We start from the raw sequence: 228,026 nt of genomic DNA on the forward strand, positions 1-228,026 counted from the left end.
ATCGCTGCCGTCAGCGACGTCTTGCCATGGTCGACGTGACCGATCGTTCCGATGTTCACGTGCGGCTTGTTGCGTTCAAACTTGCTCTTTGCCATGGGTATGTTTTCCTGTGATCAATGAGATACGGCCCGGCAGGCCAGTATGCCGCCGGCCGGTTTGGGGAGGCGTTTAAGGGTTTCGAAAGAATTGCGCAAGGCCTATTTGCGCCTATGGAAATGGCCGGAAGATCCCCCATCGGGAACCGCCAACCGTCAGTCCCGCATGTGGGATGTGCACCGGTCGAATACAATGGAGGGGAGCCGCGCGGGAGGGCGCGATATAGCGCGCACGCGCAAGGAAAAATAATGGACTTATTGGAGCGGGTAGCGGGAATCGAACCCGCGTATTCAGCTTGGAAGGCTGCTGCTCTACCATTGAGCTATACCCGCGGGGGTCTTGATCCGTGCGACAGAATGGTGGAGGGAGTTGGATTTGAACCAACGTAGGCTGAGCCAACGGATTTACAGTCCGTCCCCTTTAACCACTCGGGCATCCCTCCAGTATTCTGTCGGGATCAAGCGACCAGTGCGATCTTCGGAAGCGGCTGTTTGTGCCGCCCCTTGATCTGCGCCGGGTATATGACCGCCTCGTTTCCTCCTGTCAACACGACGTCACCAGTTTTTTCAAAAGTTGGAAATCTTCCACAGCCGATACCCGAAGCGTGCTGCCGATAGGTCGGGTGAGCTGCGGGAAAATGGTTTCCCTGCCAGCCCTTGCCCGATATACATTCGGCATGAGCAAAGATCCTTCCGGCGACAAGAGCGCCAAAGACACCCATTATGCAACGCTGCGCCGGGCGCATCGCGATCAGAAGCGCGAGCGCGGAGAAATTCCGACGCCGCCCGAAGATCGCCGGGGAAAAGGCGGCAAGGGAGAGTGGCAGGCGCCACCGCTTGCGCCGGATCAGGTCCAGCTTTATGGTATCCATACCGTCAGGGCAGCGCTGGCCAATCCCGAACGCAAGATCGTCAGCCTCTCGGCGACCCTGAACGCGCTCGTGCGCCTGGAGATCAAGAATACCGAGTCCCTGCCCTTCCCGGTGGAAATCGTCTCGCCGCAGGATCTCGACAAGATCCTCGGCCCCGACGCCATCCACCAGGGCGTCATGCTGGAAACGAAGCCCCTGCCCGTGCGCCGGCTTTCCGCACTGAAGGACAGCCCGCTGATCCTCGTCCTCGATCAGATCACCGATCCGCACAATGTCGGCGCCGTGCTGCGGTCGGCCGTGGCGTTCGATGCAGGTGCCGTCATCACCACCATGCGCCACAGCCCAACCGAATCGGGCGTCATGGCAAAATCCGCCTCCGGCGCCATGGAGCTGATCCCCTACATCCAGATCACCAATCTTGCGGAGGCGCTCGAAGAGCTGCACGGCCTTGGCTTCCACTCGATCGGTCTTGATTCGGAAGGTCCGGCACCGCTGGAAAGCACCTTCGTCGGCGACCGCGTCGCGCTCGTTCTCGGCGCCGAAGGAAAAGGGTTGCGCCAGAAGACGCGCGACACCGTCTCGGCCCTCGCCCGCCTCGACATGCCCGGCGCCATCAAATCCCTCAACGTCTCCAACGCCGCCGCCATCGCCCTCTACGCCGCGCGCGCCCACCTGAAACGGTAGGCAAGCACGGCACCGGCAAACATTTCCCACTTTACACGCCGGAGGAATCTGCTAATTCCTCCGCAGCTGCCCTTATAGCTCAGTTGGTAGAGCACCTGATTTGTAATCAGGGGGTCCCGGGTTCGAGTCCTGGTGGGGGCACCATCAATCTATTATTTTCTTTTAAGAAAAAGATGCCTGGCGCTCGTGCGCTAACCTGGGCCGTCTGCGCGCCCTTGCATTCCAATGGCCGTCATCGGAACGGAGATTCCGATTGAAACAGCTCCCATTGAACGGGGCTTATCCGCCACACGAAATAGCGCTTGGTCTATAGCGTATGTCGCAAAGTATTTTCGACCGGCAGACGGCTCACGATCCCGAAATATCCGGCCGCTGATCCCGTTCATGATAGCGCATCTTCCAGTGGATGATGTCGCTGTTTTGATGCAGGACGACGAGAAACCATGAGATGGAGACAGCACCGACGGTGACGGAAACCACTGTGGCGGCGATGTCATTGAACTCCTTTACCAGGCACTTGGCGTCGGCCTCGTAGTCCACTCCGCCATCCACCTCATATGCGAAGAACGTATCGTCCGGCGTTGCAACACCGAGCAAGGCGCGGCTGAGCTGATCCGCCACGACGAGCCGGGTCGATCTTGTCTCGGACTGGCCGTAAGCCTGAACCTGCTGGAAGCTCCAGCCATAGGTGTCGATCGCGCCGCTGGCCTTCGGGTCCTTTCGCGAATAAGTGCGAAGCGTGACGGATGCCGTTCCTTTCGCGATATCACCGACCATGGCAACGGCTTTCGGCCAATCCACTGTGCGCAGGAACATGCCTTCTCCATCTTTCAGCGTGTGCCGCAGGAAACTTCGCGGCATGGATGTTCAAGGTAACGCACTCCCTGCAAAATCATAGATGCTCTCACTCGACCCGCCGTCATACCCACGTGCCTGCGCCTACACACAAGCTTCGCTTCAGCATGGACAGGTAAGGCTCTGCCGACAATGGGAGAGACCTGTGGCTTCAGACGATATCTGGCGGATGGCGTGGACCATCGTTGCCGAGCACATGACGCGGGGCGAGACGGACCCGACGAAGATGGTCGCCGATGGCATTCAGCGGGAACGCGACAGCTGGCATCGCGCCAGACAAAATACGGTCTCAATTTGCGGCGAGGAAGCACGGCATGAAGAATGCCTCGTTGATCGCCACCGCCTTAGTGGCAACCGCAGCAATTAGTTATGTCGTCTTTCGGTTCGCGTTGGCGCTGGCATAGTCTCGCTTTGAGGGACAGCAGCGTAGCGCTTGCCCGACGTGTTGTGCCTCACGTTGGCAGGTCACATTGCCTGGAACGTTGTGGGGATGTTCTCGTTAGCGTCGGAACGCTTAAAGGAGACACCCATGTCCGACGCCAGAAGACCGACGCCGCCCCATCCCGAACAGCAGCAGGCCCCTCCCGGGCTGACGCGACTGATGGATCCTTTGCCGGATCACGGGGAGAAGACCTACAAAGGCAATAATCTCCTCGAAGGCAAAGTGGCCCTGATCACCGGTGGCGATTCGGGCATCGGGCGGGCCGTGGCCATCGCCTATGCTCGGGAAGGTGCCGATATCGTCATTTCGTATCTGAACGAGGATGAGGATGCGGAGGAAACAGCGAAGTGGGTTCGTGAAGCTGGCCGCAAATGCATCGTGATGCGCGGCGACATCCAGTCGGAAGATCACTGCATCTCGCTGGTCGAGAAAACCGTTGGCGACCTCGGCCGCATTGATATCCTCGTGAACAATGCCGCCTTTCAGCGGACCTATGCGGACATTTCCGACATCACCGCGGAGGAATGGGACACCACCTTCCGGACCAATATCTACGCGTCGTTCTTCCTTTCGAAGGCTGCCGCACCGCACATGAAGCCGGGCAGCGCGATCGTCAATACAACGTCGATCCAGTCGAGGCAGCCCTCGCCGCAGCTTCTGGCCTATGCGTCCACCAAGGGCGCGATCTCCAATTTCACGGCGGGCCTCGCCGAGATGCTGGCAGAGAAAGGCATTCGCGTGAACGCCGTTGCGCCCGGGCCGATCTGGACGCCCCTCATTCCCTCGACCATGCCGGCGGAGAAGGCGGCAGAGTTCGGCAAGCAGACGCTGCTCGGCCGCGCGGGACAGCCGGCAGAACTCGCGGGAGCCTATGTGTTGCTCGCATCGGATCTCGGCAGCTACATGACCGGTGCCGTGATCCCGGTCACCGGCGGCGAGATCATGATATAGGCAGCCCCGTCACGCCGGCTTTCCCTGACGATGCGACCGGGTTCGTCGCATTGTCTTCGGACCCTCGCGTCAACACCGTACGCTCAGAAAGCGTACGGTGTTTCTGTTTTTGCGCATAGGTGGAGACTGAAGCCGTCCGTGAGATCCTTCCGAATCCCTTCCCATATGACGTCCTTTCTTTTCGCTATCCCTTTCATACTGTGGGATTTTATGCATGATGGCCCTCGGCCGGCGTCGGCCCCGGTCGCCCTTGGCGGCTTGTCCAGGCAATGGCAAGGCACATCATGCTCCGCACCTTCGAGACGATCGCCTTTGCTCCATCCCAGACGGAAGAAGCGCAGAAAGCGGCTGCGGAACTAACGGCCATCTACGGCAATGCCGATCCGGAAGCGGCCGACGTCATCGTCGCCCTTGGTGGTGACGGGTTCATGCTGCAGACGCTTCACAAGACGATGAACTCCGGCAAGCTGGTCTACGGTATGAACCGCGGCTCGGTGGGTTTCCTGATGAATCGCTACAGTACCGAGAACCTGCGCGAACGGCTGGAAAATGCCGTGGAGAACGCCTTCCGGCCGCTGGAGATGCAGACGCGCGACAGCGAGGGGCAGACCTTCAGTGCGCTCGCGATCAACGAGGTCTACCTCTTCCGGCAGTCCTATCAGGCTGCCAAGCTGAAGATCACGGTCGATGGGCGCGTGCGGCTGGAAGAGCTGATCTGCGATGGCATTCTCCTCTCCACTCCCGCCGGATCGACCGCCTACAATCTCTCCGCCCACGGCCCCATCCTGCCGCTCGAAGCGCCGCTTCTCGCGCTGACACCGGTCAGTCCCTTCCGGCCGCGCCGCTGGCGTGGCGCCCTGTTGCCCAACAAGGTCACGGTGGAAATCGAGATTCTCGAGACGGACAAGCGGCCGGTCAATGCGGTGGCCGACCATGTCGAAGTGAAATCCGTCGTTTCCGTGCGCATTGCCGAATCCGAGGAGATGACGGCGCGGATTCTGTCTGACCCGGATTATTCGTGGTCCGATCGTATCCTCGCGGAGCAATTTTCCAACTGATTCGATTCGAGATGAATTTTATGGCAGGCTTACGCAACCGAGTGGAATCGCCTGCGGGACGAGGTCGTCTGATGATGCGTATAGTTTGGATTGCCATGCTCGCCGGGACGGCGGCTTTCTGTCCGGTGGCCGTTCGGGCGGACGACGTGCTGCCGGCGAACGTCACCTTCGTGACGAGCTCCGGGTTCTGGGAGGACAGCGGTGATCCGTCTGCTGTTCTCGATCCGCAGGGCAAGGCACGGTCTGCACCTGCAAGCACGGCGCAGAAGGGCTATTACAAGCTGATCGCCCTCCGCCAGCCTGACGGTACAGCCCATATCGTGCTGCAACAGATCGCACTCGACCCGGCCGGACCGAAGATCGTGTCGTCGGCCGAACTGGACGAGTTTTCGAAAATGAAGGCGTTCGTGACCGACATCCGGCCGGAGACATCCGACGGCGTGACACAGCAGCCGGGACTGTTTGCGACCGTATATCTGCGCACGAACCCCGCGGCGAGCGATATCGAGACCTGGACAGTGCTGATCGATGAACTCGGTGACATCCGCATCGAGCGCGAATCGAACTAGTCCACAGCAAAGCAGACAGCGTGTCGCAGTCCGCCAAGAAAAGAGCGGCCGCGCTTTCACGCGGCCACCGGTATCAGTTCAGATCGTCGACTGCCGCGTCGGCACCACCGTTCACACGGTGTGCGAGCGCCGCTTCCATGAAGTCGTTCAGCTCGCCATCGAGCACGTCCGAGGGAGCCGTGCTTTCGACGCCGGTCCGAAGGTCCTTTACCAGCTGATAGGGCTGAAGGACGTAGGAACGGATCTGGTGGCCCCAGCCGATCTCCGTCTTGGAGGCCGCTTCCGCATTGGCAGCTTCCTCGCGCTTCTTCAGTTCCGACTCGTACAGACGGGCGCGCAGCATGTCCCAGGCCTTGGCCTTGTTCTTGTGCTGCGAGCGCTCCTGCTGGCACTGGACCACGATGCCCGAGGGCATGTGGGTGATGCGGACGGCCGAGTCGGTCGTGTTGACGTGCTGTCCACCGGCGCCCGACGACCGGTAGGTGTCGATGCGGCAGTCGCTCTCATTGATATCGATCTGGATCGAATCATCCACCACCGGGTACACCCAGACGGAGGAGAACGAGGTGTGACGGCGGGCATTGCTGTCATAGGGCGAGATACGCACGAGGCGGTGAACGCCCGACTCGGTCTTCATCCAGCCATAGGCGTTGTGACCCTTGACGAGAAGCGTGGCGGACTTGATGCCGGCTTCTTCTCCGTCATGGATTTCCATGAGTTCGACCTTGTAGCCCTGACGCTCCGCCCAGCGCGTGTACATGCGCAGAAGCATGTTCGCCCAGTCCTGGCTCTCGGTGCCGCCAGCGCCGGAGTGGACTTCGAGATAGGTGTCGTTGCTGTCGGCCTCGCCGGACAGCATGGCCTCCACCTGACGGCGGGCCGCTTCGGTCCGCAGGCCCTTCAGCGTGTCCTCGGCATCGCGGATGATGTCGGCATCACCCTCTTCCTCGCCGAGTTCGATGAGTTCGATGCAGTCCTTCAGTTGCTGCTCGAAGGCGCGCACGCTGTTGATGCCTTCGTCCAGGCCCTGGCGCTCGCGCATCAGCTTCTGTGCTTCCGCGGCATCGTTCCACAGGGTCGGATCTTCCGCCTTGTTGTTCAGCCAGTCCAGTCGTCTTACCGCCTGATCCCAGTCAAAGATGCCTCCTCAGCAGGCTTACGGCCTGCTTGATCTCGTCGACGATATTCTCGATTTCGTTGCGCATTGTCTCTTTTTCTTGATCGTGCCGGATAACGTGCCCGTGAAATAGCGACGCCCGCCGCCGATGTAAAGGCAGCGGGCGCATCGCGATCCGGTGTTGGCTAGAACAGGCCGTTGGAGCCCGAGGTGACCGCCTGGTTGGCCTGCGGCGAGGTGCGCAGGATCTCTTCCGGCGGCACGTAGGCATCGGCGCCGCCGATGACCGAGAAGGTGGCAGCAGGGCCGGTGCCCGGCTTGAACGCCTCGATGATCGTATCCGGATCGCCTTCGGCTGCCGCCATGCCGGTCTTCCGGTTGACGGGCACGAGGCTCATGCCTTCGGGCGGGATGAACTTGGTGGGGCGGGTTCCGGCCAGAGCCGCCTGCATGAACTCGTTGAAGACCGGGGCTGCAAGGCTGCCGCCGGTGCCGCCGCGCCCGAGCGGTGCCGGATTGTCGAAGCCGAGATAGAGGCCGGCCACGAGGTCAGGCGTATATCCGACGAACCAGGCATCCTTCTCGTCGTTGGTCGTGCCGGTCTTGCCGGCCACCGGACGATCGAGCGTGACCTTGCCGGCCGCGGTTCCCCGCTGAATGACGCCTTCCATCATGGATGTGATCTGATAGGCCGTCATCGGGTCGAGCACCTGCTCGCGATTGTCGGTCAATGTCGGTTCGTCCTGCTCCTGCCAATCGGGGGCGTTGCAGGTTTCGCATGTCCGCTCTTCGTGGCGGAAGATGGTCTTGCCGTAGCGGTCCTGAATGCGGTCGATGAGAGACGGCTTGATCTGCTTGCCGCCATTGGCGAGGACCGAATAGGCCGAGACCATACGCATGACGGTGGTTTCACCGGAGCCGAGCGACATGGCGAGGACGGGAAGCATCTTGTCGTAGATGCCGAAGCGCTCGGCATATTCGGCGACGATTGGCATGCCGAGATCGTTGGCAAGACGCACCGTCATCAGGTTGCGCGACTTTTCGATGCCGAGACGCAAGGTGGACGGGCCCGCCGAGCCGCCGCCATAGTTTTCGGGACGCCAGACCTGGCCGTTCTGGGCCAGTTCGAACGGCGCATCGAGAATGACGGATGCCGGCGTATAACCGGTGTCGAGCGCGGCCGCATAGACGAAGGGCTTGAAGGACGAACCCGGCTGGCGCATGGCCTGCGTCGCGCGGTTGAACTCGGATTGACCATAGGAGAAGCCGCCGACCATGGCGAGCACGCGGCCGGTCTGCGGGTCCATGGCGACGAGACCGCCCTGAACCTTCGGTGGCTGGCGCAGGCGATATTCGCCATCCGTCTCCAGCGCCTCGACATAGACGACGTCGCCCGGGCCGACCACGCCTTCCGGCGAGCGCGCCGTGCGGCGATTGCCCTCGGACGAGCGATACGCCCACTGCATGTTCTTTGCCGAGATATGGCCGGTGACGCGGTCGGGACCGACCTTGCCGGCGCCATCCTTGGACGGCTGAATGCCGATCTCGGCGCCCTTTTCATCCACCGCAAGAACAACGGCGAGCTTCCACTCGGGCACGTCGGAGAGCGCGTCGAGTTTGCCGAGGGCCACGCCCCAATCGCCGCCGATCTCGATGCTCTTCAGCGGACCATGGAAACCCCGGCGCTCGTCATAATTGACGAGGCCATCCTGCAGGGCCTTGCGGGCCTCCACCTGGATCTTCGGATCGAGCGAGGTGCGAACCGAGAGACCGCCTTCATACAGCGCATTGTCTCCATAGCGCTGGATGATCTGGCGGCGGACTTCCTCGGCGAAATAGTCGGACGCAAAGAGGTGCGAGCCACCACGGCGCACGGAGACGCCAAGCGGCTGGGTCTTTGCCTCATCGCCGTCCGCCCGCGTGACGTAACCGTTCTCGACCATCCGGTCGATGACCCAGTTGCGGCGCTCAAGCGCCGCGGCTTCATGACGGAAGGGATGGTAGTTAGAAGGGCCCTTCGGCAGGGCTGCGAGATAGGCCGTTTCGGCAATGGTCAGTTCGGTCACCGACTTGTCGAAATAGGTCAGAGCCGCGCCGGCGATGCCATAGGAGTTCAGGCCGAAAAAGATCTCGTTGAGGTACAGTTCGAGAATGCGGTCCTTCGAATAGGCCTGTTCGATGCGGAAAGAGAGGATCGCTTCCTTGATCTTGCGGTCGATGGTCTGGTCGGCGGAGAGAAGGAAGTTCTTGGCGACCTGCTGCGTGATGGTCGAGGCGCCCACAGGGCGACGGCCGGAGCCCATATTCTGGACGTTGACGAGGATCGCACGGCCGAGACCCATGAGGTCGACGCCGGGATGCTGGTAGAAGTTCTTGTCTTCCGCCGAGATGAAGGCCGCTTTCACGCGGTCGGGGATGGCCTGGATCGGCAGGTAAAGGCGGCGCTCGCGGGCGTACTCGGCCATGAGTTCGCCATTGCCGGCGTGGACGCGTGTGGTGACGGGGGGCGCATAGCTGGCCAGCACCTCGTAGTCCGGCAGGTCCTTGTTGAGGTTGCCGAGATAGAGTGCCGCTGCCGCCGCTGCGATGAGGACGAGAAAGGCGCCGGCGCCGAAGAAGTATCCAATCAGTCTGATCATCGGTTGGCTACCGGTCCCTTCGTCGTCGCTATCAAATGAAAGGCAGCGATCCCGCCGCATCTTTCCGCATGTCGTCACCCGCAGCGTCGCGCCCTATGGGCTGCGATGTCGTCGCCGCAGAACTCAAGCTCGCCCCGCATCCCTGCGGACAAAAGGCAGCTGAACACCCAATCCGGGTCGACATCGCGTCGATGCCGCCCGTTCCGGTCTATTGGCCTCCGCCAGCCGAGCAATTGATACCCGTCCGGCGATTCCCGGACCGTCGATTTCGGCTTGAGGGATAGCGACGGGAATGTGAGGAAAATAGGGCTCTTGATCCAGTTTAGCCCGTTCGGCGTGCGGATGCCACCGCGCCTGTGGCCCGGGCGACACGAAATAATGTAAGTCATCCTTAATTTTAAGGCTACTTCCGGTAGAGCATCCGCGTCCGGACGGCGGCGGCTGTCGTCAGCGATTAACCACCGTCGGCCATGGCACCGCCCCGGTAGCGCCGGACGGCGGCGGCGATGCGCTCGGAAACCTTCTTGCGCCAGACCGGATCGACCAGCAGCTTCTCGTCCTCCTTGTTGGACATGAAGCCGAGTTCGAGCAGGATGGAAGGCACGTCCGCTGCCCGCAGCACCTGAAAGCCGGCGAAGCGATGCGGATTGTTGATCAGGTTGATCTGCCCTTCGAAGGACGTGATGATGGAGCGGGCCAGATTGACCGAGAAGGCCTGCGTCTCACGCCGCGTCAGGTCGATCAGGATGTCGGCGACCTCGGCCGGCTCATCGGCCAGCGGTATCCCGGCGAGCTGATCCGACAGGTTTTCGCGTTCCGCAAGGCTTGCCGCCAGATGGTCGGAGGCCTTGTCCGAGATCGTGTAGACGGTGGCGCCCCGGATATCGTGCTGCTTCAGCGTGTCGGCATGCAGCGAGATGAACAGCTTCGCCTGCTTCTGCCGGGCAATGAGCACACGCTCGGAGAGTGATAGGAATTCGTCGTCGTCGCGCGTCAGCACGGCCTTGATGCCGGGCTCGCGGTTCAGCGTTTCCGCCAATTCCCTCGCGAAAGCCAGCGTGACGGCTTTCTCTTCCATCTTGGTATCGACGCCGATCGCGCCGGTATCGATGCCGCCATGGCCGGCATCGACCGCAATGACGAAGTCGCTGGAGGCGGGCGCCGGCTCATCGACCCGCGGCGCCTTGGTCAGCGCGACGCTGCCCGTCCAGGTCTGCTCGGTCAGAAGTTCAGCAAAGCGTTTCTTCTCGACGCGCTCGGCATCCAGCACGAGGCGGAAGCTCTTGCCGCCATCGTCGGTCTTCACGTCGGCCACGGTGATCTCGACAGGCTTCGTCGCCGTGAGGACGATGCGGGCGCTGCTGGCGCCCATGGCGCCGAAGCGGATGTCCTTGAAGAGCCCCCTCGCTTGCGCGTCTTCCGGCTTCACGCCGAAGGAGGTCTCGGGAAGATCGACGATGACGCGGGGCGGATTATCGACATAGTGAACGAAGATGTCGGGCTTCCGGTCGAAATCGACGACGACGCGCGTGCGGGCATCGTCGCCGGCGATGCGCATGCCGTAGGCCAGAAGCGGGCCCGGCCCGGTGACAGGTTCCGCCTGAAGAGCACCGGCCGTTCCCAGCGCGATGACGACGCTTGCAAGAAGTGCCGCGAGCGAGAACGACAAGCGCGAACGAGGTTCGTGACCCGATGAGGCTCGCCCTGCCCTCGGCTGTCCGCTCGTTTCCCGCCCCGTCTTCCGCTGCAAAACGCTCTCCTCGCGAACACCTCGTCCAAGCCTGCCGGGTCCAACCCTTTTGGCCGGCACACGCCGTCCGACGCGCAGCCTTGCCGCTCGTCCGATCCGCATCCTTGCCGCATCGAGGTTAATCAAGTCTTACCGAAGGGTTTCGGCCGGCTCGGCGTGCACCGACGAGCGCAATGCCACTGCGCCAAAACGAGACAAGCAATTCCATCAATATTAAGGCGCAAGGGCTTTTCTCTTGCCATTGTGACATGAAAACCATAAACGTAGCAGAGGTAAAAAGTGTTGACGGGATAGATTCCACGACCGGGCAGCCAAGGGGCAAAACCCTGGCGCCAGAGCATGATCGGGAAGCGGACTACGCGCTTCCGGCCGTCATGTCCTCGCAGCAAGCGTGTTTCATCCGCCGTCGCTTCACTTTTCATCGCATTCCGAATCGAGAACAATCCGGCGGTGGCCGGAAGATACGGTGTCTGACACCACGCCCTGCAAAGGGCACACTCATCGGGCCACAAGGCCTATGACTTTGGCATTCCTTGTTTGGTATCTCATGTTGACGCAGCAGGATCGGTCAGAAGCGGAAAGCACCGGAAACGGAACGCTTGCCTCTGCCGTCCGGCTGTTTGCCCATGACCGGTATCCTTCGGGAATTTATCTATCCGGCGAACGCCGTGACCTGCGTGGGGAACCGCCTCCGGGACGTCCTTTTCCTGCCCTGTCACGCTCACGCCGAGGAGCACAACCTACATGGCAGAGAAAATGCTTATCGACGCGTCTCACGCTGAGGAGACGCGCGTCGTTGTCGTACGTGGCAACCGCATAGAAGAATTCGACTTCGAGTCGGAACACAAGAAACAGATCCGCGGAAACATCTACCTGGCGAAGGTAACGCGCGTCGAACCTTCGCTTCAGGCCGCGTTCGTCGATTACGGCGGCAACCGCCACGGCTTCCTGGCCTTCGCCGAAATCCACCCGGACTACTACCAGATCCCGCTGGCCGACCGTCAGGCACTGCTGCGCGCCGAAGCTGAAGACGCCCGTCGCGACGACGACATCGAGCATGTCGAGACCGGCACGGACCTCGACTCCGATGACGATGCTTCGGAAGACGAGGCAGCAGACGACGCCGAAGAGGTTTCGCCCGCTGCTGCCGTCGAGGCATCGCCTGCCGAAGCCGAAGCGCAGGACGAAGTAGAAGCACCGGCTGAAACGGCCGCTTCCGACTTTGCCGTTTCCGATATTGCCGATGGCGCTGCTGCCGATGCCGTCGAAGGTGTCGTTGAGAGCGAAGCCCCGGCCGAAACGATCGCTGCCGAGCCGGCCGCCGTCGAAGAGGCGCCCAAGGCCAAGCCAAAGCGCGCTCGCCGCTCCAAGAAGGCCATCGCCGCTGAAGCCGCTGAGGCGGAAGCTGCTGCCGAAAGCGTTTCGACGGCCGACGGCCCAAATGCCGACAATGTGGATGCCGACGAGACCGACGAAGGCCGTGGCCCGAACGGCGAAATGGCCGCCATGGTCGATGCCGACACGATTTCCGAAGCGCCGAGCCGCCGTCGCGGCCACGACGACGATGATGACGATGGTCATCACGAGGAAAAGGAAGTCATCGAATCGGTTGGCGCCGAAGATGCGATGGAAGAAGTGCCGGACCGGAAGGAACGCCGCCCGCGCAAGCAGTACCGCATCCAGGAAGTCATCAAGCGTCGCCAGATCCTGCTCGTTCAGGTCGCCAAGGAAGAACGCGGCAACAAGGGCGCAGCACTCACCACCTATCTGTCGCTTGCCGGCCGCTATTCGGTTCTGATGCCGAACACGGCGCGTGGCGGCGGGATTTCCCGCAAGATCACCAACCTGCCGGACCGCAAGCGCCTGAAGGAAATCGCCCGCGCGCTCGACGTTCCCCAGGGCATGGGCGTCATCCTGCGCACGGCCGGTGCCAACCGCACCAAGGTCGAGGTCAAGCGCGACTTCGAATATCTGATGCGCCTTTGGGAAAACGTTCGCACGCTGACGCTGGCGTCCACAGCGCCGTGCCTCGTCTATGAAGAGGGATCGCTGATCAAGCGGTCGATCCGCGACCTCTACAACAAGGATATCAGTGAGATCGTCGTTTCCGGCGAAGAAGGCTATCGCGAAGCGAAGGCCTTCATGAAGATGCTGATGCCGAGCCACGCCAAGGTGGTTCAGCCATATCGCGACGTGCATCCGATCTTCTCGCGCTCCGGCATCGAGGCGCAGCTCGACCGCATGCTGCAGCCGCAGGTGACGCTGAAGTCCGGTGGCTACATCATCATCAACCAGACCGAAGCGCTGGTCGCCATCGACGTCAACTCGGGCCGCTCGACCCGCGAACACTCGATCGAAGACACAGCGCTTCAGACGAACCTGGAAGCCGCCGAAGAGGTCGCCCGCCAGCTTCGCCTGCGCGACCTTGCCGGTCTCGTCGTCGTCGACTTCATCGACATGGAAGAGAAGCGCAACAACCGTTCGGTCGAAAAACGCCTCAAGGATCACCTGAAGAACGATCGCGCCCGCATTCAGGTCGGCCGCATCTCGCATTTCGGTCTTCTGGAAATGTCGCGCCAGCGTATCCGGGCCTCGGTTCTCGAATCGACCACGCAGGTCTGCGCACATTGTGCCGGTACAGGTGTCGTGCGGTCGCAGTCCTCCGTTGCCTTGCATGTCCTGCGCGGCGTCGAGGAATATCTTCTCAAGAACACGACGCATGACATCACCGTGCGTGCGACGCCGGAGATCGCGCTCTACCTGCTCAACTACAAGCGCTCCACGATCACCGATTTCGAGGCCCGCTTTGGCGTTGCCATCGTCGTTGAGGCGGATGCGCATGTCGGCGCGCTGCACTTTGCGATCGATCGCGGCGAAGCCGTCGAGAACCCGGTCAAGATCGAGCAGATCCTCCAGTTCGAAGCCCCCGTCGAAGACGAAGACGACGATATCGTCATCGAGGACGAGATCGAGGACGACGAGGAACTGCTGGTCGAAGCAAAGCCCGAAAAGGCCGAACGTGCGGACCGCACAGAGCGCGAGACTGGCGACGATCAGAACGGTCGCAAGCGCAAGCGCCGTCGTCGCCGTCGTGGTGGCCGTGATGGCGAAGCCGAGACGTCTGCCGACGCAGCGGGCTCAGACGTCGCTTCGGATGAAGACGCCGACGAGGGTGACGACGAGGACGAGGCAGATGATGCCGTCTCCGCGGATCAGACCGATGGTGTCAGCAGCGAAGACCGCCAGAAGCGCAAGCGCCGTCGTCGCGGCAAGCGTGGTGGTCGCCGCAACAAGGATGGCGAGATCGAAGCCGGTTCGGACGAAGCAGCAACGGCGGATGCCGGTGACGCTGGCGCCAGCACCGACGCCCTATCTCTTGCCGATGCCGTCGATGATGCGGGACACTCGGAAGAGGATGCCGTCGAGGATCAGGCGATTGCTGCGGAAGCAGACGGTCTGGCCGACGATGCGGTTGCCGAAACCGACGATCGCGGTGAAGCACCCGTTGCGCGCAAGCGGAGCCGCCGCCGTCGTTCGCCGCAGGATCTGGTAACGGATGTCGTTGCCCAGCCGGTGGCAGACACTGGCGAAGTTTCGACGGACGAAGCGGCTCAGGCTGCCGTCGAAGCCACACCGGACGCGGTTGTAAGCGAAACGGCACCCTCCTCCGAGGAGGCCCGCACCGAAGAGGCTTCGGCTTCTCTCGGCGAAAGCGACGAAGCCCATGTGGCGGTCGAGACGGCGGACGAAAGTCCTGCCGACGCACCATCCGAAGCCTCGGACGACAAGCCGGCACGCAACAACCGCAACATCGAGACAATCGCCAGCGAACCGCTGGTCCGCTCTTCGGCAGCATCCACCGATGAAGCGACCGAAGAGACGAAGCCCAAGAAGGGCGGCTGGTGGCAGAAGCGCGGTTTCCTATAGGCGCTGATGTTTGCTGAATGAACACAAAGGCCAGCCGGAGCGATCCGGCTGGCCTTTTTCGTTCTGCGCTCTATCGAGTAGGACGGTCTCGGGCGCTTGCCGCAAACCTCAGGCTCTGAATCAGGTGGCTCCCGATCTGATTCCGCCGGTCCGCCGAACCCTTTGACCTCGTTATGTTTTCAACCAACCCGCCATGCGCTCGATCGCGGTTTCGATATCCGCCGGCGCGCCCGCGTAGGAGAACCGCATGGCGCGATGGCCTTCGACCGGATCGAAGTCGCGGCCGGGTGTGGCCGCCACGTTGATTTCGGCGAGCATGCGATGGGCGAAGGCCATGCTGTCATTGGTGAAGCGGCTGGCATCGACATAGGCGTAGAATGCGCCGTCCATCGGTGAGGCGATGGTGAAGCCGAGCTCCGGCAGGCGCTTGAGAAGAAGCGCGCGGTTGACGGCGTAGCTTTCCTTGTAGACCTCAAGCTCGGCCGATGCGCCCAGCGCAGCCTCGGCGGCGATCTGCGACAGTTCGGGCGGCGAGATATAGAGGCTCTGCGCGATCCGCTCGAAGCCCCGCACCTTGTCCTCCGGCAGCACCATCCAGCCGATCCGCCATCCGGTCATGCAATAGTATTTGGAGAAGGAATTGATGACCACGGCGGCATCCGTCACGGCGAGTGCCGTCGTCTCCTCGCCGACGAAGGTCAGGCCGTGATAGATCTCATCGGAGATGAAGGTGATGTCCTTGGCCGCGCAGTAATCGGCGAGCGCCTGCAGTTGCGCCCGTCCCGTCACGGTTCCGGTCGGGTTCGCGGGGCTTGCCAGCAGCACGCCGCGGATCGGCCCGCCCTCGCGCAGCTCAGCGTCCGCCAATCCTTCCGGCGTCAGCGTAAAACCGTTCGAGGCATCGGCATCGACCTCAACAACCTTCAGCCCCAAAGCGGCGAGGATGTTGCGATAGGCGGGATAGCCCGGCCGCGCGATCGCGACCCGGTCGCCCGGATCGAACAGCGCGAGAAAGGCGAGGTTGAAACCCGCCGACGAGCCGGTCGTCACGGCGATGCGTCTGGGATCGACCGCGATGCCGTAATGCCGATGGTAATGATCCGATATCGCCGTGCGCAGCGAAAGCGTGCCGAGCGCATCGGTGTATCCGAGCCGCCCGTGTTCAAGCGCCGCGCGGGCCGCCTCAAGCGCTGCCTTCGGCGCGGGATGGCTCGGCTGTCCCACCGCCATGGAGATGACCGGGAAGCCGGCATCGCGCCGCCGTGTCGCCTCCGCCAGCACATCCATGGCATGGAAGGGTTCCACGGCGCTGCGGTGGGAAAGCGTGGTCATCGCGGCATCCTCGTTTCACTCGGCGGATCAGGATGTCGATGACATCCAGGTCCCGGCAGATCGCCATGGATTGCCCCAAGCGCGCCGGGTTCACAAGACCCGCTTGTGACAAGGCGCCTGCTCTCGACGTTTTGTTTTCACCGTGCGTTTGCATGTGCTATCGGACGGAGACCGTGCGCTGGCGTTCTTTCCGCGTCGGCAGCGCCATCTCAGCGAGGACCGCATGACCTTCCCCGTACGCCGACTGATCGCCGCATCGCTCCTGCTCGTTTCCACCACCTGCACCTTTATCACCCCGGCACTCGCGCTGGATGACAAACAGAAAGCCGAGTTCGGCGCCTTCATCCGCGAATATCTGATCGCCAACCCGGAGGTCATGCTTGAGGTGCAGGAGGCGCTGAAGGCAAAGCAGGCGCTAGCGCAGCAGCAGGTCGCCGAATCGGCCATCAGCGCCAACAAGGACACGATCTTCAACTCGAAATACGACGTGTCGCTCGGAAATCCCAAAGGCGACGTGACCGTCGTGGAGTTCTACGACTACAATTGCGGCTATTGCAAACGTGCGCTTCCCGACATGGAAGCCATTCTCGAAGCCGACAAGAACGTTCGCTTCGTGCTGAAGGAACTGCCGATTCTCGGACAGGAATCGCTCGACGCCCATCGCGTCAGTTCAGCCTTCCGGAAGCTCGCTCCCGAAAAATATGGCGATTTCCACCGGGCGCTTCTGGGTGGTGAGGACCGCGCGACGGAGGAAACGGCGATTGCCGTTGCGACACGTCTCGGCGTGAAGGAAGCGGATATCCGTGCCAAGATGGTCGATCCGAGCCATGACGACGAGGTTCGCGAATCCTACACGCTCGCCAATGCGCTTGGCGTTACCGGCACGCCGTCCTACATCATCGGCAACGAGGCTGTCTTCGGCGCCGTCGGTGCCGACGATCTGGCGGCAAAGATCGCCAACATGCGCACCTGCGGCAAGACAGCCTGCTGACCTCGAGGCGACATGCCTTGTGGACAAGGCCTTAGCGAGGCGCTCGCAGCCATGCGGCGGGTCCAAAAGGCTTTTTTTCAACGGACCAAACGTCTATAGCTGACGGCACGACGATAGGATGCTCACGAAATGCCAACGATTTTCGTCCTGAACGGCCCCAACCTCAACATGCTGGGCAAGCGCGAGCCCGGCATCTATGGCGGCCAGACCCTTGCCGACATCGAGGCGATGTGCGTTGCGGAGGGCGAGAAGCTCGGCCTGACGATCGACTTCCGCCAGACCAACCACGAAGGTGTGCTGGTCGATTGGTTTCACGAAGCCAGCGACACCGCTGTCGGCATCGCGGTCAACGCCGGTGCCTATACCCACACATCGGTCGCCCTGCACGACGCGACGCGCGCCATAGGCATCCCGGTGGTCGAGCTTCATCTGTCGAACGTTCACGCGCGCGAGGAATTTCGCCACAAATCCATGCTTGCCCCAGCGGCGAAAGGCGTGATCTGCGGCTTCGGCGCGCAGAGTTACATTCTGGCGCTCAATGCGCTAAACACTCTCCTTCAAACACCGAAATAAAAAAAACAAGAGGCTCTCATGGCTGACAAGAAGACCGGCATCGATCAGGCACTGATCCGCGATCTCGCCAATATCCTGAACGAGACCGACCTGACCGAGATCGAGATCGAGCAGGAAGACCTGCGTATCCGCGTCTCGCGCGCCGGCACGCCGCAATACGTCTCCGCACCGGTTCCGGTCGCAGCACCTGCAGTTGTCGCGGCGGCTGCCGCACCGGATGCCGCTGCCCGTATTTCGAAGAACGCACTGACGGCCCCCATGGTCGGCACGGCGTATCTCTCGCCCGCCCCGGGCTCGCGTCCCTTCATCGAAGTCGGCGCCACGGTGAAGGAGGGCCAGACCGTCCTTATCATCGAAGCCATGAAGACGATGAACCAGATCCCGGCGCCACGCTCCGGCAAGGTCGTCGAGATCCTCGTGGAAGACGGCGCACCGGTCGAGTACGGCGAAGCGCTCGTGGTCATCGAGTAAGCCCATGCCCATCATCTCCAAGGTTCTCATCGCCAATCGCGGCGAAATCGCGCTCCGTGTCCTTCGCGCCTGCAAGGAACTCGGCATCGCAACCGTTGCCGTGCACTCCACGGCCGACGCCGACGCCATGCATGTGCGCCTGGCGGATGAAAGCGTCTGTATCGGCCCGCCGCCCTCGCGCGACAGCTACCTGAACATCCACCAGATCGTCGCGGCCTGTGAGATCACCGGCGCGGACGCGGTGCATCCCGGCTACGGCTTCCTGTCGGAGAATGCGAAGTTCGCGGATATCCTCGACGCGCACGGCATCACCTTTATCGGGCCGACCGCCGACCATATCCGCATCATGGGCGACAAGATCACCGCCAAGGAAACGGCCAAGGCGCTGGGAATTCCCGTGGTGCCCGGTTCGGCCGGCGAAGTGCTACCTGAAAACGCCTTGCAGATCGCCCGCGAGATCGGCTTCCCCGTGCTGATCAAGGCCACGGCCGGCGGCGGTGGTCGCGGCATGAAGGTTGCGCGCAATGAGGAGGAGGTCGAGGAAGCCGTTTCCACAGCCCGCTCCGAAGCTGCCGCCGCTTTCGGCAACGATGCCGTCTACATGGAAAAGTACCTCGGCAAGCCACGCCATATCGAGATTCAGGTCGTCGGCGATGGCGAGGGCAATGCCATCCATCTCGGCGAGCGCGACTGCTCGCTGCAGCGGCGCCACCAGAAGGTCTGGGAAGAGGCCAACTCTCCGGCTCTCAACGTCGAGCAGCGGATGAAGATCGGCGAAATCTGCGCTGATGCCATGCGCAAGCTGAAATATCGCGGTGCCGGTACGGTCGAGTTTCTCTACGAGAACGGTGAGTTCTACTTCATCGAGATGAACACGCGCCTGCAGGTGGAGCATCCGATCACCGAGGCGATCACCGGTATCGATCTCGTGCACGAGCAGATCCGCGTCGCCTCCGGCGCCGGCCTCTCCGTCACGCAGGACGAGATCGTCTTTCAGGGCCATGCTATCGAGTGCCGGATCAATGCCGAGGACCCGCGCACCTTCGTTCCCTCGCCCGGCACGATCACGCATTTCCACGCTCCGGGCGGTCTCGGCGTTCGCGTCGATTCGGGCGCCTATCAGGGCTACAAGATCCCCCCCTATTACGACAGCCTGATCGGCAAGCTGATCGTGCATGGGCGTACCCGGGTCGAATGCATGATGCGTCTGCGCCGGGTTCTCGACGAGTTCGTCATCGACGGGATCAAGACGACGCTGCCGCTGTTCCAGGACCTGATCAACAATCAGGACATCGCGAATGGGGACTACGACATTCACTGGCTGGAAAACTATCTCGCCCAGCCGATGGAATAAAACATCTCCGGAGCGCTCCCTCACCCTTTTGGGTTGTGGCGCTCCGGCTTCCCAGACGCGCTGCCCGATCCCTTGGCCTTTGACAGGCACTGAGGCCTTGGGTGAGCAAACAGAGGCCCAGCATGAGAGGCAGCCGCCGCAAGCAACCGGACATCACTCCCGACCTGCTGCTGCGCGCCTATTCGATCGGCCTCTTCCCCATGGCCGATTCGGCCGATGACCCTGAGATCTTCTGGGTCGAGCCCGAGATGCGCGGCGTTATCCCGCTCGACGACTTTCATGTCCCCCGCAGCCTTGCCAAGACGATCCGGCACTCGCCCTTCACCATTCGGCGCAACACCGCGTTTGAAGCCGTCATGGATGGCTGTGCCGCGCCAGCGCCAGATCGGCCGACCACCTGGATCAACAGCACGATCCGAGGGCTCTACACGGCCCTACACATGATGGGCCATGCCCACTCGGTCGAGGCCTGGGACGGCGACGACCTCGTCGGTGGGCTCTACGGCGTCTCGCTGGGTAGCGCCTTCTTCGGCGAGAGCATGTTTTCCCGCCGCACCGATGCCTCCAAGATGTGCCTCGTCCACCTTGTCGAACATCTCCGCGACCGCGGCTTCATTCTGCTGGATACGCAGTTCACCACGGATCACCTGAAGACGTTCGGCGCGATCGACGTGCCAAAGGCGGAATATGCCGGCATGCTCGCCGAAGCCATTGCCCAGCCGCACGCGCGGTTCTGACGCACACCAGACGATTTCCAATGATGTGATTGGGTTCAGCGACGAACGCTGGTGAGATGTCAGCCGTTCGATGAACGAATCGGTATTGCATCGACATACACCGCGACCAGACGACGCGCAGTCGAGGGTCGAGTGCGGAGTTACCCCTTACTGGCTGTTCGAGGCACTGTCCGGGGGCGGAAGGTCGGACTTGCCTTTGCAGCTCTGGAGCCAGACGTCATACACGGGGTGCTCGACAGCGTTGAGCCCGGGGCTGTCGGCGAACATCCAGCCGGTGAAGATGCGGCGGATCTTGCGATCAAGGGTGATCTCCTCGACTTCCACGAACGAGGTGGTCTTCTGGGCTTCCGTGTCGTCGCGGCTGTAGCAGACGCGAGGCGTGACCTGAAGTGCGCCGAACTGGACGGTTTCGCCGATATAGACGTCGAAGGTGGTGATGCGGCCGGTGATCTTGTCGATGCCCGAGAAGACGGCGACGGGATTGGCCAGACGCGCGGCCTGGGTTGGAAGCGTGGTCATCGCAAAAGCGGCGGCTGCGGTGGAGAGCGACAGAACAATGCGGCCAGCGGACTTGCGGCAGATCGCGACTTTGCGGTTTATCGACACGTTCCGGGTTTTCCTGTTCACTGCCATTTCAGTCCCTCGCCAACGTCGGCGTCCGGATATGGTCGCTACATCCCGACAAACCAGTGCAAGCCCGGTCAATATGCACCGGTCGTTCCGGCCTGCTTTGGAGATCGAATCTACAGCTACCATACGCCGCGCTCGAAGACGGTCCGGTCACCATGGAAAAGACGCGCTGAGCTTTCGTATGGAGCCGTCTCACGACCGGATGTAGATGCCAATCATGGCCGTGAGATGATGGCTCCGGCACATCGGCCGGAAACCGACAATGCTCTACGAGCGGGGTGTCCAGGCGTCGTAATCGCCGGTGACGCGCGGGCGTTCGCCCGGCTTGGCGAGCGAGCCCGGCGGGCGGTAGGCTTGTGCCGTGCCGGTCATGTTGAGGCGGTGCGGCTTCTGCCATTCGCGGGCGGCATAGGTCTCGTCGGCCGGCGAAACATCCGTGCGGTGATGCATCCAGCCGTGCCAGCCCGGCGGGATCGCCGATGCCTCGACATAGCCGTTATACATGACCCAGCGGCGCGTCCGGCCTTCGGAGTCCTTGCCACCTTCGTAATAGGTGTTGCCGAGCTCGTCCTGCCCGACCTTCTTGCCGAAGCGCCAGGTGTGGAACCGCGTCCCGATCGTCGAGCCGTTCCACCAGGTGAAAATCTGCAGAAAAGTCTTCATCGAACCGTCCTTGGACCGGCGCACGAAAGCCGCGCGCGGATGCCTTATGATTGCTTCTGCTTATGGCCTGCCGGACCGGTCTTGTCCAGCCTGCCGCGTTTCTCGCAGCGTGTTTGCACCGGCTTGGAGAGCGCTCTCAGCGGGCGTCGTCCAGAACCTTCTCCATCTCCACCGTCGGCATGCCCCAGGCTTCCGAGCCCGGACCGACCTCAGTGAAACCATGCGCCGCGTAGAACGCAATGGCGGGCGCGTTGTCGGTGACGACCTCTACCCGCATGTGTCCGGCATAAGGAAAGCAGGTTTCGAGTTCCGCGAAGAGATCGCGGGCGATCCCCTGCCGCTGGAACGCCGGAAGCACGTAGAGCTGGTGGAGGACGGCCGTCTCGTGCAGGGTCGGCGACATCGACGCATAAGCCATGCCGCCAATGCGCTTGCCGTCGTCGGCCACCACGAACTCGCTGCCCTTGCGCTGCAGGTTCGCTTTGAGTGCCACCACAGAGTGCCACTTGGCCGTCATCTCCGCGACCTTGTCGGCACCATAAGTGGCGTCATAGGTCGCGTGCGCGGTCTCGCCCAGAAGGGCACTGATCGCGCCCAGATCACGTTCCGTCGCCGTGCGGACGAAGAACATCGGCTAATCCTCGAGCCCGAGCTTCGCCTTGACCAGCGCCTGCACCGCCTGCGGGTTTGCCTTGCCGCCGGTGGACTTCATCACCTGCCCGACGAACCAGCCGGCGAGCGGGGGCTTCGCCTTGACCTTCTCGACCTGATCCGGGTTGGCGGCGATGATCTCGTCCACGGCCTTTTCGATGGCGCCGGTGTCCGTCACCTGCTTCATGCCGCGAGCCTCGACGATCTCGGCCGGGTCGCCGCCCTCGTTGAAAACGATCTCGAACAGCTCCTTGGCGAGCTTGCCGGAGATGACCTCGGACTTGATGAGGTCGAGGATGCCGCCGAGCTGGGCCGGGGAAACCGGAGTCTCTTCAATGCCTTTGCCGGCTTTGTTCAAGGCGCCCAGTAGGTCGTTGATAACCCAGTTGGCAGCCGCCTTGCCGTCGCGGCCGGCAGAGACGACCTCGAAATAATCGGCGATCGCCTTTTCCGACACCAGCACGGAGGCGTCATAGATGGACAGGCCGAGGTCGCGCACGAAGCGCTCCTTCTTGTCATCAGGCAGTTCCGGCAGATCGACCCTCAGCGCCTCGACGAAGGCCTCGTCGAATTCGAGCGGCAGGAGGTCCGGATCCGGGAAGTAGCGATAGTCATGCGCATCTTCCTTGGAGCGCATGGAGCGCGTCTCGCCCTTGTGCGGATCGAACAGGCGCGTTTCCTGATCGATCTTCCCACCGTCTTCCAGAATCGCGATCTGGCGACGGGCCTCGTATTCGATGGCTTGGCCGATGAAGCGGATCGAGTTAACGTTCTTGATCTCGCAACGGGTGCCGAACTCGCCGCCGGGGCGGCGCACGGAGACGTTGACGTCCGCGCGCATGGAGCCTTCGTCCATGTTGCCGTCGCAGGTGCCGAGGTAGCGCACGATGGAGCGCAGCTTCGTCATATAGGCCTTGGCCTCGTCGGAGGAGCGCATGTCGGGCTTCGACACGATCTCCATCAGGGCGACGCCCGAGCGGTTGAGATCGACGTAGGACATGGTCGGATGCTGGTCGTGCATCGACTTGCCGGCGTCCTGCTCCAGATGCAGCCGCTCGATGCCGATTTCGATATCCTCGAAATGGCCCTGACGATCGGGGCCGAGCGAGATGACGATCGTGCCTTCACCGACGATCGGGTCCTTGAACTGCGAGATCTGATAGCCCTGCGGCAGGTCGGGATAGAAATAGTTCTTCCGGTCGAAGATCGAACGATGGTTGATCTGCGCCTTGAGCCCGAGGCCGGTGCGCACCGCCTGGCGAACACATTCCTCGTTGATGACGGGCAACATGCCTGGCATGGCCGCATCGACCAGCGAGACGTTGGCGTTGGCGGCATTGCCGAAGGTCGTGGAGGCGCCAGAAAAGAGTTTCGAATTGCTCGTGACCTGCGCGTGCACCTCCAGGCCGACGATCACTTCCCAGTCGCCGGTGGCGCCGGGAATGAAGCGTTTCGGATCGGGCGTGCGAACGTCGACAAGGGTCATGGAAGGCTTTTCCTGCAGGCTTCTTTTGGGTAGGTCCGGGTTAGAACAAATGCTTGAGGGGTGCAAGACGCGCGAGAATGTCCGGCACCGGTTTCCGGCGGCTCAGGCGGTCGGCAGCGTCATATGTCCCCCACACTTTTGTCCACGGCGCTTTCGACCTCGCGGAGCGTCCGGGCGAGGCCCACCTGCTCGACATCCCGATCCAGCCGGGCAAGGTACGCGGTGGAAAACCAGGCGATCCGAAAGCCGTGATGGCGGAAGAAGGCGATCGCCGGCGCGTTGCCCGCATGTGTCCGCGCCGTCATTTCCGGCAGTCCGGTGCCCTCCATATCGCCGCGCAGTGCCTCAATCAACGCACTGCCCAGCCCCTGGCGCTGGTGCTCCGGCATGATCCAGAGGTCGCTGACCTCGACATCGCCATTCTCTCGCGCCGCCCAGCCGACGCTCGCCCCGCCCGTCTCCACCACGAGCGTGCGCGGCCAGCTTTCGCGCAGGAACGAGCCGAAGGAGTATTCGGCCGTGGTGCGCATCTTGGTCACATCGGCAAAGCCGACCACCGCCTGCTCCCAGGCGGCAAGGCCGATTTTCACCAGCCGAGGCACTTCATCCTCGCGTGCACCGCGTACCAGAACCATACCGTGTCCAAGCCCCCACCGGTGCGAAGATCGCGCAGCCTACCACCACTTGGGCGGCGTGAAGCGTCCTGCGGCCTGCTCGATGACATGAGCGGTCTTGAACAGCGTTTCCTCTTCGAACGGCTTGCCGATGAGCTGAAGGCCGAGCGGAAGACCCTTGGCGTCGAGGCCGGCGGGAACGGCGATGCCCGGCAGGCCGGCCATGTTCACCGTCACCGTGAAGATGTCGTTGAGATACATCTTCACCGGATCGGCCGCGAGTTCCTGATCGGCGATACCGAAGGCGGACGACGGTGTGGCAGGCGTCAGGATCGCGTCGACGCCGGCATGGAAGGCCGTCTCGAAGTCGCGCTTGATCAGCGTGCGGACCTTCTGGGCGCGCAGGTAATAGGCGTCGTAGTAGCCGGCGGACAGCACATAGGTGCCGATCATGATGCGGCGCTTGACCTCCTGGCCGAAGCCGGCAGCCCGCGTCTGCTCGTACATGTCGGCAATGTCCTTGCCATCCACACGCAGGCCATAGCGCACGCCGTCGTAGCGCGCGAGGTTCGAGGACGCCTCGGCCGGCGCGACGATGTAGTAGGCCGGCAGGGCGTATTTCGTGTGCGGCAGGGAGATATCAACGATCTCGGCACCGGCGTCCTTCAGCCAGGCGATGCCCTGGCGCCACAGCGCCTCGATCTCTTCCGGCATGCCTTCGACGCGATATTCCGCGGGAATACCGATTTTCATGCCTTTCAGCGACTGCCCGATGGCCTTCTCGTAATCCGGCACCGGAAGATTGACGGAGGTCGTGTCCTTCGCATCGACGCTTGCCATCGACTTCAGCAGGATCGCCGCATCGCGAACGTCGCGGGCGATCGGCCCGGCCTGATCGAGCGAGGAGGCAAAGGCAACGATGCCCCAGCGCGAGCAGCGGCCATAGGTCGGCTTGATGCCAACCGTGCCCGTGAAGGCCGCGGGCTGGCGGATGGAGCCGCCCGTGTCGGTGGCTGTGGCGCCGGCGCAAAGGAAAGCTGCGACGGCCGCAGCCGATCCGCCCGAGGAGCCGCCGGGCACGCGGTCGGCATCGGAGCCGGTGGCGCGCCAGGGGTTCTTCACAGGGCCGTAATAGGAGCTCTCGTTGGAGGAGCCCATGGCGAACTCGTCCATGTTCAGCTTGCCGAGCATGACGGCACCATCGTTCCACAGGTTCTGCGTCACGGTCGATTCGTAACGCGGCGCGAACCCATCGAGAATGTGGCTACAAGCCTGCGTGTGCACGCCTTCAGTGCCGAATAGGTCCTTGATCCCGAGCGGAATGCCCTCCAGCGCGCCGGCCTTGCCGGCTGCGAGGCGCTCGTCGGAAGCCTTGGCCATCGCACGCGCCTTCTCCGGCGTCACGGTGACATAGGCGTTCAAGGCGCCGTTCGCCGCGTCGATGGCGGAGAGATAGGCGTCAGTCAGTTCAACGGCCGTAATGTCGCGGGCGGTCAGCCGGTCGCGGGCTTCGGCGATGGTGAGGTGGGTGAGTTCGGTCATGGCGAACGGGACTTTCGTAAACGGCAGGCGGGCGAAACGGTCTTCTAGGCGTGTGCGGGTCGGTCTATTCGACGACCTTCGGCACGAGGAAGAAGTTCCGGTCGGAATTCGGCGCGTTGGCGACGATATCGTCGGCCTTGCTACCATCCGTCACGATGTCCTCGCGCTTCTTCATCGCCATCGGCGTGACCGATGTCATCGGCTCGACGCCGGTGACATCGACTTCGCCGAGTTGCTCGACGAAGCCAAGGATCGCATTCAGCTCGCCGGTCATGCGGTTGGCGTCGTCTTCGCTGACGGCGATGCGGGCGAGATGCGCGACGCGCTTGACGGTGGCGAGATCGACGGACATGGCGGACTCCGGGCCTGACGGGAAATGATCCCCCGCTATACTGACCACGACGGGAGCGCGCAACGGGGGATTAAGGCGAAGACCGCGTTCGCTAGGTGATCAGACCGTCACGACAGCGCCCACGGCGGGGACTTCGACCTTGGTGCTCGCCGGTTCCATGGCGGCGAGGAAGAGGTCGGGTGTCTGGTCCACGATCGGGAAGGAGCCGTAGTGGCAGGGCAGCACGGTGCCGAACTTGAAGTAGCGCTGGCAGGCGAGCGCGGCCACGGCACCGCCCATCGTGAAGCGATCGCCGATCGGAACGAGGCCGATATCGGGCTGGTGAAGTTCCTGGATCAGCGCCATGTCCGAGAAGATATCGGTGTCGCCCATGTGGTAGAGCGTCGGCGCATCGTCGAAATGCAGGACGAGGCCGTTGGCACTGCCGAGCGAGTGCGAAACGCCATCCTCGGTGATCTGCGCGGAGGAATGCAAAGCGTTGACGAAGGTCGTGGAAAAGCCCTTGAGGTGGATCGTGCCGCCCGTATTGCCCATTTCGAGCGCGGAGACGCCCCGCGAACCGAGCCATGCCGCGAGATCAGCATTGGCGACGACGGTCGCGCCGGTTTCCTTGGCCAGCGCGATGGTGTCGCCGACATGGTCGCCGTGTCCATGTGTGAGCAGTATATAGTCGAGGCCGGCGGCCGCGTCCTTGCGGGTCGATTCGTCGAAGGACGGATTGCCCGAGAAGAACGGGTCGATCAGGATCTTCGCTTTGGTTGTCTCGATGTGGAAGGCGGAATGGCCGAGCCATTGGATCTTCATGACATATCTCCTGTCATCTGTGGCGGGCGCGCCTTAAATCCCAGCGGAAAAAGCACGCTGGCGAAATCGGTGCCCGCGGAGCATATGGAACATCGACAGGCAAAGACAAAGGCCAATGGTGAGGTTTAGCATGAGCGTGATGACCATCGAGGAGCTTGCGAGCGCACTGTTGCCGCGTCAGGCGGTTGCCGGGCTCGATTTGGGCACCAAGACGATCGGCCTCTCGGTATCCGACCTCGGCCGCGGACTGGCGACGCCGCGAACGGTGATCAAGCGGACGAAGTTCACGGCCGATGCGCAGGCGCTGCTGGCCTTTGCGGAGAAGGAAAAGATCGCTGCCTTCCTGATCGGGCTGCCGGTGAACATGGATGGGTCGCATGGGCCGCGGGCGCAGGCGACACGGGCCTTCGTGCGCAACATGGAGCAGAAAACCACCCTGCCCTTCGTCTACTGGGACGAGCGGCTATCGACAGTGGCGGCAGAGCGGACGCTGATCGAGATGGACGTGTCCCGCGCCAAGCGGGCTGAGCGCATCGATTCGGCCGCAGCGTCCTTCATTCTTCAGGGCGCGCTGGACAGACTGACATCGCTTGCACGCGCTGCGGCATCCACCGACGACTGATCGTTCCGGCGACGGTACCGGGCGAGAATCGCCTTGCGCTTGCGCAGCGCGATGAGGCCGAAGACGATGAAGCTGTCGAAGATCATCGCGCGCGCGACAAGCAGCGGGATCGTTTCGGGGTCGATACCGAGCACGTTGCCGTACATCTGGAACACGAGGTCGTTTGCCTCCCGCGACAGCATGAAGATGCCGAAGCTGATATCGTTATAAGAGAGCGTGTACCAGCTCGTCAGGAACAGGACCGGCCCGCCCCAGAGGATCAGAAGCCACTTCATGTCCGGTCTCCTCTCATGTTCGCCACGCCGCGGGCTCCCCTGGCACCGACCGATGCCACCGCGCCGGTGGCAATGACGCAGACGAGAAGAACGAGCGCCGGCACCGCCACGTCCAGCGCGATGGCTGCGAAGATCGACATGGGAATGAATGTCAGGACTGCGCGCATCATGCGGGCTCCGTGCGGTTGCGATCCACCACACATGGAACGTTAACCTTGAGGAGGCAACGTCAACCTTTTGTTAAGGTTAACAGGCGCGAAGCCGGCGCGAGTTTTGCGGGGTCGCCCTGACCATCTGGCAAGAGCCCCTGCCCAATGCGTTCATGACAGCGCTCAGCTGGAAGCAGGATAGAGAAGATCGACGATCATCGCGCTGTCGAAGCGCGAGTCGAGCATGCCGTAGGTCGAGCGCCAGCCGGCGGCGAGCCGCGATTCCATGAAGGCATCTGCAATACGTCCGGCACCGAGCCGGTAGAGTTCGGCGGCGGCGGCAGCGAGCGCAAGCTGCTCGACCAGCAGGCGGGCCGCTCCCTCGTCGCGCTCGCAGAGCGAAATGGCGGCGCGCAGCACGTCGATGGTCTTTCGGGCGGCGGGGCCGAGATCCCGGCCGATGATTTCGAACAAGGCCTCGAACAGTTCGCGGCCGCGCTTCAGCACCCGCAGCACATCGAGCGCCATCACATTGCCGGAGCCCTCCCAGATCGCATTCACCGGCGCCTCGCGGTAGTGCCGGGCGATCGGTCGCTCCTCGACATAACCGTTGCCGCCCAGGCACTCCATCGCCTCGGCGATGAGCGTGGGTGCAGTTTTGCAGACCCAGTATTTGACGACCGGCGTCATGATGCGGGCATAGGCCGCCTCCTCCGCGCTGTCGCGGGCGCGGTCGAAGGCATCGGCGAGTCGCAAGGAAAGTGCACTCGCGGCGGCCACGTCCAGCGCCATATCAGCGAGCACACGCGTCATCATCGGCTGCGCGACCAGCGGGCGGCCGAGGACGGCGCGGCCGCGGGTATAGTGCACGGCTTCGGCAAGGCTGGCGCGCATCATGCCGGCCGACGACAGGGCGCAGTCCAGCCGCGTCAGCGTGACCATGTCGAGAATCGTGGTGATGCCGGCATCCGGCGCGCCGAGGATGAAGCCGAAGGTTTCGGAAAACTCGACTTCGGACGACGCGTTCGAGCGGTTGCCGAGCTTGTCCTTCAACCGCTGGAACCGCAGGCCGTTTGCAGATCCGTCCTCCAGCAGACGGGGAACGAGGAAGCAGCCGAGCCCCTCGCGCGTCTGCGCCAGCATGACGAAGGCGTCGCTCATCGGCGCGGACATGAACCACTTGTGGCCGGAGAGGCGGTAGATGCCCTCGCCCACCCGCTCGGCGGTAGAGACGTTCGCGCGCACGTCCGTGCCACCCTGCTTCTCCGTCATACCCATGCCGATGGTGACGGCGGATTTCTGCATGAAGGGGCGGTTCGAGGCGTCGTATTTCCGCGACAGGACCTTCGGTGCCCATTCCTTCTGCACCATCGGCGTCGCAGCCATGGCGGCCAGCGAGGCGCTGGTCATCGTCAGCGGGCAGAGATGGCCGCTTTCGAGCTGCGCGGTGAGGTAGAACCGTATGGCGCGGCTCTTATGGGCATGGCCGCGCTCGTCGGGCACGTTTTCCCAGACGGAAGAATGCAGACCCGCCGTCATGGAGCGGCGCATCAGCGCATGCCAGGCGGGGTGGAAATCGACCACATCGAGCCGCTCGCCGCGCGGCCCGTGCGTGCGTAGCTGCGGCACGCCCTGATTGGCCATGCGCGCGAGATCCTGCGCTTCCGGGGAGGTCACATAGCGGCCGAGCCCGTCGAAATCGTCGCGCAACACCTTGGGCAGCCCGCTTGCGACGTCGGTCAGCAGCGGATCGGAACGATAGGCGTTGATGCCCGACCAGGGTTTCGGCTGGTTGAGGTCGTCAAGGGTCTGGTCGGGTCGAGTCACGGTCATAATCCGGTTCTAGCCGAAGTCCCGAACGTTAGGAACAGCACTGGCTGCGCCCTCCCGCAAAATCGATACGGCCATCGGCAAAGCCTCTGCGGCCCCGATGCGTCGGTGCCTGCGGGCTTTGTCCTCACCTGTTCTCACGCACTGCCTTGCCGCTCACCCGCACAGGCTCTATAGAGCGCGCAACGCGACCATTTGAGGCGGGCTTCCCATGGATTTCTTTCCGCATCGCCATCTCCTCGGCATCAAGGGCCTGAACGAGCGCGATATCACCGGACTTCTCGATCTTGCCGACGAGGCGGTCAAAATCTCCCGTCAGCGCGAGAAGAAAACCTCGACGCTCCGGGGCCTCACCCAGATCAACCTCTTCTTCGAAGCCTCCACCCGGACGCAGTCGTCCTTCGAGCTTGCCGGAAAGCGGCTCGGGGCGGATGTCATGAACATGTCGGTCGGCAATTCCTCGGTGAAGAAGGGCGAAACGCTCATCGATACCGCGATGACGCTGAACGCCATGCATCCCGACGTGCTGGTCGTGCGCCACTCCTCGGCCGGTGCCGCCGCCCTCCTGGCGCAAAAGGTTTCCTGCTCGGTCATCAATGCCGGCGACGGCCAGCACGAGCACCCGACACAGGCACTTCTCGACGCGCTGACCATAAGGCGGGCCAAGGGCAAGCTCTCGCGCATCATCGTTGCCATCTGCGGCGACGTGCTGCACTCACGCGTGGCCCGCTCCAACATCCTGCTTCTCAACCAGATGGGCGCCCGCGTGCGCGTCGTCGCACCGGCGACGCTGTTGCCGTCCGGCATCGCCGACATGGGCGCGGAGGTCTACCACTCGATGGAAGAGGGCCTGAAGGATGCCGACGTGGTGATGATGCTGCGCCTGCAGCGCGAGCGCATGGCCGGTGCCTTCGTACCCTCGGTGCGCGAATACTTCCGCTATTACGGCCTTGATGCGGAAAAACTGAAAGCCGCCAAAGAGGATGCGCTCGTGATGCATCCCGGCCCGATGAACCGCGGCGTCGAAATCGCCTCCGAGATTGCCGACGGACCACAGAGCGTCATCGAGCAGCAGGTCGAAATGGGCGTTGCCGTTCGCATGGCCGTGATGGAAGCGCTGCTCGTCTCACAACATCAGGGCGGCCTCAACAACCAGGGTTACGGCGCATGACCGATCTCGTTCTCACCAACCTGCGCATCATCGACCCGTCGCGCAACCTTGACGAAACGGGCACGATCTTCATTCGCGACGGCGTGATCCTCGCTGCCGGCAGCGATGCGGCGAACCAGGGCATTCCCGAAGGCGCGACCACAGAAGATTGCCGCGGCCTGATCGCCGTTCCCGGCCTCGTGGATGCCCGCGTGTTCGTCGGCGAACCCGGCGCTGAGCACCGCGAGACGATCGCGTCTGCGGCTCAGGCTGCCGCCGTCGGCGGCATCACGTCGTTCATCGCCATGCCGGATACCGATCCGGTCATCGACGACATTGCCCTGGTCGAGTTCGTCATGAAGACGGCGCGCGACAAGGCGGTCGTCAATGTCTATCCGGCTGCCGCGCTGACCAAGCGGCTACACGGCACCGAGATGACCGAGTTCGGCCTTCTCAGCGAAGCCGGCGCCGTCTGCTTCACCAATGGGCGCGAGGCCCTGCACGATACGCTCGTGCTCCGCCGCGCGATGACCTATGCCCGCGAGTTCGGCATGGTGATCGCGCTGGAATCGCGCGACAAATATCTGGGCGCCGGTGGCGTCATGAACGAAGGGCTGCTCGCGAGCTGGCTGGGCTTGTCCGGCGTGCCGCGCGAGGCGGAGATCATTCCGCTGGAGCGCGACCTGCGCGTCGCCGGCCTCACCCACGCCGCCTACCACGCCGCCAAGATCTCGCTGCCGGAATCGGTCGATGCCATCGCGCTAGCGAAGTCGCGCGGCGTCAATGTGACCTCGGGCATCTCGATCAATCATCTGTCGCTGAACGAGAACGACATTGGTGAATACCGGACTTTCTTCAAGCTGACGCCGCCGCTGCGCGGCGAGGACGATCGCAAGGCCATGGTGCAGGCGCTGGCCGAGGGCCGGATCGACATCATCGTCTCCTCGCACGATCCGCAGGACGTCGATACCAAGCGCCTGCCGTTCGCCGACGCCGCCGATGGCGCGATCGGTCTGGAGACGATGCTGGCCGCAGCCCTCCGGCTGCATCATAGCGGCGAAGTGCCGCTGATGCGCCTGATCGATGCGCTCTCGACCCGGCCGGCGCGGATCTTCGGGCTTAATGCCGGAACGCTGAAGCCCGGTGCGAAGGCGGATATCACGCTGATCGATCTCGACGAGCCCTGGATCGTCTCCAAGGACGCCATCGTCTCGCGCTCGAAAAACACGCCGTTCGAAAATGCCCGCTTTACGGGCCGCGCCGTTCGCACCTATGTTGCGGGAAAGTGCGTGCACAGCCTGTAGGAGGCTGACGCGAGGGGGCATTCATGGACGTGTTCACGTGGCCGCTGCCGGTCGTTCTGACGCTCGGTTTTTTTCTTCTCGGCTATCTGCTCGGCTCGATCCCGTTCGGCCTGATCCTGACGCGAGCGGCAGGACTCGGCGATGTGCGCAAGATCGGATCCGGCAATATCGGCGCCACCAACGTGCTGCGCACCGGCAACAAGAAGCTGGCAGCCGCGACCCTGCTGCTGGACGCGCTGAAGGGCACGCTGGCGGTTGCCATCGGCGCGTACTTTCTCGGGACGGTGGCGCAGGCAACCGGCACGTACTTTCTTGGCCCGGAGGCGGGTATCGCCGCAGGTTTCGGCGCCTTTCTCGGGCATCTCTTTCCGGTCTGGCTCGGCTTCAAGGGCGGCAAAGGGATCGCGACCTATATCGGCGTGCTGCTGGGCCTTGCCCCCCTCGTCGTCCTCGTCTTCGCCGCCTGCTGGCTGATCGTCGCCAAGGTCACGCGCTATTCCTCGCTGGCAGCGCTCGTCGCGACCGTCTTGGTACCGGTCGTGCTGCTGGTCGCCGGCTATGGGCGCATCGGCCTTCTCTTCGTGGTCTTGAGCGTGATCACCTGGATCAAGCACCGCGCCAATATCGAGCGCTTGATCGCCGGGACCGAAAGCCGGATCGGCCAGAAGGGATAAGCTGCGATGAGCGACAGCGCGAAAGGCCGGGAAAGCAAAGGCATCGCGCTGACGGATCGTCAAAGAATAGCCTGGCTGCGCCTTATCCGCTCCGACAATGTCGGCCCCGTCACCTTCCGCGACCTCATCAACCATGTCGGCTCCGCCGAAACGGCGCTGGAGATGCTGCCGGAACTCTCCCGCCGAGGCGGTTCCACGCGCGCGATCCGCATCGCCACAGTCGCGGAAGCCGAACGGGAATTGGCGATCGCCGCCCGTTGCGGCGCGCGATTCGTCGGTATCGGCGAAGCGGACTATCCGGCAGCGCTTCGCCAGATCGACGGCGCGCCGCCGCTTCTCGCCGTCAAGGGACGTGCGTCCACCGGCACCGCGCCTGCGCTCGGCATCGTCGGCGCCCGCAACGCCTCCATCAGCGGCGCCAAGTTCGCCGCCATGATCGCCCGCGATGTCGGGCGGGCGGGCTATACGATCATCTCCGGGCTTGCCCGCGGCATCGACACGGCCGCCCATCGCGCGAGCCTCGACACCGGCACGATCGCCGTCCTCGCCGGCGGCATCGACAAGCCTTACCCGCCCGAGAACGTGCCGCTGCTCGACGAGATCACCGGGGGACAAGGCCTTGCCATCACCGAGATGCCATTCGGATGGGAGCCGCGGGCGCGCGACTTCCCGCGCCGCAACCGGTTGATTGCCGGCGTGGCGCTGGGGCTTGCCGTCGTGGAGGCTGCAAGTCGCTCCGGATCGCTGATCACGGCGCGCTACGCCGCCGATTTCGGACGCATCGTCTTTGCCGTACCGGGGTCGCCGCTCGATCCCCGCTGCCACGGCACCAATGGTCTCCTGAAGGACGGCGCCGTGGTGACGACGGAAGCGCGTGACATTCTGGAGGCGCTGGCGCCGCTCAGCCGCATCGACCTGTTCGACCAGCCTCAGGCGCGCGAAGCGGAGAACGACCTGGACATCGGCACCGAGAGGCGGCCCGCAGCTGCGCTACCCGGCGACCGGGAGCGCGAGGCGATCATCGATGCGCTCGGGCCGACGCCGGTCGAGACCGATGACATCATTCGTCATACGGGTTTTGCCGCCTCGGCGGTCTATCTCGTGCTGCTAGAGCTTGATCTTGCCGGCCGGCTTCACCGCCACCCCGGCGGCCTCGTTTCTCTTGAGCCCCTTGGCTGACAGGGCGCGGCGCCCGGAAATGAGGTCGCCCGCCTCGACATAAGCCATCTCCAGGAGGTAGCAGAGCATGTCGGCACCCTTTTCGTCCGCGACGCCACGCAGTTCTGCGAGCATCTGACGAATATAGGCAAGGCTCTCGTCGTCAGGTGTCGCGGGAACAGCAGCGTCTTTGTGTACGGGCACCATGAATACGTCCTGTTGGGCTTGGCCTCGATCCCGAGCGGGCAGCCGACAGCACACGCGGCAACAACCTGTGCGGCCATCACCACTGCCTGTCCGTCGGTGCACTCTCTTCTCTTCCGCCGACGATAACGCAAATATTCCTAATTGCAATAATAACATTATCCCTCAAAGGTTGTGGCGCGTTGTATTCCGGGCTGGCGAGCCTTCGGGCGCGACACCTTGTCGAAAGATCATCAAACGCCTGAAAATGAACAGGTTGCGGGTCTGTCGATCGTCTATGCAAACTGGCTAATTTCATGGTCGCCACTTGACCGCGACGAAATCCCCCTCCATGTCGGGGCTTCAAAAGTTCCCGGCGTGACGGCTGAGGGAAGTCCGTCACCCCTCTCTATGGTTGCTGAATCCTATGACCATGAATGTCGTCGTCGTTGAATCGCCGGCCAAAGCAAAGACCATCAACAAATATCTCGGCCCCGGCTACACGGTTCTGGCCTCGTTCGGTCACGTTCGCGACCTTCCGGCCAAGGACGGCTCGGTCAAGCCCGACGAAGACTTCGCCATGCTCTGGGAGGTGGACAGCGCGTCCGCCAAGCGAATGAACGACATCGGCGCTGCCTTGAAGAACGCCGACGGCCTCATTCTCGCAACCGACCCGGATCGCGAAGGCGAAGCGATTTCCTGGCATGTGCTCGATCTGCTGCGCAAGAAGAAGCTGATCGGCGACAAGCCGGTCAGCCGCGTCGTGTTCAACGCCATTACCAAGAAGGCCGTGCTCGACGCGATGGCCAATCCGCGCGACATCGACGTTCCCTTGGTGGATGCCTATCTGGCACGCCGCGCGCTCGACTATCTCGTCGGCTTCAACCTGTCGCCGGTCCTCTGGCGCAAGCTGCCCGGTGCCCGTTCGGCCGGCCGCGTGCAGTCCGTCGCGCTGCGCCTCGTCTGCGACCGCGAGTCGGAGATCGAGCGGTTCGTCTCGGAAGAATACTGGAACCTCTCCGCCATCCTGAAGACGCCGCGCGGCGACGATTTCGAAGCCCGCCTCGTGGCCGCCGACGGCAAGCGCCTGCAGGCGCGCTCGGTCGGAAATGGCGAACAGGCCAACGATCTGAAAGCCTTGCTCGAAGGCGCCTCCTACGTCGTGGATACCGTCGAGGCGAAGCCGGTCAAGCGCAACCCCTCGCCACCTTTCACAACCTCGACGCTGCAGCAGGCCGCATCCTCCAAGCTCGGCTTCTCCGCATCGCGCACCATGCAGGTCGCCCAGCGGCTCTATGAAGGTCTCGACCTCGGCGGCGAGACCGTCGGTCTCATCACCTATATGAGAACCGACGGCGTGCAGATGGCCGGCGAGGCGATCGATGCTGCCCGCAGCGCCATCGGCGACCAGTTCGGCGCGCGCTACGTGCCCGAAAAGGCCCGAATCTATTCGACCAAGGCGAAGAATGCGCAGGAAGCCCACGAGGCGATCCGCCCGACCGACTTCACCCGCACGCCGGACCAGCTGCGCCGCTTCCTCGATGCCGACCAGCTGCGCCTATACGACCTGATCTGGAAGCGCGGCATCGCCAGCCAGATGGCGTCGGCCGAGATCGAGCGGACGACCGTCGAGATTCTCGCCGAGAATGGCGACCGCAAGGCCGGCCTGCGGGCCGTCGGCTCCGTCATCCGCTTTGACGGCTTCATCGCCGCCTATACGGACCAGAAGGAAGACGGCGAGCAGAGCGACGATGGCGAGGACGAAGGCCGTCTGCCGGAGATCCGCGCAAGCGAGACCGTCGCCAAGCAGAAGATCAATGCGAGCCAGCATTTCACGGAGCCGCCGCCGCGCTACTCGGAAGCAAGCCTCATAAAGCGCATGGAAGAGCTCGGCATCGGCCGTCCCTCGACCTACGCCTCGACGCTCGCCACCCTGCGGGACCGCGAATACGTCGTCATCGACAAGCGCAAGCTGATCCCGGAAGCCAAGGGCCGCCTCGTCACGGCGTTCCTCGAAAGCTTCTTCCACCGCTATGTCGAGTACGACTTCACGGCATCGCTCGAAGAAAAACTCGACCGGATTTCCGCCGGCGAACTCAACTGGAAGGACGTGCTTCGCGACTTCTGGAAGGATTTTTTCGCGCAGATCGAGGATACCAAGGAACTGCGGGTCACCAATGTCCTTGATGCGCTCAACGAGGAACTCGCACCGCTCGTCTTCCCCAAGCGCGAGGATGGCAGCGATCCCCGGATCTGTCAGGTCTGCGGCACCGGCAAGCTGTCGCTGAAGCTCGGCAAGTATGGCGCGTTCGTCGGCTGCTCGAACTATCCCGATTGCAACTTCACCCGCCAGCTATCCTCGGATGGCGATGCGGAAGCGCAGGCGTCGAACGAGCCGCAGGCGCTGGGCAAGGACCCGCACACGGACGAGGAGATCACGCTGCGCAACGGCCGGTTCGGCCCTTACGTCCAGCGCGGCGAAGGCAAGGAGGCCAAGCGCTCCAGCCTGCCCAAGGGCTGGACGCCGGCGAGCATCGACCATGAGAAGGCCCTGGCCCTCCTGTCGCTGCCGCGCGACATCGGCCAGCATCCGGAATCCGGCAAGATGATCTCGTCCGGCCTTGGCCGCTATGGGCCGTTTATCCTGCATGACGGGAAATATGCGAACGTCGAGACCATCGAGGACGTGTTCTCGATCGGCCTCAACCGCGCCGTCTCGGTGCTGGCGGACAAGGCATCCAAGGGCCCGGCCGGTCGCGGTGCGGCCGTGGCCGCTCTGAAGGACCTCGGCGAACATCCCGATGGCGGTGCGATTACCGTTCGCGATGGGCGTTATGGACCCTATGTCAACTGGGGCAAGGTGAATGCGACCCTGCCCAAGGGCAAGGATCCGACATCGGTGACGCTCGAAGAGGCACTGCCGCTTCTTGCAGAACGTGCCGGCAAGGCGAAACCTGTGAAGGCCAAGGCCGTCAAGGCGAAGGCTGCAAAGCCTGCCAAAGCCAAGGTTGCAGCGGACGGCGACGAAAAGGTTGCCAAGCCGCGCGCCGCCGCCAAGGCCAAGCCTGCGGCGAAGACGACGACAAAGACGAAGGCTGCTGCAAAACCCAAGACTGCGGCCGCCGCCAAGGCACAGAAGGGATAGACCGTGAGCAAATCGCCCCGCATCGGCATGAGACGGACCGCAAAACCTTCGGTCCGGCTGGCCCGTGCGGGCACGGCCCTGCCGCCTGCCGATGACACACCGATCATCCATGGCGCCGTGCCACCGCGCGACGTGCTCATGCGTTTCATCGCGGAAAATCCGGACAAGGCCTCCAAGCGTGAAATCTCCAGGGCTTTCGGCCTCAAGGGCGAAGCGCGGATCGAGCTGAAGGCGGCTCTGCGGGATCTCGAAGACGACGGTCTCGTGGAGAAGAAGCGCAACGCGCTCGTCCGTCCGGGCGCCCTGCCCCCGGTCACCGTTCTCGACATCACCACGCGCGACAAGGACGGCGAGCTCGTCGCCCGTCCGGCCGAATGGCCCGACGATGCTGGTGTCGCACCGGCTGTTCTCATCCGCCAGTCGAGCGTTGCCAAGGCCAAGGGCAAGATGCCCGTCGGCGGCATCGGCGACCGGGTGCTGGCCAAGATCTTCCCCTCCAAGGAGCCGACGGGCCCGGCCTATACGGCGCGCATCATCAAGGTGCTCGACCGCCGCCGCAGCGCCAATGCAGCCCTTGGCGTCTTCCGCGAAATGCCGGCGGGCACCGGCCGCATCATGCCCATCGACAAGCGCGGCGAGGAAATGGACGTCGAAGCGAGCGGCGTCGGCGAGGCCAAGGACGGGGATCTGGTCGAGGTCGAAATCGTCCGCTCCGGCCGGTTCGGGCTTGCCAGGGCCGAAGTGAAGTCGATCATCGGTTCGGTCTCTTCGGAAAAGGCGATTTCCATGATCGCCATCCACGCGCATGGCATTCCCTATATCTTCCCCGACAGCGTCACCCGCGAGGCGGAGGCTGCGGGCCCCGCCACCATGTCGCATCGGGAGGACTGGCGTTCCCTGCCGCTGATCACCATCGACCCTGCGGATGCCAAGGACCATGACGATGCAGTGCATGCGGAACCCGACACATCGCCGGAGAACGAGGGTGGCGTCATCGTCACCGTCGCGATCGCCGACGTGTCCTGGTATGTGCGGCCGAAATCCGCGCTCGACAATGAAGCGCAGAAGCGCGGCAACTCGGTCTACTTCCCGGACCGGGTCGTGCCCATGCTGCCCGAGCGCATCTCGAACGAACTATGTTCCCTGAAGGAAACGGTGGACCGGCCGGCGCTGGCCGTGCGTATGCGCTTCACGAGCGAAGGCCGGAAGATCGGGCACACCTTTCATCGCATCATGATGAAGAGTGCCGCCAAGCTCTCCTACAACCAAGCCCAGGCAGCGATCGACGGCGCACCTGACGACAAGACCGGCCCTCTGCTGGAGCCCATCCTCAAGCCGCTCTGGGACGCCTATCGCATCCTCACCGTGGGGCGGAACCGACGGCAGCCGCTCGAACTTAACATGCCCGAGCGCAAGATCCTCCTGAAGCCGGATGGCACGGTCGATCGCGTCTTCGTGCCGGACAGGCTCGATGCGCATAAGCTGATCGAGGAGATGATGATCCAGGCGAACGTGGCGGCCGCCGAAACGCTGGAGATCAAGCGCCAGCCACTCGTCTACCGCGTCCACGATGCGCCCTCCCTCGCCAAGCAGGAGACGCTGCGCGAGTTTCTGGCGACGCTCGACCTGACGCTGGTCAAGGGCGGCAACATGCGCGCCAACCACTTCAACGGCATTCTCGCGAAGGCCGAAGAGCAGCCTTACGAGACCATCGTCAACCAGATGGTGCTTCGCTCGCAGAGCCAGGCGGTCTACAGCCCCGAGAATATCGGCCATTTCGGCCTGAACTTGATGAAGTACGCTCACTTCACCTCGCCCATCCGGCGCTACGCCGATCTCATCGTGCATCGCGCGCTGGTCGGATCGCTCGGGCTCGGCGAAGGCGCCATCACGCCGGCAGAAGAAGGCGCGCTGGAGGATATCGCTGCGGAGATCTCGACCTTCGAGCGGCGCGCGATGGCGGCCGAGCGTGACACGATCGACCGCCTGATCGCCCACCATCTGAGCGGTCGCGTCAACGAGGAGTTCGACGGCCGCGTGTCCGGCGTCACCAAGTCGGGCCTGTTCATTTCGCTTCCGCAGTACGGCGCCGATGGCTTCGTGCCGATCTCGACGCTTGGACGTGACTATTTCATCTTCGACGAAGCGCATATGGCGCTGGTCGGCGACAAGACCGGTCTCGGCTATCGCCTCGGCGACGAGGTGCGGGTAAAGCTGGTCGATGCCGTGCCGCTGGCCGGCGCCCTGCGCTTCGAGATGCTGGACGAGGGCCGCAAGATGCCGACGGCGACGCGCTCCTTCCACAAGGCGGGACGCCGGGACAAGGCCGGTGCCCGCAAGGCACCCGGCACCCGTCCACCGCGTGGGCGGCGCTGACTCCGATGAATGGTGACGGCATGAGAGAGAGCGACGTAGGGCCCGGGGCAGAAACGCTGCACCTAGGTGATGCGCAGATCAACGACCGCCCAGTCGGGCGCTCGATCCGGCGCGGGCTTCTCAACCGGTGCCCCAACTGCGGCCAGGGGCGTATGTTCGGCCGGTTCCTCAAGGTCAACGATACCTGCTCCGTCTGTGGAGAAGCGCTGCATCATCATCGTGCCGACGATTTTCCGCCGTATATCGTCGTCACGATTGTCGGCCATCTGGTGCTCGGAGGCTTCATGATGACGGAAATGCTGATGGCGCTGTCGAACTGGCAGCACCTTGCCATCTGGGTGCCAATCACGATTGCCGGCTCGATCGCGCTCATGCAGCCGGTCAAGGGCGGCGTCGTCGGGCTGCAATGGGCGCTGCGCATGCACGGCTTCGGCGGGCACGAGGATCTGCCGGAAGACGAATTGCCGTCGCAGGACCGCACCTGATGCGCATCGATGATGCCGCGACCAGCGGCACATCCGAGACGGCGACCACACCGGCAAGGGCTCTGCGCCCACGCCTCGCGGCCTCCATCCTCCTTCTCGACCGCAGCGAAAGCGTCGTGCGCGTTCTGGTCGGCCGACGCAGCAAGCAGCATGTGTTCATGCCGGACGTTCACGTCTTCCCCGGCGGGCGGCGGGATCCAGGCGATCACAGAATCGCCTTTGCGAGCGATCTCCCGGCACCGCTCATCGACCGCCTCGTCGGCATCTATCGCGGACGCCTCTCCGTTTCCGCCGTGCGTGCGCTCGCGCTTGCCGCCCTGCGGGAGCTGCACGAGGAGACGAGCCTTGCCGTGGGGCCGTCCTGTGGGCCGTCCTGTTCCGGCAGCCTTCCCTTCCGCCCCGAACTTGAGCGCCTGCGCTACGTCGCCCGCGCACTGACGCCGCCCGGCCATGTGCGGCGATTCGACACCCATTTCTTCGCCCTCTTCACCGACGAGGTCGAACTCGATCTCAATGGACTGCAGGACAGCCGGGAGCTCGAGGACCTGCGCTGGGTTCCCGTCGGCGATCCTTCCGCGGTTTCCATCCCGGATATCACCGCGCGTATTCTCGAAGCCTTGCACACAAGGCTTGACGCCGACCCTCTGCTCGGCTTTGACGGCACCGTGCCGTATTTCCACGTCCGGAATGGACGACCCATCCGCGATCTTCTGTGAGGACACCGAATGTCTCAGACGACCCCTGGCTCGTCTCGGCCGGTTGAGGATATCCATTGGCTGTCGCTGATCGCGGCCCTTGCTGCCGTCACCACGGTCGGCATCGCCATTGGCCTCGGCGTGCCTCTCCTCAGCTTCATCATGGAACGGCGCGGCGTCTCCTCGACGCTGATCGGCCTCAACTCCACCGTGGCGGGCCTCGCCTCCATGGTCGCCGCCTCGTTCACGACACGGCTGGCACACAAGTTCGGGGTGGCGCAGGTCATGGTGGCCGCCGTGGTGCTGGCCGCCGCGCCCGCGCTCGGCTTCTATTTCGTCGAGAATTTCTGGCTATGGTTCCCGCTGCGAATCGTCTTCCAGAGCGGCATCACCATTCTCTTCGTCCTCTCGGAGTTCTGGATTAACGCCACGGCGCCCTCGCACCGTCGTGGGCTCGTGTTCGGCATTTATGGCACCGTTCTTTCGCTCGGGTTCGCCGTGGGGCCCCTGCTCTTCTCCCTGCTCGGCAGCGAGGGCATCCTGCCCTTCGCCGTCGGTGCCGGCATCATCCTGCTCGGCGCGATCCCGATCATCATCGCCCGGAATGAAAGTCCCGATATCGACGAGATGCCGGAGATGCATTTCCTGCGCTACGTTTACATGGTGCCGATGGCGACGGCTGCCGTCTTCGTGTTCGGCGCCGTGGAATATGGGGGCCTGTCGCTCTTTCCGGTCTACGGCACGCGCGTCGGCTTCTCCGAATCGCAGGCGGCTCTGCTGCTGACCATCATGGGTGTGGGAAACCTCATCTTCCAGATCCCGCTCGGCCTCTTGTCGGACCGCATGAAGGACCGCCGCAAGCTGCTCGTGGCGCTGACCGTGATCGGCTTTGCCGGCGCACTCTGCCTGCCAGCCCTGTCGACCAACTGGTACGCCTTGGCGGCCATCCTGCTGCTCTGGGGTGGCATCATCTCTGGGCTCTATACGATCGGGCTCAGCCATCTCGGTTCGCGGCTGCATGGGCCGGAGCTGGCCGCCGCCAATGCCGCATTCGTGTTCTGCTATGCGCTGGGCACCGTGGCCGGGCCGCAGGTCATCGGCGCCTCGATGGATGTCTTCGGCAATCATGGCTTTGCGTGGTCGATCGCCGGATTCTTCGGCCTTTACATCGTGCTTTCCCTGGTTCGCCTGGTTTATAAACCGAAACAGGGTTGACTTTTCGGGCGCGATTTGTAGTTTCGCGCCAAGCTCGCCGGGACCTTTTTTACGAAGTCCGGCTTTGTTATTTCAGAAGGCAGGACGACCATGGCGAAAGCTGCAAAAATCAAGATCAAGCTGCTGTCGACGGCCGACACAGGTTTCTTCTACGTGACCTCGAAGAACAGCCGCACCAAGACAGACAAGTTCAGCATGACGAAGTACGATCCGGTCGTACGCAAGCATGTCGAATTCAAGGAAACCAAGATCAAGTAAGATCTGGTTTCTACATTTGAAAAAGGGCGCCGACGGCTTCGTCAGGCGCCTTTTTGCGTCTGCAGACTTTGCGGCGGGCAGACGCTCGTCCTATGCAGCGGCCGACATCGACATACGCAAACGAAAAACGCCGCTTCTGAAACAGAAGCGGCGTTGAATGGATGTCGGCCGGCACGCAGAGCGGCACGAGGAACCGCTGATACGTACCGGCCGACGACCCCACGACCCAGGAGATGCGGCGGACCTGACATCATGGGGTAACTGATCGGCTTGGGAGCGTAAGACCTCCCCTGCATAAGAACATCGGCGAGATGCAGAAGAAAATCAATGAAATCTTAAAGCTTGGTTCGCTTTGATACAGTCATGGTTAACAAGATCCATGACGTGCAGCCCGATTCGGGAGAAATTGCGGCGCTTTTCTGCCGTAAGTTGCCAGATATCACAGCATGACTGCACAAGCGCGTGATGAGGCACTGTTGCACGCCTTGATGTCAATTCCGCGACGGCCCACGTCCCCTATCTGCGATTCGCTGGCAAAGGGACTCAGGCTGCGGCACCCACCACCTGGTTTCGTCCGTTGCGCTTGGCCTGGTAGAGCGCCGTATCCGCACGCTTGAGGAAGCTGTCGGCTGTTTCGCCGGCCGGGTCGAGCATCGCAATCCCCATGGACGCCGTGATCGTCAACTCTTTGCTCCGATCCTGCAACAGGAAGGGCGTCGTCTCGATGCTCGCGCGAAGGCGCTCGGCAATGGTGCTTGCGGTGGCTGCATCCGTGTCCGGCATGACCAGCACGAATTCCTCGCCGCCGAATCGGCAGGCGAGATCGGCGCCGCGGACGGTGCTGCGAAGACGTCGGGCAAATTCGCGTAGCACCTCGTCTCCCGCATCATGGCCATGCGTGTCGTTGACGATCTTGAAGCGGTCGATATCCGTGACGCAGATCGACAGGCTGCGGCCGCGCTTCATGGCACGTTCGATCAGAAGCTTGAGGTGATTGTCGAGGTAGCGGCGGTTGTGAAGCCCCGTGAGGCCATCGGTGATGGCCAGTTCGATGGTCTGGTGGACGCTGAGGCGCAGGCGATCATTGCACTGCTTGCGGCGGATCTGCGTGAGCGAGCGCGCGATCAATTCGTTCGGATCGATCGGCCGCATGATGTAGTCGGTCACGCCGAGATCGAGCGCGCGCACCACGAGATCTTCGGCCCCCTGCTCGGCCACCAGAAGAATCGGGATATAGCGCGTCCGTTCCAGCGAGCGCAGCTGCGAGCAGAGCCGCAGCGGGTCGTAGTCGTCGAAATTCGCATTGACGATGACGAGGTCGAAGGGCTGCTCCGCCGCTTCGAACAGGGCTGCCTGCGGGTCGCTCATGATCGTCAGGCCGGCCACGGGCTTGAGGGCGCGGGCGATGCGGTCCTGCGAGCTGGCACGGGCGTCCACGAGCAGGATGTTGCCCGGTTCGTCGGGGCGTTCGGCGTTCGAAAGATCCTCGAAGCCGACGCTCTTTGCCGTTTCGGCGCGCAGGCGCAGTTCGTCGCTGACGTTCTTCAAGCGGACGAGGCTTTTGACCCGCGACATCAGCTGCAGATCGTTGACGGGCTTGGTCAGGAAATCGTCGGCGCCGGCCTTCAGGCCGCGCACCCGGTCGGACGGCTGGTCGAGCGCGGTGACCATGACGACCGGAATATGCGCCGTCTTCGGGTTCGCCTTCAACCGCTCGCAGACCTCGAAGCCGTCGATGCCGGGCATCATGATGTCGAGGAGGATGATATCGACAGGGCGGCTGTCGCAGATGGCGAGCGCCTGATAGCCGTCGGAGGCCGTGAGGACGTCGAAATATTCCGCGACGAGCCTCGCCTCCAGCAGTTTGACGTTTGCCGGTATGTCGTCGACGACGAGAATGCGTGCGGTCATGCGGTCCGTCCTGTCCTATCGCCCTTCGCCCTGCTGGGCCCGAATCGCCCGGTGCGAGGGGTTACATGATCACTCGAGCACACCATCATGGCGGCTGCGTCGCGGCAATCGCAAATGTCGGTCAACCATCGCCAAGATAGGTCTTGATGGTCTCGATGAATTTCGGCACGGAAATCGGCTTGGAGACATAGGCCTCGCAGCCACCCTGCCGGATCCGCTCTTCGTCGCCCTTCATGGCGAAGGCCGTGACGGCGATGACGGGGATGACGTGGAGTTCGTCGTCTTCCTTCAGCCATTTGGTCACCTCGAGGCCGGAGACTTCCGGCAGCTGGATGTCCATGAGGATCAGGTCGGGCCGGTGCTTGCGCGCAAGGTCCAGTGCCTCCAGTCCGTTTCGGGTCTGGATGGTCGTGTAGCCCGATGCCTCGATCAGGTCGCGGAAGAGCTTCATGTTCAGCTCGTTGTCCTCGACGATCATTACCTGTTTCGGCATATCAGAACCTTCCCGCGTGTACGGCCGTGGCCGGGGGTCATTCCGCCAGCTGCAAGACGAGCATTCGCGCATGACTGGTGAAGAGTTAGGCCTATTTGGTTGAAAAAAAGGTAATCATAGGCCAGAAAAGCCGACGTGTTGCGGAATAGGGTGAAAACAGTGACGACAGCGGATGAGACCGCCATTGCCGTGCTCGGCTGGCTTGCGAGCGAGCCCGAGCTTCTCGGCCGCTTTCTGGCGCTGACGGGCACCGACCCGACCGGCCTGCGCGGCGCCGTTGGCGATCCCGGCTTCATGGCCGGGCTGCTCGATTTTGTCATGGATCACGAGCCGACGCTGATGCAGTTCTGCGAGGCCACGGGAACGAAGCCGGAAACGGTGGCGCGCGCGCATGCGGCCCTCTCCGGCTTTCGCGGCGATACGGGCAGCGCATGACCAGTAAGACCATCGATCCGCAGACCACTCTCTGCTTCGACCACATAGAGCTGAACGACCGGCCGCTGATCGTCTGCGATATCGACGAGGTGGTCCTCGAATTCGTGACGCCGTTTCAGAATTTTCTGAAATCCGGCGGACGGGAGCTTTTGCCGAGGTCGTTCCGCCTGCATGGCAACATCGTGCAGCTGGAGACCGGCGAACCCGTGCCGGACGCGATGGTGCCGACGTTGCTGGAGGACTTCTTCCTGACGCAGGACGTATGGCAGACGCCCGCTTCGCAGGTGGCCGAGACGCTCGCCGATCTCTCGAGCGAAGCCGACATCGTATTCCTCACGGCCATGCCGCCCCGCCACACGGAGGTGCGCCGGCGGCTGCTCGACCGGCACGGGCTCTCGGCCTATCCACTGCTGGCGACCGAGGCGCCCAAGGGTCCCGTCGTCAAGCAGCTTCATGACGCGCGCGATGTCCCCGTGGCCTTCATCGACGACATTCTGCGCAATCTGGAATCCGTGCGCGAGCACGCGCCGGATTGCCTGTTGATCCGGCTGATGGCCAATGCGGAATTTCTGGCGATGGCACCCGCACCGACCCAGGGCATCGAGAGCGCCGAGAACTGGGATGACGCCGCCCGGATCATCCGACAACATTTCCTGCGCTGAGGGCATCGCGCGGCTGAACAGCACTCCCTTTGCCTTCGGATGTTTTCCACAGGGTTCACGTTTTGGTGATCGGAATACCGGTTTCGATGTTTCATTCCGCACCAGCCGGCAAAGCTTCCTTAAATCTCTTTCCGTAGCCTTCACCCTGTTCGAATGATCCGGATGGTGTCGATGGTTTTGCGTTCTACTCTCGGACTCGGGCTTCTGTTGCTCGCTCTCGCCAGCACGACGGCGGTCGCCGCCGATGGAACCTCGCCGCTACAGATCGTAGTGTCCAAGGACAAACAGTCTCTGGTCGTCTATGATGGCGACACGGTGGTCGCCACCTCGAAGGTCTCCTCCGGCAAGCGCGGCCATGAGACGCCGACGGGTATCTTCTCCATTCTCGAAAAGCGCCGCTATCACGAATCGAATATCTATTCGAACGCACCCATGCCGTTCATGCAGCGGCTGACATGGTCCGGCATCGCGCTTCATGCCTCCAACAGCGTGCCCTCCTACCCCGCGTCCCATGGCTGCGTGCGGCTGCCGAATGCCTTTGCAAAGTCGCTCTACAAGATGACGGAGCGCGGATTGCACGTCGTGATTTCCGATCGCCAGATCGCGCCACAGCCGGTGTCGCACAGCTTTCTCTTCCAGCCTTCCGAGCCGGAACCGCAATTGCTCTCGGATGCGACGCTGCGTCCCGCCATGTCCCAAATCCCGAGCGGCAATGTTGAAGTGGCGATGAGCGAGCCGGCCGTCACAGCCCCAACGGCACCCGTCGCACGCGCCGATGACGATCGAGAGCCGATTCGCATCCTGATCACCCGCCGCGGTGCGCGAGAGCTCAACCTCGATGTGCAAGTGGCGCTGAACGGTCTCGGCTACGATGCCGGCGTGCCGGATGGCGCGCTGGGCAGCCGATCCATCGCCGCCATCCGCGCCTTCGAACTGGCAGAAGGCCGCGAGCCCAAGGGTCGGGTAACGCCGGAGCTGGTGGACGCGCTCTTCAAGAAAGCCAATCTGCCGCCACCGGCCAACGGGCAGCTTCTGGTTCGCCGGGATTTCACGCCACTTTTCGAAGCGCCGGTGACGATCACGGAGCCGGAGATCGCGCTCGGTGCGCATTTCTACCAGTTTCAGGATATCGATGCGACGACGGGAAAGGGCAACTGGTTCTCGCTGTCTCTCGACAACGTCATCCCCAAGTCCATGAAGACCCGGCTCGGGATCACCCTGGACGATGATGCGCTCGCCTACAACGCAGCGACGCGCGTGCTCGATCGCATCCAGATGACGGCGGAGCTGCGCGAGCAGGTCGAGGACGTCCTCGCGCCCGGCTCATCCCTCACCGTCTCCGACATGGGCCTCGGCCCGGAAACCGGCCGCGGCACAGACTTCGTGACGATCACGCATCCCGCGAAGGGGTGAAGCGAACGTCCCTTCCCGATACACGCACGGTGTAGAGCAGGCCTTCTTCCCCGAGCGAACCCGTTAGGTCGGTAAGACCCTACGAGATCAGCTCGACATCGATCACGCCGGGGGCCGTCCTCAAGGCCGCCGCGATCTCGGCTGAGATGCGGTACTTATCGCCCAGTTCCACTTCGATCTCGCGCTGACCATTGTCCTTGACGATGATGAAGGACACCTGCCCGTCGCCCTTCGTGTTCAGATGCGTGGCAACGGAGCGCAGTGGGCCGCTGTCGCGGACATAGACTCGCAGTGCTTTCTGCATCTGGAACGAGCGCTCCTCCAGCGATTGCAGCGTCTGGATCCGCAGGCCGATCCCCTCCGGGCGCTCCTCTGCCTGAACGGTCAGCACCAGAGACTTTCCGGGCTCCAGCAGATCGCGATATTGCTGCAGCATTTCCGAAAAGAGAACGGCTTCGAACTGGCCGGACGAATCGGAAAAGGTGACGATGCCCATCTTGTTGCCGGTGCGCGTCTTGCGCTCCTGCTTGGACGTGACGGTGCCGGCCAGACGTCCGGCGGTATTGCCCTTCTTCACCGACAGAGCGAAGTCGGCGAAGGTCTGGCACCGGATCTTCGCCAGCAGGTCGTTATAGGTGTCGAGCGGATGGGCCGAGAGGTAGAAGCCGAGGACTTGGAACTCACGCTGCAGCTTTTCGGACGCCAGCCATGGCGTGAAATCCGGCAGGCCGATCTTTTCCGGTCCCGTCGCGGCACCTGCGCCGAACATGTCGTGCTGACCCTTGAGCCTGTTCTCGTTGGCGAACTGGGCAAACCCCAGAATCCGGTCCAGACCCGCGACCAGCGCGGCCCGGTCATAGCCGAATCCATCGAAGGCGCCGGCGCAGATCAGGCTCTCGAACACGCGGCGGTTCAATAGCTTCGGATCGATGCGCAGGCAGAAATCCTCAAGGCTCGCAAAGGGCGTGTCGCCCCGCACTGCCACGATATGCTCGACGGCCGCCTCACCGACACCCTTCAGCGCCGAGAGCGAATAGAAGATACGATTGTCGCCCGTCTCGAAGCGGCGGAACGAGGTCTGCACCGAGGGGGGAACCACGGTGATGCCGAGCCGGCCGGCATCCTGGCGGAAATCGACCAGCTTCTCGGTATTCGCCATGTCGAGCGTCATGGAAGCTGCCAGGAACTCGACCGGATAATGCGCCTTCAGATAGGCCGTCTGGTAGGAGACGATGGCATAGGCCGCCGCATGGCTCTTGTTGAAGCCGTAATTGGCGAACTTGGCCAGCAGGTCGAAGATCATGTCGGCCTGCGGCTTCGATACGCCGTTCTTGACGGCGCCGTCCACGAAGCGCGCGCGCTGCATGTCCATCTCCGCCTTGATCTTCTTGCCCATGGCGCGGCGCAGAAGATCGGCCTCGCCGAGCGAGTAGCCGGAGAGGACCTGGGCGATCTGCATCACCTGTTCCTGGTAGACGATGACGCCCTGCGTTTCCTTCAGCAGGTAGTCGATGGTCGGATGGATCGATTCGATCTCCTCCTCGCCATGCTTTCGCGCATTGTAGACGGGGATGTTCTCCATCGGGCCCGGACGATAGAGCGCGACGAGGGCGATGATATCCTCGATGCAGTCGGGCCGCATGCCGATCAGCGCCTTGCGCATACCGGCACTTTCCACCTGGAACACGCCGACCGTGTCACCCCTGGAGAGCATCTCGTAAGTCTTGGCGTCGTCGAGCGGCAGCGCTTCCAGCGCCACATGGATGTCGCGCTTGGCGATGAAGTCCACCGCCGTCTTCAGAACGGTGAGCGTCTTCAGGCCGAGAAAGTCGAACTTGACGAGGCCGGCCTGCTCGACCCATTTCATGTTGAACTGCGTCACCGGCATGTCGGAGCGTGGATCGCGATACATCGGCACCAGCTTCGATAGCGGCCGGTCGCCGATGACGATGCCGGCGGCATGGGTCGATGCGTGGCGGTAAAGCCCCTCGATCTTCTGGGCGATGTCAAGCAGGCGGCCGATCACCGGCTCCTTGTCGACCTCTTCCTGAAAGCGCGGCTCGTCCTCGATCGCCTTGGCGAGCGTCACCGGGTTGGCCGGATTGTTCGGCACCATCTTGCAGATCTTGTCGACCTGACCGTAAGGCATTTCCAGCACGCGGCCGACGTCGCGAAGTGCGGCGCGTGCCTGCAGCGATCCGAACGTGATGATCTGCGCCACCTGCTCGCGGCCGTACTTGGCCTGCACGTAGCGGATGACCTCTTCGCGACGGTCCTGGCAGAAGTCGATATCGAAGTCGGGCATCGACACGCGTTCCGGATTGAGGAAGCGTTCGAACAGCAGCGAGAAGCGCAGGGGATCGACGTCGGTGATCGTCAGCGCATAGGCGACGAGCGAGCCCGCGCCCGAACCGCGGCCGGGACCGACCGGGATGTCCTGCAGCTTCGCCCACTTGATGAAGTCGGCAACGATGAGGAAGTAGCCCGGAAACTTCATGCGCTCGATGACGCCGAGTTCGAAATCCAGCCGCTCGCGATAGTCCGTCTCGCTATAGCCGGGGGACAAACCGAGCTTCTGCATCCGCTCGTCCAGCCCTTCGATGGCCTGACGGCGCAGTTCGAGCGATTCCGCCCGCTCGGCCTCCGCCGGATCGTCGGAGGCGCCGGTGAAGCGCGGCAGGATCGGAGCACGCGTCTTCAGCACGAAGGTGCAGCGCCGCGCGACTTCGATCGTGTTGTCGAGCGCCTCCGGCAGATCGGCGAAAAGCTTCGCCATTTCCTGCCGGCTCTTGAGGTAGTGGTCGGGCGTCAGGCGGAAGCGGGTATCGTCCGACACCATGGCATTGTGCGCCACCGCCATCAGGGCGTCATGCGCATCATAGTCGCCGGGCGTCGGGAAAAAAGGTTCGTTGGTCGCGACCAGCGGCAGTTCCAGCCGGTAGGCGAGATCGATCATCCGGTTCTCGTGCCGCTTGTCGTAGCGCCCGTGGCGCTGCAGTTCGACATAAAGCCGATCACCGAAAAGCTCCATCAGGCAGCGCGCCCGCGCCTCGCCAAGCGCCGTGTGACCCGAGCGGATCGCGATGTCGATCGGCCCACCGGATGCCCCCGTCAGAGCGATCAGGCCGTCTGTCCCGATCTCCTTCAGCCAGGACAGGCAGATACGGACGCTCTGGTTGCCCTCCCCGCCCAGATAGGCGCGGCTGACGAGATCGACGAGATTGACATAACCAGCATCCGTCGCGGCGATCAGCACGATGGCCGGAAGCTTGGCGAGGTGCTGGGCATGCCCCCGCTTCTCACCCTCGACCTCATCCTCCATGTCGAGCGACAGTTGGCAGCCGATCAGCGGCTGGATTCCGTCGTCCATGCATTTCAGAGAAAATTCCAGCGCCGCGAACAGATTGTTTGTGTCGGCGATGCCGATAGCCGGCTGAGCATCGGATACGGCCTTGCCGATGATCTTCTTGATCGGCAGGGCGCCTTCGAGGAGCGAGAACGCCGAATGCGTTCTCAAATGGACGAACTGCGGCGCCGGCTTATCGCCATTGCCCGTACCGCCCGCAAAGCTTACGCCCGCATCCGCCATAGCTCACTCCGACTCTCGCATGAGATGAAAGCATACGCTCTTCAGGCTGGCGAAGCGACAACGGCGTCGCGTTTCTCCCCCGGAACTTGCCGAGAGAGACCCGTGCCGCTTCAGAGACCGAGAAGAAGAATGGAGAAGCTGGCAATGAACATGGCAATGGAGGTCAGTGCGGCGAGATCACGAAGGAAGTCGGACATGGCGTGCTCCTTTTGGTTCTGTTCATTTTATGTTCTATTTTTGTTCCCGTTTCAAGCTCTGAATCTGATGGGTGGTTAACAATTTTCGATGAGATAACGGGTGCATCCTGGCATTGCCGCTGCGCGACACCTGCCCTGGATGATTGCGTGGTGATGCGACGAAGGTTCCCGCGACGCGCCCAAGCGCGTCGCGCCGGGGCCGTACGCGCCAGTCGTTCAGGAAGAGGATCAGAGGCGATAACGCCAGGCGTCAGGCGAGTTCGACGACCTTGCCGTTCTGGAGCGTGATGCGGCGGTCCATCTTGGACGCCAGATCATAATTGTGCGTGGCGATCATCGCGGCGAGGCCGGATTGCTTGACCAGAGCCTTCAGTGCTTCGAAGACATAGCCGGCCGTCTCGGGGTCGAGATTGCCGGTGGGCTCGTCGGCCAGAAGCACGAAGGGCGCGTTGGCGACGGCGCGGGCGATGGCCACACGTTGCTGCTCGCCGCCCGACAGTTCGGACGGCCGGTGTTCGGCGCGGTGACCGATGCGCATGTAATCGAGCAAAGCCGAGGCGCGTTCGCGCGCTTCCTTCTTGGAGAGGCCGGCGATCAGTTGCGGCATCATGATGTTCTCGACGGCCGTGAATTCCGGCAGCAGGTGATGGAACTGGTAGACGAAGCCGATCTCGTTGCGGCGGATGGCCGTGCGCTCGGGATCGCTCAGCGAGCCGCAGGCCCGGCCATTGATCGAGACCTCACCGGCATCGGGCCGCTCCAGAAGGCCGGCCAGATGCAGCAGCGTCGATTTACCGGTGCCAGACGGCGCGACCAGCGCCACCGTCTGCCCACCAAGCAGCCGGAAGTCCGCACCCTTCAGGATCGAGAGCGCCTGTTCGCCCTGGCTGTAATGGCGCTCGACGCCGGAAAGCTCTAGTGCCACACGAGGGGCCATCATATCGTTCCTGTCACTCGTAACGCAGCGCCTGGACGGGATCCAGTCGCGAGGCCCGCCAGGCGGGGAAGATGGTTGCCAGGAACGACAGTCCGATGGCCATGCCGACAACCGCGACGGTTTCGCCGAGGTTCATGTCGGCCGGCAGCTGGCTGAGGAAGTAGAGTTCCGGATTGAAAATCGTCGTGCCCGAGATCCAGGAGAAGAACTGGCGGATCGATTCGATATTGAGACACACGACGACGCCGAGCGCGACGCCCGCCAGCGTGCCGACGATGCCGATGGCCGCGCCCGTCATGAAGAAGATGCGCATGACGGCGCCGGACGACGCCCCCATGGTGCGCAGGATGGCGATGTCGCTGCCCTTGTCCTTCACCAGCATGATCAGGCCGGACACGATGTTGAGCGCCGCCACCAGCACGATCAGGGTGAGGATCATGAACATGACGTTGCGCTCGACCTGAAGCGCGGAGAAGAAGGTCTTGTTGCGGTCGCGCCAGTCGCTGATCAGCACCTGCCTCTGGGCCGCGTCTTCCACCGGCTGGCGCAGGCTGTCGACGAGATCGGGATTCTCCACGAACAGTTCGATCGACTGGGCAATGCCTTCGGCGTTAAAATAGAGCTGCGCTTCCTCGAGCGGCATGAAGATGATCGACGCGTCATATTCCGACATGCCGATCTCAAAGATCGCCGACACGGTATAGGACTTCACGCGCGGATTGACGCCCATCGGCGTCACGTCGCCTTCGGGTGCGACCAGCGTGATGGTGCTGCCGGCCTGCAGGCCGAGTTGGTCGGCCATGCGCGAGCCGATCGCCACGCCGCCGCCGGCCGCATAGCCGGTGAGGTCGCCGGATTTCAGATGATCGGAGACCGACTTCATCTTCAGAAGATCGTCGGCGCGCACACCGCGCACCAGCGCGCCCGTGCCCGCCCCGCCGGGACCGGAAGCCAGCGTCTGGCCCTCGATCATCGGGATTGCCATGGTGACGCCCTTGATACCGGAGAAGCGCGTGGCGAGATCGGCGTAGTTGTCGAGCGGGCCATCCAGCGGCTGCACGATCATGTGGCCGTTGATGCCGAGAATGCGGGAGATGAGCTCCGTACGAAACCCGTTCATCACCGCCATGACGATGATGAGCGTGGCAACGCCGAGCATGATGCCGATGAAGGAGAAGCCGGCGATGACGGAGATGAAGGCTTCCTTGCGCCGCGAGCGCAGATAGCGCCAGGCGACCAGCCGCTCGAAGGTCGAGAACGGGCGGCTGGATGCGGATTTCGCCGACTTGTCGCCCGAAGGCGTTTCCTTCGGCGGCGCGCCCTTCGAGGCTGTCTTCAGTCCGGCCTTGGGCAGCGTTGCCGATGCCTTTGCCGGTTTCGGGTCCGTGGAAGCGGCGCTCATGCCTGGTCCTTATTTCGCAGCGGTCAGCTTGTTGATCGCAGCTTCGATGGTCATGGTCTCACGCGCACCGGTCTTGCGGTCCTTCAGCTCGACCTCGCCCGCCGCAACCGCCCGAGGTCCGGCGATGATCTGCGTGGGCACGCCGATGAGATCGGCGGTTGCGAACTTGGTGCCCGCGCGGTCGTCGGTGTCATCGTACAGCGTGTCGATGCCGGCCTTGGAAAGGGCCGCGTAGATCGTCTCGCAGGCCGCGTCGCAAGGACCGTCGCCAGCCTTCATGTTGATGATGACGGCATCGAACGGCGCGACGGAGGCCGGCCAGATGATGCCGTTCTCGTCATGCGACGCCTCGATGATCGCCGGCACGAGGCGTGTCGGCCCGATGCCGTAAGAGCCCATATGGACCAGATGTTCCTTGCCATCGGGGCCCTGAACCTTGGCGCCCATGGGCTCGGAATATTTGGTGCCGAAATAGAAGATGTGGCCAACCTCGATGCCGCGGGCCGAAAGGCGCTCGCCTTCGGGAATGGCATCGAAGGCTGCCTCGTCGTGCATCTCGGACGTTGCGGCATAGACCGACGTCCACTGGTCGAACACGGCCTGCAGGGCCGCGACATCATCGAAATCCGTCGTTTCCGCGGGGATATCGAAGTTCACGAAATCGCGGTGGCTGAACACTTCGGACTCGCCGGTGTCGGCGAGAATGATGAACTCATGGCTGAGGTCGCCGCCGATCGGGCCGGTATCGGCCCGCATCGGAATGGCGCGCAGGCCGAGCCGCGAGAAGGTCCGGAGGTAGGCGGCGAACATCTTGCGATAGGAGTGCTCGGCGTCTTCCTTCGTCAGGTCGAAGGAGTAGGCGTCCTTCATAACGAATTCGCGCGAGCGCATGGTGCCGAAGCGCGGACGGATCTCGTCGCGGAACTTCAGCTGGATGTGGTAGAGGTTCAGCGGCAGGTTCTTGTAGGACTTGACCGACGAGCGGAAGATGTCGGTGATCATCTCCTCGTTGGTCGGGCCGTAGAGCATCGGGCGCTCCTGGCGGTCCTTGATGCGCAGCATTTCCTTACCGTAATCGTCGTAGCGCCCGCTTTCCTGCCAGAGCTCCGCCGACTGAAGGGTCGGCATAGAGAGCTCGATGGCGCCAGCGCGGTTCTGTTCCTGGCGGATGATGCCGTTGACCTTGTCGAGCACGCGCTTGCCGAGCGGCAGCCAGGAATAGATGCCTTGGCTCTGCTGGCGGATCATGCCGGCGCGCAGCATCAGGCGATGCGAGACGATCTCCGCTTCCTTGGGGTTTTCCTTCAGGATCGGCATGAAATAGCGGGACAGACGCATGAACGGGTTCCGGAGTGGCGCCTTCCGTTTAAGCACGGATTCGGGCGAAATGAGGTTTGCTTACGGCCTGTGCCTTGTGCGGGGCCGTATGGACGAACGGCGGACGATGCGATCCGATCTTTCGAATCCCGCAACATCCACGCTGGAGGTCTTAAACGCTTCGCGGCGGGATGAAAACCCGTGTGGGGCCGAGTGGCGCGCAGAGCCTGTGGCATAGGCAACCTGCCCGCTTTCTGCGACAGATCGAAGCAGGAAAAGGGAGCGCGAGTAACGGCAAATGACCTCTTCGTGTCAATGAATATTTTTTGCTGGACTGTAGCATAAATGCAAAAAAACCTGATGACACCTGCGCTGTTTTGGGTTAGTTTCAGCCCACAAAACAGGCAGGAAGATTAAATTCTTGTCGACGTCGCGGAAAAGTCTTGGGAGGATCAGATCTTAGGCGCGGTCATACGCAGCCACCGGTAACGGTTACGGGTCACGCGATTGCTTAGAAAACAAGGCTTTTAGCCTTGTTTTTTTTTGGCTTTTGGACATGGGTTCCGGATAAGGATGGGCAACGAGCATCATCTTCCTGCCGATACAGGGGCCCTACCCTTGTGTTCGCTCGAGCATCTGCCAAACTATTGAGCAAATGCTTATCGACTAAAACTATAGTTCAACCTGCATAAGGTTACTCCGCCCTCATCCGTCGTCCGCGTTCTCAATAGAACTTCGGTGCGAATTGCGGGATGGCGTCGATCCCGTATCCGTAGCGAACGGAGAGGATATACCAAACGACATGGATCACGGCCGCGAGGATCGTCGTCAGTCCGAAGATGCGCAATGCCCGAAACCGGGCTGGGGCGCTTTCCACGCTTCCCGGCACCACATCGCTCTCCTCCGCCTGGGTGCGCAGACCGATCGGCAGAACGATGAAGAGCGTCATCCACCAGATAATGAAGTAGATGGCGAAAACGGAAAAGATCGGCATGGCAACATCCCGGTTGAGGAGCTGACCGCTCTTATACGCCGGGCCGGGCCGGGCCGGAAGCCGGACGCACATGAAAAGGCCTCCGGCGCGACAGCGACGGAGGCCTTTTCTCTTTGCTGAAAACAGCGTGACATCAGGACATGCGGTTGATGAAGACGGTGACGACCGGCTTCTTGCCCCAGACATCATTGGCCGTGCCGCGAATGGCGCGACGCACGGCTTCCTGCACCATGGCAAGATCCTTGCGGCGTGCGCGCGGAATGCTCTCGACCGCGCCGAGAACCGCGTCGTAGAGCGTGTCGTTCATGTCCTCGCCCTCGTCGTCGAACTCGGGCAGACCGATCGGCACGACGATCGGGTCGGAGGCGAAGTCGTAGCGCGCATCGAGCACGACATTGACAGAGACATGGCCGGCAAAAGACAGCTTGCGGCGGTCGCCGATGCCCATTTCCTGGAAGTCACCGATCAGCCCGCCATCCTTGAAGATGCGGCCGTGCGGTGCTTCGCCAATGACCTGCGCCATGCCGGGCGCAAGCCGCAGGATGTCGCCGTTGCGGACACGCGGTACATTCGGGATGCCGGACTGGAGCGCAAGCTCCATCTGCCCGACGAGGTGTGCAGCTTCGCCGTGGACCGGCACCAGCAGCTTCGGGCGGATCCACTGGTACATCTGCTTCAATTCGTTGCGGCGGGGGTGGCCCGACACGTGCACGAGTGCATCGCTATCCGTGACGATCAGAATGCCCTGTTCGATCAGGCCGTTCTTGATCTCGCTGATCGCCTTCTCGTTGCCGGGAATGGCGCGCGAGGAGAACACGACGGTGTCGCCGGCGGTGAAGGCCACATTGCGCATCTCGTCGCGGGCGATCTTGGCCAGCGCGGCGCGGGGCTCGCCCTGGCTGCCGGTGAGGATGACCACGACCCGGTCGCGCGGGATGAAGCCGAATTCGTCTTCGCTGATGAACGGCGGAATGCCTTCCATCAGCCCGACGTCGCGGGCGACCTGCACCACGCGCTTCATGGACGAGCCCATAAGCAGAACTTCGCGCCCGGCGCCTGCTGCGGCCTTGGCGATCGAACGGATGCGACCGACATTCGACGAGAAGGTCGTGATGGCAACGCGGCCCTCCGCAGCGCGGATGACCTTTTCAAGGCTTACGGACACTTCCTCCTCGGAGGGCGAGACGCCATCGCGCAGCGCGTTGGTCGAATCGCACATCAGCGCCAGCACGCCTTCGTCACCGACAGCGGTGAACCGGTCGCCATCCGTCAAAGGTCCGAGCGAAGGCGCGTGGTCGATCTTCCAGTCGCCGGTGTGGACCAGATTGCCGAGCGGGGTGCGGATGACGAGCGCCATCGGCTCGGGGATCGAGTGGTTGACGCCGACGGCCTCAACCTCGAACGGGCCGATCTGCACGCGGTCGCCCTGCTTGAAGATGGTGATCGGCACCTCGTTGCGGCTTCGCTCGTACTGGCGCTTGGCCTCCAGCATGCCGGCCGTGAAGGGCGAGGCATAGACGGGAACGTTGAGGCCCGGCCAGAGGTCGGACAGCGCGCCGTAGTGATCCTCATGCGCATGCGTGATCACGATGCCTTTGAGGCTCTTGAGCTTGTCGGCCAGGAAGCGGATGTCGGGGAGGACGAGGTCCACACCCGGAAGATCCGGGCCCGGGAAGGTGACGCCGCAATCGACCATGATCCACTCGCGGTTGGCCGCAGGGCCGTAACCATAAAGTGCGAGGTTCATGCCGATTTCACCTACGCCGCCGAGCGGCAGGAAAACCAGTTCGTTTTTCTCAGTCATCAGAGAATTATGCCTTGTTTCATCCGAAAAAGACATCGCCGGCGGCTATGTGCCGGCGCATGCCGTTTTCATCCGTGAGAATTAATTGGCCGGAGCCGTCGATGTCGTCAAAACGTCCATGGATGGACCGATCCGGAAGGTTGACCGTGATGGGGCGACCGATGCCCACAGCATGCTGCCGCCAGCGCGCAATGATGTCGCCGATCCCGAGACCGCCATTCCAGATGCCGAGCGTTTCGGCCATGGTCATGAAAAGATGTGCGAAGAGTTCCTCCGGCGAAGCGGACGACCCTTCGCTGCGCAGATGGGTTAGCGGATAAAGACCGTGGTCCGGCGCGCTGACGACATTAATGCCGCAGCCGATCACCAGAGCATAACGCCCATCTGCAAGACGCTCGCCTTCGAGCAGAATGCCGCAGGTCTTTTGCCCGCCGATCAGGATATCGTTCGGCCACTTGATCTCGGCAGCCCGTGCGCCCGCGGGCAGGACGGCTTGCATGGCGTCGCGAACCGCAAGGGCGACCGCAAGCGGCAGCGACTGGATCATCTCCAGCGGCGCGGGGTCGATCAGGAGCAGCGAGGAATAGAGATTGCCGGGTTCCGAACTCCAGGCACGACCACGCCGGCCGCGACCATCGGTCTGCCGGCCGGCTGTGATCCAGAGGTTCCCCGGATCGCCCGCACGCGCACGCGCAAGGCACTCGGTGTTGGTGGAGCCCACCTCGTCCAGGGCGACGTGGCGGAAGTCGTCAACGGACATGCGGGTGAGCCGGCTCTGGCCGCTCAAAAGAATGTCCGGGCAGCGGCCTCAGCCGCCGCACCGATGGGGCCGCCGACGATGACATAGCCAGCGATGAAGAGCCCGGAGAGGCCGTAGACCAGCTTCAGCGAACCGGACGGGCGGGCGAACTCGCCAGCCGGCTCATCGAACCACATCAGCTTGATGACGCGCAGGTAGTAGTAGGCACCGACGACGGAGGCGAGAACGCCGATGACAGCAAGCGCATAGAGCTTGGCCTCGATCGCCGCCATGAACACGAAATATTTGGCAAAGAAACCGGCCAGCGGTGGGATGCCGGCGAGCGAGAACATCAGGATCGTGAGAACCACGGCCATGAAGGGGTTCGTCTGCGACAGGCCAGCGAGATCGTCCACCTGCTCGACGTGATGGCCTTCCTTGCGGCGCATCGCGAGGATGCAGGCGAAGGTGCCAAGCGTCATGACCATGTAGATCAGCATATAAAGAACGACGCCGCGCACGCCGGCCATGGAACCGGCGGAAAGGCCGACCAGCGCGTAGCCCATGTGACCGATGGAGGAGTAAGCCATCAGGCGCTTCAGGTTCTTCTGGCCGATGGCGGCAAACGAGCCGAGCACCATGGAGGCGATCGAGATGAAGACGATGATCTGCTGCCAGTCGAGCTGGATCGGCTCGAAGGCGGTGATGACGACGCGGACCAGCATCGCGATGGCGGCGATCTTCGGGGCGCCGGCGAAGAAGGCCGTGACCGGCGTCGGCGCACCTTCATAAACGTCCGGCGTCCACATGTGGAACGGCACGGCCGAGATCTTGAAGGCGACACCGGCGAGGACGAAGACCAGACCGAAGACCAGCCCGAGCGAGCGACCGTCAGCGGTGAGTGCCGCTGCGATTTCCACGAAGCCGGTGTGGCCGGTGAAGCCGTAGACCAGGGACATGCCGTAGAGCAGCATGCCGGATGACAGCGCGCCGAGAACGAAGTATTTCAGGCCGGCTTCCGTCGAACGCAGATCGTCCCGGTTCATGGCGGCAACGACATAGGCTGCGAGCGACTGCAGTTCCAGCGCCATGTAGAGCGACATCATGTCGTTGGCCGAGATCATCAGCAGCATGCCGAGGGTCGCGAGAACCACGAGGACAGGATATTCGAACCGGTCAAGACCGAAGATCTTCGCCTGCCCTGCCGACAGGAAGAGCGCGACGATGGATGCAAACAGCGTCAGCATCTTCATGAAGCGGGCGAAGGGATCGGCGACGAAGGCGCCGTTATACGCGACGCCGTCGCCGGTGTTCGCCAGCAGAACGCCCGCAACCACCAAGAGCGCAATCGCCAGCCAGGTAACGAGACCGGAGGACCGTTCGCCCGTGAAGACGCCGATCATCAGGAGCGCGAGCGCACCGATGGCGAGCGTCACTTCGGGAAGCGACAGATGGAGACTAGCGACCAGAATATCAGCGTTCATGTTTCTCTCGCCCCGTCGTCAGTTTGCCGAGAGCGCAAGGGACTGCGCTGCCTGAACGGCGGTCGTGTAATTATTGATCAGCACATCGACGGAAGCCGCCGTGGCATCGAAGACCGGCGCCGGATAGACGCCGAAGAAGATAGTGAGTACCGCGAGCGGGTAGAGGATCACCTTCTCGCGCGGCGACAGGTCGAGCAAAGCCTTCAGCTTCTCCTTCTCCAGCGCACCGAACATCACGCGGCGATAGAGCCACAGCGCGTAGCAGGCCGAGAGGATGACGCCGGTCGTGGCGAAGAAGGCGACCCAGGTGTTCGCCTGGAAGGCGCCGAGCAGGGTCGTGATTTCCCCGACGAAGCCGGAGGTGCCGGGAAGTCCGACATTCGCCATGGTGAAGATCATGAAGATCACGGCGTATTTCGGCATGTTGTTGACGAGGCCGCCATAGGCCGAGATCTCGCGGGTGTGCAGGCGATCATAGACCACACCGACGCAGAGGAAGAGCGCGGAGGAAACGATACCGTGCGACAACATCTGGAAGATCGCACCCTGCACGCCCTGAACATTGGCCGCAAAGATGCCCATGGTCACGTAACCCATGTGGGCGACGGAGGAGTAGGCGATCAGCTTCTTGATATCCTGCTGCATCATCGCGACCAGCGAGGTGTAGATGATGGCGACGACGGACAGCGTGAAGACAAGCGGCGCAAACTGATCGGATGCGAGCGGGAACATGCCGAGCGAGATGCGCACCATGCCGTAGCCGCCGAGCTTCAGCATGACGCCGGCAAGGATGACGGAACCGGCCGTCGGTGCCTGAACGTGCGCATCCGGCAGCCAGGTGTGGACGGGCCACATCGGCATCTTCACGGCGAAGGCCGCAAAGCAGGCGAGCCAGAGCCATGTCTGCATGCTTGCCGGGAAGCCGGCCTTCAGGAGTTCGACCATGTCTGTCGTGCCGGTCTGCCAGTACATCGCCATGATGGCGAGCATCATCAGGACCGAGCCGAACAGCGTGTAGAGGAAGAACTTGTAGCTGGCATAGACGCGCTCCTTGCCACCCCAGACGCCGATGATGACGAACATCGGGATCAGGGTCGCTTCGAAGAACACGTAGAAGAGCACGATATCAAGCGAGACGAACACGCCCGTCATGACGACCTGCAGCAGCAGGAAGGCGATCATGTAGGACTTGATACGCTTTTCGATCGAGTGCCAGCTCGCCAGTACGCAGAAGGGCATCAGGAACGTCGTGAGGATGACAAACAGCATCGAAATGCCATCGACGCCCAGATGATAGGAGATACCGGTGCCGAGCCAGGCATGGCGCTCGACCATCTGGAAACCCGGGTTCGCATTATCGAACCCGGCCCAGATGAACAGCGACAGCAGGAAGGTGACGACCGTCGTTGCGAGCGAGATGTTGAGCACGTTGCGGCGACCGGAGGCGCTGTCGTCGCGCATCAGAAGCAGGAGCACAACGCCGACCAGCGGCAGGAAGGTGACCGCCGAGAGAATGGGCCAATCGGTCATCAGAAGGAGCTCCCGAGCATCATCCAGGTAACGAGTGCGGCGACGCCGATCAGCATCACGAACGCATAGTGATAGAGGTAACCGGTCTGCAGGCGCACGACGCCGCGCGTGACGTCCATGACCCGGGCGGCAACGCCGTTCGGACCGAAGCCGTCGATGACGCGACCGTCACCCTCCTTCCAGAGGAAAGTGCCGAGGCGCTTGGCGGGACGCACGAACAGGAAGTCGTAGAGCTCGTCGAAGTACCATTTGTTCAAAAGGAACTGGTAGAGGCCGCGATGCTGGCGGGCCAGCGCCTTCGGCGTTTCCGGCGACTTGATGTAGAAGTACCATGCCGTGACAAAGCCGAGCACCATGGCGATGAACGGGCTAAGCGCCACGAGAGCCGGAACATGGTGGAACTCTTCCAGCAGTTCGTTTTCGGCCGAGGTAAACAGCGCACCCTGCCAGAACTCCGCATATTCATGGCCATAGAAGTAGCCTTCGCCGAGGACACCGGCGACGATGGCGCCGAAACCGAGGATGAAGAGCGGCACAAGCATGACCATCGGCGATTCATGCACATGATGCATGACCTCATGGCTCGCGCGCGGCTTGCCGAAGAAGGTCAGGAACATCAGGCGCCAGGAATAGAAGCTCGTGAACAGAGCGGCGATGACCAGAAGCGTGAAGGCGAAGCCCGAGAGCGGCGAGTGCGAAGCGTACGTCGCCTCGATGATCACGTCCTTGGAGAAGAAGCCGGCAAAGCCGACCGGCGTGAAGGGAATGCCAACGCCGGTGATGGCGAGCGTTCCGATCAGCATCATCGCGAAGGTGATCTTGATGTGCGGACGCAGACCGCCCATGTGGCGCATGTCCTGCTCACCATCGACGGCATGGATGACCGAGCCGGCGCAGAGGAACAGAAGCGCCTTGAAGAAGGCGTGCGTGAAGAGGTGGAACACGGCAGCGCCATAGGCGCCGACGCCCAGCGCCACAAACATGTAACCGAGCTGAGAACAGGTCGAATAGGCGATGACGCGCTTGATGTCGTTCTGCACGAGACCGACGGTGGCTGCAAAGAAGGCGGTGATCGCACCGATCAGCGTGACCACGGTCAGGGCCGTCGGCGATAGCTCGAACACCGGCGACATACGGGCGACGAGGAAGACGCCGGCGGTGACCATGGTCGCGGCATGAATGAGGGCCGAGACCGGGGTCGGGCCTTCCATGGCGTCCGGCAGCCATGTGTGCAGCAGGAACTGCGCCGACTTACCCATGGCGCCCATGAAGAGCAGAAGTGCGACGCCAGTGACGGCGTCGGCGCGATCGAGATGCATGCCGAACAGCGTGATGACGGTGTCCGTCGCGTTGGCCGCACCTTCGGCCGGCAGGTAGGTCGCGGCCGTCGCGAAGATCGTCTCGAACGAGATCGAGCCGAACAGGACGAAGACGCCGAAGATGCCGAGCGCGAAGCCGAAGTCGCCGACGCGGTTGACGATGAATGCCTTCATGGCCGCAGCACTCGCCGAAGGCTTCTTGTACCAGAAGCCGATGAGCAGGTAGGACGCGAGACCCACGCCTTCCCAGCCGAAGAACATCTGCAGCAGGTTGTCGGAGGTCACCAGCATCAGCATGGCGAAGGTGAAGAGCGAGAGATAGGCGAAGAACCGCGGGCGATGCGGATCGTGGTGCATGTAGCCGATGGAGTACAGGTGCACTAGGAACGACACGGTGTTGACGACCACGAACATAACGGCCGTCAGCGTATCGACGCGGAAGGCCCATTCGGTGTCAAAACTGCCGGTCTGGATCCAGCGCATGACGAAGACCTTGATCATCTCCGTTTCGCCGAGACCGACGTGGAAGAAGACGACCCAGGACAGGACGGCAACGACGGCCATGAGGCCGGTGGTCACATATTCCGAGGCCTTCGCACCGATCTTCGAGCCGAACAGGCCTGCGATCAGGAAGCCGATGAGCGGCAGGAAGACGACCGCTTTGATGATGGTATCCATGGCCGATCAGCCCTTCATCATGTTGACGTCTTCGACCGCGATAGAGCCGCGGTTACGATAGAAGACGACGAGAATTGCAAGACCGATGGCGGCTTCCGCCGCGGCAACCGTCAGAATGAACAGCGCGAACACCTGGCCGGTGATGTCGTTGAGGAACGACGAGAAGGCGACCATGTTGATGTTCACCGCGAGCAGGATGAGCTCCACCGACATCAGGATGACGATGATGTTCTTGCGGTTGAGGAAGATGCCGAAGACGCCCAGCGTGAACAGGATGGCGCTGACGGTCAGATAGTGGGAAATACCGATTTCCATGATGTCTTGTCCTTGACCTTCAGTACCGGCTCAGAGCCCCTGCCCCGGCTTGACCTTCACCACCTCGACGGCGGTGGCGGGAACGCGGGCGACCTGCTGGGAAATGTTCTGGCGCTTGATGTTGGGGCGATGGCGCAGCGTGAGCACGATCGCGCCGATCATGGCGACGAACAGCACGAGGCCGGCAATCTGGAAGTAGTAGATGTAGTGGGTGTAGATGACGTCGCCGAGGGCGGCGGTGTTGGTGCGGTCGGTCACGGCCGGGATCGGCATCGACACCGTCTTGGCGATCTCCGGTGAGAAGGTGCTGCCGGCAACGACGATGATCAGCTCGGCCGCGAGGATCAAGCCGACAAGCGCGCCCACCGGTGCGTAATCGAGCACGCCCGAGCGCAACTGGTTGAAGTCGATATCGAGCATCATCACAACGAAGAGGAAGAGAACCGCGACGGCGCCGATATAGACGACCAGCAGGATCATCGCGAGGAACTCAGCTCCCGTCAGCAGGAACAGGCCCGCCGAGTTGAAGAAGCACAGGATGAGGAACAGGACCGAATAGACCGGGTTCCTGGCCGAAATCACCATGAACGCCGATGCGACGGCGATGAAGGCGAAGAGATAGAAGAATAGAGTCTGCAGACCCATGACCGGTGCCTTTTTCGTCTTCCCCGGAGCGATCTGCCTTCGCGCAAACCGTTCCTGGCCGACCGGAGAGGTCCGGTCGACACCCAAATTTCCAGTGTATCGCCGCCCGGGCGGGCGGCGCTGCGCCGAGATGGCGCCGTCGTCTTAACGATACGGCGAGTCGATGCCGATGTTGCGGGCGATTTCGCGCTCCCAACGGTCGCCGTTCGAAAGAAGGCGGTCCTTGTCGTAGTACAGCTCTTCACGCGTCTCGGTGGCGAATTCGAAGTTCGGCCCTTCGACGATCGCGTCAACCGGGCAGGCTTCCTGGCAGAAGCCGCAATAGATGCACTTCACCATGTCGATGTCGTAGCGCACCGTGCGGCGGGTGCCGTCATTGCGGCGCGGGCCGGCTTCGATGGTGATAGCCTGGGCGGGACAGATCGCCTCGCACAGCTTGCAGGCGATGCAGCGCTCTTCGCCGTTCGGATAGCGACGCAACGCATGCTCCCCGCGGAAACGCGGGCTGATCGGACCTTTTTCGAACGGGTAGTTCAGCGTCGCCTTCGGCGCGAAGAAATACCGCATCGACAGGAAGAACGCGCCGACGAACTCCTTGAGGAACAGCGATCTGACGGCTTGCGAAATGGCGGCCATCATTTACCTCCGAATGAGCTGGCCTTGGAGACGCCAGCGACTGTCGCGAAGCTGCGGACGGGCATCAGGCCCATCCACCGAGCTTCAGCGTGATTGCAACGATAAAGACCATGACGAGCGACAAGGGAAGGAACACCTTCCAGCCAAGACGCATCAACTGGTCATAGCGGTAGCGCGGCACGAACGCCTTGACCATCGCGAACATGAAGAACACCAGCGAGGCCTTCAGCACGAACCAGATGATGCCGGGAACCCAGTTGAGGAACCAGACGTCCACCGGAGGCAGCCAGCCGCCGAGGAAGAGGATCGTGGTGAGCGCGCACATCAGGCAGATGGCAGCGTACTCGCCGAGCATGAACATCATGTAGGGGGTGGAGCCGTATTCGACCATGAAGCCGGCCACGAGTTCGGATTCGGCTTCCACGAGGTCGAAGGGGGGCCGGTTCGTTTCGGCCAGCGCCGAAATGAAGAACACGATGAACATCGGGAACAGCGGCAGCCAGTACCAGTCGAGGAAGGAGCCCGGCAGGCCCATCATCGTGCCCAGACCGTCGCGCTGCGAATTGACGATGTCCGTCAGGTTCAGCGAGCCGACGCAAAGCAGCACGGTGACGATGACGAAGCCGATCGAGACTTCGTAGGACACCATCTGCGCTGCAGACCGAAGAGCCGACAGGAAAGGGTACTTGGAGTTCGACGCCCAGCCGCCCATGATGACGCCGTAGACTTCAAGCGACGAGATGGCGAGAACGTAGAGGATGCCGACATTGATGTTCGCCATCACCCAGTTGTCGTTCAAGGGAACGACGGCCCAGGCGGCGAGCGCCAGCGTCACCGAGACCAGCGGCGCCAGCAGAAAGAGAACCTTGTTGGCACCGGCGGGAATCACAGGCTCCTTGACGACGAACTTCAAAAGATCGGCGAAGGACTGGAAAAGACCGAAGGGACCCACCACGTTGGGTCCACGGCGCAGCTGCACCGCTGCCCAGATCTTGCGGTCGGCCAGCAGGATATAGGCGATGAAGATCAGGAGAGCGACCAGCAGCAGAAGCGACTGGCCGATCATGATGGCCGCCGGCCAGACATAGGTCGAAAGAAAACTGTCCATGGTGCCTTATTCTCCCGCGCTCATTCCGCTGCCGCTTTGAAATTATTGCGAGCCAGCGCCGAACATTCGGCCATGACCGCGGAAGCGCGCGCTATCGGGTTCGTCAAATAGAAGTCTTTCACCGGAGACGCAAACGCGGATTTGGTCATCTCACCGGCTTTTTGTGCAAGTGCGGCAATTTCGCCGTCAACGGGCTCGGCGATCGTATCGACCTCGCCGAAATGCGGGAATTCCGCGACCAGTTTTCGACGCAGCTCGGTGAGCGAATCGAAGGGTAGCTTCTTGCCCAGCACGTCGGACAGAGCCCGCAGGATCGCCCAGTCTTCACGTGCCTCGCCCGGTGCGAAGCCAGCGCGATTGCCCATCTGGACGCGGCCTTCGGTGTTGACCCAGATGCCGGATTTCTCGGTATAGGTCGCGCCGGGAAGGATGACATCCGCGCCATGGGCACCGTTGTCGCCATGCGAGCCGATATAGACCGTGAAGCCGCTCTTGCGGGCATCGAGATCGATCTCATCGGCGCCGAGAAGGAAGAGCACGTCCGTGCCCGTCACCATCTCCTGCGCCGTCTTGCCGTTCGCGCCCGGTACGAAGCCGAGATCGAGACCGCCGACGCGGGCTGCCGCCGTGTGAAGCACAGCAAAGCCGTTCCAGCCTTCGGAGATCGCGCCGATCGCACCGGCAAGCTTTGCAGCAGATGCCAGAACCGACGCGCCGCCGTCACCGATCAGGGCGCCCTGCCCGATGATGATCATCGGACGCTCGGCCTTCGTCAGCACCTCATAGAAGCTACCGCGGCCGGCGAGCAATTCGCCCAGCGTATCCGTACCGGCGCCAAGGTAATCATAGGTGTAGCGCAGTTCGGCGGCTTCACCTATGACGCCGATCGGGAACTTGCTCATCCGGAAGCGCTTGCGGATGCGGGCGTTCAACACCGATGCTTCGAAGCGAGGGTTGGCGCCGATGATCAGGAGGGCGTCAGCGTTTTCAATGCCCTGGATGGTGGGATTGAAGAGATAGCTTGAACGGCCGAGGGACGGATCGAGCGCTGCACCGTCCTGGCGGCAGTCGATACTCGTGGAGCCGAGCGCCGTCATCAGCCCCTTCAGGGCATACATTTCCTCGACGGATGCAAGGTCGCCGGCAATCGCGCCGATGCGGTCGCCGCTGGTCTTGGCCACGGCGCCCTTGATGGCGGCGAAGGCCTCGCCCCAGCTTGCGGGCTGCAGACGACCGTCCTTCTTCACGTAGGGGCGGTCCAGACGCTGCGTCTTCAGGCCATCCCAAATGAAGCGGGTCTTGTCGGAGATCCACTCTTCGTTGATCTCTTCATTGATGCGGGGCATGACGCGCATGACTTCGCGACCGCGCGTATCGACGCGGATGGCGGAGCCCACGGCATCCATGACGTCGATCGATTCGGTCTTGCCGAGTTCCCACGGACGCGCGTTGAACGCATAGGGCTTCGAGGTCAGTGCGCCGACGGGGCAGAGATCGACCACGTTGCCCTGAAGCTCCGATGTCATCGCCTGCTCGAGATAGGTTGTGATTTCCGCATCTTCGCCGCGGCCGATAAGGCCCAGCTCAGCGATGCCGGCGACTTCGGTGGTGAAGCGGACGCAGCGCGTGCAATGGATGCAGCGGTTCATAACCGTCTTCACCAGCGGGCCGATATACTTGTCTTCGACGGCGCGCTTGTTCTCGTTATAGCGGGTCGAGTCGACGCCGAAGGCCATCGCCTGGTCCTGCAGGTCGCACTCGCCGCCCTGGTCGCAGATCGGGCAATCCAGCGGGTGGTTGATCAGCAGGAATTCCATGACGCCTTCGCGGGCCTTCTTGACCATCGGCGTGGTCGTGAAGACTTCGGGCGTCTCGCCGTTTGGCCCCGGGCGCAGGTCGCGCACGCCCATGGCGCAAGAAGCCGCCGGCTTCGGCGGGCCACCCTTCACCTCGATCAGACACATGCGACAATTGCCGGCAACCGACAGTCGCTCGTGGAAACAGAAGCGCGGAACCTCGGCGCCGGCTTCCTCGCATGCCTGAAGCAGCGTGAAATGATCCGGGACTTCGATCTCTTTTCCGTCGACTTTCAGCTTTGCCATCTTCGCACTCAATCCTGTCCTCTTCCGCCGGTCTTCAAGCGACGGATCGATCGTCAAAGGGCCTTAGCGGCCCAATCTGTCCCGAGGCCATTGGCCTCGATCATCCCTGCGGGCCACGGCCCCGTAAGCTTTGGCAGCCTTAGCCGAAGCATGTCGGTTCGGCGTCGGCTCTCAGCTCTTTGCGAGCACCTTGGCCTGTTCGACCCAGCGATCCTTCACGATGCGACCGCTGGCGCTGAGCTCCCGGTCAAACCGGGCAATATCGTTCTCGTCCCAAGCCGCAATTTCGCTGAACTGCGTGACCTCAAGACTTTTCAAAACCTGCTCCAGCTTCGGGCCGATGCCGGAGATCTTCTTCAGGTCGTCTGCAGCCTTGCCGCGGCGGGCGCGCGCAGGCTTTGCAGCCGGGCTTGCCCCCTTCGCGGCCCGCGGCGAAGTCTTGGCAACGGCGGCAGAGGCTCGTGCGACCGCGGCAGCCGTTGCTTCCGCAGCGACGGCCACGAGATCGGCGACCGGCTTTTCTGCAGCCTCGGCATCCGCTTTCGGCGCACCGACCTTGGCCGCTTCATCGGCGCTGGCAGGTTCCGTCGTAGTGATTGCAGCAGATGCTGCCCCCTGCCCTGCCTGACGCTCCGCTTCGGCGGTAGCGGCCGCCTTCTGTGCTGCCTCCATGAACCCCTGCATCGCACCGAGCATGAAACCGGCAAAATGGCTTGCCATTCCGAAGCCCATCGCCGCGACCGCCGCGACCGAAGCCGTGGGATGCTGCATCAGCGGCGGCAAGGGCGGCCCGCCCTCTTTCGTCCAGCCGGCAAAACCCGCGGGATCGCCCTTTGACGACGACGAAGAGCCCTGCGCGTCTGCGGGACCGGCCTGCTCATCGTCATACGGCGACGTTGTCATTCTGTTACTCCGCGGCTTGCAGAACAGCGCCATGCGAGGAGGCGTTGCGGGTGTATTCATCGATCCGCGCTTCCATCTCGGGACGGAAGTTGCGGATCAGGCCCTGGATCGGCCAGGCGGCTGCGTCGCCGAGTGCGCAGATTGTATGACCTTCGACCTGTTTCGTTACGTCGAACAGCATGTCGATTTCGCGCTTCTGCGCGCGGCCCTGAACCATGCGCTCCATGACGCGCATCATCCAGCCCGTGCCTTCACGGCATGGCGTGCACTGGCCGCAGCTTTCATGCTTGTAGAAAGCTGCCAGACGCCAGATGGCCTTGATGATGTCGGTGGAGCGATCCATCACGATGATGGCCGCAGTACCGAACGACGACTTGACGTCGCGCATGCCGTCGAAATCCATCGGTGCATCGATGATATGCTCGGCTTTCACCACAGGGCAGGACGAGCCGCCGGGAATGACGGCCAGAAGATTGTCCCAACCGCCGCGGACGCCGCCGCAATGGCGCTCGATCATCTCGCGGAACGGCGTTCCCATCGCGTCTTCGAATGTGCACGGCTTGTTGACATGGCCGGAGACCATGAACAGCTTCGTGCCGACATTGTTCGGACGGCCGATGGACGAGAACCAGCCAGCGCCGCGACGAAGGATCGTCGGTGCGACCGCGATCGATTCGACGTTGTTGACCGTCGTCGGGCAACCGTAGAGGCCCATGTTGGCCGGGAATGGCGGCTTCAGGCGCGGCTGGCCCTTCTTGCCTTCCAGGCTTTCGAGCAACGCGGTTTCCTCGCCGCAGATATAGGCGCCGGCGCCATGGTGGACGAAGATCTCCATGTCCCAGCCGAGCTTGTTGTTGGCGCCGAGGAGACCCGCATCGTAACATTCGTCGATGGCGGCCTGCAGCGCTTCGCGTTCGCGCATATATTCGCCGCGCACATAGATGTAGGCGGCATGTGCGCCCATGGCGAAGCTGGCGATGACGCAGCCTTCGATCAGCGTGTGCGGATCGTGACGCATGATGTCCCGGTCTTTGCAGGTGCCGGGCTCCGATTCGTCGGCATTGACGACGAGGTAATGCGGGCGTCCGTCGCTCTCCTTCGGCATGAAGGACCATTTGAGACCGGTCGGGAAGCCGGCGCCGCCGCGGCCGCGCAGGCCGGAGGCCTTCATCTCGTTGATGATCCAGTCGCGACCTTTTTCCAGGATCTGCTTGGTGCCGTCCCAGTGGCCACGCGACATCGCGCCCTTCAGCGACTTGTCGTGAAGGCCGTAGAGATTGGTGAAGATGCGATCTTTATCGTCAAGCATGGCTCAGTCCGCCGATTCTTCGAGAATGTGGATCCGCCGTCAAAGCGGGTCAGTCCTTGCGTCCATTCGTCGGGCTGCCGTCGTCCGCCTCTTGGCACCGGTCGTCGGCGGCTGCCGATCCCTCCGGTGTACAAGGCTTCGCAGCCCGTGGCCAGAGCCACCGTGCGCCGAACCCGGCGCGACGGTGCCCCGCCGTTACATCATTTTGCCTCGGGCGCCGGCTTGCCGGCACCGGCTGTCAGGTCGGTCTTTTCGCCGCCCTCAGGCGTGTCCACGGATGCAGCATCCTTGGTCTCGCCGCCTTCCTTCTTGGCATTGGCAGCCGACTCGCTCTTCGCGGTGGCCGGCGTCTTCATCGTCGGGTTTGTTTCGGCGTCCGTGCTCTTCGGGCGGCCGGCTTCCGACGGGGGAACCGAAGCCCCCTCCTGCGGCGCGGGCGGTGCCGGGGGCTCGGTGACCTGATTGCGCTGCGGCGTCGGCTCCTCGGTCAGCGTCGTCAGGCCGTCGATCGGTGCGGAGAAGATGCGATCGATCTGCGGCCCCGGAACGATCTCTGCACCCCGTCCAGCCTCGAAAGTATCGATGATCTCTTCCAGGCGCTCGACCGTCAGGTCTTCATAGCTGTCCTTGAAAATCATCACCATTGGCGCATTGACGCAGGCGCCCTGACACTCGACCTCTTCCCACGACAGCGTGCCGCTCTCGTTCTGGGTCAGCGGTTGGCCATGGATCTTGCGCTTGCAGAGCGCGATCAGCTCTTCCGAGCCGCGCAGCATGCAGGGCGTCGTGCCGCACACCTGGATATGCGCCCGCGTGCCGATCGGCTTCAGCTGAAACTGGGTGTAGAAGGTCGCGACTTCGAGAACGCGGATGTAAGGCATGTCGAGCATGTCGGCGATGCTCTCGATTGCGGCCTTGGTGACCCATCCGTCCTGCTCCTGCGCCCGCATCAGAAGCGGGATGACAGCGGACTGCTGGCGGCCTTCCGGATACTTCCGGATGGTGGTCTGCGCCCACGCAGCATTCGAATCGCTGAATGCGAACTGCTGCGGCTGGACGGCTACATCGGCTAGTCGACGAACGGACATTGTTACCGCACCCTATTTCAGTTTCTCGATCCGGCGAACATGCTGTTGAACAGCGGCTCGGGTCCGGAGGAATTTTGTTCGCGGCGATCGGCCGCGGCGGAAGACTGCCCGTTCGTGGCCGACTGGGCCAGAAGACGGTCGAGCGTCTGGATGACGAAGCGGCGGGCGGCGACGGAGCGGTCCAGCATCAGCGATCGACCTCCCCGAACACGATATCCAGCGAGCCGAGAATGGCCGAAACGTCGGCAAGCTGGTGGCCACGACAGATATAGTCCATCGCCTGCAGGTGCGCGTAACCGGGAGCCCTGATCTTGCAGCGATACGGCTTGTTGGTGCCATCCGACACGAGATAGACGCCGAACTCGCCCTTCGGCGCCTCGACCGAGGCGTAAACTTCGCCGGCCGGAACGTGGTAACCTTCGGTATAGAGCTTGAAGTGGTGGATGAGCGCTTCCATCGACCGCTTCATCTCGCCGCGCTTCGGCGGAACGACCTTGCCGTCGAGTGAGGAGACCGGGCCGACCTTGGCGTCGCCGAGCAGGCGATCCACGCACTGGCGCATGATCTTCGCCGACTCGCGCATCTCGATCATGCGGATGAGGTAGCGATCGTAACAGTCGCCGTTCTTGCCAATCGGAATGTCGAAATCCATGTCGGCATAGCACTCGTAGGGCTGCGACTTGCGCAGGTCCCAGGCAGCGCCCGAACCACGGACCATGACGCCCGAGAAACCCCAGGCCCAGCAGTCCTCAAGGCTAACGACGCCGATATCGACGTTGCGCTGCTTGAAGATGCGGTTTCCGGTCAGAAGCTCATCGATATCGTCGACGGTCTTCAGGAACGGATCGATCCACTTGCCTATATCCTCGACCAACTCGTGCGGCAGGTCCTGATGAACCCCGCCCGGACGGATGTAGGCCGCATGCATGCGCGAGCCGGAGGCGCGCTCGTAGAACACCATCAGCTTTTCGCGCTCTTCGAAGCCCCAGAGCGGCGGCGTCAACGCGCCGACGTCCATAGCCTGCGTGGTCACGTTGAGAAGATGCGACAGAATGCGGCCAATTTCGGAATAGAGCACGCGGATCAGCTGCCCGCGGATCGGCACCTCTGTGCCGGTCAGCTTTTCCACGGCGAGCGAGAACCCGTGCTCTTGGTTCATCGGAGCAACGTAGTCGAGACGGTCGAAATACGGCAGAGCCTGAAGATAGGTCTTCGCCTCGATCAGCTTCTCGGTGCCGCGGTGCAGCAGACCGATATGCGGATCGACCCGCTCAACGATTTCCCCGTCAAGCTCCAGCACTAAGCGCAAAACGCCATGCGCCGCCGGGTGCTGCGGCCCGAAGTTGATGTTGAAGTTGCGGATGTTGTGTTCGTTCATTCGCTTCGCGCTCCGCGCTCTCTGCAATTAGCCAGTCGCCAGTAGGGTCGTTCATATCACTCGTCGCGCTCATGCCGTCCATCTAGCAAAACCCGTATCAGGGCGCGCAGCATTTTTCCAATGTCCGTCGCAAGTTCCATCGACGTGGCCGTACGATCGCCGGTAATCATCCCTACCCTCACGGACAGGATCAGATGCGTCTCCAGTTCCTTCAAAGACCCTTGAGCAATCTTAAGATGATGGACATACGCGCCCGTCGAATCCCTTCCGTGTCCTTCGGCAATATTGGCTGCTATGGAAGCCGCCGATCGCCTGATCTGGGACACGAGCCCAAAAGCCTCTTCTCGAGGAAACACCTTCGTCAGGTCATAACACTCGACAGCAAGATCCATGGCCCGCTGCCAAACTCTCAAATCCCGATAGGAGTTGATCGTCGTGTCACTTCTCCTTCAAAACGACCGCCGATTGGCGACTGCCGATTTCCTAATCGCCTCACTTCGCCTTCTCATCCCCCGGCAACACATAATCCGTCCCCTCCCAGGGAGACAGAAAATCGAAATTGCGGAATTCCTGCTTGAGTTCGACCGGCTCGTAGACCACGCGCTTGGCTTCGTCGTTGTAGCGCACTTCGACATAGCCCGTCAGCGGGAAATCCTTGCGCAGCGGATAGCCCTCGAAACCGTAGTCGGTGAGGATGCGGCGGAGGTCCGGGTGGCCGGTGAAGAGGATGCCGTACATGTCGTAGGCTTCGCGCTCGAACCAGTCGGCGCCGGGGAAGACGCTGCAGATCGAGGGAACGGGCTCTTCTTCCGACGTTGCGACCTTGACGCGGATGCGCAGGTTCTGCTTCGGCGACAGGAAGTGGTAGACCACGTCGAAACGCTGCGCGCGCGCGGGGTAATCCACGCCGCAGACGTCGATGATGTTGATGAAGCCGCAACGGGCATCGTCGCGTAGGAAGGTCAGGAGTTCGACGATGTTCTCGCCGGTCGTCGTCAGCGTCAGGTCGCCGAACGCGATCGTCGCTTCGGCGAACAGGGCGCCTTTGGTTTCCCGAAGGTAGGTCGCGAGGCTGTTCAGAGCTTCACTCATTGCGTGTCCTTATCCGGATGACCATCGGGCCCAGGCCGCATGCGGCCATGAACCCTTTGATCGAAGACCCCGAGGGCCTAGCGTTCGATCGTGCCCGTGCGGCGGATCTTCTTCTGCAGCAGGAGCACGCCGTAAAGCAGCGCTTCTGCCGTGGGAGGACAGCCCGGCACGTAGATATCGACAGGCACGACGCGATCGCATCCGCGCACCACCGAGTAGGAATAATGATAGTAGCCGCCGCCATTGGCGCAGGAGCCCATCGAGATGACGTAACGCGGCTCCGGCATCTGGTCATAGACCTTGCGAAGTGCCGGCGCCATCTTGTTGGTCAGCGTGCCCGCGACGATCATCACGTCGGACTGGCGCGGCGAGGCGCGCGGCGCAAAGCCGAAGCGCTCGGCGTCGTAGCGCGGCATCGACATCTGCATCATTTCGACGGCGCAACAGGCCAGGCCGAACGTCATCCACATCAGCGAACCGGTACGGGCCCAGTTGATCAGCTCGTCGGTCGAGGTGACGAGAAAACCCTTGTCGGCGAGCTCATTGTTGATTTCGCCGAAAAACGGATCGTTCGCACCGACCGGCTTGCCGGTCGAGGGATCGATGATGCCCTTGGGGGCCTCAGCCACCATGGTGTTCGTGGTTGCTACTCCCATTCGAGTGCTCCCTTCTTCCATTCATAGATGAAGCCGATGGTCAGCACGCCGAGGAAGGCCATCATGGACCAGAAACCGAACCAGCCCATACCCTTGAACGCGACGGCCCAAGGGAACAGGAAGGCGACTTCCAGGTCGAAGATGATGAACAGGATCGACACGAGATAGAAGCGAATGTCGAACTTCATGCGCGCATCGTCGAACGCATTGAAGCCACACTCGTAGGCCGAAAGCTTTTCGTCGTCCGGCGCCTTGAAGGCGACCGCGAACGGCGCAGCAAGAAGCGCGAGGCCAATGACCAGCGAGATGCCGATGAAGATGGCGATCGGGATATAAGAGCCGAGAAGGTCTGTCATTATTTTGTCCCTGCCCGCGGCCGCGCCGGTGAGGCGCGATTGGCGTCTGCCTGCAGGCCGAAAAATGTTGCAACGCCAAAGTCGTTAGCGCAGCCCGCGCCATGGCGCAAGCCTCGCATCTTGTTTTCATCCGCTCGTCCAAGCGAATGAAGAATCTGCATATTCTGCGGTTCCATCCCAGCCGTACGGATCACATCCGAAGCAATACCAAGTTGCAACGTACATAGCCGTTTCAGCGGAAATTACCAGTCTCAGGGAACCCTTGAAGGGTGGAAGGGCAAAATGTCGCGGCCCTCTTTCGAGGACCGCTGATCGACATTTTCATTTTACTGTGAAAGTAAAATGGCGCGAGTGACGGGGCTCGAACCCGCGACCTCCGGCGTGACAGGCCGGCACTCTAACCAACTGAGCTACACCCGCGCATTGTTTGGAAAACCGTTCTTTTCAGTCCGTCTTCCGTGACCGTTCAGCGTTGCGCCGTTCGATGAGCGGCTGTTTACGGGGGGTTTCGGGGAGTGTCAAGCGCGTTCAAATACAAAATCATGACAAACTTGAATTTATTGTCGGCAGCCGTCCGGTGTCCGCTCGTCTTCCCCTTCCCAACCCCCTGCAAATCAGGGCTTGGCGGCGAAAAACCTCTCGTTTTCCGCGTCTTAGAAAAAGATGCGGCTTTTCCACAAGGCGGGTCTGTCTCCGTAACGACCGGCAGAGAGATGCGAAAACCGGCGCTTCAACATGATGAAAACCCTCAGAATCCTTGAAAATAAACGCATCGGGACCAAGCCGGCAAAAAAGTTCGAAAAACCGCACCTGCGGCCTTGCGGTTTCCAGCAGTTCCGAATACATCACGCCCACCAACACGGCGGGCGATTAGCTCAGTTGGTAGAGCGCCTCGTTTACACCGAGGATGTCGGCGGTTCGAGTCCGTCATCGCCCACCATTCTCTCCCCCGCCTTGGTTTTACCGTACCTTATAGTGTCGTCGTGTGCACCCAATCGGGACACGGCCCGCGAATGCGCGCATCAGGCACCTCCTTCTTCTCTGTGGCTCCCGTCAAGGGAAGGAACGACGCGCGTGCGCGCGCCGGTCTTGTCGCGTCACACCGCCGTATAGGCGGCACTGAGCAGGGTTTGCGTGTAGGCCTGTCGAGGCGCCGCGAACAACGTTTCCGTCTCCCCCTCCTCCACGATCTCTCCGTCCTTCATCACGATGACGTAGTCGGCCATAGCCTTGATGACGGCAAGGTCGTGGCTGATGAAGACGTAGGAAAGCCCTTGGGCATCCTGAAGGCTCCGCAGGAGATCGATGACCTGTCCTTGCACCGAGCGATCGAGCGCCGAGGTCGGCTCATCGAGAATGACGAGGCGAGGTTTGAGAATCATCGCCCGGGCGATGGCTATGCGCTGTCGCTGGCCGCCGGAGAATTCGTGCGGATAGCGGTTGCGCGCCTGGGGATCGAGACCGACCTCCTTCAGCGCTTCGATGGCCCGCTTGTCGCGATCGGCACGACTTAATTCCGGCTCGTGGACGTAGAGACCTTCGGTAATGATCTCTCCGACCGTCTGGCGCGGCGAGAGCGAGCCGAAGGGGTCCTGGAACACCAGCTGCATCTCGCGCCGGAGCGGACGCATCGCTTTCCGGTCGAAGCCGGAAATATCCTGTCCGTCGAAGCGAATGATGCCGGAGGCGGGAACGAGCTGCAGCAGCGCCCGCCCGAGCGTCGACTTTCCCGAACCCGATTCACCGACGACGCCGATGGTCTGCCCCTCCCGCAGGCGAATGCTGACCTTGTCCACGGCGCGGAAGGTGCCGGAGCGCTTGGAGAACAGGCCGCCGCCCGTCGCGTAATCGACGGAGACGCGCTGTCCGTCGAGAAGGATGGGTGCAGATGTCGGAACCGGCGGCTTCTCGCCACGCGGCTCGGCGTCCAGCAGCATCTTCGTGTAGTCGGCCTGCGGACGCTCGAAGATATCCGTCGTCAGCCCCTGCTCCACCACCTCGCCCCGCCGCATCACGACGACCCGATCGGCGACATGGCGCACCACGCCGAGATCATGGGTGATGAGAACCACCGCCATACCGAATCGCGTCTGCAGCGACCGGAGGAGATCGAGAATCTGTGCCTGGATCGTCACGTCGAGGGCGGTCGTCGGCTCGTCGGCAATCAGGATGTCGGGATCGTTGGCGAGCGCCATCGCGATCATGGCGCGCTGGCGCTGGCCGCCGGAGAGTTCGTGCGGATAGCTGTCGATGCGCCGCCGCGGGTCGGGAATGCCGACGAGTTCGAGCAATTCGAGAACGCGGGTTCGCGCCTGCCGGAAGCTGCCGCCGCGGTGGTGGACGATCGGTTCGCAGATCTGGCGGCCGATGGTGTAGAGCGGATCGAGCGAACTCATCGGCTCCTGAAAGATCATGGTGATCTTCGCGCCACGCACCGCGTTCAGCGCCTTCACCGGCAGGCCGATCAGGTCCTGCCGGCGATAGGTCGCCCTGCCCGTTACACGGCCGTTTGCCGCCAGCAGCCCCATGATGCCCATCATCGTCTGGCTCTTGCCGGAGCCGCTCTCGCCGACGACGGCGAGCGTTTCGCCGGCGCGCACGTGGAGATCGATCCCCTTGACCGCCTCGACCGGCCCGTCCGGCGTATCGAACGTCACCTTGAGATCGCGAACGTCGAGAATGATGTCTTTTGGTTCCGGCATGTCAGCGGTCCCTCGGATCGAGTGCGTCGCGCAGGCCATCGCCCACGAAGTTCAGCGAGAACAGCGTGAGGACGAAGAAGATGGCGGGGAAGATGAGCAGCCAGGGCGCCGACTGGATGTTGTTCGCCCCTTCCGAGATCAGCGCACCCCAGCTGGTCAGCGGTGCCTGCACGCCAAGGCCGAGGAAGGAGAGGAAGCTTTCGAGCAGGATCACCTTGGGCACGACGACGGTAACGAAGACGACGACCGGGCCGATGGTGTTGGGCACCACGTGTCGGCGGATGATCTGCCAGTCGGTGAGCCCCAATGCCTGAGCGGCCGCCACGAACTCCCGGCGCTTCAGCGCCAGCGTCTGGCCGCGCACGATTCGCGCCATATCCAGCCACTCCACCGCGCCGATGACGAGGAAGATGAGAATGAAGGAGCGACCGAAGAAGACCACGAGCACGACGACGAGAAACACGAAGGGCAGCGAATAGAGAATCTCGACGAACCGCATCATGATATTGTCGACCCGGCCGCCGAGATAACCCGAGGTCGCGCCGTATAGGACGCCGATGCCGAGCGAGACGAGGCTGGCGAGCAGGCCGACGGCAAGCGAGATCTGGCCGCCCAGCATGACGCGCGCGACAAGGTCGCGGCCGTTCGAATCGGTGCCGAACAGGAAATATTCGCGTGACACGCGGCCCTCGACCACGATCGTCCGGCCGTCATCGCGCGTTTCCGTCACCTTGGTGTCGTCGAACTCGTTGGCGCGGTCGATATAGCGGGTTGTGCGGGGATCGATGGTCGCGTCGGAGGTGAAGGTAGCCGTGAACGTCTGCCCCTCGACCTTGAAGGCCTGAAGCGTGACGCGCGCCCGCGTCGCTGCTGATGAGATCGCGCCCTGCAGGCTGTCGGCACCGGGCCGCGGTTCGAGGCTCGGCGGCACGGAGACGTAGGAGGGAAACACCTGATCGTAGCTGTGGCTGATGAACAGCGGCCCTAGGAACGAGAACAGCGCGACCAGTACCAGCACGACGCTGCCGGCCATGGCCGCACGGTTGCGCCGGAAGCGCATTGCGGCAAGCTGGAACAGGCTGCGGCTGGCCGCTTCCGGCAGAACCGCCGGCATTTGGGCAAGATCACTCATGACGAACCCTCGGATCGAGCAGGCCGTAGAGAATATCGACCACAAGGTTGAAGACGATGACGAAGACCGCGATCAGCACGACCGTGCCCATGACCAGCGTGTAATCGCGGTTGATGGCGCCAAGCACGAAGAAGCGGCCGACGCCGGGAATGGTGAACAGTGTCTCGATGACGGCCGATCCGGTGAGAAGGGCTGCGGCGCAGGGCGCGAGGTAGGAGACGACCGGCAGCATGGCGGCCCGCATCGCATGCGTCACCACCACCGTTCGCGCCGGCAGGCCATAGGCGCGTGCGGTGCGGATATGGTCCGTATGCAGCGCCTCGATCATCGCGCCGCGCGTCAGACGCGCGAACACTGCCAGCTGCGGCAGCGCGAGCGCGATCATCGGCAGGATGAGAAACCGCAGCGAGCCATCGCCCCAGCCGCCGGCCGGCAGCCAGGACAGGGTGACGGCGAAGACCAGCGTCAGCACAGGGCCGACGACGAAGTTCGGCACCGTGACGCCCACCGTCGACAGCGTCATGATGGCGACGTCAATAAAGCTGTTCTGACGCAGGGCCGCGAATGTGCCGGCGGCAACACCGCCCACCAGCGCCACGCCCAGCGCCCAGAGGCCGAGCTCGATCGAATAGGGCAGCCCCATGCCGATCAGCTGATCGACCGTATTGTCGCGGTAGATATAGCTCGGACCGAAATCGCCGCGCACGACGTTACCGAGATAGCGCAGATATTGCTGCCACAGCGGCAGATCCAGCCCATAGGCCTTGTTGAGATTGGCCATGGTCTGCGGCGAGAGCGGGCGTTCGAGGTTGAACGGGCCGCCGGGGGCAAACCGCATGAGGAAGAACGAGATCGTGACGACGATGAAAAGGGTCGGCACGGCGCTCGCCAAGCGGCGGAAAACGAAGGATAACATGGCCTTCTCCGATGGGAGGCGGTGTTGTGGTGGGTGGAGAACACGCGACGAGCCACCTCTATTGAAGCTCTCCGCTAAGCCACGCCCTCTCTGGCCTGCCGGGCATCTCCCCCACAAGGGGGGAAAAGATCCTGGGCTGAACTCCCTTTCCCTCAGGAGACGTTCCATCGTGAAGAGGCGAGCGTACCACGAGTCTTCTCCCCCCTTGTGGGGGAGATGGCCGGCAGGCCAGAGAGGGTCTTTTCTTCCGGCCTGCCGCGCAATTACTCGGCAATGCTGAGGAATCGGCTCGGGTGTTCGTTATTGGCGTTGTCAACCCAGCCCTTGACCTTCTTGGAGACGAGCCACAGCTCGTTCTGGTAGAGGAGCGGCGCCACGGGCTGCTCCTTCATGAGGATCGTCTCGGCTTCATGCAGCAGCTTTGCGCGGGCCGCCGGGTCCTTTTCGTCGTTGGACTTCGCCATCAGCGCGTCGTAGTCGGCGTTGCTCCACTTGGCATAGTTGAAGGTGACGTTGCTCGTCGTGTTCATGGCAAGGAAGTTTTCCGGATCGCCGTAATCTGCCGTCCAGCCGGCACGGGCGACGGAGAACTTACCGCCTTCCTGCAGGTAGGCGTAGTGCGAGGAGACGTCGAGATTGACCATCGTCACCTTGGCGTTGAAGGCCGTCTTCCACATGTCGGCGACGGCGGTCGCCACGCGCTCGTGGTTGGGGTTGGTGTTGTAGCGAATCTCGATGTCGAGCGGCTTGCCGCCCTCGCCGTATCCTGCCTCTTTCAAGAGCGCCAAGGCGTCATCCTCGCGGTCGAGCTGGCTTTTCGTCGCGAAGTCGGCAACCGATGGCGCACCGTAATCCGGGAGGCAGGGGGGAACGAAGCCATAGGCCGGCTGCTGCGAGCCGCTGTAGATTTCCTTGGCGAGGAAGTCGCGATCGATGCCCATGGAGAGCGCGCGGCGCACGCGGACGTCGTCCATCGGCGCGGTGCGTGTGTCGAACACATAGTAATAGGTGGCGAGCGCCGGCGAGATATGCACCTCGTCGCCGACCAGGGTCTTCAGCCGCTCGATCTGATCGGCGGAGAAATTGTAGTTCACATGCAGTTCACCGGCCTCGTAGCGACGCACGGCAGCGGCCTGGTCCTCGAGCGGGTAGAAAACGACTTTGTCGAGTTTGATGTTGGCGGCGTCCCAGTGTTGCTCGTTCTTGGTCAGTGTCAGGTGGTCGTTGGCGACGTGCTCTGTCAGCTTGAAGCCGCCGTTCGACACCATGATCCCCGGCTTGACGAAGTCCGTGCCGTTCTTCTCGAAACTCGCCTTGGAAACCGGCAGCGCCGTCTGGTGGGCGAGGAGTTCCAGGAAATAAGGCGTCGCGCGTTCGAGCGTGATCTCCAGCGTCTTCGCGTCGATGGCTTTCACGCCCAACTGGTCGAGTGCCAGGCCGCTCTTGTTGATCTTCTCGGCATTCTTGATCGGGTAGAGGATATTGGCATAGCCGGCCGCTGTCTTCGGATCCTCGATGCGCGACAGCGAGAACACGAAGTCTTCCGCCGTCACCGGCGATCCGTCCGACCATTTGCCGTTCTCACGCAGCTTGAAGGTGTAAACCGTCCCGTCGTCCGAAACCGTCCAGCTTTCGGCCGCACCCGGCACGATCTCGCCCTTGGCATCATGTGTCGTCAGGCCCTCGTAGAGGTCCTTGAGGATGAACGCCTCGATGTTGATCGACGTATGGGCCTGGTCGAGCGTCTGCGGTTCGCCGGCATTGCCACGGTTCAGCACGGCCTCGGCAAGCGCAGGGCTTGCGCCGAGCAGCAGCGAGCCGATCAGGGCAGCGCGTCGGAGGTGTCGTGTCACGGCAGTCAGGGGTGCGGTCATCGGTGATCTCCTTGCCCGTTTGCGCCATCAGGCTGGCGCCAAAGCGACAACAAAGGCGAAAAAATGCATAAAGGCAACCCTCTTCCGGCGCGCGATCCCCATGGACGAGGGAAGCGAAATCTGCGGGTTACAGTCCGAGCGGTTGCAGGATCGTCTTCATGAAAGATACCCTCATCGTCTCCATGCCCTGCGCGTAGAGCCGCACGAAGGCACGCTGCACCTTACGTCAAAGGCAATCTCTGACCTGGCACGTGATAAGACGAACGGATCTCGCTTTGTGCAAAGACAGAAATGCGACAGCTGGTGGTTGCTGCCGCATTTCTTCTGGTCTTCCATCATCCTTGAAAGGTCGTGCTGACGACGTTGTGGGCAAACGCCGTCCGACGATGCTCACACCGATAGCGGCGGTGCGTCGTTTTCATCGGGATTGGGATTCGGCGTTTCGTCGGGCAGCCGGTCCGGTTCCGGTTCGGTAATCGGCGGCATGGGCGTGGGGATCGGCGGATTACCGGGGTTTGGCGTCGAGATGGGGTCGGGCACATTGGACATGATGTCTCCTGTCAAAAACGGGTTTCACAGCCGGTTGGACTGGCTATCTGTGGATTTCGGCCTGCCGCATCGGCATGCTGTCGATTTCGGCGAAAAGCACATCGGGATCGACCACATCATCGAAGCGGCTTTTCACATGGCCGTCTTTACCGACCAGCACGACGGCAAAGGTGCCGGGCGCGCAGCCCAGTTCCTTGCGCAATGTGTGAGCCTGCGGCACGACGTCCGAGCCGAACTCTGGACGAACGTCGTTGCCGTCCACGGTAAAAATTGCCAGATCGCGCTGGCGAAGCGCATCCCTGTCCATCATTAGGGCGCGAAGCTGGCTGTCCGACTTTGTGCCAGCAGGGTCGGAGAAGATCACGAGCACGCGCTTTTCCCACTGCAGATCATGCAGATTGCCGGACGTCTCCTCTGGATGGGGGCCGACGCCGAAGATTTCGGTCATCAGGGATTTCAGCATGGTCGTCTCCTTTGCGTTCGCGTTTCAGTCGAAGGACGCCCCGCGAGCGCCGAGCAGTTCGCGCGCCAGCTGACGGATCGCTTCCTCCGCAACGTCGCGGTGCCAGCCTGATGCCTCAGCTTGTTTAATCAGTTCCTGAAGTTCGCTCGGGATTTCAGCACCGGCGGCTGAACCCATGCTCACTTCGCCGCTCGTCGTCACCGCCTGGAAGGCATCGCCAAGTGTTGCCTTGCAAGCCTCGACGTCCCTGTTGCCCTCCATCGTTCCGTGCCCGAATGTCCTCGGTTCCACATTGCTGCTCATGACGTTCGTCCTCCCGCGCGCATGGGCGCACCGCGCGCGCCTGCGTTACATCAGCAACACGCGGATCGACACGATTGTTCCAGATGGCACCCGGATGGCGCCAAGAGTTGTCACGACAGCATCTTGCCAGATGACGCCGGATTGCTATTTCGTCATACCAATGAGACGAGCGTCGGTGCCGCCGCCGTCTCACCGAAAGACGGACGGACAAACGGTGGTGGGAATGGCCGAGAACAATCGGGCCGAAGGGGCTGGGGCCATAAGCGCTGCAGACGCGTCACAAGATGCATTCGCCTTCCTGGGAAAAGGCGGTGAAATCCGTCAATTGATCCGCAACTTCGACTGGAGTGCCACGCCGCTCGGACGCGTTGAAACGTGGCCCGGCAGTCTTCGCACCGCGACCGCCCTCCTTCTCCAGTCCCCGGTGCCGATCGTCATGCTCTGGGGCGAGCATGGCATCATGATCTATAACGACGCCTATTCCGGCTTTGCCGGCACGCGCCATCCACAGCTTCTCGGCTCCCGGGTACGGGAAGGCTGGGCCGAGATCGCCGAATTCAACGACAATGTGATGAAGGTCGGGCTTTCAGGGGGAACGCTCGCCTATCGCGATCAGGAACTGACGCTGCATCGGCGCGGCGTGCCGGAACAGGTCTGGATGAACCTCGATTATTCACCCGTGCTCGACGAGACGGGCACGCCGGCGGGCGTCATCGCCATCGTGGTGGAAACGACGCGGGAGGTTCTGGCGCGCCAGCGGATCGCCCGCGAGCACGAGCGGCTGCTCCAACTCTTCGCCCAAGCGCCGACCTTCATGGCCATGCTGCGGGGCGAGAACCACGTGTTCGAGCTGGTCAACCCGAACTACCAGGCGCTGATCGGCAACCGGGACGTGATCGGCAAGCCGGTCAGCGAAGCGCTGCCGGAGCTTGCCGATCAGGGTTTTGGCGATCTCCTCGATGAGGCTTATCGCTCCGGCGAGCCTGTCAGTCGCTGGTCTGAGCGCCTCATTCTTGTCCGCTCACTGGCAACGGGACCGGAGGAGCGCTTCGTGGATTTCGTCTATCAACCCATCACGGCCGATAGCGGCGAGGTTACGCATATCTTCGTGCAGGGATCCGACGTGACCGAGCGGGTGATTGCCGAGCATCGGCAGCGTCTGCTGGTCAACGAACTCAATCACCGTGTGAAGAACACGCTCGCCTCCGTGCAGGCAATCACGTCGCAGACTCTTCGCGGCGCCATGTCGCTGAAAGAGGCATCCGATTCGATCAATGGCCGCATTCTCGCGCTCTCGCGCGCCCACAACATGCTGACCGCGCAGAACTGGACCGGTGCCGATCTCAACGAGGTGCTGGAGACAGCGCTTTCGACACATGACGATCCGGACCGTCCCCAGCTCGACGTAACCTCCCCACCCTTGCGGCTGGAGCCGCATGCAGCGCTTTCTCTGGCGCTGGCGCTCTACGAGCTCGCCATCAACGCGGCCAAGTTCGGCGCCCTATCCCGCACGGAGGGTCGCGTAGAGATCATTTGCGAGACGGTCGTGGTGGACGACCGGGACGTCTTTCGGATGACCTGGCGCGAGATCGGCGGACCGCCGGTGCACGCGCCGCAGCGGCGCGGTTTCGGATCCCATCTCCTCGAGCGCGCCCTGCCTGCCGAGCTTTCCGGGCAGGTGCGCATCCACCATAGGCCGGATGGCCTCGTCTTCGAACTGGCCGCTCCGCTCTCCGCCATCCGCGAAGGCGTCGGCCTTGGATAAGCTTGCCGGAAAACGCGTGCTGATCGTGGAGGACGAGATGCTGGTCGCGCTCCTCATCGAGGACTTCATCCTCCAGCTCGGCTGCGAGATCGCCGGAATGGCCATGCGGCTGGAACCGGCCCTCGACCTTGCCCGCACGATCGATATCGATGTGGCCATCCTCGACATCAACCTTGCGGGAAAACCGTCCTTCCCCGTCGCCAAGATGCTGCAAGGGCGCGGCATACCGTTCGTTTTTGCCAGTGGATACGGCGCGGCGGGCCTCGATGGCTCCGGCATTTCGGCGCCGGTCCTGCAAAAACCGTTCGATGTCGGCGATGTCAGGCGCCTGCTGACGGCGGCACTCTGACGCCCTTCCTGCGCATTTGCAATGTCACGAAACGGTCATTTCCGCGTCATCGCCGTCACGTAGTATCTTTCAGAACGCTTCGGAAAATTCATCGGCTCTATGATGATTGATAGGCCAGTTCTGGGAATCGCCAAGGACGATCTGTCCTGTACAATCGCATGCCAGTCAAACCCGTGGAGATCATCATGCCCACAAGGGATTTCGGTCTTGTTGCCGACAGACGCCCGGACGCTCGGCATGCCCCTCGCGGCGGGCATGCGCTGGAGCGCGTCTTCGAGGACCATTGCACGGCCGGCGCCGAAACGGGCGACGTCGCGGCGGCGCGCAGAATTCACGTCTTCCAGTGCGGCATGATCAGCGAAGCCGCGCTACAGGACCTCCTGCAGGATAGCGACCGCCGCAAACAGCAGCGATAAAATGACATGCGGCCCGACGATAGGCGCGGGCCGCGTCCTCCTCAGGTATCGACCTTTTCCTTTTCCCGCTTCGGCGCAGCGCGCTTCGGCTCTTCTGGAGCTGGCGGCGAATACGGCGTTTCGCCCTTCGGAGTCGGTGCCAGCAGGTTCTTCAGCGACGACAGGCGATCCTTCAGCAGCGGGCGGAACCGCGTTGCGCGGTAGGGCATGTCGGCAGCGCCGTAGCCTTCCGGGCCGTCATCATTGCCACGGTTGATTTCCTCCAGCTTCACGCCGATGAACTCGCCGTCGATGTAATGGCTATACGGGCCGACCCAGCGGATCGTGTAGATCTCGCCCTTGCGGATCAGCTGGTCGATCGAGACGTTCTTGAACTTGTCGTCGATACAGACGACCTTCTGGCCGACATGGAAATTGTTCATCGCTGCCTCCGGCCCGAATGGCCACTCGAATGAGAAAAGCCCGCCACGCAAGCGTGCTCCGGTTTCCCCTTTGCCGTCTCCGCCTCGTCGCCAATGCCGTGAGCGATAGCGTCGAAGCGGGAATATCGTCCACGGCAGCCATGGAGATGAATGCCGGCACGGTGCATCCCTATAGGGCCTGATGCCATCCGCCCGCAAGTCCGGCGCTGGACGGGACCGGCCGCCGGCGTCCGTATGTCCTCAAAGCCGGTGCAACACCACATCGAGGCAGGCCCTGCTGGCGATCTCGCAGAGGTGTTCGTGATGGGTCAGGTAGATGACCTGGCCGACACCCGCCATATCCGCCATCAGACGGAAGGCGTGGAAGGCGCGGGCGTCGTCGAAGGTCTCCATGATATCGTCGGCGATGAAGGGCAAGGCCTCGCGCTGGGCGCTGATCTCGTGGAAGCCGGCCATGCGCAGCGCAAGGTAAAGCTGGAAGCGCGTGCCTTTCGACAGGTCCTTCGCAAGCTTCGTCGCGCCCGAAGCGGAGCGGACCAAAAGGAACTCCGCCCCTTTCTCCATCTCGGTCGAAAGCCCCTCATATTCCCCACCGCTGATGGTGGCGAAGGCCGTGGACGCCCGCTGCATCATCGCGCTGCGATGGCGCTCCCGGTAGAGGCGCAGGGCCATGTCGGCGGCGAGCAGGCCGGAGCGCAGCCGGAGATAGGCGAGCGCCTGTTCCTCGATATCGGCAAGCACCGTGCGCCGGCGCTCCTCGATATGGGCGGCCGCGTCGTCGCCTGCGGCCTTCTCCAGCCCGCGCTCGGCGTCGCGCAGTTCGGCATGGCGGTCCTGCACCATTCGGTCGGCCTCGTCGTGGCGCGCTGCCAGTTCGGCCGCCTCTTGGCGAAGTCCATCCTCGTCCAGCGCGACGAGAACCATCTCGGCCTCCTCCGCTGTGCCGACGCGTAGTCGTGCGGCAAGGTCGGCCTCGGTTTCCGCGATGCGTTCGCGCAGCCGCGTCCGGGTCTTTGCCGTCTCCAGGTGGGCTGCGACATCGCCGAGTTCCGTGCAGCCGAAGAAGGCGAGCATATCGCGTTTGCCGGCCTCGTGCCGCTCTCGGGCCTCGGCCAGTGCCTGCGCCTCGCGTTCGCGCTCCTCCAGTTCCTGCGACAGACGGTCGAACAACGTCTCCACATGCTCGGCGCTCGCGACCCGCTGTTGCAGGGCTGTGAAGATCGCCAGCGGATCGTCGCCCATTGTCAGATCCAGCTGCGCGCAGCAGCTGGCGATGACGGTTGCGAACGCGGTCTGATCGCGGCCCATAGCCTGGATACGGTGGTCGAAATCGCTGCGGCGCTGCACGAGACGATCGATCTCGGCAAGCACCGCCAGCGTCGGCATCACTTCGGCCGGGCCCGGCACTGCGCCGTCAGGCGCAAGCCAGAGGCCAGCGAGGCACTCCCTCCAACTGTCCGCCCATGCCGCCATCGCGGCATCGGCCGCATCCGCATCAACACGCCGCGATGCGAGCGCCGCTTCCATCCGCTTCAGGTTTTCCAGAAGCGTGCGCCCCTCGGCCGCCTCGGCCTGCGCTGCCGTCAACACGCGCTCGCCAAAGGCCAGTGCGGTCTCGAAATCGTGCGGCAGCGAGGTCCCATCCCCGAACGCTGCGGCCAGCCGGCCCATGGCACGCACCTCGTCGGCATCCGCCTGGGCGAGTTTCTGGCGCATGGCACGCAAGGCGGCGCGCGTTTCCAGCGCCTTCAGCCGGCGTTGCAGCCAGTCCTCCAGCCGCGCCAGCGACAGGTCTGCCGGGAGATTGCAGGCCGCCGCCGCTGTGGCAATGGCGGCATCGAGCGTGCTGCGCTCCGTGAGCAGTTCCGTGCGTTGCTGGTCGTACGCCGTTTGTCGCGCCTTCAGGTCGGCGATCGTCACCGCCAGAGCGCGGCTGCGGGCGATGTGTTCGGTCTGGGTCAGCCGCAGGGCGCTCGCCTGGTCGTCCTTGTCGAGCGCGCTTGCGAAGTGGTCGGCCGTGTCCGGCGTCAGCGTATCCCGATGCGCTCGCCAGGCTGCATCGCGCGCAAGGCGCAGCGCCCCAACCCGCGCATCATCGGCAAACTCCGCCTGCACCAGCAGCGTATCGCGCTCGGCTTGTGCGGTGGCCAATTGCAGCGCGATCTCCGCGCGGCGCTCGTCGAGCCGGCGCAGGCGCTCGCTCGACGTCTCGGTCTTGAACGACCAGTCGGCCAGATCGCCGTCCACCGGGACAGGCGCGAGCGCGAGGCTCTCGGCATCGTGTCGGCCCGGCAGGGCTGCCAGCTGGTCGGCCAGAAGATCCTCCAGCCGAGCCAGCTCCTCGCGCGCCGCCTTCTGCCGCAGCGGAAAATCCTCGCGTCGCAGAGCGCGCAGCAGGTCGGACAGCGCCTGCGGATCGCCCGTCGTCGACATCGCAGGGGCTTGATCTGCCGTCTTATCGCCAAGCGTCTCGGCACGCTCCAGCGCCTCGCGATGGGCGGCCTCGGTCGATGCACGCTCCCGACGGGCCGCTTCCTGCCGCTCGGTCAGGCGTGCATGCGTCTCGGCGAGCGCTCGCAGCTTGCCGATGGTCGCTGCCGGAATGAGCAGCGCCGCGGGGTCCTCATCAGCCGTCCTGCCGAGTTGCAACAGCCGCGCGGCGAGATCGGCGGAAACCGCCGCCCTCTCCTGCGTGCGGGAGGGCATGTCCTGCGCTGCCGTCCGGTAGCGGGCTTCCAGCCCCGAGCTTTCCAGTTGATGCAGGTCGGCGCGCAGCGCGAGCACGGCCTCGTCGCGCGCAAGCAGGTCGCGCTCCTGCGTGCGGCGGGCGATGTCCGCCGCGATCTGCGTCAGGCGCGTGCCGATTTCGGTTTCCGCCCGCATCAACTCGGGCAACATCTGGTGCCAGACAGAAGGCGGGTCCGGCAGGTCGCTCAGCGTCGCCAGCTCGCTGCGCAGCGCCCGCAGCCGCAGAAGGAGCGGCAGGCCGTCTAGCTTCGCCTTCGCCCCGTCCCACTGGACGCGCAGCCCGGCGCGGGCGGCAAGCGCCGCTGCGTGCCGCTCCGTCGCCAGATCCCGCGTCTTGCGCAGCGCCGTGTATTCGCGCTGGCTGACATCAATGGCGGCGCGCTCGTCCTTCAGCGCATCCAGCTCGGCCTTCAACTCCGCCAGCCGGTGTTTCCGCGCCTGCGGGCGATAGAAGGCATCCGTGCGGCCCTTGAGGTCGGCCATGACACCGGTCAGGTCCGGCAGGCCCGAACTGGCCGAAAACAGCAGAGACCCAAGCTCGCCTTCGCTCCGAAGGATGCTCTCGCCGCCCTTTTCGATGCTGTCGTCGTCGAGCGAGAACATCAGCTGGTAGGTGGCGCGGTCCACCGTGCCGAAGGCGTTGGCCAGCAGCCCTTCCGGCAGCGGCTGATCGTTGACGTCGATCAGCGTGTTCTGCTGGCGCTTGACGCGGAACAGGGACTGGCTGCGACCACCCGTTACAACCGTCGCGCCGATGCGCATCGCGGGGTACGGATGCAGGAAATTATAGGTGCTGCGGCCCTCGATGCCGAAGAACAGGTCTAGAACGGCGGAGAACAGCGTCGATTTGCCCGCCTCGTTCGGGCCGTAGACCAGATGCAGATCCGGCTTGCCCGGCCGGGCCGTGCCGAAATCGAGCTGCTTGCCGGTGAATTTGCCGTAACGGACGAGATCGAGTGCGGAAAGACGCATCAGTGACCTCCCTCGCCGGCCCGCACATGCGCGAGCACCTCGTCGCTGCCGTCGCGGGCGATATCGGCCAGAAGCGCTGCAACGGTCGCCTCGTCCGTTCCGAAGGTTTCCCGCAGCTCGCGCGGCAGCTGGCCCAGAAGCTCTGCCATCAGATCGGCCGCCTGCTGGCGGAACCCGTGCGAGGCGAGCACATCGCTATGGATCAGCGCCGAGAGTTCGGCGGCGGGATCGAGACCGGGGTCCGGCCCCGCGACCGTCTCCGGCGCATGGCAGTCGATCTCGATCTTCTCCACCCAACAGCCCGGCAAGGCATTGGCAAGGCCCGTCACCTCATCCATCAGAAAGGTCGGATCGCGCTTGAGGCGGAAGGCGAGCGGCGTGGCGCCTGTCAGGTGCAGGCGCAGGATCAACTGTTCGGCGCCGGCCGCCGCCACGCGGCGCGCGAGATCGTCGCTGATGCGGGCCAGAAGCTCGCGCCATTCCGTAGTGCCTGTGAGGTCGATCGTCGCCCGCTCGAACACGGCGCCGCCGATCCGGCGCTCGGCATGGTGGATCTCCCCGGCGGCCTCGATGGTCACCAGCGTCACGCTCTTCGCGCCCGCTTCGTTGATATCCCTGCCCTGCGGCATGCCGGGCATGACGATCAGCGGCGCTTCGCTGTGCACGAGGCGATGATGGACATGGCCAAGCGCCCAGTAATCGAAGCCATGTGCGGCAAGCTCCGCCACGCTGCAGGGCGCGTAGAGATCGTGCCCCGGCGCGCCGGCAAGGCTCGTATGCAGCATGCCGATATTGATGCTGTCTGCCTGCGGACCCGGGAAGGACGGTAGGAGACTGTCCGGCGCGTGCGGCTGGTCAAAGCCGATGCCGTGAATGTAGACGGCGCGGCCATCCGGCAGCGTCGCCGCTTTTACCGATTTCGTGCGGTTGGAGAACACATGCACGTTGTCCGGAAAGGTCAGCTCGCGGCGGATGACTGACTGGTTGTCGTGATTGCCGCGAATGACGAAGACGCGCACCCCGGCGGCCTCCAGCCGGCGCATCTCGCTCATCAGGAACAGCGCCGTGTTCATCGAGGTCTGCGACCCGTCATAGAGATCGCCCGCGATCAGCAGCGCATCGACCGCCTCCGCGATACAAAGATCGACGATGGCCGTCAGCGCGGCACGGGTCGCGCCGCGGACATGCTCGGCGAGCTCGCCGTTGCGAAGCGCTAGACTGCGGAGAGGAGAATCGAGGTGAAGGTCTGCGGTGTGAACGAAGCGGAAAGCCATGCCCGACCATGGGCCCGCCGATACATCGACGTCAATCGTTTCGGCCTGGGCGGCCCCGTCTTTCCACGGCGTCGTGCAGCTATGACAGGGTCAACGCGGAACCGACCAAGCGAGCCCTGTCCCAATGTCTGTGGCGCTTCCGACACCGCCGCCGGGTTTCGAGCGACCTGCCTTGACATCCCCGTGAAGGGATTTGACATGGGCCCTCAGAACGTCCATCTCCAATCTATGAAAACGACCTTCGACGTCTCCGACAAGCTGTTCGAGCTCTATCACCGCGTTCATCGGCTCATCAACCAGTCGATGACGGAAGAAGGCGTGTCGCTGGCCCGCAGCAAATTCCTATTCTTCCTGAACAAGCTCGGCCCCTGCCGCTCGACGGATATAGCCTGTGCACTCAATTTCGCACCGCGCACCGTCACCGAGGCGATCGACGGGCTGGAGCGCGACAAGCTCGTGGCGCGTCAGCCGGACCCCGAGGATCGCCGTGCGAAGATCGTTTCGATCACCGATGTCGGGCGCATCGCGCTGGAGGCTGCCGAGCACCCGCGCAAGCAGCTGATCGAGGAAATCTTCTCGGCGCTCGATGACGAACAGCTCGACCAGTTGCATGAGATCGTCAGCAAGCTTGTCCGCCGCACCGACGAGATCCGCGAGCGGCGCGAGCAGGAAGAGGCCGTCCGGCCGGCAGCGGCCGCAGAAGCCTGAGAGCAGCCGACAGGCATCCTATCTCACCGGCCCTGAATCCGAAGACTGGCCCTTGGAAGTCGGACCTGCTGCACGCAGGCCCGACGTCGTAGACCCCGGCGTTGCCGGGACACCTCTCGTTACATCGCGTCGATCTTGCCGATGCTCCAGAACATCGTCTCGCCCGAGCTGTCGTCCACGCCGTCATTGTCGGTGACGACGAAGCCGGTGCCGGTTTCATCGACCGCGAAGCCCTCGACCTTGTCGAGAACATAGCCGTTCAGCGTCTTCAGGTCCGGAAGCAGATCGCGGAACTCTTCCTTGGCGACGACGGGCAGCGCGCCACCGAGCTTGGCGGGCTTCAGCTCGGTCAGCGCCACGCGATAGATCTTCTTTAGCTTGGCCGCCTGGCCGACGAGGTTGTCGCGCTCGATGACATAGGCATAGTCGCCGTGAACGGTGATCTCGGAGAGGCCGACCCAGCCCTCACCCTTCTTTTCCAGCGGATAGCGCACGGCGCCCCATTCCTCGGACTTCGGCTTGTAGGAGACGAGCTTGACGAAGCCCTTCTCGTCGTCCTTCCATTCGCGCTGCACGGCCATCCACAGAGTCGTGTCGTCGCCCTTACCCGTCACCGTGATGCCCTCGAAGCCGAAGCGGGTCTCGCCCGCGCGCAGAACTTCCGGCAGTGCGATCTCCTTCTTGATTTGGCCCTTGGCATTCACCTGATAAAGCGCGTGCGGCACCAGCTTGTCGGAATTGCCTTCGGAGGCGAGCCAGAAGCCATCGCCTGTCGCGACGATCCCCTCGATATCGAGCTTCTGCGCCGGGGCGCCATCGCGGGTGACTGTCAGGGCGTCGGTGATCTCAGCCGGGCTCTTGGTGGTGTCGATGGTGAAGATGCGCGGTTCGGCGCCATAGACCGAGTCGCTGACCGCATAGAGCTTGCCGGGCTGGCCTGGAACAACCGATAGGCCCGACAGGGCGCCGAAGCCGATCGGTACGCCGTCCTTCTCCACGGAGCGGATCTGCGGATAGGCCGGCTTGCCCTCCTTGCGCTCGTAGATCATCACATGCGAGCGCGCCGCACCGTCCTCGACCAGATCGGCCTCGTTGGCGGTCACCAGCAGATTGCGAGCGGGAATTGCGACGCCGCCTTCCGGCGAGATACCCGAGGGCAGAAGCTGCAGCAGTTGCGGCTCGGCACCCGTATCCTTGTAGACGCCAACGAGCGAGGCGCGCTCGGCCAGCACGAAGAACAGCCGGTCTTGCCCGAACGTCGCAGCTTCCAGACCCTCCGGCTCGATGCCCTTGGCAGCAGAGCGCTTCTCGGGATAGTGCCCGATGGCGGCGGCGGCATGTTCGAAGCTTGCACCGGCCTCGTAGAGCACCTTGCCGCTGGTGTCGAAGATGGTGAAGCTGCGCGAGCCGCCCTTCCAGTCGCCCTCGTTCGCCACGACCAGTCGCTCGTCATCCAGCCACTTCACGGCGTCCGGTTCCCGGGGTACGCCCTTCAGCGATCCGGTGAAGGAAAGCTTGCCGTCGCGCTTGGTGTCGACCTTGTCGAGATCCACCGTTCCGGCCGAGAAATGCGAGACGACCGCGCCCGAGCGGCCGTCGAGAATGACGATATGGTTGTTCTCCTGCAGGGTCAGCGCGATCTGATCCTTGCCGTTGAAGGACACGAATTCCGGTTCCGGATCGTCTCCCCCGACAGCAGCGAGACCCGTCAGTGAGACGTGGCGGATCGTGGCGCAGTCCGGCACGCCGTCGTTGAGCTTTACGATGACGAGGTCGCCGGCCGGCATCTGCGGCAGCGCTCCATCGTTCACCTTCTCGTCGCGCTCGTTCTCGATGGCGATAGCCGCGTGCGTCCGATCCTTGTTGACTGCGACCGAATCGGGCTGGCCGCCGAGTTCGCAACTCGACGTGACCGTACGGCCCGCGATATCGACGGCGGCGAGCATGCCCGACGGGTTGGCGCGGTCGGGGCTCGTGTTGACGGCGACGAGTGCCTTGGTGCCGGCCACCGTGACCGATGTCGGCTCACCGTCGAAGGAGACGATGCCACCGGCCTTAGGCGCCGCGGCATCCGTGATGTCGATGAAGCCGATCGCCTTCAGCGGGCTGTCGGAATAGATCAGCGTGTTGCCGTCATCCGTCGCGGTGACGATCTCGGCCGACGTCACGGTCTTGCGGTCGATGGCTGCCGGCAGATTGTCCGCGACGGCGAAGGACGAGATGCGGTTGAAGACAGGCTCGGCAGAAGCACTGCCAGCAGCCGAGGTCGCAAGCAGGGCCGCGAGTGCGGCGGTGACGGATACGGTTTTCATGAGACATCCCCTCGGCGTTCAAACGGCAGTTCGGGCCGCGTGGCCGCTTGCATCGACGCGCGCGGCACAATTAAGGAGTTTGTGAAGCGCCCGCATGACAGAGGAATGACAGAGACGAAAAAGGCCCGGGAAAACCCGGGCCTGAAGGTGAGGAGCGCGGCGTGAGCCGTCCCCTCTTGCGCCGCAGCGCTTTATGGTGATCGAGCAGCCAGTCGGCATCCCCAAAAGGGATGCGCGGCGCTCGGCCGTGACTATGGCAAGGCGAAGCGAGCCGCTTCGTCCGGATATGCCTTAGGAGTTCACAGCGTCCTTGAGGCCCTTGCCGGCCGCAAACTTCGGAACGTTGCGAGCAGGGATATCGACTTCCGCGCCGGTGGAGGGGTTGCGGCCCTTGGAGGCTTCGCGGCGGCTCACGGTGAAATTGCCGAAGCCGACGAGGCGAACGTCGCCGCCGTTCTTCAGTTCACCCTGGATCACGTCGAACAATGCTTCGACAGACGTAGCTGCCTCTTTATTCGTGATGCCGGCCTTTTCGGCAACAGCCGATACGAGCTCATTCTTGTTCATGTTTCCACCCTTTCAACTTGGTCCGAAACGACTTGTTTTCGGGCGGCCGCGCCATCGTCGCAGCGGTCGCCTTGGCAACCCAATCGCGCCGAATGCCCGGAAATGCAAGGCTTTGCGGTGCATTTTACGAAAAAAGACCGGCTCAAGGGCCGGTCTTCCACTGTTTAAGCGATGAACAACGGTGCGAGGACACCCTCATCAGGCCCGAGAATCAGTCCCGCCGCCTGTTGACGCGTCTCCGGGAAAGCGGTGTTACCGCCCTCCCGGAAGGCCTGATCAATGGGCGAAGCCCGTCGTCGTTTCGTCCGTATCGGCCGCGACTTTCACCGGCGTGACGTTCTTTGACGGATCCCATTCGATGGCTTCCGGCATGCGGACCAGAGCGTGCTTCAGAACATCGCCGACCATCGACACCGGGATGATCTCCATGTTGTTCTTCACATTGTCCGGAATCTCCGCCAGATCCTTGGCGTTTTCTTCCGGAATAAGCACCTTCTTGATCCCGCCGCGGAGCGCCGCGAGCAGTTTTTCCTTCAGACCGCCGATGGGCAGAACCCGGCCGCGCAGGGTGATTTCACCCGTCATGGCCACATTCTTGTCGACCGGAATGCCCGTCATGATCGAGACGATGGCCGTTGCCATCGCCACGCCGGCCGACGGACCGTCCTTCGGGGTCGCCCCTTCGGGAACGTGGACGTGGATGTCGCTCGTGTCGAAACGCGGCGGCTCGATGCCGAAGTCGATGGCACGCGAGCGGACATAGGAGGCCGCCGCCGAAATCGATTCCTTCATCACGTCCTTCAGGTTACCCGTCACCGTCATGCGGCCCTTGCCGGGCATCATCACGCCTTCAATCGTCAGCAGTTCGCCGCCGACCTCGGTCCAGGCCAGACCCGTGACCACGCCCACCTGGTCCGTGCGCTCGGCTTCGCCATGGCGGAAGCGCGGAACGCCCAGATAGTCGTTGATGTTCTCGGCCGTCACCTGGATGCTGGTGGCCTTGCCCTTGAGGATTTCGGTGACCGCCTTGCGGGCGAGCTTCATCAGCTCGCGCTCGAAGGAGCGGACGCCCGCCTCGCGGGTGTAGGTCTGGATCACCGCCATCAGCGCACCGTCCGTCACCGAGAATTCGGCGGGCTTCAGGGCGTGGTCGGCGATGGCCTTCGGCAGCAGGTGCCGCTTGGCGATCTCCAGCTTTTCCTCTTCCGTGTAGCCGGCGATACGGATGACTTCCATGCGGTCCATCAGAGGCGCCGGAATGTTCAGCGTGTTCGCCGTCGTGATGAACATCACGTTCGAGAGGTCGTATTCGACCTCCAGATAGTGGTCCATGAACGTTGCGTTCTGTTCCGGATCGAGCACCTCGAGCAGGGCCGACGACGGATCACCGCGGAAATCCTGGCCCATCTTGTCGATTTCATCGAGCAGGAAGAGCGGGTTGGACTTCTTCGCCTTCTTCATCGACTGGATGACCTTGCCGGGCATCGAACCGATATAGGTGCGGCGATGGCCGCGGATCTCGGCCTCGTCACGAACGCCGCCCAGTGCCATGCGGATGTATTCGCGGCCAGTGGCCTTGGCGATCGAGCGGGCGAGCGAGGTCTTGCCGACGCCCGGAGGACCGACGAGGCACAGGATCGGACCCTTGATCTTCTGCGAACGCGCCTGAACGGCCAGATATTCGACGATGCGTTCCTTGACCTTGTCGAGGCCGAAGTGATCGAGCTCAAGCACCTTTTCGGCGGCATTGAGGTCAGTCTTGACCTTCGACTTCTTGTTCCACGGAATGCCCGTCAGCCAGTCCAGATAGTTGCGCACGACAGTGGCTTCCGCCGACATCGGGCTCATCTGGCGCAGCTTCTTCATCTCGGCGTCGGCTTTTTCCCGCGCTTCCTTGGAGAGCTTGGCCTTGTTGATCTTGTCTTCCAGTTCGGCCATCTCGTCGCGGCCTTCCTCGCCGTCGCCGAGCTCCTTCTGGATCGCCTTCATCTGTTCGTTCAGATAGTATTCGCGCTGGGTCTTCTCCATCTGGCGCTTCACGCGCGAGCGGATGCGCTTCTCGACCTGGAGAACCGAGATCTCGCCTTCCATGAAGCCGAGCGCCTTTTCCAGACGTCCCTTCACGCTCGTCGTTTCCAGCATTTCCTGCTTTTCGACGATCTTGATGGAAAGGTGCGACGCGACGGTATCGGCCAGCTTCGAGTAGTCCTCGATCTGGCTGGCGGCACCGACGACCTCGGGCGAAATCTTCTTGTTGAGCTTCACGTAGCTCTCGAACTCGGAAACGACCGAACGCGACAGCGCCTCGATCTCGACCGGGTCCTCGGCAGGCTCTGCCAGCGGATGCGCCATCGCCTCGTAGAATTCCTCACGGCGCGTATAGCCGTCGATTTCCGCGCGCGAACGACCTTCGACCAGCACCTTCACGGTGCCGTCGGGCAGCTTCAGCAGTTGCAGAACGTTGGCGATGGTGCCGATCTGGTAGATCGCAGAGGGCTCCGGATCGTCGTCGCCGGCGTTGATCTGGGTCGCAAGCATGATCTGCTTATCGGTACCCATGACCTCTTCCAAGGCACGGATCGACTTTTCGCGACCCACGAAGAGGGGCACGATCATATGGGGGAACACCACGATGTCACGCAGGGGAAGGACTGGGAAGGTCCCGCTCTCGGCTGCCGGAGACGTTTTGTTCGTCATGTCATTTCCTTTCCGTCCCGTTTCCGGGAGCGTTACCCGAAGCACGTCAAGGGTGCTTCCGGTCATCACTTTTTCCACTGTCAGAAGTGGAGGTTGCGAGACCCGTTTTCAACCCTTCGACGGCCTGACCCAACGGCAATCGAAGCGTATCGCACAGTAGAGGCTACGTGACTGTCGCGGACCTTGCCGCGCAACCACAAGCCCCATGATTCGAACCACCGGCCCCAAGACACGAAACCGTCATATCATCGCGCTGCCGGGGTGATTTAGCAATGGCGGAATGAGGGGGTGGATGACGGCTTTGGAAGAGCATTTCGCTGTGCGATGATGAAAGGAAGGAGACATCTCACGAACAAGGTCGCCCTTCGATGCGGGAAGGTTATGTGTATCTGCTGGCATCCAAGCGCAACGGCACGCTCTACCTTGGCATGACCAGCGATCTTTCGCGTCGCCTCTTCGAACACCAAAACGAACTCACGCCCGGCTTCACCACGCGATACGGCGTAAAAACACTCGTTTGGTTCGAAACGCATCCGCTCGTCACCGACGCAATCCGCCGCGAGAAGACCATCAAGGCATGGCCTCGCCGCTGGAAGATCGCGTTGATCGAGGCTGTCAATCCAGAGTGGGAGGATATCTCGGCTTGGCTGCTTTAGGGGTTGGGCGAGCGGAGTCCTTGACCTGATGGACATCAGGTCGCTGGGTTCCGGCTCAAGGCCGGAAAGACGGAGGTCAGGATATCGGTCACAGAAACGGAATTGAGGATGCTAGCCGTAGCAGCGGTGAAGGCACTTGCGCTGGTCAAGGCAATGGGTTGGGAGACTGAAAGAATAGGAGGCGTTGCTTGATGCGAAGAGATGAGAAGGAAATCCGGTCACCACGGGCAAAGTTCGCGCCACCTCATTCGCATCCGGCTCACCATCCTCCGTCATTCCGGCCTTGAGCCGGAATCTAGCCATCTCAAGTCTTGAGATGAAGGAACTCTTTGCCGCACAGAATTGGCTACAGATAGAGAAGCAGTGACGAGGTATGCTTCGCTATCTCGCAGATTTTCCTGCCTGTGCCCGCCGTAGCCGCAAGTCCCGCCCACATCCTTCCAATCAACGAAAAAGGGCCCGCATCGCTGCGGGCCCCCTTCCTTCATTCTCCAAATCACATCAGGCCGAAACGTTGGCCTTCTCGTCCGTGCGCTCCGAGTAGATGTAGAGCGGGCGGGCGGAGCCTTTGACGACTTCGTCGGAGATGACGACTTCGCGGACGCCTTCGAGCGTCGGCAGTTCGAACATCGTGTCGAGCAGGATCTTCTCCATGATCGAGCGAAGGCCGCGGGCGCCGGTCTTGCGGATGATAGCGCGCTTGGCGATCTCGCGCAGCGCGTCTTCGTGGAAGGTCAGTTCCACGTCTTCCATCTCGAACAGGCGCTGATACTGCTTGATCAGGGCGTTCTTCGGTTCAGACAGGATCTGGATCAGCGCGTATTCGTCGAGGTCCTCAAGCGTCGCCAGCACGGGCAGACGGCCGATGAATTCGGGAATGAGGCCGAACTTCACCAGATCTTCCGGCTCCAACTCGCGTAGGACTTCGCCGACACGACGGTCTTCCGGGGACTTGACCGATGCACCGAAGCCGATCGACGTCTTCTCGCCACGGGCGGAGATGATCTTGTCGAGGCCGGCGAAGGCGCCGCCGCAGATGAACAGGATATTGGTCGTGTCAACCTGCAGGAATTCCTGCTGCGGATGCTTGCGTCCACCCTGCGGGGGAACGGAGGCGACCGTGCCTTCCATGATCTTCAGAAGTGCCTGCTGCACGCCTTCGCCCGAAACGTCCCTGGTGATCGAGGGATTGTCGGACTTGCGCGAGATCTTGTCGACTTCGTCGATATAGACGATGCCGCGCTGGGCGCGCTCGACATTGTAGTCGGCCGACTGAAGCAGCTTCAGGATGATGTTTTCGACATCCTCGCCGACATAACCGGCTTCGGTCAACGTCGTCGCATCGGCCATGGTGAAGGGCACGTCGATGATGCGGGCCAGCGTCTGGGCGAGATAGGTCTTGCCGCAGCCGGTGGGGCCGACGAGCATGATGTTCGACTTGGCCAGCTCGATGTCGCTGCCCTTGGCCGAATGCGCCAGGCGCTTGTAATGGTTGTGGACGGCGACCGACAGAATGCGCTTGGCCTGCTGCTGGCCGATCACGTATTCGTCGAGAACCTTGATGATTTCCTGCGGCGTGGGAACGCCATCGCGGGATTTCACCATCGAGGTCTTGTTCTCCTCGCGGATGATATCCATGCACAGTTCGACGCATTCATCGCAGATGAAAACGGTCGGTCCGGCAATCAGCTTCCGGACTTCGTGCTGGCTCTTGCCGCAGAAGGAACAATAAAGGGTATTCTTGGAGTCACCGCCGCTGCTGCCGCTGACTTTGCTCATTTCACTTTCCTTCCAGCACGCCGCGCGTCCCCTGCGGGACGCAACGAACCACTCAAACCGCTCCGCAGACTGTCGCGCCGTTCGGCGTCAATGTGCTTTGCTTCCGGGAGTACGAACCGGCGGCGCTTTCGCGCGCACCGGCGGCAACTTATCTCCCACCGAAAAACCGGATGCTAGATTGCGAGAACTCAACATAGCATTAACGGTCGATAGTAACGGCTTTGGTCTCGGGATAAAGACCCTTGAAAGTTACAATTGTGTCACAAATGCATCATTTGCGACACAAAAGCCATGATCAACTTTCGACGGCTGCTTCCATCGCCTCGCGAGAGGTGATGACCTTGTCGATCACGCCCCAAGCGAGGGCCTCATCAGAGGTCATAAAGTGGTCACGATCAAGCGTCTGTTCAACCTCCTCATAGGTCCGTCCGCAATGCTTGACGTACACCTCGTTCAGGCGGCGCTTCATCTTCAGGATGTCGCGGGCATGACGCTCGATGTCGGAGGCCTGACCCTGGAACCCGCCGGAGGGCTGGTGCACCATGATACGGGCGTTCGGCGTGGAGAAGCGCATGTCCTTGTGGCCAGCGGCCAGAAGCAGCGAGCCCATGGACGCCGCCTGACCGACGCAGAGCGTCGATACGGCCGGCTTGATGAACTGCATCGTATCGTAGATGGCCATGCCGGCCGTCACCACGCCGCCCGGCGAGTTGATGTAGATCGCGATTTCCTTCTTCGGGTTTTCAGCCTCGAGGAAGAGAAGCTGGGCGCAGACCAGCGTTGCCATATGATCTTCCACAGGGCCGGTGAGGAAGATGATGCGCTCCTTCAGGAGGCGCGAAAAAATGTCGTAGGAGCGTTCGCCACGGTTGGTCTGCTCGACGACCATCGGCACGAGCGCCATAGCGGTATCAACGGGATTTGTCATGTCAGCCCTTCGTCTCATGAATGCGCGAACACTTCGCGTATCGGAATCATTCGAATATCTCTGCCCCTTTACATAGAGTGTCAGAGGTAGGCACTTCAAGTCGGCTGCCATCTATAACGTTAACGAGAGCCGCTTGCCCGAAAGTGGCGTCAGAGCTGGGATTCGATAGGGAGGTAGCCGATGATCGCGGCCGTCACCCGGCGCCAGAAACCGGCATCCGGCTCACGTTCCAGCATGCGCGAGCAGTGTTGCGCCTCGTCGTTCCAGCAGAGCTTGCCCTTCTCGAGCGAAAGACGGAAACTCGTGCCCGGATGGGTCTCAAGCGCAAAGATCGCATCGACGTCGGCCACCAGAGACGGGCACGTGAAAAGCACGCCCATCTCGGTGTTGAGCGAGGCCGAGCGCGGATCGAAATTCATGGAGCCGACGAAGGCACCCTTGCCGTCGATGGTGAAGGCCTTGGTGTGGAGGCTCGCGCCGCGCGATCCGAAGAGCGAGATGCGCTGCGTTTCCGTCGCCTCCTGCACCGCCTTCAACTCATAGAGCGTCACGCCGCCCGCCACGAGCTTGCGGCGGTAGTTGGCGTAGGCACCGTGCACGGCGGCAACGTCGGTCGCGGCGAGCGAGTTGGTGAGGATCGCCACATCGACGCCCCTCGCCACCAGTCCGCACAACTCTTTCACGCCATCGGCACCGGGGATGAAATAGGGCGAGATGATCTTGACGCTTCGCCCGGCCGCCGTGATATGCGGCAGCAGTTCCTGCATGAGCCAGTTCTGGCGGCGCTCCAGATGCGCCTTTTCCGGCGGGTCGGCCTTGATGGTGATATCGCCGGTGAACCGCAACTCGCCGCTGCCGTGAAAGAGCCCGGACTCGGCTTCTGCCTGCTCCACATGGCCGAGATAGTGCCGGCCGCCCTTGCCGCGCGCGAGCTTGGCGAGCTTGCGGCGCAGACGCGGCAGATAATGGCGGTGCGGGGTGCGCAACGAGCCGATCGGCAGCACCATGGAGCTGTTCCAGTAGTCGTCGAAGACGCTGGCTGCCTCCCGGGCGATCGGTCCAAGCATCCACATGTCGAGATCGCGGAAATTTGCCTGCTCGGCCGCATCGAAATAGGCATCGCCAATATTGCGTCCGCCGGCGATGACGACGCGTCCATCGGCGATCCAGGTCTTGTTGTGCATGCGCCGCGTCGCCCGCAGCGGCCGCAGCATCATTTCCAGCCCCCGGCGGAAGCGGTCGTTGCGCGCGCGGCTGGGGTTGAACAGCCGCACCTGAATGTTCTCATGCGCATCCAGCGCCAGGCAGAATCGGTCATGCAGCCCGGCATTGATGTCGTCCAGCAGCAGGCGTACCTTCACGCCGCGATCGGCCGCCGCCAGTACCTCGCCGGCCAGAAGCCGCCCGGTGAGGTCGCGCCGCCAGTAGTAATATTGCAGATCGAGGCTGCGCCCCGCTTTGCGGGCCGAGATGGCGCGAACGGAAAATGCATCCAGGTTGTCGGATACGAGCGTGACAGCGCTCTGCCCGTCTTTCCCTGCGAGCAGTGGCACGCTCTCCCGGTCGATTTCCGTCTGCCCCTCCACGGGCTCGATCGCCTTTGCCGGCTGGCCATAGAGATGCCGGCCGAAGCGGCCATAGACGTAGATGGTGCCGAGCGCTGCCAGCACCGCCAGGATCGCAAGGATCGCAAGGGAGATGATCAGCCATTTCATGGAGCGGACGCGGGCCTCTGGGTGGGTCTGGCAGTCGGGATCGTCACGGGTGCCTATCGGGCTTGCAACGTCGTGTCCGTCGAAATCGTCTCGGTCTGGGGTACGGCACCCTCGGCGAGGTCCTTCCGGGTCGAGAGTGCCGCCTGCAGATCGATATGCGCCTTCAGCGGCAGATGGTCGGATGCGACGCGCGACAGGGTCGAGTTGTGGACCTCCACATGCGTCACCAGCGTATGCGGGCTACCCATCACCCGGTCAAGCGCCAGCAACGGGTAGCGCGAGGGGAAGCTGGGGACGGCCGAAATCGAATGGTCGAAGATGGGGCTGAGCAGCGACAGCGCCGAGCGCTTGCCGATCCGCCATTCGTTGAGGTCGCCGATCAGCAGCGTCGGACGCTCCTCGGCCTCCTCGATGGCCGCGAGAATGGCGCGCGCCTGCTGGCCACGGGAATGCCGCAACAGACCGAAATGGGCGGCGATGATGCGCAGCGGCCCGTGCTTCAGGTCGAGATCCACCACCAGCGCGCCGCGCGGCTCCACGCCCGGCAGCTTCAGCTGGCTGACCTTAACGACGGCCCCTTCGCGCACCAGCAGCAGGTTTCCGTGCCAGCCATGGCCCTTCGGCGAGAACGCCGCGATCGGCACCGAGAGGAGGTGGCAATCGCGATGCAGCCGCTCGAGATCCAGAAGCCCGGCCCGCTCGCCGAAGCGCTGGTCGGCCTCCTGCAGCGCGATGATATCAGCGTCGATTTCGCAGATCACATCCATGATCCGGCCGGGGTCGAAGCGCTTGTCGGTGCCGACGCATTTGTGAATGTTGTAGGAGGCGACCACCGTATCGCCCCGCGCTCCATCACCGCGCGCATTGGCTGAAGCCTCCCGGCCAAGCAGCGGCACACGCCGGGCCCGCAGGGCCGCAAGCAGCCCACCGGCCGTCTTACCGGCTTTCAGGAATCGGGTGGGCTTGGCTGGCTTTTGCGACATGGCGGGGCTCACCTTGGCTATTGGATGCTTCGGGTCGGGGTGGTCGTGTCCGTGCCTCTGGAGATAGCGAGGACCTGACGCAAGACAAGGCGGCGGCCGTGCGCGGAGAGCAGCATTCCGAACGTCACCGACGGCCGACGGATGCACCCGCACGACAATACCAGTGACGCAGCAGGCCGCCCAAAGTTGGGCAAGACCGTGCGAGCAGAAAGCCTGATCTTGACAAGCAACCGATACGAACCGCCTTCTGTCGCCCGACCAACATTCCGGGAGGTTTGGCGCGCGCGAACTCGACGACGCATCCTTATCTCCCGATCGAGGTCTCCTCTACCGCATCCGACCGTAAACATTCCCGCGGTCCTCGCCCATACTGGACATGCCATGCCGACTGCCACGCTCTCCGCCCCGTCCCCTGCCATCATCGATGCCGCCACACGGCGCGTGCGGCTCGATATCCGCGATCCCGCCTTCTACCGCGATCCGCTGCCGACCTATGCCGCCCTGCACGCCGCCTGCCCGGCCTTCTACTGGGAAGAGCCCGGACAATGGTTCTTCACGGGCTATGATCAGGTGAATGCACTGTTGCGGGACCGCCGCTTCGGTCGCCAGATCCTGCATGTTGCGACGCGCGAGGAACTTGGCCTGCCCGATCCGAAGCCGCATCTCGCCGATTTCGACCGGCTGGAGCATCATTCGCTGCTGGAGCTGGAGCCGCCGGCGCACACCCGCCTGCGCACGCTCGTCAACCGCGCCTTCATTTCGCGGCATGTCGAAGCCCTGCGGCCGGAGATCGCTGCGCTCTGTCACCGCCTGATCGACGGTTTCGAGAGAGATGGGCGTGTCGAACTCCTGAAAACCTATGCCGAGATCGTGCCCGTCACGGTGATCGCGCGCATGCTCGGCGTGCCGCTCGACATGACGCCGAGCCTGCTCGACTGGTCGCACCGCATGGTGAAGATGTACGTCTTCAACCCCTCGGAGGAGACCGAGCACGACGCCAACCGGGCGTCGGCCGAGTTCGACGCCTATCTCCGCGGCATCATCGCCTGGAAGCGCGACAATCCCGCCGACGACCTCCTGACCCACATGATCACATCCGAGAAGGACGGCGAGCGGCTGACGGACGACGAGCTGGTCTCGACCGCCGTTCTCCTGCTGAACGCGGGCCATGAGGCGACCGTGCACCAGCTCGGCAATGCCGTCGCGACCATCCTGCAGACGGGTGCCGACCCGGCCGCCCTGTTCGCCGACGACACCGCCACGGAGCGGACGGTGGAGGAGTGTATGCGATACGCCGCACCTCTCCACATCTTCCAGCGCCATGCTCTGTCCGATATCGAGCTCGAAGATGGCATCACCCTGAAGAAGGGCGACCGGATCGGCCTCATGCTGGCTGGCGCCAATGTCGATCCGCGCCGGTTCAGCAATCCCTCGACCTTTCGCCCGGACCGCAACGAAGGCCCCCACCTTTCCTTCGGCGCCGGCATCCACTTCTGCATCGGCGCGCCGCTCGCCCGGCTGGAACTCAAGCTGTCCCTGCCGATCCTCTTCGAACGCTTGCCAGCGCTGCGGCTCGCCGAGACGCCCGCCTTCAAGGACAGCTATCACTTCCACGGGCTCGAACGGCTGGATCTGGCTTGGGGGTAAAGCTTCTCAAACCCTGATCACGTAATCCTTGCGAGTCGTTTCAAGCACTTCCCAGGTTCCCTTGAAGCCGGGCCTGAGGATGAGGCTGTCACCGGTCTTCAGGTCGAAGGTCTGGCCGTCGTCGCCGGTGACGATGGAGTGGCCGGAGAGGATGTGGAAGTATTCCCACTCCTCGTAGACGATCCGCCATTTGCCGGGCGTCGCTTCCCAGATGCCGGCGTAGAGACCGCCCGGGGCTTCCTCGATGTTCCATGTGCGGAATTCCGGGTCGCCGGAGATCAGGCGATCCTCGGCCGGAGCGCCGATATCCGGCTGGATGCCGGTGATGTCGAACGTGAGTGAAACGGCCATCGGCGTCAGACCTTTGCAAGCGATTGTTCGAGATCGGCGACGATATCCGCGGCATCCTCGATGCCGATCGAGAGGCGAACGACCTCGGGCCCCGCACCGGCCGACACCAGCTGCTCGTCGTTGAGCTGGCTGTGCGTGGTGGAGGCGGGGTGGATGACGAGCGAGCGGGTGTCGCCGATATTGGCGAGATGCGAGAGCATCGAGACGCCTTCCACAAAGGCCTTGCCCGCGGCATAGCCGCCCTTCAGACCGAAAGTGAAGACAGCGCCTGCCCCGCGCGGTGCATAGCGCTGCTGTAGCGCATGGTTCGGGTCGCTCTCGAGGCCGGCATAATTCACCCAGGCCACCTTGTCGTGCCCGGCGAGGTAGCGCGCGACGACAAGCGCATTCTCGCAATGGCGCTGCATGCGCAAAGGCAGCGTCTCGATGCCGGTGAGCAGCATGAAGGCGTTGAACGGGGAGATCGCGGGCCCGAGATCGCGCAGGCCGAGCACGCGGGCTGCGATCGCGAAGGCGATATTGCCGAAGGTCGTGTGCAGCACCATGCCGTTATAGTCCGGCCGCGGATCCGACAGTGCCGGATACTTGCCCGACGCCGACCAGTCGAAGGTGCCGCCATCGACCAGAATGCCGCCCATGGAATTGCCATGGCCGCCCATGAATTTCGTCAACGAATGCACGACGACATCGGCACCGTGCTCGATCGGCCGCACGAGGTAGGGCGTCGCCATCGTGTTGTCGACGATCAGCGGCAGGCCGTTGCGATGGGCGATCTCGGCAATGGCTTCGATATCGACGAAGGTGCCGCCGGGATTGGCCAGGCTCTCGATGAAGATCGCCTTCGTCCGCCCGTCGATTTCCGCCTCGAAGCTTTCGGGCGCCGCCGTATCGGCCCACCGCACCTGCCAGTCGAAGGATTTGAAGGCCTGTCCGAACTGGTTGATGGAACCGCCGTAAAGCCTGCGCGCGGCAATGAAATTGTCGCCCGGCGACATCAGCGTATGAAACGCGATCAGCTGCGCGGCGTGGCCCGACGCCACCGCAAGCGCCGCCGTCCCACCCTCCAGCGCCGCGACGCGTTCCTCCAGCACGGCCTGCGTCGGGTTCGTGATGCGCGTGTAGATATTGCCGAAGGACTGCAGGCCGAACAGCGACGCGGCATGGTCGGCATCGTCGAAAACGAAGCTCGTCGTCTGGTAGATCGGCGTGGCGCGCGCGCCCGTCGTCGGATCGGGCTGCGCACCGGCGTGTACGGCCAGCGTGTTGAACCCCGGTGCGTTCGTCATCTTTCGTCCTCCCTGTGGCGAGCGCGCCCTGGCAGCGCCCGATGGTGCGTCGTGGCAGAGGGGTCGCGACCTACGTCTTGTTCCCCGGCCTCGACGTTTCTCGTTCGGCACACTATCCCAGACCGGACGTCGGACCGGAAGAGGCGAACGGCGTGTTCTTTCATCGGCGCGGCTGCGGCGGGCGACGTTTCATGTCACGGTCGGCGGGGTCAGGATGCGGTCCTACGCGGAGATTGACGCCGCATCATCCAACCTTTGCAGCGAATGGTTGCGCCGGCCGGCTGCTACAGAGCCGAGACCCGGTTGCGACCCGCTCGTTTCGATAGATACAACCCCTCGTCAGCGCGTCTGAGGATGTCGCTGGAAAAGCGATCCGGTCCACTGAACTCGCTGACGCCGCCGCTGATCGTCGCGTCGCAGCGCAAATTCTCCCTGAGAACAATCGGAACATGCACGCGCAATCGCTCCGAAATTTCCAGCGCATCGCGACGATGCGTACCGGGCATGACAATCACGAATTCGTCGCCACCGAAACGGGCGATCACATCGCTCTGACGCAGATGCTGTCGGCACAGGCGGGCAATCTCAACCAAGGCGGCATCGCCTGCCTGATGTCCCATCTCGTCATTCAGCCGTTTGAAATTGTCGAGATCGAAAACGAGTACCGACGTTTGCGATTTTTCCCGTTTGAAGATCGCAAGGCGTTGATCCAGGGTCTCGATAAGCTTCCGCCGATTGTAGAGCCCTGTAAGGGCGTCCGTCTCGCTGAGTTGGCGCAGCTCTTGTTGAACCTCGTTCTTGTCCGTGATGTTGCTCGCCACCCAGACGACAGCAGCCTCGCCTTCCACCTGAAAATCGAGCGCCTGAACACGTCCTTCAAACCAGATGGAATGGCTGGGGCCGTCGCCGGCTCCGTTGACGTCGTTGCCGCTGAGTTCATATTCGACGATATGGAGTACGCCACTCTCCAATGCCTTTTCGATTTCGCCAGCAAACCACTGTGCCTTATCCTCTTTCAGCACATCAAAAATGCTGCGTCCGACAAGACCGCTGCCGTCATGATAATGCCGGAGATCCTTTCCCCCGAATATAGCTGCATACCTGCCGCTACGCGTCAGGATGAAGGCGGGGTCCGGAAGGGAGGAAAGAATGGACATCAGTTGCTGCTGCATAAACACGGAGTCACTTTCCACATTGGCCGACGAAACGACTCTGCTGAAAAAATACCCGTATGTACAAACGGCACGTATTTTATCTGCAGACCGGCCTTCCACTTCCTCCAGATTGCCACAACGGCATTTCATTTTTCTAAATGCAGCAACACGAGTTAACCTGGTGAAGGCCTTTCCGGTGGACAGATTGACGTCCCCTCATCGTTGACTGTCCGGTGTTCGAATCGATACCGATCGGGCCGTTCACCGCACGTGAAACGCAAAGCCTGATCAGCCAACGAGCCGCGGATACTCCATCGCCGGGCAGCGGTCCATCACCACCTTGATACCGCGCGCCTCGGCCTTCGCAGCCGCCGCGTCGTCGCGAACGGAGAGTTGGCCCCACAAGACCTTCGGCAGGGGATCGAGCGCAAGGATCTCGTCCACCAGTGCCGGCAGGGCGTCGGCGGCGCGGAAGATGTCGATCATGTCGATCGGCTCTTCGATCTCGGCCAGACGACCATAGACGGTGCGGCCCTGAAGCTGGCTGCCGGCGAGGCCCGGATTGACCGGGTGGACGATGTAGCCCTTGCGCAGCAGGAAGCCCATCACACGGTAGCTCGGGCGCTCCGGATTGACCGAGGCGCCGACGAGCGCGATCGTCCGCGTCGAGCGCAGAATGTCCTTGATGTAGATGTCCGGGTACTGATCGTGATTCATGGTGCCTCCTGCCTCTCTTTCTGGCGCGCATTTTCCATCTTTCCAACGGAAAAGATGGGAGCGATCTGCGCTGTTTCCGGGAAAATATCTCTTTCCGTCGAAAAGACCCTTCCGGATCTGCCTAAAACGGCATCTCTGTCATAAAACTGTCGTGCTGGCACCTGGCGGTGCTTGCGGTCCCGCCCCGGCCTTGCCACAACGGAGGCGCGCTTCCGCCACCCTCCCCCTCCGGTGTCCCGTGCCGCTCGACGTCCTCCTCTTCGTTCTTTTCGGCGCCCTGCTGCATGCCGGGTGGAATGCGATGGTGAAGGCCGGGACGGACAAGTCGCTGGATGCGGCGATGATTGCGCTCGGTGCTGCCGTCATCGCCTTGCCGTTCCTGCCCTTCATGCCGCTGCCGGATGCGCGGGCGGTGCCGTTTCTGCTCGCCTCCGCCGTACTGCAGTTCGGCTATTTCCACTTGGTGGCCGCCGCCTACACCGCCGGCGATATCGGGCTCGTCTATCCGCTGATGCGCGGCGGCGCACCGCTGCTCATTGCCGCGACCAGCAGCATGATCGTCGGGGAAAAGCTGACCCAGGGCGCCTCCCTCGGCATCCTCGCCATTTCCGCCGGCATCTTCACGCTCGCCTTCGAAGCGCGCCGCAGCGGCACACGGGCCATCGTGCTCGCGCTCGTCAACGCGCTCTTCATTGCCGCCTATACCTATGTCGATGGCATCGGCGCGCGCATTTCCGGAAATGCCATTTCCTACACGCTATGGATGGCGCTGCTGCCGCCCGTCCTGCTGTTCGGCTGGGCGATCTCGCGGCGCGGTGCCGCACCCGTGCTGCGTCACATCCAGCACAACGGGTGGCGCGGCCTTGTCGGCGGCGCAGGCTCCATCGGCTCCTACGGCATCGCGCTCTGGGCGATGACCAAGGCGCCGGTCGCAACCGTTGCCGCCCTGCGCGAAACCTCGATCCTCTTTGCGATCGTGATCTCCGTCACCGTGCTCAAGGAGCGCATCAGCCCCTTCCGCATCGCAGCCGCCTGCCTCATTGCGCTCGGCGCCCTGCTCCTGAAGCTCGCCTGACAGGCGCTAGGAGCCGGGCCAGACAGGCGTACGATTCGCCAGAAACGCCTCCATTCCCTCGACGGCATCCGGCGTCAGCGCGCTTTCCGCTTCCGCGCTTGCGGCCTCGGCATAGGCTGCCTCGCGCGACATCGACGCCTGCCGGTCGAAGGCGGCCTTCACCCCACGCTGCGCATCCTGCGATTTCGAGGCGATGACGGCGGCGTATCTGTCCACCACCTGCCGCAGATATTGCTTCGGCACGATGCGGTTCACGAGGCCGAAATCCTTGGCCGTGGAGGCATCGATCGTCTCGCCCGTCAGCAGCATTTCCATCGCCTGCTTGCGGCTGGCCGCACGGGCCAGCGCCACGACCGCGCCCATCGGCGCGACGCCGATATTGACGCCCGGCGTGCAGAACGTCGCCGTATCCGTGCAGATGGCGAGATCGCACGCCGCCACCAATTCGCAGCCCGCCGCCGTTGCCAGCCCGTCGATCTCGGCGATGACAGGCTGCGGCAGCGCCGAGATCGTCGTCATCAACCGCGCCGAAAGCGCAAAGGCCGCCGCGAACGCATCATGGCCGGCATCCTCGTTGGCCCCCTGCCGGGTCAGCTCATCCAGATCGAGGCCCGCCGAGAACACCGCTCCGGTCGCCGCGAGAATGATGACGCGCAGCGAGGTGTCCGTGGCCGCTGCGTCGAGTTCCGCCAGTAGCGCCTCGATGACTGCCGTCGAAAGCACATTGAGCGGCGGATGGTTCAGCGTCAGGCGCAGCACGCTACCCTCGCGTTCCCGCAGCACGAGGTCGCGGGGCTCCTGCCGGTGCAGGGAAACGATATCGGCCATGTCGGCTCCTTCTAAAGGGGGCGGAATTCGATCTTCAGCTACGCCGCCGGGCTCATGCTTTCAAGCCGAACGGCACCGGATGCGCTTTGAAGACGGCTTCACGTACCCAGAATCGATGAAATTTCTTGTGGTATCATAAAACCACATAGATAACCCATTGATTTTGCTAACCGCATCTCGCAGGCTTGTCATCCGCACCTCTTGACGGGCAAAGCGGCCTGACCTTATAAGCCACCTTGTTCGGGGACGGTCACGTCCGCGTTCTCTTTGCGGGTCCTCCCCTCGGGGCTGCCACCGCAAATCAAGCAACAAAAAACGCCCGGCGGCAACGTATCGGGTCCCAAACGAAAGAGTTTCATCATGTCAACCTTCGTTCAGAAGCCTGCAGAGGTGGAGAAGAAGTGGATCCTCATCGACGCCGAAGGCCTCGTTGTGGGTCGCGTCGCGTCCATCATCGCCAACATCCTGCGCGGCAAGCATAAGGTCACCTACACTCCGCATGTCGACGACGGCGACAACGTCATCGTCATCAATGCCGAGAAGGCCGTGCTCACCGGCAAGAAGTACACCGACAAGAAGTACTACTGGCACACCGGCTATCCCGGCGGCATCAAGGAGCGCACCGCGCGCCAGATCATCGAAGGCCGCTTCCCGGAGCGCGTTCTCGAGAAGGCTGTCGAGCGCATGGTTCCCCGCGGGCCCCTCGGCCGTCGCCAGATGAAGAACCTTCGCGTCTACGCAGGCACGAACCATCCGCATGAAGCGCAGCAGCCGACCGTCCTCGACGTCGCCAAGCTGAACACGAAGAACGTAAGGAGCGCCTGATCGTGGCCGACCTCTCCTCTCTGAAAGAACTTGGCACGGTCGTGGAAGCCAGCAACGCTGCTCCCGTTCATGTCAAGAAGATCGACGCTCAGGGCCGCTCCTACGCGACCGGCAAGCGCAAGAACGCCGTCGCCCGCGTCTGGATCAAGCCGGGCTCCGGCAAGATCACTATCAACGGCAAGGCTTATCCCGAGTATTTCGCGCGTCCGGTTCTGCAGATGATTCTGCGCCAGCCGATCTTCGCAGCTGCTCGTGACGGCCAGTTCGACATCGACGCCACGGTTGCCGGCGGCGGTCTGTCCGGCCAGGCCGGTGCCGTTCGTCATGGCATCTCCAAGGCCCTCACCTACTACGAGCCGGGCCTGCGTCCGGTCCTCAAGAAGGGTGGCTTCCTGACCCGCGACAGCCGCGTCGTCGAGCGTAAGAAGTACGGCAAGGCGAAGGCCCGTCGTTCGTTCCAGTTCTCCAAGCGTTAATCGCTTCGATTTCAGGACTGCGTCAAAGGCGGGGCTTCGGCTCCGCCTTTTTCGTTTGTTCATCCGGCGTTTGCAGCGGCTAGCGAGACCACCCTACCGGCTCGCGAACCCCGACATTTCAGGGAGGTCGAGCCTGCGCTCTCAAACTCAGAACGCCCGGTTGCCGGCGGCAATGAGGCGTTAACTTTTCTGTCGGTCCGATAGCTGGTCGATGATCGCTCCGACCACGCGCTTGGCGCCCGTCGTGGTAAAGTGTCGGATATCGGCCAGGTAAGGCAATCCATCCCACACGAGCGCACAACCGCCACCCGATGAAACGTTGCAGAAGATGTTTTCCGGGAACACCTTCATTGTTTTACGGCTGGCTGCCGCATCGAGCACTGAACGGCTGAGGGCGCTGCGACGTATAAAGTTGGCGTAGGGAATGATCACTTCCGGCTGAATCACCCCTCTGAGCATCTGCTGTACGACCATATCCATGAGGCTCGTGTCAGGTTGCGGATGGGGATAGACCAGTACGACGAGACGACCGGAAGCTTCGATTGTCGCGATCGTGTCCTTGAGCCGCTGGGTGACCGCCCGTTTATCCTCGTCCCGGAGAGGATCGATTGTTCCGTCGATCTCGTAACCGGGGTAGCCGAAAAACTTCATCCAAGAGGCTGCAAGCACCACCGTCTTGATATCCGGCGAAGCAAGGATCTGTTCGAGCGCGCTCGAATTAAATGCGCTGCAATGCGCGCTCGGTGCGACGGACGGAACGGAGACACCGGGAAGCGGAGCGCAAAAACCGTGTGTAAATTGCTGGAGGGTAACGCCGCGTGAATCGAGTTCGCTCGCCAGCACGCCTGACAGCGACGACGAAATCGAATCTCCCCAGATCGCATAGGCCTCAGAATGCCCCGGGTTATGAAGGCATTCGATCAGAGGAAATACGGGAAGGTCGGACTTCTCATCGAAAAGACAGGCCGTATTCCATTCGCTTTCGCGTAACATCGCGATAACCTGGGGCGGCATTCGCCAAAGCAGACCCTTGGTTATCTGACCCGCAGCGCTCACGGTTACGATCAGTATGCCGGCAGCGGCGATAAACATCCGATAAGGCTTCCAGCCTATCCGAAAAGGCCCGCTGTGCTTGCGGAACGGTTGCTCGATAAAACGCCAAGTGACAACGGAGACCACGAGCGCTGCAAGAGCAAGGCCGAGCATAACCGCAAGAGGTGGCTCAGCAGCACTGCGAATCCGGGCAAAAGCAAAGAACGGCTGGTGCCAGAGGTAGAAGCTGTAGCTGACGAGACCAAGGCCCACGAACGGCCGCAAAGACAAGACACGCGCCGTGAATGTTCCCTGCACTCCGAACACGAGAAGGAGGCCTGCCCCAAGAACGGGGGCCAGCGTCAGAGCCGAGGGGCAAGCCTGTTGAACCGTTGGCAGCAGGAAGGAAACGAGGATCAGCGCAAGGCCGACAAGCGATGCCACCTCGTTGACACGACGTGACCGGGAAGACGCCACGAAAGAAAAGAGGGCGCCGCCCAGAAGCTCCCATGCCCGGCTGGTGAGGAAGTAGAAATTGATCGTCGGGAATGAACGAACCCCAACAAGACAAAGGAGAAAACTGAGAGTGAAAATCCCGACTATCGCGGGCACAAGGACATTCCTCCTCGTCCTCGTTAGAAATACGACGAAGATCGGAAAGAGTAGATAGAACTGCTCCTCAACAGCCAGACTCCAGGTATGCAGCAGGGGTGCCCGATCCATGTCAGGCGCGAAATAGCCGTCCTTCGTTGCAAAATGAATGTTCGAATAGGAGAACAGGCTCGACAGCAGAGACTGCGCGTACGCCTTGAAGTCTATTGGAATCATCCATATCCATGCGAACGGTATGGTGGCTGTCAGCATTACCAGAAGCGCAGGGAGAATACGTCTGACACGCCTGTCGTAAAATGCCGTCAGCGAGAACGTCCCGGACTCAAGCTCTCGGACGATGATGGCCGTGATCAGATATCCACTGATAACGAAAAAGATATCGACCCCCAGAAACCCTCCGGGGAGAAACGGCACGCCGGCGTGATGAAGGACGACAGCGGTCACGGCAGTGGCACGAAGACCATCAATTTCGCGTCTATAAAGCATTCCGTTCCATCTGGAGCATGTCACACATGAAGAGAATTCATTATATTAGGAATATACATATTGCAAGTTCGCCTGCTGGCGTCTGCCACCTCTAGATGTAGTGCCAACAGCCGTTAGACCGACCAACACCGGAAAAACGTCTCTTGCCAGAGATGCAGAATTCCCCCACTTTTGGCTCAACGTCCTTCGGAGTTTCCATGGCCGGCAAATCGATCGATCACGCCATCACAGCCGACTCGCTGCTGAGCGCTGCCAGCGACCCGACCCATGCCGGTATTCTGTCCTTCATGCGCCGCCGCTACAGCAAGACATTCACCGGCGTCGATGCCGTCGTGTGGGGCATTCCGTTCGATGCGGCGACGTCCAACAGGCCGGGTGCCCGCTTCGGGCCGCAGGCCATCCGGCGGGCGTCGGCCATCTTCGACAACGATCCGCAATATCCGTTCCAGCGCGACCTCTTTGCCGAGATGGCGGTGGTCGACGCCGGCGATTGCCTGCTCGACTACGGGTATCACGAGAAAACGCCGGCCACGATCGCGCAGGAGGCGGCGCGGATCATTGCGTCCGTGCCCTATCTGCTGACGCTCGGCGGCGACCACTTCATCACGCTGCCGCTTCTCAGGGCACACGCCGCCAAGCACGGGCCGCTCGCCCTTGTCCAGTTCGATGCGCATCAGGATACATGGCCTGACGCCGAAGGCCGGATCGATCACGGCTCCTTCGTCGGTCGCGCCGTTCGCGAGGGTCTCATCGATCCCGCGCGCTCGATCCAGGTCGGCATCCGGACGCATGCGCCGGAAGATTTCGGCATTCGCATTCTCTACGGCGATGCGGTGGAGGAAATGAGCGCGTCCGCTATCGCCGCCGAGATCCTCGCACAGACCAAAGGTGCTGCGGCCTATCTCACGGTCGATATCGATTGCCTCGATCCGGCCTTTGCGCCGGGCACGGGTACGCCGGTCTCGGGCGGGTTTTCAAGCGCGAAGCTCCTGTCGGTCCTGCGGAAGCTCGCGCCTCTCGACATTCGCGGGTCCGACGTGGTCGAGGTGGCGCCGGCCTACGACCATGCCGATATCACCGCCATTGCCGCATCCACCGTCGCAATGTATATGCTCGGCCTGCGCGCGGAGCGGCTTGCGGCCAGCCGGTAACGTTTGCTGGCTACTGTTATCAAACTGAATCAAGAGCATGACAGACTGAGTCCGGCGCGACGCGCAACCTCTTGAACCGACGGGACAAAGACATGACGGCGAAGATCTTCATCGATGGCGAACACGGCACAACGGGGCTGCAGATCCGCGCCCGCATGGCCGACCGCAAGGATGTCGAGCTCCTGTCGATCCCCGAGGCCGAACGGCGCAATGCGGCCTTGCGCGAAGACCTGCTGAACAGCGCCGACATCGCCATTCTCTGCCTTCCGGACGACGCCTCCAAAGAGGCCGTCGGCATGCTCGCCGGCAACAACAGCGTCCGCATCATCGATACATCGACCGCCTATCGCGTGGCGCCCGACTGGGCCTATGGCTTTGCGGAAATGGATGCTGCCCAGGCTGACAAGATCCGCGCCTCGCGCCTCGTCGCCAATCCCGGTTGCTACCCGACCGGCGCCATCGGCCTCGTGCGGCCGTTGCGGCAGGCGGGCATTCTGCCGGAAAGCTATCCGGTCAGCGTCAACGCGATCTCCGGCTATACCGGCGGCGGCAAGCAGATGATCGCCCAGATCGAGGACCCTGAAAACCCCGATCCCATCACCTCCCCCGGCTTCCTCTACGGCCTGCCGCTGAAGCACAAGCATGTGGCCGAGATGAAGACCCACGGCATGCTGGCACGCACACCCTTGTTCTCGCCCTCCGTCGGAAAGTTCCCGCAGGGCATGATCGTGCAGGTGCCGCTGTTCCTCGAAGAGGTCGGCAACGGCGCAACGCTGGAAAGCATTCATGGCGCGCTCTTTGCGCATTATGCGGGCCAGTCGATCGTCGAGGTCGTGCCGCTGGAAACCAGCGCTGCCCTGCCGCGCGTGGACGCCGTGGAACTCGCGGGCACCGACCGCATGAAGCTGTTCGTCTTCGGCACGCCGGGTGGCGAGCATGTCAACCTCGTGGCGCTGCTCGACAATCTCGGCAAGGGCGCCTCGGGTGCGGCCGTTCAGAACATGGACCTGATGCTGTCAGCCTGAGCGGCGGCCTCCGCTATTATCCGATCCTCATCGCCTCGGTGCCTCTTGCACCGGGGCGATTTTTCTTGTGCGCAGATATTGCGAAGAGAGACTAGCGCCGCACCACCCGCGTCTCCGCCGGATATTCCCCGACGAAGCCGCGCCAGTGGGCGATGGCGAAGCCGAGGACGACGAGCGCGCCCGCCTGGTGGGCGACGCCCCAGACGATCGGTACCTGCAGGATCAGCGTCATGATGCCGATCGACGCCTGCACCACGACCAGACAGGCGAGCACGACAGCACGGCGGGCGTGGGTGGAGCGCGGCGCGAGGCGCAGATTGGCGATCATGTGGATCACGACCAGCGCCAGCAGGACATAGGCGCCGCAGCGGTGCACGAACTGCACGGTCTTCGGGTTTTCGAAGAGATTGCGCCAGCCGGGGCTCTGGATGAAGAGGTCGCCGGGGATCAAAGCGCCATCCATCAGCGGCCATGTATTGTAGCTCAGGCCCGCGTCCAGACCGGCGACGAGAGCGCCGAGATAGATCTGGAACAGCGCCATCAGCGCGATGCCGGCGGCGACCAGAATGGAATAACGGGTCGGCGGCGCGTCGCTGCGGTGCGGCGAGAGGCCCCGCAGGATCCACAGACAGACCGAAAAGATTAGACAGGCGATGATCAGGTGGGTCGCCAGCCGGTACTGGCTGACATCCGTGCGGTTGACGAGACCGGACGAGACCATCCACCAGCCGATGAAGCCCTGGAAGCCACCGAGCGCGAGGATGCCGAGAAGCGGCAGCTTCAGCCGCCGCTCGATGCGGCCCGTCAGCCAGAAGACAGCGAGCGGCAGAGCGAAGATAACACCGATTGAGCGGGCCAGCGCCCGGTGCGCCCATTCCCACCAGAAGATGGTCTTGAACCCTTCGACCGTCATGTCGCTGTTCATCTGCGAATATTGCGGGATCTGCTTGTAGAGCGTGAACTCCTCCTCCCACTCCGCCTCCGACAGCGGCGGGATGACGCCGTGGATTGGTTTCCATTCGGTGATGGAGAGACCCGATTCGGTGAGCCGCGTCGCGCCGCCGACGAGGACCAGCGCAAACAGCGCGAAGACGACGACGCCGAGCCAGATGCGGATCTGGCGACGGTTGCGCCGGGCGGTGTCGATCTCCCGCGTCAGCCGTTCTTCTCTCATGATGGGGTTGGCACTGGTCATCGCGCTGCTCCGTTCGCCTTGCTGGCGGTCGCCGGGGACGGAAAGAGGGTGTCGTCCGGTACAGCGTTGATTTGCATCAGTCCGGCAGGCATGACAAGGAGTGGCTTTGCGGCATGCCGTCGCGGCCCATACCCGTGCTCGTCATTGTGATCGTGTACAGGGCATGACGAACGCTTCTGGAGGAGATTGAGACAATGCCGGTGCGCCTTCGCAAGCTGATCGGGACGATTCTCATCATCGTGCTCGTCATTTCCTACGCGCTCATCGCCACCACCTTCGCCGAACTGCTGCTTGGCGCATCGCCGTGGTGGGTGCATCTTCTCTACTTCTTCTTCACCGGCCTTCTCTGGGTGCTGCCGGCCATGCTCATCATCAAGTGGATGGAAAAGCCCGCCAAGCCACGTTCGTGAGGTTGCACACATGAAGATCGCCGTCATCGCAGATATCCACGGCAATGCCCCGGCGCTCGAAGCCGTGCTTGCCGACATCGACAGCCAGGGCATCCGCGAGATCGTCAATCTTGGCGATCATCTCAGCGGCCCCATCGACCCGGCCCGCACAGCCGATCTCCTGATGGCGCGCGATATCGTCTCGATCCGCGGCAATCACGACCGCGCGCTGCTGACGCTAGAACTCGAAGCCATGATCTCGATCGACCGCTTCGCGCGTCAAGCGCTGGACGAAGGCCACCTCTCCTGGCTGCGAGCCCTGCCCCCGACGCTTCACATGGACGAGCATGGGCTCTTCCTCTGCCACGGCACGCCGCAGGACGATCTCGTCTACTGGCTCGAGGACCTGACGCCGGAGGGCATCGTGCACCGTGCGGATGCGGCGCGCATCGAGCGCCTTGCGGCCGGCGTCGAAGCGCCTGTACTCCTCTGCGCGCACACGCATATTCCCCGCCTCGTCACGCTGTCCGACGGACGGCTCGTGCTCAATCCCGGCAGCGTCGGCTGCCCGGCCTATGAGGACGATGAGCCCGTCGTCCACAAGGTGGAGACCGGAACCCCGCGCGCATCCTATGCCGTCATCGACAGGCGCGGGGACGGCAGCACCGAGGTCGCCTTCCGGCTGATCGCCTACGATCATGCCTCCGCTGCTCGTCTTGCGGCGGAAAACGGGCACCCGGACTGGGCCCGCGTGCTGTCCACCGGCTGGGTGTAACGAAGCGGCACGCCTTAACTCTGCGATAACCCCGTCTTCGGATATCGCCGCGAAGCCGCGCGAATGCGCGCAGGCTTAAGCAAACGTCAGAGGCTTTCCGGGCTAGATGCCGGCAACGCGTTTCAGACGGAGGGCTCTTTCGTGATGAATGCCCATATCAGTGCTTTTTCGATCGACACTCCGCTCGCGGGCCTACGCAGCGAAGCCAATAACAACGTGACCGCCGGCATGCCTTCGGATCTTACCGTGTCGGTGCATGTTCTGATGTCCGCGCTGGAAGCGGACTGGCGTGCGCTAGAGGCCTCCAATACCGTTTCGCTGCACCAGAGTTTCGACTGGTGCGCAAGCTGGGTGGCGACGCATGTCGATCGGCCGCTTCTGTTGCGCGGCCGGCTTGGCGATCGCACCATCTTCATCCTGCCGCTCGAGCTGGTGCGCAACGGGCTGTTCCGCACGGCCCGCTTCATCGGCGCACCGCACAGCAATATCAACACTGGAATCTTCGCCGAGGATCTGGGCGGCCTGTCGCGCGAGACACTGGCGGAATGTATCCTTCAGGAACTCGTCAACAAGCTTGCCCATGTCGCCGACATCGTCACGCTGGAGAAGATTCCGCTCGAATGGCGGGGCCAGCCCCATACGCTCGCTTCCCTGCCCTCCATCCGCAACCAGAATGCCTCCTACCAGCTGCCGCTGCTGCCGGATTTCGCAGCCACGCTCGCGCAGCTCAACGCCAAGCGCCGGCGCAAGAAATTCCGTGTGTCCGAGCGGCGCATGGAGACCTATGGCGGCTATGACTACATCATTGCCGAAAGCCTCGACGAGCGCCGTGCGATTCTCGACGTCTTCCTTGCCCAGAAGGCGGCACGGTTCGAGGCACTGGAATTGCCGAACGTCTTCCGCGACGCGCCGACGCAGGCTTTCCTGCGCGCGGCGATTGCCCATGACGGAACGTCCGAAAGCCGCCCGCTGGCGCTGCACGCGCTGCGCCTTCGCAGCGAAGCCGACAGCCGCATCGTGGCCATTGCCGGCGTCTCGCGCAAGGGCGACCACATGATCTGCCAGTTCGGGTCGATCGACGAGACGCTGGCCGCGGATGCGAGCCCAGGCGAGCTCCTGTTCCACAGGATCATAGAGCGGGCCTGCGGCGAAGGCGTCAGCCTGTTCGATTTCGGGATCGGCGACCAGCCCTACAAGCGCTCCTGGTGCACGGTCGAAACGACGCAATACGACATCGTCCTTCCCCTCACCCTTCGCGGCCGCGTCGCGGCCGGCGTCCACCGGCTGATCGTGCGCACCAAGCGTGCCATCAAGGCGAACCGCCAGATCTATTGCGCCGTCCAGCGGTTCCGTCAGAGGCAGCAGGGCAAGACGGCGCCGGTATCGGCGGACACCGACGGAGACTGAAAGCGCCTTACGCGGCGCGGCGGTCCGGCTCCGGTTGGTCGGCAAGCCGCGCATCCATGATGTGGATGTGGTCGTAGCCGGCTTCCGCAAATTCCGTGATGATCTCGACGATGTCCTCGGCCGAAACCTCGGGCACCGAGAAGATGATCTCGACATCATGGGCGCGCGCGATACGCGACACCGCTTCTGCATCCGCATCCGCGCATTCGACCAGCACGAGGTCGTAGGCATCCGTCAGCGCTTCGATGATGATCTGAAGACGATCGATCGCCTGCATGGCGACCGCCGGATCGGCATTGCCGCGCGGAACGACATGCGCGTCCGAGCCGCGATCCGCATGGAGCGCATCCGCAAAAGCAATCTCGTCGGCGAGCAGATTGGTGATCCCGGGCAGGTTTGCGGACATCGCCATCAGCGCCGTCGGGCAGCCGGACGCAGTGAGATCGACCAGCACGACGCGCCGCCCCTCCTGTGAGACCATCCGCGCCAGCGCCACCGTTTGCGTGGAACCGGCGTCGCCTGTCGGGGATACGATGAAGGCGAGCGGTACGCGATCGACGATCAATGCGGCCGCCACGTTCTCCACGAAGAAGCCGTCGAGCGGCACATCGGCCGCCAGTTCCTGCTCCCTGACATCTGAGAAAGATGCGTTGGAGGAGGAGGCGACAGTGGCAACGTCGCGGGCGACCGTGGGCTGTACCATCCCGCGCGCACTCTCGACGGTCGCGGTATCCCGCCGAAAGCTCCAGCCGCGCTTCGTCCGCGGGTCCGGCGTGTTCGGCGGCACAGGCGGCATGGGTTGCGCGGAGACCGCGACCGGCACAGGAACGGGCCCGCCGACCGGGCGCAGGGCGCGGCCGCTGAAAAGCTCCTGCAGCATGATGACGACGCAGCTCAGGAGAAACGCCGCCATCGCCGCGACGATGGTGATCGGCAGGATCTTCGGAAAGCTTGCTTCCGTCGGTTCAACGGCGCTGGAAATCACGCGCGCATCGGCCGGCGCGGCACTGGCGCCGGTGCGGGAGCTCGCCTCGCGGTAGCGCGAGAGGTATGTTTCCAGAAGCTGGCGCTGGGCGGCGGCCTCGCGCTCCAGCGCGCGCAGGCCGACCTCGTCTTCACCGGCCTTGGCGGAAGAGGCCTTGAGCGTGTTCATCTGCTGGGTCAGCTGGCGCTCGCGCAGTTCGCCGACCTTCGCCTCGTTTTCGAGGCTTGCCAGGATCTTCTGCGTCTCCTCGCGGATCTGCGCGCGGATGCCCGTCAGCTGCGATCGCAGAGCCTTGATACGGGGATGGCCGTCCAGCAGCGTGGTCGACAGGTCAGCTGTCTGGTTCTGGATCTGCGATTCGGACTCCTTCAGCCGCTGGATCATCGCGGAGCCCACGACCTCGTTCAGGGTCTCGGCGCCGCGGCCGCTCGACAATGCAGCGCGCACGTTCTCCGCCCGCGCCTCAGCCGTCGCCCGGTCACCGCGCACGCGGGCGAGTTCCGTCGAGATATCGGTCAGCTCGCGCGTGGCGAAGGTGCCGCTGTCGCCCGAGGGCAGCAGGTCGGAACTGGAGCGGTATTCGGCGATCTTCACTTCCGCCGCACGCACCTTTTCCCGCAGGTTCGCGATCTCCGGCTCCAGCCAGCGGCTGGCCTCCGTGTTGGAATCGAGCTTCGCACCGGCCTTCAGCGAGAGATAGATCTTCGCCATCTCGTTGGGGATGGCAGCGGCAAGCGCACGGTCCTTCGAGGTGAACTGGATGCCGATGACGCGCGATTTCTCGACCTGGTAGACCTGCAGCTTTTCCTGAAACTCCTTCAGCACCCGTTCTTCCGGCGGCATGTCGAGCGGATTGCGCTTCAGGCCGAGCATGACGAGGATATCGGAGATGGCGGACGGGTCGGCCGTCGGGTCGAACTCCTTCAACTCGTGCAGCCGCATGTTGCGCGCCACCTGCTTGATCAGGTCCACAGACCGCAGCAACTGCACTTCGCTTGAGATACCCGGCTCGTCGAAGGAGGTGGCGCTGGCGGCGGAAGGCTGCAGGGTCATCGAGCTGAATTCGGGCTCGCGTGGCTCGATCAGCAGCCGCGTCTCGCTGTCGTAGCGGGGCGAGATCATGTGCGCTGCGGTGAAGGCGAGTGCGGCCACGGCCACGGTGGTCAGGAGTACCCGCGCCCGGCGACGCCAGATCGCACGGAACAGACCTCCGAGGTCGATATCCACGTCCTGTTGACTGCCGCTAAAGCCTGACATCCACGCACCTGCACACGAGCATTGTTGGCGCACAGGGTAAAGAAAGATGGTAACCCGAGCGTTAACGCGTGGGTGGCATAGCCTTCCCAGATACTATTTTAGCGATCGCCGATTCGCACCGACTCACACGTTCCTTTACCAGCTGTTAACCCTAACAGATCGATAACAGCATCACATTCGTCCTTGAACGCGAGAATCGCATGACCTTCGCACGATTGAAGTCAGGTCTGGCCTTGGGTATCGCCCTGCTGTCGATCACGATGGCGGGGTGCAGCAGCTACGAGCCCGCGCCCCGAGCCTTCAGCGAGGCCACCATTCAGCCCTACCGGCTGGATAGCGGCGATCGTTTGCGCATCAGTGTCTTCGAGCAGGCAGGCCTTACCGGTTCCTACACCGTCGATCAGGCCGGCTACGTCGCCTTCCCACTCATCGGCTCGGTCCCATCGCGCGGCCACACGCTGAGCGAGATGGAGACCATGATCGCGCAGAAACTGCGCGCCGGTTATCTGCGCGATCCCGACGTGACGATCGAGGTCGATCGCTACCGCTCCGTCTTCATCATGGGCGAAGTCGGCCAGTCGGGCCAGTATTCCTACGTGCCCGGCATGACGGTTCAGAACGCCATCGCGGTGGCCGGCGGCTTCTCGCCGCGCGCCAACCAGCGGACGGTGGATGTGACCCGCAAGATCAATGGCCGCATCATCACCGGCCGCGTCTCGATTTCCGATCCGATCATGGCGGGCGACACCGTCTACGTTCGTGAGCGGCTGTTCTGAGCCCATGCCGTCAGTGACAAAGCCCATCGAGCTCCCATCGCAAGGAAGACCCCTTCGGATCATCCACTGCTTCCGCTCGCCGGTCGGCGGCATCTTCCGGCATGTGCGCGATCTCGCGGCGGCTCACGCAGCCGAGGGCCATCATGTCGGCATTCTCTGCGACAGCTCCACGGGTGGCGCGCACGAGGAGCGCCTTTTCGAGGAGATCCGGCCCCACTTGGCTCTCGGACTCGTGCGCCTGCCGATTCGGCGTTCCATCGGCCCTTCGGACGCCAGGGCGCTCTGGACGAGCTACAAGGAACTGCGCCAGCTCCGGCCCGACATCCTGCACGGCCATGGTGCCAAGGGCGGTGCCCTCGCCCGCATGATCGGCACCGTGTTGCGCATCAACGGGTCCCGCGTCGCCCGTCTCTACTCGCCCCATGGCGGCAGCCTGCACTACGATTGCAAGACCCTGAGGGGAAAGGGCATTCTCGCGCTCGAGCGCTTTCAGGAGCACGCGACGGACGCGCTCGTCTTCGTCTGCGACTTCGAGCGGCGCACCTACGAGGCAAAAGTCGGCCAGCCTCGCCCGCCGGCCGTGACGATCTACAACGGCGTCGAGGATGCCGAGTTCGTTCCGGTCGAACCGGGACCGGATGCCGTCGATTTCCTCTATATCGGCATGCTGCGCGACATGAAGGGTCCCGACATCTTCATCGACGCGCTGGGACGCACGGAGCGGCTCGCGGGCCGGCCCTTGAGCGCCATGATGATCGGCGACGGGCCGCAGCAGGAAGACTACCTGCGCATGAAACTCCATCGCGGGCTCGGGCAGCGGATCGGCATGGCGCCTGCGATGCCGGCACGGGATGCCTTCGCCCGTGCGCGGTTCGTGGTGGTGCCCTCGCGAGCGGAGTCGATGCCCTATATCGTGCTCGAGGCCGTTGCAGCCGGCCGACCCGTCATCGCAGCGCGTGTCGGAGGAATGCCGGAGATCCTCGGGGCCGACAGCGCAGCCCTGGCCGAACCCAACGACGCGCAGTCGCTGGCCGACATCATGCACCGCGCCCTGACGGAAGACGGCTGGGCCGAGCGCACCATGCCGGATCCGGAAGCCTTCAGGGCGACCTTCTCCTCGGCGACGATGGCCGCGTCGATGATGCAGCTCTACCGGCGATTGGCGAACGACCCCGACGGCTGAGCCCGCACGTATGCCCGGCCGTTCTCGAATTGCTGTTGACCGCGTCTCGCAAGTCCCGTCCCGGCACCTCCTTGAACAGAAACGGTTATTTCCCTTAACCCATTTCAGAACGGGTCGCATTGCACGCCCCGCCGTAAACGTTTCTTAGGTCCTCCCTGCTAAGTCTTTCCGAGCCAACGGCAGGATGGGCAGCATCATGAACCATATCGAAAAGCCGGAAACCTTCGACCCGGAGGCTTTGCGACGGCAGATCTCCGAAATCCGGACGATCTCGCGCGACGAGGTGCGCCCGGTCGAGCCGCGCAAGGAACTGAACCCGCTGGCACGCCGGATCGCGGCGCAGTTCCGCACCGACACCTATTCGCCCACCATGGTGCTCGGCTGTCTGCGCCTCTTCGAATTCGCAGCTCTGTTCATCATCGGCTACATCATCAACAGCCTCTATGTGGCGCCGGAGTTCGGCCGCTGGGTTGAATATTGCGTCATGCTCGCCGCCAGTTCGGCGCTGACGGTCGTTTTCCTGCAGTTTTCGGACGGCTACCAGATCCCCATCCTGCGCTCCGTGGCGCGTGCCCTGCCGCGCCTGCTGGGCGCCTGGACACTCGGCTTCGGCGTCATCACCATCGTCATGTTCTTCCTGAAGACCGGCGACGCCTATTCCCGCCTCTCCTTCGGCATCTGGTTCCTTACCGGTACGACCTTCCTCCTGATCGAGCGGGCCGTCATCGCCTTCTCCATCCGGCGCTGGGCGCGCAACGGCATGATGGAGCGCCGCGTCGTCATCGTCGGCGGCGGCCAGCCGGCCAAGGACCTTATCCGCGTCCTCGAGCAGCAGACCGACAACGACATCCGCATCTGCGGCATCTTCGACGACCGCGACGAGCGCCGCTCGCCAAACATCATCGCCGGATATCCCAAGCTCGGCACCTTTGCCGAACTCATCGATTTCGCCCGCCTCGCCCGCATCGACATGCTGATCATCGCGCTGCCGCTGTCGGCCGAACGCCGTATTCTCGATCTTTTGAAGAAGCTCTGGATCCTGCCCGTGGACATCCGGCTGGCCGCCCATGCCGCCAACCTCCGCTTCCGCCCGCGCAGCTACTCCCATGTCGGCCAGGTGCCGATGCTCGACATCTTCGACAAGCCGATCGCCGACTGGGACTCGGTTGCCAAGCGCATTTTCGACGTCGTTTTCAGCATCGTTGCGCTCGTGCTCCTCTGGCCGGTCTTCATCGGCGCAGCACTGGCCGTCAAGCTGAGCTCCCCCGGCCCGATCATCTTCAAGCAGATGCGCCACGGCTTCAACAACGAGCAGATCGAGGTCTACAAGTTCCGCTCCATGTACACCGATATGAGCGACCCCAGCGCCCGCAACGCCGTGACCAAGGGCGATCCGCGTGTCACACCCGTCGGCCGCTTCCTGCGCAAGTCCTCCATCGACGAGCTTCCGCAGATCTTCAATGTGCTGCGCGGGCAGCTGTCGCTCGTCGGGCCCCGCCCCCACGCCGTCGCCGCGCAGACGGCTGACCGGAACTATAGCGATGTCGTCGAGGGCTACTTCGCCCGCCACCGCGTGAAGCCCGGCGTCACCGGATGGGCCCAGATCAACGGCTGGCGCGGTGAGATCGACAATGACGAGAAGATCCGCTTCCGCACCGCCTTCGACCTGCACTACATCGAGAACTGGTCGCTCTGGTTCGATCTGAAGATCCTGGTCCTCACGCCCATCCGCCTTCTCAACACGGAAAACGCATATTGAGCGCGATCGTCGCCCCTGCCGGCGTGTTCCGGCCGCAGCTGGCCGCGTTCGGGCTCATCGGCTCGGCGGCGGTCGCCTTCGGCGTGTTTCTCCAGGGCTTCGTCATTGTGGAGCCCGCGCCGCACGAACTCTTCGTCGCCGGCCTCATCGGGGTCTGGGCGTTCTGCGGCCTGCGCATTTCGCGCTCCACGGCGCCGCTCTTCACGCTTCTGGTGCTCTTCATGACGGGCGGCCTGATGTCGCTGACGGTCATGGACGATCTCGACGTCGCGCCGATGTACATGGCGATCTCGGGCTTCCTCGCGATCACCTCGATCTTCTACGCCGCCATCATCGAGGCCCGCCACGAGCGGCTGAAGCTGATGTTCCGGGCCTGGGTCGGCGCCGGCGTCGGCACGGCCACGCTCGGCATCCTCGGTTATTTCGGTGCCATTCCCGGCGGCGAAGCTTTCACCCGCTACGACCGCGCCATGGGCGCCTTTCAGGACCCGAACGTCTTCGGTCCCTTCCTCGTCGCCCCGTCACTCTTCCTCATCCACGGGGTGCTGAAGGGTCGGCTGATCGACCTGCCGCTGCGTGCGGTCGGCATTCTCATCATGGCGTTCGGCCTGTTTCTGTCCTTCTCGCGCGCCGCCTGGGCGCTCTATCTCTTCTCCGCCTGCATGCTTGTCTTCATCATGCTGCTGAAGGAGCGGACCGGTGCCTTCCGCCTGAAGATCTTCGTCATCGCGCTCGGCGGCGTGATCCTCATGGTGACGTCGCTGGTGGTGGCGCTGCAGATCCCCCAGGTCGCCGACCTGTTTTCCAACCGCACGCAGCTCGTCCAGGATTATGATGGCGGCCATCTCGGTCGCTTCGAGCGCCACCGCATCGGCTTTCTGATGTCCATGGAAAAGCCGCTCGGCATCGGGCCCATGATGTTCTCCAAAATCTTTCCGGAGGACGAGCACAATATCTGGCTGAAGACCCTGACCTCCTACGGCTGGCTCGGCTTCGTCTCCTATGTGACACTGATCGTCTGGACCCTCTCCATCGGTTTCCGCTTCATGCTGCTGGAACGGCCGTGGCAACCCTATATGATGATTGCCTGGATCGTGCTGCTCGGGCATGTCGGTATTGGAAATGTGATCGATACGGATCACTGGCGCCATTTCTTCCTGCTTCTCGGCATCATCTGGGGTTGCGGCGCGCTCGAATACCGCTACAGCAGACGGTCGCAGGCACAGGGCCTGCACAAGACGACTTCAGAAGGCGCAGCGGCCTGACACGCCACCGCGATCGAACCTCATGACCACCCCGACCTCGACGACGGAAACGAAGGCGACCGACATGCAGGCGACCGACAGGCCAGAGGGATCGGCGACGCCGGCAACCGGTCCTGCCGGACATCCGGAGACCGACGCGGATCGCGCCTCGCTGTCGATCCTGCAGGTGCTGGAGCCTTCCGGCGGCGGCTCTGGTCGGCACTTCCTCGATCTCTGCCACGGGCTGTCGCGGCGCGGGCACCGCGTCGAGGCCGTCTTCTCCCCGCTTCGCGCCGAGGAAAGCTTTGTGCGCGAGCTGAAGTCGCTCGGCCTTCCCGCCATCCACAAGGTCGAGATGACCCGCTCGCCGGGCCGCGCCGATATCGCCTCGTGGAAGAAGCTCAATCGCATCATCTCCCGCGGCGGCTTCGATATCATCCATGGCCACAGCTCCAAGGCCGGAGCGCTCGCGCGCCTGCGCCTGCCCGGCCGGCACGTGCCGCGCATCTACACGCCGCATGCCTTCCGCACGATGGATCCGACGCTCGGCTCCAGCGGCCGCAAGCTGTTCGGCTCGGTCGAGACCTTTCTCGGCCGGTTCCTCACCGATCACCTCATCTGCGTCTCGGAGGACGAGTATCGCCATGCCGTCGCGCTCGGCATTCCGGAGAACCGGATGTCGGTGATCGTCAACGGCGTTTCGCAGCCGGTAAAAGACATGGCGATGACGGTGCGGGCAAGCTTCGGCATCACGCCGGAAACCTTCGTCTTCGGCTTCGTCGGCCGGCTGTCGCACCAGAAGGCACCGGAGCGCCTGATTGAGGCCTTTCGTCACGCGGCGGCAAAGCTTCCGGAAGCCCATCTCATCATGATCGGCTTTGGCGAACAGGACGCGCCTGTGCGCGCCGCCATCGCCGCAAGCGGCCTGCAAAGCCGCATCCACCTCACCTCCGCCTTCTCAGGCCCGCAGGCCATCCCCGCCTTCGATTGCCTCGTCATGCCGAGCCGCTACGAGGCCATGTCCTATGTGATGCTCGAGGCCGCCGCTGCCGGCCGACCGATCATCTCCACCGCCGTGGGCGGTGCGACGACGGCGGTGGAGGAAGGTGCAACCGGCATCATCGTTCCCAATGACGGCGACTCGACAAAGCTCGCCAGCGCCATGATCACGCTCGCCGAGCCCGCCAAATACCAGGCCTTCCGCGCTGCCGCCGACCATGCCCGCGCCCGCTTCGCCCTCGATGTCATGATCGACAAGACCGAAGCCGTCTACAAGATGCTCGGCACGCGCCGCTGACGGCTGCAGGAGGCCGAATGGGCCGCCTCTCCGGCTACACGCCGCCGACTTCTTGCCTCATAGAAACGCAAAACGCCTGCCGCACATGCGGCAGGCGTTTGCTTTTTTGTCGAATGGCTCGCTCTGGCTGCCTATCAGCCTCAATACGGCGAGTTGCACAAACGGCGCGGGCCGTTATAGGGCTGGTAGCTATTGTCATAGGCGCGATACGACCGATAGCGTGCCTGGCACCATGCAACGTGCGAGTTGCCGCCATAGGCGCGCGTATAGCCGGGACGGACGTAGCGTGGCTGGGAGTTGAGCGCACCGCCGATGATCGCGCCGGCAGCAAGGCCGCCCAGCGCAAGTCCAACGCCACGATCCCGGTAATAGCCGTCGCGATAGTAGCGGTCGCGATAACGGCGATCGTAGCGGTAGCCGCGGTTGCCGCGCCAATCGCGGTGGCCGTTCAACGTGCGAAACGCACGATCACCCCGCCAATCGCCCCGGTTGCCCCGCCAATGGCCACGGTCACGGTTCCAGTTACCACGCCCGTTGTGGCGGCGGATGATGACCCGATCGCGGACCTGCTGGACGTCCGTTCTCGTCTGGACCGGCTCGATTTTCGTCAACGGCATGGCGCTGACGGGCCCGATGCCGGAAAACGCGGTGACGAGCGACACGAATGCAATGATGAGTTTCTTCATGGATGTCTCCTTCCGTAGGAAGGAAGTTAGAACGCGAGGGAAGCGATACAATATGTCGGTCGCCGCCAAGACCATCACAATAGCGCGACTGGCCCCCTCTCACCCCTCCCCACCTCGTTAGCGGAGCCGGCATCCCCGCAATGTCGACCCCAATCCACCATTTTCTCAAGCCCAGCCCATTTTCCCCTTGCACCTATCAGCCTGAGAATATAGGCCTTCCCTCGGAACGGAATGTAGCGCAGCCCGGTAGCGCACTTGACTGGGGGTCAAGGGGTCGTCGGTTCGAATCCGGCCATTCCGACCATTTAGATCAACCATTTGAGTGGTTGAATCGAGCTCCCCCAGAGCTCCTCGGAACAGCAAGGCTGTTGCTGATAGCGATTGCACCTCACCCCACCAAATTTTTTGAGTTGATGTTTATCGAGCCAATTCGGCTTGTGCTCAGGAACGAGTGGAGCACGTTAAGCACGCGCGCCCAAACCTCCCGGTAAAGGTGTATTCCGCTTGCAATACGTAAGCATGCAGTTATTCTTTTCTCCGTAAAGTATGGGGGAATTTTGTGAAAAACATCGTAATTGCAGCACTTTGCGCTGCCACGCTATCGGCTTGCCAAACGAATTATATGTACGTTCCGATTGTGCCCAACCCGCCGAATATGGAAATGGTGGAGGCGCAATGCCAGATGATGTCCTCAAGTACGCAGACGGGGTACATTGCGTACGGAAGCCAATCCTATGTTACGGGTGCCGCTATTGGCAACGCGCTTGGAAACGCTATTGCCGCAGATCAATTCGTCCGCCAATGCATGACGATGAATGGATGGCGAAGGGTGCCGCGTCCAGCGCCGACCCAAGTCAAAGCCCAGAGACCACCAAAGTACGCAAACGCGACAGTGCGCGCTCATGAGGCAAAAGGAGCTTTCCCATCCCGGCCAAAGCCGTTGCCGAGATAGGATGACGCCGCTTGCCAGCCGGCACCGTTGTTTGCTGGCCTCGCGATAGGCAAAGCTCTGCACCGTACCCAATTGTCATCTTTGGACGCAGGCGAATCCTCAACCCCGTCATTTCAGATCAAGCCTGGGATGACGGCCGAGAGGTTCGCGACCGACAAAATACATGCAGACGGCGAAACGGGACGACGTGTGGAATGTTGATGCTCACTGTCGTGTTCTATGCAAGCACCTGTTCACGCGCTGGCTTCAACGAACCTGATCCAACAGCCGCTTGCACTCCAACAAATCATACAGTGCCTCCTGCAGCAGAGCCCGGTCTTCCTTGTTGACGGAGGTCTTGCCGACGGAGACTTCGGGCATGTCGTCGGTGCCGTTGCCGAAGGAGAAGAAGCGGCGGCTGGTGGGGAGTTTGGCGCGGCCAACGATCTGGTCGTCGTCGGGCATGCCGACCTTGGGCTGCTGCTGCGACGGCGCTTCGTCGTTGCTGGCTGCGGCCAGCGCCTCGACGGTGGCAAGGTCGCCGCTGGCGATCGCCGCCACGAACTTGTTGCCGTTCATCTTCAGAAGCTTTTGCACGCCCTTGATGGTGTAGCCATGGTCGTAGAGCAGGTGGCGGATGCCCTTCAGCAGGTCCACATCCTCGGGCCGGTAATAGCGTCTGCCCCCGCCCCGCTTCATCGGCTTGATCTGGATGAACCGCGTCTCCCAGAAGCGCAGCACGTGCTGCGGCAGGTCGAGATCGTCGGCGACTTCGCTGATCGTGCGAAACGCATCCGGGCTCTTGTCCATATCGTCCTCAATCACGCCAGGTGCGCCACGAGCCTTGAAAGCCGTGGCCGGGTGCCGCCGCGTCCCGATTCGGGACGACGATCCGCTCTGTGGGGCATGATCGCACAATCGGGCCGTCTTTCAACGGCTTAGGCGAGGGTTTTCAACCGGAAAAAACAGATGCGTCCGTTCGGTGCCGCGAAAATCGCCGGCACGGTGCGCCCTCAAGGTGCCGGTGCGGCCGGCTTCTGCTTGGCCTTGCGGGCCAGATGCGCCTTGAGCACGCGCTGCTTCAGCACATTGGAGGCCTTAAAGGTCATGACGCGGCGCGGCGAGATCGGCACTTCCTCGCCCGTCTTCGGGTTGCGGCCGATGCGCTCGTTCTTGTCGCGCACCTGAAAGGTCGCAAACGAGGACAGCTTAACGCTTTCCCCGCGAACGATGGCGTTGCAGATCTCGTCAATGACCGTCTCGACCAGTTCGGCGGATTCGGTGCGCGACAGGCCGACCTTGCGAAAAACAGCCTCTGCGAGGTCTGCTCTCGTTACCGTTTTACCGCTCATGATCCCCCACCGATGTTCTGGAATATCGATTGCCGGGAAGAGTATTGCCGTTGACCACGTGGGTCAAGGCCTTCATTCCCAACGCTTTTCATCTACCAGCGCCCGCTCGCTTTTCCTCTACCAGCGAATGAGGACGGAGCCCCAGGTGAAACCGCCGCCCATGGCTTCGAGCAGAACAAGGTCGCCCTGCTTGATGCGCCCGTCCGACGCGGCCTGGTTCAACGCCAGGGGAATGGAGGCGGCCGAGGTGTTACCATGGAGATCGACGGTGATGACGACCTTTTCCGGGGGAATGCCGAGCTTCTTTGCCGAGCCGTCGATGATGCGGCGGTTGGCCTGGTGGGGCACCAGCCAGTCGATGTCGTCGGCGGTGGTGCCCGTGGCCTCGAAGGCCTGCTCGATCACGTCTGTGATCATGCCGACGGCATGCTTGAAGACCTCGCGGCCTTCCATGCGCAGATGTCCGACCGTTCCGGTGGAGGACGGGCCGCCATCGACATAGAGCTTTTCGCGGTGGGCACCGTCGGAGCGCAGGTGAGCGGTCAGGATGCCGCGATCCGCGATCGTGCCGTCGCCCTCCCCGGCCTCCAGCACCACGGCGCCGGCACCGTCGCCGAAGAGCACGCAGGTGGTGCGGTCGTTCCAGTCGATGATTCGGGAGAAGGTCTCCGCCCCGATGACGAGGATACGGCGCGCAAGTCCGCCGCGAATGTAAGCGTCGGCCGTTGCCATGGCATAGACGAAGCCGGAACACACCGCCTGTATGTCGAAGGCGGCACCGTGATGCATGCCGAGCCGCGCCTGGATATTGACGGCGCTTGCCGGGAACGTGTTGTCCGGCGTCGAGGTCGCGAGAATGATGACGTCGATGTCGGTCGGCGTCAGGCCCGCGCGGTCGAGGGCTGCGCGTGCGGCGGCTTCGCCGAGCGATGCCGTCGTCTCGCCTTCGCCGGCGATGTAGCGCTGACGGATGCCGGTTCGCTGCACGATCCACTCGTCGGTCGTGTCGACCCTCGCCTCCAGGTCACGATTGGTCACCACTTGTTTCGGAAGCGCTGCCCCGAACCCGCGAACCACAGAACGGATCATGTCTTTGTCAAACCTCACCACCGGCACCCGTCGGCGTCCCTTCGGGGGCCCGGGTCGCGCGGTATTTGTCCAAGTCGGTCTCGATCTTGGCTTTCAAACCATTGCGGACCATGTCGTAACCGACATCGATCGCTGCTGCAAAACCTTCGGCATCCGCGCCACCATGGCTCTTGATCACCACACCGTTGAGGCCGAGGAACACGCCGCCATTGACCTTGCGCGGATCCATCTTCTCGCGCAGGCGGTCGAAGGCGCCTTTCGCCAGTATATAGCCGATCTTGGCCAAAAGAGTACGGGACATGGCTGCGCGCAAATATTCCGCGATCTGGCGGGCGGTGCCCTCGGCGGCCTTCAGAGCGATATTGCCGGAGAAGCCTTCGGTGACCACGACATCTACCGTGCCACGGCCGATATCGTCGCCTTCCACGAAGCCGAAATAGTCGATTCCGTCGAGATTGGCCTCGCGGATCAGCCTGCCGGCTTCCTTGACGTCTTCCTGGCCCTTCATCTCCTCGACGCCGACATTCAGGAGGCCGATGGTGGGACGGTCCATCTCGAACAGTGCGCGCGCCATCGCGCCGCCCATCAGGGCGAAATCCATCAACTGCTGGGCATCGGCGCCGATCGTCGCGCCGACATCGAGCACGATGCTCTCGCCCTTGAGCGTTGGCCAGATCGCCGCGATCGCCGGGCGCTGGATGCCGGCCATGGTGCGCAGGCAGAAGACGGACATGGCCATCAGCGCGCCGGTATTGCCGGCGGAGACGACGACGTCGGCCTCATTGCGGTTGATCGCGTCGATCGCCTGCCACATGGAAGCCTTGCCGCGTCCGCGGCGTAGAGCCTGGCTCGGCTTCTCGTCCATGGCGATGGCGATCTCGCAGGCGTGGAACGTGCTCGCCGCCTTGACCTTCGGGTACTTCTCCAGGATCGGCAGGCACTCCGCCTCCAGACCATAGAGCACGAATCGGATGTCCGGATGCCGCTCGAGCGCCTTGGCGGCGCCGGGGATGATGACCTGCGGACCATGATCGCCGCCCATCAGATCGAGGGAAATTCTGACCACGTGTTTCCTATCCTGCTGTCCGTTTCGTGCCCGCCTGCCCGCCCGCGCCGGATCGCGCTGGCGATCGCGCATGGCGACACGAAGTGGTCCTTAACCGTTCACGCCGGGGAATGCGAGCCGATCCCGCAGTTCGGGCGGCCGGTTTTCCGCCAAAATGCCTGTTTTTCCATAAGTCATACCTGAAAAACCGATGAACAGGCGCAATTCGCTCTCGCTTTTAGTCTTTCTTCCAGTCCTTCAGGGCGGCAAACGGATTCGGGCGCTTGTCGTCCTTCTCGGTGCTTTCGATGTGGCCCGGAAAGGCCGCACCCGCCTTTTTCGGATAGGGGTCGATCGCCATGGCCGCATGCTCGGCCACCGTCTGGCCGATGTCGATCGTATCACCGACGAAGATGTCGGGCGCATCCGGACCGTCGGGGTCCACCACCATCTCGGCAGTCTCGACGGTCAGCGCGCGGGCGAGCTTCGATCCGTCCGGCACGTAGGTCGCTTCCACCGGTTCGTCGATGTGGCTTTCCACCGGCTCCAGCGTCACCACGCATTCCTGCACCAGATCCGCCATCACCCGGCCCTTCACCCGTACCCCGTCCTTCTTCCAGCGAGCGATCTGCAGGTCGGCCTTGAGGCTACGGACCTCCGTCACGTTCCACTGGCGCGCCAGCGCTTCCAGCGCCTGCGCGTCGGCCTCAAGACGCAGGTTCGTCAGGCTGGCAGAAAGGGTGCTGACCTTGACCGGATGGGAATAGGCGGAGATTTCATCGGGCTTCACAGGTCATTCCTTTGTCTAGCGTCGTCTGCAGTCAATGTTTCCGGCATCGGCGGAGCCTCCGGTGTGGGGATCGCCAGTGCCCCGGTCTCGACCTGGTCCTCGCCGGTCGCGGTCAGCGCGGCCTCGGCGGACATCATATAGGCGGCAAGGGCTGCCATCGAAGGTGCATGCCCCTCTGCCTTCGGGTGAAAATTGCGTCGGAGTGCTGCCTCCAGCGCCGGCCGGTCGCCCTGGTCGAGTGCTGCGGAATAGCTCTCCAGCCGGCCATAGAACATGGAGGCCAGCTTTTTCATGCGCTTGGGCACGCTGACATCGCCGACGCCGAGTTCGCGGATCGAGTGGTCGACATCCTCGAAGAAGGCATCCACGATCTCCTGCGCGATCTCCTGCCCTGCCCGGGCGGAGGCCCTTGTGCGGCGGAAGTAGAGAATCAGCACGGCCGAGACCATTTCGAACCGTCCCATGACGGTATCTGGCACATCCATGCTTTCATAGAGCACAGGCTGGCGCGCTGCGGCCGTCAGGAGGTCGTACTGACGGGCGACGATGGCGGCATTGCCGTTTTTTTTGCCGAACAGCCCGAAAAACATCATTAAGCCCAACTTTCCCCGCTTCAAACACTCTGAAACACCGGGGGTACGCGCATCGTCTTGTTGCATGATCGCGGAAGCTGGTTTACCGAAGCAGGCACGAAAAGCAATGGCGCATCTGCCGGCGTATCTTCAAGGGAGATGTCGTTGACGAGACGTTTTTTCAAGTCCGACATGCAGTTTCTGAACCGAACGGGCCTCGCCGTCACGCTCTGCGCGGGCCTCCTGGCCGGCTGCCAGAGCACGGGCGACCTGTTCACCGTGTCGCAGACCTATAATCAGGGCTATGTGGTGGATCAGGAGACGCTGGCCCTCGTGCCCGTCGGCTCCAGCCGCGAGCAGGTGCTGCTCTCGCTTGGCACGCCCTCGACCACGGCGACCTTCGACAACGAGGTGTTCTACTACATCTCGCAGAAGCGCCGCCGCCCGGTCGCCTTCATGAAGCCGAAGCTGATCGACCAGAGCATTCTCGCCGTCTACTTCGACAAGGACGGCACCGTGTCCCAGCTCGCGCACTATACGCAGCAGGACGGCAAGGTTTTCGACATGATCTCCCGCACCACACCGACAGGCGGCAAGGAACTCACCTTCCTCAGCCAGCTTCTGACCGGCAACGGCATCGGCAAGGGCATGGCGCGTTCCGTTCTCTCGGGCAGCGGCAACAGCGGCGGCCTGTAAGGCTACCTCGCACGCCCTTCGATAGACCGAGGGGACGACACGACAAAACCCGCAGCGCCGAGGGCGCTGCGGGTTTCTTTTTGCCTGCACGCTGCTCATAGGGTTTCCGGTCTGATCGACCGGAAACCGTCTCAGGCGAGAACGGCCAACAGCAGCAGCGCCACGATATTCGTGATCTTGATCGCCGGGTTCACGGCCGGGCCAGCAGTGTCCTTGTAGGGATCGCCTACCGTATCGCCGGTAACGGACGCCTTGTGGGCGTCCGAGCCCTTCAGGTGGCGTTGCCCGTCCTTGTCGACGAAGCCGTCCTCGAAGCTCTTCTTGGCATTGTCCCAGGCGCCGCCGCCCGATGTCATGGAGATCGCGACGAAGAGCCCGTTGACGATGACGCCCAGCAGCGACGCGCCGAGCGCGGCAAAGGCCGAGGCCTTGGAGCCCGAGATGGCGAGCACGCCGAAATAAACGACGACGGGTGCGAGGACCGGCAGCAGAGACGGCACGATCATCTCGCGAATCGCCGCTTTGGTCAGCATATCCACCGCCCGGCCGTAGTCGGGCTTATCCGTGCCGGCCATGATGCCCGGCTTTTCGCGAAACTGCCGGCGCACCTCCTCCACCACCGAGCCTGCCGCCCGGCCGACCGCCGTCATGGCGATGCCGCCGAAGAGATAGGGGATCATGCCGCCGAAGATCAGCCCGGCGACGACGTAGGGGTTGGAAAGATCGAAGGAGATCACGCCGACATCGGCGTAGTAGGGATATTTGTCGCCATTGGCGGCGAAGTATTTCAGGTCGTTGGCATAGGCTGCAAACAGCACCAGCGCGCCGAGCCCGGCCGAGCCGATGGCATAGCCCTTGGTCACCGCCTTGGTCGTATTGCCCACGGCATCCAGTGCATCGGTGGACTTGCGGACTTCCGGCGGAAGATGCGCCATCTCGGCGATGCCGCCGGCATTGTCGGTCACGGGACCGAAGGCATCGAGCGCCACGATCATGCCGGCGATGCCGAGCATGGCGGTGACGGCGATGCCGGTGCCGAACAGGCCGGCAAGCTGGTAGGTCGTGATGATGCCGCCGACGATGACGATGGCGGGCAGTGCTGTCGATTCGAGCGAGACGGCCAGCCCTTGGATGACGTTCGTCCCATGGCCGCTGACGGAGGCCTGGGCGATGGAGTTGACCGGGCGCTTGTTGGTGCCGGTGTAGTATTCGGTGATGACGACGATCAGAGCGGTCACCACGAGACCGAGGATGCCGCAGCCAAACAGGCTCGCCCCGGTGATCTCCTTGCCATCGACGGTGCCGATGACGCCCCAGCCGACGGTCACCGTCGTCGCCAGAGCGAGCCCGACGATCGACAGGAGGCCGGTCACGATCAGGCCGCGATAGAGCGCGCCCATGATCGAGCCGTTGGAGCCGAGTTTGACGAAGAAGGTGCCGATGATCGAGGTGATGATGCAGGTGCCGCAGATGGCGAGCGGATAGACCATGGTGGTGGCCAGCGCCGCGCTGCCGGCGAAGAAGATGGCCGCCAGCACCATGGTCGCGACGATCGAGACGGCATAGGTCTCGAACAGGTCGGCCGCCATGCCGGCGCAGTCGCCGACGTTGTCGCCGACATTGTCGGCAATGGTGGCGGGGTTGCGCGGGTCGTCCTCGGGAATGCCGGCCTCGACCTTGCCGACGAGATCACCGCCGACATCGGCCCCCTTGGTGAAGATGCCGCCGCCGAGCCGGGCGAAGATCGAAATCAGCGACGCGCCGAAGCCGAGCGAGACGAGCGCATCGATCACCTCGCGGTCGCCGGGGGCATGGCCGAGCCCGGCTGTGAGGATGAGGTAGTAAAGGGAGACGCCGAGCAGCGCGAGACCCGCGACCAGCATGCCGGTGATGGCCCCGGACTTGAAGGCGATATCGAGGCCAGCCGAAAGGCTGACGGACGCCGCCTGCGCCGTGCGCACGTTTGCCCGCACGGAGACATGCATGCCGATGAAGCCGGCCGCGCCCGAGAGAACGGCACCGATCAGGAAGCCGATGGCGGCCGTGCCCGAGAGAAGCAGCCAGGCCGCAACGAAGACGATGGCGCCGACGATGGCGATGGTGAGATATTGCCGTGCGAGATAGGCCTGCGCGCCCTCGCGAATATAGCCTGCAATCTCCTGCATGCGGGCATTGCCCTGATCGGCAGCCAGCACGGACCGCGTTGCCCAGATGGCATAGGCCACCGAAACCAGCCCGCAAAGAATTACGCCCAGTAGAACAATCATGTCGTCTGTTTCCTCCTTTGGAGACCGCGCCGCACACTGCTCCGCCGATCCCGTCCCCTCCCTGCACCGCCTCCTCGCGGCGCCGGGCCCAGGTGAAGAGTGCGGCGGAGAATCGGCGAGGTCAAGCGGGGATCGCGGGCCAATGCTGGCGATGAAATCGGAACATCTCAGGATGACGCGAGACTCTGTCTTTCAGCTCCCGGGACAACCCCGCCTTTGACAACCGAAAATCTGATGATAGGTAGTTGTACGGTACAACTACCTTGGAGATCATCATGCTATCGACAGGCTCCGACGAGATGATCCGCTCCATCCGCGATGCATCCCGAGGTCTCGTGCGGGAGCTCGGCTTCCTCGAGCCGACGCTTGCCGGCACGGATCTGGCACCATCCGCTGTTCACGCCCTTATTGAGATCGAGGCACATCCGGCGATAACGGCCGGCATGCTCTGCACGTTGCTCAGCCTGGAAAAATCAAGCGTCAGCCGCCTCGTCCGCAAACTTGTCGATGCGGGCGAGGTCAAGGAGGAAAGCAGCAACGGCGACGGCCGCACGAAGTGCCTGAGCCTGACGACGAAGGGACAGGGCACTGTTGCCGCCATTCATGCCTTTGCCACATCGCAGGTTGCCGCCGCCCTCTCCCGGCTGCAGGTTACGGACCGCGAAGCGGTGCTGGCTGGCCTTCGCACCTACACCAACGCGCTTCATGCCGGCAGGACCGATACTGGGCGGATCGATCGCCCGGCCGTCACGATCGAAAGCGGATATCGATCCGGCATGATCGGCAGATCGACCGAGATGCATGCAGCCTTCTATCGTCGCGTCGGCTTCGGCGCCTACTTCGAAGCCCAGGTTGCGGCGGGATTGGCCGCGTTCGTCCAAAGGCTGGACAGGCCGGTCAATGGGCTCTGGTCGGCTGTGGAAAGCGGGAGAATCGTCGGCAGCGTGGCGATCGATGGCGAGGATCTGGGCGCAGGCCTTGCCCATTTGCGCTGGTTCATCGTCGATGAAGGGCAACGCGGAGGCGGCACCGGCCGTCGCCTGCTCGACGAAGCCCTGTCCTTCTGCGACCGCACGGGCTTCACCGAAACGCACCTTTGGACGTTCCGGGGACTGGACGCGGCACGGCACCTCTACGAGGCCAACGGCTTTGCGTTGGTGAACGAACAACCCGGCCGGCAATGGGGCGAAGAGGTCACCGAACAGCGCTTTGTCCGCAAGGCGGCCCAGCCCGTGTCCTAGTGAGGCCGCGCGACCTGTCAGACAGTCTGTCTTAAACCCTGGACGGGTGAGTCTTCAGTGTTCCGGCAGACTGTTGAAAAAACGATCTACTTCCGCACGTCCGTCCTGAATTGCCGCGCGATGCGGTCGAGGACGGCGTTGACGAGCTTCGGCTCGTCTTCTTCGAAGAAGGCGCGGGCGATCTCGACATATTCGGTGACGATGACGGCCACGGGCACGTCCTTGCGCTCGGTCAGCTCGAAGGTGCCGGCGCGCAGGATGGCGCGCACGGTCGAATCGAGACGGGACAGCGCCCAGTCGTCCTGCAGCGCCGCGCCGATCAGCGGATCGAGCTTGCGCTGGTCGCGCACCACGCCGGAGACGATCGAGCGGAACCAGGAAGCATCGGCCTTCAGGTAGGTATCGCCGTCGATCTCCTGGCCGAGGCGATGCGTCTCGTATTCCGCGACGATCTCCAGCACGCCGGTGCCGCCGATATCCATCTGGTAGAGCGCCTGCACGGCGGCGAGACGCGCGGCACCGCGCTGGTTCGCCTGCTTGACCGGCGGCGTCTGTTCGTTCGGAGTGCTCACTGTTCGCCTCCGAGCTTGGCTTTCAGCGCAATCATCGTCAGGGCTGCGCGCGCGGCAAAGCCGCCCTTGTCGCCTTCGGACTTGCGGGCGCGAACCCAGGCCTGCTCGTTGTTCTCAACCGTCAGGATGCCGTTGCCGATGGCAAGGCTTTCGCTCACGGTCAGGTCCATAAGCGCGCGGCAGGACTCGTTGGCGACGATATCGAAGTGGTAGGTCTCGCCACGGATGACCATGCCGAGCGCGACGAAGCCGTCATATTCGGTGGCGCCATTGTCGATGCCGTCGAGGGCCATGGCGATCGCGCCGGGAATTTCGAGTGCGCCGGGCACGGTCACGACGTCATAGGTCGCGCCGGCGTCCTTCAGCGCGGATGTCGCGCCGTCGAGCAGCGCATCTGCCATGTCGTCGTAGAAACGGGCCTCGACGATGAGGATATGGGGCTTGACGCTCTCGGCCATCGGTTCACCTGTCTGGAAATGGAGGCAGAATGGAATGTGGAAATAGCCGGTCGCTTTGCCGGCAGAGGCACGGGTAAAACCACGGCGAAGCCGGAATGGCAAGCCTTTTCCCGTTCCCGGCGCGCAGGGCAGCTTTGCGGTACGCGCGATTCGCGTTTAAGAAGGCGTTCATGCACACCGTTCCGACCCTTGAGACACAACGCCTCATCCTCCGCCCCTATCGCCGCGACGACTTCCCGGCCTATGCCAGCCTCTTTGCCGATGCGCAGGTCGTGCGCTTCATCGGCGGCGTGCCGTTCTCGCGGGAGCAGGCCTGGACGCGGTTTCTGCGGCAGGTCGGTATGTGGCATTATTTCGGCTTCGGGTTCTTCGCCTTGCAGGACAGGGAGAGCGGCGCCTTCATCGGCGAAGCCGGCTTTCACGATCTGCACCGCGTCATCCAGCCCTCCCTCGAAGGCACGATGGAGACCGGATGGGCGCTTTCGCCCGCGGCCCATGGCCAGGGCTATGCCACCGAGGCGGTGTCCGCCGCCCTGAAGTGGGGCGAGCGAACCTATCCCAAGGCCCGCCGCACCTGCCTTATCGATCTTGGCAACATCGCGTCACTGCGCGTTGCCTCAAAGCTCGGCTTCCGCGAGACGGCCCGCACCGTCTATCATGGTGCGCAGGTCGTTCTCTGCGAGAGATAGTCATGTTGTACGAAGGCGTCAGACGCCCTGTGCCGGGAAGTCGGCCAGCCGCGCGGCATAGCGCGCCATCGTGTCCACCTCGAAGTTGACGCGGTCGCCGGCCTTCCGGTCGCCCCAGGTGGTGACCTCCAGCGAGTGGCGGATCAGGAGCACGTCGAATTCCGTGCCGTTGACGGCGTTGACCGTGAGCGACGTCCCGTCGAGTGCGACGGAGCCCTTGGGCGCGACGAAGCGGGCGAGATGTTCGGGCGCATTGAGACGGAACCGCGTCGCCTCGCCTTCCGCCTCCACCGAAAGAATCTCGGCCGTGCCGTCGATATGGCCGGACACGATATGACCGCCCAGTTCGTCGCCGATCTTCAGCGCCCGCTCGAGGTTGATGCGCGCGCCGGACGACCAGTCGGCGATCGTCGTCAGCCTCAGCGCCTCTTCCCAGGCTTCCACCTCGAACCAGCGGTCGTTGGCGCCTGCCTCCGGCAGTGCCGTCACGGTGAGGCAGACGCCGGAGTGGGAGATGGAGGCGCCGATGTCGATGGTGGCGGGGTCATAGGCCGTTGCGATTCGCAGCCGAACGCCCTCATCGAGCGGCGTCACGCTCTCGACCTTGCCGATATCCGTCACGATGCCAGTGAACATCAGGGTGTCCTCTCGTAAATATCCAAGTGGTCGGGCCCAAAGGCCACGCCAGACGTATGCATGAATGGCGCGGGTACAAGACCGGAGCGAACGGGCGATGCAATCCCTTGTGCGCCGATGGTTGGCGATCCGGTGAAAAGCAGCAGACGATCGACCATGCCCGCATCGAGGAACGAGGCTGCGGTGCGCGCGCCCCCTTCCACCAGAAGCGAAGACAGGCCGCGGCTGGCCAGCGCCGGCAGCAGCAGATCGAGCCGGCGCGGATCCCATTCGAGCACTTCGACGCCGAGCGCCGACAGGGCATCCGCCCGGGCCTGCCGCCCGTGCGCATCCACCTCTCCATCATCCGGCGATAGCACGCCAGCCACCGCTATAACAGGAACTCGGGCGGCCGTGCGGGCGAGCTTGCTGTCGGGTGAAAGCCGCAGGTTTCCATCGAGCACGATGCGCACCGGCGAGCGATCCTCGAGCCCCGGCAACCGCACGGTCAGTTCCGGATCGTCGGCGACAACAGTGCCGATGCCGACGAGGATGGCATCCGACCGGGCGCGCAGATGCTGCACATAATCCCGGCTTTCCGGCCCGGTGATCGCGACCTGCCCATAACCCGGCCCGAGTGCGCGAGAGCCGATCATGCCGTCGCGCGACACAGCGAGCTTCAGCGTCACATGCGGACGGCCGAGGCGCTTGCGCATGAGATACGCTTCGAGCGCACGCTCGCCTCTCGCTTCCAGCACGCCTGTTTCCACGGAAATGCCGGCCTCGCGCAGCATGGCGATGCCGCGGCCGGAGACGCGCGTGTCGGGATCCACCACCGAGATGACGACGCGGGCGATGCCGGCCCGGATCAGCGCCTCTGCGCAGGGCGCTGTGTGGCCGTGGTGGGAACAGGGTTCGAGCGTGACATAGGCGGTGGCACCGCGCGCCGCCTCGCCGGCTTGCGCCAGCGCCTGCGTTTCCGCATGCGGCCGCCCGCCGGGGGCAGTGACGGCCGCGGCGATGACGCGTGGCCCCGCCCCGTCGTCACGCACGATCAGGCAGCCGACCGAGGGGTTGCTGCCGGTGAGACCGAGATGGCCGTCCCCGACTGCGATCGCTTCCGCCATCAGCCGGGCATCCGCCTCCGTACCGCTGACCAAGCCGGTTTCAATACCGCTTCCTCTCGCATCGGCGGCGGCGGGATTGGCATGTGTGTCGTCGGGAGGTGTCATGTCCGCCGCTTCCGCTCAGGCGCCGGGGTCGCGGGCGATCTTGGCCGAAAGTTCCGCCATTACCTTTTCGAAATCCTCCGCATGGGAGAAATCGCGATAGACGGAGGCGTAGCGCACGAAGGCGACGTCATCGAGACCCTTCAGCGCTTCCAGCACCTGCAGGCCGATTTCCTCCGAGGCGATCTCGCTCTCGCCCGAGCTTTCCAGCCGCCGGACGATGCCGGAGACGGCACGCTCGATCCGCTCGCGTTCCACCGGCCGCTTGCGCAGCGCAATCTCGAACGAACGCATCAGCTTTTCCCGATCGAAAGGTGCCTTCCGACCGGTCTTTTTCAGCACCATGAGCTCGCGCAGTTGCACGCGCTCGAACGTCGTGAAACGCCCACCGCAATCCGGACAGATGCGGCGGCGGCGAATGGCCGCGCCGTCTTCCGCAGGTCTCGAGTCCTTGACCTGGCTGTCTTCCGATCCGCAAAAAGGGCAGCGCATGCCGTGCCAGCCTTACAGGTAGCCGTACATCGGGAAGCGGCCCGTCAGCGCGACGACCTTTTCGCGTACGCCGGCTTCCACGACCGCATTACCCTCGTCGGAATTGGCGACCTTCAGGCCGTCGAGCGTCTCAACGATCAGGTTGCCGATCTCGCGGAACTCGGCTTCCTTGAAGCCGCGCGTCGTGCCGGCCGGTGTGCCCAGGCGCACGCCGGAGGTGACGAAGGGCTTTTCCGGATCGAAGGGGATGCCGTTCTTGTTGCAGGTGATGTAGGCGCGGCCGAGCGCGGCTTCCGCCCGCTTGCCCGTCGCGTTCTTCTTGCGAAGATCGACCAGCATCAGGTGGTTGTCGGTGCCGCCGGAGACGATGTCGAGACCGCCATCGACCAGCGTCTGCGAGAGCGCCTTGGCGTTCTTGACGATCTGCGCTGCGTAATCCTTGAACTCGGGCTTCAGCGCCTCGCCGAAGGCGACCGCCTTCGCCGCGATGACGTGCATCAGCGGACCGCCCTGAAGACCGGGGAAGACGGCCGAATTGAACTTCTTCGCCAGATCCTCGTCGTTCGTCAGGATCATCCCGCCGCGGGGCCCGCGCAGCGACTTGTGCGTCGTCGTGGTGGCGACGTGGCAATGCGGGAACGGCGACGGGTGCTGGCCACCGGCGACCAGACCGGCGATATGCGCCATATCGACCATGAGCCACGCGCCGACCTCGTCGGCGATCTCGCGGAAGCGCTTCCAGTCCCAGATGCGGGAATAGGCCGTGCCGCCAGCGATGATCAGCTTCGGCTTGTGTTTGCGCGCGCTTTCGGCGACCGCATCCATGTCGAGCAGATGGTCTTCCTCGCGCACGCCGTAGGAGACGACGTTGAACCACTTGCCGGACATGTTGACCGGCGAACCGTGCGTCAGGTGTCCCCCGGAGTTGAGATCGAGACCCATGAAGGTGTCGCCCGGCTGCAGCAGCGCCAGGAACACGGCCTGGTTCATCTGCGAACCGGAATTCGGCTGGACGTTGGCGAAGTTGACGCCGAACAGCTGCTTGGCGCGGTCGATCGCGAGTTCCTCGGCGATATCGACGAACTGGCAGCCGCCGTAATAGCGCTTGCCCGGATAGCCCTCGGCATATTTGTTGGTCATGATCGAGCCCTGGGCTTCGAGCACGGCGCGCGAGACGATGTTTTCGGAGGCGATCAGCTCGATCTCGTGGCGCTGGCGACCCAGCTCCTTCTCGATCGCACCGAAAATATCCGGATCGCTATCGGCGAGAGACCGGTTGAAGAAGACGTCGTTGGCGGCTGCATCGCTCATGATCAGGCTCCTGTAGGGCGGTGGCACGGTGTTTATCTCCCTCGCATGCCAAGGGCAACCCGCACCCCGCGTTTTGCGCCATTTGCCGCGGCGTCTGCGCTGTGGGTGGGGAGGTCGTGTGATCGTTGCTTCAGAAAGCCTGCAGCTAGGATGCCAACACGAGCGTCAGATCGGTCGAGGCCACCGGTTCAGTCAGACGGCCTTCAGCGATTGCCACGATGGTTTCCAGAACCGACCGCATTTCATACAGGACGTGACTGTTCCAGAAGCGGGCAACGTTCCAGCCATTGGCAGCCATATGCGCGTTCCTCACCCGGTCGTAATCGCTGCCCGCATGCTGATGACCGTCCACTTCCACGACCAAACGAACGTCCCGACAAGCAAAATCCGCGAAATAGCGATCGATCGGCAGCTGCCGCACGAACTTCAGACCGTTCAACCGTCTTCCTCGCAGTTCACGCCACAACAAGAGCTCGGCATCATTATCCACTTGGCGTAGTGTGCGCGCCCGCTCAGTTCTCTTCTCGTTCGGCCCTCGCATACACCCTCCGCTCCGGGACTGCCCGCCTGTCGGCAGAAGAAGCCCGTGCTGCGACGTTGACGAGGGGAATGCAACCGCAGCCACACGTCTCTTCTCCCCGTCAAAACGGGGAGAAGATGCCGGCAGGCAGATGAGGGGCAGACGCTAACTGAAACCATGAACGTCACAGATGGCCCCTCACCCTAACCCTCTCCCCGCTTGCGGGGCGAGGGGACATGGCCCACGCATTGTCGAGCGTATCGTGAGTGCGTGCCACATCCTCCTTCGCCCCGCCTGCGGGGAAAAGGAAAGGTCGGCAGCAGCCGGATAAGGGGCAGCCTACCCACAAACAAAAACGGCCGCGCTCCCAGGAAGCGCGGCCGTCGAAATTCATCTCACCATCAAAACCTACTGCGCGATGCCGCCATCCAGGCCGCCGGTGACCGGCTCGATGCCGGCGGTCGTCTGGAGCGCGAGTTCCTGTTCGCCGTCCATCTGATAGATGTCGTCGCGGAACTGGACGACACCGTCTTTAGCGGCCCAGGCAGTGATGTACTTGAAGTAGACGGGCACTTCGACCGCGAGCTTAATCGGGTTGTTCTGGCCCGAGCGGATGGTCGCCTCGATCTGCTGGCGGGTCCAGCCGGGGGTGTCCCGCAGGAGCCAGGTCGTGAGATCACGCACGTTCTGCACGCGCACACAGCCGGAGCTTTCGAAGCGCGCGAGCTTGTTGAACAGGCCCTGCGACGGCGTGTCGTGCATGTATTCGTTGTTCGGGTTGTGGAAGTTGATCTTCGTCGACGCCATCGCGTTAATCTTGCCCGGGTCCTGGCGGAACGTCAGGTTCGGAGCCTTGTCGGCGTTCCAGTCGATCGTTTCCGGCGAGACCTCGTTGCCCTGCCCGTCGATAAGGCGGATGGCGTTCTTCTTGAGATATTCCGGGTCCTTGCGCATCAAAGGCACGATGTCCTTCTCGACGATCGAGCGCGGCGCAGTCCAGTACGGGTTGAGGATGACCTCGTAGATCTTGGAATTGATGATGTGCGTCGGGCGCGACAGGCGGCCGACGATGGCCGTGTGGCGCTGCACGACGCGGCCGTTTTCCACCGCCTCGATATAGGCCGCGGGAATGTTGACCACGACGTGGCGCATGCCGAGATCGCCCGACATGGACTGCAGGCGCACGAGATTGGTGTTCAGCTGCTGCAGGCGCACATTGGCCGAGATGTTCAGAGCCTTCAGCGAGTATTCGCCGAGCACGCCATCCGGCGGCAGGCCGTGGCGGGCCTGGAAGCGCTTGACCGCGCCATCGACATAGCTGTCGAAGCTGTCGGACATGCCGGACGACTGATCGAGATCGCCAGCGGCGATCAGGTGCTGGCGCAGTGCCCGCACCGACGGGTCGGAAACGCCGAGTTCCAGACGCTGCGACGGATTGACCTCGGGCCAGCCGCCGGCCGACACGATCCGCTGATACTGGCCGATCGCCGTCTGCGTGTTGTAGATGGTCTCCATGCTGAAGATCGGATTGTTCGACGAGACAGCCAGCGCGGTGCGCGAAGCCTGTGCGTCGAACTGATCGTCCCACACGCCGCGGCGCGGCGCGTTGATGATGTCCACAAGCGCGTCCTGCGCGAACGCACCACCGGCCCAGGCTGCCGCGCCGAGCGTGGCGGCGGAGCGCAGGAAGGCGCGGCGGCTATGAGCATCGATTCCGTTTTTCTTCGACATGATCCCTACCATCAGATGCTGCGAGGCAAATTTCGCCTTCAGCGCTATCACGATTACGGTTAACAAAGGCAGACCTGCCCGGAACGGGAGTGGCACCTCGGCGGACGAAGGGCCTCGAAGACCCCGCGACTGCGGGCGCGCCAGCGCCGAAAACCGCTTGACCGAACCCCTATTCCGGGCCGGTTTTTCAGCATTTTACGTCCCATACCAATATGGCCAAACGGTGTCACACAACCAGTGGGAAAGCGCGCTGACGTACCGGGAGACAAGGCACTGCGTCCTTCCTGCAACAGCCTTGCCGGCCTTGATTTCCGGGGCGGATCAGCCCTTTTCGAGGCTTTGACAGGCGACATCCTCAAGTCCGGATCACGACCGTTGACAACATCGTGACGGTGCACGTTGCAGCTGCGATCTCCAGCTGTCGTTCCCGGAGGACATGCGAAAGGCCGGACGCCATCCCGCGCCCGGCCTTTTCAAGGAGGATCATACCCCGCCAATCTTACATGCGGTAGGCGATCGAGTCGTTCCAGAAGCGGTCGAGGCGCTGGAGCAGCTTGTTCATCTGGCCGAATTCGTCCGTGCCGATGCCGCCGACCTTGTGGATCGAGCCGATGTGGCGCTCATAGAGCTTGGCGACCGTCTCGGCGATGCCCTGGCCGTCTTCCGTCAGGCTGATGCGGACCGAGCGACGATCGATGCGCGAGCGCTGGTGGTTGATGAAGCCGAGGTCGACCAGCTTCTTGACGTTGTAGGAGACGTTGGAGCCGAGGTAGTAGCCCCGCGAGCGCAACTCGCCAGCCGTCAGTTCCGAGTTGCCGATATTGAAGAGGAGAAGCGCCTGAACGGCGTTGACGTCGCTGCGGCCCTGCCGGTCGAATTCGTCCTTGATCACGTCGAGCAGGCGACGGTGCAGACGCTCGACGAGGTGGAGCGATTCCATGTACAGGGAGCGGATCGCATCTTCCTGCGGGTCTTTGTGAGCAACGGTGTTGGCGGGAGCCTGTGCCTTGAGCTTGGTGTTCATGATGACGGTCTCTCTCTGTTTTGGTGGCGGTGGTTATGTTTTCCCGCCTTGAGGGAGACACTATCGAATACGTATAAAATTCTACTTAAACCGCAGCCTTAACATGAGCTTACGATTCACGTGACCTGTGTCAGGGTGAATCAAATCTTGCGACACGCCCCTGGCGCATGCGCTGGTAGAGGATGAAGCCCCGGAAAGCGACGAAGATCAGAGCCGCCCCGCCATGCAGCACAAGGATCAGCGGCTTGGTGCCGAAGAGGTCGGGATAGAAGCCGAACATGACGATTTCGGTCGCCGCCGCCACGACCCAGATGACCGGTCCCCAGGACACCAGAAGCCACAAGCCCAGCGCGGCCACGGGATAGGCAACCGCCAGCGTCGCCGCCGCCACGCGCCACGGCACGGTCAGAAGATCGAACCGGCCGGACCCGTTGAAGGAATAACCGATCAACAGCGCCCAGTAGTTCAGGCCGAACCAGAAACACGAAATCGCCACCAGCCGCAGGAAGACGCCGAACAGCGTCTCCGTCAGCGAGACCTTGGGGACATGGACAGAATCATGGGACATGACGGCGACCATAAGGGTGGATGGTGGCAACCGCTAGGCTGGGATGGGCGCCCGTGGCAACGTGATCGATCATCAGGTCTGGCCAGGCATGGCGGCAGGATCGCGGGAACCATGCCGCACGGCATGAATGACGATCTCGGCCTCGGTGATCTCATAGAAAATCAGGTAGGGATAAGGCAACGCGATCAAACGACGAATCGTGGGATCTTGCGTACGGGCGCCGGCGAAAGGCTGATCCTGAAGCTGCTCGATCAAGGTCTTGATACGCTGCATGACCCGACGCGCACCTTGCGGTGAACGCGCACCGATATACGCGGCAACGTTCTTGAGGTCGATCATCGCCGGTCTTGTGTAGCGAAGCCTCACAGACCGTGGGCAGTCCAGATAAGGCGCATGTCCTCGTCGGTTGCAAACTCTCCGCGGGCGGCTGCGCTTTTGGAAACGGCAATCGCTGCAAGCTCCCCCGCGCTCAATGGAACCGGCTCCGACTCCTCGCGGGCGAGGATCAGCATCGTGCGAGCGATCTCGTCCTGGACGACGGCAGGAAGAGCGCGGGCGGCCTCAACGGCTTTTTCTAGGAGCTCGGTCATGCCCCATTATGCAGGAAACACCGGCGCGGAAAAGCCGACTCTCTCGAAATTGTTGCATCTTGCCCCCTCGGTCGGACGCGCCAACACGCGCTCTATATGCAGAACCGGGACGAGACGCCGCACCTGGGATGTTTTGCCTTCATGCCCCATCGTGATAAATGTTCCCCAACTCCTGCATGGCGCGCGCTCGCGCAATTTCCGAAAGACGCCCTTCATGACCGACAAGACCGACATCGTGGACCTCATCACCGGACACCGCCGCATGCGCCGCAACCGCAAGGCGGACTGGACGCGGCGGATGGTGCGCGAGAACCAGCTGACGGTGGACGACCTGATCTGGCCGATCTTCCTCGTGCCCGGCACGAACGTGGTCGAGCCGATCGCCGCCATGCCCGGCGTGATGCGCCTCAGCGTCGACAAGGCGGCGGAAGCCGCGCGCGAGGCGGCCGACCTCGGCATCCCCGCGCTCGCCACCTTCCCGAACGTCGATATGGCGCTGCGGGATGACACCGGCTCACACAGTCTGGATGCCGACAACCTGATCAACCAGGCGACCCGCGCCATCAAGAAGGCGGTGCCCGGCATCGGCGTCATCACCGACGTCGCGCTCGACCCCTTCACCAGCCACGGCCATGACGGCATCCTACGCGATGGGGAGATCGTCAATGACGAGACCGTTTCCCAGATCGCCCGCGCCGCTGTCGCGCAGGCCAATGCCGGCGCCGATATCATCGCACCCTCCGACATGATGGACGGCCGCATCGGCGTCATCCGTCAGGCGCTGGATGCGGCCGGCCACCAGAATGTCGGCATCATGGCCTATGCCACCAAGTTCGCCTCGGCCTTCTACGGCCCCTATCGCGAAGCCATCGGCACCAGCGGTCTGCTGAAGGGCGACAAGAAGACCTATTATATCGACCCCGCCAATGGCACCGAAGCCCTGCGGGACGCCGCCCTCGACGTGGAGGAAGGCGCCGACATGATGATGGTGAAGCCCGGCCTGCCCTATCTCGACATCTGCTGGCGCATGAAGGACGCCTTCGGCCTTCCCGTCTTCGCCTATCAGGTCTCCGGCGAATATTCGATGATCAAGGCCGCCGGCGCGCAAGGCTGGATCGACGAGGAGCGCGTCATGATGGAAACCATGCTGGCCTTCAAACGCGCCGGCTGCGACGGCATCCTCAGCTATTTCGCACTGGATGTGGCGCGGCTTCTGGCCCGGAAAGGATGATGACGAGGAGAAGCGACCGCTTGAATCCGTCCCGCTTCATTCCAATATGAGTGATGACGATTGGAGACCCAGATGACTATCAGCCAGGATGACGTTCGCTTTCCCAGTACCGATTGGCGCGCCTATCGCGGCGTTCTCAGCCGTCGGGTCATTGCGTTCTGCGTCGATTATCTCTTCGTCGCGCTGCTCTGGATTCCCGCCGCCGTGGTGGTGTTCTTCCTCGGCATCCTGACGCTCGGTTTCGGCTTCCTGCTCTATCCCGCGCTCTTTGCCATCGTCGCGATGCTCTACTTCGGCGTCACAGTCGGCGGTCGTTCACAGGCGTCGCCCGGCATGGCCATGATGGGGCTGGCGATCGCGCGGACCGACGGGCGGCCGATGGATTTTATGACGGCGGTCGTGCATCTCGTGATCTTCTGGATTGCGAATGCTTTCCTCACGCCGTTCATCGTGCTCATCAGCCTGTTCACGGATCGCGGCCGTCTGCTGCACGATTTTCTCATCGGCACGGTGACGGTGCGACGCGATAGCTACCCGCTGAGCGCGTAGCGCCTGCACGGACACACTGCCTCATCAATCCGACGTGTTTTCGACCGGTCGTGTTAACGGCCGGTTGACCTTTTTCATTCTTGAGCCATGCTACTGCATAATCCCTCAAATCGGAGTCGATTTCAGGATGAGATTATGCAGCAGGTATAAAAGTGCTACAGCGAACCTGAGTGTCATACATGGCGCACGACGCTGTAGCGTGATCGTATGGTCATGAAGTGTGATCGCCGCCCCAGATGAACATGAACAGCCACACCGCCCCGTCTCCGCAGTTCTACCTCACGGCACCGGCGGCTTGCCCCTACCTGCCGCATGAGATGGAGCGGAAGGTGTTCACCCATATGGTGGGCGAGCGGGCGCCCGAGCTCAACGACCTCCTGACCCAGGGTGGCTTCCGCCGCTCGCAGAACATCGCCTACCGCCCTGCCTGCGAAAGCTGCCGGGCCTGCGTTTCCGTGCGGATCGTCGCCGGCGAATTCAAGCCGACGCGCTCGATGAAGCGGGTGCTCGCCGAAAACACCGATGTGGTGTCCACCGAATACCCGGCCGAACCGTCGAGCGAGCAATATGCCCTCTTCCGCCGCTACCTCGACAACCGCCACCAGAAGGGCGGCATGTCCGATATGTCGGTGCTCGATTATGCGATGATGGTCGAGGATACGCATGTGAACACCAAGATCATCGAATACCGCCTGCGCATCGAAGGCGACGGCATTGCCGGCCGGGCCAACGGACCGCTGATCGGCGCGGCGCTGACCGACAAGATGGGCGACGGCCTCTCGATGGTCTATTCCTATTTCGACCCCGCCTTTTCCGACCGCTCCCTCGGCACCTTCATGATCCTCGATCACATCCGCAAGGCGCAGGACCGCGGCCTGCCGCACGTCTATCTCGGCTATTGGGTCAAGGGCTCGCGCAAGATGGACTACAAGACGAAGTTCCTGCCGCAGGAGCACCTGATGGCGCGTGGCTGGGAGCGGTATGCCGGGCCCGCGAGCGAGGATGCGGCGGGCTGATCCCGTCTGTCGAACGGCTGACAAACCATCGCCTCGGGCTTCTTGTAGGAGAGCGCCCTTTTTGTTATAACGTCGGTTATAACAAGGAGAGCCACTATGAACGTCACTGTCCGTAAGATTGGAAATTCCGAAGGCGTCATCCTGCCGAAAGATGTGCTGGATCGCATGGGCGTGAAGGCGGGGGACGAGCTTGAAGTGCAGGTAGAGGCCAACAGTCTGACGCTCCGCGTTCCCGACGAGCAGTTCACGCGGCAGTTGGCCCATGCTGAGGCTTTTATGGAGCGTTACAAGGTCGCGCTGAAGAAGCTTGCGGAATGACGGACTTCATCTTCCTCGACCGTATGCTGGTCCAAGTCCTGCACTCCCGCCAGATCGAACGCTTCGGCGGATCCTACGGGTTGCGGGATGAAGGAGCGTTGGAGTCCGCCCTCGGCAGGCCGCTCAACCGGGCGAACTACGGATGCGACGATATCGTCGAACTCGCCGCAACCTACCTGTTCGGCCTTGCCAAAAACCATGCTTTCATCGACGGAAACAAACGCATCGCCATCGTTGCTTGCGCCGTCTTCTTGATGGAAAACGGCTTTCAGATCGCAACCACCGACGCGGTCCTTTACACGTTCGTGCTGGGCATCGCTTCAGGCGACATAGACGAGGAAGGCGCTACCCGCTTCCTGCGGGATGTCGTGCAGCCTTTGGAAGAGGCACCTCTGTAGGCGATCGACACAAAGACGCCGACGGTCAAAGAGATCGCCTCTTACCCCCCGAACTTCCCGCTTCGCGGAAAGCCCTTGGGGACAACGCGGCCGGCAGTACCGCGGTCGGCAATCCATTCGGTGAGTTCGGCGGCGGTCTTGGTAAAGCTGCGGCCGGCGCTGTCGCTCCAGGTCAGGCCGTCGGCCAGCGTGAAGCAGCGGATGTCGGAGACACCGCCGTCCTTGTAGCGCTGCAGGCGCACGCCCTTGCCGCGGGCCATTTCCGGGATCTGCGCCAGCGGGAAGACGAGGAGCTTGCGATTTTCGCCGATGATGGCGACCTGATCGCCCTTGACGGTCACGACCATCTTGGCCTCGTCCGGCATGGCGACGTTCAGGATCTGCTTGCCCTTGCGGGTGTTGGCGACCATCTCGCTTTCGGAAATCACGAAGCCGTTGCCGGCGGCGGACGCGATCAGCACCTTGCGGGCGGGATCATGCACGAAGGCGGTCAGCACGTCCTGATCGTTCTCCATATCGACCATGATGCGCAGCGGCTCGCCGTGGCCGCGCCCGCCGGGCAGCTTGTCGCCGCCAAGCGTATAGACCTTGCCGCCGGTGGTGACGATCAGGATGCGGTCGGTGGTGGATGCCGGGAAGGCGAACTTCAGCGCATCGCCTTCCTTGAACTGCAGCGTCGCCGTATCGGAGATGTGCCCCTTCAACGCGCGGATCCAGCCTTTCTGCGAGAGGACGACCGTGATCGGCTCCTTCTCGATCATCGCCTGGTGGATCGCCGCGTTGTCCGTGTCCGGCGCGTCGGCAAACACCGTGCGGCGACGGCCGAGTTCGGTCGCCTTGGCGAACTTTTTCTTCACCTCGCCGATCTCCGAGGCAACCGTGTCCCATTGCTTTTCGTCGGAGGCGAGCAGCGCGTCGATCTCGGCCTTTTCAGCCGTCAGACCGTCGAACTCGGTGCGGATCTCGAACTCCTCCAGCTTGCGCAGCGAGCGCAGGCGCATGTTGAGGATCGATTCGGCCTGAAGGTCGGTCAGCGTGAAGCGCTTGATCAGAGACGGCTTCGGCTCGTCCTCCTCGCGGATGATGCGGATGACCTCGTCGAGGTTGAGATAGGCGATCAGATAGCCGCCGAGGATCTCCAGCCGGCGCTCGATGGCGGCCAGGCGGAAGCGCGACCGGCGCTGCAGGACCTCGCGGCGATGCTGTAGCCACTCCGTCAAAATATCGAAAATCGACATGACGCGGGGCACGCGGCCCATCGACAGCACGTTCATGTTCAGCGGAAAGCGGTTTTCGAGGTCCGTCAGCCGGAACAGCGATTCCATCATGATGGTGGGATCGACGCTGCGGCTCTTCGGCACCAGCACGACACGCACGTCTTCGGCGGACTCGTCGCGTACGTCCTCGAGAAGTGGCAGCTTGCGGGCGATCAGCAGTTCGGCGATCTTTTCGATCAGCCGCGATTTCTGAACCTGATAGGGAATTTCCGTGATGATGATCTGCCAGACGCCGCGGCCAAGGTCTTCCAAGACCCATTTCGCCCGCACGCGGAACCCGCCGCGTCCCGTCCGGTAGGCCTCGGTGATGCTGGCCTTGTTGTCGATGATGATGCCGCCGGTCGGAAAGTCCGGACCGGGCACGAGCTCGACCAGTTCCTCAATCGTCGCATCCGGCTTGCGGATCAAGAGCAGCGCGGCATCGCAAAGCTCATGCGCATTATGCGGCGGGATCGACGTCGCCATGCCCACCGCGATGCCGGATGAGCCATTGGCCAGCAGGTTGGGGAACGCGCCCGGCATAACGACAGGCTCTTCGTCCTCCTCGTTATAGGTGGCGCGGAAATCGACGGCGTCCTGGTCGATGCCTTCCAGAAGCAGCGCCGCGACCTCGGTCATGCGCGCTTCGGTGTACCGGTAGGCCGCAGCATTATCGCCGTCGATATTGCCGAAATTGCCCTGTCCATCGACCAACGGATAGCGCTGGGAGAAATCCTGGGCGAGCCGCACCAGCGCGTCGTAGACCGACTGGTCGCCATGCGGGTGGAACTTACCGATAACGTCACCGACGATGCGGGCGCATTTCTTGAACGCCGTGTTGGGACGGATGCCCATCTCGCTCATCGCGTGGATGATGCGACGATGCACCGGCTTCAGGCCATCGCGAACATCCGGCAGCGCACGATGCATGATCGTGGAAAGCGCATAGGCAAGATAGCGCTCTTCCAGTGCCGCCTTGAGATCGACGGGCTGAATATGATCGTCTCCGCCCGACGGCGGCAAAAGGCTCTGTCCCATGGGTCGTAGCTACCCCAACAAACCGTGAACATCAAGTTGTCTCGCCGGCGCTATCCCCAGCAAACCGCCGCCCATGAAAGCCCTCGTCAAATAAAGCACGACGCTTACCTGACATTTCTCCACCAGCCGCATATATTTCCGCCCAAATCGCCTTGGAGACATCGACCCCGATATCACAGGCATTGCAAGGACCAAATGATGATGCAGTTTCCAAGACTTCGCTTCCTGCTGGCAGGCGTCGCCTTCGCCGGCCTCGCCTCGCCCGCCTTCGCGCTCGATGGCGCCGACTTCGTCACCAAGCTGAACGCCGCCTATGCCACCAACGGTGCGACGCTCGCCTACGAGGCGGTCGATGTCAACGACGACAGCGTAGTCCTCAAGGGCGCCAGCGTGCGGAGCACGGTGAAGACGGCGGACGAGCTCAAGATCGGCGACCTCACCTTCGACGGCGTCGAGGAGCTTTCGGATGGCGGCTACACCGTGGAGACGGTGGATTTCCCGGATATCGACCGGACGGCAGACGGCGCCCGCCTGACCGCCAAGGACATTGCGATCTCGGGCCTGCGCGTGCCCGCCAAGACCGGGACGGGCAGCATCGACGACCTGCTCTACTACCAGTCGGCCGGAACCGGCCCGATCACCGTGGAGATCGGCGGCAAGACCGTGTTCGCCATCGACAAGTCGGAAAGCAACCTGACCCGCCAGGACGGTGACAAGGGCATCGACTTCGACGGCATCGTCAGTGGTGTGAAAGCGGACCTCTCGGACGTCAAAGACGCCAAGACCAAGATGGCGATCGACAAGCTCGGCCTTCAGAATCCGACCGGCGAGTTCACCGTGGAAGGTAGCTGGGACCTCGCCTCGGGCGTTTTCGCCGTTCGCGACAACTCTGTGAACGTCGACAATGTCGGCCGCCTGTCGGTCGGCTTCAACGTTTCGGGCTATACGCTCCAGCTCCTGAATTCGCTGCAGGAAGCCTTCAAGGCAGCCGAGGCCAACCCCAACAAGGAAGCCGCCAATCAGGCGCTCGGCCTGTCGGCGATGGGCCTCATCCAGCAGCTGAACTTCAACTCCGCCTCGATCCGCTTCGAGGATGCCTCGATCACCAAGCGCCTGCTCGATTACTTCGGTGCGGAACACGGCGTGACGGGCGAGCAGATGGCGCAGTCGATCAAGGGTCTCGCCCCGATCATGATCGCGCAGCTCAACCTTCCCGACCTGCAGAACCAGCTGACGGCGGCCATCACCGCCTATCTGGATGCGCCGAAGAACCTGACGATCACGGCGGAGCCGGCCAAGCCGGTCCCCTTCCCGATGATCGTGGGCGCCAGCATGGGCGCGCCGAACACGCTGCCGAGCGTGCTGGGCGTCAAGGTGACCGCGAACGACTGACGCGGCCTTGACTATATGAAACGGCGAAGCCCGCCGGTCTCCTCAAACAGGAGGCCGGCGGGCTTTTTCGTATCTCAGTGCGAGGCCTGCGGCAGGGCCGGCGCATCCGGCTTATCGTGCACGGCAAAGCGGTCGAGCATCGTCGCGCTGGCCTCGTTGAGGCCGATGACCTCGACGGGAACACCGGACCGGCGGAACTTCAGCACCACCTTGTCGAGTGCGCCGACGGCTGTAATATCCCAGAAGTGCGCGGCGGAGACGTCGATCGTCACGCTGGCGGCACTCTCGGTGAAGTCGAAGGCCGCGATGAAGGCGTCGGCCGAGGCGAAGAACACCTGGCCTTCCACGCGGTAGGTCCGGGCAACGGCATCGCCGAGCGATACCACGCGGAAGAGCTTCGCCACCTTGCCCGCAAAGAACACGCCCGAGAGCAGCACGCCGACGATGACGCCCTTGGCAAGGTCATGTGTCGCGACGACCGTGACGACGGTGGCTAACATCACCACGGAGGAGGACACCGGGTTGGTCCGCAGATCGAGGATGGACCGCCAGGAGAAGGTGCCGATCGACACCATGATCATCACCGCGACGAGAGCGGCCATCGGGATGATACGCACGATATCGTCGAGAACGAGGATGAGGAACAGCAGGAAGGCACCGGCAACGAAGGTGGAAAGCCGCCCGCGGCCGCCGGAGGAGACGTTGATGACCGACTGGCCGATCATGGCGCAACCGCCCATGCCGCCGATCAGCGCGGAAGCGATGTTGCCTGCCCCCTGACCCACACATTCCTGGCTCTTGTTGCTCGGCGTATCCGTCATGTCGTCGACGATCTGCGCCGTCAGCAGTGATTCGAGCAGGCCGACGGCTGCAAGCGTCACGGAATAGGGAAAGATGATCCGCAGCGTTTCCCAGGTCAGCGGCACGTCCGGCAGGCCGAAGATCGGCAGGCTGGAGGGCAGTTCGCCAAGATCGCCCACGGTGCGCAGATCGAAGCCGCCGAAGACCGCAACGGCCGTCAGCGCCGCAATGGCCACCAGCGGCGACGGGATGGCCTTCGTCACATAGGGGAAGAGGTAGATGATGCCGAGGCCGATGGCGATCATCACATAGGTTAGCGCGGGAACGCCGATCAGTTCCGGCAGCTGCGCCATGAAGATCAGGATCGCCAGAGCGTTGACGAAGCCGGTGATGACCGAGCGCGAGACGAAGCGCATGAGCCGCCCGAGCTTCAGGAAGCCGCCCGCGATCTGCAGAAGCCCCATGAGGATGGTGGCGGCGAAGAGATATTGCAGGCCATGGTCGCGCACGAGGCTGACCATGACGACGGCCGTGGCTGCCGTGGCAGCCGAAATCATACCAGGCCGGCCGCCGGTAAAGGCGGCGACGCAGGCGATGGCGAAGGAGGCAAACAGCCCCACCTTCGGATCGACCCCCGCAATGAAGGAAAAACCGATCGCCTCGGGAATAAGCGCCAGCGCCACGACGACGCCGGAGAGGATGTCGCCGCGAATGTTAGAAAACCATTCGTGGCGGTAGGTGGACAGTGAGATCATGGATTGAACGTTTCGCAAACAGGAACGCACCAGCCGGGACGAGGTCCGAAGCGGCTATAAGGGCTGATGCTGTGCGTTGTCCGGCGGATCGGCGGCCGGAAGAGCCACCCGGGGATCGCACCCGGGTCCGTTGTGATCTCAGTCTGTTGCCACAGTCTCACGATGATTTCAAGGATTAGCTTTTGAACGCGCCTCATGCAAACTTCGAAAGCATGAACCCCAATGCCGCGAGAATCACACTCCCAAGGAAGGTGTAGAAAACAGGATGCATCTCTACTTGTTGAAGCCACGTTAGAGATGCTGACGATACGACGTCAGGCTTCGGCGACGCTGAGACGAGATTGTCCGCAACGGCTTCGCGCGCCCGCTCGACTTTGCCCGCTGCGGTATCGTGAATATCGAGAAGCTGAACCGCGAGGTGACCGTTGATCAGGTCTTCCAAAGCGCTCAAATCCAGATGTCCGGTTTTGAACGCGGCGTCCGCCTTCTCTAGAGCCCGATAATAAGGTTTCTTATTATCGGCAATCTGATCTGGGATTGTCCGTGTTCCTGGCAAACGATAGCCGAGTTTGGAACACATAATGAGATAGGACACAATGCGGGCTGTGCGGCCGTTGCCATCCACAAAAGGGTGAATCCAGTTGATCTTCCAAAGCGCATAAGCGGCGAGATGAATAGCGTTTTGGGATTTGAACTCGTCGTTCACATAGTCGCAAAATTCCTCCATGAGGAGCTGAACTTGCGAGGCATCCGGTGGCACATGGGAACTATCGGTTATCTTTATCCCGCTTGGACGATTGGTTCCCGCATATTCGCTCAACCGATCAAGAGCGAGACGATTCAATGTCATAATCTTGGACGGTCGGAGCTTGTAACCGGGTGTCCCGATCCAGACTTCCATTTCCGCTATCGCAGCATCGAACTGCCGCAATGTGTTCTCGGCTTCGATCCGCGCTACTTGTTGCGGATCACTGACGAGAACCGGCTTTCCTGCTTCACTCGAACGGTCATTTGCCATGCGTCTCCTGTCTGAGACGCATGGCGGCTTGGTCGATCATCTCGCGCGTAATATCGCTGTTCTCGATCTTCGCAGAACCATAGGCAAAACTTCGCCTCTGCTTTTCAAGATGATCCTCCGTTGGAACGATGGACCGAGCCTTCTCGATAAGCTTTTCAAGTTCTGCGTTCATGTGCGTTCTCCGTCGAGTCTCATCTTAACAAACTGAGAGCCAATGACCACACATAGTTCGTCATGAGGCCGATGCCAGGAATCAATCCTTCTTCGGCTGCGGCACAACCCTCAAGGCCAGTTCGCGCAACTGTGTCGGGGCGGCTTCGCTGGGGGCGTTCATCAGCAGGTCCTGGGCCTGCTGGTTCATCGGGAACAGCGAGATTTCACGCAGGTTCTTGGCGCCGACCAGAAGCATGACCACGCGGTCGATGCCGAAGGCGCAGCCGCCGTGCGGGGGAGCGCCGTACTGGAAGGCGCGGTACATGCCGCCGAAGCGATCTTCCACGTCCTGCTTGGACAGGCCGACCAGCTCGAACGCCTTGACCATCAGTTCCGGCGACTGGTTCCGGATGGAGCCCGACGCGATCTCGAAGCCGTTGCAGACGGCGTCGTACTGGTAAGCCTTGATCGTCAGCGGATCCTGCGTTTCCAGTGCCTCAAGCCCGCCCTGCGGCATGGAGAAGGGGTTGTGTGCGAAATCGACCTTCTTCTCTTCCTCGCTCCATTCGTAGAAGGGGAAGTCCACGATCCAGCAGAGCTCGAACCGGTCGCGGTCGACGAGGTTCAGCTCTTCGCCGGCGCGCGTGCGGGCTTCGCCTGCGAACTTGTAGAACTTGGCGGGATCACCGGCGACGAAGAAGCAGGCGTCGCCGGCTTCCAGGCCGAGCTGGACGCGCAGCGCCTCGGTACGCTCGGGACCAATGTTCTTGGCGAGCGGGCCGGAGCCTTCGACGGTCTCGCCCTCGGCGCGCCAGAAGATGTAACCGAGCCCCGGCTGGCCGGTGGACTGCGCCCAGGCGTTCATCCGGTCGCAGAAGGCGCGGGAGCCTCCGGTCTTGGCCGGAATCGCCCAGACTTCGACCTTCGGGTTGGAGGCGATCATGTTGGCGAAGACCTTGAAGCCGGAGCCGGCGAAGTGCTCGGTCACGGCCTGCATCTCGATCGGGTTGCGCAGGTCCGGCTTGTCGGAACCGTACTTGCGGATCGCGACGTCGTAGGGAATGCGCGGCCAGTCCTTGGTGACCGGCTTGCCGTCCGCGAATTTTTCGAACACGCCGGTGATGACGGGCGCCATCGTGTTCCAGACGTCTTCCTGCTCGACGAAGCTCATTTCCATGTCGAGCTGATAGAATTCGCCCGGCAGGCGGTCGGCGCGCGGGTCTTCGTCGCGGAAGCAGGGTGCGATCTGGAAGTAACGGTCGAAGCCTGCGACCATCAGAAGCTGCTTGTACTGCTGCGGCGCCTGCGGCAGCGCGAAGAACGTGCCGGGATGGATGCGCGACGGGACGAGAAAGTCGCGCGCGCCTTCCGGCGACGAGGCGGTGAGAATCGGCGTCGTATATTCGGCAAAGCCTTCCGCGTTCATGCGGTTGCGCATGTCGGCGACGATCTGGGTGCGCTTGACGATGTTGCGGTGAAGCGTCTCGCGGCGCAGGTCGAGGAAGCGGTACTTGAGGCGCACGTCCTCGGGATAATCCGGCTCGCCGAAGATCGGCAGCGGCAGTTCCTTGGCGGCGGAGAGGACTTCGATTTCCTGAGCGTAGAGCTCGATCTCGCCCGTCGGCATCGTCTTGTTGACCGTCTCGGCCGTGCGCGCCTTCACGCGTCCGTCGATGCGGATCACCCATTCGCCGCGCACGGCTTCGGCCGCCTTGAAGGCCGGGCTGTCGGGATCGACCACGACCTGGGTCAGGCCGTAATGGTCGCGCAGGTCGATGAACAGGACGCCGCCATGGTCGCGAACACGATGCACCCAGCCGGAGAGACGGACGTTCGCGCCGACATCGGTCTGGCGAAGGGCGGCGCAAGTGTGACTGCGGTAACGGTGCATGTGCGTTTCCTGGAACTGGCAAAATGCCGCACACGGGAAAACCATCGCTGTCCCGGCGGCGTCGAAATCGCGCGGAAAAGCGCATGGCAGGTCCGATTTGTCAAGGCGGAGCTCGGCCGGATGGACCGATCTTACGCCTCTACGCGCCCTGCGACAACGCGGCACGCGGGAAAGATTGCCGTCACAATTGCTGAACAGGGCGATCAAGTTTAAGGAGAAGCCACGTCGATGCACCCGGACCGGATCATGCCCGCCCTCACCCGCCGAACCCTCCTCAAAGCCAGTGCCGCAACGGCTGCATCCTTCGCGCTGGGCGCAGGCCTTGCCGCGCGTCCGGGCACGGCCGCGCCTCTAACGCTGAAGGCGCAGTTCGGTGCTGCGAAGATTGCCGAAGGCGGCGCGGAGACGCGGGTGATGACCTGGGGACTTGGCGACGAGCCTGCGATATCGGGCGTGCCACCGGTGTTGCGGATGCGGCAGGGCCAGCCCTTCGCAGCCCGGCTGGTCAACGGGCTCGACGAGCCGACCACCGTGCACTGGCACGGGCTGCGCATTCCCAACGCCATGGACGGCGTGCCGGAGATGACGCAACCTTACGTCTACCCGGGCGATGGCTTCGACTATGCCTTTACGCCGCCCGATGCCGGCACGTTCTGGTATCACCCCCATTGCAACACGCTGACCCAGATGGGCCACGGCATGACCGGCGTCATCGTCGTGGAGAACCCTGCCGACCCCGTCTTCGACGCCGAAATCGTCCTGAACCTGCGCGATTGGCGGCTGGGGGCAGACGGTGCCTTCATCGCCCCGTTCAAGCCCCGGGATGCGGCGCGCGGCGGTACCTATGGCACGGTGCGCACCGCCAACTGGCAGCGTGCGCCGCAGTTCGAGGCACCCGCCGGCGGGCTGGTGCGGCTGCGCATTGCGGCGACCGACGTCACGCGCATCTATACACTCGGCATCGATGCGCCAGCCTCGATCCTGGCGCTCGATTCGAACGCGCTTGCCCAGCCGATGCCGCTCGATACGCTCGATCTCGGGCCGGGACAGCGCGCCGATCTCGTGGTGCGGATGCCGGATGGCGAAGGGCAGACCGTGACGCTCGGAAACCTGCGCGGCTCCTCGCCCTGGACCATTGCGACGCTGGTCGCACGCGGATCCTCGCTCAAGCGCGACCTCGCGGACGCCAGCGCGCTGGCACCCAACCCGATCGCCCGTCCCGACCTCGCCGGTGCCGAGCGCATTCCCCTCGATTTCACGGCGACGGCCGAGCACAAGGCGGTGGAGAGTATCTGCGGCTCGCTCGGCTATACGTTCTGGGCGATCAACAAGGTGCCGTGGCCGGGCGATACGCCGGACCCGGTCGCGCCGCTGGCGGAGCTGAAGCTCGGCCGGAGCTACGTCTTTGAAATCGCCAACCGCACGCCGCATGCCCACCCGATCCACCTGCACGGGCTGACCTTTCACGTCCTCTCCTCCAACAAACGCACCGTGCTGCCTCCGCCGACGGACACGATCCTGCTGCAGCCGGACGAACAGGCCGAGCTGGCGCTGGTCGCCGACAATCCGGGCGACTGGATGCTCCACTGCCACATCATCGAGCACCAGAAGACGGGTATGTCGTCCTATCTCAGGATCGTCTGATAGACCGCCTGCGGCGTGCCGAATCGCGGCTTTTTCATGTCGGTTGGTTGACATCCCCGCATCAAAAGAGAAGAGAGAGAAAACCCGCCTCCACATCCCGGAGATCCGATGGATATTATCGATACGACTGCGGCGCTGCAGGCAGCCTGCGACACGCTGGCCACTGCGCCTTATCTGACGATCGACACGGAGTTTCTGCGTGAGACGACGTTCTGGCCGCAGCTCTGCCTGGTCCAGATGGCCGGTCCCGACATCGCCGTGATCGTCGATCCGCTCGCCAAGGGCCTCGACCTTGCCCCCTTCTTCGCGCTGATGGCCAATCCCGACATCATCAAGGTCTTCCATGCCGCGCGGCAGGACATCGAAATCATCTTCCATCTCGGCGGGCTCATCCCGCACCCGATCTTCGATACGCAGGTCGCGGCCATGGTCTGCGGCTTCGGCGATAGCGTCTCCTACGACCAGCTCGTCAGCCGCATCAAGGGCGAGCATATCGACAAGTCCTCGCGCTTCACCGACTGGAGCCGCCGGCCGCTGACGGACAAGCAGCTCGATTACGCGCTCGCCGATGTCACCCATCTGCGCGACGTCTACCACCACCTGAAGGCCGAGCTGGAGCGCGAAGGCCGCTCGCTGTGGCTGACGGAGGAGATGGCGGTTCTCGAATCGCGCGAGACCTACGACATGCATCCGGACGATGCCTGGCAGCGGCTGAAGATGCGCCTGAAGAAGCCGATCGAGCTGGCCGTCCTGCAGCGCATCGCCGCCTGGCGCGAGCGTGAGGCCCGGTCCCGCAACGTACCGCGCGGCCGCGTGCTGAAGGACGATGCGCTCTACGAGATCGCCCAGCAGCAGCCGAAAGATGCCGAAGCCATGTCGCGCCTGCGCACGGTGCCGAAGGGCTGGGAGCGTTCCAGCGCCGGCACGGCCATCATCGAGGCCGTCAACGAGGCGCTTGCTTTGCCCAAAGCCGACATGCCCCGCCTGCCCCGCCAGAACCAGACGAGCGAAGGGGCTGCCGCTGCCATCGAACTGCTCAAGGTTCTTCTGAAGCTCGTCGCCGAAAAGCAGGGCGTCGCCGCCAAGATCATCGCCAACAGCGAAGACATCGAGCGCATCGCATCCGAAGGCGAGAAGGCCGATGTCGGCGCGCTGAAGGGCTGGCGCCGCGATCTGTTCGGCGAGATCGCGCTGAAGCTGATCAATGGCGACGTGGCGCTGCGCTTCGTGGACCGGAAGATCGAGACGGTGGAATTGCCCGGTGCTCCGGCCTGAGGCCGGGTCACCGCTCCGGTTGGAAGCCGTATTTGCCTCTCGGCCCCAGACCCTTGTCGAAGGTCCCGAGCTTCGTGACGCAGACGGGTTCCACCTCAGGCTTCGTGAAGGGTTTCGTCGTACCGTCGGGATCTATCAGATAGTTGAAGATCCTGTCTGAGAGCAGGATGCGTCCCTCGCCCGTCTTGCACACCGCGATGCGCTGCATGCCGCCGGTGTCCTGATCCATTTCGAACACGACCGGCGCGCGTCCTTTTGCCGTGACGGTGAGCGTCCGCCGGAATTCCGCGAGGAAAAGATGGTCTAGGTATCGTTCGAGCCGGAGATGAAGGCCATCGATGTCTGCCTCGGTGACATCGAACGGGCCGCTTTCACCGCGGATCATCTTCCGCCGTTCGTTGATCTCCAAACCGACGGATATGACGATGAGTGCCACACCACCGACAAAAGCGATAAGCAGCAGAAACAGGACGCGGCGCCAGCGAGAGCTTTTTTCTGTCACGCGAACCGCCCTTTCCTCATAACGGCCCTTACGCGAACCGGAACGCGATCCGCTTGCCCGTTAGTTTCGCCAGCTGCTGCAAGCGTCCATCCAGTCTCTCCCCAGCAAACTCGCTGTAATCGGTGGGCACCACGAAATCGAGGTCGGTGTTTGCAGCGGAAGATGGGCGGAGGGCGAGGTTGCGGACGATGCCGGGCATGGAGGCGGAGAAGAGGTAGGCGACGCGCAGGAGCGCACCGAGGATCTTCGCCTGTTCCAGCATGCGTGCCGGCGTGATGGTGGAGAGCGGGCTGGTGGCGCCGTTGTCGTTCAGGCCATCGTGCCGGTAGTAATTGGCGAGCGCGATATAGGCGCGGCCGGCATGGGTGATGCCGGAGAAGGTGGAGTGGGCGATGATGTTGAGCGCCTGCAGGCCCCGGTAATCGGGATGCGCGCGCCAGGAGATGTCGGCAAGCAGGCAGGCCGCCCGCCGGTAGCGGGCCTCCTCATCGGTTTCGGTGATGCCGAGGGCCGGCAATACCCTGCCCGTCCAGTCCGCCAGTTCGCGGGCGTGCTCGGGAGACCGGGCCCGCAGGATGGCCAGTTCGGAGGCGGCGGTCAGCAACGGATCGGCATTGCGCGCCTGCTCCGACAGCAGCGAGAACAGGTAACCCTCGCGCACGCCCAACGCGGAAAATGAGATCCGCGCCGGCTTCAGGAGCGAGATCGTCTCCTGCAGGGCGATGGCGCCGTAGGGCAGAAGATTGCGGCGGCTGCGGGAGATCGCGGCGAAGGCGGGGATCTTCAGGTCCTTGGGCTCGATGACCTCCGGCAGGAAGCTCATCGCCTCCTCGAAGCTCATCTCGTAGCCCTGCATCATATGCAGCGGATAATCGCGCAGTTCCATGTGCAGCTTGGCGATGGAACGCCATGTGCCGCCGACAGCGTAGAAGGTGCGGCCGGCACCGCGTTTCAGCACATCGACGTTCTTTACCGTCTTGCGGACATAGGCACGCGCCCGCTCCAGCGAGCCGCCGGCATGTTCCGACAGGCGAATGCCGCCGAGCGGCAGCGTGATGCCGGTGCCGATGGTGCGGCCAACGACATCGACCAGTTCCAGCGAGCCGCCACCGAGATCGCCGACGACGCCATCGGGATCGTGATAGCCGCTGACGATGCCAAGCGCGGAGAAGTAAGCCTCCTCCTCGCCGGAGAGGACACGGATCTTCTGGCCGAGAATATGTTCGGCGCGGCGGATGAAATCGGGACCGTTGGAGGCGTCGCGGGCCGCCGCCGTCGCCAGTACGAAACCGGTCGAGGCGCGCGCCTGGGTCGCGAGGGCCTTGAAGCGGTGCAGCGCCTTCAGCGCACGCTCGACGCTCTCGGCATCCATCTGCCCGGTGGCATCGATGCCCTTGCCGAGCCCGCACATGACCTTTTCGTTGAACAGCACCGCAGGCGAGCGATTCAGTCCCTCATAGATCACGAGCCGGATCGAGTTGGAGCCGATATCGACGACGGAAACAGGAGCGATGCCAGGCAAGCGCCCCTGAGCTTCGGATTCTACCATACGGGTCCAGCTTTACTTTCTGCGGTCGCTGTCCCAGCCGGCGATAACCTTGGGCGCACTCGATTTCAGGGCCTCGCCCCGGCCGGACAGGCTGGGGTTGGTCATGAAATAGACTTGTGCGTTGAACGGTTCGCTGTCCTTGGACACCGAGATCCGCCGTGAGGTGCCGTCCTCGAGAATTTCGTAGCTCTGCTGGTTATCGATGAGATTTGCCAGCATGATCTGCGACAGGACCTGTTCGTGCACGGTCCGGTTGACGAGAGGTACGAGAGTCTCCACGCGCCGGTCCAGGTTGCGCGGCATCATATCCGCCGAGCCGATATACACAAGCGCATGCTCGGAGGGAAGAGCATGGCCGTTGCCGAAACAGAAGATCCGGCTGTGCTCGAGGAAGCGGCCGACGATCGATTTGACGCGGATGTTCTCCGACAGGCCCGGAACCTGCGGACGCAGGCAGCAGATGCCGCGAACGATGAGTTCGACCTCCACACCGGCGCGGCTGGCGCGGTAGAGCGCGTCGATGATCTCGGGATCGACCAGCGAGTTCATCTTCATCCAGATCGACGCCGGGCGACCGGCACCGGCATGCACGATCTCCTCCTCGATATGCTTGAGGATGCGCGGGCGCAGCGTGTGGGGCGAGATCGCCAACTTCATGCCGGCTTCCGGCTCGCCGTAGCCGGTGATGAAGTTGAAAATGTTCGCCATGTCGTGGCCGACGACCGGTGAGCAGGTGAAGAAGGACAGGTCGGTATAGATCTTGGCAGTGACGGGGTGATAGTTGCCGGTGCCGAGGTGGCAGTAGGTCCGCAGCTTGCCCTCCTCGCGCCGCACGACCATGGACATCTTGGCATGGGTCTTCAGCTCGATGAAGCCGAAGACGACCTGCACGCCGGCGCGCTCCAGGTCGCGCGCCCAGCGGATGTTGGCTTCCTCGTCGAAGCGGGCCTTGAGCTCGACCAGCGCCGTCACCGACTTGCCGGCGTCGGCGGCATCGATCAGCGCGCGCACGATGGGGCTGTCGTTGGAGGTGCGGTAGAGCGTCTGCTTTATCGCAAGGACGTCAGGATCGCGCGCAGCCTGATGGAGGAACTGGACAACGACGTCGAAGCTCTCATAGGGGTGGTGAACCACCATGTCTTTTTCGCGGATGGCGGCGAAGCAGTCTCCCATGTGCTCTCGGACTCGCTCGGGAAATCGCGCATTATACGGCGCGAAGCGCAGATCCTCCCGAGGCGCCTTGGTGATTTCCGACAGCGTGTTGAGCGCCAGCAGGCCGGGCAGCACGGCCACGCGGTTTTCCGGCACGGCAAGTTCGGAGATGACGAAGCGACGCAGCTCCAGCGGCATTTCCGAGTCGATCTCGATGCGGATGACCGAGCCGCGGCGGCGGCGCTTCAGCGCAGTCTCGAAGAAGCGGACGAGATCTTCCGCCTCTTCCTCGACCTCGATATCGCTGTCACGGATGATGCGGAAGGTACCGGCGCCCTTGACGTCGTAGCCTGGGAACAGGCGGCTGATGAACATGCCTACCACATCTTCCAGCGTGATGTAGCGGATGGTGGAGCGCACGTCCGGCAGGCGCACGAAGCGATCGAGCGCCACCGGCAGGCGCAGGAGCGCCGTCATCGGATCACGCCCGGAGCGGCTGACGAGCTGCAGGCCCATGGTGAAGCCGAGATTGGGAATGAAAGGGAACGGATGCGCCGGATCGATCGACAGCGGGGTCAGAACCGGGAACATCGACTGGTCGAACGTCGTCTCCAGCCAGGTCCGGTCGTCGGCCGACAGCGAGACCGGGCGGACGATGAGGATGTCTTCCTTGGCGAGATACTGCTGAAGCACGGCGAGCGACGCCTGCTGCTCCATCTGCAGCGTGTTGATCTCTTTCAGGATGTCGCCCAGCTGCTCAGCCGGCGTCTTGCCATCGGGGCTGCGCACGACGACGCTCTGGCGCACTTGCGCCTCGAGACCGGCGACGCGGACCATGAAGAACTCATCGAGGTTGGCCGCAGAAATGGACAGGAAGCGGACGCGCTCCAGGAGCGGATGGGCCGTGTTCAGCGTCTCCTCGAGGACCCGGCGATTGAACTGCAGCCACGAGAACTCGCGGTTGATGAACCGTTCCGGGCTGTTCAGCAGGTCAATGCCCTTATCGACCGCACCCTTGTCGACCGGGTTGGCCGGGGAGGTCGTCTTTGCCGCAGCTGTCGTCGTGTCCATGTCCCGTTCCCTCATACGCTTTGCGAAAAGCTGCTAGACGAGTTTGACGACGGAACTGTGACAGTCAATCGTCTTGATCAGGGATTTCTTGCATATCCCCCGCATTACCAATTTTTTCAAGCACTTCGGCCGCAAGCGACCGGCTGATTCGCGTGTGGCGGGCGAGCGCCAGACGGTCCATCTCCTCCACGACCCGATGGGCGGTTTCGAGCGATCGCTCCATGCGGGCGACGAGGTAGGCGATCAGCCGTTCATCGGGAAAAAGCTGGCGGTCGGCAAAAAGCTTCATCAGCACCTGGCCGAGAAGATCGTCGTCCGGCTCGCTCGTCTCCACGACGGTGACCGCCTTCAGGCGCGAGGCGAGATCCGGCAGCGCCACACCCCAGGCGGCCGGCCGGCTGCGGGCGGTGACGAGGAGGTAGGTTCCGTTTTCGCGCACGCTGTTGATGACGTGAAACAGCGTGGTCTCGTCGAAGCCGTGACGGTCTGCGTCCTCGAACAGGACAGGGCCCCGAGCCGCGATGTCCGGCGCCTCGCTGCCCGCGTGAAGATCGACGGCGGTCGCGCCGCTCGTTCCCGCCCAGATGGCGGCCAGATGCGACTTGCCCGAGCCCGGCGGGCCGACGAGCACCACCACAGGGGTCGGCCATTGCGGCCAGCCATCGACGATCGCCACCGCGGCCTCCAGCGAGGACGAGACGAGAAGGTCATCCCGGCTGATCTGCGGCGCGTGCCCCAGAGGCAGCGGCAACTGGTCGTCGCGGCGGGTCATGTGAGGCTATGCGGTACGTTCGGCTGAGCTTCGATGGTCGTGTGGGTCGGCGGGCTGTGGTAGACGTCGCTTTCGAGGTAGCGCGCCAGCACAAAGCGCACGAGAACGCCGAGGGCCGCCGCTGCCGGGACCGCCACCAGAAGTCCCACGAAGCCGAACAGCGAACCGAAGGCCAGAAGCGCGAACATCAGCCAGACCGGATGCAGGCCGACGCTGCTGCCGACCAGCTTGGGCTGAAGGATGTTGCCTTCGAGGAACTGGCCGGAGAAGAAGATGCAGGCGACCACGATGACCCAGAAGTAATCCGGCCAGAACTGCACCAGCGCCACGCCGACCGCCAGCACCAGACCGACCATGGAGCCGACATAGGGAATGAAGCTGATGATACCGGCGAAGAAGCCGATGAGCAGGCCGAAATTCAGCCCTGCGACGGTGAGGAAGATGCCGTAGTAAAGGCCGAGGATGATGCAGAGCGAGCCCTGCCCGCGCACGAAGCCGGCAATGGAGCTGTCCATGTCGGTCGCGATCTGGCGGACGGTGGAGAGCTGGCCGCGCGGGATCCAGCTATCGACCTTGGCGACCATGCGGTCCCAGTCGAGCAGCAGATAGAAGGCGACGACCGGCGTGACGACGAAGAGCGAGATGATATCGAGCAGCGCGACGCCGGAGTTCCACAGCTGCTGCACCAGCGTGCCAAGGAAGCTTGCGCCCTGCGCCATGAGGCGGGACGAATTCTCGCGGATCGCAGGCAGCTGGCTCTGCAGCCAGTCCGGCAGGATATCGGCCTGGGGGCTTGCGAGGAAATTCTGGAAGCTGGCCACGTAGTCCGGGATCTTGGTGATGAAATCCGACGCCTGCGTGAAGATGATCGGGATGATCAGCACCAGAGACAGGGCGAAGACGACGATGAAACCGACGAGAATGACGATCGTCGCCATCATCCGGCTCAAGCCCCATTTTTCCAGCCGGTCGGCGATGGGATCGAGGAAGTAGGCAAGCGCCATGCCGGCGAGGAACGGCAGGAGGATGGAGGAGAAGACCATCAGGAAGGCGATGAAGAGGACGAAGAAGACAAGCCAGAAGATCGCCTGGCGGCGAAGTCCCTTCCCGCTGAACATGGTGGCCATCTGAGGCTCCGATCGTGTTGACATCGCGGCGGCCCGTGGCGCGCTTCCAATGAGATAGGCGCGAGATAGGACGGTGCAAGGCGGCGGGTCAAGCGCCCGTGATTCGCTATCCCCGAGGGATGACTCTCGGATGACTCTGGGATCACGCCGAGATCCATGCGGGAAAAAGCCCCGCGAGAGCGCCTGCACGCTTGCACTTGCCCGCACCACATGCCAATCGCAGGGCTTGAACGGGTGCGTGGAGAGCCAAACATGAGCCAGTCGGGTAAGAACGGTCTGACCTACAGCGATGCGGGCGTCGATATCGATGCCGGAAACCTGATGGTCGAGAAGATCAAGCCGCATGTGCGCTCCACCCGCCGGCCTGGAGCCGATGGCGAGATCGGCGGCTTCGGCGGCCTGTTCGACCTGAAGGCCGCAGGCTTCACCGATCCGGTGCTGGTCGCCGCAAACGACGGTGTCGGCACCAAGCTGAAGATCGCCATCGACGCCGACAAGCACGACACCGTCGGTATCGATCTCGTGGCCATGTGCGTCAACGACCTCGTGGTACAGGGCGCCGAGCCGCTGTTCTTCCTCGACTATTTCGCGACCGGCAAGCTCGATCCCGACCAGGGCGCGGCCATCGTCGCCGGCATTGCGGCCGGCTGCCGGGATGCGGGATGCGCGCTGATCGGCGGCGAGACAGCGGAAATGCCGGGCATGTATTCGGGCGGCGACTATGATCTCGCAGGCTTTGCCGTCGGTGCGGCCGAACGCGGCCGCCTTCTGCCGGCCGGCGATATCGCCGAGGGCGACGTGATCCTCGGCCTCGCATCTTCCGGCGTCCACTCCAACGGCTACTCGCTGGTGCGCAAGATCGTCGGGCTCTCGGGCCTTGCCTGGGATGCACCGGCCCCCTTCGATGCCGGCACCGAAGACGCGACGCTAGCCGACGTGCTGATGACGCCGACGCGCATCTATGTGAAGCCGCTTCTGAAGGTCATCCGCGAGACCGGCGGCATCAAGGCGCTTGCCCACATCACCGGCGGTGGCTTTCCCGAGAACATTCCGCGCGTGCTCCCCAAGCACCTCGCAGCCGAAATCGACCTTGCCGCCGTCAAGGCGCCGGCCGTGTTCTCCTGGCTTGCCCGCACCGGCGGCGTGGCGGCGACCGAGATGCTGCGCACCTTCAACTGCGGCGTCGGCATGATCGCCGTCGTACCGGCAGAGCTTGCCGACAGCGTGACGGCAGCGCTTGCCACGGAGGGCGAGACGGTCTTCCGCCTCGGCCGGATGATCGCCCGCGACGAGGGCGCGCCGGGCGTGGTCTACGAGGGAACGCTGGCGCTGTGAACGGGACGATCTTGAGTGAGATGGGCATGAGCGAAACGGCATCGCGCAAGCGCGTCGTCGTCTTCATCTCCGGCGGCGGCTCCAACATGCTGGCCCTCGCGGATGCCTGTGCGGCTGGAGATTATCCGGCCGAGATCGTCGGCGTGATCTCCGACCGCGCAACCGCCGGGGGGCTCGAAAAGGCCGCCGCGCGCGGCATTCCGACCGCCGCGTTCGAGCGGCGCAACTATGCCGACAAGGCGGCGCACGAGGCTGCCATCCTCGACCATGTCGAGACGCTCCGCCCCGATCTCCTCTGCCTTGCCGGCTATATGCGGCTCCTCACCGGCGCCTTCATCAGTCGTTACGAAGGCCGTATCCTCAACATCCACCCGTCCCTCCTGCCCGAATTTCCCGGCCTGCATACGCACCAGCGCGCGCTGGATGCGGGCCGCACCGAAGCCGGATGCACGGTCCATTTCGTCACCGAAGGCATGGACGAAGGCCCGGTTATCCTGCAAACGCGGGTGCCGGTGCTTGAAGGCGATACGGCGGAAACCCTAGCGGCCCGTGTGCTGACGGTGGAGCACAAGACCTACGCGGAGGCCCTGCGGATGGTGGCGAGCGGCGACGTGTGGATGGGCGGCTGAGGTTAGCGGCAGCGCAGGGCGTTCAAGGCGCCACGGACGCCCCGGCCTTCAGGCTGTCCCGATTCATCACCGCCCATTGCAGCAGCATGATCGTCTTGCCGTCACAGATCTCGCCGGACGCAATCATGGCCATCGCATCGTCGAGACCGAGTTCCACGACTTCGATGTCCTCGTCTTCCGATGCGAGGCCACCGCCTTCCTCCACGCGGTCCTCGATATCGATGACAGCGGCGAAGCAGTGGACGATTTCGGTGACGGCGCCGGGAGACATGTAGGCCTTGAAGAGCGAGCGGACGGCGCCGACGTGGTAGCCGGTTTCCTCCATCGCCTCGCGGCGGATCGCATCCTCGGGCGCATCGCCATCGAGCAGGCCGGCCGGCGTTTCGAGCATCCAGCCGGTGCCGCCATTGACGTAGGTCGGCACGCGGAACTGGCGCACGAGCACCACGACATCGCGGCGGGGATCGTAAAGCAGGATCGTCGCGCCGTTGCCGCGATCATAGGTCTCGCGCTTCAACACTTTCGCGCGGCCCTCGGCGTCCGTGTAGCGGAAGGTGATGTTGCGCAGGTGGTACCAATTTTTCGAGAGCGTCTCGTCCTTGAGGATCTCAATGGTCACGGTCTCGGACTTGCTCATGCGGGTTCTGCCATTCGAAGGGTCTCGTCGCGTTTCAGCCAGATGCGGTTGTCGTGGAAAGCGGCGCCGCCATAGGGCGCGACGCTGTCGGCACCGGTCAGGACGTTGATGCCTTCGCCGTCGAGATGGGCGCCGTTCGGCCACAGGCCCTCGGCAATCACCACCCCCGGCCGCGTGCCGCCGCCGAGGCGGGCGTGGAGGCGGATCTCGCCCCTGACATTGCCGAGCCTGACGATGTCGCCATCCGCGATACCGAGATTTGCGGCATCCGCCGCATGGATCATCACCTCCGGCCGGCCTTCCTTCTGCACAGAGCCCGGCGTTTCCGCAAAGCTCGAATTGAGGAAGGAGCGCGCCGGCGAGGTTGCGAGGCGGAACGGATGGTCCGCATCGGCCGACTCGATCAGATCCGCATGGTCGGGATAGACCGGCAGGCCTTCGACCGGGCCGAGCATGCCCATGGCTGCGGGCGGGCGATTGGGCGCGGGCGTGCCGGTCCAGTCGGCGCGGAAGCGGAAGCGGCCGTCGGCATGGGCAAAGCCTTCGATGAAATGGGCCGTGGCGAAGTCCGGCTGGACATCCAGCCATTTCGCCGCCTTCAGGTGCTCGTAGCCGCTGTCGTAGTTGACGAGGATACGGTCGATATGCTCGCGCTCGTTGCGACCGAAGCCCGGGCGGTCGGCGATACCGAGGCGTTTTGCCAGTTCCTCGATGACGAAAAGATTGGTGCGCACCGTTGCCGGCGGCTCCACCAGCTTCGGCCCGAGCAGGATATGCTGGTGGCCACCGCCGCGGTAGAGGTCGTCATGCTCCAGGAACATGGTGGCCGGCAGCACGATATCGGCAAGCTTTGCCGTGTCGGTCAGGAACTGCTCGTGCACCGCAACGAAGAGGTCGTCGCGCAGGAAGCCTCGCTTCACCAGCCGTTGTTCGGGGGCGACGTTGACGGGATTGGTGTTCTGGATGAGGAGCGCCGTCACCGGGCCGCGATGGCGCAGCGCCTCGGCATCGCCGGTCAGCACGCGGCCGATCTGCGACTGGTCGAGCATGCGGATGTCGGGGTCCACCATGGCGGTGCCCATCAGCTCGCGCTTGTCGAAGCGGAAGATATCGTTGTTGGAATGGAACGCGCCGCCGCCCTCGTGCTTCCACGAACCGAGCACCGTCGCGATGCTGGAGGCCGCGTGGATCGCCACCGCGCCGTTGCGCTGGCGGGTAAAGCCATAGCCAAGCCGGAAATAGGTCTTCGGCGTCGCGCCGACGAGTTTCGCGAAGGCTTCGATCTCCTCGACGGAGAGGCCCGTGATGTCAGACGCCCAGGCGGGGTCGCGGCTTTGCAGATGCGCTTCCAGTCCCTCGGGATCATCGGAATGCGTGGCGAGGTAGGTGCGGTCGGCATAGCCATCACGGAAGGCGACGTGCATGACGGCACAGGCGAGGGCCGCGTCCGTACCGGGGCGCACGGTCAGCGCCATATCGGCCTGCTTCATGGTGGGATTGTCGTAGATGTCGATGACGACGATCTTCGCCTTGCGCTCCTTGCGGGCGCGGATGGCGTGGGTCATCACGTTGACCTGGGTGGAGACCGCATTGGTGCCCCAGATGACGACGCAGTCCGACAGGGCCATTTCGCGCGGATCGGGACCGCGCAGCGCGCCCGTGCCCATTGTGAAGCCGGTCCAGGCGGGATTGGTGCAGATCGAATCGAAGAAGCCGGAATAGCGCTTGGCATGGCGCAGCCGCTCGATGCTGTCGCGCTGCACCTGCCCCATCGTCCCGGCATAGAAATAGGGCCAGACGGCTTCCGAGCCGTGCCGCGCTTCCGCCTTCAGGAAGGCCTCGGCGATTTCGTCGAGGGCTGCGTCCCAGGAGATTTCCCGGAAATCGCCCTCGCCTTTGGCGCCGATACGGCGCTGCGGCACGAGCAGACGGCCGGGATGGTAGATGCGCTCGGAATAGCGCGCCACCTTGGCGCAGATGACGCCGGCGGTGTAGCTGTTGGCCGAGGCGCCGCGCAGCCGGCCGATCCGGCCGTCCGGGGTCAGGTCCACCTCCAGCGCGCAGGCCGAGGGACAGTCGTGCGGACAGACGGAGTGTCCGACAGCGTTTCCCGTTTTGATGGGGTTTTCCGCTTTGATAGGGGTCGCAAGGTTCATGTCTTTTCTATAGGACATCGCAAAAGCGGCTTAAAGCGCTTTGCCCTTTGCATCTCAACATTTCATCAAGGCGATCACCAGAGATCATGAATTATCGGCACATCTACCATGCGGGCAATTTCGCCGACGTGCTGAAGCATGCGGTGCTCGCCCGTCTCGTCACCTATCTGAAGCAGAAGGACAAGGCCTTTCGCGTGCTGGACACCCATGCCGGCATCGGGCTCTACGACCTTTCGAGCGAAGAAGCGCAGAAGACCGGGGAATGGCGCGACGGTATCGGCCGGCTGCTGGCAGACCCATTGCCGCCCGCGGTCGCGCCGATTCTTGCGCCCTATCTGGAGGCCATCGCGGCGCTGAACCCCGAAGGCGGGATGACGCACTATCCGGGCTCGCCGAAGCTGACGCGCCTGCTGATGCGGCCGCAGGACCGGCTGTCGGCCATGGAGCTGCACCCCGACGACTACGAGACCCTGCACCGGCTGTTCGACGGCGACTACCAGAGCCGCATCACCGAACTCGACGGCTGGCTGGCGCTCGGCGCGCATCTGCCGCCAAAGGAAAAGCGCGGGCTGGTGCTGGTCGATCCGCCCTTTGAGGAGCCCGGCGAATACGAGCGGCTGGAGAAGGGTCTCGCCAAGGCCTATCGCCGCTTTCCCGGCGGCACGTTCTGCCTCTGGTATCCGCTGAAGCAGGGCGCACCGATCGCCGAATTTCACGAGAGCCTGACGGCGCTGAACATTCCCAAGATGCTTTGCTGCGAGCTGACGGTGAAGAGCGACCGCGGCACCACCGGCCTGACCGGCACGGGCCTTGTCATCGTCAACCCGCCCTTCACCCTGAAGGGCGAGCTGGACGTGCTGCTGCCCTTCCTCAAGGACCGCCTGAAGCAGGACCGCTTCGCCTCCGCCCGCGCGATCTGGCTGCGGGGCGAGGCGCGCGATCTTCCAGACGACGAGGACGAGGCCTGATCGGGCAACGACTTCGCCTCGCTTGGCTTGACGCGATGCACCCGACCGACGCAATCTCCCGCAGCGCAACGAAGCGCCAAGGGGCAGAAACGGGAGACGACGATGACGAAGGATCTCCCCATCCCGGCCTGTGCCCCCTTGTGCCGGCCCACGCATAGGGTCCCGGCGTGATCCATCTGCCTCTTTTCTCCCCAGCACGGGTCACGGCAGCGCTCGTCGCAAGCCTTCTGCTATCGGCCTGCGGCGAAGAGCCACCGCAGAAGCAAGCGACGGCCACACCGCCTATCCTTCAGCAGGTACCAAAACCACCGGCAGAGTCATCTTCGCCGTCGCCCAAAAAGACACCGCCGGCCGCGTCTCGAAACGTACCGATGGGCAGCGGGTTCGATTTCTACGTCCTTTCCCTCTCCTGGTCGCCGACCTGGTGTACGGAGAACGACCGCGCGGGTAAGACCGCGCAGTGCAATGGCGACCGGACATACGGCTTCATCGTCCACGGCCTGTGGCCACAGAACGAGCGGGGCTTTCCGTCCTTCTGCCCGTCGCGCGACAGCGACCGGGTGCCAGATGCGCTCGGCCGCGGCCTGTTCGACATCATCCCCTCCATGGGCCTGATCGGGCATCAGTGGCGCAAGCACGGCACGTGTTCGGGGCTGGACCAGCGCGGCTATTTCTCCGTGCTTCGGGCAGCGCGCGACCGTGTGCGCATTCCCGCAAGCATCGAGACTGCCGATGCGCGGCGCCGGATGAGTCCGGCCGCCATCGAGACGGCGCTTGCCGACGCCAATCCTGGCCTGACGCCACAGGGCGTCGCCGTGACCTGCGGGGACGACAAGCTCGACGAGATTCGCATCTGCTTCACCCGCGACCTTGCCTTCCGTGCCTGCAGCGAGGTCGATCGTGGCGGCTGCCGGGCGCGGGACCTGACCATCCCCGCTGCGACCCGACCATGACGGGCGCGACAGCCATCACATCCCGAACCCTATACCGAAGACGAATGGTGCTCCCATGAAGATCCTCTATTCCCCCGCTTCCCCCTACTCCACCAAGGTGCGCATGGCGGCGCATTATGCCGGCCTGCCGGCCGAGAGCGTGCTGACGGACACGAATTCCAACCCGCCGGATCTGATCGCCAGCAATCCGCTGGGCAAGATCCCGACGCTGGTGCTCGACAGCGGTCAGGCCATCTTCGACAGCAGCGTCATCATGCATTTCATCGATCGCGAGACGAAGGGCGTGCTCTATCCGCGCAACCCGCAAAAACGGGTGCAGGCCGAGGTGCTGGAGGCACTCTGCGACGGCATCTGCGACAGCCTGCTCGCCATCGTCTATGAGAAGCGCTTCCATCCGCCGGAAAAGGTGCATGAGCCGTGGATCGAACGCCAATGGCAGAAGGTCGAGCGGGCGCTCGACTATCTCGACGCCAACATGCCGAAGACCGGGACGAAGCTCCACGCCGGCCATTTCGCGCTCGCCGCCACGCTGCGCTACATCGAACTGCGCTTTGCCGGCGAGTGGCAGAAGGGTCGTTCTAAGCTGAAGAACTGGCCGGAAAAGTTCGAAAAGCATTTCCCGGATTACAAGCTGTTCAAGGCTTGATGCGGGTGTCGATAAAGACGCCGCCGTTGCCGGCGACGCCTTTCTCATTCAGGTCGAGAGATCTGATCAGCCTTCTTCCTGGAACACTGCCTCGCGCTTGGCCTTAATGCTCGGCAGAAAGACTACGACGAGGACGGCAGCGGCCAGCAGGAGGAGGCCGGCGCTGATGGGGCGGGTGACGAAGGTGGACGGGTCGCCGCGCGAGAGGATCATGGCGCGGCGCAGGTTTTCCTCCAGCAGCGGGCCGAGCACGAAGCCGAGCAGCAGAGGTGCCGGCTCGCAGCGCAGCTTGACGAGGAGATAGCCGGCGATGCCGAAGAAAGCGACGGCATAGAGGTCGTAGACGTTGGCGTTGACGCTGTAGACCCCGATGGCACAGAAGGCCATGATGATGGGGAACAGCACGTAGTAGGGCACTGTCAGGAGCTTTACCCAGAGGCCGATGAGCGGCAGGTTGAGTACGACCAGCATCAGGTTGCCGATCCACATGGAGGCGATGATGCCCCAGAACAGAGCCGGCTGTTCGACGGCGACGTTCGGGCCGGGAACGATGCCCTGGATGATCATCGCGCCGACCATGAGCGCCATGACGGGATTTGCCGGAATGCCGAGCGTGAGCAGCGGGATGAACGAGGTCTGGGCCCCGGCATTATTGGCCGATTCCGGACCGGCGACGCCGGCGATGGCGCCCTTGCCGAACTCTTCCGGATGCTTTGAAATGCGCTTTTCGACCGTGTAGGAGGCGAAGGCCGCTAGGATGGCGCCGCCGCCGGGCAGGATGCCGAGTGCGGAGCCGATGCCGGTGCCGCGCAGGACCGGGCCGACCATCTGGCGGAAATCGTCTCGCGTCGGCATGAGCCCGGTGACCTTGCTGATCAGCACGGTGCGCGTCATCTCGTTTTCGAGATTGCGCAGGATTTCGGCGACACCGAAGACGCCGACGGCCACGGCGACGAAGTTCAGCCCGTCGGCATATTCGCGGATGCCGAGCGTGAAGCGCGGCGTGCCGGTGTAGATGTCGGTGCCGACGAGGCCGAGCAGCAGGCCGAGCGAGACCATGGCCAGCGCCTTGACGATGGAGCCATGGGCCAGCGCGATCGAGGACACGAGGCCGACGACCATCAGCGAGAAATATTCCGCGGCACCGAACTTCAGGGCGACGGCGGTCAGCGGCGGAGCGAAGATGGCGACGAGGAAGGTGGACACGGTGCCGGCGAAGAAGGAGCCGAGCGCCGCGATGGCCAGCGCTGCGCCCGCCCTGCCCTTGCGCGCCATCTGGTAGCCATCGATGGCCGTGACGGCCGAGGAGGATTCACCCGGCATGTTGATAAGGATGGCGGTGGTGGAGCCGCCATATTGCGCGCCGTAATAGATGCCGGCGAGCATGATCAGCGAGGAGACCGGTTCCAACTGGAAGGTGATCGGGAGAAGCATGGCGATGGTGGCCGTCGCGCCGATGCCGGGAAGCACGCCGATGAGCGTGCCGAGGAGCACGCCAATGAGGCAGAAGAGAAGGTTTTCCGGCGTGCCGGCCGTCGCGAAACCCAGCGCGAGATTGCTGAAGAGATCCATGGTCGAAGATCCTTAAAACCGCAGCCAGGGGCCGAAGCGTTCGAACGGAAGGCCCAGCGCGTAGCTGAAGACGGCGACGGAAAAGAGCGTGATGGCGATCGACAGGATGATCGCGCCGACCAACTTCATGCGCTGCGAGGCGAAGGACGCGATGAAGGCGGCGATGAACAGCGACGGCACGAAACCGAGGCCCCGGACCGTGAGGCCAAAGACGATGGGGGCGGCAAGGATGAAGAGCATGCCGCGCCAGGCCAAGGGCTCGATCGGCTCGCTCTGCGTGCGGGTCGCCTGAAAGAGGATGACGAGGCCGAGGCCGGTCAGGAACAGCGCGAGGACCAGCGGGAAATAGCCCGGGCCCATGCGAAACGTCGTGCCCAGTTCGAGCGACAGCGACTGCGCCGCGAAGAAGAGGCCGAGGGCGATGAACAGGATGCCGCAGAGGGCATTCGTCCGGTCGAGACTAAGTGGTTTCATGGTCGTTCCCCAATGAGTCGAAGCGCAATCGGCCTTTCGGCTTCATGCGGTCGTTGATGCTTGTGTCGGCCGGTCGGCGCGCGCGATCAGGCGTTTCCCCCGCTATCTCCCCGGTTGCGGCAGCCCCTCACCCTAGCCCTCTCCCCGCCTGCAGGGAGAGGGGACGTGCCCGCTCGACGCTTGACCGAGAGGCTGCCGCGCATGCCCTTCGCCCCGCTTGCGGGGAGAAGGTGCCGGCAGGCGGATGAGGGGCAGCCTGCAAACCGCATCCCGGTCCGTCGATGTGGCCTCAATCAGTCGGCGTACTGGCCGGCCTTTTCGATGATCGGCTTCCAGCGGGCGATCTCGCCCTCGAGCTTGGCCTTGAGGGCAGCGGGCGTCGCATCGGCGTCCGACGAGGGCTTGGTGCCGAGTTCGGCGAAGCGGGCGGCGACGTTCTCGTCCTTCAGGGCCTTCTGAAGCGCGCCTTCCAGCTTGGCGATGGCTTCCGGCGGCGTGCCTTTGGGCGTGTAGACGCCGTGCCAGATGCCGACCTCGAAGCCCGGCAGACCGCCTTCGACGGCCGTCGGCAGGTCCGGGAAGATATCGAGGCGCGCCGGCGACGTCACGGCGAAGGCCTTGATCGTGCCGCCCTGGATCTGCTTCGTCGTGTTGGTGGTCTGGTCGCACATGATATCGACCTGGCCGCCGAGAAGATCGGTCATTGCCGGGCCGGTGCCCTTGTAGGGCACGGTGACGAGCGATGTTTCGATGGCGCTCATGAACAGCATGCCGCAGAGGTGGGACGCAGCACCAATGCCGGCATTGGCGACCGTCACGGTATCCTTGTTGGCCTTGGCGTATTCGACGAGGCTCTTGAGGTCAGTCGGCTCCAGATCCTTGCGCGCGACGATGGTCATCGGCACTTCGGTGACGAGGCCGACATAATCGAAGGCGTTCAGCGTGTCATAGGCGAGCTTGCGGTAGAGCGTGGCGCTGGTGGCCATGCCGATGTGGTGCAGGAGCACGGTGTAGCCATCGGCCTCGGCGCTCGCGACACGGCCGGCACCGAGCGTGCCGCCGGCACCGCCGACATTTTCCACGATGACCTGCTGGCCGAGATCCTTCGACATGGATTCGGCAACGAGGCGCGCGACCGTATCCGTCGGCCCGCCAGCGGCGAAAGGCACGACCATGGTGATGGTCCGCTCCGGATAGTCCGCCTGCGCAGCGCCTGCAAAAACGGTTGCGGCAAGCGCTGTGGCTGCCAGAAGCGACGATAAACGCGTCATGATGTCCTCCCGAGACATGATCAGCATGCCGGCAGGGCTCCTCCTCTGCTGGTCATGGAATGGACGCGAGTGTCCCGTTCAGGCGGAGGTGTGCAACCGGTTATTGGAGACGTCGCGCTGCGGAACGACGCTTTTGCGCCGCACCATGGGTGGAAACGGCCCCCTTACCATTTGCGATGGGTGGAAACCGACACATGAGTCCCTCATTCCGGTCCATCATCGAAGGTCGCGCGCTTGTCGAGGCCGTATTTCTGCATCTTTTCGTAAAGCGTCTTGCGGGAGATTCCGAGCTCCTCATAGACCGGCCGGAGGGCGCCACTATGCACGGCAAGTGTCCGGGCGATCAGCCCCCGCTCGAAGGCGGCGACGCGGGGCGCGAGCTTGCTCTCCTCCTCGCGATCGTCCGTCGCCGGCTCCAGGCCGCGGGCGTCGAGGCCGAGCACGAGGCGGTCGGCGGCGTTGCGCAGCTCGCGGACATTGCCCGGCCAGCGCCGGTGGGCGACCTCCGAGACGATGGCGGGCGGCACCTCCATATCCTCGCGGCCGTAGCGGGCGGAGGCCTCGCGCACGAGCTGGAGGAAGAGCAGCGGAATATCGGCGGCGCGCTGGGCGAGCGAGGGCACATGCAGCGTCACGACGTTGAGGCGGTAGAACAGATCGGCGCGGAAACGGCCGGCCTCCACCTCCGCCTCCAGATCGACCTTGCTGGTGGCGACGAAGCGGACATCGAGGGGCACCGTCTCGTTGGAGCCGAGACGCGTGATCGTGCGCTCCTGCAGGACGCGCAGGAACTTCGCCTGAAGCTCGATCGGCATGGAGCCGATCTCGTCCAGCAGGATCGTGCCGCCACGGGCATGCTCGAACTTGCCGTAGCGGGCGCGAATCGCCCCCGGAAAGGCGCCGGCCTCGTGGCCGAAGAGTTCGCTCTCGATCAACGTTTCCGGCAGCGCGGCGCAGTTGATGGCGATGAAGGGGCGGTTGGCGCGGGCGCTGATATCGTGCAGCGCGCGGGCGGCGACCTCCTTGCCGGCACCGGTCTCCCCAATGATCAGCGTATCCGCGTCGGTGGCGCCGATGGCGCGCAGGCGGTAGCGCAGATCGACCATCACGGGGGTGCGGCCGGGCATGCGCGCCTCGATGTCGTCGCGCTTGCCGGCGACCGCGCGCAGACGGCGGTTTTCGAGCACGAGGCCGCGCCGGTCACGGGCGCGGCGGATGATGCCGGCCAGCGCCTGCACGCCGAAGGGCTTCTCCATGAAATCATAGGCCCCTTCCCGCATCGCCTTGACGGCCAGTTGCACGTCGCCATGGCCGGTGACGAGGATGACGGGGATTTCGTGGTCGATCTCGCGGATGCGCTGCAGCAGCGTCATGCCGTCCATGCCGCGCATGCGGATATCGCTGACGACGACGCCGGCAAAGCCGTAGCCGACGCGGGCGAGCACGTCTTCGGCGGCGGCGAAGGTCTCGACGGTCAGGTCCTGAAGCTCGAGCGCCTGCGCCGTCGAGCGACGCAGCTCCTCTTCGTCATCGACCAGAAGAACGGTTGCCGCTTCGCTCGTCATTCGGCTGCCTCGCGTCTGCTGTCCATGCGGTCGAGTTCGATGCGGAACATCGCGCCGCCCTCGGGGTGATTTTCCACGGAAAGGCGGCCGCCGAAATCCTTGACGATATTGTAGGAAATGGAGAGGCCGAGGCCGAGCCCCTTGCCGACGCCCTTGGTGGTGAAGAACGGATCGAAGATGCGCTCGGCGATCGCCTTGGGAATGCCCGCCCCGGCGTCGCGGATGGTGATCGCCACGCGGTCGCCTGTCGTCGTCGCGGTGACGGTGATGCGCCTGTCCTCAAGGCCCTCCACCGCATCCGCCGCATTGGAGATGATGTTGACCAACACCTGCTGCAGGCGCACGGAACCGGCGCGCACAAGCGGCGCGGGCTCGCCGAGCGCCACGACCAGCTCGGCATCGGCCGAGACAAGGCGGGCCGAGACGATCTCCAGCGTGTCGCGCAGCACGTCGTCCAGTGCCACCGGCCCCAGCTTCTCATTGGGCTTGCGGGCGAAATTGCGCAGGTGGCGGCTGATGGAGGCCATGCGGTCGATGAGGTTGGAAATGCGCCGGAGATTGTCCTTGGCCTCGTCGATCCGGTCGCGCTCGATCAGCAGCGACGCGCTGTCGGCATAGGTCTTGGCGGCGGCGAGCGGCTGGTTGAATTCGTGCGAGAGGGCGGCCGACATCTGTCCGAGGCCTGCGAGCTTGCCGGCCTGCACCAGATCGGCCTGGGTGCTGCGCAGCTGGGCGTTGAGGTCGGCAAGGTCGGCCGTGCGCTCCTCGACGCGCCGTTCGAGTTCGGCTTTCGCCTCGATCTGCATCTGCATGCGCTCGTTGCGGCGCGCGTGCCGCTGGAGGAGGACGGCGAGGCTGAGGCCGGCAAGGCAGAGGAACAGCAACACGGCGGTAACCGCGACATGGGTCTGCGAGCGCACCCAGCTCATGTCCATCAGCACCCGAACGGTCCAGTCGGCATCGCTGACATATTCGGAGAGCACGAGATAATCCCGCGTCGCACCGCGTGTGGGAATCGACATCAACGTATGGTCGCCGATGCGCGACCTGACGACGCCGAGGTCCTTGAGGTCGGCCTCGGCATAGCGCCGCGAGGCTTCGGTACGGCGGAGGCGTTCGGGCGTCAGGGCCAAGATGCTGGCGTAGAGCCATTCCGGATTGCTGGTCATGAAGATCACACCTTCCGGATCGGACACGAAGATCTCGTATTCACCGCCCCGCCAGGACGCCTCGATCATGTCGATATCGACCTTGAAGACGATGACGCCGGCGACCCTGCCGTCGATGTCGATGGGTGCCGCGAAGAAATAGCCGCGTTTGAACGACGTCGTGCCGCGAGCGTAGAAGCGCGAGCGCTTGCCCTCCGCCGCCTGACGGAAATAGGGGCGATAGCTGAAGTTCTCCCCGACGAAGCTCGTCGCCCGGTCGTAATTGCTGGCGGCGATGGTCTCGCCGTCTCGGGTCATGACGTAGATGTCGGAGGAGCGCAGGAGACCGTTGATCTCCTTTAGATAGTGATTGGCGCTGTCGCGCAGGGTCTGATCCCCCGGGCTGGAGATGAGCCGGCGGATATCGTCGTGATCGGCAATCAGCGCCGGCAAGGCTTCATAACGGCGGAGATGGCCCGACAAGGCAGCGACCGCGAGGCGCAGAGCCGTTCCTGCCTGCAGCGAGGCCTCGGCCATGAAGCGTCGGCTGGCATAGGCATTGCCCCAGACGGCAAGGCCTGTGGCGGCGATGACGACCAGCACCACCGGCACGACCAGACTGCGGCGCAGGCTCCTCAGCATCTCCTCGCATTCCTCCCCAACGCGTCCCCCTCGCCCGTGCTTGCAGTCCGGTCCCGGCACTCTCCCCGCCGAGCCATAGACGTGCAGAGACAGCCTATAGAGAAGGGACTTGCTTTCCAAGGTCTTGCGGATCGGCCGGTGCCACGCGCACCGCGTGAAAGCCGTCGGCTGCGATTCCGTCGCAGAGGCCCGACCATTCGCAGCCGGCACAGGCCGCCCGAATGCCGCCGGCGGCAAAGTGGGTCCGCAGGAGGGCAATCTGGGCTGCATCGAGGACGAGGCGCACGCCGGCGTGGATTTCGCAACCGAGCAGTGCCCCCACGTCCGCTGCGGCTCGACGGTCGCGGGCGATCACGCTGTCGTTGAAGCAATGCGGGTTCGGCGTCTCCAGCAGCGGGCGACAGATGTCGTCGGGTCCATCCACCACGTCGAGCGCTTCGCCGGCACTGATCCGCGCCGCGATGGCATCGTAGTTGCGAACGAAGGCGGGGCTATAGCCCTTGCCGATGTAGGTCAGCATGCAGAGGAGATGATGCGGGCGCAGGCGAATGGTCATCGGACAGTTTTCCATAAGCAAGGTCTGGCATCGCATCGCCTGGAAACGAGCGAATGAACGCATACGAAAAAACCGCCTGCAGCGAAAGCTGCAAGCGGTTTCTTGCGTTCGAATTCGACCTTTCGGTCTTATCCGTCGATCAGAACTTCACGCCCATACCAACCTTGACGCTGTGTTCGTCATAGCCGGAGGAGAAGTTGCGGCCGGGAACGCTGAAGCTTTCCTTGCCGTAGTCGGTGTAACGGTATTCGACGCGGGCAGTAACGTTGTCGGTGACGAAGGCTTCGGCACCGGCACCAGCCGTCCAGCCGATCGCCGTGTTCTTGTCAGAACCGCCGAGCTGGCGGGCCTTCAGGCTCGAAGCAGCCACACCGGCCGTGCCGTAGAGCAGAACCGGGTTGACGTCGTAACCGACGCGACCGCGGAGCGAGCCGTTGACGCCCTGTTCCATGCTGCGGCCAGGACGGCTTGCATCGTTGTCGCCGTAGTTGATGTCGGCTTCAGCACCGTAAACGATCTGGCCTTCCTGCATGTTGTAGCCGCCGTACAGACCGCCGCCGAAGCCGGCTGCGCTGTTGTCGCCAGTGCCCTTGAACTTGCCATGGCCCCAGTTGGCGGTACCACCGACGTAGGCGCCGGCCCAGTTCTTGACGGCCGGAGCCGTGTAGTCGGCAGCCGGTGCCGCGGGAACTTCGTCGATGGCGTCCGCTGCGTTGACAGCCGAGAAAGCGACGAGAGAAATGGCCGAAGCCATGAGAGTGGTGACGAGAGTACGCATACTAGATCTCCTTATCAGACCGGCGCTGGACCGATTTCCTTATCATCCGATGCGGCGCCGGTAATTTCGTTCAACCCCGCTCGGTTGAGATGAAATTGATGTCCAAATGCGGATTTCCAAGAGCCGAATTGTGAAATGATTGAGGCAGAGACGTGGCTGAAAAACGATGTTGTTTCAATGCAACAGGCATTTGGTTAACCATGCTCGCACTATACTGTCATCTCACCTTTGTTCCTTGAATTTTCATCAATTCCGCGCCGTTTCGTTCACTTTGCATTAACGAATGATCCGGTGGTTTTGCCGTGCGTACGCTGTTCTTTTATGATCTGGCTTCGGCTGCGATCAGAATCGTGAAGGACGAACGCGCGTGAGACATCTTCTGAAAACGGCATTGGTGACGGGCGGGGCAAAGCGGATCGGCCGCGCGATCGTCGAGGATCTGGCACGTCACGGTTTTGCCGTTGCCATCCATGCCAATGGTTCGCTGGACGAGGCACAGGCGCTTTGTGCCAGCCTTCAGGCGGAAGGCGCCACGGCTGCCGTCGTGCAGGCGGACCTCTCCCATGCCGCGGATCTCGGCCGGCTGGTGCGGGACGCGTCGGACGCCATCGGGCCGCTCGGGCTGCTCGTCAACAATGCCTCCGTCTTTGCCAAGGACAGCCTCGATGCGTTCGACGAAACCGTGTGGGACCGGCACTTCGCACTGCACGTCAAGGCGCCCTCGGTTCTCGCCGGCCATTTCGCCGCACAGATGCCGGCGGATGCGACAGGGCTTATCGTCAACATGATCGACCAGCGCGTCTGGTCTCCAAACCCGCGATTTTATTCCTATATGTTATCGAAGTCGGCGCTGCTGACGGCAACGGTGACGATGGCACAATCTCTGGCGCCGGCGATCCGGGTGAACGGCATCGGACCGGGCCCGACCCTGCCAAACGATCGGCAGAACCAGGCTGACTTCGAGGCTCAGGTAGATTCGCTGATCCTGAAAGTCGGCCCGGGACTTGGGGATTTCGGGCGCACCATTCGCTATATGTTCGACACGCCGTCGATGACCGGGCAAATGATTGCGCTGGACGGCGGCCAGCATCTGGCGTGGCAGACGCCGGATCAAATGGAGATCGTGGAATGAACGGACGGGCGCCGCAGGATGGCGGCATCTTGTACGACGAGACGGTGAGCGACGACGACGAGGATGCGATCGAGACGGTCGAAGCCCCGTCGCCGGTGGCCGATATCGACTGGGCGGAAACCTCTGCCGTTCCCGATGGCTTACGCGGTGCGGAGCTGATCCAGGCCTTCGTCAAGCTTTTGCCCAACAGCCCCGGCGTCTACCGCATGTTCAACGAGGCGGGCGACGTTCTCTATGTCGGCAAGGCGCGCAGCCTGAAGAAGCGCGTCAGCAATTATGCGCAGGGGCGCGGCCATTCCAACCGCATCTCCCAGATGATCCGCCAGACGGCGAACATGGAGTTCGTGACGACGCGCACCGAGATCGAGGCGCTGCTGCTCGAGGCGAACCTGATCAAGCGGCTGCGGCCGCGCTACAACGTGCTTCTGCGCGACGACAAGTCGTTTCCCTATATTCTCGTCACCGGCGACTCGAGAGCGCCCGCGCTCTACAAGCATCGCGGCGCGCGCAGCCGGAAAGGCCAATTCTTCGGCCCCTTCGCCTCGGCCGGCGCGGTGGGACGCACCATCAATTCTCTGCAGCGCGCCTTTTTGCTGCGCACCTGCACGGACAGCGTCTTCGAAAGCCGGACCCGGCCCTGCCTGCTGCACCAGATCAAGCGCTGTTCCGGGCCGTGCACGCGCGAGATCAGCGACGACGACTATGCGGAGCTGGTCACCGAGGCCAAGGATTTCCTGTCGGGCAAGAGCCAGGCTGTGAAGGCGACGATCGCGTCTGCCATGAGCGAAGCGTCCGACAATCTCGACTTCGAACGCGCGGCCCTCTACCGCGACCGGCTGGCGGCGCTGTCGCATGTGCAGAGCCATCAGGGCATCAACCCGTCGGGCGTGGAAGAGGCAGATGTCTTCGCCATCCACCATGAAGGCGGCGTGTCCTGCATCCAGGTGTTCTTCTTCCGCACCGGGCAGAACTGGGGCAACCGCGCCTACTTCCCCAAAGCCGACCCTTCGCTCGCGCCGGCCGAGGTGCTGGCGGCGTTCCTCGCGCAGTTCTACGACGACAAGCCCTGCCCGATGCAGATCCTGCTCTGCGAGACGGTGCTGGAGCAGGATCTTCTCGGCCAGGCGCTTTCGGAGAAATCCGGGTTCAAGGTGGCGATTCTCGCGCCGCAGCGCGGCGAGAAGAAGGATCTCGTCGATCACGCCATGACCAATGCGCGCGAGGCCCATGGCCGGAAGCTGGCGGAAACCGCTTCGCAGGGCCGCCTGCTGGAGGGCTTCATGCAGACCTTCAAGCTGGACCGCGTGCCGAGGCGCATCGAAATCTACGACAACTCCCACATCATGGGCACCAATGCCGTCGGCGGCATGGTGGTGGCGGGGCCGGAAGGTTTCGTGAAGGGGCAGTATCGCAAGTTCAACATCAAATCGACCGACATAACCCCGGGCGACGACTTCGGCATGATGCGCGAGGTGATGACGCGGCGTTTCTCGCGCCTCCTGAAGGAGGAAGGCAAACCGGACCGGAGCGTCGAGCCCGGCGAGGACGCCGGCTTCCCCGCATGGCCGGACGTGATCCTGATCGACGGTGGACAGGGGCAGATGACCGCGGTTCGGACCATCCTGAAAGAGCTCGACATCGAGGACTGCGTGATCGCGATCGGCGTCGCCAAGGGCGTGGACCGGGAAGCCGGCCGCGAGCGGTTCTTCCCGCCGGTCGCCACGGCTGGCGGTCTGACGGTCGGGCGGGATGGCTTTACCCTGGCCCCGCGCGATCCGGTGCTCTATTTCATCCAACGGCTGCGGGACGAGGCACACCGATTTGCGATCGGCAGCCACCGGGCGCGGCGCAAGCGCGAGATGGTGAAAAATCCGCTGGACGAGATCGCCGGCATCGGCCCGACGCGCAAGCGCGCTTTGCTCCACCATTTCGGCACCGCGAAAGCCGTGTCGCGCGCTGGCATGAACGACCTCATCGCCGTCGACGGCATATCGGAAGCCGTGGCGAAACTGGTCTACGACCACTTCCACGAGGACGGCACGGCGGTGTCGCGGAACTGACGTTCAGCCCGCGCCATCTTCGCTGCCGGTGGGACAGTTATCGTCGCTGGCGGCGTGGCCGCGATCTTCGCTCGCGGCGTGAAAACGGGCCTCGAACTCGCGGCGCAGGGTGCGGCGAATGTCGGCTGCCTTTTGCCGGCGGCGGGCCATGTCCGTCTTCGGCACCACGGCGGGAATGACGGTCGGGCGGCCCTCGTCATCCACCGCGACCATGGTGAAATAACAGGAATTGGTATGGCGGCGGACGCCGGAGCGGATGTCTTCGGCCTCAACGCGAATGCCGACTTCCATCGAGGTGCGGCCGGTCTGGTTGACGGAGGCGCGGAACGTCACGAGTTCGCCGACGAGAATCGGCTGGCGAAACACGACCTGATCGACCGACAAGGTCACCGCATAGCGCTTGGAATAGCGCGAGGCACAGGAAAAGGCGACGCGGTCGAGAAGGTTGAGCAGCGCGCCGCCGTGGACCTTGCCGGAAAAATTGGCCATGTCGGGCGTCATCAGCACGACCATTTCCAACTCTCCCGCTTCATGCGTCGCGTTCGCCTCGTCCATCCCGTTTCCTTCCACGGTTGCGTTGATTGACAGACACTACAGCGCCCGCCGGCTTTCGCAACGCGTCGTGCGCGTATAAGGTCGGCGTCATCCGCGCATTGCCTTTTCTGGGGAAGGTCGCAGATCAGGGCGGGCGTGTCGCGGTGGTTCACGGCCTGTTCAGATGAATTCCGCCACAATTGCCGCTCATTCATCAAAAACCGGTTGACCTCCGGGTCACGACGTCTTTCATCCCGCCTGTACGAAATGCGTACCAAGTTTAGAGACCGAGTTGACATGCGAACCGTGCCCGTCGCCTACAATATTCCCAATCTCCTCACCTACGCGCGCATTCTCGCGGTTCCGCTGATCGTTCTGTGCTTCTTCATCGAGGGCAAGCTGCAAAGCTCCGACTTTGCCCGCTGGACGGCGCTCGGCCTGTTCGCGGTGGCCTCGATCACCGACTTCTTCGATGGCTACCTCGCGCGGATCTGGAAGCAGACCTCCAATATCGGCCGCATGCTCGACCCGATCGCCGACAAGCTGCTGGTCGCCTCCGTGCTGCTGCTGGTGGCCGCCGATGGCACCATTGCCGGCTGGTCGATCTGGGCCGCGATCATCATCCTCTGCCGCGAAATCCTCGTTTCGGGCCTGCGCGAATATCTGGCAGCGCTGAAGGTCAGCGTACCAGTGACGCGGATCGCCAAGTGGAAGACGACGATCCAGATGGTGGCCATCGCACTCCTGCTGGCGGGCCCTGCCGGCGACAAGGTTCTGCCCTACACGACCGAGACCGGCATCATCATGCTGTGGCTCGCCGCCGCCATTACGCTCTACACCGGCTATGATTATTTCCGCGCCGGCCTGAAGCATCTGGTGGCCGAATGAGAGAGGTCCGGCTCGTCTATTTCGCCTGGGTGCGCGAACGCATCGGCGTGGGCGACGAGATCGTCTCGCTGCCCGATACGGTCGTCACCGCCGGGGATCTCATCGCGTTCCTGAAAACCCGCGGCGAGGACTACGAAGCGGCGCTGGAGCACGAGAACGTTATTCGCGTGGCCATCGACCAGGAGAATGTGGAGCATGACGAACCGCTCGGCTCGGTCCGCGAGATCGCGCTCTTCCCGCCGATGACGGGCGGCTGAGGAGATGACGTTGGCTGCTCCGTCCCTGTCCACGCCTGCGTCCGTCACCGTTCGGGTGCAGGCCGAGGATTTTGACACGGCGGCCGAGATCGAGGCACTGTCGACCGGGCGCACCGACATCGGCGCGGTGGTGACCTTCTCCGGCCTCTGCCGGGAGGAAAAAGGCCAGCTGGCCGCGCTCGAGCTGGAGCATTATCCCGGCATGGCGGAAGCCGAGATCCGGCGGATCTGCGAAGAAGCCATCACGCGCTTCGACCTTCAGGGCGCAACCGCCATCCACCGCTTCGGCCGCATCGACCCCGGCGCGCGCATCGTCCTCGTCATCGCGGCCTCCACCCATCGCCAGGCGGCCTTCGACGGCGCGTCCTTCATCATGGACTACCTGAAGACCGCGGCACCCTTCTGGAAGAAGGAGCACCTGAAGGACGGAACAGCTCGCGGCTGGGTCTCTGCCAAGGATGCTGACGATACGGCGCGGGACCGGTGGACGCGAGGCTGATACCGCCGCCACGACGGCCGTAAATCGGGCCGCTGCATTTTCCATGCGATACGTGACCGGACACCACCCCTCACCCTTTCAGCGTGTATTTCAGGTTGGTAGGCAACCAGAAATGTCTGTGCTTATATCAGCGCATGGCCAAGATCGAAGCTCTCCTCGCCGTTCTTCTATTCCTGCCAAGCGCTGAGCTTTACGCCCAGGATGCGCCTCCAGATATGGGCGCGATCATTCTGGAGCGACGCTACAGCGCGCCTGTCTTCCAACCGCCTCCGAACCTCGGCTTCGGCGGCAACACCTTCGATCAGATCACTGTCCCGCGAACGGACGGCCCCACGAGATCGCTGGATACAACGCTTCCCGTGCCACGCTTACCCGCATGCCACGCCGTCCCGGACTGGTGTTCTGCCGTGTCCGACCCGCTGAAATATGCCTCCTGCCTCTGCGGACAATGATCATGCGCTGTCTCGCCCTGCTCCTCGTCGTGATCGCCGGTCTCCTGCTCAACACCCTGCCCGGTCGCGCCCAGTCGCCACAACCGCAAGGGGACCTTGCGGCGCTGCAGACGCTGTCGGAGGAAAAAGATCAGGTCATTGCCGATCTCTCCCAGCAACTCCGCACGTTGCGCAGCCTCTCGGATACCGACAGGTCCAAGATCAACGATGCAAGCACACGGGCGCTGGCGAGCTATTACGAAGGCTTGATCTCGGTCAACGACAACGGCAACAAGTTGCGGCTGCACCAACAGGCCGTTTTCGCCTGGCAGCTCCTTGCTGCCAATGTTCTGCTGGGTGTGGTCGTTCTCGTCTCGGTATCCGGCGTCTTGTTTGCAGGTTATGAAATGATCGTCTCGCGCCGGCTGATTGCAGGGAATGCTGCCGCTGCTACCGGCACGGTCACGCAGGGTGTCGTTGCCCCAGAGGCTGCCGATCCCCCTGCACAGGCTCCCGACCCAGGCGCGGCCTCGCCATTGGGTGTGACGACGATCGTCCTTGAGCCGACCAAGATCCACATCACGTCCGCCGTCATCGGCATCGTCATTCTCACGCTTTCGCTTGCCTTCCTCTACCTGTTCCTCAGGGAAGTCTATGCGATCAACGTCATCGACATTACCGACCGTGGCATCCCCCACGTGATCTCGACGAAGAACCCAGGAACGGCACCCGAGGCAACGTCGCCACCTACCCCCTGACAGATCGGCACCGTCGTTTGCCGCCGATAACCACAACGCAAAAGGCCGAGGCATTCCTGCCTCGGCCTTTTGTCATTCCAGATATTTAGACCGGTATCAGCCGACGATTTCGGTGGCCGAGAACCAGTATGCGATTTCTTCGGCAGCGGTTTCCGGGGCGTCGGAGCCGTGGACGGAGTTTTCGCCGATCGACAGAGCATGCGTCTTGCGGATCGTGCCTTCGTCGGCGTTGGCAGGGTTGGTCGCACCCATGATTTCGCGGTTCTTCAGGATGGCGTTCTCGCCTTCCAGAACCTGAACGATCGTGGGCCCGGACGTCATGCCTTCGACCAGTTCGCCGAAGAAGGGGCGTTCCTTGTGAACGGCGTAGAAGCCTTCGGCTTCGCGCTGGCTCATCCAGACGCGCTTGGAGGCGATGACGCGCAGGCCGGCGTCTTCGATCATCTTGGTGATCGCGCCGGTCAGGTTGCGCTTCGTTGCGTCCGGCTTGATCATCGAAAAGGTGCGTTCAATCGCCATGGTGTCAAATCCCTAGGAGTTGCGTTCGTTTGGACGGTTCCTTAGCGAGCCGCCGCGTGCAAGACAAGGGGAATGGCGCTGCGCGGCCTTATTTCGAAAACGGCGCGGCGAAGATCGAGCCCTGTTTCAGGCGGCTTCGGCGATACTGGCCGGCGATATGCCACGGCCAAGACCGTCGTGGAGATCGAGGCAACGCTCGAACCATTCGGAGACGGCATCGCCTGGCTCGAGCAGCGTTTGCGGCGACATGATGCGGGCCCATTGCAGCGCGCCGAAGACGATGTAGTCCGCAAACAGCGGCGTCTCGCCGCCGATGAACGGCTGCTTCTTCAGCATGTAGCGCAGCGGCAAAAGCTTGTCGGCAAAGGCCGCGCGCTCCGCGGGCGCTGCGGCAACGACCTCTTCCAGCGTCTTTCCGAACGCGGCCTCGCGGCTCTTGCGGAAATAGGCACGATCCTCGGGCGCGAGGCGATCGTGGATATCGACGAGAATGATGCGGACGATGGCCGGATGCAGCACCGTTTGCGAGAAAGCCTCCACGAACCGTGCCGTCGCCTGGCCGCCCTCCCCGGCAAACAGCGTGGGCCGGTCCGGATAGGTCGCGTCCAGATGCCGGGCGATGGCGAAGCTGTCAACGACGGCCTGCTCGCCATCGATGAGATACGGCACCATCTTCGTCGCGCCGGCTTCGACCTTTGGAATTTCGGTAAAGCCCAGCGGCACGAAGCGGCAGTCGAGCCCTTTGTGGGCAAGCGCCATTACGACCTTCCAGACATGCGGTGAAAAGGGCCTCTCCCGATCTTCGCCACACAGGCCGTAAAGCGTTCTCGTCATCGCAGGTCTCCGCAAGGGTGTATATCATCGCACTGTGAGCGCGGACGAAGGGCGAAAGCAAATCAGCAAATTTCATGGATGGCATCACGCTTGTTGAACCCTTGGCGGGATAGGCTAGGTTTTCCGACGCGCCGGAGTCGCCATGATCGACCATTTTCGTATGTTCGCCGCCTATAACAGCTGGGCCAACGACCGCATCTATGCCGCAGCCGAGGTGCTCGGTGAGGAGGGACGCCGCAGGCAGACCGGCGCCGCCTTCGGCTCCCTGCACGGAACGCTGAACCACCTGCTTGCCACCGACCGGATCTGGATGAAGCGCTTTACGGGCAAGGGCGAGGCACCCACCACGCTCGATGCGGTCCTCTTCGAAGACTTTGAGGCGCTGAGGGCCGCGCGGGTGGTGGAGGACCGGCGGCTTGCGACGTGGATCGACAGCCTCGGCTCGGACGACCTTGCCGGCGTCTTCACCTACACGCCGATCAGCATTCCCGAGCCTATCACCCAGGCGCTCAGCCCCTGCCTCGCCCACCTCTTCAACCACCAGACCCATCATCGTGGCCAGTGCCACATGATCCTGACCAGCCTGGGGCAGCCGAGCGTGGTGCTGGATCTGGTGTATTTCCTGCGAAGCCGCGCCGCCTGAGGCGTCAGAGCGTGTAAATGTGCAACTGGGTGCGGCGGCCGTCATCGACGTCGAGGATGCGATCGGCGGCGCGGCCGGGGACGGTGAAGCTGTTGCTGACGAAGAGCGTGCCCGGGCGCATTTCACGCCGCGCCTTTTCGAAGAGACGGGCCATGGGCACCGGCGAGAGGAAGCAGTAGACCACGTCGTAAGTGCCGAGCTCCGCCTCCCACAGGCTGCGATAGACGATGCGGGCATTGGGAAGGCGGCTGAGGGCGATGCGGAGCTTCGAGGCGGCCACGACCAAAGGTGCCGTTTCCAACCCACTGACGTCGACGCCGGGGTGGGCGCGGGCGAGGAAGGTGACGACGCCCCCCATGCCGCTGCCGAGATCGACAACGCTCTTTGCCCCCGAAGCGGCCACGAGATCGGCGAGCGCCTGCCAGGTTCGTCGGTTGGTGAGGTAGAGCGGCACCTGCTCGGAGGCGCTGTTCCAGTAGACCAGCGCGCAGAGCACGAAGGCCACGAGATAGGCCCAGGCGGGCACGGCATCGCCATAGACCACCGCGACCGGCAGCAGGAACTGCACGACGAGCCAGATGCGCGGCATGCGCAGGAGGAACCCAAGGCCCGCGGCCGCAGCCCCCTGCCCGAGCAGGACGGGAAGCGTGCCCGGCGTGATCCAGCGCGACAGAAAGAGGACAGCGACGAGGACGAGCGCCTGGCAGGCAAGGACCTTGATCCAGGGAAGAAGCTGGTTGCGCAGGACGCTCATGACTGACGTTCCGTTTCCTGTGGTTCGACGCTCGTCTCATCCGAGCGCCAACGTTGCCGCAACCGATTCGCATCCTGGCAGCGGCTTGCGAAGCTATCGCAGGTTTTCCGGTTTTCACGAGAGAGAAAAGGCGGGTGTGTTTTTGCCGGCAGGCCCCCAAAAGGTCATGTCGGGAAAACCTTCTCTGCTCACTTCGACGTCAGGGGGGCGAGAAGAGTGCTGACAGGGGAGGCCTTGAAGTTTACGTAAGCTTATCGGGATATAGTGCCGGAAACGACCGGCGAATGCGGTGCGCAGGAATGGGTAGACACGTGGCAACGAGAGAACAGATCAGCCGAAGCGGCACGGCCGTCAGAATCGACTGGCATGTCGCGGAACAGGCCCATGGCGTGGTGCAGCGTGTGGCGCAGGCCATTGCGCATCTCGGCGTGCAGCCATTGCCGCGCAATTACGAGCTGTTCTACGAGGCGTTCTCCAGCGGACCCTCGGGCCTCAGCCGCGATCTTGCAGCGCTCGGGGCCTCCCCTTCGCAAAAGGCGCTCGACGCGATCGGCCTCCGGCGCAAGCTGCCGGGGCATATGGGTCAGGCGCTTGGGCAGGCCCAGCAGGCGGCCATGGAAGCAATCCAGACCATGACGACGGCGATCTCGGAGGAAAGCCGGCCCAAAGCCGAGGCCTTCGACACGCTCGATGCCTTCCTGCAGAGGCTCGATGCGGACCCTGTCATGTCGATGTCGGACTTTGCCGAGGAGGCTCGCGCCCTGCGCCAGACGCTGACCCAACTGCGCAAGCGTGAGAAGCGGCTGGCGGAGACGCTGGAAACCACGGTTGCAGCGCTCGGTGATGCGCAAGGGCGGATCGCGGCGGACCAGCGGGCGGTGCTGCGCGACGCCCTGACGGGGCTTCCGAACGGCACGGCCCTTTCGCTGAAGATCGCGGGCCTGTTCGACGAGGCCGACGTGACGACGAAACCGGCTGCGCTGGTTCTGGTGATCGTGGAACGGCTGAAGATGCTCACCGAGCAGCATGGGCCGGAGACCGGCGAGAAGGCCGTGAAGAAATGTGCCGCGATCTTCCGCAAGTCGGTGAAGAAGAGCGATGTCGTGGCACGCATCGGCTACGACGCCTTCGCCTTCCTGCTGAACGATGTCAGCGAGCAGAATGCCCAAGCCATCGCGACCCGCATCCGCGATGCCGTGCAGTCTCTCCAGATCCGCCTCGCCAGCCGCGAATTCACCACCGAGGCGCTGTCGCTCTCCGCCGGCATCGCGACGACGGCCACCGTCAACGGGCCGCAGGATCTGATGCATCACGCCGAAATGGCGCTGACCGTGGTGCGGGCGGACGGTCGGCAGGGCATCCTGCGCTGCACGCCGATGATGTGCGCGCAGATCGCCGGGCTGCAAAGGGCGTAAAGGCATAACGGGAGTCCTGCGGCTTCTCTTGCCTTCCGGCCCCACATCGGCCAAAACGCCGGCATGATTACGATATCCAATCTCTCGGCCCGCATCGCCGGACGCCTCCTGATCGACCACGCCAACATCTCGCTTCCCGAGGGCACGAAGGCTGGCCTCGTGGGGCGCAATGGCGCGGGCAAATCGACGCTCTTTCGCATCCTGACCGGGCAGATGGAGAGCGAGAGCGGTTTCGTCTCCATCCCCAAGAATTCGCGGATGGGCCAGGTGGCGCAGGAAGCGCCGGGCACGGAAGAGCCGCTGATCGAGATCGTGCTGAAGGCCGACAAGGAGCGCGAGGCGCTGCTGTCGGAAGCCGAGACAGCCACCGACCCGAACCGGATCGCCGACATCCAGATGCGGCTTGCCGACATCCAGGCCCATTCCGCCGAAGCGCGCGCGGCCTCGATCCTCGCCGGCCTCGGCTTCGACCACGACGCGCAGCTGCGCCCGGCCTCGTCCTTTTCCGGCGGCTGGCGCATGCGCGTGGCGCTGGCCGCTGTTCTCTTCTCCGAGCCCGACCTGCTGCTGCTCGACGAGCCGACCAACTATCTCGACCTTGAGGGCACGCTGTGGCTGGAGGATTACATCCGCCGCTACCCGCACACCGTCATCATCATCAGCCACGACCGCGACCTGCTGAACACCGCCGTCAACGCCATCATCCATCTCGACCAGCAGAAGCTGACCTTCTATCGCGGTTCCTACGATCAGTTCGAGCGCCAGCGCGCCGAGGCGATGGAGTTGCAGACGAAGGCCAAGGTGAAGAACGACGCGGCGCGCAAGCACCTGCAAACCTTCATCGACCGCTTCAAGGCCAAAGCCTCCAAGGCCCGGCAGGCACAGAGCCGTGTCAAGGCGCTGGAGCGCATGGGCACGGTCGCCTCGGTGATCGAGGACCATGTGCAGCCGATCACCTTCCCGGTTCCCGAGAAGCAGCCGGCCTCGCCGATCATCCAGCTCCAGAATGCCTCCGTCGGCTATACCCCCGGCCAGCCGATCCTGAAGAACATCACGCTGCGGATCGACAATGACGACCGCATCGCGCTGCTCGGCTCGAACGGCAACGGCAAGTCCACCTTCGCGAAGTTCGTCTCCGGGCGGCTGGATGCGGATGGCGGCGAGATCAAGCTGGCGCCGAACCTGAAGATCGGCTTCTTCGCGCAGCACCAGATGGACGACCTCGTGCCGGCCGATTCGCCGGTGGAGCATGTCCGCCGCCTGATGCCGGGCGTTCCCGAAGCCAAGGTCCGCGCCCGCGTGGCGCAGATGGGGCTTGCGACCGAGAAGATGTCGACGGCGGCCAAGGATCTCTCCGGCGGCGAGAAGGCGCGCCTGCTGATGGGTCTCGCGGCCTTCCACCACCCGAACCTGCTGATCCTCGACGAACCCACCAACCATCTCGACATCGACAGCCGGCGCGCGCTGATCGAGGCGCTGAACGATTACGACGGCGCCGTGATCCTGATCTCGCACGATCGTCACCTGATCGAGGCGACAGTGGATCGCCTGTGGCTCGTCAACAACGGCACGGTTTCGAACTTCGACGGCGATATGGAGGAGTATCGCAGCCTGATCGTCTCCTCGGGTAAAAAAAAAGACGAAAAGCCTGAGGTAATCGAGGACGCGACGTCGAAGGCGGAGCAACGCAAGGCGAACGCGGAAAAGCGCGCCGTCCTTGCGCCGCTGCGCAAGAAGATCAACGATATCGAATCCTTGACGGCAAAGCTTGAGAAGCAGATTCAGGCCCTTGATGCAGAGCTTGCGGACCCCGTGCTCTACGAGAAATTCCCCGCGAAGGCCGCCGAGAAGGTGAAGCAGCGCGGCGAGACGGCGGCGAAACTGGGCACCGCCGAAGAGCAGTGGCTGGAGCTGTCCGCGCAATACGAGGAGGCGATGGCCGGCTGACGGTCCGCCTCCTCTCTCTTCATGGTTTCCGGCTGATCGCGTTCCGCGAACCGGAAACAAGAACCATCGGAAATCTCTGGCCGGAAGCCAGATTTTCAATGGACGGAATGCAGCTTTCGGTCTGATCAATCGGAAACCGTATTATCCCTCGACCGGCTTCAACGGAAAGGCAGACGCCCCATGCACCTTTACCTCGAGACCGACGACGATGCCCGCACGCTCGACTTCGTGGCACGCGAGAATGCGCTTTCGGACACCGCACTGAAGACCGAAGCCTTCGCGGCGGACGCCGCAGCCTTCAAGGCGATGATGGAGCGCGACGACCGGCTGATCCATTTTTCCCGGCGCGGCGACTGGCTGAACACCTTCCGCAAGACCGCTGGAAACCCGATGGGCGTGTGGCAGAGGCTGCCGGCAACCCAAGCACCGGTGCCGGAGGCGGCGTGGGAGACGATGTTCGATCTCGACGCCTATAACGCGGCCGAAGGCCGGACATGGATCTGGCGCGGTGCCGTCACCTGTCCGTGGGATCCGTCGCGTGTTTTGGTGTCGCTGTCGGACGGCGGATCGGATCTGCGGATCTTCCGGGAGTTCGACTGCGAGAGCCTCGCCTTCGTGGAAGGCGGCTTCTCGACGCCGCTCGCGCGTTCGCACGCCACTTGGGAAAGCCTCGACCACATCCTGTATTTCGGCTCGATCGACCGGGAATCGGCCACGCAATCCAGCTGGCCACGGGTCGGACGGCGCGTGGCGCGCGGGCAGGACGTTGCGGAGGCAGCACTCGTTTTTGCCGCAGAGGACACCGACGTGACCGGCTACGGGACGGTTTACGGCCCCGAAATGGCCCGTCTTTCCCAAGGCGATCGCCTTTCCGGCGACGAAAGGCTGTCGATCTTCACGGCGGTCCACACGATCGGGACGGCCAGCCATGTCGTATCGAAGAACGGCGGGACGCCCGTGCCGCTCGATATCCCCAGGGAGAGTGACGCGGGCACCAATCATCGCTTCTGCCTGTGGCGGGCAAAGACGGACGAGCGTGTTCCGAGCGGTTCGCTGGTCCTGCAGGAGCTTCCCGTACGGCTCGGCAGCGACCAGCCGCAGGCCCCGGCCCGCGTGCTGTTCACGCCCACCGGTCGCCGGTTCTGCACGGACTTCATGCTGTTGAGGGACTGGTGCGTCTTCACCGTCGCCGACACCATGACGCCGCACCTGTTTCTCCTCGACCTTACCGTCGAGGGTGCGGAGCCGTTCGAGCTGGCCCTGCCCGACGGGGTGGAGACCCTGTCCTACCACCCGCTCTATTCCGACCTGCATCTCGGCGATGACACGCTGATCGTTTCCGGACAGGGCTTCCTTCAGCCGCCGACCCTCTACCGGCTGGATCTCTCCGACCGGACAACGCCGCTGGCGCTGCAGCCCGTTGCCGCCTCGCCCGCCTATTTCGACGCAAGCGGCATGTCGAGCCTGCTGCTCGAAGCGACGTCGGAGGACGGGACGGCGGTGCCCTATCGACTGGTGCTGCCTGCGACCTTCGACATGGGTACCCTGCCCGTGCTCCTCTACGGCTATGGCGGCTTCGAAGTGCCGTTGCAGCCCTATTATTCCGGCGTCACCGGACGCTGGCTGGAACAGGGCGGCGCCTATGTGCAGGCCTATATCCGCGGCGGCGGCGAGTTCGGTGCCGCGTGGCACAAAGCGGCGAAGCGCGAGGGGCGGCACCGGGCCTTTGCCGATTTCGCCGCGATCGCCCGCGATCTCGTCGCACGCGGCTACACAAAGCCGCAGCACATCGCCTGCAATGGCGGCAGCAATGGCGGGCTTCTGACCGGGGTAATGCTGACACGCTATCCAGACCTTTTCGGCGCCGTCTGGTGCCAGGTGCCGGTGCTCGACATGCTGCGCTTCCACACTTTCCCCGCCGGGCGGGCGTGGATGGACGAGTACGGCGATCCCGACAATGCGCAGGACCGGGAGACGATGCTGGCCTATTCGCCGCTGCAGGCCGTGCGTCCCGCAACGGAGGTCACCTACCCGCCGATCTACATCGAAAGCTCCAGCAATGACGACCGGGTGCATCCCTCGCATGCCCGCCGCTTTGCCGCGCAACTGCGGGAGTTGGGGCACGATCCGCTGTTCCACGAATTCACATCCGGTGGCCATGGCGGCGAAGGCGACACGGCGGCCTCCGCTGCCCGAATCGCCACGGGCTACAGCTTCCTGCGGCAGACGATCATGAAGCCTGCCGCAACGGAATGATGCGGGCCTATCCCGGCTCGCCTAACCCAATTCGAAAGTGGTGATCCCGAAGATGCGGGAAAGCGGCAGGTCGGGAACATCGCCGCGATACATGCGGGCGGTCTCGAACACCGGTTTCAGATTGTAGCGGTCGCAGAGCGCCTTGGCGGCGCCGTTCGGTTCGGGGATATCGAGGAAAATCTGTCCGTCGCCGCCCATCTCAAGGCCGGTCGCGACCAGCTTGCGGAAGAGAAGGTCGGCACCGGTTTCCGTATCGGCGAACAGCGGCCCGATCTTCTGGCCCTCGCGGCAGGTGCGAATCGTGCCGTAGCCCTGCACCTCTGTGCCGCGCAGGAGCGCGATGCTCTGCCGGGTCGGTTGGGTCTTCAGCCATTGCCCGAGGAAGGCATCGCGTCGCGCTGGCGAAAAGCGAGCGTCGTAGTCGATGAGCAGCGGCAGATGAACGGGGGCGACCTCGACGAGATCGGTGCCGGGCGGCGGCGTCACCTGCGGCATGCCACCGTAACGCATGTTCGCGTGCGCATAGGCGAAGCTGGAACGCTGGTAGCTCGCCTGCTGGGCGACGACGCCGTCGAGACCAATGATGCGCGTGCCTTGCGCGGCCAGCGCCGCCTGCCACAGGGCATAGCCGAGGCCTTGGCCGCGAAAATCCGGATGCGCCATGTAGAAGCCGAGAAAGGCGTAATCCGGCCCGAAGCGGACGACGGAAATCGCCGCCGCAAGCGCGCCGCCCTCCTCCGCCACCCAGAAGCCTTGGCTGTCGGCAGCGTAGAAGGCGCTCGCATCGTCGAGACCGGGATTCCAGCCCTCGCGTGCGGCCCATTCGATGATCTCTTCGATTTCCGCGCGGGTGGCGTTGCGTATCGTCGGGGACATGCAATTTCCTTGGTTCGTTCTTTCGGGCCGTCATCATTGCAAGGCCGGACCGCCTTGCCCGCTCCGGCCTTTCTGGTACAAAGCCGGACATAAGTCATACAATCTGGCGGAACACCATGAACCCCATCTCTATTGCTGTCGTCGGCGTTGGCAAGATCGCGCGCGATCAGCATCTGCCATCCATTCACAACAATCCCGGATACCGGCTGGTCGCGGCCGCAAGCCGGCACGGCAGCGTCGATGGCGTCGAGAACTTCACCGCCATCGAGGACATGCTGGCCGCCATGCCGGAGATCGAGGCGGTCTCGCTCTGCATGCCGCCACGCGTTCGGTTCGATGCTGCCTACAAGGCGCTGGAAGCCGGCAAGCACGTCTTCCTCGAAAAGCCGCCGGGTGCGACGCTAAGCGAGGTCGCCATCCTCGAGGCACTGGCTCAGCAAAAGAACGTCACGCTGTTCACCAGCTGGCACTCGCGATTCGGACCCGCGGTCGAGCCCGCACGGGCGTTTCTTGCCGACAAAACCATTCGCCGCGTCGATATCATCTGGAACGAGGACGTGCGACGCTGGCATCCGAACCAGGACTGGATCTGGGAAGCAGGCGGCCTCGGCGTGTTCGATCCCGGCATCAACGCCCTGTCGATCATGACGCATATTCTGCCCATGCCGGTCTTCGTCACCCGCTCGACGCTCGAAATTCCCGAGAATCGCGATGCGCCGATTGCCGCCCAGATCGACTTCCAGAGCGCGTCCGGCATTCGGGTGACCGCCGACATGGACTGGCGCCGCCAGTCGAGCGACGACCGCTGGGACATCATCGTGGAGACCGATGCGGGAACGATGATTCTCGGAAATGGCGGCGCGCGGCTCTCTGTGGATGGCGTGATGCGCGCCGACGAGCAGGAGACGGAATATCCGACGCTCTATGCCCGCTTCCACGACCTCGTTCGTGCCGGTCGCTCCGAGGTTGACGTCGCCCCGCTGCGCCATATCGCCGACATCTTCATGCTTGGCAGCCGGAAGACGGTCGAGGCGTTTTACGACTGAGATTGATGGTGTTGGACGTTCGGCCGGCTGGACCGACAAATACCGGTTTGTGATTCCGCATATGATACCGAAGAGCGTGCCCTGAGGTCCGCCAGGTCAGAGACCAGCCATCTCGATGTTTTGGGGTGGCTGGCACAGATGTGCCTGCTCGCAGACGGCAAGAAGTGGATACCGCACGGTATCGACACCGCTCGGACGCAAAAGGACAAAATGGGCTGTACGGGTTGCGATGCCGAACATCGCGCGGGGACTGAGGTCAGCCGCGATTAGTCCTTAAAGGCTCAAGCTCCAAAGCACCTCTACCGGCACTGCCAATCCCTTGAATGACCGTGTCAGCAGAGGACGGACGCCGAAGCGTCCGTCCGTTGTCTCGCGAGCGATCAGCCGGCGAGCGGTGCGCCCCAGCCGCCCCAGATGTAGATGGAGAAGAAGAGGAACAGCCAGACGACGTCGACGAAATGCCAGTACCAGGCGGCAGCTTCGAAGCCGAAGTGCTGCTGGGGGGTGAAGTCGCCCTTCAGCGCCCGGATCAGGCAGATGGCAAGGAAGATGGTGCCCACGAGGACGTGGAAGCCGTGGAAGCCGGTCGCCATGAAGAAAGTGGCGCCGTAGATCGAATCCTTGAAGGCGAAGGGGGCGTGGGCATACTCGAACCCCTGCACGAAGGAGAAGAGGACGCCGAGGACGACGGTGAGCGCGAGGCCGTTGGTGAGGCCCTTGCGGTCGCCGTGGAGCAGCGCGTGGTGCGCCCAGGTGACGGTGGTGCCCGAGAGCAGCAGGATGACGGTGTTGTAGAGCGGCAGGTGCCAGGGGTCGAGAACCTCGATGCCCTTCGGCGGCCACTGGCCGCCGGTGAAGGCGGTGCGGGTGGCCTGAATGGCCTCGCCGGGGAACAGGCTGGCGTCGAAATAGGCCCAGAACCAGGCGACGAAGAACATCACTTCCGACGCGATGAACATGATCATGCCGTAGCGAAGGTGCAGCGAGACGACGCGGGTGTGGTGGCCCTCATGGGCCTCCTTCACCGTATCGGCCCACCAAGCATACATGGTGTAGAGCACGATCGCGAGGCCGATGAAGAGGATCCACGGATTGGCCCATTCCAGCCCGAACATCTTGAACGAACCGCCCGAGAGATAGCGCATATAGGCGACGCCGCCGAAGGCCATGACGAAGGCGCCGATAGAGGCGAGCAGCGGCCAGGGGCTGGGATCGATGATGTGATAGTCGTGGTTCTTCTGATGCGTGTCGGCCATGTCGTTCTCCCCGTCGTCCCCTCGCCTGAAGCGGTCCGGTCTTGCCGTCCCACTCTTCCCGAACGCCCGCGAGATTACAAGCGTGCGATCGGTCTCCTGATGTCGTTCACGCCTAGCCGGCCCTGCCGGTACGGCGCGTTAAAGTTTTCTGTCCGGCACGGTGCCATCCCTGGGCTTCAGTGCGGCAACCGGCTTTGATGGCTGGCGCGCATAGAAGGTGTAGGACAAAGTGAGCGTGCCGATGTCTTTCGTTTCAGCCGCTTTCACAATCTCCGGATCGACGAAGAAGACGACGGGCATCTCCAGTTCCTCGCCCGGCTGCAGCGTCGTCTCCGTAAAGCAGAAGCACTGGACTTTGTTGAAATAGGCACCGCCCTGCATGGGCGTGACGTTGAAGACGGCCTGCCCGGTGGTCGGAACATCCGCCATGTTCTTCGCCTTGAATTCGACCTGCACCGTCTCGCCGATCTTCGGCGAGATCTCGCGCACGACCGGCGTGAAGCGCCAGGGCAGATCGCCGGAGGTGTTGGCATCGAAGGTAACGCGAATGGTCTTGTCGAGGATCGTGTCGGAGGCCTGCTCGACGCGCTTCGTCGTGCCGTTGTAGCCCGTGACCTTGCAGAACATGTCGTAGAGCGGCACGGCGGCATAGGCCATGCCGACCATACCGACGACAAAGGCGACGCAGGCGCCGACGATCACGCCGTTGCGGCGTTCAGACGGTGCTTGGGGTCGTGCCGGATGCGATACCATGGCCGTCCGTCTCCTACTGCGTGAGGCCGTTGGAAAATTTGACGAGCGTGACGACGTAGAACAGGGCCACCAAGCCGAAGAGCACGAGGCCGAGCGCGATATTGCGGCCGCGGCGGGCGCGCTTCTGGGCCGGCGTGAGCGTAATGAGATCCATCAGAAGCCCTTTCCGAAGGCGGAGAGCAGCGCCAGCACCGCGCGATCGGCCAGCAGCGCCGAAAAGATCGCGAAGAGATAAACCAGCGAGAAAGCGAAGAGCTTCTTGGCAGGCAGCATCTTCTCGTCCGTCTCGGACATGGACTGCACCTTGATGGAATACCAGACGAAGCCGAGGCCGAGCGCCAGCGCGACGATGCCGTAGCCGACACTCGCAAAGCCGAGCAGCGTCGGACAGATGCCGGCAACCGCCGTCAGCACGGCATAGATGAGGATCTGCACCTTCGTCGTGGGAATGCCCTTGACGTTCGGCAGCATAGGCACGCCGACAGCGCCGTATTCGCCCATCTTGAACAGCGCCAGTGCCCAGAAGTGGGCCGGGGTCCAGAGGAAGATGATGAGGAAGAGAACGATGCTTTCGATGGAGACGCCGCCGGTGACGCAGGCCCAGCCGATCATGGGCGGAAAGGCGCCGGCCGCACCGCCGATGACGATGTTCTGCGGCGTCGCCCGCTTCAGCCACATAGTATAGACGACGGCGTAGAAGAAGATCGTGAAGGCAAGGAAGCCGGCAGCGAACCAGCCGACCACGAGGCCGAGGATGCAGACCGAGAAGGCCGACAGTGTCAGCCCGAAGCCGAGCGCTTCCTGGCCGGTGATGCGACCGGCGGGAATGGGCCGCGTCGCCGTGCGCTTCATCACCGCATCGATATCAGCATCGTACCACATGTTCAGCGCGCCGGACGCGCCGGCACCCACTGCAATGCAGAGGATGGCGACAAAGCCGATGAAAGGGTTGATCTCGCCGGGCGCCAGCACCATGCCGGCAAAGGCCGTGAACACCACGAGCGACATGACGCGGGGCTTCAGGAGCGCCCAGTAATCGCGCGCCGAGGCCTCCGACAGGCGGATATCGCCGTCGTTGAGGTTTCCGGTGGTGTCGATGACGGTCATTCCGGTTGTCTTTCTTCAAGCGGTTTCGGGTGGGGCTGTTGGCCCTGCCCCAAGCAAGGCTGCGGGTTGTGGCTGCCCCTTACCCTAGCCCTCTCCCCGCCTGCGGGGAGAGGGGACGTGCCCCAAGATTTGGGATGCGTCCCGATTGGTCGATATAGCACGAGCGGTGCCACATGTCCCTTCTCCCCGCGCGCGGGGAGAAAGTGCCGGCAGGCGGATGAGGGGCAAGCTGCGACCCCTCCCCCAAAACCTTACCGAATGCGGGGCAGCTGCTCCCACTGGTGGAAGGGCGGCGGCGACGAGAGCTGCCATTCGAGGGTGTTGGCGCCCTCGCCCCACGGATTGTCACCCGCGACGCGCTTCTTGGAGAAGGCCTCCCAGACGCCGAAGAGGAAAATCAGCACGCCGACGGCCGAGATGTAGGAGCCGATCGAGGAGACGAAGTTCCAGCCAGCGAACGCATCGGGATAGTCGATGTAGCGGCGCGGCATGCCGGCGAGGCCGAGGAAATGCTGCGGGAAGAACACCAAGTTGACGCCGATGAACATGACCCAGAAGTGAAGCTTGCCGATGAACTCATTGTACATATAGCCGCTCATCTTCGGGAACCAGTAGTACCAGCCGGCGAAGATGGCGAAGACGGCGCCCAGCGACAGGACGTAATGGAAGTGGGCGACGACGTAGTAGGTGTCGTGCAGGGCACGGTCGAGACCGGCATTGGCAAGCTGGACGCCTGTGACGCCGCCGACCGTGAAAAGGAAGATGAAGCCGATCGCCCAGACCATCGGCGTGGCGAAGCGGATGGAACCGCCCCACATCGTCGCGATCCAGGAGAAGATCTTCACGCCCGTGGGAATGGCGATGACCATGGTGGCGAACACGAAGTAGCGCTGCGTGTCGAGCGACATGCCGACCGTATACATATGGTGCGCCCAGACGATGAAGCCGACGGCGCCGATCGCCACCATGGCATAGGCCATGCCGAGATAGCCGAAGATCGGCTTGCGCGAGAAGGTCGAGACAATGTGGCTGATGATGCCGAAGCCGGGCAGAATCAGGATGTAGACTTCCGGGTGGCCGAAGAACCAGAACAGGTGCTGGAACAGGATCGGGTCGCCGCCGCCTTCCGGCGCGAAGAAGGACGTGCCAAAGTTGCGGTCCGTCAGCAGCATGGTGATGCCGCCGGCCAGAACCGGCAGCGACAGGAGCAACAGGAAGGCGGTGATCAGCACCGACCAGGCAAACAGCGGCATCTTGTGCAGCGTCATGCCGGGTGCGCGCATGTTGAGGATGGTGGTGATGAAGTTGATGGCGCCGAGGATCGAGGACGCACCGGCGATATGCAGGCCGAGGATCACGAGATCCATCGCCGGCCCCGGTTGTCCGGATGTCGAGAACGGCGGATAGATCGTCCAGCCCCCGCCCGCACCGAAGCCGCCGGCCGGACCTTCCACGAACATGGAGAGGAGCACGAGCAGGAAGGCCGGGATGATCAGCCAGAAGGAGATGTTGTTCATGCGCGGGAAGGCCATGTCCGGCGCGCCGATCATGATCGGCACCATCCAGTTGGCGAACCCGCCGATCATCGCCGGCATGACCATGAAGAAGATCATGATCAGCGCATGCGCGGTCGTGAACACGTTGTACATATGCTTGCCGCCGTCGATGGCGGCATCGCCCTCAAAGCCGTAGACCATGGACGCCAAGCCGTGGAAGATCTGGATGCCCGGCTCTTGCAGCTCGGCGCGCATGAAGACCGATAGCGTGCCGCCGATGATGCCCGCGAAGATCGCGAAGATCAGGTAGAGCGTGCCGATATCCTTGTGGTTGGTGGACAGGAACCAGCGCTGGAAGAAGGTCAGCGGCTTGTGGGCGTGATCGTCATGCGCGTGGTCGCGCGAATGATCGTGCCCGTTGGAATGATCGTGAAGGTGATCGGTGTGCGCGGTTGTTCCGGCCATTGTTCTCAAGCTCCCCGAATTACTGTGCTGCGGCGGTGGCGACGTCGGTCGTCTTCACCGCATCGACGGAGGCCATGAGGGCCTTGTTGGCATCGCCGACATTGGCGGCAGCGGCGGTCAGCCAGGTGTCGTACTGCTGCTGGCTGACGACGCGGATGGCGATCGGCATATAGGCATGATCCTTGCCGCAGAGCTCGGAACACTGGCCGTAGTAGAGGCCTTCGCGGTCAGCCTTGAACCAGGTCTCGTTGAGACGGCCGGGCACGGCATCGATCTTGACGCCGAAGGCCGGCATGGCGAAGGCGTGGATGACGTCGGCGGCGGTCACAAGCACGCGCACCGTCTTGCCGACGGGCACGACGACCTCGTTGTCGACGGCCAGCAGGCGCGGATAGGCATTCTTGTCTTCCTTGCCGAGGGATGCCCGGTCCTCTTCCTTCATCAGCAGGCTGTCGAAGGAGAGCGGGCTTTCGCCGACTTCATACTCGTAGGACCAGTACCACTGGTTGCCCGTAGCCTTAAGGGTGAGATCCGGATTGGCGGGCGGGGTCAGCTGCGCGGTCAGAAGCTGGAACGAAGGAATGGCCAGGAACAGGAGGATCACGACGGGACCGACGGTCCAGGCGATCTCGATGGCCGTGTTGTGGCTGGTGCGCGAGGGAACCGGGTTCACCTTTTCGCGGAACTTGACGACCACGACGACCAGCAGCGCCAGCACGAACAGGGTGATCGGAATGATGAACCACAGCGTGTAATGCTCGAACCAGGTGACCTCTTCCATGATGCCGGTTGCGGCTGCCTGGAAATTGGTCTGCCAGTTGACGGGCTTGTCCGCGAGCGCCGTGCCCGCGGAAAGCAGACAGCTTGCCGCCGTCACACATGCCGCGAGACCCGCAAAAGCCTTGTTTCTCACCATTCGTAATTCCCCTCTCCATCCCGCTTTCGCCGGATCGAACAATCTCCGCCCTCTACAGCGCTTCAAACCACAGTTTGACCAGTGCCGCAACATCTGTCCATGCGTCCCGGCAAACGGCCTGCTCCTCGCTTACAGAATGTCACAGAACGACGGTTGCCGCCACCATGGCGCACACCGTCTCCATGCGGCATTTCGCGCCAGCGTCGGGCAGCATTTCGCGCGGAGGTGGACAGGGTGCATGTCCGCGGGATAGATGATGCCGCAGACGTGATGTGAGCGGAGAAAGGCCGGAAATCCGGGTCGTATTTCCGCCACACCACCCTTCGATAGAACGTCGCCTGCCTTTGACATGTGTCTTTGGTCTTCGATGGAACGGGTTCGGCCTTCGACGGGATACCGGAGAAGACGGACGGCACGAGACGTCACGCGCCCCTCCAGGGGTTTTCATTTCCGGGCCGGCTCTTCAAGAATAGCCGGACTGATTCGGTATTTTGAGGTTTTCATGGGCCTGTCCCTGTTTCTACGCCCGTCGATCATCGGAGCCGCCGCGGCTCTGGCCCTGGCAGTGCCTCTGGCGCTTCTGCCCGTCGCGGCTGTCGCACAGCAGCAGACGCCCGCTGCCCCCGGCACTGTGAAGTCCAATCATGGCGCGTGGTCCATCGTCTGCGACCAGCCGGCCGGCGCTTCGGCCGAACAATGCGCACTGATGCAGAACGTGATCGCCGAGGACCGGCCGGAAGTCGGCCTGTCGGTGGTGGTGCTGAAGACCGCGGACCGCAAGGCAAAGATCCTGCGCGTTCTCGCGCCGCTCGGCGTGCTGCTGCCGAACGGCCTCGGGCTGAACGTCGACGGCAAGGATATCGGCCGGGCTTACTTCGTGCGCTGCTTCTCCGACGGCTGCTATGCCGAAGTGGTGCTAGAGGAGGAGCTTCTGAAGACCTTCCGCTCGGGCGCGACGGCAACCTTCATCGTGTTTCAGTCGCCGGAAGAGGGCATTGGCATTCCCGTCGATCTCAAGGGATTTGGCGAGGGGTATGACGCGCTGCCGTGAGGATTTCGTAGGTTTGTGAAGACGTAAGAGAGAAAGGCCCTCTCTGCCCTGCCGGGCATCTCCCCCACAAAGGGGGAGAGGACTCGCGGATCGCGCGCAGCGTCTCCCTCAAACGTCTCTTAAAGAGGCGAGCGGCCAGCCCCTAGTCTTCTCCCCCCTTGTGGGGGAGATGGCCGGCAGGCCAGAGAGGGTTTTCCTCTTTGACCAAATGCGCGCACCCCAAAGATGCCTTGCCCCTCCCCCGGCGCGTGCCTACATAGCGGCTTCACCTTTCTGACGGAGTGCCAGACATGAACACCGACCTCATCACCCTGTTCGACGGCGACGAGGCGGCGGTGCGGCGCATTCTTGCCGAGACGCTGCAGGGCGCCGACGACGGCGAGTTGTTCATGGAACACATTCAGTCGGAATCGCTGTCCTTCGACAATGGCCGCCTGAAGGGCGGCAGCTTCAATACGGACCAGGGTTTTGGCCTGCGGGCCGTGGCGGGTGAAGCGGTCGGTTACGCCCATTCCGGCGATCTGTCGCTCGCGGCGCTGAAGCGCGCGTCGGATGCGGTTTCCGCCGTGACGCGCGGCTATGCCGGCACCTATGCGGCGGCCCCCCAGAAGACCAACCGCAAGCTTTATGGCGACGAAAATCCGATCGGCGAGCCGAGCTTCGAGGCGAAGGTGGCATTGCTGTCGGAGATCGACGCCTATGTCAGGGCGAAGGATCCGAAGGTCCGGCAGGTCACGGCGTCCATTGCCGCCAGCTGGCAGGTGGTCGATATCCTGCGCGCCGATGGCGAGCATGTGCAGGACATCCGGCCGATGACGCGGGTCAATGTTTCCGTCGTCGTCGGCGACGGTGACAAACAGGAAAGCGGCTCCTACGGCTTCGGCGGGCGGCGCGGCTTCGGCGATCTGATCACTGGTGAAACCTGGCGCCACGGGGCCGACGAGGCGCTGCGGCAGGCGCTCGTCAATCTTGAGGCGATCGACACACCGGCCGGCACCATGGATGTGGTGCTGTCGTCGGGATGGCCGGGCGTGATGCTGCACGAGGCCGTCGGCCATGGGCTCGAGGGCGACTTCAACCGCAAGAAGACCTCCGCCTTTACTGGCCTGATCGGCGAGCAGGTGGCGGCGAAGGGCGTGACGGTTGTGGACGACGGCACGATCGAATCCCGCCGGGGATCGCTGACCGTGGACGACGAAGGCACGCCGTCGGCCTACAACGTGCTGATCGAGGACGGAAAGCTGGTCGGCTACATGCAGGACCGGCAGAACGCCCGCCTGATGGGCATGAAGGCCACCGGCAACGGACGGCGCGAATCCTACTCTCACGTGCCGATGCCGCGCATGACCAACACCTATATGCTGGCCGGCGACAAGACGCCGGAAGAAATCATCGCATCGGTCAAACGAGGCATCTATGCCGTGTCGTTCGGCGGCGGCCAGGTGGACATCACCTCCGGCAAGTTCGTTTTCGGCTGCACCGAGGCCTATCTCATCGAGAACGGCAAGGTCGGCGCGCCGGTGAAGGGCGCCATGCTGATCGGCAACGGCCCGGACGCCATGAAGCGCATCACCATGATCGGCAATGATATGCAGCTCGACACCGGCATGGGCAATTGCGGCAAGGGCGGACAGTGGGTGCCCGTGGGCGTCGGCCAGCCGCACCTGCGCATGAACGACATGACCGTCGGCGGCACGCAGGCCTGATTCGGCCGCACCTTTCTCATCCGGCTAAAAAAGCGTTTCATTTCAGGCGGAAGGCTCAGCCTTCTCGCCTAATCTCGCGGAACTTTTCTCTCTTCGCCTCGTTGACGGTGGTCAAAGCCGGACACTGCGTCCGGACATACAAGGAGAGACATCATGGGACGCGGAATTTTGCTCTGGCTGCTGGGGATTCCGATCCCGATCATCATCCTGATCATGCTGTTCGTGCGCTAGGAGACTCGGATGGCAAAGCCCCTCTCCGCCGCCATTCCCGCGGCGGCGGCCTCCGTGTCCTCGGCCGAATCCGCAAAATCCGCCGTCAGCTGGGGCGCCATTTTTGCGGGCGCCGTCGCTGCATCGGCGCTGACCCTGCTTCTCACCCTTCTCGGTTCCGGCCTCGGACTAAGCCTTGCATCACCCTTCGGCGGCGATGGCCCGTCGGTCACCACGTTTGCAGTCTCGGCTGCCGTCTGGCTCGTCATCGTGCAGTGGCTATCCTCGGCCTTCGGCGGCTACATGACTGGTCGCCTGCGGACGAAGTGGAGCGGCATTCATAATGACGAAGCGTTCTTCCGCGACACCGCGCACGGCATTCTTGCCTGGGCAATCGCAACGCTGGTCGCTGCAGGCCTGCTCGGCTCCGTCGTCTCCTCGACCATCGGCACCGGCGTTCAGGCTGCGGCTTCGCTGACCGGAACGGCTGTCGCCACAACGGCAGGCGCTGCGGCCACCTCCGACAGCGCCGGCAATGCGACGTCCTACTTCGTCGATACGCTGCTGCGCCCGGCCGATCCGCGCACCGCGCAGGCAGGCCCGAACGGCACGGATGCGACCTCCGAGGTCTCGCGCATCCTGATGAACGGCGCGACGACCGGCACCATCCCGGAAGGCGACCGGACGTACCTGTCGCAGCTGATCGCAGCCCGCACCGGCCTGTCGGAAGCGGACGCCAACAGCCGTGTCGATAGCGTGCTGAAGAGCATCGAAGACGCGAAAACTGCAGCGGCCGATGCCGCAGAGACGGCCCGCAAGGCCAGCGCCACCACCGCCCTTATCGGCGCCGTATCGCTTCTTATTGGCGCCATCTGCGCCGGCATCGGTGCAGCCCTCGGCGGTCGCCAGCGCGACGACGACAACCTCTATATCCGTCGCTAAGGTTTCGCGCGGAGATAAATATGGAGCGGGCCGCGAAAGCGGCCCGTTTTCGTGTCGGTGATGGGGAGATGCGGATAAGTCCACGCGGAAGACGCCGGAAGTCCCGACAAAGCCTTGCCGCTCAGTCCGCGACTCGAATGTCGAACAGCGCATCACCTTTCAGCGTGTTGCTGACGGTGCAGATCTCTTCCGCCGCCTCCGCCAGATGCCGGCGCGTGTCTACATCCAGATCGCCCGTAAAGGTAAACACGATGTCGAAGCGGATGATTCTGCTCGGTTCGTCCTTGGTTTTCTCGCCCGTGACATCTGCCTGAATGTCGGTAATCCCGGCGAGGATATCCATGCGGCTGGCGGCGATGCGGGCGCTGAGCACGAGGCAGGCAGAGAGTGAGGCATAGAGGAGATCGATGGGGTTGAAGCCCGGCTGCGAGGCGCCGGTGACGATGTCGAGCGTGCCGCCTGTGACGCTGGTCAGATGCGGAAAGCCCGCGCGGCCGACGATTGCGGTCACGCCCGTCGGGCGGGTGCGGGCCTTCAGCGGCGGCGGTCCAGTCTCCCCGTCACCACCGCCCGTCATGCCTTCTTCTCCCATCGCCCCTCACTGCTCTGCTGCCAGTAGGTCAGCGCGTGGCCCTCCCCCTTCAGCCGCTTCCACTGGGCGCGTGCACCTTCGAGCTGCGTCTGGTCGTAGCCATCGAACATGAAGACGACGCGGTCGTAAGATGCCAGATCGGGAGGCACGGCACCGTCCACGAGAAAACGGACGGTCGCGTTGTTGGCGTTGCCGGCGCCCGTGGTCAGCAGCACCGGCTGGTTTTCGGGCGCCACCGCCGCGTGCGGGCCGTCATCGGTGGCGTGCGGGAGAAAACTGTCCTCCCGCCAGGTCCAGAGGTGATCGTCCAGCCTGTCGCGCCGTTCCTCGTCGGCCGTCTGGACGACGACCCGCCAGCCGCGTTCGACACTCTTGTCGACCAGCGGCGGCAGGGCATCCTCCAGCTTCGATTGGGTCAGGTGATAGAACAGGATGTCCGTCACGTCGGGCCCATGCCTTTCAAAGATCGCCTCAGCTCTCGTAGCGGGCGCGCACGAGTTCGTTCAGCAGGCGGACGCCGTAGCCAGACGCCCAGGACTGGTTGATCTCGTCGTTCGGCGAGCCCATGGCCGTGCCGGCGATGTCGAGATGCGCCCAGGGCGTGTCCTTGACGAAGCGCTTGAGGAACTGCGCCGCAGTGATCGAGCCGGCGTGCCGGCCGCCGGTGTTCTTCATATCGGCGAACTTGCTGTCTATCATCTTGTCGTATTCCGGACCGAGCGGCATGCGCCAGACGCGCTCCTGCGTCACGAGACCCGCCTGCGTGATCTCGCCGGCGAGCGTGTCGTCGTTGCAGAACAGGCCGGCCTGGTGGCCGCCGAGCGCCACGAGGATCGCGCCGGTCAGCGTGGCGAGGTTGATCATGAAGCGCGGCTGGAAACGCTCGTTGCAGTACCAGAGCGCATCGCAGAGCACGAGGCGGCCTTCGGCATCGGTGTTGATGATCTCGATCGTCTGCCCCGACATGGAGGTGACGATATCGCCCGGACGATAGGCATTGCCATCCGGCATGTTTTCCACGAGGCCGATGATGCCGACGACGTTGGCCTTGGCCTTGCGCGCCGCGAGCACGTGCATGAGACCGGTCACGGCAGCGGCTCCGCCCATGTCGCCCTTCATGTCCTCCATGCCGGCACCGGGCTTGATCGAGATGCCGCCCGAATCGAACACGACGCCCTTGCCGATGAAGGCGACGGGCTTGTCCTTCTTCGCGCCGCCGTTCCAGCGCATCACCACGAGGCGCGGCGGACGCGCGGAGCCTTGCGCGACGCTCAGAAGCGCGCCCATGCCCAAGTCCTTCATCTCGCTCTCGCCGAGGATCTCGACCTCGACGCCGAGGTCCTCGAGCGCCTTGGCCTTGGCGGCAAATTCGATAGGACCGAGCACGTTCGGCGGCTCGTTGACGAGGTCGCGGGCGATGAACACGCCTTCGGAGACGGCTTCCGACAGCGCCAGTCCCTTCTTGGCCTCGTCGGCGATCGCGGTGATGATCGTCACCTTCGTGCGCTGCGGCGTCGGCTCCTCATCCGGCTTCTTCTTGGTCTTGTAGCTGTCGAAGCGGTAAGCGTTCAGCTCCATGCCGAGTGCGAAATCGGCGGCCGCGCGCGGCGTGATCTCGACGCCGGGCGCGTCCAAGAACACCGTGGCGTCGCCTGCGCCGCGCAGCTTCGCCGCTGCGGTTCCCCCGGCCTTCAGCCAGTCATGCGCCGTCTGCGCCTTGGGATCGCCGAGGCCGAGGAGGAAGATGCGGTCGGCAGGCGAGCCTTCCGGCGCGAGAATGTCGAGCGTCGAGAGGGCGCGCGCCTTGAACTTTCCGGCCTTGGTCGCGCGGGCGATGACGCCTGAGGGATCGACCGTCGCCGCCCCCGCCGCCTCGTGCTCGGCAGCCACCAGGCACAGGACCGTGCCTTCCGTCTTCTTGCGCTGCGCCTTGAAGACAATCTCGAACATTCCGGCCATTTTCGCTCCGATCCTTCCGCCGCCCAGACGCTTGGCCGGGCACCGTCTTTAAAGCATGTTTTTCCACAGGCACGACGTCGTCAACCGTTCATCGCGTCTTCGTTACCGACGTAGCGTGACGGGACGCAAAGGCCAAGCAAAACCCGCGGGCCATTCGCTCCTCTCCTCGTCCCGGGTCGGAAAATTAGCATTCGACCTCGGTCGTGCCATCGGAACGATGCGTCACCAAAAAGACACCAAATGGGAAAATCTAGGCGTCGATGACAGCCTGAGCGTTGCGGGCCCTCAGTAACTTGGCTACTGCGATACCGATGATGATCAAAGCCCAACAGCGCTCGTGCGCCAGAGCAGCCCGCCGGACGGTTCCGTCCGCGCCCGCATGCGCCCGGAACAGGCTGAGATGACCATTCTCCAAAGCTATATTCTCCGACGTGTCGTCCAGATGTTCCTGTCGGCACTGCTGCCGGTTCTCGGCATCATCTGGACGACGCAGGCGCTGCAGCGCATCAATCTGGTGACCGATACCGGTCAGTCGATCGGTGCCTTCGTGCAGCTTGCGACGCTCATTCTGCCAACCGTCATCCCGCTCGTTCTGCCGTTCGCGCTCGCCATCGGCATCACGCAGGCCTTGGCGACGATGAACAACGATTCGGAACTGACGGTGATCGAATCGGCAGGTGGCAGCCGCGGGATCATCCTGCGACCGATTCTCGGCCTGGCCCTTGCCGTCAGTGCGGTGTCCTTCACCGTGGACAATTTTCTGGAGCCGGTGGTGCGCCAGGAAGTCCGCCAGATGATCGCGAGCGCCAATGCCGACCTTCTCTCTTCGGTCGTGCAGGAGAACACATTCCGCAAGATCGCCGACGGCCTCTACATCCAGATCGGCGGCCGGCGCGGCGGTGGCGTTCTCACCGGCATCTTCGTCGGCGATTCGCGCGATCCGAACGTCGAGTTCGTCTATTATGCCCGCGAGGGTGCGGTGGACGAGAAGAGCTCGGCCCTGGTGATGAAGGACGGCGAAGTCCACCGGAAGCTGCCGGACGGAGGCGTCTCCATCATCAAGTTCGACAGCTACGCCTTCGACCTGACCGAGATGACCCGCAAGGTGGGCGCTGCAACCCTGCGCGCCCAGGACCAGGATCTCTTCACCCTCCTCCACCCCGACCCGGAAGACAGCAACTACCAGCGCCGTCCGCAGACCTATGTCGCCGAGCTGCACCGTCGGCTGACGGAGTGGACGTTCCCGATCATCTTCGCGCTTATCGGCCTCGTCGTCAGCAGCGACGCGCGCTCGCACCGCGAAGCCCGCCTGCACCCGACGGCGACCGCCCTGCTTTTGATGCTGCTCTTCCGCTGGATGACCTTCTATGCAGCGAACGGGGCGGAGGAAGAACAGTTCTTCGTGCCGCTGATGTACGTCATTCCCGCCATCACGACGTTCCTGTGCATTCGCCAGCTCGCAAGCAACAAGCGGCTTGTCATTCCCCGGACCCTCCAGGAGAAGTTCACCGACCTGACAGGCCGGATTCGCCTGCTGCGTTTCGGCAATTCCGACCGGGAGGCGCGCTGACCCGATGAGCACGCTCAAGATCTACTTCTTTCGCCGGTTCATGGTGACGATCGGCTGGTTCCTTATCGGTGTGTTCTCGCTCGTCTTCATCATCGATTTCAGCGAACTCTCCAACCGCATGTCGAACCTGCCGGGCTACTCTCTCGGCGGTGCGCTGCTGATGACCGCCATGCGCATTCCCATGATCATGCAGCAGACCGTGCCCTTTATCGCGCTGTTTGCCGGCATGGTGACGCTGATCGCGCTCAACCGCCGCTACGAGCTGGTGGTGACGCGGGCGGCGGGCATTTCGGCCTGGCAGTTTCTGCAGCCCTTCGTGCTCGGCGCCCTGCTGTTTGGCGCGCTTGCGGTGGCCATTCTCAACCCGATCGCCGCCTGGGGTTCGCGCAGTGCCGAGCTTCTGGAGACCAACTGGGGCAGCTCGTCGTCGCGCGGCTCCAAGACCATTCCGTGGCTGCGCCAGATCTATGGTGACGACGACAGCATCATCGGCGCGCGCGCCGTACAGGACGATGGCCGGACGCTCGTCACCGTCACCGTGATCCACCTCGACAAGCAGGGTCGCATCGTCTTCCGGCAGGATGCGCAGAACGCAAAACTCGAAGATGGTTACTGGTTGCTGAACGGGGTGACCGAGACCCGCAACGGCGTGCTGCCGAAGCGTTTCGAAACGGCACGGTTGCCGACCAATCTCCGTGCGGAATTCGTTCAGGAATCGCTCGACAAGGCTGAATCCATTCCGTTTTTCGAGCTTCCCCATAAAATTTCGATCGCGAAATCCTTCGGGTTTCCGACCTACGGCATGCAGACCCAGCTTCATTCGCTGTTGTCCCTGCCGCTTCTTCTCGTCGCCATGACGCTGATTGCCGCAAGCGTGTCGCTGAAATTCAGCCGCTTCCACCAATCGCGCTCGGTAATTCTCGGTGGAATCCTGGCAGGCTTCGTGCTTTATGTCGTGACCGTGCTGGTCAGAGCATTCGGGAGCAGCGGCATCTTGCCTCCGTTCGTTGCAGCCTGGTTGCCGGTTGTTGTCGCGATGGCGCTGGGGTCCACGATTTTGTTGCATCAGGAGGATGGCTAGTGGCGGGCTGTGACCGCAATCATACAAGGCTACTGGCGGCCATACTGCTTTCCAGCGTTGCATGCCTTTCCGTATCTCCCGGCACGTCCGGTTCGGCCTTCGCTCAGTCGGCGCCGACGACGCTTGCGCCGAAACTGCCCGACGATGCCAAGATGGTGCTGTCGGCCAACGAGCTCGTGTACAATCGCGACGCCGAACGCGTCATCGTGCGCGGCGCCGTGCAGATCAATTACGGCGGCTACCAGATGGTCGCCCAGCAGGTCGAATACAGCCAGAAGACCGGCCGAATCGTCGCGACCGGCCAGATCGAGCTGATCGAGCCGACCGGCAACAAGATCTATGCCGAGAAGATGGACGTCACCGACAATTTCGCCGATGGCTTCATCGAGACGATGCGCGTCGAGACGACCGATCTGACCAAGCTTGCCGCCGTCAACGGCGAGCGGCGCAATGGCGACGAGATCATCCTGAACCAGGCGGTCTACACGGCCTGTACGCCGTGCGCGACCAATCCGGACTACCGCTCGCTCTGGCACATCAAGGCGCAGCGCATTATCCAGAACGGCAAAACGCACACCGTGCGGCTGGAGAACGCCCGCTTCGAACTGTTCGGCAAGCCGATCCTGTACCTGCCGGTGCTGGAGGTTCCCGATGGCACGGTGAAGCGCAAGAGCGGCTTCCTGTTCCCGCGGTTCCGCTACACGCAGAAGCTGGGTGCCGGCGTCAGCGTTCCCTATTACTGGGCAATCTCGCCCACCATGGACGCGACCGTGACGGCGACCGGGCTGACGCGCCAGGGCTTCCTGCTGGAAGGCGAATTCCGACAGCGCTTCGAGACGGGGCAGCACGTCCTGCGCATGGCGGGCATCAGCCAGATGGATCGCAGCTCGTTTACGGACGGAACCGTGGACGCGCAGGAGACAGAACGCGGCCTCATCGGCTCGCGCGCCGACTTCAAGATCAATCCGCGCTGGTCGTTCGGCTGGGATGTCCTCGTCCAGAGCGACAACAACTTCGCCAAGACGTATGAACTCTCGACGTTCGACGGCACGACGCATACGAACCAGGCCTATCTGACGGGTCTCGGCAAGCGCAATTATTTCGACCTGCGCGCCTTCTACTTCGATATTCAGGATGCCGATCCGGACAGCGTGGCCGAAAACAAGCAGGCTTACGCGCAGGTCCTCGACTATGACTATACGGCGCCGCAGGCGGTTGCCGGCGGTGAGCTCTCCGCGACCGTCAACCTGACCAACGTCAACCGCAACCGCGAGGACTCGGTCGACGTGTTCGGCGTCGACCGGTTCCGTGGTCTCGAAGGCACCGCGCATCGCCTGACGGCGGAAGCCGAGTGGAAGAAGACCTTCATCGTGCCCGGCGGCCTGTCGCTGACGCCGCTTCTGGCGGCGCGCGGCGATATTCTCGGCCTGACGATGGACAATCCCGGTCCGACCTATACCGGTGACTATAACGGCGACGACACCTCGACGCGCGGCATGGCGACGGCCGGGCTCGAGGCGCGCTATCCGATCCTGATGGCGACCGCCAACAGCAGTCATATCTTCGAGCCAATCGCGCAGATCTATGTTCGTCCGGACGAGAGCAATCCGGGTAGCCTGCCGAACGAGGACGCACAGAGCTTCGTGTTCGATGCGACCAACCTGTTCGAGCGGGACAAGTTTTCGGGCTTCGACCGCATCGAGGGCGGCTCGCGCGCCAATCTCGGCATGCGCTACACGGGCACGCTCGGCAATGGCTACGGTGTTCGCAGCATCGTCGGCCAGTCCTTCCATCTCGGCGGCGTCAATTCCTTCGCAACCGACGATCTCGTGAAGGTGGGTGCCGATTCGGGCCTTGAAAGCGACCGGTCGGACTATGTCGGCATGTTCGGCATCGATGCGCCCTCCGGGCTGACGGCCAGCCTCAGCGGCCGGCTGGACGAAGAGGATTTCGACCTGCGCCGGACGGACTTCTCGGTCGGCTACGAAGGCATCGCCTGGCAGACGGCCATCACCTATACCAGCATCAAGGCGCAGCCGACCTACGGTTCGCCCTACGATCAGGACGAAATCCAGACGGCGGCCGCCTGGCGGTTCCGCGAGTACTGGTCGGTGTTCGGCTCGGTTACCTACGACATCAACAACAGTCTCGTCACCCGCAACGGCCTCGGCGTCACCTATGACGATCAGGACACGCTGTTCTCGCTCGTCTACAAGAACGAGCGCGACCCGGACCAGTCGCTCGCCAATGACTGGTCGATCGGTGCGCGGATCTCCTTCCGCACATTGGGTGACATCAATGTCGGCGACAGCTCGTTCAACGCGCTGGACTAACCGCGGTCGTCGTGACGGAAAACAGGCTTGTGTGCGCGGTCTCGCGCCCACGCTCAGTGATATCGAGGGCTTGTCATCATTCGGCCGCATGGTTTATGCATCCAGCGGGAAACAGGCGCAGCCGCAGGCTTGGCGCTTCATGGAGCGTTGCGAGCCCGTTAAAATGTGCGGCTTGCTCTGAAGGGGATGTCTGATGGGCAACGGAACCGTGCAAAAGCGATCTTCACTGCGAGTGGCGGCAGGTATTCTGCGTGCGGGCCTGCTGGCCGGCGCGCTCTGCCTGCCGACCACCCTGCCCGCTGCCGCAGCGGGTGCGGGCACCGCGGTCGCCGTCGTCGTCAACGGCACGCCGATCACGACCGGTGACATCGCCAAGCGTGCGGCCTTCCTCAAGCTGCAGCGGCAGAGCTCGGCCGGCGCACGCGAGCAGATGATCGATGAAGTGCTGAAGCGCGCTGAAGTGCTGCGCCTCCAGCAGTCCGTCAGCACCGAAGATGTCGATGCGGCCGTTGCGCGATTTGCCGCCGGAAACAAGCTGTCGGTGGCGCAGCTCACCCAGGTTCTGGCCCAGGCCGGCGTCGGCATCGACCATTTCAAATCCTATGTCGCGATTTCCATGAGTTGGCCGCGGGCCGTGCGCCTGCGCTTCGGCAGCGGCGGCGGGCGTCTCTCCAACGAGGAGCTGGTGCGCCGTATGCAGGAGAATGGCGGTAACAAGCCGGTGACGACCGAGTACTTCCTTCAGCAGGTTATCTTCGTCGTTCCCGGCGCCAAGCGTAACGCCATCATGGGCAAGCGGCAGGCCGAAGCCAATGCCTCGCGCTCGTCCTATCCGGGCTGCGACGATGCCAAGACCTTTGCCGCGACTATGCGCGACGTTTCCATCCGCAATCTCGGCCGCATGATGGTACAGGAAATCCCCGAGGACTGGCGTCCGCTGGTTGAAAAGGCTGGCGACGGCAACACGACCGCGACCCGCGTGACCGAAAGGGGCGTCGAATATCTCGGCATTTGCAAGAAGCGGCAGGTTTCCGACGATCTGGCGGCCGAAGTCGTCTTCCGCGCCGAGGATCTCGGCAAGCAGAAGGGCGGCGAGGACCCGAACAGCGTGAAGTACATGGAAGAACTGCGCAAACGCGCGCAGATCCTGGGGAAGTAACCGGACCATCATGACAGACGAGACCCGGGCGCCGCTTGCCCTGACCATGGGCGACCCGGCCGGTATCGGGCTCGACGTCACGCTGGAAGCCTGGACGCGCCGCGACGCGCTGGGGCTTGCTCCCTTTCTCTTCATCGGCGATCCCGCGGTTCTTGCCGAACGGGCACGCCTACTCGGCCTCGACGTGTCCATTACCGAGGCAGACCACCGCTCGGCCGCAGGTCTCTTTGCCACGAGCCTTCCCGTGCTCCCCATCGCCTGCCCGGCGCCCGTGATCGCGGGCCGTGCCGACAGCGCCAATGCGCCAGCGGTCATCGGGGCGATCCAGACGGCCGTGCAGATGACGCTGGCCTCCCAGACCGCCGCTGTCGTCACCAACCCCATCGCCAAATCCGTGCTCTATGCAGCAGGCTTTCGTTTTCCCGGACATACCGAGTTCCTGGCAGAACTTGGCAGCGTCGCGCGCAACAAGCCGCTGCTGCCGATCATGATGCTGGCTGGCCCGAAGCTCCGAGCGGTGCCGGTGACGATCCATATTCCCCTGAAGAACGTGCCCGGTCTGCTGACCGCGGACCTCATCTACCGGACGGCCGTCATCACCGCAGCCGATCTCAAGGCGCGCTTCGGCATCGCCGCACCGCGGCTCGCGATCGCGGGGCTCAACCCGCATGCCGGCGAGAGCGGTGCGCTGGGGCTGGAGGACGACGCCATCATTCGCCCTGTGGTCGAACGCCTGCAGGCCGAGGGGATCGACGCCGTCGGCCCCCTGCCCGCCGACACGATGTTCCACGACCGGGCACGCGCCACCTACGACGTCGCGCTCTGCATGTATCACGATCAGGCGCTGATCCCGGCCAAGGCGCTGGGCTTCGACGACAGCGTCAACGTCACGCTCGGCCTGCCCTTCATCCGCACCTCGCCCGACCATGGCACCGCATTCGGCATCGCCGGGCAGCGGCTGGACGGACGCACGATCGCGCGGGCGGACAGCCTCGTTGCGGCGCTGCGCATGGCGCGCGAGCTTGCCGATACCGAGCGCAGCGACATCGAAAACGCCGGCATCGAGAGCGCCTCCTGATGGCCGCCATCGACGGACTGCCGCCGCTGCGCGACGTGATCCAGCGCCATGGGCTGGATGCCAAAAAGGCACTCGGCCAGAACTTCCTTCTCGACCTCAACCTCACGCAGAAGATCGCGCGCACGGCGGGTCCGCTCGAAGATGCGACCGTCATCGAGGTGGGCCCCGGCCCCGGCGGCCTGACGCGCGCGATTCTGTCGCTCGGCGTCCGCAAGCTGATCGCCATCGAGCGCGACAGCCGCTGCCTGCCGGCGCTTGCCGAGATTTCCGATCATTATCCCGGCCGGCTGGAGGTCATCGAGGGGGATGCGCTGAAAGTCGATTTTGCGGAGCTGGCGCGCCAGTCCGGCGCTAGAGGCCCGATCCGCATCATCGCCAACCTGCCTTACAACATCGGCACGCAGCTGCTCGTGAACTGGCTGACATCCGACGCCTGGCCGCCCTTCTACGCCTCTATGACGCTGATGTTCCAGCGCGAGGTGGGCCTGCGGATCGTGGCGGATGAGACGAACGACCACTACGGTCGGCTGGGCGTGCTCGCCGGCTGGCGCACCGAGGCACGCATGGCCTTCGACGTCCCCCCGCAAGCCTTCACGCCGCCCCCCAAGGTCACCTCGACCGTGGTGCATCTGGAGCCGCGCGAAAACCCGATCCCCTGCTCGATTTCGGCACTGGAACGCGTGACGCAGGCCGCCTTCGGCCAGAGGCGCAAGATGCTGCGCCAGAGCGTGAAATCGCTTGGCGGGGAAACGCTGCTGGCCAAGGCAGAAATCGACCCGCAGCGGCGGGCCGAGACATTGTCGGTCGAGGAATTCTGCCGGTTGGCGAACTGTCTTTAAGCGCATTCGAGAAGCGCAATTCCCACGCCTCCGGTAGAGCGTTTAGACGAGCTTCGGCGTTTCCGTCAGCAAGCCCTGCACATATTCGAACAGGCCGGGGCGGCGGTCGCGGCGGAGGCGTTCGGCTTCGACGATGGCGCGGACGGCGGCGAAGGCTGTGTCAAGATCCTCGTTGACGACGATGTAGTCGTATTCCAGCCAGTGCTCGATTTCGGCGCGGGAATTGGCGAGGCGCGTGGCGATGACCTCGTCCGTATCCTCGGCGCGGCGGTGCAGGCGAGACTGAAGCTCTGCCATGGTTGGCGGCAGAATGAAGATCGAGACGACGTCGCCGGACATCTTGTCCTGAAGCTGCTGGGCGCCCTGCCAGTCGATGTCGAACAGCATGTCGCGGCCTTCCGACATCGCTTCTTCCACCGCATCGCGCGGCGTGCCGTAGAAGTTGCCGTGCACTTCGGCCCATTCCAGCAGGGCTTCCGTCTGGCGCAGGCCCTCGAACTCGCGGATCGACTTGAAGTGATAGTGAAGACCGTCGATCTCGCTCGGGCGGCGCTTGCGCGTGGTGACGCTGACGGAGATGCTCATCTCCGGATCGGCCTCCAGCAGGTTGCGGGCGATGGTGGACTTACCGGCGCCGGACGGCGAGGAGATGACAAGCATCAGGCCCCGGCGCGCAATCGTTGAAACCTTCGTGGGTGTTTCGGCGGGTCTCATCATTACTCCAGATTCTGGACCTGTTCGCGGAACTGGTCGATGACGACCTTGAGGTCGACGCCTGCGGCCGTGACGGCGGCGGAGGTGGACTTCGAACAGATCGTATTGGTTTCCCGGTTAAATTCCTGGCAAAGAAAGTCGAGTTTGCGTCCGATGGGGCCGCCTTTCGACAGAAGCGCGCGGGCGGCCATGATATGCGCCCGCAGCCGATCGAGCTCTTCGCGGACATCGGCCTTGGCCGCCAGCAGCGCCGTTTCCGCATACAGGCGGTCGCGGTCGAGCTTGGCGGCATGGCTTGTCAGCCAGTCGATCTGCTGGACGAGCCTTGCGGCGATGGCCGAGGGGGTCCGCGACGGATCGGCCTCGATCGCGCTCAGCAGCGTCTCCATCTCGCCGATCTCCAGCAGGAGCACCTGTTCGAGCGCCGTGCCTTCGCTTTCGCGCATTGCGGCGAGATCGGCGAGTGCGAGGTCGAGCCCCGCGAGGACGGCCGTTTCCCGCGCCGTCTTGTCGGCCTCGCTCTCTTCCGGCTCCTTGAAGTCGATGACGCCGCGGATGGCAAGCAGCGTGTCGAGCTTCAGCGGCGCGGGGTCGATCACATCGCGCAATTGCTCGCGCAGCGACAGGACGGAGGCGAGCGCCGTCTGGTTGATGGTCGTTTGGATCTGCGTTTCCCCGGCATTGAGGCTGAGGCCGACCTGCATGTTGCCGCGCGAGAAGCGAGCGGCGATCCGTCGCCGGATATCGGCATCGAGCGCTTCGAGCCCACCGGGCAGGCGCAGCTTCACGTCGAGACCCTTGCCGTTGACCGAGCGAAGCTCCCAGGCCCAGCGGCTGCGGCCGGACGTACCCTCGCGGCGGGCAAATCCCGTCATGGACTGCAAGGGCATGGGGGGACTCCTTGGGGAATACGCCTCGGGGACAAGCGAGCTTTCTGTTTAAGGCCGCAACGTCTGCGCCCGCAAGGCCTATTGCGAAAGCGAGCCCGACCCCGGCGCGTCATCCACAAGGTGACGTCCCGGGGCCGGGTTAAAGGTAAGGCTTGGAAGGCCAAGCGAAGACTCAGTTCTGGACAGGCGCCTCTGCGGCGTCTGCGGGCGGAGCCGCAGCGCCGGCCGCCTTGGCGGCGCTGGCCTTCTCCGCTTCCAGCTTGCGCCAGCGGCGGACATTGGCGTTGTGATCGTCGAGCGTGGTCGCAAAGACGTGGCCGCCCGTGCCGTCCGCGACGAAGTAGAGATCGGCGGTGCGCGAGGGATTGGCGACGGCCTCCAGCGCTGCCCGACCGGGATTGGCGATCGGCGTCGGGGGCAGACCCTTGATGACGTAGGTGTTGTAAGGCGTCTTCTTTTCGAGATCGGAGCGCAGGATCGGGCGGTCCGCCGGTTTCCCCTCGCCGCCGAAGATGCCGTAGATGATCGTCGGGTCGGACTGCAGCCGCATGCCCTTGTCGAGGCGGTTGAGGAAGACCGAGGCGACGCGCGAGCGCTCGTCGGCGATGCCGGTTTCCTTCTCCACGATCGAGGCGAGCGTGACGAACTCCTCCCGTGTCTTGATCGGCAGCTTCTCGTCGCGCTTCGCCCAGATCTGGTCGACGATGGTCTTCTGTGCGGCCGTCGCCTGAGCGACGATCTCGGCGCGCTTGGTGCCGCGCGAGAACTTGTAGGTATCCGGCCTCAACGTGCCCTCGGCCGGAAGGTTTGCCGGCAGGTCGCCCTCGAGGATCGGATCGTCCTGCAGCTTGCGGAACATCTGTTTCACGGTCAGGCCTTCGGGAAGGGACGCCGAATAGAGGATCGACTTGCCCGATTTCAGAAGCTCCATGATCTCCTGCATCGAGGCACCCGCCTTGATCTCGTACTCGCCCGCCTTCAGGGTCTCGTCATCCAGATAGGCTTCCGACATGAAGCGGAAGACGCGTCCGTCGGAGACGATCTGGTTGCGCTCAAGGCTTGAGGCGATCTCAGCGATCCCGGCGCCGTTGCGCACGATGAAATTGCTGTTGGCGACAAGCGGTCCCCGTGCCTCGTAGGAGGTCATGGCGTAATAGGCCGTGCCGGCTGCCGCCAACGTCAGCACGACGATGACCGTCATCAGGAAGTTGAGGAAGATGACCACCTGGCTGCGCGCCTTGCGCGAGCGCTTGGGGGGCTGCGGAACCTTTTCCGGTCGCAGAGCCTCAATCGGCGATTTCGGAATGATCGGCCCCTTGGTGCCGCCCTCGTTCCGGCCGCTCGGAGCCGTGCTGTTTTCTTGTCCGTCGTTCACGCCTGTCCTGCATCCGGAGTTCGCAATCCTGCACGCCCCGCTTCCCGATGCGAACTCCGGAAGAGGTTCGGGACAGCGAAAAAACGATCGAGACAGGCCGCCAGCCTGACGGGGCCGCCGTGCGCGAGCGTGGCCACCCCTAGCATGTCTCCCGCCAAAAGACGACACCGACCTGCGGTGCTCTATTCTGGTGACCTGCCGCATTCGACCGAGCCCTTGAAGATGGCCGGTCGCGGTGGATCAGGGAGCTGTTTTGAGACGAGCAATGCGGCGAAAAACAGGACCGGATCGTGGGCACCGGACAATATCGTCCGGTGCCCACGATCTGTTTGCGATCACGTCTGCGCGAGGAGCCTCAGGCGTAACGCTGGATGACCAGCGTGGCATTGGTGCCGCCGAAGCCGAAGGAGTTCGACAGCGCGACATCGATGGTCTTCTTGCGCGCCGTATGCGGCACGAGATCGATGGCCGTCTCGACAGAGGGGTTGTCGAGATTGAGCGTCGGCGGTGCGATATTGTCGCGAATGGCGAGCGCGCAGAAGATCGCCTCGACGGAGCCGGCAGCCCCCAGCAGGTGCCCGATCGCCGACTTGGTCGAGGACATGGCGATGCCGGATGCACTGTCGCCGACGACCCGCTCGACGGCGCCAAGCTCGATCGTGTCGGCCATGGTCGAAGTGCCGTGGGCGTTGATGTAGTCGATATCGGAGGGCTGCAGGCCCGCGCGTTTCAGCGCCATCTTCATGCAGCGATAGGCCCCGTCGCCGTCCTCGGACGGTGCCGTGATGTGGAAGGCGTCGCCCGAGAGACCGTAGCCGACGATCTCGGCATAGATCTTCGCGCCGCGCGCCTTGGCGTGCTCAAGTTCTTCGAGAACGACGATGCCGGCGCCCTCGCCCATGACAAAGCCGTCACGGTCCTTGTCATAGGGGCGCGAGGCCTTGGTCGGATCGTCGTTGTGCTGGGTCGAGAGCGCCTTGCAGGCGGCGAAGCCGGCAAGCGCGATGCGGGAGATCGGAGATTCCGTGCCGCCGGCCACCATGACGTCGGCATCGCCGAGCGCGATCAGCCGGGAGGCGTCGCCGATGGCGTGCGCGCCGGTCGAACAGGCGGTCACAACGGAGTGATTGGGGCCGCGCAGCTTGTGGCGAATCGACACCTGGCCCGAGGCGAGGTTGATCAGGCGACCGGGAATGAAGAAAGGGGAAACGCGGCGGGGGCCCTTGTCGCGCAGCGTATAGCCGCCCTCGACGATGCCTTCGAGACCGCCGATGCCGGACCCGATCATCACGCCCGTGGCGATCTGGTCGTTGTCGGTCTTGGGGTGCCAGCCCGCGTCGTCCAGCGCCATATCGGCCGCAGCCATGGCATAGATGATGAAGGGATCGACCTTGCGCTGTTCCTTCGGTTCCATCCAGTCATCGGCATTGAACGTGCCGTTGGAACCATCGCCGAAGGGAATGCGGCAGGCGATCTTGGCGGGGAGATCCGAAACGTCGAACTCGGTGACGGTGCGGGCGGCGTTGTCGCCGGCGATCAGTCTCGCCCAGCTGGCTTCCGTTCCGCAACCCAGCGGCGATACCATGCCGGTACCGGTGATAACGACACGTCTCATGAACCGCGATCCATCCTCGTAAGGTCTCGATATGCTCCGGCGCGAATGGTCGCTACCGGCCGACGGAGCCGGTCCCGCGGCGGGACCTCGTCGCGTCTGCCCCGATGGCTGCAGCCACATCTGGGCCGCCCGAGGGCTCTTCCAGGTCCGGATGAACAGACCGGTCTCCTGGCAGGACCAGAACCGGCGTCACCTCGGGTGAGCGGGCGGGCTGCTTTCGCGCCCGCCGCACCCGTTCGTTCAGGCTAGGCGATTAAGCCTGGGCCTTCTCGATGAACTTGACGGCATCGCCGACGGTCAGGATCGAATCGGCAGCGTCGTCCGGAATTTCAACGCCGAATTCTTCTTCGAAGGCCATGACCAGTTCGACCGTGTCGAGCGAGTCCGCGCCGAGATCGTCGATGAAGCTTGCGCCTTCAGTTACCTTTTCGGCATCGACGCCAAGATGATCAATGACAATTTTCTTTACGCGTTCTGCGATGTCGCTCATGTCGGATTCCTCGACCTTCGTTTTCTCTTTATCAGGGGCGCCCGAAAGCGTTCCCTTGCCAAAGCCTGTTAAACCACTGCGGTTCAACCGGCAATCCTTCAAACCGGGAGAGCCCGGACGGGCTCCAACGAGCCGGCATCCGCGTCTTCTCCGTGATTCGTTCGGACCGTCCGGCGAAGGGCGAAAGCCCCGCGCCGTCCAGACCACTACGGCCCGATTAACACGGTTTAACGGCCGCGCAAAGTCCGAATTTGGGACGCCAATCCTTGCTCAACAAGCATTTACGGGCAATTTCGTCACCCGCGATCGGCCCTTCCCGCACCCGACTCAGATCATCGCCATGCCGCCATTGACGTGGATCGTCTGGCCGGTGACGTAAGCGGCCTCGTTGGACGCGAGATAGGCGACGGCGCTCGCCACCTCGGCACCGGTGCCCATGCGCTTCATCGGGATGGCCCCCATGATGGCGTCCTTCTGCTTGTCGTTCAGCTTGCCGGTCATCGCGCTTTCGATGAAGCCCGGGGCGACACAGTTGACCGTCA

General features: G+C 63.2%; 210 protein-coding genes, 6 tRNA genes and 1 other annotated feature (1 of these 217 running past the window's edge). Of the genes, 85 read left to right on the forward strand and 131 right to left on the reverse strand.

What is annotated here, in order from left to right:
- The 3 genes from C8J33_RS27895 to C8J33_RS05815 form a co-directional block, all read right to left on the reverse strand.
- On the reverse strand, positions 1–95 hold a 95-nt coding region (locus C8J33_RS27895), incomplete at its 3' end, for a GTP-binding protein (protein ID WP_018010120.1).
- Positions 96–354: 259 nt separating this feature from the next.
- A tRNA-Gly gene (locus C8J33_RS05810) sits at positions 355–428 on the reverse strand.
- A 25-nt stretch (positions 429–453) separates the two neighbouring features.
- Positions 454–538: transfer RNA gene (locus tag C8J33_RS05815), tRNA-Tyr, on the reverse strand.
- 234 nt (positions 539–772) lie between these two features.
- Here C8J33_RS05815 and C8J33_RS05820 point away from each other — a divergent pair.
- Together C8J33_RS05820 and C8J33_RS05825 are read left to right on the forward strand one after the other, a co-directional pair.
- Complete coding sequence (locus C8J33_RS05820) at positions 773–1,651, forward strand: TrmH family RNA methyltransferase (protein WP_132447117.1); 879 nt, start codon at positions 773–775, stop codon at positions 1,649–1,651.
- A gap of 68 nt (positions 1,652–1,719) precedes the next feature.
- A tRNA-Thr gene (locus C8J33_RS05825) sits at positions 1,720–1,795 on the forward strand.
- A gap of 204 nt (positions 1,796–1,999) precedes the next feature.
- Here the strand turns inward: C8J33_RS05825 and C8J33_RS05830 are convergent.
- Positions 2,000–2,467 (reverse strand): hypothetical protein, encoded by a 468-nt coding sequence (locus tag C8J33_RS05830; protein ID WP_110807599.1) that lies wholly within the window; start codon positions 2,465–2,467, stop codon positions 2,000–2,002.
- A gap of 184 nt (positions 2,468–2,651) precedes the next feature.
- On the opposite strand from C8J33_RS05830, the gene C8J33_RS05835 reads away from it, so the two are divergent.
- From C8J33_RS05835 to C8J33_RS05850, 4 genes are all read left to right on the forward strand, one after another.
- Entirely contained in the window at positions 2,652–2,873 is a 222-nt protein-coding gene (locus C8J33_RS05835) for a hypothetical protein (RefSeq protein ID WP_132447106.1), read from the forward strand.
- A gap of 162 nt (positions 2,874–3,035) precedes the next feature.
- Positions 3,036–3,899, forward strand: coding sequence for an SDR family oxidoreductase (locus tag C8J33_RS05840; protein WP_165929737.1), 864 nt, complete (start codon positions 3,036–3,038; stop codon positions 3,897–3,899).
- Positions 3,900–4,183: 284 nt separating this feature from the next.
- Entirely contained in the window at positions 4,184–4,957 is a 774-nt protein-coding gene (locus C8J33_RS05845) for an NAD kinase (protein ID WP_132663423.1), read from the forward strand.
- Between the two features lie 71 nt (positions 4,958–5,028).
- Positions 5,029–5,526 carry a hypothetical protein gene (locus tag C8J33_RS05850; protein ID WP_165929738.1) on the forward strand — a complete coding sequence of 166 codons (498 nt, stop codon included), beginning with the start codon at positions 5,029–5,031 and terminating at the stop codon, positions 5,524–5,526.
- Positions 5,527–5,599: 73 nt separating this feature from the next.
- Here the strand turns inward: C8J33_RS05850 and prfB are convergent.
- From prfB to C8J33_RS05865, 3 genes are all read right to left on the reverse strand, one after another.
- Positions 5,600–6,731, reverse strand: a protein-coding gene (gene prfB, locus C8J33_RS05855; RefSeq protein WP_165910660.1) for a peptide chain release factor 2 whose coding sequence is annotated in 2 segments (ribosomal slippage) — positions 5,600–6,661 and positions 6,663–6,731 — 1,131 coding nt in all. Because the reading frame shifts where the segments join, the coding sequence is not laid out codon by codon here.
- A 97-nt stretch (positions 6,732–6,828) separates the two neighbouring features.
- A complete protein-coding gene (locus C8J33_RS05860; RefSeq protein ID WP_110726293.1) occupies positions 6,829–9,282 on the reverse strand; it encodes a penicillin-binding protein 1A in 2,454 nt (817 codons plus the stop codon).
- A gap of 454 nt (positions 9,283–9,736) precedes the next feature.
- Positions 9,737–10,912 (reverse strand): N-acetylmuramoyl-L-alanine amidase, encoded by a 1,176-nt coding sequence (locus tag C8J33_RS05865; RefSeq protein WP_245507136.1) that lies wholly within the window; start codon positions 10,910–10,912, stop codon positions 9,737–9,739.
- Between the two features lie 864 nt (positions 10,913–11,776).
- Between C8J33_RS05865 and C8J33_RS05870 the strand changes: the two genes are divergently transcribed.
- Complete coding sequence (locus C8J33_RS05870) at positions 11,777–14,959, forward strand: Rne/Rng family ribonuclease (protein WP_132663425.1); 3,183 nt, start codon at positions 11,777–11,779, stop codon at positions 14,957–14,959.
- Between the two features lie 171 nt (positions 14,960–15,130).
- On the opposite strand, the gene C8J33_RS05875 is transcribed toward C8J33_RS05870, so the two are convergent.
- Positions 15,131–16,291 (reverse strand): pyridoxal phosphate-dependent aminotransferase, encoded by a 1,161-nt coding sequence (locus C8J33_RS05875; RefSeq protein ID WP_132663426.1) that lies wholly within the window; start codon positions 16,289–16,291, stop codon positions 15,131–15,133.
- Positions 16,292–16,514: 223 nt separating this feature from the next.
- Here C8J33_RS05875 and C8J33_RS05880 point away from each other — a divergent pair, with 223 nt between their 5' ends.
- From C8J33_RS05880 to aat, 5 genes are all read left to right on the forward strand, one after another.
- Entirely contained in the window at positions 16,515–17,282 is a 768-nt protein-coding gene (locus tag C8J33_RS05880) for a DsbA family protein (protein WP_132663427.1), read from the forward strand.
- A gap of 129 nt (positions 17,283–17,411) precedes the next feature.
- Positions 17,412–17,855, forward strand: coding sequence for a type II 3-dehydroquinate dehydratase (gene aroQ, locus C8J33_RS05885; protein ID WP_132663428.1), 444 nt, complete (start codon positions 17,412–17,414; stop codon positions 17,853–17,855).
- 18 nt (positions 17,856–17,873) lie between these two features.
- Positions 17,874–18,326, forward strand: coding sequence for an acetyl-CoA carboxylase biotin carboxyl carrier protein (gene accB / locus C8J33_RS05890; protein WP_132663429.1), 453 nt, complete (start codon positions 17,874–17,876; stop codon positions 18,324–18,326).
- 10 nt (positions 18,327–18,336) lie between these two features.
- Positions 18,337–19,680, forward strand: coding sequence for an acetyl-CoA carboxylase biotin carboxylase subunit (accC, locus tag C8J33_RS05895; protein ID WP_165929792.1), 1,344 nt, complete (start codon positions 18,337–18,339; stop codon positions 19,678–19,680).
- Between the two features lie 122 nt (positions 19,681–19,802).
- Positions 19,803–20,417, forward strand: coding sequence for a leucyl/phenylalanyl-tRNA--protein transferase (gene aat / locus C8J33_RS05900; RefSeq protein WP_132663431.1), 615 nt, complete (start codon positions 19,803–19,805; stop codon positions 20,415–20,417).
- Positions 20,418–20,564: 147 nt separating this feature from the next.
- Here aat and C8J33_RS05905 read toward each other — a convergent pair whose 3' ends face one another.
- The 8 genes from C8J33_RS05905 to C8J33_RS05940 all read right to left on the reverse strand — a co-directional run bounded on the left by C8J33_RS05905 (position 20,565) and on the right by C8J33_RS05940 (position 27,159).
- Positions 20,565–20,936 carry a DUF2155 domain-containing protein gene (locus C8J33_RS05905; RefSeq protein WP_110800054.1) on the reverse strand — a complete coding sequence of 124 codons (372 nt, stop codon included), beginning with the start codon at positions 20,934–20,936 and terminating at the stop codon, positions 20,565–20,567.
- Between the two features lie 378 nt (positions 20,937–21,314).
- Entirely contained in the window at positions 21,315–21,710 is a 396-nt protein-coding gene (locus C8J33_RS05910; protein ID WP_132663432.1) for an NADH:ubiquinone oxidoreductase subunit NDUFA12, read from the reverse strand.
- 136 nt (positions 21,711–21,846) lie between these two features.
- On the reverse strand, positions 21,847–22,341 hold the full coding sequence (locus tag C8J33_RS05915) for a GNAT family N-acetyltransferase (RefSeq protein WP_132663433.1): 495 nt from the start codon (positions 22,339–22,341) through the stop codon (positions 21,847–21,849).
- Between the two features lie 3 nt (positions 22,342–22,344).
- Positions 22,345–23,847, reverse strand: a complete 1,503-nt coding sequence (gene gatB / locus C8J33_RS05920) for an Asp-tRNA(Asn)/Glu-tRNA(Gln) amidotransferase subunit GatB (RefSeq protein WP_132663434.1) — start codon at positions 23,845–23,847, stop codon at positions 22,345–22,347.
- Positions 23,848–23,966: 119 nt separating this feature from the next.
- On the reverse strand, positions 23,967–24,482 hold the full coding sequence (locus tag C8J33_RS05925; protein WP_132663435.1) for a GNAT family N-acetyltransferase: 516 nt from the start codon (positions 24,480–24,482) through the stop codon (positions 23,967–23,969).
- Positions 24,483–24,521: 39 nt separating this feature from the next.
- Positions 24,522–26,003: an Asp-tRNA(Asn)/Glu-tRNA(Gln) amidotransferase subunit GatA gene (gatA, locus tag C8J33_RS05930; RefSeq protein WP_110799525.1), complete on the reverse strand. Its 1,482-nt coding sequence runs from the start codon at positions 26,001–26,003 to the stop codon at positions 24,522–24,524.
- Positions 26,004–26,067: 64 nt separating this feature from the next.
- A complete protein-coding gene (gene gatC / locus C8J33_RS05935; protein WP_110799526.1) occupies positions 26,068–26,355 on the reverse strand; it encodes an Asp-tRNA(Asn)/Glu-tRNA(Gln) amidotransferase subunit GatC in 288 nt (95 codons plus the stop codon).
- Positions 26,356–26,454: 99 nt separating this feature from the next.
- Entirely contained in the window at positions 26,455–27,159 is a 705-nt protein-coding gene (locus tag C8J33_RS05940) for a metal-dependent hydrolase (protein WP_132663436.1), read from the reverse strand.
- A 130-nt stretch (positions 27,160–27,289) separates the two neighbouring features.
- On the opposite strand from C8J33_RS05940, the gene ruvX reads away from it, so the two are divergent.
- Positions 27,290–27,781 (forward strand): Holliday junction resolvase RuvX, encoded by a 492-nt coding sequence (ruvX, locus tag C8J33_RS05945; protein WP_110726308.1) that lies wholly within the window; start codon positions 27,290–27,292, stop codon positions 27,779–27,781.
- Here ruvX and C8J33_RS05950 read toward each other — a convergent pair.
- From C8J33_RS05950 to C8J33_RS05955, 3 genes are all read right to left on the reverse strand, one after another.
- Positions 27,721–28,056, reverse strand: coding sequence for a DUF6105 family protein (locus C8J33_RS05950; protein ID WP_132663437.1), 336 nt, complete (start codon positions 28,054–28,056; stop codon positions 27,721–27,723). The genes ruvX and C8J33_RS05950 overlap by 61 nt on opposite strands.
- Positions 28,053–28,226 (reverse strand): hypothetical protein, encoded by a 174-nt coding sequence (locus tag C8J33_RS26955; protein WP_165929739.1) that lies wholly within the window; start codon positions 28,224–28,226, stop codon positions 28,053–28,055. Before C8J33_RS26955 ends, C8J33_RS05950 begins: the two co-directional genes overlap by 4 nt.
- Before the next feature lie 162 nt (positions 28,227–28,388).
- Positions 28,389–30,038 carry an acyl-CoA dehydrogenase family protein gene (locus C8J33_RS05955; RefSeq protein WP_165929740.1) on the reverse strand — a complete coding sequence of 550 codons (1,650 nt, stop codon included), beginning with the start codon at positions 30,036–30,038 and terminating at the stop codon, positions 28,389–28,391.
- A gap of 208 nt (positions 30,039–30,246) precedes the next feature.
- Here C8J33_RS05955 and C8J33_RS05960 point away from each other — a divergent pair, with 208 nt between their 5' ends.
- From C8J33_RS05960 to dprA, 4 genes are read left to right on the forward strand one after another with little or no spacing between them, the layout of a single operon-like run.
- Positions 30,247–31,206: an aspartate carbamoyltransferase catalytic subunit gene (locus tag C8J33_RS05960; protein WP_110726311.1), complete on the forward strand. Its 960-nt coding sequence runs from the start codon at positions 30,247–30,249 to the stop codon at positions 31,204–31,206.
- Positions 31,203–32,489, forward strand: coding sequence for a dihydroorotase (locus C8J33_RS05965; protein ID WP_132663438.1), 1,287 nt, complete (start codon positions 31,203–31,205; stop codon positions 32,487–32,489). The genes C8J33_RS05960 and C8J33_RS05965 overlap by 4 nt, the downstream gene beginning before the upstream one ends.
- A 23-nt stretch (positions 32,490–32,512) precedes the next feature.
- Positions 32,513–33,163: a glycerol-3-phosphate 1-O-acyltransferase PlsY gene (plsY, locus tag C8J33_RS05970; protein ID WP_132663439.1), complete on the forward strand. Its 651-nt coding sequence runs from the start codon at positions 32,513–32,515 to the stop codon at positions 33,161–33,163.
- 6 nt (positions 33,164–33,169) lie between these two features.
- Positions 33,170–34,342 (forward strand): DNA-processing protein DprA, encoded by a 1,173-nt coding sequence (gene dprA, locus C8J33_RS05975; protein ID WP_132663440.1) that lies wholly within the window; start codon positions 33,170–33,172, stop codon positions 34,340–34,342.
- On the opposite strand, the gene C8J33_RS05980 is transcribed toward dprA, so the two are convergent.
- The gene (locus C8J33_RS05980; RefSeq protein WP_110726315.1) at positions 34,271–34,528 is read right to left on the reverse strand and encodes a hypothetical protein; all 258 of its coding nucleotides are present in this window, start codon (positions 34,526–34,528) and stop codon (positions 34,271–34,273) included. The two genes, dprA and C8J33_RS05980, sit on opposite strands and share 72 nt — an antisense overlap.
- Positions 34,529–34,937: 409 nt before the next feature.
- Here C8J33_RS05980 and topA point away from each other — a divergent pair, with 409 nt between their 5' ends.
- From topA to rpmG, 6 genes are all read left to right on the forward strand, one after another.
- The gene (topA, locus tag C8J33_RS05985) at positions 34,938–37,649 is read left to right on the forward strand and encodes a type I DNA topoisomerase (protein ID WP_132664468.1); all 2,712 of its coding nucleotides are present in this window, start codon (positions 34,938–34,940) and stop codon (positions 37,647–37,649) included.
- A gap of 27 nt (positions 37,650–37,676) precedes the next feature.
- Complete coding sequence (rnr, locus tag C8J33_RS05990) at positions 37,677–40,025, forward strand: ribonuclease R (protein WP_132664469.1); 2,349 nt, start codon at positions 37,677–37,679, stop codon at positions 40,023–40,025.
- 20 nt (positions 40,026–40,045) lie between these two features.
- A complete protein-coding gene (locus tag C8J33_RS05995; RefSeq protein ID WP_132663441.1) occupies positions 40,046–40,510 on the forward strand; it encodes a DUF983 domain-containing protein in 465 nt (154 codons plus the stop codon).
- Positions 40,510–41,226, forward strand: coding sequence for an NUDIX domain-containing protein (locus C8J33_RS06000; protein WP_132663442.1), 717 nt, complete (start codon positions 40,510–40,512; stop codon positions 41,224–41,226). Before C8J33_RS05995 ends, C8J33_RS06000 begins: the two co-directional genes overlap by 1 nt.
- A gap of 9 nt (positions 41,227–41,235) precedes the next feature.
- The gene (locus tag C8J33_RS06005; RefSeq protein WP_132663443.1) at positions 41,236–42,420 is read left to right on the forward strand and encodes an MFS transporter; all 1,185 of its coding nucleotides are present in this window, start codon (positions 41,236–41,238) and stop codon (positions 42,418–42,420) included.
- A gap of 90 nt (positions 42,421–42,510) precedes the next feature.
- On the forward strand, positions 42,511–42,678 hold the full coding sequence (rpmG, locus tag C8J33_RS06010) for a 50S ribosomal protein L33 (protein ID WP_062468365.1): 168 nt from the start codon (positions 42,511–42,513) through the stop codon (positions 42,676–42,678).
- 543 nt (positions 42,679–43,221) lie between these two features.
- On the opposite strand, the gene C8J33_RS06015 is transcribed toward rpmG, so the two are convergent.
- Both C8J33_RS06015 and C8J33_RS06020 read right to left on the reverse strand, forming a co-directional pair.
- Positions 43,222–44,589 carry a PleD family two-component system response regulator gene (locus C8J33_RS06015; protein WP_110799538.1) on the reverse strand — a complete coding sequence of 456 codons (1,368 nt, stop codon included), beginning with the start codon at positions 44,587–44,589 and terminating at the stop codon, positions 43,222–43,224.
- Positions 44,590–44,710: 121 nt separating this feature from the next.
- Positions 44,711–45,082 (reverse strand): response regulator, encoded by a 372-nt coding sequence (locus C8J33_RS06020; protein ID WP_062468369.1) that lies wholly within the window; start codon positions 45,080–45,082, stop codon positions 44,711–44,713.
- A 159-nt stretch (positions 45,083–45,241) separates the two neighbouring features.
- On the opposite strand from C8J33_RS06020, the gene C8J33_RS06025 reads away from it, so the two are divergent.
- From C8J33_RS06025 to C8J33_RS06035, 3 genes are all read left to right on the forward strand, one after another.
- On the forward strand, positions 45,242–45,517 hold the full coding sequence (locus C8J33_RS06025; protein WP_110732527.1) for a DUF3572 family protein: 276 nt from the start codon (positions 45,242–45,244) through the stop codon (positions 45,515–45,517).
- Positions 45,514–46,179 carry a hypothetical protein gene (locus tag C8J33_RS06030; protein WP_165929741.1) on the forward strand — a complete coding sequence of 222 codons (666 nt, stop codon included), beginning with the start codon at positions 45,514–45,516 and terminating at the stop codon, positions 46,177–46,179. The genes C8J33_RS06025 and C8J33_RS06030 overlap by 4 nt, the downstream gene beginning before the upstream one ends.
- 177 nt (positions 46,180–46,356) lie before the next feature.
- Positions 46,357–47,592 carry a L,D-transpeptidase family protein gene (locus C8J33_RS06035; RefSeq protein ID WP_422038065.1) on the forward strand — a complete coding sequence of 412 codons (1,236 nt, stop codon included), beginning with the start codon at positions 46,357–46,359 and terminating at the stop codon, positions 47,590–47,592.
- Between the two features lie 79 nt (positions 47,593–47,671).
- On the opposite strand, the gene dnaE is transcribed toward C8J33_RS06035, so the two are convergent.
- The 25 genes from dnaE to C8J33_RS06155 form a co-directional block, all read right to left on the reverse strand.
- Positions 47,672–51,181, reverse strand: a complete 3,510-nt coding sequence (gene dnaE, locus C8J33_RS06040) for a DNA polymerase III subunit alpha (RefSeq protein ID WP_132663445.1) — start codon at positions 51,179–51,181, stop codon at positions 47,672–47,674.
- A gap of 447 nt (positions 51,182–51,628) precedes the next feature.
- Positions 51,629–52,315, reverse strand: a complete 687-nt coding sequence (locus C8J33_RS06045; RefSeq protein ID WP_132663446.1) for an ABC transporter ATP-binding protein — start codon at positions 52,313–52,315, stop codon at positions 51,629–51,631.
- A gap of 13 nt (positions 52,316–52,328) precedes the next feature.
- A complete protein-coding gene (locus C8J33_RS06050; RefSeq protein ID WP_245507069.1) occupies positions 52,329–53,717 on the reverse strand; it encodes a lipoprotein-releasing ABC transporter permease subunit in 1,389 nt (462 codons plus the stop codon).
- 9 nt (positions 53,718–53,726) lie between these two features.
- Positions 53,727–55,055, reverse strand: a complete 1,329-nt coding sequence (gene proS, locus C8J33_RS06055) for a proline--tRNA ligase (protein WP_132663447.1) — start codon at positions 55,053–55,055, stop codon at positions 53,727–53,729.
- A gap of 703 nt (positions 55,056–55,758) precedes the next feature.
- Positions 55,759–56,028 (reverse strand): DUF1467 family protein, encoded by a 270-nt coding sequence (locus C8J33_RS06060; protein ID WP_165929742.1) that lies wholly within the window; start codon positions 56,026–56,028, stop codon positions 55,759–55,761.
- 133 nt (positions 56,029–56,161) lie between these two features.
- Positions 56,162–57,832, reverse strand: a complete 1,671-nt coding sequence (locus C8J33_RS06065; RefSeq protein ID WP_132663449.1) for a ribonuclease J — start codon at positions 57,830–57,832, stop codon at positions 56,162–56,164.
- 19 nt (positions 57,833–57,851) lie between these two features.
- The gene (locus C8J33_RS06070; RefSeq protein WP_422037581.1) at positions 57,852–58,619 is read right to left on the reverse strand and encodes a biotin--[acetyl-CoA-carboxylase] ligase; all 768 of its coding nucleotides are present in this window, start codon (positions 58,617–58,619) and stop codon (positions 57,852–57,854) included.
- Positions 58,616–60,055 carry an NADH-quinone oxidoreductase subunit NuoN gene (nuoN, locus tag C8J33_RS06075; protein WP_110799544.1) on the reverse strand — a complete coding sequence of 480 codons (1,440 nt, stop codon included), beginning with the start codon at positions 60,053–60,055 and terminating at the stop codon, positions 58,616–58,618. Before nuoN ends, C8J33_RS06070 begins: the two co-directional genes overlap by 4 nt.
- A gap of 18 nt (positions 60,056–60,073) precedes the next feature.
- Positions 60,074–61,585 carry an NADH-quinone oxidoreductase subunit M gene (locus tag C8J33_RS06080; protein ID WP_132447059.1) on the reverse strand — a complete coding sequence of 504 codons (1,512 nt, stop codon included), beginning with the start codon at positions 61,583–61,585 and terminating at the stop codon, positions 60,074–60,076.
- Entirely contained in the window at positions 61,585–63,582 is a 1,998-nt protein-coding gene (gene nuoL / locus C8J33_RS06085) for an NADH-quinone oxidoreductase subunit L (protein WP_110799546.1), read from the reverse strand. Before nuoL ends, C8J33_RS06080 begins: the two co-directional genes overlap by 1 nt.
- 6 nt (positions 63,583–63,588) lie before the next feature.
- Positions 63,589–63,897: an NADH-quinone oxidoreductase subunit NuoK gene (nuoK, locus tag C8J33_RS06090; protein ID WP_062468393.1), complete on the reverse strand. Its 309-nt coding sequence runs from the start codon at positions 63,895–63,897 to the stop codon at positions 63,589–63,591.
- A gap of 30 nt (positions 63,898–63,927) precedes the next feature.
- Positions 63,928–64,542: an NADH-quinone oxidoreductase subunit J gene (locus tag C8J33_RS06095; RefSeq protein WP_110726330.1), complete on the reverse strand. Its 615-nt coding sequence runs from the start codon at positions 64,540–64,542 to the stop codon at positions 63,928–63,930.
- 144 nt (positions 64,543–64,686) lie between these two features.
- On the reverse strand, positions 64,687–65,178 hold the full coding sequence (gene nuoI / locus C8J33_RS06100) for an NADH-quinone oxidoreductase subunit NuoI (protein WP_110726331.1): 492 nt from the start codon (positions 65,176–65,178) through the stop codon (positions 64,687–64,689).
- A gap of 64 nt (positions 65,179–65,242) precedes the next feature.
- A complete protein-coding gene (gene nuoH, locus C8J33_RS06105) occupies positions 65,243–66,286 on the reverse strand; it encodes an NADH-quinone oxidoreductase subunit NuoH (protein WP_132663450.1) in 1,044 nt (347 codons plus the stop codon).
- 20 nt (positions 66,287–66,306) lie between these two features.
- Positions 66,307–68,388 (reverse strand): NADH-quinone oxidoreductase subunit NuoG, encoded by a 2,082-nt coding sequence (gene nuoG, locus C8J33_RS06110; protein ID WP_132447055.1) that lies wholly within the window; start codon positions 68,386–68,388, stop codon positions 66,307–66,309.
- Between the two features lie 171 nt (positions 68,389–68,559).
- A complete protein-coding gene (locus C8J33_RS06115; protein ID WP_132663451.1) occupies positions 68,560–69,291 on the reverse strand; it encodes a hypothetical protein in 732 nt (243 codons plus the stop codon).
- A 4-nt stretch (positions 69,292–69,295) separates the two neighbouring features.
- The gene (gene nuoF, locus C8J33_RS06120; protein ID WP_092987890.1) at positions 69,296–70,600 is read right to left on the reverse strand and encodes an NADH-quinone oxidoreductase subunit NuoF; all 1,305 of its coding nucleotides are present in this window, start codon (positions 70,598–70,600) and stop codon (positions 69,296–69,298) included.
- Positions 70,601–70,800: 200 nt separating this feature from the next.
- Positions 70,801–71,688, reverse strand: coding sequence for an NADH-quinone oxidoreductase subunit NuoE (gene nuoE, locus C8J33_RS06125; RefSeq protein WP_110799549.1), 888 nt, complete (start codon positions 71,686–71,688; stop codon positions 70,801–70,803).
- 17 nt (positions 71,689–71,705) lie between these two features.
- Entirely contained in the window at positions 71,706–71,876 is a 171-nt protein-coding gene (locus C8J33_RS26960) for a hypothetical protein (protein ID WP_165906706.1), read from the reverse strand.
- Positions 71,876–73,066, reverse strand: coding sequence for an NADH-quinone oxidoreductase subunit D (locus C8J33_RS06130; protein ID WP_110799550.1), 1,191 nt, complete (start codon positions 73,064–73,066; stop codon positions 71,876–71,878). The genes C8J33_RS26960 and C8J33_RS06130 overlap by 1 nt, the downstream gene beginning before the upstream one ends.
- Before the next feature lie 56 nt (positions 73,067–73,122).
- Positions 73,123–73,497 (reverse strand): four helix bundle protein, encoded by a 375-nt coding sequence (locus C8J33_RS06135; RefSeq protein WP_281024616.1) that lies wholly within the window; start codon positions 73,495–73,497, stop codon positions 73,123–73,125.
- A gap of 61 nt (positions 73,498–73,558) precedes the next feature.
- Complete coding sequence (locus C8J33_RS06140) at positions 73,559–74,158, reverse strand: NADH-quinone oxidoreductase subunit C (protein ID WP_110799552.1); 600 nt, start codon at positions 74,156–74,158, stop codon at positions 73,559–73,561.
- Between the two features lie 77 nt (positions 74,159–74,235).
- Positions 74,236–74,814 carry a NuoB/complex I 20 kDa subunit family protein gene (locus C8J33_RS06145; protein ID WP_110726339.1) on the reverse strand — a complete coding sequence of 193 codons (579 nt, stop codon included), beginning with the start codon at positions 74,812–74,814 and terminating at the stop codon, positions 74,236–74,238.
- Positions 74,805–75,170: an NADH-quinone oxidoreductase subunit A gene (locus C8J33_RS06150; RefSeq protein ID WP_062468417.1), complete on the reverse strand. Its 366-nt coding sequence runs from the start codon at positions 75,168–75,170 to the stop codon at positions 74,805–74,807. Before C8J33_RS06150 ends, C8J33_RS06145 begins: the two co-directional genes overlap by 10 nt.
- A 343-nt stretch (positions 75,171–75,513) precedes the next feature.
- Positions 75,514–75,590 (reverse strand) — tRNA-Asp (locus C8J33_RS06155).
- A gap of 444 nt (positions 75,591–76,034) precedes the next feature.
- Between C8J33_RS06155 and C8J33_RS06160 the strand changes: the two genes are divergently transcribed.
- Positions 76,035–76,110, forward strand: a tRNA-Val gene (locus tag C8J33_RS06160).
- Between the two features lie 157 nt (positions 76,111–76,267).
- Here C8J33_RS06160 and C8J33_RS06165 read toward each other — a convergent pair.
- The 7 genes from C8J33_RS06165 to C8J33_RS06190 form a co-directional block, all read right to left on the reverse strand.
- Positions 76,268–77,872 (reverse strand): ABC transporter ATP-binding protein, encoded by a 1,605-nt coding sequence (locus tag C8J33_RS06165; RefSeq protein ID WP_132663452.1) that lies wholly within the window; start codon positions 77,870–77,872, stop codon positions 76,268–76,270.
- Between the two features lies 1 nt (position 77,873).
- Complete coding sequence (locus C8J33_RS06170; protein ID WP_132663453.1) at positions 77,874–79,004, reverse strand: ABC transporter permease; 1,131 nt, start codon at positions 79,002–79,004, stop codon at positions 77,874–77,876.
- The gene (oppB, locus tag C8J33_RS06175) at positions 78,997–79,920 is read right to left on the reverse strand and encodes an oligopeptide ABC transporter permease OppB (RefSeq protein ID WP_110799555.1); all 924 of its coding nucleotides are present in this window, start codon (positions 79,918–79,920) and stop codon (positions 78,997–78,999) included. The genes C8J33_RS06170 and oppB overlap by 8 nt, the downstream gene beginning before the upstream one ends.
- Before the next feature lie 263 nt (positions 79,921–80,183).
- Positions 80,184–81,794 (reverse strand): peptide ABC transporter substrate-binding protein, encoded by a 1,611-nt coding sequence (locus C8J33_RS06180; protein WP_132663454.1) that lies wholly within the window; start codon positions 81,792–81,794, stop codon positions 80,184–80,186.
- 390 nt (positions 81,795–82,184) lie between these two features.
- Complete coding sequence (locus C8J33_RS26965; protein WP_165906705.1) at positions 82,185–82,343, reverse strand: hypothetical protein; 159 nt, start codon at positions 82,341–82,343, stop codon at positions 82,185–82,187.
- 43 nt (positions 82,344–82,386) lie between these two features.
- Positions 82,387–82,806, reverse strand: a complete 420-nt coding sequence (locus C8J33_RS06185) for a DUF4174 domain-containing protein (RefSeq protein ID WP_110799558.1) — start codon at positions 82,804–82,806, stop codon at positions 82,387–82,389.
- 24 nt (positions 82,807–82,830) lie between these two features.
- Positions 82,831–83,109: a hypothetical protein gene (locus C8J33_RS06190; RefSeq protein ID WP_110799559.1), complete on the reverse strand. Its 279-nt coding sequence runs from the start codon at positions 83,107–83,109 to the stop codon at positions 82,831–82,833.
- Between the two features lie 325 nt (positions 83,110–83,434).
- On the opposite strand from C8J33_RS06190, the gene C8J33_RS26970 reads away from it, so the two are divergent.
- The 3 genes from C8J33_RS26970 to C8J33_RS06205 all read left to right on the forward strand — a co-directional run bounded on the left by C8J33_RS26970 (position 83,435) and on the right by C8J33_RS06205 (position 85,639).
- Complete coding sequence (locus C8J33_RS26970) at positions 83,435–84,874, forward strand: HWE histidine kinase domain-containing protein (RefSeq protein WP_245507070.1); 1,440 nt, start codon at positions 83,435–83,437, stop codon at positions 84,872–84,874.
- The gene (locus C8J33_RS06200; RefSeq protein WP_132663455.1) at positions 84,867–85,223 is read left to right on the forward strand and encodes a response regulator; all 357 of its coding nucleotides are present in this window, start codon (positions 84,867–84,869) and stop codon (positions 85,221–85,223) included. Before C8J33_RS26970 ends, C8J33_RS06200 begins: the two co-directional genes overlap by 8 nt.
- A 185-nt stretch (positions 85,224–85,408) precedes the next feature.
- A complete protein-coding gene (locus C8J33_RS06205; protein WP_132447033.1) occupies positions 85,409–85,639 on the forward strand; it encodes a hypothetical protein in 231 nt (76 codons plus the stop codon).
- Positions 85,640–85,680: 41 nt separating this feature from the next.
- Here C8J33_RS06205 and C8J33_RS06210 read toward each other — a convergent pair whose 3' ends face one another.
- Positions 85,681–86,061 (reverse strand): CAP-Gly domain protein, encoded by a 381-nt coding sequence (locus tag C8J33_RS06210; protein ID WP_092933249.1) that lies wholly within the window; start codon positions 86,059–86,061, stop codon positions 85,681–85,683.
- 29 nt (positions 86,062–86,090) lie between these two features.
- Between C8J33_RS06210 and C8J33_RS26975 the strand changes: the two genes are divergently transcribed.
- The gene (locus C8J33_RS26975; RefSeq protein ID WP_165929744.1) at positions 86,091–86,243 is read left to right on the forward strand and encodes a hypothetical protein; all 153 of its coding nucleotides are present in this window, start codon (positions 86,091–86,093) and stop codon (positions 86,241–86,243) included.
- A gap of 58 nt (positions 86,244–86,301) precedes the next feature.
- On the opposite strand, the gene C8J33_RS06215 is transcribed toward C8J33_RS26975, so the two are convergent.
- Together C8J33_RS06215 and C8J33_RS06220 are read right to left on the reverse strand one after the other, a co-directional pair.
- Positions 86,302–89,781: an AAA family ATPase gene (locus C8J33_RS06215; protein ID WP_132663456.1), complete on the reverse strand. Its 3,480-nt coding sequence runs from the start codon at positions 89,779–89,781 to the stop codon at positions 86,302–86,304.
- Positions 89,781–91,055 carry a metallophosphoesterase family protein gene (locus tag C8J33_RS06220; RefSeq protein ID WP_132663457.1) on the reverse strand — a complete coding sequence of 425 codons (1,275 nt, stop codon included), beginning with the start codon at positions 91,053–91,055 and terminating at the stop codon, positions 89,781–89,783. The genes C8J33_RS06215 and C8J33_RS06220 overlap by 1 nt, the downstream gene beginning before the upstream one ends.
- A gap of 228 nt (positions 91,056–91,283) precedes the next feature.
- Here C8J33_RS06220 and C8J33_RS06225 point away from each other — a divergent pair, with 228 nt between their 5' ends.
- Positions 91,284–91,763, forward strand: a complete 480-nt coding sequence (locus C8J33_RS06225; RefSeq protein ID WP_110726351.1) for a MarR family winged helix-turn-helix transcriptional regulator — start codon at positions 91,284–91,286, stop codon at positions 91,761–91,763.
- 119 nt (positions 91,764–91,882) lie between these two features.
- Here C8J33_RS06225 and C8J33_RS06230 read toward each other — a convergent pair whose 3' ends face one another.
- From C8J33_RS06230 to lon, 3 genes are all read right to left on the reverse strand, one after another.
- Positions 91,883–94,075: an esterase-like activity of phytase family protein gene (locus C8J33_RS06230; protein WP_132663458.1), complete on the reverse strand. Its 2,193-nt coding sequence runs from the start codon at positions 94,073–94,075 to the stop codon at positions 91,883–91,885.
- A gap of 291 nt (positions 94,076–94,366) precedes the next feature.
- Complete coding sequence (gene hupB / locus C8J33_RS06235) at positions 94,367–94,642, reverse strand: DNA-binding protein HupB (protein WP_110726353.1); 276 nt, start codon at positions 94,640–94,642, stop codon at positions 94,367–94,369.
- Between the two features lie 276 nt (positions 94,643–94,918).
- On the reverse strand, positions 94,919–97,339 hold the full coding sequence (gene lon / locus C8J33_RS06240; protein ID WP_245507071.1) for an endopeptidase La: 2,421 nt from the start codon (positions 97,337–97,339) through the stop codon (positions 94,919–94,921).
- 368 nt (positions 97,340–97,707) lie between these two features.
- On the opposite strand from lon, the gene C8J33_RS06245 reads away from it, so the two are divergent.
- Entirely contained in the window at positions 97,708–97,995 is a 288-nt protein-coding gene (locus C8J33_RS06245; RefSeq protein ID WP_110799565.1) for a GIY-YIG nuclease family protein, read from the forward strand.
- A gap of 501 nt (positions 97,996–98,496) precedes the next feature.
- Here the strand turns inward: C8J33_RS06245 and clpX are convergent.
- The 4 genes from clpX to C8J33_RS06265 form a co-directional block, all read right to left on the reverse strand.
- Positions 98,497–99,774: an ATP-dependent Clp protease ATP-binding subunit ClpX gene (clpX, locus tag C8J33_RS06250; protein ID WP_110726354.1), complete on the reverse strand. Its 1,278-nt coding sequence runs from the start codon at positions 99,772–99,774 to the stop codon at positions 98,497–98,499.
- Positions 99,775–100,069: 295 nt separating this feature from the next.
- Complete coding sequence (locus C8J33_RS06255) at positions 100,070–100,702, reverse strand: ATP-dependent Clp protease proteolytic subunit (protein WP_092933239.1); 633 nt, start codon at positions 100,700–100,702, stop codon at positions 100,070–100,072.
- A gap of 149 nt (positions 100,703–100,851) precedes the next feature.
- On the reverse strand, positions 100,852–102,417 hold the full coding sequence (locus C8J33_RS06260; protein WP_132663459.1) for a phospholipase D family protein: 1,566 nt from the start codon (positions 102,415–102,417) through the stop codon (positions 100,852–100,854).
- 53 nt (positions 102,418–102,470) lie between these two features.
- Complete coding sequence (locus tag C8J33_RS06265) at positions 102,471–103,400, reverse strand: endonuclease/exonuclease/phosphatase family protein (protein WP_132663460.1); 930 nt, start codon at positions 103,398–103,400, stop codon at positions 102,471–102,473.
- Positions 103,401–103,781: 381 nt separating this feature from the next.
- Here C8J33_RS06265 and C8J33_RS06270 point away from each other — a divergent pair, with 381 nt between their 5' ends.
- Complete coding sequence (locus C8J33_RS06270) at positions 103,782–105,047, forward strand: cytochrome P450 (protein WP_132663461.1); 1,266 nt, start codon at positions 103,782–103,784, stop codon at positions 105,045–105,047.
- Between the two features lie 6 nt (positions 105,048–105,053).
- Here the strand turns inward: C8J33_RS06270 and C8J33_RS06275 are convergent, their stop codons facing one another.
- The 4 genes from C8J33_RS06275 to C8J33_RS06290 form a co-directional block, all read right to left on the reverse strand.
- Positions 105,054–105,398, reverse strand: a complete 345-nt coding sequence (locus C8J33_RS06275; protein WP_132447019.1) for a cupin domain-containing protein — start codon at positions 105,396–105,398, stop codon at positions 105,054–105,056.
- A gap of 5 nt (positions 105,399–105,403) precedes the next feature.
- Positions 105,404–106,684: an O-acetylhomoserine aminocarboxypropyltransferase gene (locus C8J33_RS06280; RefSeq protein ID WP_132663462.1), complete on the reverse strand. Its 1,281-nt coding sequence runs from the start codon at positions 106,682–106,684 to the stop codon at positions 105,404–105,406.
- Between the two features lie 284 nt (positions 106,685–106,968).
- A complete protein-coding gene (locus tag C8J33_RS06285; RefSeq protein ID WP_245507138.1) occupies positions 106,969–107,856 on the reverse strand; it encodes a sensor domain-containing diguanylate cyclase in 888 nt (295 codons plus the stop codon).
- Positions 107,857–108,126: 270 nt separating this feature from the next.
- Positions 108,127–108,555 carry a CoA-binding protein gene (locus tag C8J33_RS06290; RefSeq protein WP_132663464.1) on the reverse strand — a complete coding sequence of 143 codons (429 nt, stop codon included), beginning with the start codon at positions 108,553–108,555 and terminating at the stop codon, positions 108,127–108,129.
- A gap of 238 nt (positions 108,556–108,793) precedes the next feature.
- On the opposite strand from C8J33_RS06290, the gene C8J33_RS06295 reads away from it, so the two are divergent.
- The gene (locus tag C8J33_RS06295; protein ID WP_165929745.1) at positions 108,794–109,630 is read left to right on the forward strand and encodes an EamA family transporter; all 837 of its coding nucleotides are present in this window, start codon (positions 108,794–108,796) and stop codon (positions 109,628–109,630) included.
- 6 nt (positions 109,631–109,636) lie between these two features.
- On the opposite strand, the gene C8J33_RS06300 is transcribed toward C8J33_RS06295, so the two are convergent.
- On the reverse strand, positions 109,637–110,458 hold the full coding sequence (locus C8J33_RS06300) for an enoyl-CoA hydratase-related protein (RefSeq protein ID WP_132663466.1): 822 nt from the start codon (positions 110,456–110,458) through the stop codon (positions 109,637–109,639).
- 360 nt (positions 110,459–110,818) lie between these two features.
- On the opposite strand from C8J33_RS06300, the gene rplM reads away from it, so the two are divergent.
- Positions 110,819–111,283 carry a 50S ribosomal protein L13 gene (gene rplM, locus C8J33_RS06305; RefSeq protein WP_110799575.1) on the forward strand — a complete coding sequence of 155 codons (465 nt, stop codon included), beginning with the start codon at positions 110,819–110,821 and terminating at the stop codon, positions 111,281–111,283.
- A gap of 2 nt (positions 111,284–111,285) precedes the next feature.
- On the forward strand, positions 111,286–111,759 hold the full coding sequence (gene rpsI, locus C8J33_RS06310) for a 30S ribosomal protein S9 (protein WP_092933221.1): 474 nt from the start codon (positions 111,286–111,288) through the stop codon (positions 111,757–111,759).
- Positions 111,760–111,939: 180 nt separating this feature from the next.
- Here rpsI and C8J33_RS06315 read toward each other — a convergent pair whose 3' ends face one another.
- A complete protein-coding gene (locus tag C8J33_RS06315; protein WP_132663467.1) occupies positions 111,940–113,889 on the reverse strand; it encodes an acyltransferase family protein in 1,950 nt (649 codons plus the stop codon).
- A 197-nt stretch (positions 113,890–114,086) separates the two neighbouring features.
- On the opposite strand from C8J33_RS06315, the gene speB reads away from it, so the two are divergent.
- Positions 114,087–115,040, forward strand: coding sequence for an agmatinase (speB, locus tag C8J33_RS06320; RefSeq protein WP_132663468.1), 954 nt, complete (start codon positions 114,087–114,089; stop codon positions 115,038–115,040).
- Between the two features lie 92 nt (positions 115,041–115,132).
- Positions 115,133–116,065 (forward strand): N-acetyl-gamma-glutamyl-phosphate reductase, encoded by a 933-nt coding sequence (argC, locus tag C8J33_RS06325; RefSeq protein ID WP_132663469.1) that lies wholly within the window; start codon positions 115,133–115,135, stop codon positions 116,063–116,065.
- A 91-nt stretch (positions 116,066–116,156) separates the two neighbouring features.
- Here argC and C8J33_RS06330 read toward each other — a convergent pair whose 3' ends face one another.
- Positions 116,157–117,260, reverse strand: coding sequence for a COX15/CtaA family protein (locus C8J33_RS06330; RefSeq protein WP_132663470.1), 1,104 nt, complete (start codon positions 117,258–117,260; stop codon positions 116,157–116,159).
- Between the two features lie 194 nt (positions 117,261–117,454).
- Here C8J33_RS06330 and C8J33_RS06335 point away from each other — a divergent pair, with 194 nt between their 5' ends.
- From C8J33_RS06335 to C8J33_RS06345, 3 genes are all read left to right on the forward strand, one after another.
- The gene (locus C8J33_RS06335; RefSeq protein WP_110726368.1) at positions 117,455–117,670 is read left to right on the forward strand and encodes a DUF2842 domain-containing protein; all 216 of its coding nucleotides are present in this window, start codon (positions 117,455–117,457) and stop codon (positions 117,668–117,670) included.
- Between the two features lie 10 nt (positions 117,671–117,680).
- Entirely contained in the window at positions 117,681–118,424 is a 744-nt protein-coding gene (locus tag C8J33_RS06340; RefSeq protein ID WP_132663471.1) for a metallophosphoesterase family protein, read from the forward strand.
- Positions 118,425–118,568: 144 nt separating this feature from the next.
- Positions 118,569–119,831, forward strand: coding sequence for a GNAT family N-acetyltransferase (locus C8J33_RS06345; protein ID WP_132664471.1), 1,263 nt, complete (start codon positions 118,569–118,571; stop codon positions 119,829–119,831).
- Positions 119,832–119,838: 7 nt separating this feature from the next.
- On the opposite strand, the gene C8J33_RS06350 is transcribed toward C8J33_RS06345, so the two are convergent.
- Positions 119,839–122,073 carry a GumC family protein gene (locus tag C8J33_RS06350; RefSeq protein ID WP_132663472.1) on the reverse strand — a complete coding sequence of 745 codons (2,235 nt, stop codon included), beginning with the start codon at positions 122,071–122,073 and terminating at the stop codon, positions 119,839–119,841.
- A gap of 260 nt (positions 122,074–122,333) precedes the next feature.
- On the opposite strand from C8J33_RS06350, the gene C8J33_RS06355 reads away from it, so the two are divergent.
- From C8J33_RS06355 to C8J33_RS06375, 5 genes are all read left to right on the forward strand, one after another.
- Positions 122,334–122,849: a polysaccharide biosynthesis/export family protein gene (locus C8J33_RS06355; RefSeq protein WP_420851172.1), complete on the forward strand. Its 516-nt coding sequence runs from the start codon at positions 122,334–122,336 to the stop codon at positions 122,847–122,849.
- A 4-nt stretch (positions 122,850–122,853) separates the two neighbouring features.
- Positions 122,854–124,032, forward strand: coding sequence for a glycosyltransferase family 4 protein (locus C8J33_RS06360; RefSeq protein ID WP_132663473.1), 1,179 nt, complete (start codon positions 122,854–122,856; stop codon positions 124,030–124,032).
- A 196-nt stretch (positions 124,033–124,228) separates the two neighbouring features.
- On the forward strand, positions 124,229–125,791 hold the full coding sequence (locus C8J33_RS06365) for an undecaprenyl-phosphate glucose phosphotransferase (RefSeq protein WP_110800060.1): 1,563 nt from the start codon (positions 124,229–124,231) through the stop codon (positions 125,789–125,791).
- Entirely contained in the window at positions 125,788–127,056 is a 1,269-nt protein-coding gene (locus tag C8J33_RS06370) for an O-antigen ligase family protein (RefSeq protein WP_132446993.1), read from the forward strand. The genes C8J33_RS06365 and C8J33_RS06370 overlap by 4 nt, the downstream gene beginning before the upstream one ends.
- 22 nt (positions 127,057–127,078) lie before the next feature.
- Positions 127,079–128,332, forward strand: coding sequence for a glycosyltransferase family 4 protein (locus C8J33_RS06375; protein ID WP_245507072.1), 1,254 nt, complete (start codon positions 127,079–127,081; stop codon positions 128,330–128,332).
- Positions 128,333–128,472: 140 nt separating this feature from the next.
- On the opposite strand, the gene C8J33_RS06380 is transcribed toward C8J33_RS06375, so the two are convergent.
- On the reverse strand, positions 128,473–129,018 hold the full coding sequence (locus C8J33_RS06380; RefSeq protein WP_132446991.1) for a BA14K family protein: 546 nt from the start codon (positions 129,016–129,018) through the stop codon (positions 128,473–128,475).
- Between the two features lie 227 nt (positions 129,019–129,245).
- Here C8J33_RS06380 and C8J33_RS06385 point away from each other — a divergent pair.
- Positions 129,246–129,322, forward strand: a tRNA-Pro gene (locus tag C8J33_RS06385).
- 894 nt (positions 129,323–130,216) lie between these two features.
- Here the strand turns inward: C8J33_RS06385 and C8J33_RS06390 are convergent.
- The 6 genes from C8J33_RS06390 to C8J33_RS06415 form a co-directional block, all read right to left on the reverse strand.
- On the reverse strand, positions 130,217–130,759 hold the full coding sequence (locus C8J33_RS06390) for a MerR family transcriptional regulator (RefSeq protein WP_092933195.1): 543 nt from the start codon (positions 130,757–130,759) through the stop codon (positions 130,217–130,219).
- Positions 130,760–130,962: 203 nt separating this feature from the next.
- Positions 130,963–131,301: an integration host factor subunit alpha gene (locus C8J33_RS06395; RefSeq protein ID WP_062468629.1), complete on the reverse strand. Its 339-nt coding sequence runs from the start codon at positions 131,299–131,301 to the stop codon at positions 130,963–130,965.
- 117 nt (positions 131,302–131,418) lie between these two features.
- Positions 131,419–132,390, reverse strand: coding sequence for a beta-ketoacyl-ACP synthase III (locus tag C8J33_RS06400; protein ID WP_132663474.1), 972 nt, complete (start codon positions 132,388–132,390; stop codon positions 131,419–131,421).
- Positions 132,391–132,397: 7 nt separating this feature from the next.
- Complete coding sequence (plsX, locus tag C8J33_RS06405) at positions 132,398–133,456, reverse strand: phosphate acyltransferase PlsX (RefSeq protein WP_110726379.1); 1,059 nt, start codon at positions 133,454–133,456, stop codon at positions 132,398–132,400.
- Between the two features lie 217 nt (positions 133,457–133,673).
- Positions 133,674–134,225: a YceD family protein gene (locus C8J33_RS06410; protein WP_110799588.1), complete on the reverse strand. Its 552-nt coding sequence runs from the start codon at positions 134,223–134,225 to the stop codon at positions 133,674–133,676.
- Complete coding sequence (locus C8J33_RS06415) at positions 134,222–134,815, reverse strand: ubiquinol-cytochrome C chaperone family protein (protein ID WP_132664473.1); 594 nt, start codon at positions 134,813–134,815, stop codon at positions 134,222–134,224. Before C8J33_RS06415 ends, C8J33_RS06410 begins: the two co-directional genes overlap by 4 nt.
- A gap of 141 nt (positions 134,816–134,956) precedes the next feature.
- On the opposite strand from C8J33_RS06415, the gene C8J33_RS06420 reads away from it, so the two are divergent.
- On the forward strand, positions 134,957–135,493 hold the full coding sequence (locus C8J33_RS06420) for an outer membrane protein assembly factor BamE (protein WP_165910671.1): 537 nt from the start codon (positions 134,957–134,959) through the stop codon (positions 135,491–135,493).
- A gap of 131 nt (positions 135,494–135,624) precedes the next feature.
- On the opposite strand, the gene C8J33_RS06425 is transcribed toward C8J33_RS06420, so the two are convergent.
- Positions 135,625–137,760, reverse strand: a complete 2,136-nt coding sequence (locus C8J33_RS06425; RefSeq protein ID WP_132663476.1) for a sodium-translocating pyrophosphatase — start codon at positions 137,758–137,760, stop codon at positions 135,625–135,627.
- A gap of 275 nt (positions 137,761–138,035) precedes the next feature.
- Between C8J33_RS06425 and C8J33_RS06430 the strand changes: the two genes are divergently transcribed.
- On the forward strand, positions 138,036–139,001 hold the full coding sequence (locus tag C8J33_RS06430; protein WP_245507073.1) for a bifunctional helix-turn-helix transcriptional regulator/GNAT family N-acetyltransferase: 966 nt from the start codon (positions 138,036–138,038) through the stop codon (positions 138,999–139,001).
- A gap of 86 nt (positions 139,002–139,087) precedes the next feature.
- Here the strand turns inward: C8J33_RS06430 and nusB are convergent, their stop codons facing one another.
- Both nusB and ribH read right to left on the reverse strand, forming a co-directional pair.
- Positions 139,088–139,573, reverse strand: coding sequence for a transcription antitermination factor NusB (gene nusB, locus C8J33_RS06435; RefSeq protein WP_110726387.1), 486 nt, complete (start codon positions 139,571–139,573; stop codon positions 139,088–139,090).
- On the reverse strand, positions 139,570–140,031 hold the full coding sequence (gene ribH, locus C8J33_RS06440) for a 6,7-dimethyl-8-ribityllumazine synthase (protein ID WP_132663477.1): 462 nt from the start codon (positions 140,029–140,031) through the stop codon (positions 139,570–139,572). The genes nusB and ribH overlap by 4 nt, the downstream gene beginning before the upstream one ends.
- Positions 140,032–140,201: 170 nt before the next feature.
- On the opposite strand from ribH, the gene C8J33_RS06445 reads away from it, so the two are divergent.
- Positions 140,202–140,720 carry a GNAT family N-acetyltransferase gene (locus C8J33_RS06445; RefSeq protein WP_132663478.1) on the forward strand — a complete coding sequence of 173 codons (519 nt, stop codon included), beginning with the start codon at positions 140,202–140,204 and terminating at the stop codon, positions 140,718–140,720.
- 18 nt (positions 140,721–140,738) lie between these two features.
- On the opposite strand, the gene C8J33_RS06450 is transcribed toward C8J33_RS06445, so the two are convergent.
- The 10 genes from C8J33_RS06450 to C8J33_RS06495 all read right to left on the reverse strand — a co-directional run bounded on the left by C8J33_RS06450 (position 140,739) and on the right by C8J33_RS06495 (position 148,800).
- On the reverse strand, positions 140,739–141,356 hold the full coding sequence (locus C8J33_RS06450; protein WP_132663479.1) for a riboflavin synthase: 618 nt from the start codon (positions 141,354–141,356) through the stop codon (positions 140,739–140,741).
- Positions 141,356–142,567: a bifunctional diaminohydroxyphosphoribosylaminopyrimidine deaminase/5-amino-6-(5-phosphoribosylamino)uracil reductase RibD gene (gene ribD, locus C8J33_RS06455; protein WP_132663480.1), complete on the reverse strand. Its 1,212-nt coding sequence runs from the start codon at positions 142,565–142,567 to the stop codon at positions 141,356–141,358. The genes C8J33_RS06450 and ribD overlap by 1 nt, the downstream gene beginning before the upstream one ends.
- Before the next feature lie 15 nt (positions 142,568–142,582).
- Positions 142,583–143,056 carry a transcriptional regulator NrdR gene (gene nrdR, locus C8J33_RS06460; RefSeq protein WP_110726391.1) on the reverse strand — a complete coding sequence of 158 codons (474 nt, stop codon included), beginning with the start codon at positions 143,054–143,056 and terminating at the stop codon, positions 142,583–142,585.
- Between the two features lie 12 nt (positions 143,057–143,068).
- Positions 143,069–144,367: a serine hydroxymethyltransferase gene (glyA, locus tag C8J33_RS06465; RefSeq protein ID WP_110799596.1), complete on the reverse strand. Its 1,299-nt coding sequence runs from the start codon at positions 144,365–144,367 to the stop codon at positions 143,069–143,071.
- Positions 144,368–144,512: 145 nt separating this feature from the next.
- The gene (locus tag C8J33_RS06470; protein ID WP_110799597.1) at positions 144,513–144,908 is read right to left on the reverse strand and encodes an endonuclease domain-containing protein; all 396 of its coding nucleotides are present in this window, start codon (positions 144,906–144,908) and stop codon (positions 144,513–144,515) included.
- A gap of 387 nt (positions 144,909–145,295) precedes the next feature.
- A complete protein-coding gene (locus C8J33_RS06475; protein ID WP_132446954.1) occupies positions 145,296–146,618 on the reverse strand; it encodes a L,D-transpeptidase family protein in 1,323 nt (440 codons plus the stop codon).
- Between the two features lie 499 nt (positions 146,619–147,117).
- The gene (ldtR, locus tag C8J33_RS06480; RefSeq protein WP_110726396.1) at positions 147,118–147,642 is read right to left on the reverse strand and encodes a transcriptional regulator LdtR; all 525 of its coding nucleotides are present in this window, start codon (positions 147,640–147,642) and stop codon (positions 147,118–147,120) included.
- A 130-nt stretch (positions 147,643–147,772) separates the two neighbouring features.
- The gene (locus tag C8J33_RS06485; protein WP_132663481.1) at positions 147,773–148,210 is read right to left on the reverse strand and encodes a DUF6163 family protein; all 438 of its coding nucleotides are present in this window, start codon (positions 148,208–148,210) and stop codon (positions 147,773–147,775) included.
- A 72-nt stretch (positions 148,211–148,282) separates the two neighbouring features.
- Positions 148,283–148,576, reverse strand: coding sequence for a type II toxin-antitoxin system RelE/ParE family toxin (locus C8J33_RS06490; protein WP_132663482.1), 294 nt, complete (start codon positions 148,574–148,576; stop codon positions 148,283–148,285).
- Positions 148,573–148,800 carry a hypothetical protein gene (locus C8J33_RS06495; RefSeq protein WP_132663483.1) on the reverse strand — a complete coding sequence of 76 codons (228 nt, stop codon included), beginning with the start codon at positions 148,798–148,800 and terminating at the stop codon, positions 148,573–148,575. The genes C8J33_RS06490 and C8J33_RS06495 overlap by 4 nt, the downstream gene beginning before the upstream one ends.
- 214 nt (positions 148,801–149,014) lie before the next feature.
- On the opposite strand from C8J33_RS06495, the gene hemB reads away from it, so the two are divergent.
- From hemB to C8J33_RS06520, 5 genes are all read left to right on the forward strand, one after another.
- Positions 149,015–150,031 (forward strand): porphobilinogen synthase, encoded by a 1,017-nt coding sequence (hemB, locus tag C8J33_RS06500; protein WP_132663484.1) that lies wholly within the window; start codon positions 149,015–149,017, stop codon positions 150,029–150,031.
- A 72-nt stretch (positions 150,032–150,103) separates the two neighbouring features.
- Entirely contained in the window at positions 150,104–150,580 is a 477-nt protein-coding gene (locus C8J33_RS06505) for an RDD family protein (RefSeq protein ID WP_132663485.1), read from the forward strand.
- Between the two features lie 242 nt (positions 150,581–150,822).
- Positions 150,823–151,596 carry an arginyltransferase gene (locus C8J33_RS06510; RefSeq protein ID WP_132663486.1) on the forward strand — a complete coding sequence of 258 codons (774 nt, stop codon included), beginning with the start codon at positions 150,823–150,825 and terminating at the stop codon, positions 151,594–151,596.
- 96 nt (positions 151,597–151,692) lie between these two features.
- Entirely contained in the window at positions 151,693–151,914 is a 222-nt protein-coding gene (locus C8J33_RS06515; RefSeq protein ID WP_110732583.1) for an AbrB/MazE/SpoVT family DNA-binding domain-containing protein, read from the forward strand.
- The gene (locus tag C8J33_RS06520; RefSeq protein WP_132446946.1) at positions 151,911–152,312 is read left to right on the forward strand and encodes a type II toxin-antitoxin system death-on-curing family toxin; all 402 of its coding nucleotides are present in this window, start codon (positions 151,911–151,913) and stop codon (positions 152,310–152,312) included. Before C8J33_RS06515 ends, C8J33_RS06520 begins: the two co-directional genes overlap by 4 nt.
- Positions 152,313–152,353: 41 nt before the next feature.
- Here C8J33_RS06520 and parC read toward each other — a convergent pair whose 3' ends face one another.
- Positions 152,354–154,606, reverse strand: coding sequence for a DNA topoisomerase IV subunit A (gene parC, locus C8J33_RS06525; protein ID WP_132663487.1), 2,253 nt, complete (start codon positions 154,604–154,606; stop codon positions 152,354–152,356).
- 198 nt (positions 154,607–154,804) lie between these two features.
- On the opposite strand from parC, the gene C8J33_RS06530 reads away from it, so the two are divergent.
- Positions 154,805–155,998, forward strand: coding sequence for a hypothetical protein (locus tag C8J33_RS06530; RefSeq protein WP_132663488.1), 1,194 nt, complete (start codon positions 154,805–154,807; stop codon positions 155,996–155,998).
- Between the two features lie 74 nt (positions 155,999–156,072).
- Here C8J33_RS06530 and C8J33_RS06535 read toward each other — a convergent pair whose 3' ends face one another.
- The 4 genes from C8J33_RS06535 to aspS all read right to left on the reverse strand — a co-directional run bounded on the left by C8J33_RS06535 (position 156,073) and on the right by aspS (position 160,616).
- Positions 156,073–157,554 carry a SulP family inorganic anion transporter gene (locus C8J33_RS06535; protein ID WP_132663489.1) on the reverse strand — a complete coding sequence of 494 codons (1,482 nt, stop codon included), beginning with the start codon at positions 157,552–157,554 and terminating at the stop codon, positions 156,073–156,075.
- A 74-nt stretch (positions 157,555–157,628) separates the two neighbouring features.
- Positions 157,629–157,686 (reverse strand) — a sequence feature (sul1 is cis-regulatory element that is thought to sense ions involved in sulfur or methionine metabolism; They are found in Alphaproteobacteria).
- A 61-nt stretch (positions 157,687–157,747) separates the two neighbouring features.
- The gene (locus tag C8J33_RS06540; protein ID WP_132663490.1) at positions 157,748–158,572 is read right to left on the reverse strand and encodes a Fic family protein; all 825 of its coding nucleotides are present in this window, start codon (positions 158,570–158,572) and stop codon (positions 157,748–157,750) included.
- A complete protein-coding gene (locus C8J33_RS06545; protein WP_132446936.1) occupies positions 158,562–158,744 on the reverse strand; it encodes a hypothetical protein in 183 nt (60 codons plus the stop codon). Before C8J33_RS06545 ends, C8J33_RS06540 begins: the two co-directional genes overlap by 11 nt.
- Positions 158,745–158,825: 81 nt before the next feature.
- Complete coding sequence (aspS, locus tag C8J33_RS06550; protein ID WP_110799604.1) at positions 158,826–160,616, reverse strand: aspartate--tRNA ligase; 1,791 nt, start codon at positions 160,614–160,616, stop codon at positions 158,826–158,828.
- 246 nt (positions 160,617–160,862) lie between these two features.
- Here aspS and C8J33_RS06555 point away from each other — a divergent pair, with 246 nt between their 5' ends.
- On the forward strand, positions 160,863–162,260 hold the full coding sequence (locus C8J33_RS06555; RefSeq protein ID WP_132663491.1) for a multicopper oxidase family protein: 1,398 nt from the start codon (positions 160,863–160,865) through the stop codon (positions 162,258–162,260).
- Between the two features lie 114 nt (positions 162,261–162,374).
- Complete coding sequence (gene rnd / locus C8J33_RS06560; protein ID WP_110800067.1) at positions 162,375–163,535, forward strand: ribonuclease D; 1,161 nt, start codon at positions 162,375–162,377, stop codon at positions 163,533–163,535.
- A 7-nt stretch (positions 163,536–163,542) separates the two neighbouring features.
- On the opposite strand, the gene C8J33_RS06565 is transcribed toward rnd, so the two are convergent.
- From C8J33_RS06565 to C8J33_RS06585, 5 genes are all read right to left on the reverse strand, one after another.
- The gene (locus C8J33_RS06565; protein ID WP_132663492.1) at positions 163,543–164,037 is read right to left on the reverse strand and encodes a hypothetical protein; all 495 of its coding nucleotides are present in this window, start codon (positions 164,035–164,037) and stop codon (positions 163,543–163,545) included.
- A gap of 28 nt (positions 164,038–164,065) precedes the next feature.
- Positions 164,066–165,586: an exopolyphosphatase gene (gene ppx, locus C8J33_RS06570; protein ID WP_132663493.1), complete on the reverse strand. Its 1,521-nt coding sequence runs from the start codon at positions 165,584–165,586 to the stop codon at positions 164,066–164,068.
- 12 nt (positions 165,587–165,598) lie between these two features.
- Positions 165,599–167,809 (reverse strand): RNA degradosome polyphosphate kinase, encoded by a 2,211-nt coding sequence (locus C8J33_RS06575; RefSeq protein ID WP_132446928.1) that lies wholly within the window; start codon positions 167,807–167,809, stop codon positions 165,599–165,601.
- A gap of 64 nt (positions 167,810–167,873) precedes the next feature.
- Positions 167,874–168,581 (reverse strand): DnaA regulatory inactivator HdaA, encoded by a 708-nt coding sequence (hdaA, locus tag C8J33_RS06580; RefSeq protein WP_132663494.1) that lies wholly within the window; start codon positions 168,579–168,581, stop codon positions 167,874–167,876.
- On the reverse strand, positions 168,578–169,708 hold the full coding sequence (locus tag C8J33_RS06585) for an AI-2E family transporter (protein ID WP_110799610.1): 1,131 nt from the start codon (positions 169,706–169,708) through the stop codon (positions 168,578–168,580). Before C8J33_RS06585 ends, hdaA begins: the two co-directional genes overlap by 4 nt.
- Positions 169,709–169,960: 252 nt before the next feature.
- Between C8J33_RS06585 and purM the strand changes: the two genes are divergently transcribed.
- Positions 169,961–171,043, forward strand: a complete 1,083-nt coding sequence (gene purM / locus C8J33_RS06590) for a phosphoribosylformylglycinamidine cyclo-ligase (protein WP_132663495.1) — start codon at positions 169,961–169,963, stop codon at positions 171,041–171,043.
- Positions 171,044–171,069: 26 nt separating this feature from the next.
- Entirely contained in the window at positions 171,070–171,672 is a 603-nt protein-coding gene (purN, locus tag C8J33_RS06595) for a phosphoribosylglycinamide formyltransferase (RefSeq protein ID WP_132663496.1), read from the forward strand.
- 22 nt (positions 171,673–171,694) lie between these two features.
- Here purN and C8J33_RS06600 read toward each other — a convergent pair whose 3' ends face one another.
- Complete coding sequence (locus C8J33_RS06600) at positions 171,695–172,309, reverse strand: NUDIX domain-containing protein (protein ID WP_132663497.1); 615 nt, start codon at positions 172,307–172,309, stop codon at positions 171,695–171,697.
- Positions 172,306–174,483: a molybdopterin-containing oxidoreductase family protein gene (locus C8J33_RS06605; RefSeq protein ID WP_132663498.1), complete on the reverse strand. Its 2,178-nt coding sequence runs from the start codon at positions 174,481–174,483 to the stop codon at positions 172,306–172,308. The genes C8J33_RS06600 and C8J33_RS06605 overlap by 4 nt, the downstream gene beginning before the upstream one ends.
- 68 nt (positions 174,484–174,551) lie before the next feature.
- On the opposite strand from C8J33_RS06605, the gene C8J33_RS06610 reads away from it, so the two are divergent.
- The 3 genes from C8J33_RS06610 to C8J33_RS06620 all read left to right on the forward strand — a co-directional run bounded on the left by C8J33_RS06610 (position 174,552) and on the right by C8J33_RS06620 (position 177,032).
- Positions 174,552–175,433 (forward strand): 23S rRNA (adenine(2030)-N(6))-methyltransferase RlmJ, encoded by an 882-nt coding sequence (locus C8J33_RS06610; protein WP_132663499.1) that lies wholly within the window; start codon positions 174,552–174,554, stop codon positions 175,431–175,433.
- A 371-nt stretch (positions 175,434–175,804) separates the two neighbouring features.
- Positions 175,805–176,386 (forward strand): ribonuclease T2 family protein, encoded by a 582-nt coding sequence (locus tag C8J33_RS06615; RefSeq protein WP_132663500.1) that lies wholly within the window; start codon positions 175,805–175,807, stop codon positions 176,384–176,386.
- Between the two features lie 55 nt (positions 176,387–176,441).
- Complete coding sequence (locus C8J33_RS06620) at positions 176,442–177,032, forward strand: glutathione S-transferase (RefSeq protein ID WP_132663501.1); 591 nt, start codon at positions 176,442–176,444, stop codon at positions 177,030–177,032.
- A 66-nt stretch (positions 177,033–177,098) separates the two neighbouring features.
- On the opposite strand, the gene C8J33_RS06625 is transcribed toward C8J33_RS06620, so the two are convergent.
- From C8J33_RS06625 to C8J33_RS06655, 7 genes are all read right to left on the reverse strand, one after another.
- Positions 177,099–178,604: a tripartite tricarboxylate transporter permease gene (locus C8J33_RS06625; protein ID WP_132663502.1), complete on the reverse strand. Its 1,506-nt coding sequence runs from the start codon at positions 178,602–178,604 to the stop codon at positions 177,099–177,101.
- 12 nt (positions 178,605–178,616) lie between these two features.
- Positions 178,617–179,078 (reverse strand): tripartite tricarboxylate transporter TctB family protein, encoded by a 462-nt coding sequence (locus tag C8J33_RS06630; RefSeq protein ID WP_132663503.1) that lies wholly within the window; start codon positions 179,076–179,078, stop codon positions 178,617–178,619.
- A gap of 293 nt (positions 179,079–179,371) precedes the next feature.
- A complete protein-coding gene (locus C8J33_RS06635) occupies positions 179,372–180,349 on the reverse strand; it encodes a tripartite tricarboxylate transporter substrate-binding protein (protein WP_132663504.1) in 978 nt (325 codons plus the stop codon).
- Between the two features lie 203 nt (positions 180,350–180,552).
- On the reverse strand, positions 180,553–181,914 hold the full coding sequence (locus C8J33_RS06640; protein ID WP_132663505.1) for a sigma-54-dependent transcriptional regulator: 1,362 nt from the start codon (positions 181,912–181,914) through the stop codon (positions 180,553–180,555).
- Positions 181,911–183,704: a sensor histidine kinase gene (locus C8J33_RS06645; protein ID WP_132663506.1), complete on the reverse strand. Its 1,794-nt coding sequence runs from the start codon at positions 183,702–183,704 to the stop codon at positions 181,911–181,913. Before C8J33_RS06645 ends, C8J33_RS06640 begins: the two co-directional genes overlap by 4 nt.
- Positions 183,705–183,798: 94 nt before the next feature.
- A complete protein-coding gene (locus C8J33_RS06650; protein WP_132663507.1) occupies positions 183,799–184,260 on the reverse strand; it encodes a DUF1284 domain-containing protein in 462 nt (153 codons plus the stop codon).
- A 139-nt stretch (positions 184,261–184,399) separates the two neighbouring features.
- The gene (locus C8J33_RS06655; protein WP_110726423.1) at positions 184,400–185,038 is read right to left on the reverse strand and encodes an outer membrane protein; all 639 of its coding nucleotides are present in this window, start codon (positions 185,036–185,038) and stop codon (positions 184,400–184,402) included.
- A 367-nt stretch (positions 185,039–185,405) separates the two neighbouring features.
- On the opposite strand from C8J33_RS06655, the gene C8J33_RS06660 reads away from it, so the two are divergent.
- Both C8J33_RS06660 and uvrC read left to right on the forward strand, forming a co-directional pair.
- Complete coding sequence (locus C8J33_RS06660; RefSeq protein ID WP_132663508.1) at positions 185,406–186,170, forward strand: SDR family oxidoreductase; 765 nt, start codon at positions 185,406–185,408, stop codon at positions 186,168–186,170.
- Positions 186,167–188,230, forward strand: a complete 2,064-nt coding sequence (gene uvrC / locus C8J33_RS06665; RefSeq protein ID WP_132663509.1) for an excinuclease ABC subunit UvrC — start codon at positions 186,167–186,169, stop codon at positions 188,228–188,230. The genes C8J33_RS06660 and uvrC overlap by 4 nt, the downstream gene beginning before the upstream one ends.
- A gap of 3 nt (positions 188,231–188,233) precedes the next feature.
- On the opposite strand, the gene C8J33_RS06670 is transcribed toward uvrC, so the two are convergent.
- Entirely contained in the window at positions 188,234–188,785 is a 552-nt protein-coding gene (locus tag C8J33_RS06670; protein WP_132663510.1) for an acyl-CoA thioesterase, read from the reverse strand.
- A gap of 276 nt (positions 188,786–189,061) precedes the next feature.
- Between C8J33_RS06670 and pgsA the strand changes: the two genes are divergently transcribed.
- From pgsA to C8J33_RS06695, 5 genes are all read left to right on the forward strand, one after another.
- Entirely contained in the window at positions 189,062–189,652 is a 591-nt protein-coding gene (gene pgsA, locus C8J33_RS06675; RefSeq protein ID WP_132446896.1) for a CDP-diacylglycerol--glycerol-3-phosphate 3-phosphatidyltransferase, read from the forward strand.
- Positions 189,649–189,909, forward strand: coding sequence for a molybdopterin converting factor subunit 1 (gene moaD / locus C8J33_RS06680; protein WP_132663511.1), 261 nt, complete (start codon positions 189,649–189,651; stop codon positions 189,907–189,909). Before pgsA ends, moaD begins: the two co-directional genes overlap by 4 nt.
- A gap of 10 nt (positions 189,910–189,919) precedes the next feature.
- Positions 189,920–190,408 carry a molybdenum cofactor biosynthesis protein MoaE gene (locus C8J33_RS06685; RefSeq protein ID WP_245507075.1) on the forward strand — a complete coding sequence of 163 codons (489 nt, stop codon included), beginning with the start codon at positions 189,920–189,922 and terminating at the stop codon, positions 190,406–190,408.
- A 134-nt stretch (positions 190,409–190,542) separates the two neighbouring features.
- Positions 190,543–190,860, forward strand: coding sequence for a hypothetical protein (locus C8J33_RS06690; protein WP_110799628.1), 318 nt, complete (start codon positions 190,543–190,545; stop codon positions 190,858–190,860).
- Positions 190,861–190,862: 2 nt separating this feature from the next.
- Complete coding sequence (locus tag C8J33_RS06695) at positions 190,863–191,597, forward strand: hypothetical protein (RefSeq protein ID WP_132663512.1); 735 nt, start codon at positions 190,863–190,865, stop codon at positions 191,595–191,597.
- Positions 191,598–191,693: 96 nt separating this feature from the next.
- Here C8J33_RS06695 and ndk read toward each other — a convergent pair whose 3' ends face one another.
- Positions 191,694–192,116 carry a nucleoside-diphosphate kinase gene (gene ndk / locus C8J33_RS06700; protein ID WP_110799630.1) on the reverse strand — a complete coding sequence of 141 codons (423 nt, stop codon included), beginning with the start codon at positions 192,114–192,116 and terminating at the stop codon, positions 191,694–191,696.
- A 126-nt stretch (positions 192,117–192,242) separates the two neighbouring features.
- Positions 192,243–192,950, reverse strand: a complete 708-nt coding sequence (locus C8J33_RS06705; RefSeq protein WP_132663513.1) for a glutathione S-transferase family protein — start codon at positions 192,948–192,950, stop codon at positions 192,243–192,245.
- A 142-nt stretch (positions 192,951–193,092) separates the two neighbouring features.
- Here C8J33_RS06705 and C8J33_RS06710 point away from each other — a divergent pair, with 142 nt between their 5' ends.
- Positions 193,093–193,593: a DinB family protein gene (locus tag C8J33_RS06710; protein WP_132663514.1), complete on the forward strand. Its 501-nt coding sequence runs from the start codon at positions 193,093–193,095 to the stop codon at positions 193,591–193,593.
- Positions 193,594–193,597: 4 nt separating this feature from the next.
- Here C8J33_RS06710 and C8J33_RS06715 read toward each other — a convergent pair whose 3' ends face one another.
- Positions 193,598–194,347 carry a class I SAM-dependent methyltransferase gene (locus C8J33_RS06715; protein ID WP_132663515.1) on the reverse strand — a complete coding sequence of 250 codons (750 nt, stop codon included), beginning with the start codon at positions 194,345–194,347 and terminating at the stop codon, positions 193,598–193,600.
- A gap of 311 nt (positions 194,348–194,658) precedes the next feature.
- Between C8J33_RS06715 and C8J33_RS06720 the strand changes: the two genes are divergently transcribed.
- From C8J33_RS06720 to C8J33_RS06730, 3 genes are all read left to right on the forward strand, one after another.
- Positions 194,659–195,762, forward strand: a complete 1,104-nt coding sequence (locus C8J33_RS06720) for a GGDEF domain-containing protein (RefSeq protein WP_165929746.1) — start codon at positions 194,659–194,661, stop codon at positions 195,760–195,762.
- A 63-nt stretch (positions 195,763–195,825) separates the two neighbouring features.
- A complete protein-coding gene (locus C8J33_RS06725; protein WP_132663517.1) occupies positions 195,826–197,709 on the forward strand; it encodes an ABC-F family ATP-binding cassette domain-containing protein in 1,884 nt (627 codons plus the stop codon).
- A gap of 180 nt (positions 197,710–197,889) precedes the next feature.
- Positions 197,890–199,965: a prolyl oligopeptidase family serine peptidase gene (locus C8J33_RS06730; RefSeq protein ID WP_132663518.1), complete on the forward strand. Its 2,076-nt coding sequence runs from the start codon at positions 197,890–197,892 to the stop codon at positions 199,963–199,965.
- Positions 199,966–199,986: 21 nt separating this feature from the next.
- Here C8J33_RS06730 and C8J33_RS06735 read toward each other — a convergent pair whose 3' ends face one another.
- The gene (locus C8J33_RS06735) at positions 199,987–200,841 is read right to left on the reverse strand and encodes a GNAT family N-acetyltransferase (RefSeq protein ID WP_132663519.1); all 855 of its coding nucleotides are present in this window, start codon (positions 200,839–200,841) and stop codon (positions 199,987–199,989) included.
- A gap of 116 nt (positions 200,842–200,957) precedes the next feature.
- On the opposite strand from C8J33_RS06735, the gene C8J33_RS06740 reads away from it, so the two are divergent.
- A complete protein-coding gene (locus C8J33_RS06740; RefSeq protein WP_132663520.1) occupies positions 200,958–201,887 on the forward strand; it encodes a Gfo/Idh/MocA family protein in 930 nt (309 codons plus the stop codon).
- Between the two features lie 380 nt (positions 201,888–202,267).
- Here the strand turns inward: C8J33_RS06740 and C8J33_RS06745 are convergent, their stop codons facing one another.
- From C8J33_RS06745 to coxB, 6 genes are all read right to left on the reverse strand, one after another.
- On the reverse strand, positions 202,268–203,143 hold the full coding sequence (locus C8J33_RS06745) for a cytochrome c oxidase subunit 3 (RefSeq protein WP_132663521.1): 876 nt from the start codon (positions 203,141–203,143) through the stop codon (positions 202,268–202,270).
- A 138-nt stretch (positions 203,144–203,281) separates the two neighbouring features.
- Positions 203,282–203,896 (reverse strand): cytochrome c oxidase assembly protein, encoded by a 615-nt coding sequence (locus C8J33_RS06750; RefSeq protein WP_132663522.1) that lies wholly within the window; start codon positions 203,894–203,896, stop codon positions 203,282–203,284.
- A gap of 13 nt (positions 203,897–203,909) precedes the next feature.
- Positions 203,910–204,050 carry a hypothetical protein gene (locus tag C8J33_RS26980; protein ID WP_165929747.1) on the reverse strand — a complete coding sequence of 47 codons (141 nt, stop codon included), beginning with the start codon at positions 204,048–204,050 and terminating at the stop codon, positions 203,910–203,912.
- Positions 204,050–205,003: a heme o synthase gene (locus tag C8J33_RS06755; RefSeq protein ID WP_132663523.1), complete on the reverse strand. Its 954-nt coding sequence runs from the start codon at positions 205,001–205,003 to the stop codon at positions 204,050–204,052. Before C8J33_RS06755 ends, C8J33_RS26980 begins: the two co-directional genes overlap by 1 nt.
- 251 nt (positions 205,004–205,254) lie before the next feature.
- Positions 205,255–206,964 (reverse strand): cytochrome c oxidase subunit I, encoded by a 1,710-nt coding sequence (ctaD, locus tag C8J33_RS06760; RefSeq protein WP_132446871.1) that lies wholly within the window; start codon positions 206,962–206,964, stop codon positions 205,255–205,257.
- 19 nt (positions 206,965–206,983) lie between these two features.
- Positions 206,984–207,877, reverse strand: coding sequence for a cytochrome c oxidase subunit II (coxB, locus tag C8J33_RS06765; RefSeq protein WP_132447225.1), 894 nt, complete (start codon positions 207,875–207,877; stop codon positions 206,984–206,986).
- A 505-nt stretch (positions 207,878–208,382) separates the two neighbouring features.
- Between coxB and C8J33_RS06770 the strand changes: the two genes are divergently transcribed.
- The 3 genes from C8J33_RS06770 to C8J33_RS06780 all read left to right on the forward strand — a co-directional run bounded on the left by C8J33_RS06770 (position 208,383) and on the right by C8J33_RS06780 (position 211,789).
- On the forward strand, positions 208,383–208,931 hold the full coding sequence (locus C8J33_RS06770; protein WP_110732616.1) for an invasion associated locus B family protein: 549 nt from the start codon (positions 208,383–208,385) through the stop codon (positions 208,929–208,931).
- Between the two features lie 290 nt (positions 208,932–209,221).
- Entirely contained in the window at positions 209,222–210,637 is a 1,416-nt protein-coding gene (gene tldD, locus C8J33_RS06775; RefSeq protein WP_132663524.1) for a metalloprotease TldD, read from the forward strand.
- Between the two features lie 240 nt (positions 210,638–210,877).
- Positions 210,878–211,789, forward strand: coding sequence for a hypothetical protein (locus C8J33_RS06780; RefSeq protein WP_132663525.1), 912 nt, complete (start codon positions 210,878–210,880; stop codon positions 211,787–211,789).
- A gap of 121 nt (positions 211,790–211,910) precedes the next feature.
- Here the strand turns inward: C8J33_RS06780 and C8J33_RS06785 are convergent, their stop codons facing one another.
- The 3 genes from C8J33_RS06785 to C8J33_RS06795 are packed head-to-tail and all read right to left on the reverse strand — an operon-like array spanning position 211,911 to position 214,340.
- The gene (locus C8J33_RS06785; RefSeq protein ID WP_132663526.1) at positions 211,911–212,366 is read right to left on the reverse strand and encodes an OsmC family protein; all 456 of its coding nucleotides are present in this window, start codon (positions 212,364–212,366) and stop codon (positions 211,911–211,913) included.
- Positions 212,363–212,824, reverse strand: coding sequence for a DNA polymerase III subunit chi (locus C8J33_RS06790; RefSeq protein WP_132663527.1), 462 nt, complete (start codon positions 212,822–212,824; stop codon positions 212,363–212,365). The genes C8J33_RS06785 and C8J33_RS06790 overlap by 4 nt, the downstream gene beginning before the upstream one ends.
- Before the next feature lie 28 nt (positions 212,825–212,852).
- Positions 212,853–214,340 (reverse strand): leucyl aminopeptidase, encoded by a 1,488-nt coding sequence (locus tag C8J33_RS06795; RefSeq protein WP_110799647.1) that lies wholly within the window; start codon positions 214,338–214,340, stop codon positions 212,853–212,855.
- 400 nt (positions 214,341–214,740) lie between these two features.
- On the opposite strand from C8J33_RS06795, the gene lptF reads away from it, so the two are divergent.
- The 6 genes from lptF to rsmA all read left to right on the forward strand — a co-directional run bounded on the left by lptF (position 214,741) and on the right by rsmA (position 222,400).
- Positions 214,741–215,910, forward strand: a complete 1,170-nt coding sequence (gene lptF, locus C8J33_RS06800; RefSeq protein ID WP_110800071.1) for an LPS export ABC transporter permease LptF — start codon at positions 214,741–214,743, stop codon at positions 215,908–215,910.
- A 4-nt stretch (positions 215,911–215,914) separates the two neighbouring features.
- Positions 215,915–216,991: an LPS export ABC transporter permease LptG gene (lptG, locus tag C8J33_RS06805; protein WP_110732622.1), complete on the forward strand. Its 1,077-nt coding sequence runs from the start codon at positions 215,915–215,917 to the stop codon at positions 216,989–216,991.
- A complete protein-coding gene (locus tag C8J33_RS06810; protein ID WP_132663528.1) occupies positions 216,991–219,324 on the forward strand; it encodes an LPS-assembly protein LptD in 2,334 nt (777 codons plus the stop codon). Before lptG ends, C8J33_RS06810 begins: the two co-directional genes overlap by 1 nt.
- A 193-nt stretch (positions 219,325–219,517) precedes the next feature.
- Positions 219,518–220,483, forward strand: a complete 966-nt coding sequence (locus C8J33_RS06815; RefSeq protein WP_110799649.1) for a peptidylprolyl isomerase — start codon at positions 219,518–219,520, stop codon at positions 220,481–220,483.
- 10 nt (positions 220,484–220,493) lie between these two features.
- Positions 220,494–221,561 (forward strand): 4-hydroxythreonine-4-phosphate dehydrogenase PdxA, encoded by a 1,068-nt coding sequence (pdxA, locus tag C8J33_RS06820; RefSeq protein WP_132663529.1) that lies wholly within the window; start codon positions 220,494–220,496, stop codon positions 221,559–221,561.
- Entirely contained in the window at positions 221,561–222,400 is an 840-nt protein-coding gene (gene rsmA, locus C8J33_RS06825; RefSeq protein ID WP_132663530.1) for a 16S rRNA (adenine(1518)-N(6)/adenine(1519)-N(6))-dimethyltransferase RsmA, read from the forward strand. Before pdxA ends, rsmA begins: the two co-directional genes overlap by 1 nt.
- Positions 222,401–222,442: 42 nt before the next feature.
- Here the strand turns inward: rsmA and gmk are convergent, their stop codons facing one another.
- From gmk to fabG, 6 genes are all read right to left on the reverse strand, one after another.
- A complete protein-coding gene (gmk, locus tag C8J33_RS06830) occupies positions 222,443–223,114 on the reverse strand; it encodes a guanylate kinase (RefSeq protein ID WP_132664475.1) in 672 nt (223 codons plus the stop codon).
- A gap of 2 nt (positions 223,115–223,116) precedes the next feature.
- The gene (locus C8J33_RS06835; RefSeq protein WP_132663531.1) at positions 223,117–224,004 is read right to left on the reverse strand and encodes a YicC/YloC family endoribonuclease; all 888 of its coding nucleotides are present in this window, start codon (positions 224,002–224,004) and stop codon (positions 223,117–223,119) included.
- Positions 224,005–224,176: 172 nt separating this feature from the next.
- Positions 224,177–225,379 carry an endolytic transglycosylase MltG gene (gene mltG / locus C8J33_RS06840; RefSeq protein WP_110799653.1) on the reverse strand — a complete coding sequence of 401 codons (1,203 nt, stop codon included), beginning with the start codon at positions 225,377–225,379 and terminating at the stop codon, positions 224,177–224,179.
- A 355-nt stretch (positions 225,380–225,734) separates the two neighbouring features.
- Positions 225,735–226,994, reverse strand: coding sequence for a beta-ketoacyl-ACP synthase II (fabF, locus tag C8J33_RS06845; protein WP_132663532.1), 1,260 nt, complete (start codon positions 226,992–226,994; stop codon positions 225,735–225,737).
- Positions 226,995–227,247: 253 nt separating this feature from the next.
- Positions 227,248–227,484: an acyl carrier protein gene (locus C8J33_RS06850; RefSeq protein ID WP_062468856.1), complete on the reverse strand. Its 237-nt coding sequence runs from the start codon at positions 227,482–227,484 to the stop codon at positions 227,248–227,250.
- Between the two features lie 327 nt (positions 227,485–227,811).
- Positions 227,812–228,026, reverse strand: the final stretch of a protein-coding gene (gene fabG, locus C8J33_RS06855; RefSeq protein ID WP_062594962.1) for a 3-oxoacyl-[acyl-carrier-protein] reductase. Its footprint extends 523 nt past the window's final position; only the last 215 of its 738 coding nucleotides appear in the window; its start codon lies beyond the right edge, outside the window; the stop codon is at positions 227,812–227,814.

This window comes from Rhizobium sp. PP-CC-3G-465, assembly GCF_004343445.1.
Lineage (GTDB): Bacteria > Pseudomonadota > Alphaproteobacteria > Rhizobiales > Rhizobiaceae > Ferranicluibacter > Ferranicluibacter rubi.

Excerpts from the sequence above, each read along its gene's own strand:
- C8J33_RS06655 (WP_110726423.1), bottom strand. The coding sequence starts at position 185,038 with ATGCGTACTCTCGTCACCACTCTCATGGCTTCGGCCATTTCTCTCGTC.
- C8J33_RS06575 (WP_132446928.1), bottom strand. The coding sequence starts at position 167,809 with ATGGACACGACGACAGCTGCGGCAAAGACGACCTCCCCGGCCAACCCG.
- nuoG (WP_132447055.1), bottom strand. The coding sequence starts at position 68,388 with ATGGCAAAGCTGAAAGTCGACGGAAAAGAGATCGAAGTCCCGGATCAT.
- C8J33_RS06185 (WP_110799558.1), bottom strand. The coding sequence starts at position 82,806 with ATGCTGAAATCCCTGATGACCGAAATCTTCGGCGTCGGCCCCCATCCA.
- C8J33_RS06020 (WP_062468369.1), bottom strand. The coding sequence starts at position 45,082 with ATGCCGAAACAGGTAATGATCGTCGAGGACAACGAGCTGAACATGAAG.
- C8J33_RS06065 (WP_132663449.1), bottom strand. The coding sequence starts at position 57,832 with ATGACTGAGAAAAACGAACTGGTTTTCCTGCCGCTCGGCGGCGTAGGT.
- rplM (WP_110799575.1), top strand. The coding sequence starts at position 110,819 with ATGTCAACCTTCGTTCAGAAGCCTGCAGAGGTGGAGAAGAAGTGGATC.
- fabF (WP_132663532.1), bottom strand. The coding sequence starts at position 226,994 with ATGAGACGTGTCGTTATCACCGGTACCGGCATGGTATCGCCGCTGGGT.
- C8J33_RS06300 (WP_132663466.1), bottom strand. The coding sequence starts at position 110,458 with ATGGCCGATATCGTTTCCCTGCACCGGCAGGAGCCCCGCGACCTCGTG.
- C8J33_RS06215 (WP_132663456.1), bottom strand. The coding sequence starts at position 89,781 with ATGCGTCTTTCCGCACTCGATCTCGTCCGTTACGGCAAATTCACCGGC.
- C8J33_RS26955 (WP_165929739.1), bottom strand. The coding sequence starts at position 28,226 with ATGATGCGCGCAGTCCTGACATTCATTCCCATGTCGATCTTCGCAGCC.
- C8J33_RS06535 (WP_132663489.1), bottom strand. The coding sequence starts at position 157,554 with ATGATCTCACTGTCCACCTACCGCCACGAATGGTTTTCTAACATTCGC.
- ndk (WP_110799630.1), bottom strand. The coding sequence starts at position 192,116 with ATGGCGATTGAACGCACCTTTTCGATGATCAAGCCGGACGCAACGAAG.
- purN (WP_132663496.1), top strand. The coding sequence starts at position 171,070 with ATGAGCGAAACGGCATCGCGCAAGCGCGTCGTCGTCTTCATCTCCGGC.
- C8J33_RS06260 (WP_132663459.1), bottom strand. The coding sequence starts at position 102,417 with ATGAAATGGCTGATCATCTCCCTTGCGATCCTTGCGATCCTGGCGGTG.
- C8J33_RS05845 (WP_132663423.1), top strand. The coding sequence starts at position 4,184 with ATGCTCCGCACCTTCGAGACGATCGCCTTTGCTCCATCCCAGACGGAA.
- C8J33_RS06030 (WP_165929741.1), top strand. The coding sequence starts at position 45,514 with ATGACCAGTAAGACCATCGATCCGCAGACCACTCTCTGCTTCGACCAC.
- C8J33_RS06145 (WP_110726339.1), bottom strand. The coding sequence starts at position 74,814 with ATGGGAGTAGCAACCACGAACACCATGGTGGCTGAGGCCCCCAAGGGC.
- aat (WP_132663431.1), top strand. The coding sequence starts at position 19,803 with ATGAGAGGCAGCCGCCGCAAGCAACCGGACATCACTCCCGACCTGCTG.
- C8J33_RS06770 (WP_110732616.1), top strand. The coding sequence starts at position 208,383 with ATGGGCCTGTCCCTGTTTCTACGCCCGTCGATCATCGGAGCCGCCGCG.
- C8J33_RS06745 (WP_132663521.1), bottom strand. The coding sequence starts at position 203,143 with ATGGCCGACACGCATCAGAAGAACCACGACTATCACATCATCGATCCC.
- C8J33_RS06710 (WP_132663514.1), top strand. The coding sequence starts at position 193,093 with ATGATCGACCATTTTCGTATGTTCGCCGCCTATAACAGCTGGGCCAAC.
- C8J33_RS06835 (WP_132663531.1), bottom strand. The coding sequence starts at position 224,004 with ATGCCCTTGCAGTCCATGACGGGATTTGCCCGCCGCGAGGGTACGTCC.
- C8J33_RS06230 (WP_132663458.1), bottom strand. The coding sequence starts at position 94,075 with ATGAAAACCGTATCCGTCACCGCCGCACTCGCGGCCCTGCTTGCGACC.
- C8J33_RS06715 (WP_132663515.1), bottom strand. The coding sequence starts at position 194,347 with ATGAGCGTCCTGCGCAACCAGCTTCTTCCCTGGATCAAGGTCCTTGCC.
- C8J33_RS06165 (WP_132663452.1), bottom strand. The coding sequence starts at position 77,872 with ATGCCGGAACCAAAAGACATCATTCTCGACGTTCGCGATCTCAAGGTG.
- C8J33_RS06815 (WP_110799649.1), top strand. The coding sequence starts at position 219,518 with ATGGGCAACGGAACCGTGCAAAAGCGATCTTCACTGCGAGTGGCGGCA.
- C8J33_RS26965 (WP_165906705.1), bottom strand. The coding sequence starts at position 82,343 with ATGTCCAATGTGCCCGACCCCATCTCGACGCCAAACCCCGGTAATCCG.
- C8J33_RS06785 (WP_132663526.1), bottom strand. The coding sequence starts at position 212,366 with ATGACGGGCGGTGGTGACGGGGAGACTGGACCGCCGCCGCTGAAGGCC.
- C8J33_RS06640 (WP_132663505.1), bottom strand. The coding sequence starts at position 181,914 with ATGACGAGCGAAGCGGCAACCGTTCTTCTGGTCGATGACGAAGAGGAG.
- nuoH (WP_132663450.1), bottom strand. The coding sequence starts at position 66,286 with ATGGACAGTTTTCTTTCGACCTATGTCTGGCCGGCGGCCATCATGATC.
- C8J33_RS06395 (WP_062468629.1), bottom strand. The coding sequence starts at position 131,301 with ATGAGCGGTAAAACGGTAACGAGAGCAGACCTCGCAGAGGCTGTTTTT.
- C8J33_RS06730 (WP_132663518.1), top strand. The coding sequence starts at position 197,890 with ATGCACCTTTACCTCGAGACCGACGACGATGCCCGCACGCTCGACTTC.
- C8J33_RS06360 (WP_132663473.1), top strand. The coding sequence starts at position 122,854 with ATGCCGTCAGTGACAAAGCCCATCGAGCTCCCATCGCAAGGAAGACCC.
- C8J33_RS26975 (WP_165929744.1), top strand. The coding sequence starts at position 86,091 with ATGAGAAAAGCCCGCCACGCAAGCGTGCTCCGGTTTCCCCTTTGCCGT.
- C8J33_RS06375 (WP_245507072.1), top strand. The coding sequence starts at position 127,079 with ATGACCACCCCGACCTCGACGACGGAAACGAAGGCGACCGACATGCAG.
- gatA (WP_110799525.1), bottom strand. The coding sequence starts at position 26,003 with ATGACCGAACTCACCCACCTCACCATCGCCGAAGCCCGCGACCGGCTG.
- C8J33_RS06005 (WP_132663443.1), top strand. The coding sequence starts at position 41,236 with ATGTCTCAGACGACCCCTGGCTCGTCTCGGCCGGTTGAGGATATCCAT.
- C8J33_RS06275 (WP_132447019.1), bottom strand. The coding sequence starts at position 105,398 with ATGGCCGTTTCACTCACGTTCGACATCACCGGCATCCAGCCGGATATC.
- C8J33_RS06205 (WP_132447033.1), top strand. The coding sequence starts at position 85,409 with ATGCCCACAAGGGATTTCGGTCTTGTTGCCGACAGACGCCCGGACGCT.
- C8J33_RS05940 (WP_132663436.1), bottom strand. The coding sequence starts at position 27,159 with ATGAAGATCCAATGGCTCGGCCATTCCGCCTTCCACATCGAGACAACC.
- parC (WP_132663487.1), bottom strand. The coding sequence starts at position 154,606 with ATGGGACAGAGCCTTTTGCCGCCGTCGGGCGGAGACGATCATATTCAG.
- C8J33_RS06130 (WP_110799550.1), bottom strand. The coding sequence starts at position 73,066 with ATGAACGAACACAACATCCGCAACTTCAACATCAACTTCGGGCCGCAG.
- C8J33_RS06315 (WP_132663467.1), bottom strand. The coding sequence starts at position 113,889 with ATGCTTTATAGACGCGAAATTGATGGTCTTCGTGCCACTGCCGTGACC.
- nuoL (WP_110799546.1), bottom strand. The coding sequence starts at position 63,582 with ATGGATACCATCATCAAAGCGGTCGTCTTCCTGCCGCTCATCGGCTTC.
- oppB (WP_110799555.1), bottom strand. The coding sequence starts at position 79,920 with ATGTTATCCTTCGTTTTCCGCCGCTTGGCGAGCGCCGTGCCGACCCTT.
- C8J33_RS06690 (WP_110799628.1), top strand. The coding sequence starts at position 190,543 with ATGGCCAAGATCGAAGCTCTCCTCGCCGTTCTTCTATTCCTGCCAAGC.
- C8J33_RS06470 (WP_110799597.1), bottom strand. The coding sequence starts at position 144,908 with ATGCGAGGGCCGAACGAGAAGAGAACTGAGCGGGCGCGCACACTACGC.
- nuoN (WP_110799544.1), bottom strand. The coding sequence starts at position 60,055 with ATGAACGCTGATATTCTGGTCGCTAGTCTCCATCTGTCGCTTCCCGAA.
- C8J33_RS06740 (WP_132663520.1), top strand. The coding sequence starts at position 200,958 with ATGAACCCCATCTCTATTGCTGTCGTCGGCGTTGGCAAGATCGCGCGC.
- C8J33_RS05965 (WP_132663438.1), top strand. The coding sequence starts at position 31,203 with ATGACCGATCTCGTTCTCACCAACCTGCGCATCATCGACCCGTCGCGC.
- accB (WP_132663429.1), top strand. The coding sequence starts at position 17,874 with ATGGCTGACAAGAAGACCGGCATCGATCAGGCACTGATCCGCGATCTC.
- lptG (WP_110732622.1), top strand. The coding sequence starts at position 215,915 with ATGAGCACGCTCAAGATCTACTTCTTTCGCCGGTTCATGGTGACGATC.
- C8J33_RS06210 (WP_092933249.1), bottom strand. The coding sequence starts at position 86,061 with ATGAACAATTTCCATGTCGGCCAGAAGGTCGTCTGTATCGACGACAAG.
- C8J33_RS05840 (WP_165929737.1), top strand. The coding sequence starts at position 3,036 with ATGTCCGACGCCAGAAGACCGACGCCGCCCCATCCCGAACAGCAGCAG.
- C8J33_RS06140 (WP_110799552.1), bottom strand. The coding sequence starts at position 74,158 with ATGAGTGAAGCTCTGAACAGCCTCGCGACCTACCTTCGGGAAACCAAA.
- C8J33_RS05820 (WP_132447117.1), top strand. The coding sequence starts at position 773 with ATGAGCAAAGATCCTTCCGGCGACAAGAGCGCCAAAGACACCCATTAT.
- C8J33_RS06290 (WP_132663464.1), bottom strand. The coding sequence starts at position 108,555 with ATGAATCACGATCAGTACCCGGACATCTACATCAAGGACATTCTGCGC.
- C8J33_RS06635 (WP_132663504.1), bottom strand. The coding sequence starts at position 180,349 with ATGACGCGTTTATCGTCGCTTCTGGCAGCCACAGCGCTTGCCGCAACC.
- C8J33_RS06850 (WP_062468856.1), bottom strand. The coding sequence starts at position 227,484 with ATGAGCGACATCGCAGAACGCGTAAAGAAAATTGTCATTGATCATCTT.
- ctaD (WP_132446871.1), bottom strand. The coding sequence starts at position 206,964 with ATGGCCGGAACAACCGCGCACACCGATCACCTTCACGATCATTCCAAC.
- C8J33_RS06695 (WP_132663512.1), top strand. The coding sequence starts at position 190,863 with ATGCGCTGTCTCGCCCTGCTCCTCGTCGTGATCGCCGGTCTCCTGCTC.
- C8J33_RS06630 (WP_132663503.1), bottom strand. The coding sequence starts at position 179,078 with ATGAAACCACTTAGTCTCGACCGGACGAATGCCCTCTGCGGCATCCTG.
- lptF (WP_110800071.1), top strand. The coding sequence starts at position 214,741 with ATGACCATTCTCCAAAGCTATATTCTCCGACGTGTCGTCCAGATGTTC.
- C8J33_RS06270 (WP_132663461.1), top strand. The coding sequence starts at position 103,782 with ATGCCGACTGCCACGCTCTCCGCCCCGTCCCCTGCCATCATCGATGCC.
- C8J33_RS06755 (WP_132663523.1), bottom strand. The coding sequence starts at position 205,003 with ATGACCGTCATCGACACCACCGGAAACCTCAACGACGGCGATATCCGC.
- C8J33_RS06285 (WP_245507138.1), bottom strand. The coding sequence starts at position 107,856 with ATGCAGCAGCAACTGATGTCCATTCTTTCCTCCCTTCCGGACCCCGCC.
- C8J33_RS06510 (WP_132663486.1), top strand. The coding sequence starts at position 150,823 with ATGAACAGCCACACCGCCCCGTCTCCGCAGTTCTACCTCACGGCACCG.
- C8J33_RS06425 (WP_132663476.1), bottom strand. The coding sequence starts at position 137,760 with ATGATTGTTCTACTGGGCGTAATTCTTTGCGGGCTGGTTTCGGTGGCC.
- C8J33_RS06615 (WP_132663500.1), top strand. The coding sequence starts at position 175,805 with ATGGGCAGCGGGTTCGATTTCTACGTCCTTTCCCTCTCCTGGTCGCCG.
- ppx (WP_132663493.1), bottom strand. The coding sequence starts at position 165,586 with ATGGTAGAATCCGAAGCTCAGGGGCGCTTGCCTGGCATCGCTCCTGTT.
- C8J33_RS06015 (WP_110799538.1), bottom strand. The coding sequence starts at position 44,589 with ATGACCGCACGCATTCTCGTCGTCGACGACATACCGGCAAACGTCAAA.
- C8J33_RS06530 (WP_132663488.1), top strand. The coding sequence starts at position 154,805 with ATGATGCAGTTTCCAAGACTTCGCTTCCTGCTGGCAGGCGTCGCCTTC.
- C8J33_RS06475 (WP_132446954.1), bottom strand. The coding sequence starts at position 146,618 with ATGTCGAAGAAAAACGGAATCGATGCTCATAGCCGCCGCGCCTTCCTG.
- rpmG (WP_062468365.1), top strand. The coding sequence starts at position 42,511 with ATGGCGAAAGCTGCAAAAATCAAGATCAAGCTGCTGTCGACGGCCGAC.
- C8J33_RS06345 (WP_132664471.1), top strand. The coding sequence starts at position 118,569 with ATGAATGCCCATATCAGTGCTTTTTCGATCGACACTCCGCTCGCGGGC.
- C8J33_RS06060 (WP_165929742.1), bottom strand. The coding sequence starts at position 56,028 with ATGCCGATCTTTTCCGTTTTCGCCATCTACTTCATTATCTGGTGGATG.
- C8J33_RS06330 (WP_132663470.1), bottom strand. The coding sequence starts at position 117,260 with ATGACCAGTGCCAACCCCATCATGAGAGAAGAACGGCTGACGCGGGAG.
- C8J33_RS05870 (WP_132663425.1), top strand. The coding sequence starts at position 11,777 with ATGGCAGAGAAAATGCTTATCGACGCGTCTCACGCTGAGGAGACGCGC.
- C8J33_RS05950 (WP_132663437.1), bottom strand. The coding sequence starts at position 28,056 with ATGAAGTGGCTTCTGATCCTCTGGGGCGGGCCGGTCCTGTTCCTGACG.
- C8J33_RS06390 (WP_092933195.1), bottom strand. The coding sequence starts at position 130,759 with ATGGACAAGAGCCCGGATGCGTTTCGCACGATCAGCGAAGTCGCCGAC.
- lon (WP_245507071.1), bottom strand. The coding sequence starts at position 97,339 with ATGACGAACAAAACGTCTCCGGCAGCCGAGAGCGGGACCTTCCCAGTC.
- C8J33_RS06540 (WP_132663490.1), bottom strand. The coding sequence starts at position 158,572 with ATGGCAAATGACCGTTCGAGTGAAGCAGGAAAGCCGGTTCTCGTCAGT.
- nuoK (WP_062468393.1), bottom strand. The coding sequence starts at position 63,897 with ATGGAAATCGGTATTTCCCACTATCTGACCGTCAGCGCCATCCTGTTC.
- C8J33_RS05860 (WP_110726293.1), bottom strand. The coding sequence starts at position 9,282 with ATGATCAGACTGATTGGATACTTCTTCGGCGCCGGCGCCTTTCTCGTC.
- C8J33_RS06340 (WP_132663471.1), top strand. The coding sequence starts at position 117,681 with ATGAAGATCGCCGTCATCGCAGATATCCACGGCAATGCCCCGGCGCTC.
- C8J33_RS06220 (WP_132663457.1), bottom strand. The coding sequence starts at position 91,055 with ATGGCTTTCCGCTTCGTTCACACCGCAGACCTTCACCTCGATTCTCCT.
- C8J33_RS06735 (WP_132663519.1), bottom strand. The coding sequence starts at position 200,841 with ATGTCCCCGACGATACGCAACGCCACCCGCGCGGAAATCGAAGAGATC.
- C8J33_RS06150 (WP_062468417.1), bottom strand. The coding sequence starts at position 75,170 with ATGACAGACCTTCTCGGCTCTTATATCCCGATCGCCATCTTCATCGGC.
- C8J33_RS06115 (WP_132663451.1), bottom strand. The coding sequence starts at position 69,291 with ATGACAACGTCGCCGTATGACGATGAGCAGGCCGGTCCCGCAGACGCG.
- C8J33_RS06420 (WP_165910671.1), top strand. The coding sequence starts at position 134,957 with ATGTCGTTGACGAGACGTTTTTTCAAGTCCGACATGCAGTTTCTGAAC.
- hdaA (WP_132663494.1), bottom strand. The coding sequence starts at position 168,581 with ATGACCCGCCGCGACGACCAGTTGCCGCTGCCTCTGGGGCACGCGCCG.
- C8J33_RS05995 (WP_132663441.1), top strand. The coding sequence starts at position 40,046 with ATGAGAGAGAGCGACGTAGGGCCCGGGGCAGAAACGCTGCACCTAGGT.
- rnr (WP_132664469.1), top strand. The coding sequence starts at position 37,677 with ATGAGACGGACCGCAAAACCTTCGGTCCGGCTGGCCCGTGCGGGCACG.
- glyA (WP_110799596.1), bottom strand. The coding sequence starts at position 144,367 with ATGAGCGATGCAGCCGCCAACGACGTCTTCTTCAACCGGTCTCTCGCC.
- ribH (WP_132663477.1), bottom strand. The coding sequence starts at position 140,031 with ATGGCCGAGAGCGTCAAGCCCCATATCCTCATCGTCGAGGCCCGTTTC.
- gatC (WP_110799526.1), bottom strand. The coding sequence starts at position 26,355 with ATGTCCGTCGATCTCGCCACCGTCAAGCGCGTCGCGCATCTCGCCCGC.
- tldD (WP_132663524.1), top strand. The coding sequence starts at position 209,222 with ATGAACACCGACCTCATCACCCTGTTCGACGGCGACGAGGCGGCGGTG.
- C8J33_RS06355 (WP_420851172.1), top strand. The coding sequence starts at position 122,334 with ATGGCGGGGTGCAGCAGCTACGAGCCCGCGCCCCGAGCCTTCAGCGAG.
- C8J33_RS06255 (WP_092933239.1), bottom strand. The coding sequence starts at position 100,702 with ATGACAAATCCCGTTGATACCGCTATGGCGCTCGTGCCGATGGTCGTC.
- C8J33_RS05830 (WP_110807599.1), bottom strand. The coding sequence starts at position 2,467 with ATGTTCCTGCGCACAGTGGATTGGCCGAAAGCCGTTGCCATGGTCGGT.
- C8J33_RS05915 (WP_132663433.1), bottom strand. The coding sequence starts at position 22,341 with ATGTTCTTCGTCCGCACGGCGACGGAACGTGATCTGGGCGCGATCAGT.
- moaD (WP_132663511.1), top strand. The coding sequence starts at position 189,649 with ATGAGAGAGGTCCGGCTCGTCTATTTCGCCTGGGTGCGCGAACGCATC.
- C8J33_RS06650 (WP_132663507.1), bottom strand. The coding sequence starts at position 184,260 with ATGACCATTCGCCTGCGCCCGCATCATCTCCTCTGCATGCTGACCTAC.
- C8J33_RS06080 (WP_132447059.1), bottom strand. The coding sequence starts at position 61,585 with ATGACCGATTGGCCCATTCTCTCGGCGGTCACCTTCCTGCCGCTGGTC.
- C8J33_RS05850 (WP_165929738.1), top strand. The coding sequence starts at position 5,029 with ATGATGCGTATAGTTTGGATTGCCATGCTCGCCGGGACGGCGGCTTTC.
- clpX (WP_110726354.1), bottom strand. The coding sequence starts at position 99,774 with ATGAGCAAAGTCAGCGGCAGCAGCGGCGGTGACTCCAAGAATACCCTT.
- C8J33_RS06380 (WP_132446991.1), bottom strand. The coding sequence starts at position 129,018 with ATGAAGAAACTCATCATTGCATTCGTGTCGCTCGTCACCGCGTTTTCC.
- ribD (WP_132663480.1), bottom strand. The coding sequence starts at position 142,567 with ATGACACCTCCCGACGACACACATGCCAATCCCGCCGCCGCCGATGCG.
- ldtR (WP_110726396.1), bottom strand. The coding sequence starts at position 147,642 with ATGAACACCAAGCTCAAGGCACAGGCTCCCGCCAACACCGTTGCTCAC.
- C8J33_RS06225 (WP_110726351.1), top strand. The coding sequence starts at position 91,284 with ATGAAAACGACCTTCGACGTCTCCGACAAGCTGTTCGAGCTCTATCAC.
- nuoI (WP_110726331.1), bottom strand. The coding sequence starts at position 65,178 with ATGGCCGCCATTTCGCAAGCCGTCAGATCGCTGTTCCTCAAGGAGTTC.
- C8J33_RS05955 (WP_165929740.1), bottom strand. The coding sequence starts at position 30,038 with ATGACCGTGACTCGACCCGACCAGACCCTTGACGACCTCAACCAGCCG.
- C8J33_RS06705 (WP_132663513.1), bottom strand. The coding sequence starts at position 192,950 with ATGACGAGAACGCTTTACGGCCTGTGTGGCGAAGATCGGGAGAGGCCC.
- C8J33_RS06585 (WP_110799610.1), bottom strand. The coding sequence starts at position 169,708 with ATGGCCACCATGTTCAGCGGGAAGGGACTTCGCCGCCAGGCGATCTTC.
- proS (WP_132663447.1), bottom strand. The coding sequence starts at position 55,055 with ATGCGTCTGTCCCGCTATTTCATGCCGATCCTGAAGGAAAACCCCAAG.
- C8J33_RS06400 (WP_132663474.1), bottom strand. The coding sequence starts at position 132,390 with ATGATCCGTTCTGTGGTTCGCGGGTTCGGGGCAGCGCTTCCGAAACAA.
- C8J33_RS06795 (WP_110799647.1), bottom strand. The coding sequence starts at position 214,340 with ATGGCCGGAATGTTCGAGATTGTCTTCAAGGCGCAGCGCAAGAAGACG.
- C8J33_RS05925 (WP_132663435.1), bottom strand. The coding sequence starts at position 24,482 with ATGGTTCTGGTACGCGGTGCACGCGAGGATGAAGTGCCTCGGCTGGTG.
- purM (WP_132663495.1), top strand. The coding sequence starts at position 169,961 with ATGAGCCAGTCGGGTAAGAACGGTCTGACCTACAGCGATGCGGGCGTC.
- pgsA (WP_132446896.1), top strand. The coding sequence starts at position 189,062 with ATGCGAACCGTGCCCGTCGCCTACAATATTCCCAATCTCCTCACCTAC.
- argC (WP_132663469.1), top strand. The coding sequence starts at position 115,133 with ATGACGGCGAAGATCTTCATCGATGGCGAACACGGCACAACGGGGCTG.
- C8J33_RS05905 (WP_110800054.1), bottom strand. The coding sequence starts at position 20,936 with ATGACCACGCTTCCAACCCAGGCCGCGCGTCTGGCCAATCCCGTCGCC.
- C8J33_RS06045 (WP_132663446.1), bottom strand. The coding sequence starts at position 52,315 with ATGGCCCCTCGTGTGGCACTAGAGCTTTCCGGCGTCGAGCGCCATTAC.
- speB (WP_132663468.1), top strand. The coding sequence starts at position 114,087 with ATGGCCGGCAAATCGATCGATCACGCCATCACAGCCGACTCGCTGCTG.
- C8J33_RS06000 (WP_132663442.1), top strand. The coding sequence starts at position 40,510 with ATGCGCATCGATGATGCCGCGACCAGCGGCACATCCGAGACGGCGACC.
- hemB (WP_132663484.1), top strand. The coding sequence starts at position 149,015 with ATGACCGACAAGACCGACATCGTGGACCTCATCACCGGACACCGCCGC.
- C8J33_RS05960 (WP_110726311.1), top strand. The coding sequence starts at position 30,247 with ATGGATTTCTTTCCGCATCGCCATCTCCTCGGCATCAAGGGCCTGAAC.
- C8J33_RS06620 (WP_132663501.1), top strand. The coding sequence starts at position 176,442 with ATGAAGATCCTCTATTCCCCCGCTTCCCCCTACTCCACCAAGGTGCGC.
- gmk (WP_132664475.1), bottom strand. The coding sequence starts at position 223,114 with ATGAGACCCGCCGAAACACCCACGAAGGTTTCAACGATTGCGCGCCGG.
- C8J33_RS06750 (WP_132663522.1), bottom strand. The coding sequence starts at position 203,896 with ATGGTATCGCATCCGGCACGACCCCAAGCACCGTCTGAACGCCGCAAC.
- C8J33_RS06485 (WP_132663481.1), bottom strand. The coding sequence starts at position 148,210 with ATGTCCCATGATTCTGTCCATGTCCCCAAGGTCTCGCTGACGGAGACG.
- C8J33_RS06610 (WP_132663499.1), top strand. The coding sequence starts at position 174,552 with ATGAATTATCGGCACATCTACCATGCGGGCAATTTCGCCGACGTGCTG.
- C8J33_RS06415 (WP_132664473.1), bottom strand. The coding sequence starts at position 134,815 with ATGTTTTTCGGGCTGTTCGGCAAAAAAAACGGCAATGCCGCCATCGTC.
- C8J33_RS06430 (WP_245507073.1), top strand. The coding sequence starts at position 138,036 with ATGCTATCGACAGGCTCCGACGAGATGATCCGCTCCATCCGCGATGCA.
- C8J33_RS06095 (WP_110726330.1), bottom strand. The coding sequence starts at position 64,542 with ATGGGTCTGCAGACTCTATTCTTCTATCTCTTCGCCTTCATCGCCGTC.
- aspS (WP_110799604.1), bottom strand. The coding sequence starts at position 160,616 with ATGCACCGTTACCGCAGTCACACTTGCGCCGCCCTTCGCCAGACCGAT.
- C8J33_RS06170 (WP_132663453.1), bottom strand. The coding sequence starts at position 79,004 with ATGAGTGATCTTGCCCAAATGCCGGCGGTTCTGCCGGAAGCGGCCAGC.
- C8J33_RS06605 (WP_132663498.1), bottom strand. The coding sequence starts at position 174,483 with ATGTCCTATAGAAAAGACATGAACCTTGCGACCCCTATCAAAGCGGAA.
- C8J33_RS06245 (WP_110799565.1), top strand. The coding sequence starts at position 97,708 with ATGCGGGAAGGTTATGTGTATCTGCTGGCATCCAAGCGCAACGGCACG.
- C8J33_RS06450 (WP_132663479.1), bottom strand. The coding sequence starts at position 141,356 with ATGTTCACTGGCATCGTGACGGATATCGGCAAGGTCGAGAGCGTGACG.
- C8J33_RS06515 (WP_110732583.1), top strand. The coding sequence starts at position 151,693 with ATGAACGTCACTGTCCGTAAGATTGGAAATTCCGAAGGCGTCATCCTG.
- C8J33_RS06190 (WP_110799559.1), bottom strand. The coding sequence starts at position 83,109 with ATGAGCAGCAATGTGGAACCGAGGACATTCGGGCACGGAACGATGGAG.
- C8J33_RS06050 (WP_245507069.1), bottom strand. The coding sequence starts at position 53,717 with ATGAGCGCCGCTTCCACGGACCCGAAACCGGCAAAGGCATCGGCAACG.
- C8J33_RS06495 (WP_132663483.1), bottom strand. The coding sequence starts at position 148,800 with ATGACCGAGCTCCTAGAAAAAGCCGTTGAGGCCGCCCGCGCTCTTCCT.
- nuoF (WP_092987890.1), bottom strand. The coding sequence starts at position 70,600 with ATGCTTGACGATAAAGATCGCATCTTCACCAATCTCTACGGCCTTCAC.
- C8J33_RS26960 (WP_165906706.1), bottom strand. The coding sequence starts at position 71,876 with ATGCTGGACCGCTCCGTCGCCGCCCGCCGCTTCGTCATCCAGACGCTC.
- C8J33_RS06625 (WP_132663502.1), bottom strand. The coding sequence starts at position 178,604 with ATGGATCTCTTCAGCAATCTCGCGCTGGGTTTCGCGACGGCCGGCACG.
- dprA (WP_132663440.1), top strand. The coding sequence starts at position 33,170 with ATGAGCGACAGCGCGAAAGGCCGGGAAAGCAAAGGCATCGCGCTGACG.
- C8J33_RS06520 (WP_132446946.1), top strand. The coding sequence starts at position 151,911 with ATGACGGACTTCATCTTCCTCGACCGTATGCTGGTCCAAGTCCTGCAC.
- C8J33_RS06335 (WP_110726368.1), top strand. The coding sequence starts at position 117,455 with ATGCCGGTGCGCCTTCGCAAGCTGATCGGGACGATTCTCATCATCGTG.
- C8J33_RS06180 (WP_132663454.1), bottom strand. The coding sequence starts at position 81,794 with ATGACCGCACCCCTGACTGCCGTGACACGACACCTCCGACGCGCTGCC.
- C8J33_RS06545 (WP_132446936.1), bottom strand. The coding sequence starts at position 158,744 with ATGAACGCAGAACTTGAAAAGCTTATCGAGAAGGCTCGGTCCATCGTT.
- nuoE (WP_110799549.1), bottom strand. The coding sequence starts at position 71,688 with ATGTCCGTTCGTCGACTAGCCGATGTAGCCGTCCAGCCGCAGCAGTTC.
- nrdR (WP_110726391.1), bottom strand. The coding sequence starts at position 143,056 with ATGCGCTGCCCTTTTTGCGGATCGGAAGACAGCCAGGTCAAGGACTCG.
- C8J33_RS05880 (WP_132663427.1), top strand. The coding sequence starts at position 16,515 with ATGACCTTCCCCGTACGCCGACTGATCGCCGCATCGCTCCTGCTCGTT.
- C8J33_RS06350 (WP_132663472.1), bottom strand. The coding sequence starts at position 122,073 with ATGTCAGGCTTTAGCGGCAGTCAACAGGACGTGGATATCGACCTCGGA.
- uvrC (WP_132663509.1), top strand. The coding sequence starts at position 186,167 with ATGAACGGACGGGCGCCGCAGGATGGCGGCATCTTGTACGACGAGACG.
- C8J33_RS26980 (WP_165929747.1), bottom strand. The coding sequence starts at position 204,050 with ATGGATCTCATTACGCTCACGCCGGCCCAGAAGCGCGCCCGCCGCGGC.
- rsmA (WP_132663530.1), top strand. The coding sequence starts at position 221,561 with ATGGCCGCCATCGACGGACTGCCGCCGCTGCGCGACGTGATCCAGCGC.
- dnaE (WP_132663445.1), bottom strand. The coding sequence starts at position 51,181 with ATGGCGGATGCGGGCGTAAGCTTTGCGGGCGGTACGGGCAATGGCGAT.
- C8J33_RS06280 (WP_132663462.1), bottom strand. The coding sequence starts at position 106,684 with ATGACGAACGCACCGGGGTTCAACACGCTGGCCGTACACGCCGGTGCG.
- C8J33_RS05910 (WP_132663432.1), bottom strand. The coding sequence starts at position 21,710 with ATGAAGACTTTTCTGCAGATTTTCACCTGGTGGAACGGCTCGACGATC.
- gatB (WP_132663434.1), bottom strand. The coding sequence starts at position 23,847 with ATGACCCTTGTCGACGTTCGCACGCCCGATCCGAAACGCTTCATTCCC.
- aroQ (WP_132663428.1), top strand. The coding sequence starts at position 17,412 with ATGCCAACGATTTTCGTCCTGAACGGCCCCAACCTCAACATGCTGGGC.
- C8J33_RS06645 (WP_132663506.1), bottom strand. The coding sequence starts at position 183,704 with ATGCTGAGGAGCCTGCGCCGCAGTCTGGTCGTGCCGGTGGTGCTGGTC.
- C8J33_RS06600 (WP_132663497.1), bottom strand. The coding sequence starts at position 172,309 with ATGAGCAAGTCCGAGACCGTGACCATTGAGATCCTCAAGGACGAGACG.
- pdxA (WP_132663529.1), top strand. The coding sequence starts at position 220,494 with ATGACAGACGAGACCCGGGCGCCGCTTGCCCTGACCATGGGCGACCCG.
- hupB (WP_110726353.1), bottom strand. The coding sequence starts at position 94,642 with ATGAACAAGAATGAGCTCGTATCGGCTGTTGCCGAAAAGGCCGGCATC.
- ruvX (WP_110726308.1), top strand. The coding sequence starts at position 27,290 with ATGAGCGTGATGACCATCGAGGAGCTTGCGAGCGCACTGTTGCCGCGT.
- C8J33_RS06445 (WP_132663478.1), top strand. The coding sequence starts at position 140,202 with ATGCACACCGTTCCGACCCTTGAGACACAACGCCTCATCCTCCGCCCC.
- plsY (WP_132663439.1), top strand. The coding sequence starts at position 32,513 with ATGGACGTGTTCACGTGGCCGCTGCCGGTCGTTCTGACGCTCGGTTTT.
- C8J33_RS05875 (WP_132663426.1), bottom strand. The coding sequence starts at position 16,291 with ATGACCACGCTTTCCCACCGCAGCGCCGTGGAACCCTTCCATGCCATG.
- C8J33_RS06365 (WP_110800060.1), top strand. The coding sequence starts at position 124,229 with ATGAACCATATCGAAAAGCCGGAAACCTTCGACCCGGAGGCTTTGCGA.
- C8J33_RS06780 (WP_132663525.1), top strand. The coding sequence starts at position 210,878 with ATGGCAAAGCCCCTCTCCGCCGCCATTCCCGCGGCGGCGGCCTCCGTG.
- topA (WP_132664468.1), top strand. The coding sequence starts at position 34,938 with ATGAATGTCGTCGTCGTTGAATCGCCGGCCAAAGCAAAGACCATCAAC.
- C8J33_RS06505 (WP_132663485.1), top strand. The coding sequence starts at position 150,104 with ATGACTATCAGCCAGGATGACGTTCGCTTTCCCAGTACCGATTGGCGC.
- C8J33_RS06670 (WP_132663510.1), bottom strand. The coding sequence starts at position 188,785 with ATGGACGAGGCGAACGCGACGCATGAAGCGGGAGAGTTGGAAATGGTC.
- C8J33_RS05980 (WP_110726315.1), bottom strand. The coding sequence starts at position 34,528 with ATGGTGCCCGTACACAAAGACGCTGCTGTTCCCGCGACACCTGACGAC.
- C8J33_RS06265 (WP_132663460.1), bottom strand. The coding sequence starts at position 103,400 with ATGTCGCAAAAGCCAGCCAAGCCCACCCGATTCCTGAAAGCCGGTAAG.
- C8J33_RS06555 (WP_132663491.1), top strand. The coding sequence starts at position 160,863 with ATGCCCGCCCTCACCCGCCGAACCCTCCTCAAAGCCAGTGCCGCAACG.
- C8J33_RS06725 (WP_132663517.1), top strand. The coding sequence starts at position 195,826 with ATGATTACGATATCCAATCTCTCGGCCCGCATCGCCGGACGCCTCCTG.